Genomic DNA, 226,217 nt, shown 5'->3' on the forward strand with positions numbered 1-226,217 from the left:
CGTTCTCACGGTGGTGCTCACCGGTGCCGCGACCTCGCCGTCGGTGCTCACCGGCACCGCCCCCTCGGCCTCTGCGAGCGCGACGCCGGCCCCGCCGGTGCCCGAGGACCCCACCGACTCGGTTCGTGCGGCGGAGTACTGGCTCGACCAGTACGGCGTGCGCGAGGCGTGGAACACCACGCGCGGTGCCGGGCAGAGGATCGCCATCATCGACACCGGCATCGCTCGCGGGCCGGTCGAATTCAACGGTGCCGTCGTCGGCGGCACCGATGTCTCGGGCGTCGGGTCGTCTGACGGGCGCACTCCGGTCGGCGCGGTGGATGCCAATCACGGCAGCTGGGTCGCATCGCTCGCCGCATCACGGGGAACCGGAAACGGACGTGGCATGATCGGCGTCGCACCCGAGGCGGAGTTGCTGTCGATCTCGATCGGCTTCGGCAACTCGACCACCAAACCGTTCACGCAGCAGATCGCCGAGGCCATGCGTTGGGCGGTCGACAACGGTGCGACCATCATCAACCTGTCGCTCACGACGAACACTCTCGACTGGGACCGCAGTTGGGACGAGGCCTTCGAGTACGCCTTCGACCACGACGTCGTCGTCGTGGTCGCGGCCGGCAACAGGGGAAGTGGAACCGATCGTGTCGGCGCCCCCGCGACCATTCCCGGCGTGCTGGCGGTGGGTGGTGTCGACCCGAGCGGTGTCACCAGCAGCAACGCATCGACGCAGGGCATCACGATCGGTCTGTCGGCGCCGAGCGAGCGCTTGCGCGGTGTATCGGCCGACGGCACGCTGGTGCAGTGGAACGGCACGAGCGGCGCCGCACCGATCGTGGCCGGTATCGCCGCCCTCGTGCGTGCGGCGCATCCCGATCTGGATGCCGATAACGTGCTGAATCGTCTGATCCGCACCGCGACTCCCGCGGCCGGAGCCACCAGCGTGCCCGACAAGCTGTACGGCTACGGTCTCGTCAACGCGGCGGCGGCGGTCTCCGCCCGCGTCGACGCGGTCTCGGAGAACCCGCTCGGCAGCCTGTCGGAGTGGATCCGCCTGTACCGCCGGGCCGATGCCGAGCCCGCGCCCACGCCGACGGCCACCGCGGTGAGCATCCCCCCGCTTCCTCCCGCCGATTCGGCACCCGAGGCGAGTTCGCCTCTGCTGCCGTCGCGCGATAGCGTGCTCTACGGGTCGCTGCCGCTCGGCGCTGCCACGCTGGCCGCTATAATGATTGCGCTCGGCGTCAGTGCTGCTGCCCGGCGAATCCGACAGGCGCGCACCTCCCGCGAGCCGAGCCGCACCACAAACGAGGAGTCCCTCCCATCGTGACCACTACCGTGCCCAAAATCCTCATCGTCGGCGGGGGCTACGCGGGTTTCTACACCGCGTGGAAGCTCGAGAAGCTCCTCGGTCGTAACGAGGCCGAAGTCACGCTCGTCGACCCGCTGCCGTACATGACGTACCAGCCCTTCCTGCCCGAGGTCGCCGCCGGCGAGATCGAGCCCCGCCACGTCGTGGTCGGTCTTCGCCGTCACCTGAAGCGCACCACGGTCATCGCGGGCAAGGTGACCGGCATCTCGCACGCCACCAAGACCGCCACGATCACCCCGATCGCGGGTGACGAGACCTTCGAGCAGGCGTACGACCAGATCGTCGTGACCGCCGGCGCCGTCTCGCGTACGTTCCCGATTCCCGGTATCGCCGACAACGCGATCGGCCTGAAGACCATCGAAGAGGCCGTGGCCATCCGCGACCGGCTCACGTCGAACTTCGACAAGGCATCGGTCCTGCCCGCCGGCCCCGAGCGCGACCGTCTGCTGACCGTGGTCGTCGTCGGCGGCGGCTTCGCCGGCATCGAGGTCTTCGCCGAGCTGCGGGCGTACGCGTCGTCGCTGCTCAAGCAGTACCCCACGCTGACCTTCGACGACACGCACTTCCACCTCATCGAGGCCATGGGCCGCATCATGCCCGAGGTCTCGCAGAAGACGAGCGAGTGGGTTCTCGCCGACCTGGCGAAGAAGGGTGCTTTCGTGCACCTCGACACGCAGGTCAAGGGTGCCGTCGACGGTGTCGTCGAGCTCTCCACCGGTGAGCAGCTGCCCACCGACCTGATCATCTGGACCGCCGGCGTCATGGCCAACCCCACCGTCGTCCGCGGAAGCGACCTGCCCGTCGAGGAGCGCGGTCGCATCCGCACCCGCCCCGACCTGCGCGTCGGCACCGACGAGGAGATCGTCGAGGGTGCATGGGCCGCCGGTGACGTCTCCGCCGTTCCCGACCTGTCGGGCGGCGGCGTGGGCGGTTTCTGCGTCCCCAACGCCCAGCACGCGGTTCGCCAGGGCAAGCTCATGGCGAAGAACCTCGTGGCGGTGCTGCGCGGCGAGGAGCCGAAGCAGTACTTCCACAAGAACCTCGGTGCGGTCGCCGGTCTGGGCCTGTACAACGGTGCGTTCCAGTCGGGCAAGATCGCCCTGACCGGGTTCATCGCCTGGCTCGCCCACCGCGGCTACCACGGTCTGGCCATGCCGACGTTCGAGCGCAAGTTCCGCGTGATCGGCGACTGGATCCAGAACTTCGTCCACGGCCGCGAGGTCGTCTCGCTCGAGGCCGTGCAGAAGCCCCGTGCCGCGTTCGAGGAGTTCGCCGCGCGTCCGCGCCCGGCGGCGCCGGCGGCCGACGCTCCGGCTCCCGCCGAGAAGAAGGCCGAGCCCGTCGCCGCGAAGTAACGTTGCGCGTCGCGAGACCCCCACGCCCTCCCGGGTGTGGGGGTCTCGCCGTTTCCGGATGCCGTTCGGCCACCGTGGCGGGACCCTCGCGCTCGCGCCGTCGGGCGGAGTTCGCGGCCGAAACGCCGAGACACGGCGCCGCGAGGCGGCGTGTCGCCCCCGTTCTCCGCAGGACGGCGCGGGGATGGTCGGCGGCGGCCCGCAGCCGCCGGGCGGTACGGTGGATGACGGGCCCCCGTAGCCCAACGGCAGAGGCAGGCGACTTAAAATCGCTTCAGTGTGGGTTCGAGTCCCACCGGGGGTACGAACGCTGATCCGCATCCGCTGGGAGTCCCACCGCCCGCCCCGTCGCCACGACTGCCCGCCGTTACACTGAAGGGCAATCTCTCGAACGGAGCGTGGGGAACCTATGTGGGAGTGGCTCGTACCGGTCATCGTGATCGTCGGCATCCTGGCGATCGCCGGGATCTACCTCTGGGCGACCTACAACGCCCTCGTCGCTCTCAACGTGCGCGTCGACGAGGCCTGGAGCGACATCACGGTGCAGCTCAAGCGGCGCGCCGACCTCTTGCCCAACCTCATCGAGACGGTCAAGGGCTACGCGGCGCACGAGAAGGCCGTCTTCGAGAACGTGACCCGCGCGCGCGCCGAGACGCTGTCGGCCCAGAGTCCCGCGGAAGCGGGCGTCGCCGAGGGGCACATGCAGCAGGCACTGAAGTCCCTGTTCGCCGTCGCCGAGGCCTACCCGCAACTGCAGGCGAGTCAAAACTTCCTGCAGCTGCAGCACTCGATCGTCGACACCGAGGACAAGATCCAGGCCTCGCGCCGGTTCTACAACGGCGGCGTCCGCGAGCTGAACACCAAGATCAAGGTGTTCCCGAACAACGTCTTCGCGCGCCAGCTCGGTTTCAGCGAGCGGGAGTTCTTCGAGGTCGTCGACGGCGCGGCCATCTCGGAACCACCTCGCGTCCAGTTCTGACCACACGCGCCCCCTCCGCTGCGGAGGGGGCGCGTTTCAGTTCGTGCGGCCGTCGGGGTGGTCGTGCCTGTCCGCGATCAGCGCCCCGGCGAGGGCATCGGCCGCGTCGCCCCATCGCGCCACGGTGATGCGCTCCAGGCCCTGCCACCTCGCGGCCGTGCGGAGCTCCTCGGCGACGCGCTCGGCGGCATCCGGGGGTGCCCCGTGCTCCCACCACGCCGACTGCACCCGCAGGGCGCTCGCGGCGCGGTCGGCCTTCAGATCGATCCGTCCCACGACATCGTCGCCGACGACCACCGGCAGGGAGTAGTACCCGAACCTCCGCTGCGGCGCGGGCGTGTAGATCTCGATGCGGTAGTCGAAGTCGAAGAGCCGTTCCGCGCGGTCCCGGAACCACACCACGGGGTCGAAGGGCGACAGGATCGCCGTCGCATCCACGCGGCGGGGGCGGGCGGCATCCCGATGCAGCCACGCCTTCGCGGGACGACCGCCCACCTCCCAGCCCTCGACCCGCACGGGGATGAGCTCGCCCGCATCGACGAGGTCGTGCACCGCCGCCATCACCGCGGGCCGGTCGCGGATCCGCCAGTAGTCGGCCAGGTCGGCGGCCGTGGCCACGCCGTAGGCGATGGCGGCGCGTCGCACGAGCTCGGCGATCGCCTCCGCGCGCGGAACCGGCGTCTGCAGTGCCCTCGGCGGCAGGACATCGGATGCCAGGGCGTACCGCCGCTCGAAACCGCGACGCCCCGCGATGGCGACATCGCCGAAGAGCCAGAGGCGTTCGAGGCCGTTCTTGACGTCGTCCCAGCCCCACCACGATCCCCGTGATCCGCTGCGGGCGTCGTGATCGATCTCGGCGGGGCGCAGCGGCCCGCGGGCGGCGAGCTCGTCGCGCAACCACTGCAGCAGCGGCTGGTTGGCGCGCGCCCAGTCGTCGTCGCCGTACTTCTCGCGCAACGCGTCGCGACGGAACTGCAGCAGCGGCCAGTCATCGACCGAGACGAGGGATGCCACGTGCGCCCACGACTCCACCCACGTCGGACGGCGCGAGAACGCGAGCTTGTCGAGAAGGGCGGTGTCGTACGCGCCCAGGCGGGCGAACAACGGCATGTAATGCGAGCGCGAGAACACGTTGACCGAGTCGATCTGCAGGATGCGCATGCGCTGCAGGGCGCCCGTGATCTGGCGGGTGCCGACCGTCTCGGGGCGCGCACGGGCGAAGCCTTGAGCGGCCAGGGCGATGCGTCTGGCGTCGGCGCGGCGGAGCGACAGAGTCATCCCGTCACCGTATCCACAGCCTCCGACATCGCAACCGTCGCCCGGGGAAGGCGACGGTAGGCTGACAGGATGACCGGAATCGATCCCGAGCCCCGCGGATCGTTCCTGGACGCCCTCCGACGTCGGACCGTTTCGAGCGACCTGGAGCCTCCGGTACCACCCGCGCTGCGGCAGGCCACGGCATACGCCTGGCGCCTGCTCGTCATCGCCGCGGCGGCGGGCGTGGTCATCTGGGTCGTCATCCAGCTGAAGCTGCTGGTGATCCCGCTCCTCGTCGCGATCCTGGTGACGGCGTTGGTGTGGCCGGCCTTCTCTTTCCTCCTGCGACACCGGTGGCCGAAGTGGCTCGCCATCGTCGTCACGGTGCTGGGCACGCTCGCGATCATCTCCGGGCTCGTGTGGCTCGCTGTGTGGCAGATCTCGCGGGAGTCCGGCTCCGTGAGAGAGCGCACGGTCACCGCGATCGAAGAGTTCCGTCAGTACCTGATAGACGGTCCGCTGCACCTCAGCGCCCTGCAGATCAACGACGGACTCGATCAGGCGGCGAGCTTCCTGCGGCAGCAGTCCGAGGTGCTGTGGACCGGGGCACTCGCCATCGGCACGACCCTCGGGCACGTCGCCACCGGTGTGCTGCTGACTCTCTTCATCCTGCTGTGCCTGCTCGCCGACGGCGGCCGCATCTGGCGCTGGACCACGCGTCTCTTCCCGCGCGTCGCGCGACCCGCCGTCGACGGCGCCGGCCGCGCCGGGTGGCGCACGGTCAAGAGCTACGCACGCACCCAGCTCCTCGTGGCGACCATCGACGCGATCGGCATCGGCCTCGGCGCCTTCCTGCTCGGCGTGCCGCTGTCCATCCCGATCGGCGTGCTCGTCTTCCTCGGCGCGTTCATCCCCTTCGTGGGAGCCGTCGCGACCGGAGCCCTCGCCGTCTTCATCGCCCTCGTCTACAACGGTCCGCTCATCGCCCTGTTCATGCTCATCGTCGTCCTCGGCGTGCAGCAGATCGAGAGCCACATCCTGCAGCCGATCCTCATGGGCTCGGCGGTGAAGGTGCACCCGCTGGCCGTGGTGCTCGTCGTCGCCGGCGGCGCGATGATCGGCGGGATCGCCGGCGCGCTCTTCGCCGTCCCGCTCGCCGCCTTCGTCAACGTGGTGGCCGTCTCCCTCAGCTCGAAAGCCTGGGAGCACGAGGGGCAGCCGCTGGAACACCAAGATCTCATCTGGCAGACCGTCCCGCATGAGCGCGGAAGGAGATCATGAACGACACTCCCACCCTGGCCGAGTTCGAGGATGCCGCGCAGGCTCTGCGCGGCATCATCACGCGGACGCCGCTCGACGAGTCGCTGCACCTCAGCGACCTGCTCGGCGTGCCGGTCAACCTGAAACTCGAGAACCTTCAGCGCACGGGGTCATTCAAGATCCGCGGGGCGACCTACCGCCTCTCGCGACTGACCGCCGAGGAACGCGCGCGCGGCGTTGTAGCGGCCTCGGCCGGCAATCACGCGCAGGGTGTGGCCCTCGCCGCGCAGCAGCTCGGCATCGCGGCGACGATCTTCATGCCACTCGGCGTTCCGGTGCCGAAGCTCCTCGCCACGCGCGGCTACGGCGCCGAGGTCATCCTCGAGGGTGCCACGGTCGAGACGCCGCTGCGTCTGGCGGCTGAGTTCGCCGAGCGCACGGGGGCTGTGCTGATCCACCCCTTCGATCACCGCGACATCGTCGTGGGTCAGGGGACGCTGGGCCTCGAGCTCGTCGAGGACTTGCCCGACCTCGAGACGGTCATCGTCGGAATCGGCGGGGGAGGGCTCGCGGCGGGCGTCGCCGCCGCGGTGAAGGCCCGAGCCGCCGCTGAGGGGCGCGAGGTGCGCATCATCGGTGTGCAGGCGCACAACTCCGCCGCCTACCCGTCGTCGCTGGCCGCGGGCTATCCGATGCAGGTCGAGACGACGCCCACGATCGCCGATGGCATCGCGGTGGCGCGTCCGGGCGATCTGCCCTTCGAGCTCATCCGGCAGTACGTCGACGAGGTCGTCACCGTCACCGAGGACGACATCGCGCGCGCGTTGCTGGTCCTCCTCGAGCGGGCGAAGCAGGTCGTCGAACCCGCGGGTGCTGTCGGTGTGGCCGCGATCCTCGCCGGCAAGATCACGGCCACCGGTCCCACCGTCACGATCCTGTCCGGCGGCAACATCGACCCGTTGCTGCTGCAGCGTGTCGTGGCGCACGGGCTGTCGGCATCCGGTCGGTACATGTCTCTGCGCATCCCGCTGCCCGACCGTCCGGGCCAGCTCGCCCGGGTGTCGGAGCTGCTCGCCGGAGTGGGCGCCAACGTCATCGAGGTGCTGCACACCCGCCACGGCCAGGGTCTGCAGATCAGCGAGGTCATCCTGCAGCTCAGCGTGGAGACGCGCGGAGCCGAGCATCGGGCGCTGGTGATCCAGACGCTCGAAGACGCCGGGTTCATCGCCACCGTCGTCCCCGACTGACGCGCGGCGCCCGCCGGGGCCGCGTCGTTCGGGACGCGTCGTTTGGGGCGCGATCCTCCGTTTGGGGCGGGTATTTCGCGCCCCAAACGGGAGATCGCGCCCCAAACTGAGGGTGTGTACGGACCCCAGACGACGCTTGGCGCGGGGGCAACGGGAACGCCGCGCACTCCCGCCCGGAAACGCCGCGAGCCGCCCACCCCGAGACGGGGGAGCGGCTCGCGGACGAGGCGTCTTACTGGCCCGAGTAGGTCTCGACCTTGACGATCTCGACCGAGATCTCCTTGCCGTTCGGGGCGGTGTACGAGCTCTTCTCGCCCTCCTTGAGGCCGAGGATGGCGGCGCCGAGCGGTGAAGCCTCGCTGTACACGTCGAGCTCAGAGTCGACCGCGATCTCGCGGTTGCCGAGCAGGAAGACCTCTTCGCCGCCGGCGATGATCGCGGTCACGACGGTGCCCGACTCGACCACGCCGTGGCTCTCGGGGGCTTCGCCGACCTTCGCGTCCTTCAGCAGCTGCTTGAGCGTGCGGATACGCGCCTCCTGCTTGCCCTGCTCGTCTTTCGCGGCGTGGTAGCCGCCGTTCTCTTTGAGGTCGCCCTCTTCTCGCGCGACCTCGATACGCTTGGCGATCTCTTCGCGGCCCGTGGTCGAGAGGTACTCGAGCTCGTTCGCGAGGCGGTCGTAGGCGTCTTGCGTGAGGAATGTCACCTGTGCGTCGTTCGCCACGGTTTCTCCTTCGTCGAGGGGGCGTGCGGCATCCGTCGAGGAACCGCCGGGGATATGTCGAACGCCCCGGCATCGAGCCGGGGCGCGTCGTGACTGGCGAGTTTACGGCACCCAGCAGGCGTTGACAAAACCCGTGGTCGCCAGCGACAGCGTCGGGATCTTCTCGGTGAACGCGCGGGAATGCTGGTCGGATGCCGGGTACTCCACGACCCGCCAGCCCACCGTTCCGTGCTCCTCGTCGCGGGCTTCGAGGGCGCACGCGACCGGCTCGCCGACGGGCGCGGTGATCTGGAAGGTCGCGGACACCGAGCGGTCGTTCTCGACCGTGAAGCCGGTGTCGGTCGCGGTGACCGAGCCCAGGCTGTTCGCCACCGTCGTCCACCCCAAGAACCCGGTCGCGCCCAGTGCCAGCACGGCGACGATCGACCAGCCCACGATGCGGCGGCGCGGCGAACGGGTGCGTCCGTAGCGCTCGTCGAGCAGGTCCTGCGTCGTCATGGTCTCCCCGGGCTTTAGGCTGGACTTCCAGGCTACGCGCTTGCGCCCGGACCAAAGGACTCCATGCTTCCCGTGATGATCGCCCTCGCGACCACGCCCTCGCCGGCCGTCACTCCCAACGATGAGATCGTCACGCCCGGTCCGCTCGGCTTCGCCGCGGTCGCCTTCATCGGCATCGCGGTCTTCCTCCTGGTGTGGGACATGCTGCGCCGCATCCGCCGGGGACGATACCGCGAAGAGGTCAACGCGGAGTTGGATGCCGAAGAGGCGCGCGCCCGCGAGGCCCGCGGCGACGACGCCGACCCCACCGCGCCGCGCACCTGATCGCGGCTGGCCTCCGGCATCCTGGATCGCCGCGAGGTGCCGCGGGAGGGCGATCAGCCGCCGTGATACGCCGGCGCGAGGGCGATCAGCAGGCAAGCCGTCCAGTGACACAGGAACGCCAGGACCGTGCACACGTGGAAGATCTCGTGGAATCCGAAGTGCCCGGGCCAGGGGTTGGGCTTCTTGATCGCGTAGACCACCGCTCCCACCGTGTAGAGCAGTCCGCCCACGACGACGAGCACCATCATCGCCACGTTCGCGGCGAGCAGGTCGCCCAGGTACATCACCGCCGCCCAACCGAGTGCGAGGTACAGCGCGACGTAGAGCCAGCGCGGCGCGTTGAGCCAGAAGACGCGGAACAGGATCCCGAGGATCGCGCCGCCCCACACGATCGACAGCAGCAGCACGGTCTGCGGGGTGGGCAGCGCGAGCACCGCGAGCGGGGTGTAGGTGCCGGCGATCAGCAGCAGGATGTTCGCGTGGTCGATGCGCTTGAGCACCGCGAGGGTCTTCGGCTTCCAGTGGAAGCGGTGATACAGCGCGGAGTTGCCGAACAGGAGCATCGACGTCGCCGTGAAGACGGCCGACGCCCACTTCGCCGGCGCTCCGTGCGCGAGCGCGATGAGCACGATTCCGGCCGCGATCGCCACGGGGAACGTGCCGGCGTGGATCCAGCCGCGCCAGGTCGGCTTGACGTCGGCCTGCGCGCCGACGGCGGCGGCTTCCAGAAGCGGGAGCTGGGGCATGTCGGGGCCGTCCGGGGGTGGTGTGCGCGTCACGTCTTCGACACTACGGGCGTGGCCATGCCGGGGTTCGTACATGCGGGCGGGGTTCACCCTTTCCCCAGCTAGCGGCGCCCGGGGGCACCGGTGGATGCGTCCGGGACGCGGTAGCGTAGGACGGTGGCGCGTGTGCGGAAGAACGAGGGACGGGGTCCCCTCTACCGTCTCTACATCTCGCGGCTGCGCCGGCGCATGCCCACCACCGTGCCGCACCATGTCGCGATGATGATCGACGGCAACCGGCGCTGGGCCCGGCAGCTGGGGTACGACAGCGCCGCCCACGGGCACCGGGCCGGTGCGGCGAAGATGCACGAGTTCCTGCGCTGGTGCGACGACCTCGGCATCGAGGTGGTGTCGCTGTACCTGCTGTCCAACGACAACCTCGTCAAGCGCGACAGCAAAGAACTGCAGGATCTGCTCGAGATCATCGCCGAGCTCGCGGGGGAGCTCTCGCGCGAGCCCGACTGGCGCGTGAAGCACGTCGGTCGTGCCGATGCTCTGCCGGCGGAGCTCGCCGAGGTGCTGCACGAGGCCACAGAGCGCACGCGCGAACACGGGGGACTGCACGTCAACCTCGCGGTCGGGTACGGCGGTCGCAGCGAGATCGTGGATGCCGTGCGCTCCATCATCGCCCAGCACGATGCCTCGGGCGGGTCGCTGGAAGAGCTCGCGGCCAGCCTCACCCCCGAGCAGATCGGCGAGCATCTCTACACGGGTGGGCAGGCCGACCCCGACCTCGTCATCCGCACGTCGGGCGAGCAGCGTCTGAGCGACTTCCTGCTGTGGCAGTCGGCGCATTCGGAGTTCTACTTCGTCGAGGCGCTGGGGCCTGACCTGCGCGAAGTGGACTTCCTACGCGCGATCCGCGACTTCGCGGCGCGCGATCGTCGGTTCGGGCAGTAACGACCCGACGGACGACGTCGGAGGGATCGGCATCCCGCGGCGAACCATTTCGCGCGAAGGATGCGCGAAAACGTGCTGTTCACGAACTCGTCACATTCGGGGTGTGTTAACGACCCTCTGCGGTGTCGCGGCGTCGTACGGTGATCACATCGGACACGGAGTCCGATCGAGTCGGCCGTCGGATTGCGACTCGTGACCCACAGGTCGACTCGTGACAACCGGGTGATCCACCCGGGTCGGGAGTGGGTTGTGACTGCACGAGCACCGTACGACCAGCGTCACGTCGTCGAGAGCACCGAATCCGCATCAGGCGCCGATCAGGCCCTGCGCACGTACGTCCTGGACACCTCTGTCCTCCTCAGCGATCCGCGGGCCTTCTTCCGCTTCGCCGAGCATTCCGTCGTGATCCCCGTCGTGGTGATCACGGAGTTGGAAGGCAAACGTCACGATCCGGAGATCGGCTATTTCGCCCGACAGGCTCTGCGTCACCTCGACGAGCTGCGCGTCGAGCACGGCCGGCTCGACTTCCCCGTGCCGGTCGGCAACGACGGCACCCTGCGGGTCGAGCTCAACAACACCGATCAGCAGGTGCTGCCCTCGGGGATGCGCACCGGCGGCAACGACAGTCGCATCCTCGCGGTGGCGATGAACATCGCCCACGACGGCGCCGAGGTCACCGTCGTGTCGAAAGACCTCCCGATGCGCGTCAAGGCGGCATCCCTGGGTCTGAACACCGAGGAGTACCTCGCGGAGCAGGCCATGGACTCGGGGTGGACCGGGATCACCTCGCTCGACCTGTCGGGCGACGAGATGGCCGACCTGTACGAGAGCGAGGTCGCCGTGAGCGACGCGGTGGTGGGGCTCCCGGTCAACACCGGGCTCATCATCCACTCCGAGCGCGGCTCTGCGCTCGGGCGCGTGACCGGACAGGGGGAGTTCCGGCTCGTCCGCGGCGACCGCGACGCCTTCGGCCTGCACGGTCGCTCAGCCGAGCAGCGTATCGCGCTCGACCTGCTGCTCGACCCCGAGGTGGGCATCGTCTCGCTCGGCGGTCGTGCCGGCACCGGCAAGTCCGCCCTGGCGCTGTGCGCGGCGCTGGAGGCGGTGCTGGAGCGGCAGCAGCAGAAGAAGATCATCGTCTTCCGACCGTTGTTCGCCGTCGGCGGGCAGGAGCTCGGCTACCTGCCGGGCGACCAGGCCGAGAAGATGGGTCCGTGGGGGCAGGCGGTGTTCGACACGCTCGGATCGGTCGTCTCGAGCAACGTCCTCGAAGAGGTTCTGGCTCGGGGCATGCTCGAGGTGCTGCCGCTCACGCACATTCGCGGTCGCTCGCTGCACGACGCGTTCGTCATCGTCGACGAGGCGCAGTCGCTCGAACGCAATGTGCTGCTGACGGTGCTCAGCCGTATCGGCCAGAACTCGCGCGTCGTGCTCACCCACGACGTCGGTCAGCGCGACAACCTGCGGGTGGGCCGGCACGACGGCGTCGCCTCGGTGATCGAGACGCTCAAGGGCCACGGGCTGTTCGGTCATGTCACGCTCACGCGTTCGGAGCGTTCGGCCATCGCCGCGCTGGTCACCGAACTGCTGGAGGCCGGCGAGCTGTCGTGACCCTGAGACGAGAGGGCCGGGATGCCATGGGATCCCGGCCCTCTCGTCTGCCGCCCGGCGTGCGCAGGGCCTCGTCGAAGATGAGAGCTTCCTCATGTCCAGTTCCCCCCATTCTCACCTGGAGAGGTCAGGATGGACACATCGGCGAGGAAGATCTCGTCACCGCCCCCGGCGGCTCCCCCGAGGAAAACCCGAGGTCCGCACTCCTCGTGGCCCTGCTTTTCGGGTAAGCAGCGGACGCGCAGCGTGACCTCCCCGAAACCCCCGGTTCCCCACCGGGGGTTTCGGGTTTTCACTGCCAGCGGTACCCGGCGCCGCGCACGGTCACGATGTGCGTCGAACCGAGCTTCGCGCGAAGGTAACGCACGTACACGTCGACCACGTTCGAGGTGGGATCGAAGTCCATGTTCCACACTCGGCTCAGCAACTGCTCGCGGCTGAGCACCTGGCCGGCGTGACGGATGAACTCCTCGGCGAGAGCGAACTCACGGGCACTCAGATCGACGGCGCGGCTGCCCACCGTCGCTCGGCGCGCGAGCACGTCGAGCGTGACGTCGCCGTGGGCGATCGTGATCGTGCCGGTGCTCACCGGTTCGCGCAGGCGTGAACGCACGCGCGCGAGCAGCTCATCGAACTTGAAGGGCTTCGCGACGTAGTCGTTCGCTCCGGCGTCGAGGCCGTCGACGGTGTCACGGGTGCTCGTGCGAGCGGTGAGCATGATGACGGGGATCGTCGATCCTTGCCCGCGCAGACTCCGCAACACGTCGAAGCCGTCGAGCGTCGGCAGTCCGACGTCGAGGAGCAGGAGATCGGCCGAGCCCGACAGCGCCGCCTCGAGGGCGTCGGCGCCGTCGCCGACCACCGTCGTCTGATAGCCGGCCGATTCGAGTCCCTTGGCCACGAAAGCCGAGATCCGTTCTTCGTCCTCGGCGATGAGGATGCGCGTCACCCGGTTGCCTCTCTCTGTAGGACCACGTCACCGGCGCGTACCGGGGTGGGAAGCTCTGCGGCGGAACGCCCGCGCACGAGGGGGAGGTTCAGGGTGATCGTCGCTCCGCCACCCGGCGTGTCCGTCACCCCGCAGTGACCGTCGTGGGCACGCACGATGGCGTCGACGATGGAGAGCCCGAGTCCCGAACCCTCGATGCCGCGCCCGGTCGCCACGCGATCGAACCGTCGGAAGACGCGATGGCGCGCGGCCGGGGGGATGCCGGGACCGTGGTCGCGCACCCACAGCCGCGCCGTGGAACCGTCGGCGCTGCTGCCGATCTCGATCGGTGTTCCGGCGGGGGTGTACTTCGCGGCGTTGTCGGCCAGCTGCAGCCAGGCTTGGACGAGACGGTCGGCGTCGCCGTGGATCTTGCCCGAGGCACGCGCCTCGACCCTCCAGGTGTGGTCGGGGATCGCGCACACGAGCTCCGCGACCCGGTCGGTCAGGCCGCCCACGTCGATGAGAGCGGCCGAGAGCGTGGCCGTCTCGACGTCGGCGAGGGTGTCGATGTCGTCGACCAGGCGCGACAGGCGGTCGAGCTCGGCGATGCCGATGTCTCGAGTCTCGGCCGCGTCCTGCGCATCGGCGGGATTCATCATCTCGAGATGCCCGCGCACGATCGTGATGGGCGTCTTGAGTTCGTGTCTCACGTCGTCGAGCAGCTGGCGCTGCGCGTCGACCGACATGGCCAGGCGGTCGAGCATGCCGTTGACGGAGGTGGTGAGATCGGAGATCTCGTCGTAGCCGTGCGCGCGGAGGCGTTGGTCCATGTCGTCGATGGTGATCGCGTCGGTCGTATCTCGCAGCCGCTTCAACGGCGAGAGGAGCCGGCCGGTGATGAACCAGCCGACGACCCCCATGACCACGAGAACGATGATCCCCGTGAGGGCGTAGGCCGTGGTCGACAGGATCACGAGCTCCATGCGCTGGTCGACCGAGATGATCTGCACAACCGTGCCGTCGCGCGTCTCGACCGCGGCGTACACCACCGGACCGCGCGCACCGTCGACGCGTCCGGTGAGGTTCCCGGAGGCGAGGCGCGCCGTCAGAGCGGACAGGAGGGCCGCGTCGTCGGCGATCGCCAGACCCGGGGGAGAGGGGGTCGCGGACACCAGCCGAGAGTCGTCGACGGCGATCGTGGCGTCGGTGCGCCCCGGGATGGTGGACGAGACGATGTCGATCGCGTCGTCGTCGGTTCTCGTGACGGTCGACGTGAAGCCGTCGAGCTGGCGCTGGGCATTGGCCAGCACGCGTTCGCTCTGCACCACGTAGGCGACCCCGCCCGCGGCGGTCATACCGACGAGAACGACGCCGAGGATCGCGCCGAGGAGCCGCACGCGCGTCGAGACAGGTCTCGGCGTACGGATCATCCTTCGATTATTGCGCGCCCGGCGTCGTTCTCGTGCGGTGGTCGTGGTCCGGTTCAGCCGGGGTGGGTCATCGACAGCAGGTCGAGCTTGGCGTCGAGCACCTCTTCGGTGATCTCGCCGCGCTCGACGTAGCCGAGGTCGATGACGGCCTCGCGCACCGTGATGCCCTTGGCGACGGAGTGCTTGGCGATCTTGGCCGCCGCCTCGTAGCCGATGACCTTGTTCAACGGGGTCACGATCGAGGGCGACATGCCCGCGAACGCCTCGGCGCGGGCGACATTGGCCTCGAGCCCGTCGACGGTCTTGTCGGCGAGCACGCGCGTGGCGTTGGAGAGCAGGCGGATCGACTCCAGCAGCGCCGTTCCCATGACGGGGATCGCGACGTTCAGCTCGAACGAGCCCGACGCGCCGGCCCACGCGACGGTGGCGTCGTTGCCGATGACGCGGGCGCACACCATGAGGGTCGCCTCGGGGACGACCGGGTTGACCTTGCCGGGCATGATCGAGGATCCGGGCTGCAGGTCGGGGATGTGCAGTTCGCCGAGACCGGTGTTCGGCCCCGAGCCCATCCAGCGGATGTCGTTGTTGATCTTCGTCAGCGAGACGGCGATCGTGCGCAGTGCGCCGGATGCCTCGACGAGGCCGTCGCGGTTGGCCTGCGCCTCGAAGTGGTCCTTCGCCTCGGTGATCGGCAGCCCGGTCTCGGCCGCGAGCAGCTCGATGACCTTCTGCGGGAACCCGAGGGGGGTGTTGATGCCGGTGCCCACGGCGGTGCCGCCGAGGGGGACCTCGCCGACGCGGGGGAGCACGGCCTGCACGCGCTCGATGCCGAGACGCATCTGCCGGGCGTAGCCGCCGAACTCCTGCCCGAGGGTGACCGGGGTGGCATCCATCAGGTGCGTGCGACCCGACTTGACGATGCCCTTCCATGCCTCGGCCTTGGCCTCGAGGGCGAGGGAGAGGTGCTCGAGGGCCGGGATGAGGTCGGTGATGAGCGCCTGAGTCACGGCGATGTGCACCGAAGTGGGGAAGACGTCGTTCGACGACTGCGAGGCGTTGACGTGGTCGTTGGGGTGCACCGTCGAACCGAGGATGCCGGTCGCCAGCGTCGCGAGCACCTCGTTCATGTTCATGTTCGACGAGGTGCCGCTGCCGGTCTGGTAGGTGTCGACCGGGAAGTGCGCGTCGTGCGCTCCCGTGACGACTTCGTCGGCGGCCTGCGCGATGGCGTCGGCGATGCCGCCATCCAGTGTTCCGAGCTCTTTGTTGGCGAGGGCAGCCGCCTTCTTGATGCGCGCGAGCGCGGCGATCTGGGTCGACTCGAGACCGGATCCGGAGATGGGGAAGTTCTCGACCGCGCGCTGCGTCTGAGCGGCGTACAGGGCGTTCTTCGGCACCCGCACCTCGCCCATGGTGTCGTGTTCGATGCGGTACTCGGTGTCGGTCACGTCGTCGTTCCTCCAGGTCTTTCGTTCGGTTCTCAGGGACGTTCGGGCGGGTCAGGCGTGTGCGGGCACGCGTGCGTCGTCGACGTCGCCCACGATGACGACGGGGAAGGCTTCTCCCTCGTCGAGTCGGTAGTTCGCGCCGACCACGGCGGTGCGGCCCTCGGCGACGGCCTCGCTGATCAGTTCGGAGGCGCGCAGGAGCTCGCCGACGGTGTGCCGCAGGTGCTCGCGGCCCACGAGCTCAGGGTCGACGTGGTCGGGAAGGTGTCCGTCGACGGCGTTCTCGCGCTGGACGCGGCGCACCGCCGGCACGATCGGCGCGATCTGGCGCCAGATGTACGCGGGCAGGGTGGGGGCGTCCGGGCCCGTGCTGTCGATCGCCGCTCCCACGGCTCCGCACGCGTCGTGCGCGAGCACGACGATCAGGGGCACCTCGAGCACACCGACCGCGTACTCGAGACTGCCGATGACGGAGTCGGAGATGACCTGGCCGGCGTTTCGCACGACGAAGAGGTCGCCGAGGCCCTCGTCGAAGATGATCTCGGCCGCGAGACGCGAATCGGAGCACCCGAACAGGGCGGCGGTCGGGTGCTGCGAGGCCGCGAGCTCCGCGCGGCGCTCCACGTCTTGCCGGGGGTGGGCGGGCGCACCGGCGACGAACCGCTTGTTGCCTTCGACCATCTGCTGCCACACCTGACGGGGCGTCATGCGCTCGCTCACGGAACCTCTCTCAACTGCTCGATCTGCGACGTGACGGACGCGGCGGCCAGGGCCGCGGTCTCGGGGGCGGCGTCGCCGTAGACGAGCACGTAGTCGGGGCCGGCGGGAGTCGCCAGCGCGTAGGAGATGTTCCCGGTGCCGGAGGGGTTCGCGGGGCGATAGACGTCCCACGTGATGCCGTCGATGTCGGTGGTCTCGGTGGCGCGCGTGCCGTCGAGCACCTGGCCGACCCACGCTTCGTCGGTGTCGAATCCCTGCGCCACGCGCAGGAAGCCCGACTCGCCGGAGCGGACGTACACCATGGTCCACGCCTCGGTGCCGCCGGCTCCCTCGACCGTGGCCTGGTTGACGCGCCAGCCCTCGCCGAGCGAGGGCGAGAGCACCGGGCGACCGCGATCGCTCTGGAGCTCGGCGGCGAGGGCGGGGACGTCGGGTGCGGGGCGCGGCACGGGCTCGCCGCGCGGCACGGCGGCCACGACGACGAGCACGACGCCGACCGTCACGAGCAGTGCCGCGATGAGGTTGCGGAACGTCTTGCTCGAACGGTAGCGGCGTGACGACTCGGCCTTGCGATCGGCCGTCTCCTGCGGCGTCTCGGGGCGACCGAGGTGCGCGACGACGCGCGCCATCAGTCGCCGCTCTCTTCGCCGCGCGCGGCGTCGAGACGGCGCTTGGCGCCCAGCAGCCATTCTTCGCAGCGGGCGTACAGTTTCTCTCCGCGTTCCCAGAGCGCCAGTGACTCCTCGAGCGTGGGGGCGCCCTGCTCGAGCTCGGCGACCACGCGCACGAGTTCGTCGCGGGCCTGCTCGAACGACAGGGTGGCGACGTCGGCGGCGGGGCCGGGGGTCGTCGCGGTCATGGCATCCATCCTAGGCGCGACCGGCGGGTGCCTCGGCGTCCGTCGCCGGGGCCTTGCGTGAGATGGCCGACGTTCCGTGCGGCACCACGTCGGGGGTCGCGCCGTCGGATCGGGCCGCGAGCGTGCCCTCCTCGAGGGTGAGGCGCAGGGCGGTTCCGGCGGGGGCGTGCGCGGCGTCGCGAAGGACCGACCCGTCGGGGAGCTGGGCGATCGCGTACCCACGGGCGAGGGTGGCGAGGGGCGAGAGCGCGCGCAGGCCGGCACCGAGCTCGCGCGTGCGGCGGCTCTCGCTCTCGAGCCGGCGGTCGACGATGTCGCGGCCGCGATGAGACAGCATCCACAGCTCTTGTGCGCGCGAGGTGAGCATCGTGTGCGGCGTGCGCAGCGAGGGGCGGGAGCGGATCTGCTCGAGCTGGGCGATGTCGTGCAGCACGCGCTGGGTCAGGCGCCCGGTCAGACGCGCGCGCAATTGGGCGACCATCGCCCGCTGCTCGGCGACGTCGGGCACCACGCGCTTCGCGGCGTCGGTGGGCGTCGAGGCGCGCACGTCGGCGACCTCGTCGAGCAGGGGGCGGTCGTTCTCGTGTCCGATCGCGCTGACGATCGGGGTGGATGCCGCGGCCACGGCCCGCACGAGACGTTCGTCGCTGAAGCCGAGCAGCGTCTGCGGGTCGCCACCGCCGCGGGCGATGATGATGACGTCCACTTCGGGGTCGGCATCCAATACCCTCAGCGCCGCGAGGGTCTCGGGGACGCAGCGGTCGCCCTGAACGGCGGCGTAGGTCGTGCGGAAGTTCACCCGCGGCCACCGCAGCTCGGCGTTGCGGTGCACATCTTTCTCGGCATCCGAGTTCTCGCCCGTGATGAGACCGATGCAGTGCGGGAGGAACGGCAGCTTCTTCTTGCGGACCGGGTCGAACAGTCCCTCCGACCGCAGTTGCATGCGCAGGCGCTCGAGGCGTTCGAGCTGCTCGCCGAGGCCGACATGGCGCATCGCCGAGACGGCGAACGAGAAGTCGCCGGTGCGGGGGAAATAGTCGGCCTTGACGCACGCGACGACGTGGTCGCCGACCTTGAGGTCTCTCGGCAGCCGGTTGAGGGTGCTCGACCAGATGCGAAAGGCCACGGTCGATTCGGTGCCCAGATCTTTCAGGCGACCGAACACGTTCCCTCCGCGTCGGTTGAACGAGGTGATCTCGCCCTCGACCCACACCGAGCCCCACCGCTCGATGAAGCCGCGGATGGTGTCGTTCAGCCGTGACACCGACGTCGGAGCGTCGGTGCGCGAATCGCGGGGGTGTACGGAGTCGGCGGGGGGCGCCTCACCGGTCACCGTCTCGGGCTGGAACGAAGTCATGGGCTCCCTCGGGGCTGGGTTCGGCCGGTGTCCAGGGGCGCCCCGGTAGAATCGAGGGGTGAGCTCACCTGTCGTGCACCTGCCCGTTCCCCGTATCCCGGGTCGACGCGGGCGGCTCCAGGATATCCCCGTGCAGGGCAAGAAGAAGGTGCTGCTGGCGGCACCCCGCGGCTACTGCGCCGGCGTCGACCGTGCCGTCATCGCCGTCGAGAAGGCCCTCGAGCGCTACGGCGCGCCGGTCTACGTGCGCAAGCAGATCGTGCACAACATCCACGTGGTGACCGAGCTCGAGAAGAAGGGGGCGATCTTCGTCGACGAGGTCGACGAGGTCCCCACCGGGGCCCACGTCGTCTTCAGCGCGCACGGCGTGTCGCCGGCGGTCGTGTCCGCGGCATCCGACCGGGGCCTGCAGGCGATCGACGCGACCTGCCCCCTCGTCACGAAGGTGCACCGCGAAGCCGTGCGTTTCGCGCGCGACGACTTCGAGATCCTGCTGATCGGCCACGAGGGTCACGAAGAGGTCGAGGGCACCGCCGGCGAGGCGCCGGAGCACGTGACCGTCGTCAACTCACCCGATCACGCCGACACGATCGAGGTGCGCGACCCGTCGAAGGTCGTGTGGCTGTCGCAGACCACCCTCTCGGTCGACGAGACGATGGAGACGGTGCGGCGCCTGCGCGAACGCTTCCCCCAGTTGCAGGACCCGCCCTCCGACGACATCTGCTACGCCACCCAGAACCGCCAGGTCGCGATCAAGAAGGTCGCCGTCGGCGCCGATCTCGTGATCGTCGTGGGCTCTGCCAACTCCTCCAACAGCGTGCGCCTGGTCGAGGTGGCCCTCGAGCACGGCGCGAAGGCCGCGTACCGCGTCGACTACGTCGACGAGGTGCAGCAGGAGTGGCTCGAGGGCGTCGAGACGGTCGGCGTCACCAGTGGTGCCTCGGTGCCGGAGGTGCTCGTCAGCGAGGTGCTCGAAGAGCTGGCCGGTGCCGGCTACCGCGACGTCGAAGAGGTGCGCACCGCCGAGGAAGATCTGATCTTCTCGCTTCCGAAGGAGCTGCGTCAGGATGCCAGCGGCAAGCGCGACAGCCGCGCTCTCGGCGGGCGGGGCCGCGCATGAGCGACGCCGAGCAGCGTGCTGCGGCGCCGGCGAGCGACACGGGCGACGTCGATGAGCGTCCCCGTCCGCAGTTCGGTGAGTACGCCACGCCCGAGGAGCAGCGCGCCCGCATCCAGCGCCCCGCGGTGACCGAAGCGCTCGATGCCGGCGTCGCCCCGCAGCCCGAGCCTGTCGTTCCCGCCGCGGCACCGGTTTCGGCCCCGACTTCAGGGCCGGGCGGGCTCCGTGGGCCGCTGTGGGACCGAGTCCTCGCGGGCGGTCTACTGGCCTACGGGCTCGTGTCGACCGTGTCGACCATCGTGCAGTTGCTCGACTTCCCCGCCTATGCGGAGTCTGCGGCGAAGGTGCTCGGCGTCGACGCGAGCTTCACCAACCTGTCGGCCGGGTACCTCTGGGGAGCCGCGGCCGCGTTCGTGTACGGCATCGGGTGGCTGCTCACCGCGGTGCTCACGTGGCGGCGCCTGAAGCGCGGTCGTATCGCCTTCTGGATCCCTCTCGTCGGCTTCGTCGCCACGGTACTCGTGGCGGGCGCGTGCGTGACTGCCGCCCTGCTCGGCGATCAGCAGTTCATGAACGCGCTCGTCGGCAGCGTCCCGAACTGAACCGCGAGCCGCGGCATCCCGTGTTCCCCGCAGACGAGGAAGAAGGGATGCCGCGGTGAGAGACGATCACGCGCAGCTGACGGCGCTGTACGACGCGCACGCCGTCCCCGTCTGGCGGTACGTGGTCAGTCTCACGGGCGATCACGCCGGTGCTGACGACGTCGTGCAGGAGACCCTGCTGCGCGCGTGGCGGACACCGCGGGTGATGAGCGATGAGCCCGCATCGCTGCGGTCGTGGATGTACACCGTGGCCCGCAACATCGTCATCGACGAGGCGCGCAGCGCCCGCCGGCGGCACGAGCTCCCGGTCGACGAGCTGCCCGAACGGGTGCGCGACGACGACACGGATGCCAAGTTCGACGCGCTCCTCGTGGAAGAAGCGCTCGCGACCCTCACTCCCGACCATCGCGCCGTCATCGTCAGCGCCTACTACGGGGGGCGCAGCGTCGCGCAGGCCGCCGAAGAGCTCGGCATCCCGGCCGGCACGGTGAAGTCGCGTCTGCACTACGCGGTGCGAGCACTGCGGCTCGCGCTGCAGGAGAGAGGGGTGACCCGATGATCAGCGACCACGAACGGCTGTCGGTGTTGGACGGCGCCTACGTCCTCGGGGCGCTGGGCGCTGCCGACCGGGCAGAGTTCGAAGCCCATCTCGCCGTCTGCGCGCAGTGCCGTGCCGCCGTCGGCGAGCTCGCGCCGACCGCGGGGTTGTTGTCGCGCCTGTCGGCCGATCGGGCGCGGGCGGTGGGCACAGCGACCGGACCGGTGCCGCTCGCCGCGCCGGATGCCTCGTTGCGGGAACGCGTCGTCCGGGCGGCGCAGCGTCGCCGCGCGCGGCGGGCGACGATCTGGACGTTGGCGGCCTCGATCGCTCTCGTCGCGGTCGCCGTGCCCAGCGTGATCGTCGCCACGAACGCCACGTCGTCGTCGGGGTCCGTCTACGCGCTCGACGACGTCGCCGGAGCCCCGCTCGAGGCCTCGGTCAAGCTCACGTCGGTGCCGTGGGGGACACGCATCGACCTCGTGTGCGAGTACACCGGGCAGGTGCTCGATGCGCCCCCGGGGGGCTGGCCATACGCGCTGGCCATCACGGACGACTCCGGTTCGACGAGCGTGCTGTCGACCTGGCGCGCGGGCCCCGGCGCCACGACCGAACTCAGCGCGGGCACCGACCTCTCGGCATCCCGTATCGGCGCGGTCGAGATCCGCACGCTCGACGGTGATCGGGTCGTCATGCGGCGAGACTTCGCCGGGCCCTGATCGCGCGGTGCCGCGCGCATCGCCGATGACTGAACCCGCACGGCGAAGGGGTGAACGTCGGGCGGCGGGCACGCTCTAGCATCGTGTCATGCCTCGTCTCGTCGCCGTCTGCGCCGTCCATTCTCTGCACCCCGATGCCGGCAGCGTCGGCGTGACCGCGATCGACAAGCGCGCGATCGACGGGGCGGTGCGCGTCGCCACGCTCGGTGTCCGCTCCGATGTCCAGGCCAGCCGCAAGCACCATGGCGGTCCCGACAAGGCCGTCTATGCGTACGCGGCGGAGGACGCCGCGTTCTGGGAGGGCGAGCTCGGCCGCGAGCTGCATGCGGGATGGTTCGGTGAGAACCTGCGCGTGGAGGGTCTCGACGTCAACGGCGCCCGCATCGGCGAGGTGTGGCGCATCGGCGAGACCGTCGAGCTCGAGGTCACGATGCCCCGCACGCCCTGCGCGACCTTCGCCCGGTGGGTGGGCGGCTCGGCCGCACGTGGCTGGGTGAAGAGGTTCTCCGACGAGGGTCGGCTCGGCGCCTACCTGCGCGTGCGGCGGGCGGGTGATGTGCGTGCCGGGGATGCCATCGAGGTGGTGTCGTCGCCCGAGGGCGCGCCGACGGTGCTCGAGGTGTACCGCGGCTGAGACCGTGTCGTGTCCTGGAGCGCCGGGGCATGGCATCCGGAAACGACGAACGCCCCGGCCGTGACCGGGGCGTTCGTGCGTGCGGGCTCGATCAGCCCTTCGAGTGACCGAAGGAGCCGAGCTGCTTGGTGGCCTCGACCACGCGGACGGCCATGGCCGACTCGGCGACCTTGCCCCAGGCGCGGGGGTCGTACAGCTTCTTGTTGCCGACCTCGCCGTCGACCTTCAGGACGCCGTCGTAGTTCGAGAACATGTAGCCCGCGATCGAGCGCGTGAAGGCGTACTGGGTGTCGGTGTCGATGTTCATCTTCACGACGCCGTTCGCGACCGCGAGAGCGATCTCCTCGTCGGTCGAGCCGCTGCCGCCGTGGAAGACGAGGTCGAGGGGCTTCGGGCCCGTGCCGAACTTCGCGGCGATGCCCTCCTGGATCTCACCGAGCAGTTCGGGGCGGAGCTTGACGCCACCGGGCTTGTACACGCCGTGCACGTTGCCGAAGGTGAGGGCCGAGATGTAGCGGCCGTTCTCGCCGAGGCCGAGGCGCTCGACGGCCTTCGAGACGTCGGCGACGGTCGTGTAGAGGGCGTCGTTGGAGCCCTCGTGCTGCACGCCGTCTTCTTCGCCGCCGACGACGCCGACCTCGATCTCGAGGATGGCGTTGATGTTCTTCAGGCGGGGGAGGAGCTCGGCCGCGATGTCGATGTTCTCGTCGAGGGGAACGGCCGAACCGTCCCACATGTGCGACTGGAAGATGGGGTTGCGGCCGGCCTTGACCTCTTCTTCGGAGGCCTCGAGCAGCGGCAGGACGAAGCCGGGCAGAGCGTCCTTGGGGCAGTGGTCGGTGTGCAGTGCCACCGTGATGGGGTAGTTCTTGGCGACCTCGGTGGCGTACTTGGCGAAGGCGAGCGCCCCGGTGGCGCGGGCCTTGACCGTCTGACCGGCGAAGTAGTCGGCGCCACCGGTGGTGACCTGCAGGATGCCGTCGGACCCGGCCTCCGTGAGGCCCTGGAGCACCGAGTTGATGGTCTGCGAGCTCGAGACGTTGATCGCGGGGTACGCGAAGCCGCCGGCCTTGGCGCGGTCGAGCATGTCGGCGTACTGCTCAGGGGAAGCGACGGGCATGGAGGTGCTCCTTGGTGTTGTCGGGACACCGTCAGCCTAGCGAAGGCGCCGGATCGTGACGGTGCCCTCCGTGCAGGAACATGGCACTTCTGTCGATTCGTTAAGAATGCCGATTCCTTCACGCCGCGATCGGTGAAATCCGGCGGTTGTCACCGCGAGGCTGGATACAGTGGGCCTCATGGTGAGCCTGACTGCCGACATGAGCCCTTTGCACCCCGACCGCAACCTGGCTCTGGAGTTGGTGAGGGCGACAGAGGCGGCGGCCATCCGCGCCGTCCCCTTCATCGGACGCGGCGCGAAGGAGGCCGCCGACGGCGCCGCGGTCGACGCGATGCGGGCATTCTTCAGCACGGTCGCCTTCGACGGCACGATCGTGATCGGCGAGGGCGAGAAGGACAACGCCCCCATGCTTTACAACGGCGAGCGTGTGGGCAGCGGACGCGGCCCCCGCTGCGACGTGGCGGTCGATCCGATCGACGGCACCTCGCTGACCGCCGCCGGACGCCAGAACGCGCTGTCGGTGATCGCGGTCTCCGACCACGGATCGATGCTCGACGCGTCGAGCGTGTTCTACATGGACAAACTCGTCACCGGCCCCGCGGGTGTCGGTGTCGTCGACATCCGCCTGCCCATCGGCGAGAACATCCGTCTGTTGGCGAAGGCGCTCGGCAAGCCCGTCGACGAGATCGTCGTGTCGGTGCTGAACCGCCCCCGCCACGAGCAGCTCATCGCCGACATCCGCGAGGCGGGCGCCGGGACCCGCCTGATGAGCGACGGCGATGTCGCCGGCGGCATCAACGCCGCCCGCCACAACGCGCGTACCGACATGTGCGTCGGTATCGGCGGCAGCCCCGAGGGCATTGTCACCGCGTGCGCGATCAAGGCGCTCGGCGGCCACATCCAGGGCGTACTGGCGCCTCGCACCGACGACGAGAAGCAGAAGGGCCTGGATGCCGGGCTGAAAGTCGACGGCGAGGTGTACGAGGCCGATGACCTGGTGAAGGGCAAGAACACGATCTTCGTGGCCACGGGCGTGACCGACGGTCAGCTCGTGCAGGGCGTTCGCCGCGAGGGGGATTTCCTCTACACCGAGAGCGTCGTGCTGCGCGGTGCGTCGGGCACGCTCCGCCGCATCTCGTCGGAGCACCTGACCTCGAAGTGGCTCTGACGCGCTAGGCCTCGCCGGCGCCGCCCGTGCCGGCTTGTGTGGATGCACCCGGCGTTTCGGGCAACGGGTGCGGCGCGGCGCGGCCGCGTGGCCCCGGGGTCACGGTGCGCGCCCCAGGGGTCGCGGAACGCGCTCCGTGGCGCAGGAGCGCCGTGTCCGGCGAGACGCACACCTACAGCCGGGCGTGTCGTGACGCAAGCGTGACCGGTCGAAACGGGGCTGTCTGGCAAAATGATCAGCGGTGTCAACGGCGACCCTGTGTTCTTCCGAGACCCGAAGGGGATCGTAAATGGCAGCTACGACCAATCAGACCGCGCCCCAGACGGGAGCACATGCGGTGATTGCTGATGCCCTCGACCCGGCCCGACGCCCCGACGTCCTCCTGCGCGTGCGTCGCGCCGAGGGCCACGAGGTCAGCGCGTGGTGGATGGTCGGTGCCTTCGTCGGTGTCTCGGCGGCTGTGGTCAGCCTGCTCAGCTGGGTTCCCGGCGGCTCTTGAGCCGTCGCTCCCGCTTCACGGACTCCCTTCCTCGATCCCCGCGCGGACGCGTACCTCTCCCAGATCGGCGCTGACGGGGAGCTCTTCGATCCCTTCGACGGCGCTGTCGGGAGGTGTTGATCGTTCGAGGTCCGCGTCGAGGAACTCCGGCGCGGCCCACCGTCGGGGCGTCGCTTCCAATGCCGCCGGTGCGGACACGGCATCGAGCTTGGTCTCGTCGATCCCGGGGAACTTCCGCGCCGTGACGAGGACGCGCGATTCGAGCGAACCCGCGAACTTGTTGTAGCTGTCGACCGTGCGTTCGAGGGCGCGGCGCAGGTCACCAGCGTGGCCGGCCAGCACCCCAACGCGCTCGTAGAGCTCGGTGCCGAGGGCGAAAAGCGTCCGCGCTTCGTCGGAGACGTCTTGCTGGGTCCAGGTGAAGGCGACGGTCTTGAGCACCGCCCACAGGTTGACGGGCGAGGCGAGAGCGACACGACGGGTGAAGGCATGGTCGAGCAGCGTGGGGTCTTCGTCGAGCGCGGACGCCATCAACGACTCGCTGGGCAGGAAGCAGATGACGAACTCCGGGCTCGCGGACAGGCCGGCCCAGTACGTCTTCTTCGCCAGAGCGTCGACGTGCACCCTCACGGCCTTCGCGTGTCGTGCGAGCAGTGACGCGCGGCGGGCGCCCTCATCGCCGTGCGCCGTCACCGCGATCGCGCTGGCCTGCAGGTAGGCGTCGAGGGGCACCTTGGCATCCACCGCGAGCGCCTTGCCCCCGGGGAGGCGGACGACCATGTCGGGCCGACCCGCGCCGGCGTCGGTGGTGATGGCTGATTGCAGGTCGAAGTCGACGTACCGCGTGAGACCCGCCGCCTCGACCACGCGGCGCAGCTGCGTCTCGCCCCAGACCCCGCGGGTGCTGCCGGAGCGCATGGCCGACGCCAGCGACTCGGTGGTGGCGCGCAGCGCCTCGTCGGCCTCGCGCGAAAGGCGCAGCTGCTCGCCGAGCGCCGAGTACTGTTCGACGCGGTCGCGCTCGAGGCCGTCGACCTTGCGCTGCATGGCGTCGAGCGTCTCGCGCACCGGGTCGAGCGCGCGCAGCACCGTCTGCTCCCGGCGCTCCCGCTCTTCGCGCGCGGCTTGGTCGGCTCGCGACTGGCCGACGAGCTCGCGGTAGAGGGTGACCTGGTGGTCGAGCTGTGCGCGCAGGGCCGCGCTGGTCGTCTCGGCGGCCGCCACCCGGGCTCCGATGTCGTTGCGCTCGACGGCGGCGCGCGCCGCCGCGCGCGACGAGCCGACGAACCAGCCGCCGGCGACGCCCAGCGCGAGGGCGAGCATCACGAGTACAAGAGCGATGGCATCCATGGGGTCAGCATGCACCAGACCTCCGACATCGGCGGAACGCCGGGCCGCGCGGGGTCAGGCGACGGCGCGCGCGGCGGGCTCGACGGCGATCTGCGACACCCGCACGCCCAGGTGAGCGGCCAGTGCGTGGACGTCGTCGGCTCCGGCGCGGCGGGCGCAGTCGATCGTGATCTCCGCGCACGCGACCGCGTCGGCGAGGGCATCGTGGTGCGCGAACGGCGAACACCCCGCCTCGGCGGCGACGAGCGGCAGCCGGTACGAGTCGAGGGTGTACGTCTTGCGCGACATCTGCACGCTGCAGAGGTACCGGTAGGGCGGGCACTCGTCGCCCGTGGCGGCGCAGGCGCGGCGCAGCACCGACATATCGAAACCGGCGTTGTGGGCGACCAGGACGTCGGTGCCGGCGAACGCGGTGAGGCGGGAGAGTTGCGCGCTCCAGTCCGGCGCGTTCGCGACGTCGCCGGGCTGAATGCCGTGGATGCCGACGTTGATCGGCGCGAAGTGGTCGTGTCCGGTCGGCGGTTTGATGAGCCAGGCCGCCGTGGCGACGACCCGCCCGTCGCGGACTCGCGCGAGACCGACCGCACAGGCAGACGCGCCGCTGGAGTTCGCCGTCTCGAAGTCGATCGCGGTGAAGTCCAGGGCCACGTCTCCACCTTCAACGCGCGGGGTCACGGCGCAGGGGAGGCGCGCCGGGAACCGGCGGGGTCGGCGGTCGGGACCGAGAGGTGGGGCAGGGCCGTCGTGCGGAGTTCGCGCCCGACACGCGGGAGCGGTCGGACGACCAACGGCGTGTTGCGGGCGAAGTCCGCGGGACGGCGCAGCTCCGCCGGGACGGCGCAGCTCCGCCGGGCCGGCGAGCACCGGATGGCCCTCAGGCGGGCGGTGTCGGAGGGGCGGCGTAGGGTCGTGGTCATGACCGATCGCGACAAGTCGATGTCGTTCGGCCGGGCGGCCGCCGCGTACGAGTCCGGCCGACCGGGGTATCCCATCGACTCCGTGGCCTGGCTGCTCGAGCCGATACGCGAACCCGGCCGTGCACTGCGCGTCGCCGACGTGGGTGCCGGAACGGGCAAGCTCACACGCGCCGTCGTCGAACTCGGTGCCGACGTCGTCGCGGTCGACCCGGATGCCGACATGCTCGCGACTCTGCGCGAGAACGTTCGGGGCGTGCCGACCTTCGTCGGCACGGCCGAGGCGCTGCCGCTGCCGGATTCAGGCCTCGACGCCGTCGTGATGGGGCAGTCATGGCACTGGGTGGATCCCGAGGCCGGATCGCTCGAGATCGGCCGTGTCCTGCGCAGCGGAGGCACGCTGGGGCTCATCTGGAACATCCGCGACGACAGCGTGGGCTGGGTACGCCGGCTGACCGCGGCGATGGGCGGCTCCAACGCCGAGGTTCTGCTCGCCACAAGGGGGCCGCGCGTCTCGTCGCCGTTCGGTGACCTGGAGCACCGTGTCTGGCGGTGGGATCGTCTCCTCACCCTCTCGCAACTACGCGACCTCGTCTTCTCGCGCAGCGACGTCATCGTGGCGAGCCCCGAGAAACGCGCGCGCATCGATGCCGAGGTCGACGGGGTCGTGGCATCCGTTCCCGGTCTCGCCGAGGGCGGCACGGCCGCCTTGCCGTACGTCACGCACGCCTTCCGCGCGCGCCGGCCCTGATCCCGCCGGACCGCGCAGGGTCAGGGCAGCCCCGCGGCGGCTGATTCGCCGCGCCTCGTCGGGTGAGAACAGGGGATCGCTCGAGAACAGGCCGATACCCCGCGTGGGCGACCTGTTCCCACGCGATCCCCTGTTCCCGTGACGGCGACGCGCGCCGTCGCCGACGTGGAGGCCGTCGGGCGGCCGGCGGCCGGGTAACCTGGACTCCCGTGGCTCTTACCATCGGAATCGTCGGCCTTCCCAACGTCGGAAAGTCGACCCTCTTCAACGCCCTGACCAAGAACTCGGTGCTCGCCGCGAACTACCCGTTCGCCACCATCGAGCCCAACGTCGGGGTCGTGAACCTGCCCGATGTGCGCCTGCAGCAGCTCGCCGACGTGTTCGGCAGCGAGCGTCTCGTGCCCGCCGCGGTGTCGTTCGTCGACATCGCCGGCATCGTGCGCGGCGCCAGCGAGGGCGAGGGGCTCGGCAACCAGTTCCTCGCGAACATCCGTGAGGCGGATGCCATCGCCCAGGTCGTCCGCGGATTCGCCGACGTCGACGTGGTCCACGTCGACGGTCAGGTGAACCCCGCGAGCGACATGGAGACCATCAACGCCGAGCTGCAGCTTGCCGACCTTCAGACGCTGGAGAAGGCGATCACGCGTTACGAGAAAGAGGTCAAGGGCAAGAAGCTCGACCCCTCGGTGCTCGATGCCGCCAAGGCCGCGCAGGATGCCCTGCAGCGTGGCGTGCTGCTCTCGGCATCCGGTCTCGACCTCGCCCCCATTCGCGAGCTGGGTCTGCTGACCGCGAAGCCCTTCATCTTCGTCTTCAACGTCGACGAGGCCGTGCTCACGGATCAGGCGCGCAAAGACGAGCTGTCGGCGCTGGTCGCGCCCGCGAAGGCAGTGTTCCTGGATGCCAAGATCGAGTCCGAACTGATCGACCTCGACCCCGAGGATGCCGCCGAGCTGCTGGCCTCCACCGGTCAGGACGAGTCGGGCCTTGACCAGCTCGCCCGCATCGGCTTCGACACTCTGGGGCTGCAGACCTACCTCACGGCCGGTCCCAAGGAAGCGCGCGCCTGGACGATCCCGAAGGGCGCCAAGGCCCCGCAGGCGGCCGGCGTCATCCACACCGACTTCGAGAAGGGCTTCATCAAGGCCGAGGTCATCTCGTTCGCCGATCTTCTCGAGCTCGGCTCGGTCGCCGAGGCTCGCGCGAAGGGCAAGGCGCGCCTCGAGGGCAAGGACTACGTCATGCAGGACGGCGACGTGGTGGAGTTCCGCTTCAACAACTGACGCGTGACGGGGAGCCCACGCGCGTCAGCGCTGCGGTTTTACGCCGGACTAGTATCGCTGCATGATTCGCCGCAACCGCGCGTCGTTGAGCATCCGCTCCGACGCCTACTCGGTCGCGGAGATCACGGCGATGCTCGGAATCGAGCCCGATGAGTCGGGTGACATCGGGACTCTGACTCGCGCGGGGCGTGCGGGCCGCGACGTGGCGCCCGCGCGGCTGCGGCACCAGCGCACGTTCTGGTCGATCACCGAGAAGGACGACGGTGAATCGCGCGACGACGAAACCGGGTTCGCTGCGTTGCGCAGGCTGGTGAACCGGGTGGCCCCGAACGCGCAGGCACTCGCCGATATCAGGGAGAGCGGGGAGACGGTTCTGTGGTGGTCGGGTGACTCCGACAGCGTGCAGGGCGGCTTCGTGCTGGAGGCCGATCTCATCGTCGACGTGAGCAGGCTCGGGTGCCATGTGTATGGAACCGCGTACTTAGACGACGGCGAGGCGGATGGATCGCGAGCGGATCAATGAACCACAGACCCAGCGGTCCTCGACTCACCTGTTTCCCGCGGCGAGTCGACGACATCACCCGCAGGGCGCGGGCCAGCTAGGAGGAGTGGTACATCAGCGGGATGAGCAGCAGGAATCCCCCGGAGATCGCGGCCGAAGCCACCGCCGAGACCGTGCCGCACATGGTCATCGATGCGAAGAACCGCCAGCCGAACTTCGTTCCCTTGACGCCCATCGCGGCGTAGGAGAGAGAGACGAACACGGCAATGGCGATCACGGAGATCGGCAGTACCGGCGCCGCGCGGAACGCAGGGATCTCCGGGAACAGCAACACGAGCCAGATCATTGATGTGCCGGCCGTCGTCGCCGCATAAGCCGACATGGCGATCCAGAAGATATTGAAAGCGACGAGGTTCGTCAGCCACCGCCACCGTTCACGCACCACGATCAGCTCGTGCCCTCGCGTCGTAGCGGGCTCTCCTTCGCCGGCCATCGACGAGTTTCCGTCCTCATCGATGCCGGGCAGCGCCGCGGTCGACAAGGCGACAGCTCGAGCCACGGCCTCGCGGTGCTCAAGCTCGGCATCGTCGATACGCGTCACGCCACCCTCCCATACGAAGTCGCAGGTGGGCTCGGCGCATCTGGTGAGAAGCAGACTCATGACTCCTAGCGTGCACCGCATCGGGTGACGCACACTCCGACAGCTACGAGGATGAAGGATCAGGGTGAACCGGGTCAGCGCAGCGTAGACGCCGTCTGATGCTCCTTTTCACGTCTAGCTGCGATGCGCCGAGCGATGAACCACAGAGCCGCACCCCCTCCCGGGACGAAGACAATCAGGACAAACCAACCGAGGTTCGTCACGAAGTGAGACGTTCTGTACCGCGTCAGCGAAGTGAGCGCGACGAGCGTCAACGCCGCGACGGTGAGGCAAAGAACAGCCAGACCGAAGTCCATGGCGGACCGCAGCAGAGGATTGGTCACGTGCTCAGGGTAGGCGTGGCCTCAGCTCCTTCACGAGCCCCGCGGGGACCTCACATCAGGCACCCGCGCCCAGGTCACGCCTGGCCCTCGTCCGGCTCGCCCGCTGAAGTCGGGTCCTGGCGGAAGAAGACTCGAGCGAGCAGCGCGGCTCCGCCGAGTACGCAGAGCCAGGCAACTCCCCAGGCAGCAAAGCCGAGCAGCGGGTTCGGATCGATCCACGCTTGAACGGCGCTGGTCCCCTTCAGGAGCATCCAGGCGAGGAAGACCCCAACGAGAAGGATGCCGCTGACAGCGCCTCGGAGCTTCTTTGCCATGCCCTCGAGGCTACCGCTGCGCGCTCGTGTGCTCGACCTCCGTCAACCCGCTGCGCGGCGTCCACCGCCATCGCGTCCCCAGCCCGTCGTTGTACTCGAGCTGGACGATGGAGCGATCGCTCGCGACGGTGAATGGGTCGAGAACGTCGTCGGGGCGCACGGGAAGCGGAATGCGCTCCCACCGCGGCTGGCCCATCTTGAAGCCCTGCTCGACGAAGAACTTCCCCGGCGGGAGGATGTTCATGTGGACGACATGCGTCGTGCCCTTCCAACCGGCGACCGTCACGTCGACGTCGTGGAAGACCGCGGATGTCGGACTCTGGTTCGAGATGACGACGACGTAGCGGCGGTCCGCCTCTTCTCGATCCGCCGCCCACCACGCGGCCACGCTTCCCGCGAGGGCGCGTCGCTCCCTGTTGCGGTCGAGCTCGTCGCGCGCTCGCTCACGAGCCTCAGTGGCCGCCGAGGCGTCTTTCGCATCGAGCCGGGTCTGCTCCGCGGTCTTGTTCGCAGCGAGCGCATGACGAAGGGCGAAGATGCTGAGGCCTGCACCGAGCGCCGCCGCGATCGCAGCGACCCAGTCGGCCAGTGTTCCCCATTCGAGGTCGATGATGTTCACAGCTCGACGCTAAGCGTGCCGTCCGGCGGGTCAGAGGCACAGCTCGTGCATATCGCTCGTCCCGCGGCGGAAATCATCCGTCTGCGCGATCGTTCAGGCGAAGCGGTCGGCGCTCAACCCAACTCGCCCGGATGCGTCAGCCGCCACCACAGCGTCGGCTGCTCGATGGCACCCGAGATCTGGACGTCGGAGGCCACCGTGTTCGGGCCGGCGGTCCAGGTGACCGTGCCGACCCGCTCGCCGTCGGCGTAGCTTTTGGGTGTGATCGTGTCGAGCGAGACGGTCACCGGTGTGTCCGACCAGGTGCGCAGCGACGCGCCGCGCGCGAGCACGACCGTCGCCGTTGATCCCCACGCCGTGGTGATGGTGCCGATCTCATCTCCGAGATCTCCGACCCGGAGGTCGTGGAATCCGTCCTGAATGCTCTGCAGCAGTGCGATGACATCCTGATCGGTGCTGTCGTGGGTCGCGCCGCCCATCCGTACGCCGACGACCTGCAGCGGCGAGCCGATTCCGATGTCGAGTCTCGAGGTGAACAGCAGGTTGAACATGCCGTCGCCGAGGTTGCCGGTCTTGAGCCCCGTGACGCCGAGCGTGCCGAGCAGGTCGTTGGTGTTCGTGACGGTGCCGGGGCCTGCCGCGCTGAAGGACCGGGTGGCGGCGATCGCGGCGATCACGGGGTTGGCCGCGGCGATACGCCCCAGGGCGACGAGATCGCTGGGCGTGCTGGTGTTGCGCTCGTCGACGCCCGTGGCATCCACGACCCGGGTGTTCTGGAGCCCGTTCGCGCTCAGCCACGACCGTGCCGCCTGCACGTATGCGCTCTCGGAGCCGAAGCCCCACCGCGCGAGGGCCACGGCGTAGTTGCTCGCCGAGGGGAGGAGCATGGTCGCCATCGCGTCGTGCTGCGACATCGACGATCCGTCGGGCATGCGGGCGATCGTGACGCCGCGCACGTAGAACTGGTCGTACAGATCGGTATCGGCCTTGGTGAACGAGATCGTCGGGCCGGGGTCGTTCGGCCCGGTGAGGGGGTGAGCATCGAGCACGACGAGGGCCGTGATGAGCTTGGTCACGCTCGCGAGCGGGCGCGGCTCGTCGCCGCCCGACGACGCGAAGGTCCCCGCGGCGTCGGGGCCGAGGTACGCCTCGCCGCCCGCCACGCTCACGAGCATCGACCCCTCGGTCGGAAGGACGATATCGGCGGGTGCTCCTGCGGCGACGGCGGGGGGCTTCGACGTCACCGTCGGCGGGGCGAGCGTGGCCGAGGACGCCCACCAGACGTACCCGCCGCCCCCGGCGAGCACTACGAGGACGACGATGAGGAAGGCCAGCAGCGCGGCGCGGGCTCCGCGCCCGTCGCGGCGTTCCGGGCCCGGGGAGCCGTCGAGCAGGTCGGCGAAGTCCGCCAGCGCGTTCGGGGTCTGCGGCGCGTTCATACGATGAAGCGGATGGTCGATGTCGGGCGAGGCAGCACGGTTCGAACCTAACCAACGGCTGTTGCTCATGGGGGAGCGGATTTCAAGCCCCCTCGCGGTCACGGGCGTGCGACCTAGCGTGTTGAACGACGGGAATTCCCCGCATTTCTCACGGGAGGAGCCGACATGGGACTCGACGACAAGATCAAGAACGCCGCAGAAGACATCAGCGGCAAGGCCAAGGAAGCCTTCGGCAAGGCCACCGACAACGAGCGGCTCGAGGCCGAGGGCGACGCCGACCAGAGCAAGGCCAACATCAAGCAGGCCGGCGAGAACGTCAAAGACGCGTTCAAGTAAGCGGTCCTGCGCGAATGCCCCGGTTTCTCACGAACCGGGGCATTCGTCTTTTCGGACGACCTTGTCGCGAGGACCGTGGATGCCGGCACCTCCCCGCCGCACCGGGATAATGGCGGCATGACCGATGTCGTTCCCACCGAGACTCCCACCCTCGTCTCGGGCACCCCCGTCGTCCTGCGTGCCCACGGCTACGAGGCCGCGATCGCCAGCGTCGGGGCGTCACTGCGCTCCCTGACTTTCGAGGGTCGTGACCTCGTCGTCCCCTTCGCGGCCGACGAACTGCGCCCCGCCTACTGCGGTACGACGCTCGCGCCGTGGCCGAACCGCATCGTCGATGGCATCCACCGCTTCGACGGGGCGGAGCACCAGCTGCCCCTCACCGAGCCCGACCGTGGTCACGCGCTGCACGGTCTGCTCTCGTGGACGGACTGGAACGTGCTCGACGCCTCCGACGAGGCGGTCACGCTCACCGCGACCGTGCCCGCGCAGGCCGGGTACCCGTGGTGGCTCGTGGTCTCGACCACCTACCGTCTCGACGCCGCGGGCCTCACGCAGACCGTCCGGGCGACGAACCTGTCCGACACGCCGGCCCCGTGGGGCACAGGCCCCCACCCGTACCTCATCGCTGGTCCGGCGACGCTGGACGAGTGGAGCCTCGTGCTCCCGGCCGACACCGTGCTCGAAGTGACGCCGGATCGGCTGTCGCCGGTGGCACTGGCATCCGTCGCCGTCGACGCCGCGCGTTTCGACTTCCGCGACGAGCGCGTGCTGGGCGCCGTCGAGATCGACCACGCCTACACGGGACTGATTCGGGATGCCGACGGGCGGGCGACCGTCGTCGTCACCGATCCGTCGGGCACCGGAGTCGCCATGAGTTGGGCGGGGGAGTGCCCGTGGGTGCAGATCCACACCGCCGACCTGCCGAGCGGTCCGGGAACTCCCGGACACCGTGCGGGCCTCGCGGTGGAGCCGATGACCTGCGCGCCGGATGCGTTCAACGACGACGCCTACGACTTCGACACCGGCGTCGTCTCCCTCGATCCCGGCGCCTCGCACGAGGCCGGCTGGACCATCTCGGCGCGCTGAGCCGCAGACAGAACCGCCCCGGAGCGATCCGGGGCGGTTCTGTCGTTTCCTCCGTCAGACGACCTGCGCTCCGCACATGCCGCAGTCGCCGCCCGCCGAGACCTCGACGAAGCAGTCGGGGCACATGGTGCGCACGGGGCGGTCGGTGATCGGGGTGGGCTTCGGGCCGGTCGTGCGCCGCTCGGCGCGCGGCGCCGCGGCGCGGGCACGCTTCAGCTCGACCGGGGCAGGCGGCGGGGGAGCGGCGGCCGGCTTGTGGGCCTCGCAGTAGAAGCGCACGAACCCGCCGTGGTGCTTCGGGTGACGGTGCTTGACGGCCCAGAGCTCGGTGCGCTCGTACAGGGGGCCGTCGGTGCCGCAGGCGACGCAGCGGGTGGCTTCGCCGGGCACCACGTCGGCGACGAGGACGGGAACGTCGAAGCGGATGGCATCCCGCCAGTCCTGCGACGAAACGATCTTCATGGGGGACCCTTCTTCGGCGGTTCGGGCCGCCTCACCCTCAACGGTACGCTCCTCCTCACCCGTCGGGGAACGTCATCGGTACACAGAGGGGTGGACAGTGCCCGCGGGGCTCCGGATAGGTTGGAGAGGATTCCCCCGCGCCGGTCACCGGTGCCCGTCGAAGGAGAAGTATGGAACTCGCCGCATTGGGAGCCATCGGGGTGATCGCCGCGATCGTGGTGGTCGTCGCGATCGTCGTCATCCTCGTCATCGCCCTCGTGATCCGCGGGTGGTACCGCGTCGCCAAGGCCGACGAAGCCCTGGTCATCGTCGGTAAGCGCCAGAAGAGCGCCACCGGGGAGTCCTCGCGCATCACCGTCATCACCGGCGGGGGCGCCATCGTCAACCCGCTCACCCAGCGCGGTGAGATGATCTCGCTGCGCGCGCGGCAGATCAAGATGGAGCCGACCGCGCAGTCGTCGAACGGCGTCACCGTCAACGTCAGCGGCGTGGCCCTGGTGAAGATCGGCTCCGACCCCGAGTCGGTGCGCCGGGCGGCCGAGCGCTTCGCATCGCAGGACAAGGCGATCGAGCAGTTCACGACCGAGCAGCTCGAGGGCGCCCTGCGCGGTGTCGTCGCGACGCTCACGGTCGAGGAGCTCATGCGCGACCGGCAGCGCCTGTCGGACCAGATCGCCGAAGGCATCAAGGGCGATCTGTCGTCGCAGGGCCTGATCCTCGACTCGTTCCAGATCCAGGGGGTCACCGACGGCAACGGGTACATCGCGGCACTGGGGGCCACCGAGGTCGAGCGCGTCAAGCGTGAGGCCGAGGTCGCTCGCATCAACGCCGTGCGCGAGATCCGCGCGCGCCAGATCGCGACCGACGAGGCCAACCTCATCGAGCAGACCGCACTCGACAAGAACAGTGCTGCGGCCAAGGCCGAGGTCGGCCGCGCGAACGCCGAGGCCGAGCAGGCCGAGGCCCTGGCCCGGGCGGAGCGTCGCCAGGCGGTGCTCGAACAGGAGGCGCAGAACACGCAAGCGCGCCTGGAGTCCGAGGTCAATCGCGTCGCCGATGCCGACCTGTATCAGCGGCAGAAAGATGCCGACGCCGAGTCGTACGCGCAGATCAAGGCCGCGCAGGCCCGCGCCCAGATCGCCGAGCAAGAGGCAGCGGCGGTGCGCGTGCGCGCGGAGGCCGATGCGCAGGCCGTGCGCCTGGCCGGCCAGGCGCGCGCCGAGGCGATCCGTGCCGAGGCCGAGGCCCTGTCGCACAACCAGGAAGCCCTGCTGGCCCAGCGTGCTCTCGAGGCGCTCGTGCCGATGATGGCGGAGTTCGCCAAAGGGTACGACCGTGTCGGCAACGTCACGGTGCTGGGCGGCGAGGGGGCCAGCGGCCATCTCGCGGCGGAGTCGGCCACCGGCCTGCGCTCGTCGTTCGAGGCCGTGCGGGCGGCGACCGGCATCGACCTGGCGCAGATCATCCAGGGACGCGCCGTAGCCGATGCCTTCGCCGAGGCGTCGCGGCGCCCGGCCGAGGCGGCGCCGGCGCCCCAGCCGACGGGGCCCGGCACCGAGCCCGAGGTCTGATCGCCGAGATCGGTCATGCCCGAAGCCCCCGAGGTCGAGGCGCTCGCACATTTCCTGCGTGAACGCCTCACCGGTCACGCCGTCACCCGCGTCGAGCTGATCGAGGCGCGCGCGCTCAAGACGCGAGCGCGGCCGCTCGATGAGATCGTCGGTCGCGCGGTCACCGGGGTGACGCGCCACGGCAAGCACATCGACGTCGACCTCGCCGGCGTGCATCTCGGCATCGGCTTCGGCCGGGCGGGGTGGGCGACGTGGCAGGCCACCGGGGGTGGGAGCGAGGAGGGCGGGAGCGGTGAGATCGCCGCCGGTGCTGCCGTGATCGCGCGGATCGCGTTCGATATCGGCATCCTGGGCATCACTGACGCGGCGGACTGGCTGTCGGTCCAGCTCCACGTGGTCGACGCACCCGATGATGTTCCCGCTGTGGCCAAACTGGGTCCGGATGCCGCTGACCCCGCGTACTCGCGCGACATGTTGAGCGCTGCGCTGGGAAAACGGCGGAAGCAGCTGAAGGCGCTGCTGCAGGAGCAGGAGACCCTGGCCGGGATCGGCAACGCGTACTCGGACGAGATCCTGTATGCGGCCAGACTGTCGCCCGTCGCGCACGCCGCGGCGCTGAGCGAAGACGACATCACTCGGCTCTACCTCGCGCTGCACGACACTCTCGGTGCGGCCGTGATCGCGCGGCGCGGAGTGCCGATCGCCGACCAGAAGGCCGCGAAGGTCGCCTCGATGCGCGTGCACGGGCGCACAGGGGAGCCCTGCCCCGACGGCCAGGGTGTGATCGAGGACATCCCCGGCACGAAGGGCGGTGGGCAGTGGTGCCCGTCGTGCCAGACCCTTCCCGAGGGGGCGTGAGAGGCGGCGGCGAGCGGTGTCGGCCTCGCGTTGCGGGTGTGATGCGAGCCCACGTCTGCGGCGACGGGGATTCTGCGCGCAGGACATGCGCCCGAGACGCGAACGACCCCGGACCGTGGTCCGGGGTCGTTCGCGCAGAGGGCCGATCAGGCGGTCTGACCCGCGTGCGCGCCCTCGGCGACCTCTTCGATGAGCTTGGCGTTGAAGGCCGGCAGGTCGTCGGGGTTACGGCTCGAGACGAGGCCCTGGTCGACGTGCACCTCTTCGTCGACCCAGGTCGCGCCGGCATTGCGCAGGTCGGTCTGCAGGGTCGGATAGCTCGTGAGGGTGCGGCCCGCGAGAACGTCGGCCTCGGTGAGGATCCACCCGCCGTGGCAGATGACGGCGACGGGCTTGTGCTGTGCGAAGAAGTCGCGCGTGAACGACACGGCATCCGAGACGATGCGGATCTCGTCGGCGTTCTGCACGCCGCCGGGAAGCACGAGAGCATCGAAGTCACCGGCGGACGCCGACGAGACGGGCAGGTCGACCTTCTGCTCGTGGCCCTTCTCTCCGGTGATGCTGCCCTCGCTCGGCGAGACCAGCACGGCTTCGGCGCCGGCGGAGGTGACGGCATCCCACGGGCTGGTGAGCTCGCTGTCCTCGAAGCCGTCGGTGAGCAGGAAGGCGATGCGCTTGCCGCTGAGATCGGTCATGGGTCGACTCTCTCTTTCTCGATCGGGGGTCGCTTTCACGCTAAGAAGCGGTGCGGAGCCGGGCATGGGGGTTGCGGATGCCGGTCGGCGGCGTTAGAGCGGACGCGGCGATGAATGATCCCGGCCACCCCGCTTGCCGGATCTGCCCCTGCGGCGAGCCGGACGCGTGTCCGCTCGCGGCGCCGCGGCCCCCGCGCGATAGCGCGGGCGTACGATAGAGGGATGTCCGGTGACACCACGTCTATGACGACGACCGCATCGAAGCCGCTGATCGCGTTGCTGAACGCTCCCACCGACGAGGGCGACGACGTTCGTCGCGACGCGTCTCAGTGCTGCGGCGGCGGTTCCTGCTCGCTCTGAGCCTCGGTCGGGCGCAGACCTCACGGGCAGGATGCCGTCATCCTCGCGTCGCGGGTCCGTTTCGCGCCCGTTCTCGTCGCCGTTGACCGCGGTCCCGTGGCCGAGATCATCGGCGCGGAGCGCCGACGGTGGCGTCAGTGCGCAGCCGGCGCCGATCTGTGCGGCTGATCGGCCGGCTTGCGGATGAAGATCGCCCCCACGATCAGTGGCACCGAGATGATCGCGGCGATGAGGAACGCGGTACGCGTGCCCGCGGCATCCGCTTCGAGCCCCGCGCCCGCGGCGGCCGAGGTCGAGGACATGACCGTCACCAGCAGGGCGATGCCGGCCGCGCCCGCCACCTGCTGCACCGTGCCGACGACGGCCGACCCGTGGGAGTACAAGCGCGGTTCGAGTGAGCCGAGCGATGCCGTGAACAGGGGCGTGAACGACAGGGCGAGGCCGATCATCATCACCGTCTGAACGACGATCAGCACGACGAACGACGTGTCGGTGCCGACGGTGGTGTAGTACCACAGCGTCGCGCTCACGATGATCGCGCCGGGAATGAGCAGCACCTGCGTGCCGAAGCGATCGTAGATACGGCCGATCACGGGGCCGGCGAGTCCCATGGCCAGCGAGCCGGGCAGCACCGCGAGGCCGATCTCGACCGGCGTCTTCTCCAGCACCGACTGCAGGTACAGCGGCAGCAGCGTGATGGCGCCGAAGAAGGCCAGCGACATGACTCCGAGCTGCGCCACCGACAGGGTGAAGTTCCCCGAGCGGAAGACGCGCAGGTCGAGCAGCGCGCTGTCGGTGCGCTGCAGTCGCAGCTGGCGCCAGACGAACGCGCCGAGTCCGATCACCCCGATCGCCAGGGACGCGACCAGTGTCGCCGTCGAGGCCGACACGGCAGCCCCGTCGCCGCCGTGGCCGCCGCCGATCTGGCTGAGACCGAAGACGAGGCCGCCGAACCCGAGCGCCGACATCACCACGGACGCCACGTCGATCGGGGCATCGCGCGTCTCGCCGAGATTGTGGATCCGACGCGCGCCCATGAACAGCGCCACGAGGGCGATCGGCAGCACGATGCCGAAGATCCAGTGCCAGCCGAGCGACTGCAGCACCAGGCCCGACATCGTCGGGCCGATCGCGGGGGCCAGCGCCATGACGATGCTGACGCGGCCCATCATGCGGCCACGATGCTGCGGCGGGACGATGGTCATGATCGTGGTCATGAGCAGCGGCAACATGATCGCGGTGCCCGAAGCCTGGATGACGCGCGCCACAACGAGCAATTCGAAGCCCGGTGCGAGGAAAGCCACGAGCGTACCCGCCGAGAACAGCGACATCGCGGCGACGAATACCTGACGAGTGGTGAACCGCTGCAGGAGGAAGCCGGTGATCGGGATCACGACGGCCATCGTCAGCATGAACGCCGTCGTCAGCCACTGCGCGGCGACCGCGGTGATCCCGAGGTCGTGGATGAGGAACGGGATCGCGACGTTCATCGTCGTCTCGTTCAGGATCGCCACGAAAGCGGCCGTGAGCAGCAGCCAGATGACGCGGCTCTGCTCGGAGGTGACTCCCGATGCGGTGGACGGGGGAGCGACGGGGGTGCCGGTGGCGGCCATGACGAGGTCCTATTCGTGCGGGGGGCTTCGTGGCGCCGGAGAGGCGACGGGCGTCGAGGGCAACGGCGGGAGCCGTCGAGGTATTCCGACCTCGGGAGAATCCGGGGGGAGGATATCGCCCCGAGTCTAGCGGCGGGGAGGGGCGAGCCGTGGGTGCGATCCGATGTCGGTGGACGGACGTAGGCTGGCCCGCATGAACCCGGGTGGAGTGGGCGGAAGCATGTTCCGCGGCGTCGACGCCGCCGAACAGCGCCGCCGCAACGCTCAAGCGCCCCGTGTCGAGAACCTCGGGCGCCGCGTCGTCGAGCTGTTCCAGCCGTATCGCGGGCAGATCGCGGTGACGGTGCTGCTGGTCATCGTGGGATCGGCGGTCGCCGTCGTCCCGCCCCTGCTCGTGCAGCGCATCTTCGACGATGCGCTGTTCCCGGTCGACGGGTCGGCCCCCGACCTGGGGCTGCTCGCGACGCTCGTGAGCGTGATGATCGGGTTGTTCCTGCTGTCGGCGGCGCTGAACGTCGGCCAGACGTGGCTCACCGCCACGGTCGGTAACCGGGTGACGGGCGATCTGCGCACGCGCCTGTTCGATCACCTGCAGTCGATGGAGCTCGGTTTCTTCACCCGCACGAAGACGGGCGTCATCCAATCGCGCCTGCAGAACGACGTGGGCGGCGTCTCGGGCGTACTCACCAACACGGTCACGAGCATCCTCGGCAACGCGGTGACGGTGATCGCCTCGCTCGTGGCCATGGTGCTCATCGACTGGCGAATGACACTCATCGCCGTCGCGCTCATGCCGTTCCTCATCTTCGTGCAACGCCGGGTGGGCCAGGTGCGGGCACGCATCGCGGGCGAGACGCAGGAGTCGCTGTCGGAGCTTTCCGCGATCACGCAAGAGACGCTGAGCGTGTCGGGCATCCTTTTGTCGAAGTCGTTCAACCGCCAGCGCACCGAGTCGGAGCGGTTCGACGCCGAGAACGACAACCAGGTGCGCCTGCAGGTGCGCCGGGCCATGAGCGGCCAGGGCTTCTTCGCCGTCGTGCAGGTGATCATGTCGAGCGTGCCCGCGCTGATCTACCTGGTGGCGGGCTACCTCATCGCGGGCGGAGCGGGAGCGATCACGGCCGGAACCATCGTCGCTTTCACGACCGTCCAGGCGCGCCTGCTCATGCCCTTGATGGGACTCATGCGTGTAGCGCTCGACGTGCAGACCTCGTCGGCGCTGTTCGCGCGCATCTTCGAGTACCTCGACCTGCGGCCCGCGATCGTCGACGCCCCCGACGCGATCGTCGTCGCAGCGGCACCCGGGCCCGTCGGGCGCGTCCAATTCCGCGACGTCGAGTTCCGTTACCCCGACGCCCCCGCGAATGCCCGGCCGACCCTGGACGGCGTTTCGTTCACCGTCGACCCGGGCCAGCACGTGGCTTTCGTCGGTCCGTCGGGAGCGGGCAAGACCACGATCCTGTACCTGACGCCGCGCATGTATGAGGCGACGGGTGGCACCGTGCTGTTCTCGGGGGCCGATGTGCGCACGCTCGAGCGCGCCTCGATCATCGACGAGATCGGCATCGTCTCGCAAGAGACCTACCTGTTCCACGCCACCGTGCGCGAGAACCTCCGCTATGCCCGGCCAGATGCCACCGACGACGAGATCGAGGCCGCGTGCCGCGCCGCGAACATCCACCACGTCATCGCGGGGTTCGAGGCCGGCTACGACACCGTGGTCGGCGAGCGCGGCTACCGACTCTCGGGCGGCGAGAAGCAGCGCATCGCGATCGCCCGTGTGCTGCTGAAAGACCCGCCCGTGCTGCTGCTCGACGAGGCGACGAGCGCTCTCGACACGGTGTCGGAACGCATCGTGCAAGAGGCGCTCGAGACCGCATCGCGGGGGCGCACGACCCTGTCGATCGCCCACCGTCTGTCGACGGTGATCGGTGCCGACCGCATCCACGTCGTCGACGCCGGGCGCATCGTCGAATCGGGCACGCACGCCGAACTGCTCGCCGCGGGCGGGCTCTACGCGAGCCTCGCCGCCGAGCAGCTCGCCGCGTCTTTCGTGCTCGCCGACGAAGAGCACGACACGGCCGGTCTCGCCCGCGTCGCCCTGCCGTCGCGTCGCGCCGACGAGGCGCCGGCGTAATCATCGCCCGCGCCCCCTCGCGCCGCCCCGGCATCGCCCTCCCGCACCGCCCCCGGCTTGCCCGCTGACTTCGGGGACATGCACGCTCCGGGGCCGGCGGGGCGATCATTCGGCCGAAGTCAGCGGGTGGGTTCGTGGGTGACTTGGGGGAAATGATCGGCGGGGGAGCGGCGGCGCGAACATGTTCCGGCAGTCACGAAGGACGGCGGGGAGAGCTCAGGCGCGGAGCGCGTCGAGGAACGCCTCGAGGGCGATGCGGTACGCCGGGTCGGGGTGCGTCCGGGCGATCCGAAGCAGCGGCGGCAGGTCCAACGTGCGGATGAGTGCGACGCGCTCCTCGACCGCCGCCGGAGCCCCGGCCGCCCGCAGAACCGCGATGCCCTCGCCGAGCGCTTCGAGGTAGTCGCGCAGCACCTCGATCTCACCCAACCGTTGGGTGATCGAGCCGCCGTCGCGCCGTTCACGCCACTCGACCACCACGTCGGGAACGACATCGAACGCCGCGGCCAGCGTGTACATCCGCTGAGCGAGCACCTGGTCCTCGTAGTAGCGGCCCTCGGGGAAGCGCAGGTCGTGAGCGTGCCAGAAGGCCGTGCGGCTCAGTTTGGACCACGCCACGATGTTCCCGGATACCGCGGGGTGCGCGCCCAGCGACGTCCGCTCGCGCGCCGGGTCGGTGGCCGCCGTGACCCACGGCTGCACCGGACCGGGACTGTAGTCGAGGCCCTCGGCATCCGGGCGCAGCCGTACGTACGCGCCCACCACGAAGTCGCTGGTCGTGCGATCGAGCGTGTCGGCCAGGCGCGTGAACGCGTCGGGTCGCAGGCGGTCGTCGGCATCGAGGAACGCCGTGTACGGCGTGTCGACGAGTGCCAGCCCGGTGTTGCGTGCCGCGCCGAGGCCGCGCTGCTCGTCGTGGCGGGCGAGACGGAAGCGGGGGTCGGCGGCCGCCGCGTCGGCGAAGATCGCCCGTGTGTCATCGGTCGACGCGTCGTCGACGAGGATCGCCGTCCAGGCCGTGTGGGTCTGCGCCCGCAGGGAGTCGAGGGCCTCGGCGGCGAAGGCCGAGACGTCGAAGCCGGGGACGATGACGGTGATCGCGGTGGAGCTCACCCGCGCGATCCTACGGCCCGTACGGCCTCCGCGAGCGCGTCGGCGACGGGATCGAGGCTCTGCGACAACCCGTGCGGCAGGGTGAACCGCACGGCCGTGCGCGCGTCGTCGTGCGCGATGCCGACGGCCAGCAGCACGTGCGAGGCTTCGTCGCTGCCCGCGGCGCACGCCGACCCGCTCGACGACACGATCCCGCGCCGTTCGAGCTCGAGCAGCACGGTCTCGCCGTTGGTGCCCGGGAACACGAAGCTCGCCGTGCCGGGGAGACGCCGGTGGGGGTGACCGGTGACCCGGGCCTCGGGCAGGAGCGCGAGCACACGGGCGGTGAAGGCCTCACGGATCGCGGCGACCCGCGTGGCCTCGCCCGCGCGCTCGTGCTCGGCGAGTTCGAGCGCGCGGGCGATGGCCACCGCTCCCGCGACGTCGGGCGTGCCCGATCGGCGCCCGCGCTGCTGCCCGCCCCCGTGCAGCAGCGGTTCGAACGGCAGGCGCCCCCGCAGGGCGAGGATGCCGGTACCTTTCGGCGCGCCGATCTTGTGGCCGGCCACGGTCACGGCATCCGCCCCCAGCCCGGCGAGCGGCAGCCACCCGGCCGCCTGCACGGCATCGAGGTGCAGGGGTACGCCACGGGCGTGGGCGACGGCGGCGAGGGTCGCGGCATCTTGGACCGTGCCGATCTCGTTGTTGGCGTAGCCGACGCTGACCAGGGCGGTGTCGTCGCGCAGCGCATCGTCGAGGGCGGCGGCGCTGAGCGAGCCCGTGGCGTCGACGCGTGCGCGCGTCACCTCGACCCCGTGCAGACGCCGCAGGTAGTCGGCGGAGGCGAGCACGGATTCGTGTTCGATCGCCGTGGTGATCAGGTGCGTCTTGCCCGAGCCGAGCACGAGGCCTTTGATCGCGGCGTTGTTCGACTCGGTCCCGCCGGAGGTGAACATCACATCGCTCGCGCGCATGCCGAGAACGGCGGCCACGCGGGCGCGCGCGTCGTCGAGAGCGGATGCCGCGGCCTCGCCCACCTCGTGGTGGCTCGACGGGTTGCCGAAGAACCGGGTGAGATACGGCGCCATGGCCTCGAGCACCTCGGGGCGCACGGGGGTGGTGGCGGCGTTGTCGAGGTAGAGCGTCACGCCGTCTCGATGCTGATGTCCAGGCCCAGATCGAGCGCGGGAGCCGAGTGGGTGAGGGCGCCGACCGAGATGACGTCGACCCCGGTCTCGGCGATGGCGCGGACGGTGCCGAGGTTGACCCCGCCCGAGGCTTCGACCTGCGCTGCCCCGGCGATGCGCGCGACCCCCGTGCGCAGGTCGTCGAGCGAGAAGTTGTCGAGCATGATCGTGCCCACGCCCGCCGCCAGCACCGCGTCGATCTGGTCGAGTCGGTCGACCTCGACCTCGACGTGCGTCGTGTGCGGCAGTCGGGCGATGGCGCTCTCGAGCGCTTGCGTCACCGAGAGTCCGCTCGCGGTCAGCACCGCGAGGTGATTGTCTTTGGCCATCACGGCGTCCGAGAGCGAGAAGCGGTGGTTGTGCCCGCCGCCGTCGCGCACGGCCTGCCGCTCGATCGCTCGCAGGCCGGGAGTGGTCTTGCGCGTGTCGGCGATGCGGGCTCCGGTGTGCGCGACCTCGGCGACGTACCGGTGGGTGAGCGTCGCGATGCCCGACATGTGCTGCACGAAGTTGAGTCCGATCCGCTCGGCGGTCAGCACCGCTCGCGCGGGACCGGTGACCGTGGCGAGCACGTCACCGGGGGCGAAGGACTCGCCGTCGGCGACGAGGAGCTCGACGAGAGCGGACGGGTCGGTCAGCGTGAAGGCTGCCGTGAACACCGCGCCGCCGCTGAAGACGCCGGGCACCCGCGCGACGAGTTCGGCCGTGGCCGTGGCCTCCGCCGGGATGAGCGCCTCGCTCGTGAGGTCGCCCCACGGCGCGTCTTCTTCGAGGGCGGCGGAGACGACACGGTCGATGGCGGCACGGGTCAGCATGCGAGAACCTCTCGAGGAGCGGGGGTGGATGCCGGCACGGCGGGCGATCCATCGACGTCGGGGCGGGTGTCGGTCGAGGCCGCGTCGGCGCAAGCGCGGCCGGCGTGAGTCGGGCCCGCCATGTCGTCAGGAGCCGCAGCGTCGGCGGCGTCCGCGCGGAAGTGCGCGCCGACCGAACCGGTGCGGGTCTGTGCAGCCGCCACGACGTGGCTCGCGACGAGGAGCAGGTTGTCGTCTTCGACCGACATCGGGGTCGAGACGGTGGCCCATGCGGCGAGCACCCCGGCCGCGCGCGCGAGTCCGTCCGCGTCGCGAACGAGTCCCGCCGCGTTCCACATCAGCTGTTGCAGCGCCGCTCGCGAGAACGGCGGCGCATCGTCGGCCGCGGTCGCGGCCATCACGGCTGTCGCGAGGGGAACGACCGGCCACGAGGTATCGCGCGCGACCGCCGTGCCCGCGCGCGCCCCGAACACGGCGCCCTCCAGCAGGGAATTGGATGCCAGACGGTTGGCGCCGTGCACCCCGGTGCGCGCCGTCTCGCCCACGGCGTACAGCCCGGGCACGTTCGTACGCCCGTCGAGATCGGTGACGACCCCGCCCATCAGGTAGTGCGCCGCGGGGGTGACGGGAATGGGCTCGCGCGCCCAGTCGAGCCCGCGTTCACGCACGGCGGCGTCGATCGTGGGAAAGCGCTGAGCGAGTCGTTCGGCGCCCAGGGCCGTGGCATCCAGGCGCACGGGGCGCCCGCCCTGCGCGGCCATGGCGCGGGCGTTGGCGCGTGCGACGACATCGCGGGGAGCGAGCTCGCCGTCGGGGTGAGCGTCGAACGCGAACCGGCGGCCGGTGTCGTCGATGAGGGTCGCGCCTTCGCCGCGGACGGCTTCTGACACGAGGAACGGTGCGCCGACCGCGAGGGCCGTGGGGTGGAACTGCACGAACTCCAGGTCGGCGACCGCGGCTCCGGCTCTGATCGCCGCCGCGATGCCGTCGCCGGTCGCGCCGGCGGGGTTGGTGGCGTGGGCGTAGAGCTGGCCCGCGCCCCCGGTGGCGAGGATCACGGCGTCGGCCGCGAGGCGCTCGCCGTCGGCGAGCTCGACGCCCCCGGCGCGTCCGTCGGTCACGATGAGATAGCGAAGCAGCGCGTGCTCGCGCACCGTGATGCCGGCTGCCCGCACCGCATCGCCCAGCGCGGCCTGGATCACGGCTCCCGTCGCATCGCCGCCGGCGTGCAGAATGCGCGGCACCGCGTGCGCGGCCTCGAGTCCGCGAGAGAAGTCGCCGTCGGCTGCACGATCGAAGGCGACCCCGCGCTCGACGAGCTCACGGATGCGCGCCGGTCCCTCGGCGACGAGCACGTCGACCGCAGCGGGATCGTTCAGTCCGGCGCCGGCCGTGAGGGTATCGGCCGCGTGGGATGCGACGTGGTCGTCGGGTGCCGTGACCGCGGCGATGCCGCCCTGAGCCCACCGCGTGTTCGTGTCGGCCAGGGCGCCCTTGGTGACGACGGTGACAAGGCATCCGCTCTCGTGGGCGTGCAGCGCCGCCGTGAGACCGGCGATGCCGCTGCCCACCACGACGACGGTGGTCATTTCACGGCGCCGCTGGGCTTGGCCGCGAGCATGCGCTCGAGGGCGACACGGGCGGGGTCGGCGACATCGGCCGGGACCGTGATGCGGTTGACGACCTCGCCCGCGACGAGCGACTCGAGCACCCAGGCGAGGTAGCCGGGGTGGATGCGGTACATCGTGGAGCAGGGGCAGACGACCGGGTCGAGGCAGAAGATCTCGTGCTGCGGATATTGCGCGGCCAGGCGCTGCACGAGGTTGATCTCGGTGCCGATCGCGAAGGTCGTGGGCTCGGTCGCGGCGGCGATGGCCTTGCGGATGACATCCGTCGATCCCGCCTCGTCCGCGGCATCCACGACGTCCATCGGGCACTCGGGGTGCACGATCACGCGGACGCCGGGGTGCTCGGCGCGGGCCTTGTCGATCTGGTCGACGGTGAAGCGGCGGTGCACCGAGCAGAAGCCGTGCCACAGGATGACGCGGCTGTCTTGCAGCGTCTGCGCGTCGCTGCCGCCCAGCGGCTTGCGGGGGTTCCACATCGGCATCTGCTCGAGCGGCACGCCCATCGCCTTGGCGGTGTTGCGGCCGAGGTGCTGGTCGGGGAAGAACAGCACGCGGCGCCCGCGCGCGAACGCCCACTCCAGCACGGTGCGGGCGTTGGAAGAGGTGCAGACGATGCCGCCGTGACGGCCGACGAAGCCCTTGATGGCGGCGGACGAGTTCATGTACGTCACCGGGATCACGGGGACCAGGCCCTCGGCATCCGGGGTCTCCAGGTCTCCCAGCACGTCGGCGAGCTGCTCCCAGCACTCCTCGACCTGGTCGATGTCGGCCATGTCGGCCATCGAGCAGCCCGCGGCGAGGTTCGGCAGGATGACGGCCTGCTCGGGCTGCGACAGCAGGTCGGCGGTCTCGGCCATGAAGTGCACGCCGCAGAAGACGATGGCCTCGGCCTGCGGGTGCTCGAGTGCGGCGTTGGCGAGCTGGAACGAGTCGCCCACGTAGTCGGCGTGACGCACGACCTCTTCGCGCTGGTAGAAGTGCCCGAGCACGACCACGCGGTCGCCGAGCGTCTCTTTCGCGGCGCGGATGCGGGCGTCGAGCTCGTCGTCCGAGGCCTCGCGGTACGCCAGGGGCAGCTCGCCCTGGCGCGGGGCGCCGGTGGGGATCACGTCGCCCATCGACGAGCCCGGGCCGTATCCGGGACGGGTGTCGAAGTCCCACGGGCCGACGGCGAGGTCGGTCGTGCACGTCGCGTCGGTCGACGCGCCGGTGACGATCGCTTGGATCGCGTGGTCGACCGAGGGGTCGATCGCCGGTCGGGGCTGCAGGGTGATGAGGGTGGCGGACATGGGCGTTCCGATCAGTGACGGGAGCGGAGCGGGCCGCGGTCGGCGAGCTCCACATCGCGGTTGTAGCGGTACAGGCGAGCGGGGCGGTGGCTTCCCGTGCGGAAGCGCTCGGTCGGGATGAGGGTGTCGGAGGTGTCGACCTGGCGGCGGAAGTTCGCGGGGTCCAGGCGCTTGCCGAGGATCGACTCGGTCACTTCGCGCAGGTCGGCGAGCGTGAACTCGTCGGGCAGCAGGCCGTGCGCGATGCGGCTGTAGCCGACCTTGTTGCGCAGGCGCCACAGCGTGTACTCGACGATGTCGTTGTGGTCGAACGCGAGCGCGGGCAGATCGTTCGCGTCGAACCACTCGACGTTCTCGGGAGCGTCGCCCTGCCGTGCGTGGGCGGCGACCTGGGCGTCGACCTCGTCGGAGCGCAGCAGCGCCCAGTACACGATCGACACCACGCGCGTGGGGGAGCGGTCGACCGCCCCGAACGCGTACAGCTGCTCGAGGTAGCTCGGGGTGAGACCGGTTGTCTCGGCGAGGGTGCGGGATGCCGCGGCGTCGAGCTCTTCGGTCGCGTCGAGCCAGCCGCCGGGAAGCGCCCACCGTCCGTCGAAGGGGTCGCGCGTGCGGCGCACGAGGGGGAGCGACAGCACCGGTTCGTCATGGGCGTCCCGACGCACGCTGAAGATGACGGTCGACACCGCGACGCGCACGTCGGCGTCGCGGTTCTCGGCTCGAGGGGTTCGTGTCACAGTGACCATATCTCCGACATCTGATCTTAGTGTCACCCCGACCCAAAGTGCGAATCCGCGCTGATGATCGGGGGTTTGGGGCGGGTTTGACCGTTCGGGGCGCGGAATTCCCCGCCCCGAACGGAAAACCCCGCCCCAAACCGAGGGAGACCGGGGCGTCCGCGCGTCGAAAGGGTTCTCACAGGGGTGCGACCTAGCCTCGAGAGGGACTCAGGAGGTCGGATGCCGATCATCGACATCGTTCTGATCGCCCTTCTGGCGATCGCACTCATCGCGGGGCTCTCGCGCGGATTCCTCGCCACGATCGGCTTCTTCGCCGGTCTCGCCCTCGGCGCGGTCGCGGCGTACTGGGCGACGCCCTTCGTGGGGCAATGGGTCGCCGACCCGATGTGGCGCGGCCCCGCCATGATCGGCGCGGGTGTCTTCCTCCTGCTCGTCGGGTCGGGCCTCGGCAGTGCCGTCGGCCGGTTCTTCCGGCGAGGTGCCGACCGCATCAAGCTCCGGGTGCCGGAACGGCTGCTCGGCGGAGTCGTCAACGTCGCGGCGGCGGCCCTCGCGATCTCGTTCGTCGCCGGCTCGCTGATCCCCGCGGGGCTGCCGGCGGTCTCTGCCGCGCTCGGGTCTTCGGCCGTCGTCCGCACGATCGACGACATCACCCCCGCCCCGGTGCGCGGCGCGCTCGCCGACCTGCGGGGGACGGTCTTCGCCGGAGGCATCCCGCGCCTGGGCGAGCTGATCCAGATCGGCCCCGTGCCCAGCGCCCCCGCGGTCGCCCTCGACGACCCGGCGTTGACGCAGGCGGCCCAATCGGTGGCGCGCATCTCGGGGACCGCCTACGCGTGCGGCATCACGTCGAGCGGCTCCGGCTTCGTGGTGGCAGATGATCGCATCGTGACGAACGCTCACGTCGTCGCGGGCGTCGACACCCCTCTCGTCGAACTGCCCGGGCGCCCCGCCCGCGAGGGCCGCGTGGTCTACTTCGACCCCACCGACGACATCGCGGTGGTCTCGGTCGACGACCTGGATGCCGCGCCCCTGTCGATCTCGTCGACGCTCCCCGTGGGCTCGCCCGCCGTCGTGCAGGGATACCCCGGTGGCGGGCCGTTCACCTCGGGCAGTGCGCAGATCCTCTCCGAGGGCACGGTTCCCGTGCCCGACATCTACGACACCGCTTCGACCCCGCGCGACATCTACGCGCTCGCGGGCATCGTGCGACCGGGTAATTCCGGTGGGCCCCTGCTCACGACCGGCGGCGAGGTCGCGGGTATCGTCTTCGCCCGTTCCGACACCGACGACAACGTCGGTTACGCCATGACGCCCGCAGAACTGCTACCCGTGATGGCGCAGATGGATTCGCTGTCGACCCCCGTGGCATCCGGAAGCTGCACGCGCCGCTGACCGGCCGGCTCCCGCGCCCTGGCGTCGCATCGCGCGTCGCTATGCCGGTGCACGTTGAGCGTCCAGAACACGCCGTTGATGGGCTCACCCGCGCGGCGTTTCTTGGACACTCAACGGACAGGGGATGCCGCCACCCTCTCGGCCTGCGTGAAGGTCGTCTCGGCCGTTCAGACGCTGAAAAAGGCGCTCGACGACGGTAAGACGCCCAGAGAAACCTTGAGCAGAGCGGCAGAGATGTGGCGATCCCGGGAAAGCATCTCGGTCTTCTCTAGGTGCATGCAGGCGAAGAGCGCGAAGAGTCTGGACGCTCTCGACGCGGGAGCGAATGTGGTGGAAGTGACGTAGGAGTTCGCGGCCAGCAGGCGAAGTTCTCCACAGGAGGATCTCGCCCGATGCGCTACGTGTTTACACTGCTTCGCATGGGGGCCATTTCTGTATCCGTCGACGAGTTGCGGAGGGCGGCGGCGAAGATGGGCGACATGGCGCCCGACGCCGCCGAACTATCCGTTCTGACCCTGGCGGACCAGCCCGACCTCAGCCTCGCCCTGGCGGAGTTCATTGGCTGCATGAACGACTGCACAGCCGAGCGCCGTCGTGCCGTCGACGCGCTGGCTACGGGCCTACGCGAGGTGGCGGGCATGTTCGAGAACATGGATGCCGGCGCGCAAGCCGACGTCCGAGCGCTGGGGGCCGTCGAGGGCTGGACCGTCGAATGACAGCGGCGTTGGGTGACACCCGCGATCCGTCCGAGCTAATCCCCGGCGATGTCAGCGCATTGCACCAGGCAGCGGCCGTGTGGCGAGCCCGCGCGCAGCGCGCTGACGACGTCGCCGCGAAACTCCGTGCGATGCAGGCGCTTCCGGAATGGGCGGGCGACGCCGCTGACGCCTATGAGACCCGCGTCGTCGCGGTCGCGTCCGGTTGGGCCGCGATGGCGTTCGCCTTCCGGGCGGGCCAGGCGGCGATCGAGGAGTTCGCCACCGCCCTCGATGCTGCGCGGGGGAGGGCCGGAGACGCCATCGAGCTGTGGGACCGCGCCGACCAGCTGGATGCCTCAGCGTTCCAGGATGCGTCCCCAGAGACCTCCGGGTGGCTCGGCCCCGACCGGCGGTCCTTCATGGGATCCGGAGTCCGTGCGGAAGCGCGCTCGCTTTTGGAGGACGCGAGATCGGCGCTGGATGCCGCCGCGCGGGGAGCCGCCGCAGCGCTCCGGAGCGCGATAGCCGTGCCCGATCTCGGCGCGGACGAGTGGGCGGCCTTGCTCACCGGTTGCGCCACTCCCGCCCAGGTGCTCGATGCTCTCGCGGGCGCCGACGGATCGAGCCTCGCGGCTCTCCTTCAGGGGCGACCCGGGCTGGCCGCCATTCTCGCCCAGGCCGAGCCTGCCGCCGTCGGGCCCTGGTGGGCCGAACTCGACGAGGCGCAGAAAGACGCGCTCATTCACGCGGCCCCGGCCATCATCGGCAACCTCGGCGGAGTCTCATACGCGGCACGCGACGAAGCCAACCGCATCTGGCTCGACGCCCAACTCGATGAAGCACGTGCCGCGCTCGCCGAAGCGGAGAAGCCCCCGACGTTCCACGAGATGCTCGGTGGACGCGGTGCGGCTGTCGCGCACGCGGAGCAGCTCGAGCAGGCGCGCACTCGGGTGGCGGGGTTGGAGGCCGTTCAGGCGTCTCTCGTGACGCCGGACGGCGGGGCTCCCCGGAGCTTGATCACGCTGACCGCAGACTCGCCACCGTTGGCGGCGATTTCGATTGGAGACCTCGACGCCGCGGACAACGTCACATTCGCGGTGCCCGGGATGGGAACCACGACGGAGGGAATCGAGGATTGGACGCGTGCCTCTCAAAATCTCGCCGACCTGCAGAACCGGTTGGCTCCGGAGCAGGAGCACGCCGTCGTGGCCTGGGTTGGGTATGAGACGCCTCCCATTCCTGTCGCCGAAGGTGGTTTCGGCGTGATGGGCAACGCATTCGCCGAGAGGGGAGCAGCAAATCTCGGGCGCGATCTGGCGGTTGTGGATGCGATGCGCCCAGGGGCGCTGGTGAACGTCGTGGCTCACTCGTACGGGACGACGACTTCGTCGATTGCTCTTACACGTGACGATGTTCACGTTGATGCATATGTGACGTTGGGGTCAGCCGGTCTCCCCGCTGACATCGATTCTGCGAGTGACCTTCACGCCGACCACGTCTTCGCCGGGCAGGCCCAAGACGTATGGGCCATCGATCCCGCGGGAGGCGATCAGTGGGCCTGGACCGGACGTCTCTCTCCGGAGCATCCCGTGAATCCCATCAGCCCCGATTTCGGCGCCCATGGCTTCAGCGTGGTGGGAGGCGATGGGCCCGAACCCGTCACCGATCATGGCGTGCTCACCCCGAGCGGTACCGGATACCTTGATATCCGCACCGAGTCGTTGCGAAATGTAGCGCTCGCGACGAGCGGGTATTCAGACGCTGTCTCGCCGTACGCTGCACCCGGTCCCACTCCTCTCCAACAGGCTTTTATCGAAGGGCTTGCGCATGGCACTGGGTACTAGATTCTGCGTCGAGCGCGTCTTCGCCGGAGTCCTTCTATTGGGATCGCTGCTTGTCGTCTCGGCATGTGGCACGAGCAAAGAGGTGGAAATGAGCCCAGCCGAAGCGCGCGACGCCCTTGTGAGCACGATCGAGAAAAGCGCGGGGCAGCTTCAGGTCGATGGGTGGTCGCGAAGCCACGCCCCAGAGGTTGGCAACTGCGGGGCGCGTCGCGGTGAACGAGCGGATTACTCCTATTCATATGGCGCTCCTGCGCCGGACAGCGACCACGAGGCCGACGCCAGGAAGATCGCGGACTACTGGCGTTCGCTCGGCATGCAGGTTCGCCTGGTCGAAAGCCCCGACTATGTCGTCTACGCCTCGGGAGGCCCGGTTGCGGGCCTGACTTTCTCCACGGCCCCAGGCAACTATTTCATCGCCGGCGAATCCCTCTGCGTCCCCGGCGACGCCACCGAGCTCCGCAAGCAGGACAACAGCTGAACCTCTCACGGCGCTCGCCGAAGCTCCGCTAAGCTGAGCCCACAAGTCCACACCGGCCCCATGATCGATGCGGGAGAGCTCCGGCGCACGCTGCCGGGCACCGAAGGAGCAAGCCTCCCCGCCAATCTCTCAGGTACGCGTACCGCGTCGATCGGGCCACTCTGGAAAGTGATCCGGGTGCACCGCGCCGGATCCGCCGACGGTGAAAGCCCCGCGATCGCGGAGCGAAACTCTCAGGCCCATGACAGAGGGGGAGTTCTCAGGCGCCGCCCGGCGTCTGTCCGTCATCGCGAACGGCAGAACTCATGACCGAAGCCCCCGCTCCACCCCGCACGTCGCCGCTGAACGATCGGCACGAGGCCCTCGGCGCCTCGTTCACCGATTTCGGCGGCTGGAACATGCCGGTGCGCTACACCTCCGACCTCGCCGAGCACCACGCTGTTCGGCAGGCCGCCGGCCTGTTCGACATCTCGCACATGGCCGAGATCCTCGTCGAGGGTCCGGCCGCGGCCGCGTTCCTCGATTACGTGCTCGCCGGTCGTATCTCGACGATGAAGGTGGGCAAGGCGAAGTACTCGCTCGTGCTGGCCGAGAGCGGCGGCATCGTCGACGACGTCATCGTCTACCGCACCGGCGACCAGAACTTCCTCGTCATCGCGAATGCCGGGAATCGGGATGCCGTGAACGCGGCGTTCGAGGCCGCTCGCGCCGCGTGGGGCCCCGCGCCGGAGGCCGCGACAGGCGCAGCCGCCGAGGTCGGTGCCGAAGGTGAGGTCGCAGCCGAAGAGACCGGTACACGCTCCTTCGCCTTCGTTGCCGGATCGACCGGCTTGCGCGTCGAAGACGTCACCGACGACTACGCGCTCATCGCCCTCCAGGGGCCTCGAGCCCGCGGCATCCTGAGCTCCACCCCTGGCGTCGAGGTCTCGGGAACCCCGCTCGACGCGCTGGGCTACTACGCCTGGACCGACGGCACTTTCGACGGCGCGCCGCTCTTCGTCGCCCGCACCGGCTACACGGGCGAAGACGGGTACGAGCTGCTGATCCCGCTCGCACAGGCCGGGGCGCTGTGGGACGCCGTGCTTGCCGCGGGCGCGTCGGACGGCCTCGTGCCGTGCGGACTCGCCGCGCGCGACACCCTCCGCCTCGAGGCCGGCATGCCGCTGTACGGCCACGAGCTCTCGCGCGACATCGTTCCCGCCCAGGCCGGTCTCGGCCGCGCCGTCGCTGTCGACAAAGAAGAGTTCGTCGGAAAGAACGGCGTCTCCACGGCGCCGTCCGACGCCCCCGTGCTCGTCGGCCTCGTCTCGGAGGGACGCCGCGCCGGCCGCGCCGGATACGCCGTGCTGCACGGTGACGACGTCGTCGGCGAGATCACCAGCGGCGCCCTCAGCCCCACCCTCGGCCACCCCGTCGCGATGGCGTTCGTCGCCCCCGCGGCATCCGACCTCGGCACCGACCTGACCATCGACGTGCGCGGAACCCGTATCCCCGCGACCGTCACCGCCCTTCCCTTCTACCGGAGAAACGCATGACCGACCTCACCTCCCTCCGCTACACCTCCGAGCACGAGTGGATCGCCCTCGAGGGCGACATCGCGACGGTCGGTATCACCGACTTCGCCGCCGACAAGCTCGGCGACGTCGTCTTCGTCGAGCTGCCCGGCGCCGACTCCGCGGTCACCGCGGGCGACGTCTGCGGCGAGATCGAGTCGACCAAGTCGGTCGGCGAGCTCTACGCGCCGCTGAACGGCACCGTCGTCGAGGTGAACGACGCCGTCGTCGACGACCCCTCGCTCGTGAACGCCGAGCCGTTCGACGGCGGGTGGCTCATCAAGATCCGCATCGAGGGCGACCTTCCGGGCGACCTGCTCGACCGCGCCGCCTATGAGGAACTCACCGCATGAGCACCCTTCTTCCCCCGCGGACCGTCACCGGTACCCCGGCCGTCTTCGTCGATCGCCACATCGGCGTCGATGCCGCGGCGCAGGCCCGCATGCTCGAGATCGTGGGGTACGACAGCGTCGAGGCGCTCGTCGAGACCGCCGTCCCGGCATCCATCCACGTCCAGCCCCGCCCGACGAGCGACATCCCGCCCGCCGCGACCGAGGCCGAGGCGCTCGCCGAGCTGCGCGAGCTCGCCTCGGCCAACCGATCGGCACGCCCGCTGATCGGCCTGGGCTACTACGACACCTTCACGCCGTCGGTGATCGCGCGCAACGTCCTCGAGAACCCCTCCTGGTACACCGCCTACACGCCGTACCAGCCCGAGATCTCGCAGGGTCGCCTCGAGGCGCTCATCAACTTCCAGACGATGGTCACCGACCTGACGGGCCTCGCCACGGCAAACGCCTCGATGCTCGACGAGTCCACCGCGGTCGTCGAGGGCATGCTCGTCGCCCGCCGCGCGTCGAAGGCCAAGACCGACGTCTTCCTCGTCGACGTCGACGCCCTGCCGCAGACGAAGGCGCTGCTGCACCACCGCGCGACGGCCGTCGGCATCCGCATCGTCGAGACGGCCTACGACGGCGACCTGCCCGAGGCGTTCGGCGCCTTCGTGCAGTACCCCGGCGCGACCGGGCGCGTGTGGGACTTCTCGGCCGTCGCCGACGCGGTGCACAGCGCGGGCGGCCTCGTCGTCGCCGCGGCCGACCTGCTCGCCCTCACGCTGCTGCGCTCGCCGGGCGCGCTCGGCGCCGACGTCGCGGTGGGCACCACCCAGCGCTTCGGCGTGCCGCTCGGCTTCGGCGGTCCGCACGCGGGCTACATGGCCGTGCGCGCGGGTCTTGAGCGCCAGCTTCCGGGTCGCCTGGTCGGCGTGTCTCAGGATGCCGTCGGCCACCCCGCCTACCGCCTGTCGCTGCAGACGCGTGAGCAGCACATCCGCCGCGAGAAGGCGACCTCGAACATCTGCACCGCCCAGGTGCTGCTGGCCGTCATGGCGGCGATGTACGCGGTGTACCACGGCCCCCAGGGGCTCAAGGGCATCGCGACACGGGTCGCGCAGAAGGCCGACGCCCTGGCATCCGCTCTGCGTTCCTTCGACCTGCACCTCACCAGCGATGCCTTCTTCGACACCCTGCGCGTGCACGTGCCGGGCCGTGCGCAGGACGTCGTCGACCGCGCCCGCGAGCGCGGTTACCAGCTGTTGTGGGTGGATGACGCGACCGTCGGCGTCTCGGTCGATGAGACGACGACGGATGCCGACCTCGCCGTCGTCCTCGACGCGTTCGGGCTGACTACGGAAGAACTGCCCGAGGGCGTCGCCCTGCGTGGCGTCGACGAGGCGCTGCACCGCGACGACGAGTACCTCACGCACCCGGTCTTCCACGCGCACCGCAGCGAGACGGCGATGATGCGGTACCTCAAGTCGCTCGCCGACCGCGACTACGCGCTCGACCGCGGCATGATCCCGCTCGGCTCGTGCACGATGAAGCTGAACGCCGCGACCGAGATGGCCGCGGTGTCGTGGCCGGAGTTCTCGCGCGTGCACCCGTTCGCCCCCGAGGCCGACGTGCTCGGCTACCTGGCGATGATCGAGCAGCTCGAGCGCTGGCTCGCCGAGGTCACCGGGTACGACGCGGTATCGCTGCAGCCGAACGCCGGCTCGCAGGGCGAGCTCGCGGGGCTCCTCGCCATCCGCGGCTACCACCTCGCGAACGGCGACGCCGAGCGCACGGTGTGCCTCATCCCGTCGTCGGCGCACGGCACGAATGCCGCCTCCGCGGTGCTCGCGGGCATGAAAGTCGTCGTGATCGCGTGCGACGAGGCCGGCAACGTCGACCTGGGCGACCTGCGCGCCAAGATCGCGCAGCATGCCGAGGCGCTGTCGGCGCTGATGATCACGTACCCCTCGACCCACGGCGTCTACGAGCACGACGTGCTCGAGATCACGCAGGCCGTTCATGACGCCGGTGGCCAGGTGTACGTCGACGGTGCGAACCTCAACGCGCTGCTCGGCTTCGCCCGCTTCGGCGACCTCGGCGGCGACGTCTCGCACCTCAACCTGCACAAGACGTTCGCCATCCCGCACGGCGGAGGCGGCCCGGGCGTGGGCCCGGTGGCGGCGAAGGCCCACCTCGCGCCGTACCTGCCGTCGCACCCGTTCTCGCAGCGCGCGGATCACGCCGGCGGCACGTTCGACGGCGGTCCCGTGTCGGCGGCTCCGCACGGCTCGGCCGGCATCCTGCCCATCTCGTGGGCGTACGTGCGCATGATGGGCGCCGAGGGGCTTCGTCAGGCGACCGCCGCCGCGGTGCTCTCGGCCAACTACATCGCCACGCGCCTGCGGGAGCACTACCCGGTGCTGTACGCCGGTGAGGGCGGGCTCGTCGCGCATGAGTGCATCCTCGACCTGCGTCCGCTCAAGGAGCAGACCGGCGTCACCGTGGATGACGTGGCCAAGCGCCTCATCGACTACGGCTTCCACGCCCCGACGATGTCGTTCCCGGTCGCCGGCACCCTGATGGTGGAGCCGACCGAGAGCGAAGACCTCGCCGAGCTCGACCGCTTCGTGGATGCCATGATCGCGATCAAGCAGGAGGCCCTCGCGGTCGCCGCGGGGGAGTGGCCCGCCGACGACAACCCTCTCGTGAACGCCCCGCACACCGCCGAGACGGTCGTGGTGGGGGAGTGGGAGCACCCGTACTCGCGTGAGACCGCGGTGTACCCCGTGCGCTCGCTCATCCGCGGCAAGTACTGGCCCCCGGTGCGCCGCATCGACCAGGCCTACGGCGACCGCAACCTCGTGTGTTCGTGCCCGCCGCCGGAGGCGTTCGCCTGAGCGACCGCACCCGCGGCGGCGCGTCCCGGCATCCGGGATCGTTGTCGCGGGTGCCCGCGGGCGCGTCGCGGCATGTCTGCACGCCCCAGACGAGGACGGACGGCTCCGCAACGGGCGTCGGGGGATCGCACAGAGGCGTTTAGTACAGTGCGCTTGTGCACCACGGGCTGACTGATCATCCGCGACCCACTCGACGACGACGCCACCTGGGGAGGGCGATCGCCCTGCTCGCCGCCGCCGGCGTCATACTCACCGCATGCGCAGCGCCCGAGTCGGCACCGGCCCCAGAAAAGGAGGCCCGCACCAGCCTCACCGTGGGTGTCGTGGGCAGCGTCACCAGCTTCAACGCCGCCAGCCGCACCGGCGACACCCCGGCCAACCGAGCCGTGTCGGCACTTCTCGACGAGCGGCTCGGCTCGCTCGACGGGAACCTGCAGGTCGTCCCGAACGACGGGCTGGGGCGGATCACCCGCATCGAGGGCGACCCGCTCACGGTCAGCTACGAGCTCTTCCCCGACCGGGTGTGGTCGGACGGCACGCCCGTCACCCTCGATGACCTGCTGTTCGGCTGGGCCGTGTCGTCGCACTTCTTCGATGACGCGACCTACGACAGCTCGGGGCAGATCGTCTCGGGGACCCGATACTTCGACACCGCCGCGCCCGCCGATCCGAATGCGCGAACCGCGCGCCCCCGCCTCGACCGCGCTGCCGACACCCTCACCCTGACCTACGACCAGCCCTTCGCCGACTGGAACCGCCAGTGGCTCCTCGACCGCCCCGTTCACGTCGTCGCGCAGCGCGCCGGTGTCAGCGTCAAGGACCTGCTGACGGCCCTGCTGACCGTTCCCGAGGGCGACCCGACCGCTCCGGCGACCCCGAACCCCGTTCTCGCGGCAGCCGCGCAGGCGTGGAACACCGGTTTCGACGTGCCCGCGGGCAGTGTCGTCGACCCCGCCTCGATCGTGTCGTCGGGGCCCTGGACGATGTCGGCCGCCACCGCCGACACCCTCACTCTCGCGCGCCGAGACACCTACCAGGGCGCGCACTTCCCCGGGCTCGAGGGGCTGACGGTGAAGTTCTTCCCCGATCGCGCCGCACAGCTGTCGGCGATCGAGGCGGGTGTCGTCGACATCGCCAACATCGGTGATGTCGACGAGGACGAGCTCACCACCCTCCGAGACGCCGGCCTGCAGGTGACGACTGGACCGACCACGCAGACCCTGCAACTGCGCTTCGCCAATGGAACCGCGTCGGACCTCCGCCAGGCCGTCACCCTGTCTCTCGACCGCGCGGCACTGGTGAACGACGTCCTGGGCGCGGTGCGTCCCGACGCTCGTCCGCTGCAGTCGTTCCTGTCGTCCCCGGCGACGGGGCAGCTGTACAACGACCTCGTGTCCGGCAACGGATCGCCCGGCACCGGTAGCGACGTGAACGGTGCGCGGGAGGCGCTCGGTGACCGCGCATCGGTCCTGCGAGTCGCCTACGACACCACCGACGAGGTGTCCGCGCAAGTCTTCACACGGATGGTGTCGATGGGCGCCAGAGCGGGAATCGCGGTCCGCCTCGCGACCGCCGCCGAGACCCCGGAAGCCACCCTGGCGTGGGTCGGCGAAGACGAGAGCCTCTACCGTTCGGCGCGCGACCGCATCGCCGAGGGCGTCGACGGACCCGACACGGTACGCCTGTTCGCCGAGCTGACCAAGGACACCGACCCGGTCGACGTCCTCGCCGCCGCGAAGAAGATCGATCAGTCGCTGTTCACCGCATACGCCGGTGTGCCGCTGATGGAACGCACGGGGGCCGTTGTCACGGCTACCGGGGTCGGGGGAGTGACGTACACGTCCGAGCCCAACGGCATCCCACCCGCCTTCTGGACCTGGACGGCACCCCAGCCGTGACGCCTCCGCCGTGGCGGCCGATCACGGAGTGATGGTCGGCGACGGCGACGGCGACGGCGCGGGGGTGGACGTGGCGCTCGGCGGAGCGAAGATCGCGGGCCACCAGGCCGCCGCGAGCGGGTAGCCGACGAAGGCGATGATGTCGATGATCGTGTGCGCCACGACCAGCGGCATCACGCGTCCCCACCGCTTGTAGCACCATCCGAACACCAGACCCATGACCACGTTCCCCAGGGCGGAGGGCCAGCCCTGGTACAGGTGGTAGCTGCCCCTCAGCAGCGCCGTCGACACGATGGTCCCCGTCCACGACCATCCGAGCCGGCGCAGACGCTCGAACAGGTACCCGAGGAAGATGACCTCCTCGGTCAGTCCCGCTCGCAGCGCCGCGAGCACCAGCAGCGCGACCACCCACCACGACGAGTCCAGCGGAGCCGGGACGACCGTGATGCTCTGGCCGATCGATCGACCGATCGCATAGACGCCGATGCCCGGAGCACCGATGAGCACGACGAGAGCGAGCCCGCGCAGCACATCGGAGCCGAAGCGTCGGAAGTCGAGCCCGATGCGGCGCAGAGCATTGTTCGCCGGCTCCCAGAGAAGATACACGGCCAGAGCGACCAGAGCGAGCGAGAAGAAGATGTCGAGGAACTGGTAAACGACGTCCCACAGCGGTTCAGCGCTCCGGGACGGGTTGAGCTGCGTCTGCTGCTGCGAGATCGGCGCCCGCGTCGCCGCGCGCACGAACGACACGACCGAGTAGATCGCCGATTGCCCCACACTGATCAGCAGCACGAGTGCGATCTCCCAGACGAGACGGCGGCGACGGTAGACGGCGTCGCCGTCGAGGCGAGGTGCGAGTGAGGCGTCGTTCGGATGCGGAGAGGGATGCCGGGTCACACGAGGTATTCAACACCGCTCGGCCATGCGCGATCACGATGCCCCAGGACCGCGAGCGATGGAGGTCATCGACAGCCGTGGACAGGCGTTGCGAGCCGCGGTTGTCAAAATGCTCTACGCGGGCCACCCCAAGTTAAAGGTCTGTAACGAATTGCCCAGGAGTTTTGACCATCCGGTGGCGTGTATCTATCGTTTCGGTATCCACGGCTCCCCCCGGCCCTCCATGCCCGGGAGGTTGCCTGTCTACCTTGCACTGGAGGCAAAGTGTCTGAAAAGACCCGGCGCACGCGCGCCCTCACGGTGGGAGCAGGAGTCGCAGTCGCGGCTCTCGCACTCGCCGGCTGCACCACCACCGCCACGCCCGAGAGCGGTACGTCGACGGGTGGCACGATCACCATCGCGACGACGAACGCGTTCACCTCGTTCAACGGTGACACCCCGCAGGCGAACCTCGACACGAACGGCATGGTGGGATACCTCACCGGCACGCAGAACAACCTGGGTCTGGGCGGCTTCGAGCGCCTCGACAAGGACTTCAGCCTCATCAAGAACACCGACTTCGGCACCATCGAGACGGTCTCCGAGAACCCGCTGACGGTCAAGTACACGATCAACCCCGGCCTCACCTGGTCCGACGGCGAGCCCATCAACGCCGACGACATGCTCGCCTACTGGGCCATCAACTCGGGCTACTACAACGACGCGACTCTCGACCCGGAATCGGGCGAGCCGACCTCCGGCACGCAGTACTTCGCCCTCGCGGGCAGCACGGCGGGCCTCGACACCACCTCGTTCCCCGAGATCAGCGACGACAACCTGTCGATGACCCTCACGTACGGCACCCCCTACGTGGACTACGAACTGGTCAACCCGATCAGCAAGCCCGCGCATGTGCTCGCCGAGAAGGCGGGTGTCTCGGAGGCCGACTTCATCGAGCTGCTCAAGACGCTGCCCAAGGGCGACCCGGCCGCGCCCGCCGCCCCGAACGCGACGCTGAAGGCCGCCGGCGACTTCTGGAACACCGGATACGACGTCACCGCCATGCCGACCGACCCCAGCCTGCTGGTGGCGAGTGGTCCGTTCATCGTGACCGACTTCACCCCCGAGCAGAGCATCACGCTCGGCAAGAACCCGAACTACAAGGGCGAGCTGTCGCCCTCGTACGACCAGCTCATCATCCGCTTCATCGGTGACGCCAACGCGCAGGTGACCGCCCTCCAGAACGGCGAGGTGCAGGCCATTCAGCCGCAGGCCTCCGCCGACACGCTGACGGCCCTGCAGAACGCCAACGCGACCGTTCACTCGGGTGACCAGGTGGCTTACGATCACCTCGACCTGCGCTTCGCGGGCGTCTTCTCCGACCCGAAGGTGCGCGAGGCGTTCCTCAAGACCATCCCGCGCCAGCAGCTGGTCGACTCGATCATCAAGCCGGTGAACCCGCAGGGTGAGGTGCTCAACTCGCAGATCTTCCTGCCCACCGACGGTGACGAGTACACCACGGCCGTTGCGGCGAGCGGGTACGACGCATACGACGCCCCCGACATCGAAGGTGCCAAGGCGCTGCTGAATGGTGCTACCCCCACGGTGCGCATCCTCTACAACACCAACAACCCGAACCGCGTCGACAGCTTCCGCGCCATCCAGCAGTCGGCGCAGCAGGCCGGCTTCGTGATCGAGGACGCCGGTTCGCCCGACTGGAGCAAGCTGCTCTCCGCCGGCAACTATGACGCGTCGATCTTCGGCTGGGTCTCGCCGGGCGCCGGTAACGCCGCTCTGCCGCAGATCTTCAAGAGCAACGGTGGCGGAAACTACAACCTGTACTCGAACAGCACTGTCGACCAGCTCGTCGACGAGACGCAGGTCACGCTCGACAAGAGCAAGCTGAACGACCTGAAGGTGCAGATCGACGCCGCGACGGCCAAGGACTTCTACGGTCTGCCGCTGTTCCAGCTGCCCGGTCTGTTCGCAGACAACGGTTCCGTGAAGGGCGTCGACTACTTCGGCGGCCAGACCGGCATCGTGTGGAACGCGCAGGAGTGGACGCTGGCGGGCTGATGACCCGCTGATCCCCCGTGAGGCGCCGGAGTCGCTCGGCTCCGGCGCCTCACCTTGTCTGCGCGCGGCGCGCATTTCGCAGAGCGGCCGCCACTATCCTTTCCTGGACGCCGTCTCCGCGTCCGTCACCCGATCGAAAGAAGACCTCCCGCGATGGTCGGATTCATCCTCAGGCGTATCGCCGTCTCGATCCTGGTTCTGCTTGCCGCGTCGTTCATCATGTACGTGATGGCCGCGAACGCCGGCGACCCTCTCCAGGACCTCCGCGACAGCACCGCCGCCAACCGCGACCAGTTGATCGCCGCGCGCGTCGCCGCGCTCGATCTCGACGTTCCCCCGCCGTTGCGCTACTTCCTCTGGCTCGGCGGCGCGGCGGGTTGCCTCGTCCCGTTCGCCGGCACCTGCAACCTGGGCCTGACCATCAGCAACGCCCCGGTCCTCGACATCCTCCCCACCGCGGTCGGCTCCACCCTGCAACTCGTGACGGCGTCGTTCGTGCTCGCGATCGTGCTCGGCATCGTCGTGGGCGTCGTCTCGGCACTGCGTCAGTACAGCGGCTTCGACTTCGGTATCACGCTGCTGAGCTTCTTCCTCTTCTCGCTGCCGGCGTTCCTGGTCGCGGTGCTGCTGAAGGAGTTCGTGGCGATCGGCTTCAACAACTTCCTCGAATCGGCCACCGCCATCCCCATCTGGGTCATCCTGCTTCTCGCCGTCGTCTCGGCCGTGATCTGGCAGGCGATGATCGGAGGCGCGCGCCGCCGCCGCCTCATCGTCGCTGCGACGGCGGCGGCGGCCACCATCGCGTTGCTGGTGTACTTCAACGTCACCGACTGGTTCCGCAACCCCGGGTTCGGGCCGGTGGGACTGCTCCTGCTGATCGCCGGTGTCGTCGTGATCACGACCGCCCTGATCTCGGGCCTGGCCAACCGTCGCGCGCTGATCGTCGCCGCGATCAACGGGGCGATCGCCTACATCGCCTACTACGCGCTGCAGGGTCTGTTCGACATCTCCACGATCTACACGATCGTCATCCTCGGCGTCGTGGCCGTGGCGCTGGGCGTCATCACCGGGTTGGTGCTCGGCGCGCCCGACCGCGGCATGACCGCTCGCATCGGTGCGATCGTGGCGTTCCTCTCGTTCGCGCTCGTCGTCCTCGATCGCTACATGCAGTCGTGGCCTGCCTACGTGAACAACCCGCGCATCAACGGTCGCCCGATCGCGACCGTGGGTGCCGCCACACCCGGCTTCAACGGCGACATGTGGATCACCGGCATCGACACGTTCACCCACCTGATGCTTCCCACGATCTCGCTGCTTCTTATCTCGTTCGCCGGCTACACGCGCTACGCCCGTGCCGGCATGCTCGAGGTGATGAACCAGGACTACATCCGTACGGCACGCGCGAAGGGGCTCCCCGAGCGGACGGTGATCATGCGGCACGGTCTGCGGAACATGTTGATTCCCATCGTCACCCTGGTGGCGACCGACGTCGGAGCGCTGCTCGGTGGCGCCGTCATCACGGAGCAGGTCTTCGCCATTCCCGGCATGGGGCAGCTGTTCGTCTCCTCCATCCGTCGTGTCGACGTCAACCCGGTCATGGGCTACTTCATCGTGATCGCCATCACCGCCATCGTCTTCAACTTCCTGGCCGATCTCGCCTACGCCGCGCTCGACCCCCGCGTGCGAGTGGTCGCATGATCGCCGCCGACCGATCCCCGGAGGTCTCCCGATGACCCAGATGCTTCCCGAACCCGCGAACGTCGACGCCCCGGCTCCCGCCGACGAGCGCGACACGGTCGGAGTGAGCCAGGGCCGCCTGGTCCTCCGACGATTCCTGGCCAACAAGGTCGCCGTCGTCTCCGGCATCCTGTTCATCCTGCTGGCGATCTTCTCCGTCTCCGCGATCGGGGTCGGGCCGATCCCCGGATGGTGGAAGTACGACTACACGACGCTGAACCCGCAGAGCAACGGTGGCGCACCGAGCCTGTCGGTGGTCCCCTTCGTCATCGGCGACCACCCGTTCGGGCAGGACCGCATCGGCATCGACTACTTCGCGATGACGATGCGCGGCATCCAGAACTCGATCCTCGTCATGCTCATCATCAGCATCGTGGGCACGACCGTCGGCACCGTCATCGGCGCTCTGGCCGGGTACTACCGCGGCTGGGTCGACTCGGTGCTCATGCGCATCACCGATGTGTTCATCGTCATCCCGATCATCGTCATCGGTGCGGTCGTCGGACGCGCCACGGGCGGTCTCGGCGTGATCCCGCTGGCCTTCTTCCTCGCGATGGTGTCGTGGACGACCATCGCCCGCCTCGTGCGCGCCGAGTTCCTGTCGCTGCGCGAGCGCGAGTTCGTCGAGGCCGCGCGCGTAGCCGGTGCCAGTGACGCGCGCATCATCTTCAAGCACATCCTTCCCAACGCGGTCGGCGTGGTCATCGTCGCGGCGACCCTGCTCGCGGCGGCGGCGATCCTGCTCGAGACGGCGTTGAGCTACCTGCAGCTGGGTGTGCGCCCGCCGGACGTGTCCTTGGGCCTGATCATCTCCGACAACCAGTCGGCGTTCTCGACGCGCCCGTGGCTGTTCTGGTGGCCCGCCGGCTTCATCGTGCTGCTCGCCGTGCTCGTCAACTTCGTGGGCGACGGTCTTCGTGACGCATTCGACCCGCGCCAGAAGCGCTTCTCGCTGCGGCGCACCAAGGAGCAGGCCGCGTCGGCGACCTCTGCTCCCGCGAGCACCCAGGCGCGAGTGCACCCGGAGACCCCCTCGTCATGACGACCGTCTTCGGGCGCGGCTCACACGAGGGCGACCGCCGCGACGACACCGGCGGCGCCGGCGACCAGCAGCAGCAGGTTGCCGAGGCGCACCGTCGTGACGACGCGCGTGCTCTCGGCCACGCCCGCCTCGATGCGGCCGGCGTCGCGCAGGGCGTGCCAGCGGGCGCGCACCATCTCGGCTGCGCGTCCCGAGTCGGTGTTCGCCAGTTCGCCCGGCCGGGTCTGCGGCGCGGACGCGTCGTCGCTGCGGCGATGAGCGCGCGCGGCGCGAAGGGACCCGGTCGCACCCGGCGCCGGTGCGGCGGTCACCCCGATGCGACGGCCCGGGGTGTGCAGCTGGAGCGCGTAGCGGGTGTCGACGTGGATCAGCGCGGCCCACGGGACGCGGTAGCGCACCGCGATGTTGTCGACCTCGACGCCCTCGTCGTCCACCGACACCGAGGGCGACCACAGCACGGCGGTCACGAGCGCTGCGGCGCCGAGCGCGCCCACGATCACCGCGGCCGGAGCCTCGGTGGCCGCGGGCGTCACGAGCAGACCGATCGCCACGGCAGCGATGATCGCCCAGACGACGGCGCACAGGACACGGGTGAACGTCGATCGGAACGTCTGGCGTGGCATCCCCTGATTCTTTCATTCCCCGATCACTCACTCCCCGCACGCGGGGCCGAGAGGACAATCTGATGAGCACGACCGAGAAGGCCGCAATCCCGGCCCTGGAGATGACCGACCTCAGCGTCGACTTCGCGGTCGACGACGTCTGGGTTCCCGCCGCCAAGCACCTCACCTACTCCATCGCCCGCGGCCAGGTCGTCGCCGTCGTCGGGGAATCGGGTTCGGGTAAGAGCGTCAGCTCTATGGCGGTGCTCGATCTGTTGCCGCGCAACAGCCGCGTCCGCGGGAGCATCAAGGTCAACGGCCGTGAGGTGAACGGCTTGTCCGCCTCACAGATGCGACAGCTGCGGGGTCCGGAGGTGGCGGCGATCTTCCAGGAGCCGATGACGGCGCTGAACCCCGTGCTGACGGTCGGATCGCAGATCATCGAGGCACTGCGCGCGCACCGGCCGATCGCTCCCGCACAGGCCAAGGCACGCGCGCTCGAACTGCTCGAGATGGTCGGTCTGCCCGACCCGGCGAAGGCGTTCGCGTCGTACCCGCACCAGCTGTCGGGCGGTCAGCGCCAGCGCGCGATGATCGCGCAGTCGATCAGCCTCGAGCCCGCCCTGCTCATCGCCGACGAGCCGACCACGGCACTCGACGTGACGGTGCAGGCCGAGATCCTCGACCTCATCCGCGACCTGCGCGACCGTCTCGACTCGGCCGTGCTGCTCATCACGCACGACATGGGCGTGGTGGCCGACCTCGCCGACTGGATCGTCGTGATGAAGTCGGGCGATATCGTCGAGCAGGGTCCGGCCGTGCAGGTGCTCGGCGACCCGCAGGACTCGTACACGAAAGAACTGCTCGCATCGGTGCCGCGCCTGGGGGAGACGCTCGAGGGTGAACCGATCGTCGACGTGGTCGAGGCGCTGGCCGCCGCCGTCGCAGAGGGACCCGCGCGCACCGAGGCCATCGCCCTCGCCGCCGCCGCTCCCGAGATCGCCCACCCCGTGCTGCAGCTCGACAACGTCTCGATCGAGTACGGCAAGAAGGGTCGCGTCGCGGCCTTCCGCGCCGTCGACGATGTCACGCTCGGCATCGCCGAGGGCGAGATCGTGGGCCTGGTGGGGGAGTCCGGCTCGGGCAAGTCCACCATCGGGCGCGCGGCCATCGGCCTGCAGCCCATCGCCGACGGTCGTCTCGTGGTCGACGGCGTCGACATCTCCAGCGGTTCGCGCAAGCGCATCAAGTCACTGCGACGCCGCGTGGGCATCGTGTTCCAGGACCCGTCGTCGTCTCTGAACCCGCGTCTGCCGATCGGGGAGTCCATCGGTGAGCCGCTGTTCCTCGCCGGCGAGGCGAAGGGCGCCGAGCTCGACGCCCGTGTCGAGAAGCTCCTCGACGAGGTGCGCCTGCCCCGCAGCTACCGCAACCGCTACCCGCACGAGCTGTCGGGTGGTCAGAAGCAGCGCGTCGGCATCGCGCGCGCGCTGTCGCTGCAGCCGCGTCTGCTCGTCGCCGACGAGCCGACGAGCGCGCTCGACGTGTCGGTGCAGGCACGCGTGCTCGAACTGCTCAGCGAGTTGCAGAAGGAGCACCGCTTCGCCTGTCTGTTCATCAGTCACGACCTGGCCGTCGTGGATGCCATGGCCGACCGCATCGTCGTGCTCAACCGCGGCAAGATCGCCGAGCAGGGCACGCGCGACGAGATCCTGCGCGCGCCCAAGGAGCCGTACACCCAGCGCCTCATCGCCGCCATCCCGGTGCCCGACGTCGAGGTGCAGGCCGCGCGTCGTGAGCTTCGGCACGAGCTGTTGCGCGAGACTCCGGCATCCTGAGATCGCGCAGAAAGGGGTGGGATCCGCGCGATCCCGCCCCTTTCTGCTGCCTGCCAGGCAGTGTCGCGCCTGCCCGGTAGACTGGTCACGCTCGATTTCCGGGCGCACCCCGAATTTTCCTGGAGACCCTCCATGGCGCACGCCCTTCGTCCTGACCTCCGTAACGTCGCGATCGTCGCGCACGTCGACCACGGCAAGACGACCCTCGTCGACGCCATGCTCCGCCAGACCGGCTCGTTCGGCGACCACGCGCACGTCGAGGAGCGCGCGATGGACTCGAACGACCTGGAGCGCGAGAAGGGCATCACGATCCTCGCCAAGAACACGGCGATCGAGTACAACGGCATCCACACGGACGTGCCCGTCACGATCAACGTGATCGACACCCCCGGCCACGCCGACTTCGGTGGCGAGGTCGAGCGCGGTCTGTCGATGGTCGACGGCGTCGTGCTGCTGGTCGACGCGTCCGAGGGCCCGCTGCCCCAGACCCGCTTCGTGCTGCGCAAGGCGCTCGAGGCGAAGCTCCCCGTCATCCTGCTGGTCAACAAGACCGACCGCCCCGACGCCCGTATCGCCGAGGTGGAGGAAGAGGCGCACGACCTGCTGCTGGGCCTGGCGTCCGACCTCGTCGACGACGTGCCCGACCTCGACGTCGACGCGCTGCTCGACGTGCCGGTGGTCTACGCCTCCGGCCGTGCGGGCGCGGCATCCCTGAACCGCCCCGACAACGGCGCGCTGCCCGACAACGACGACCTCGAGCCGCTGTTCGCCGCGATCCTCGAGCACGTCCCGGCTCCGTCCTACGACGACGAGGCGCCGCTGCAGGCGTGGGTCACGAACCTCGACTCCTCGCCGTTCCTCGGTCGCCTCGCCCTGCTGCGCGTGTTCAACGGCACGCTGAAGAAGGGCCAGACGGTCGCGTGGGTGCGCTCCGACGGCACCACGAGCAACGCCCGCGTGACCGAGCTGCTGAAGACCCGCGCGCTCGAGCGTTTCCCCGCCGAAGACGCCGGCCCCGGCGACATCGTCGCCATCGCCGGTTTCCCCGACATCACGATCGGCGAGACCATCGCCGACCCCGAGGACGTGCGGCCCCTGCCGGCCATCACGGTCGACGACCCCGCCATCTCGATGACGATCGGCACCAACACCTCGCCGCTCATGGGCAAGGTCAAGGGCCACAAGCTCACCGCGCGCATGGTGAAGGACCGCCTCGACCGTGAGCTCATCGGTAACGTCTCGCTGAAGGTCGTCGACATCGGACGTCCGGATGCCTGGGAGGTCCAGGGCCGCGGCGAACTCGCGCTCGCGATCCTCGTCGAGAACATGCGTCGTGAGGGCTTCGAGCTCACCGTCGGCAAGCCCCAGGTGGTCACCAAGCGCGGCGACGACGGCAAGCTCAAGGAGCCCTACGAGCACCTGACGATCGACGCCCCCGAGGAGCACCTCGGTGCGATCACGCAGCTCATGGCCGCCCGCAAGGGTCGCATGGACAACATGACCAACCACGGCACCGGCTGGGTGCGCATGGAGTTCGTCGTGCCCTCGCGCGGCCTCATCGGCTTCCGCAGCGAGTTCCTGACAATCACGCGCGGCACCGGCATCGCCAACGCCATCTCGCACGGCTACGACGACTGGGCGGGCTCGATCACCACGCGCCAGAACGGCTCGATCGTCGCGGACCGCATGGGTGTCGTCACGCCGTTCGCCATGATCGCACTGCAGGAGCGCATGAGCTTCTTCGTCCAGCCCACCGAAGAGGTCTACGAGGGCATGGTCATCGGCGAGAACTCGCGCGCCGACGACATGGACGTCAACATCACCAAGGAGAAGAAGCTCACGAACATGCGTTCGTCGACCTCCGACTCCTTCGAGTCGATGACGCCCCCGCGCGTGCTCACGCTGGAGGAGTCGCTCGAGTTCGCCCGCGACGACGAATGCGTCGAGGTCACGCCCGAGAAGGTGCGCATCCGCAAGGTCGTGCTCGACGCGACCGAGCGCGGCCGCGCCGCCTCCCGCGCCAAGCGTCAGGATGCCAACGCGTAAGCGCCGCGTCCGCGAACGGCCCCGCCCAGCTCACGCTGCGCGGGGCCGTTCCGCACTCGGGCGTCGTCCGCGCCTCCCGCGCTTCCCGCGCTCGGCCGTTGCCTCGCGCGATGGCGTGGCCCTCGCGCGTGGTGCGCCGCGACCAGATCGTTGAGTGTCCGAGACACGCCGCGATGCCTGGCCCGGTTGCGGCGTGTTTCGGACACTCAACAGGTCGGTGATGCCGTGCGTGCCGGTGGCTGGTCGCGGTCGGAGGCGGCGGTGTACCCGGTCAGTGTCCAGGACACGCCGTGATGCTTTACCCGGTTGCGGCGTCTTCTGGACACTCAACGGGATGGCGACGGAGGTGGCGTGCGCCGGGTCAGTGCGACTCGACGACGCACACGGCGCTCATGCCGGGCGTCAGCGCCTCGAACACGTGCGGGGCGTCGCCGGAGTACGACAGGTAGTCGCCGGGGGAGAGGTCGTACGGGGCGTCGGCCGGGCCGATGCGTCCGCGCCCGGAGACCAGCACGATGTGCTCGACGGTGCCACGCGGATGCGGCTCCGACACGCGAGGGGCGCCGGGCTCGGCGCTGAGCAGATAGATGTCGCGGCGGGCGTGCGGTGGACTCGCCGAGAGCAGGACCGCCAGATACGCGGATGCCGATGACGGTACCGCCGCGGCCGCCTCTCCGGCGCGGATCAGGGTGGGCGAGCGAACGCCCTCGTCCACCAGGACGGCGAAGGGGATCTCCAGCGCCGACGCGAGGGCCCACAGCGTCTCGACGCTGGGATTGCCGCCGCCGTTCTCGAGCTGCGAGACCGTCGCCTTGGCTACGCCGGCGCGTCGCGCGAGTTCCGAAACGCTGAGGTCGCGTCTCTCGCGCTCGCGACGGAGGGTGGCCGCGATACGGTCGCCGAGATCGGTCATGTGTTCATTATGCTTGCCGATTGTTCGACTTGACGAACGACTCGGTCTCGTTCACCATGATGTCCATGCGTTCGCTATCCCGAACACCCGAGGGTGTCGCCGCTCGACAGGGGATGGCGGTGGCTCTCGCGACGAGCGCGTACGGCATCTCTTTCGGCGCCCTGTCTGTGGCATCCGGACTCGACGTCTGGCAGACGTGCGTGCTGAGCCTGCTGATGTTCACAGGTGGATCGCAGTTCGCCTTCGTCGGCGTCATCGCCGCCGGGGGCGTGGCTGCGGCACCGGCCGCGATCGCGTCGGCCGTGTTGCTCGGCGTTCGTAACGCCGCCTACGCGATGCGCATGTCGCCGGTTGTCGCGGGCGGGTTCTGGCGCAAGGCCGGAGCGGTGCAGTTCACGATCGACGAGTCGGTCGCCGTAGGACTCGCGCAGACCGAGTCTCGTGCGCGGCGGGTGGGCTTCTGGGTCACGGGTGTGGCCATCTGGGTCGGCTGGAATCTGTCGACCCTCCTCGGGGCGCTGCTCGGCGATGTGCTGGGCGACCCCCGCGCCTACGGTTTGGATGCCGCTGCCGCGGCCGCCTTCCTCGCTCTGCTCTGGCCGCGCCTGCGCGGACGACAGCCCTTCGCCGTCGCGGCGGGGGCCGCGGTCGTCGCGGCGCTGCTCACGCCCGCTCTCATGCCTGGCATTCCCGTCATCGCGGCCGCGGGCGTCGCTGTGGCGGTGGGCATGTTCGAGCCGCGTCGTCGTGCCCCCATGCCCGTAGGCATCGCCGAGGAGAAGGGGATGCCATGACCCTGTGGACCGCCGTGCTCCTGGCATCCGTTCTCTGCGCCGCGCTGAAGGGGATCGGGTATCTGCTGCCGGCGCGGTGGCTCGAGGCGCCGCGCCCCGCCCGCATCGCCGACCTGCTCACCGTGGCGCTGCTGTCGGCACTCGTGGTCGTGCAGACGGTGGCGGCGGGGTCGGAGATCGCGATCGATGCGCGGGTGCCGGCCGTGGCCGTGGCGGCGGTGCTGCTGTGGGCGCGGGCCCCGTTTCTCGTCGTGGTCGCTGTGGCAGCGGTCACGGCCGCGCTGCTGCGACTGTGGGGCTGGGCGGTGTGAGGGGCGCTTTCCGCACAGAAGAAAGCGTGAGACGAACTGATTGTCGCTGAAGGAGACGCCGTTGGGGTCGGTGAAGGACACGGTTTGGCCGGAGAGCGCGTTGCCGTAGGCGTCCGTGACGGTAACGGTGACCGAGACGATGACCGGGACGGCCCACGCGGCGCCGGCGACGAGAGCGCGGCGCGACAGCTCGGGGGTTTCGGTCGTGGGGGAGACGTTCCTTCTTCGGGATTCCTCGAGGGGAGCGAGGCGGGTGGCGTGCCTGTCAGAGGGGTGAAGGAATGCGCGCCATCGTGTGCACTCGGTCTGCGTCCGGGGCAAGAGAGGACGCGCTCGGTAGGTACGTGACATCAGGGTTCACCCACTGCGGTCCCTTCGTTCACTCGGATCCGGTGTCCTTCTCGTGCCAGCTCTCCGCTCGGTCATAGGACCGCCTTCTAGACTGGCGCGATGAGCTTTGGCATCCTGCGCATCGCCGGTTGGGTCGTCGCGCTGCTGGTCGGTGCGTTCTACGGCGCGGCCGGCACGATCGCGCAGGGCTTCCGGCTCGGTCCGGTGCCGGTGGGCCTGCTGCTGGCGACGATCGGCTGTGCCGCGCTCCTCATCGCCCTGCGCACGCTGACCGGGGATCTCGTCAACGCCTTCGCCGGGGGACTCGGCATCTCGGCGGCGACCTATGTGTTCTCGCAGCCTGGGCTCGGGGGATCGGCCATCGTCGCCGCGCCCACCCCCGGTACCGAGTGGATCCCTGTGGTGTGGACGGTCGTCGGGCCCGCCCTGATGGTGTTGGTGGCCTTCTGGCCCGACTTCTCGCACCTGCGGCACGAACCCGCGACTCCCACCGCCTGACACGTCGGCGTCGAGCGGGGTCGCGTCGGGCGAGGCCGGTCGAGTCATCGCGATTAGACTGAACGGGTGACTTACGTGATCGCCCTCCCGTGTGTCGATGTCAAGGATCGCGCCTGCATCGACGAATGCCCCGTCGACTGCATCTACGAGGGTGAACGATCGCTGTACATCCACCCCGACGAATGCGTCGACTGCGGTGCGTGCGAGCCGGTCTGCCCCGTCGAGGCGATCTACTACGAGGACGACCTGCCCGAGGAGTGGTCCGACTACTACAAGGCGAACGTCGAGTTCTTCGATGACATCGGCTCGCCCGGTGGTGCCGCGAAGGTCGGCGTGATCGCCAAGGATCACCCGGTCATCACCGCGCTTCCCCCGCAGAGTCACTGAGCCGTGGGCGTCGCCGACCTCGCCGACTACCCCTGGGATGCCGTCGCCCCCTATGCCGAGCGCGCGCGGCGTCACCCGGCCGGCATCGTCGACCTGTCGATCGGCTCGCCCGTCGATCCGACGCCCGCCGTCGTCGCCGCGGCCCTCGCCGACGCGACCGACGCGCACGCCTACCCGCAGACGGCCGGCACTCCCGCGCTGCGTGAGGCGATCGCCGAGTGGTACGCCCGCCGACGGGGTGTTCCGGGTCTGACGGCCGCGAACGTCCTGCCGACCGTCGGCTCGAAAGAGCTCGTCGCCCTCCTGCCGCTGCTGCTGGGGCTCGGTCCCGGTGACGCCGTCGTGCACCCGCGGGCGGCCTACCCGACCTACGAGGTCGGTGCCCGTCTCGTGGGCGCCGAGCCGGTGGCATCCGACGATACAGCCGACTGGCCCGCGAACACCAAGCTCGTGTGGGTCAACTCGCCCGGCAACCCCGACGGACGCGTGCTCTCGGTGGCGGAGCTGACGGATGCCGTGACCCGGGCACGCGAGCTCGGAGCCGTCCTGGCCTCCGACGAGTGCTACGCCGAGCTCGGCTGGGACGCGCCGTGGGATGCCGAGCGGGTGCCGAGCGTGCTCGACCCCGCCGTGGTCGGCGACGACCTCACGGGTGTTCTCTCGGTGTACTCGCTGAGCAAGCAGTCGAACCTCGCGGGATACCGCGCGGCGTTCCTCGCGGGCGACGCCGCTCTCGTCGCGCGCCTGCTGACGGGCCGCAAGCACCTCGGCCTCATGCCCCCCGCGCCCGTCCAGCGGGCCATGACGGTCGCCCTCGGCGACGACGCGCACGTCGCGGAGCAGCGTGAGCGCTACGCCCGTCGACGCGCGCTGCTCAAGCCCGCAATCGAGGCCGCGGGCTTCACGATCGACCGCAGCGAGGCGGGCCTGTACCTCTGGGCGACCGAGGGGCGCGACGCGTGGGAGAGCGTGGGACGTCTGGCTGATCTCGGCATCCTCGTCGGTCCGGGCCACTTCTACGGCGAGCACTTCCCGAACCACGTGCGGTTCTCGCTCACCGCGACCGACGAGCGCATCGCCGCGGCGGCGGAGCGGCTGACGTCGTAGGTCAGCTCGAGCGGCTCCACGCCTCCCACAGACGCGCGTAGGGTCCGCCCGCGGTGCGCAGCTCGTCGTGCGTGCCTTCTTCGCGGACGCGCCCCGCGTCCAGCAGCACGACGCGGTCGGCCGCGGCCGCCTGGCTCAGGCGATGCGCGACGACCAGGGCCGCGCGTCCGTCGACGACCGCGAGAGCGGCGTTCTCGAGGCGGCCGGCCTCGGTGGACCCGGCTTCGGCGGTCGCCTCGTCGAGGACGACGAACGCGGGGTCGGCGAGCAGGACCCGCGCGAGGGCGAGATGCTGTGCTTCGGCGGGGGACAACGGGGTTCCCGATGCGCCGACCGGTTCGTCGAGTCCGCGCGGGAGTCGCGCGACGAGACCGTCGGCTCCGACGCGGTGGAGCGCGGCGAGCAGATCGTCGTCACCGGCAGCGGGCGCGGCGAGTGTGAGGTTCCCCCGCAGGTCGGTGTCGAAGACGTGCACGTCCTGCGTCACGAGGGCGACCGCGGTGGGCCGATCCGCCGTGCCCGCATCGGGTTCCTGCACCCCGGCCGCGATCGCGGCGAGCGTCGACTTGCCGGCTCCCGAGGCGCCCACGACGGCGAGCGTCTCGCCCTCGGCGATGTCCATCGACACGGCGTGGAGAACCGGATGTCCCGCGGTGTACGCGTGGGTGATGTCGCGCAGGACGACGGCTGCGCGCGGCTCTGCGGGGGCATCGCCCGGCGCGGCGGTGTCGGCCACCGGGTCGGCCGACCGTCCCGCCCCGGTGGCGGCGGGTTCATCCGGGTCGGCGGCGCGGATGACGCCCACGATCCGCGCGAGCGACGCGAGTGCCGACTGCAGGTCGTCGACGACGAAGAGCAGCTGATTGATGGGGCCGAACAGACGCAGGAACAGCAGCATGGCAGCCGTCGTGCCCCCGACCGTCCCGTGCCCGCCCGAGACGAGGACGAAGCCGACGACGAGCAGACCCGCCATGCCGAGGAACTCCGCGGCGTTCAGCCGCGCGAAGAACAGATTCTGGATGCCGCGCGCCCGCATGCTCCACCGCACGACGCTCCACGACGCCGCCGAGATGCGGACGAGGTGGGGCGTCGAGGAGCCGTAGGCGCGCACGGTCTCGAGCCCGCGGAGCGTGTCGAGCAGGTGCTGCGCCCGCTCGGCCATCGCGGCCCGTTCGGCCGCGTACACCCCGGGTGCGGCGCGCAGGTACGCCCGCACGGCGAACACGTGCACGGGGGCGATGACGAGGAGGGCGAGGGCATACCAGGGGTCGATGACCGCCATGCCGGCGAGCGTGACGACGATGGTGAACGCCGCGCCGACGAGGGCGGGCACGACCCGAGGGATCGCCTCCGACACCTCGGCGACGTCGTCGCCCGCGCGCGCGATGAGATCACCCGTCCCCGCTCTCTCGACGCGGGAGGGCGGCAGGTGCAGAGCGGTGCTGACCATGCGTTCGCGCAGGTCTGCCAGAGCGGTCTCGAACAGCTGAGAGGCCGAGATCATGCCGATCGCGGTGAGGACAGCCCCCACCACGACGGCTCCGGCCATCACTGCCGCCAGCGTCACGGCGAGGTCGGCCGCGCCCCCGCCCGCGCCGATCGCGTCGACGACGGTTCCGAGCGCGAGGGGTCCCGCGATGCCCGCGACGGCGGCGGCGAGCACGACGGCGACCAGCGTCGGCAGCCGCCACCATCCGCCGGGAAGCGACCGCCAGAGCTCGCGGGCGACCGCGCGCGCGGGAGCGAGGGGGAGGGCGTCGTTCATGCGGGGTCTCCGTCCGTGATGCGCACCACGCGGTCGGCCACCGCCGCGAACGCGGGGGTGCGCGTGACGATGACCGTGCGGCGGCCGCGGCGAACCGTGCGGACCCGCTCGGCGATGCGCGCCTCGGTGACCGCGTCGACCGCGGTGGTCGGGTCGTGCAGCACCAGCAGCTCCGCGTCGCGCGCGATCGCCCGCGCCAGGGCGACGCGTTGGCGCTGGCCGCCCGAGAGCGCCGTGCCGTTCTCGCCGACGCGACTGTCGAGTCCCTCGGGCAGCAGCTCGGCGAGCTCGTCGCACGCGGCGGCGTGCAGGGCGGCGTCGCGGGCCGCGGCATCCGTTTCCGACCCGGCGACGTTCTCGGACACGCTCCCCGCGAAGAGGTGCGCCGCGTGGGGAGCGTGCAGGGCGTCCGGATGCCGCGCCCGCAGCGCCGCGACCACGTCGTCGGCGCGCGACCCGTCGCAGGCGATCACGACGAGCTCGCCGGCGTGCACGTCGGGCAGGTTCACGGGCCGTGGCGGCTGGTCGACGACGTCGGCGAGGGGTTCGCCGTCGCGCAGCACGTCGAGGACACGCGCCGCGGAAGCGGTCGCCGAGGCCCACCACGCACCCGTGTACAGCGCGAGCACCTGAAGTGGCTCCAGGAGGAACTGCGCGAGTCCCACCACCGCGATGAACTCCCCGAGCCCGAGCACCCCCGAGAGGGTGAGCACCGCCGCGACGACGGCGACCGCGGTCAAGAACAGGCCCGTCACGATGCTCATGGCACCGCCGAAGACCCCCTCGGTGCGTCGGGCTCGAACCGTGTCGGCGAGGGCCGCGCGGCTGGCGCGCCCGTAGCGTCGGGTGGCCTCGGCCTCGGCACCGATCCCGCGGACCACGCGGTACCCGCTCAGCAGGTCGGCGGCCCGGCCCGCGGCCACGGCAGCCGCTTCCTGCTCCTGTCCGCTGCGGTCGCGCAGGGGGCGCCCCGCGCGCTCGGTGAGCCAGAGCAGGACAGGCGCGCCGACGAGGACGGCGACGCCCAGGGGCCACGAGATGGTCACCAGGACCGCCCCGCCGAACAGCACCGCGGCCAGCTGACCCACGGGGTACACGCCGATCTCGACGGCTTCGGAGAGGCGATTGGCATCCGACGTCGCGATCGAGAGCGCGACCCCGGGCTGCTCGGACGGACGCCCCGGGCGGGGAGGACGCTGCAGCAGATGAGCGGCGACGGTGGTGCGCAACCGGTGCTGCACCGTGAGCATGCCGAGCTCCGCCAGGCGCGAACCGAAGCGCCACGAGAACGACAGCACGAGGAAGTCGGCGGCCAGCACGCCCAGCCAGAGCAGCAGCTGGACGGGGTCGCCCGTCGTCACGGCACGCTCGATCGCCAGCCCCATGACGATGGGGACGAGCGCCTCGCCGAGCTGGTGGGTGATCGACAGAGCCGCGGCCGGGATCGTGTAGCGGGGAGCGGCGCCCATGACCCGCAGCGTCCAGCGCCGCGGTGTCGTGGCGGCGGTGAAGGGCACCTCGCGCGTGGCGAGGGGCTCGGCGGGCGCCTGCAGCAGCATCCTCATCCGCGTGCCGCCCGGTCGCGACCGAGGGCGGAGACCGCGGGTGTGCCCGACACGGGGTCGGGCGTGACGACGCAGCGCAGCCCGAAGACCTCCTCCACCATCTCGGCGGTGACGATGTCGGCCGGGGAGCCCTCGGCGACGATGCGCCCGTCCTTCACCGCGATGAGGTGGGTGCCGTAGCGCGCCGCCTGATTCAGGTCGTGGAGCACCGCGACCAGCGTGCGACCCTGCGCGTTCAAGTCGGTCAGCAGCTCCATCAGCTCGATCTGGTGCGCGATGTCCAGGAACGTCGTGGGCTCGTCCAGCAGCAGGATCGGCGTCTGCTGCGCGAGCGCCATCGCGATCCACACGCGCTGGCGCTGACCGCCCGAGAGCTCGGAGACGAGGCGCCCGGACAGGTCGGCGATGCCGGTGGCATCCATCGCCTCGGTCACCGCCGTCTCGTCCTGCTCCGACCACTGGCGGAGGAACCCCTGGTGCGGGAAGCGCCCGCGTGCCACGAGGTCGATGACGGTGATCCCGTCGGGGGCGATCGAGGTCTGCGGCAGCAGTCCCACGGCGCGGGCGAGCTCCTTCGGCTGGTAGTCGGCGAGCGGGCGCTCATCGAGACGCACCGTTCCGGCGGAGGGCGTGAGCAGTCGGGCCAGCGCTCGCAGCAGTGTCGACTTGCCGCTCGCGTTGGCGCCGACGATGACGGTGAACGACCCGTCGGGGATGGCGACCGACAGACCCTGCGAGATGATGCGTCGGTCGTAGCCGATCGTCAGGTCGGTGGCGGTGAGGCGGGCGGGAGCGATCATGCACGTCTCCGGGTTTCGTGGACGAGGAGCCAGACGAGGTAGAGCCCGCCGACGACGACGGTCACCAGTCCGACGGGCAGAGGGGTGGGAAGCACGTGCTGGGCGACGACGTCCGAGGCGAGCAGCACGACCGCGCCGACGAGCGCGGACGGTACGAGCGCGATTCCCGCCGTGCGAGCCAGGCGGCGGGCGATCTGCGGGGCGGCGAGGGCGACGAACGCGATCGGGCCGGCGGCGGCCGTGACGGCGGCGGTGAGCGCGACGGCGCAGACGACCAGCCCGAGTCGGGACCTCTCGACACGGACGCCGAGAGCCCGGGCGGCGTCGTCGCCGAGTTCGAGACGCGACAGGGCACCCGAGAAACCGACCAGGGCGGCGCACGCGACGATCACGACGCCCACGGTGGGGAGGAACTGCGCCCAGCCGACCGGCGTGAGCGAGCCCGCTCCCCACACCGCCGCGACCATCGCGACCTCGATCTTCGCGCGCAGCAGCAGGTAGGTGCTGAGCGCCTGCAGCATGGCCGAGACCCCGATCCCGACGACGATGAGACGGAAGCCCTGGATGCCACGGCGGTACGCCAGCGCGTAGACGAGGGCCGCGGCGACGAGTCCGCCGACGATGGCGCCACCCGCGACGGCGATGCTGCCCGCGCTCGCACCGAGCAGGAGGATGACGCTGAGGCCCCCCGCGTAGGAGCCTGCCGACAGTCCGATGACGTCGGGGCTGGCCAGGGGATTGCGGGTGAGCGACTGGAAAACCGCCCCCGAGATCCCCAATGCCGCGCCGAACACGAGGGCGGCGAGCACGCGCGGCAGGCGCCATTCGCGCACGACCGTCGCGGTGAAGCCGCCGTCGACGCCGAGCAGGGCACCGGCCACCTGAGCGGGGGTGAGGGCGAAGTCGCCGAGGCAGAGGGCGAGGATCGCGAGGGCGAGGGCGACCGCGGCGACGACGACGGCGGTGACGAGGGTGCGGACGCGGAAGCGCAGCGACACGCCCGCGCGGCGGACGACGGCCGTGCGGGGACCGGGGGCGGGCGTCGCCTCCACGGTGCGGGAGAGGGGGGTGGTCACAGGCTGGTCGCTTTCGCGCGGCGGACGAGGGCGATGAGCACGGGCGCGCCCACGAAGGCCGTCACGATTCCCACCGGCACTTCGCTCGGCCACAGCACGACCCGTCCGATGACGTCGGAGAGCAGCAGCACCGTGGGGGCGATGACCATCGTGTAGGGCAGGATCCAGCGCTGGTCGGGGCCGACGACCCAGCGGGCGACGTGCGGCGCCATGAGCCCGATGAACGCGATGGGCCCCGCGATGGCGGTGGCGGAGCCGGCGAGCACCGTGATGGCCACGATCGACAGCACGCGCGTGCGCACCAGACGGGCGCCGAGAGAGGCGGCGAGGTCGTCGCCCAGTCCCAGGGCGTTCAGCGAGCGGGCGCAGGCGAGGGCGACGACGACGCCCGCCCCGACGAAGGGGAGTACCGGAACGATGACGTCCCATCCCCGCTCGACGAACGACCCGGCGTTCCATCCGCGCAGACGCGCGAAGGTGACGGGGTCGAGCAGCATCATGGCGCTGGTGATACCCAGGAGCACCGCGCCCACGGCGACACCCGCCAGGGTCAGGCGCACCGGGTCGGGGCCGCCGCGACCGGCGCCGCCGATCGCGTAGACGGTCACGGTGACCAGCAGCGCCCCGCCGAATGCCCACGGGAGGAACTGCACAGCGGTGACGGCGCCCAGCACGACGCCGATCGCCACGAAGAGGGCGGCTCCGGCATCCACTCCCAGGATGCCGGGATCTCCCAAGGGATTGCGGGTGAAGGCCTGGATGAGCGCGCCGGCCAGCCCCAGGCAGATGCCGGCGACGAGGGCGGCGGCCGTGCGCGGCAGACGCAGGTCGAGCACGATCTGGTCGCTGAGGGAACCGTCGGGATGCGCCATCGCGTGCCAGATGTCGGCCGGTCCGAGCGGGTTCGAGCCCACCGCGATGCTGAGGCCGGCAGCGATCACGAGCGCGAGTACGGCGGTGAGAAGCCCCGCGGCGCGTCGGCGCCGCGAGGAGGACGGGAGGCGGTCGCGCCGCGCGCCGGGGCGCGACGCGACCGCGGGTGCGGAGGTCACCGGGGGATCAGCCCTCGACGCTCTGGGGCGATGTCCCCGCCACGGCCTTCTCGAGCCGCGGCACGAGGTGCTCGATGACGTACTTCTGGCTGAGCGGCGTGAGGAAGTAGATCGCCCCGGCGAGCTCGGCGTCGGTGTAGACGGCGTGACCGCCGGTCACGGCATGCAGAGAACGGGTCGTGCCGAAGTCGAGCAGAGCCGGCAGCGACTCGGCGCTCTCGGTGGCGAAGACGATGACGTCGGCGTCGATGAGCGACATGTTCTCGCCCGAGATGAGCGCCTGCGCGCCCTCCTGCTGGACGTACTTCTCCAGTCCCGGGGTCATGACGAAGCCGAGGTCGGTGAGGAAGTCCGTGTTCAACCCGTCCGGGTAGACGTAGATGCTGCCCTCCCAGGGGCCGCCCTGCGAGAAGGATGCCGTCTTCCCGGCGAACTCCGGGTGCGCCGCCGCGGCGGCCGCGTACTGCTCCTCGATGCCGGTGACGAGCTTCTCTCCCTCGGCGCTGCGACCCATCGCCTGCGCGATCTGGCGGGTCTGTCCCTTCCAGTCGGAGAAGTACCGCTCCGTACCGGGGGCGCTCGCGATCGTCGGGGCGATCGCGCTGAGCTTCGTGTAATCGTCGGCGGTCATGTTGGCGTTGGTGCCGACGATGAGGTCCGGCTCCAGCGAGGCGATCTTCTCGAACTCGAAGCCGTCGGTCGAGGAGAGCACGGTGGGCTCGGCGCCGTTGAGCAGGTCGGTCGCCCACGGCCAGACGGCGTAGGGCTGTTCGCCGTACCACTCGGTCGTGGCGATCGGGGGCGTGCCGAGCTCCAGCAGGATGTCCTGCTCGGTGAGACCCACCACGACGACTCGCTGCGGTTCAGCCTCGACGGTGGTCTCGCCGAACTTGTGGGCGACGGTGACGGGGAACGTGTCGCTCGGCTCGGTCGAATAGGTCGCGTTCTCGGCGACGGCCGTGGCGGTGCCACCGCAACCGGTGAGGAGCGCTGCGGCGACGGCGAGGACGGTGCCGAGCGTGGCGAGGCGCGCGATGCGGGAGCGGAGTGGGAATGCGGACATGGGAGCTCTCGGGTAGGCGGGTGTGGGCGTCGCCAGGTTAGCCTTGCCTTACCTTGCCCGCCATCATCGTGAGGAGACACGAAGTGCTGATCGAGGACACGGTCATGTCCCGTGGCGAACACCCGAGCCTGGTGGATGCCTCTGGACTCGCGTCGTATGGTCGCGAACGGACATTCGCGGAGTTCGCGGTCACCTCGACATTCGTGGACGGTGGCAGGGGATTCGACCTCCACGGGCACGAGGAGGATCAGCTCGCGTGGATGGCATCCGGATCCGTGGAGGTGTCGGTCGGGACCGATCGCTGGCACCTGCGTCGAGATCACGCGGCGTGGATTCCCACCGGCGTGCTCCACGAGATGCGGTTCACCGAACCCGGAGAACTCGTCAGTGCCTACATCGACCAGCGGCACCGGCCGAGTCCGACGGGGTGGAGTCGTGCGCGCGTGCTCTCGCTCGATCCGCTCGGCGGAGCGCTCCTGCGCTACCTGGCCGCGGAGGGTCGATCCGAGGTGCGCCGGCAGGAGAGCTTCGCCCTGCTGAGCAAACTGGTCGCCGAGGCGCCCGTCTCGCGCGAGGTCGTCGCCCTGCCGCAGGATCCACGCGCTCGCGCGATCGCCGTCGCGCTCCTCGCCGCACCCGACGATGATCGCGACCTCGAGCAGTGGGCGGCCGAGGTGGGCGTCAGCGCCAAGACCATCGCCCGGGCATTCCTCTCCGACACGGGATGCACCTTCCGCGAGTGGCGGGTGCGCGCGCGCCTGCACGTCGCGGTCGGGCTGCTCGTCCAGGGGGAGCCCGTGCACGCCGTCGCCCTCGCCGTGGGCTACGACTCCGTCAGCAGCTTCATCTCGGCGTTCCGCCTCCGGCTCGGCATGACCCCGGCGGCGTACGCCGGGCATCACCGACGCGCATGAGGAGGATCCCTCCATTCGATGGGGGCATGCTTTGGCGGTGTCATCTGTACGTCGGCGCGACTACTAGGCTGTAAAAGCACTGTGTTCGGGTGACCCTCCGGGCGCATGCCGACCCGGATGACACACCCGTGGCATCCATCGGTCGAAGGCCGCGGAGCCCCGGGCGCCGCGATCGACCATACGGGCGACCAGAAATCGCAAGGAGGCGCGGTGAGCGACGCGGGAACGCAGCACGACAAGGCCACCCTCACGGTGGGGGGCACCACCGCCGAGTTCCCGGTGCTGCGCGGCACCGACGGCATCCCGAGCATCGACGTCGCGTCGCTGACGAGGCAGACCGGTCACACCACGCTCGACTACGGCTTCGTGAACACCGCGTCGACGAAGTCCGCCATCACCTACATCGACGGCGACCAGGGGATCCTCCGCTACCGCGGTTACCCGATCGAGCAGCTCGCGAAGAACAGCACCTACCTCGAGGTCGCGTGGCTGCTCATCTACGGCGAGCTGCCCTCGGCATCCGAGCTGGAATCGTTCGACGAGCGCATTCGCCGTCACACCCTGCTGCACGAAGACCTGAAGAGCCTGTTCTCGGCCCTTCCGCCCACCGCTCACCCGATGTCGGTGCTCTCGGCCGCGACGGCCGCGCTGTCGACCTACTACGAGTCCGAGTCCGACCCGCACAACCCCGAGCACGTCGAACTCAACACCGTGCGCATGCTCGCGAAGCTCCCCGTGATCGCGGCCTACGCGCACAAGAAGAGCATCGGGCAGGCCTTCCTGTACCCCGACAACAAGCTGAGCTTCGTCGACAACTTCCTCAAGTTGAACTTCGGCGTCATGAGCGAGACTTACGAGTCCAACCCCGTCATGACGAAGGCGCTCGATCTGCTGCTCATGCTGCACGCCGACCACGAGCAGAACGCCTCCACCTCGACGGTGCGCCTCGTGGGTTCGACCGGAGCGAACCAGTTCGCGTCGATCTCCGCCGGCATCCAGGCCCTCTCCGGCCCCCTGCACGGCGGTGCGAACGAGGCCGTGCTGCAGATGCTCGGCCGTATCCGCGACTCGGGCGAAAGCGTCGAGCGCTTCGTCGAGCGGGTGAAGAACAAGGAAGAGGGCGTCAAGCTCATGGGCTTCGGCCACCGGGTCTACAAGAACTACGACCCGCGCGCCAAGCTCGTCAAAGAGGCGGCCGACGAGGTGCTCGAGGCCCTCGGCGTCAGCGACCCGCTGCTCGACCTCGCCAAGGAGCTCGAGCAGATCGCCCTCGAAGACGACTACTTCAAGGCCCGCCGCCTGTACCCGAACGTCGACTTCTACACCGGCGTCATCTACAAGGCGATGGGCTTCCCCACGCGCATGTTCACGGTGCTGTTCGCGATCGGCCGCCTGCCCGGCTGGCTCGCACAGTGGCGCGAGGCGATCACCGATCCGCAGACGAAGATCGGCCGCCCGCAGCAGCTGTACACGGGTGCTGCCGTGCGCAACTACCCCGGCGTCTGACCGCCACGCGAAACGCCCCGTCCCTCTCGCGAGGGGCGGGGCGTTTCGCGTGGGAGTGCGAAGCCCGCGGGCGAGGCGCGCCTCAGTCCGCGCCGAGTGTGGTCACGATGCGGGCGATCCGCGAGCGTCGCTCCGCCCGGGCGGCGAGCGCCCCGCCCATGTCGACCGGCACGAACCGTGTGCGCGTCCCGGGGGCGGCGCGGGCGACGAGATCCATGTCGGCGCTGATGACCGTGGCCACCATCGCGTACCCGCCGCCCGATACCGCGTCGCGGTGCAGCACGATGGGCTGCGTCCCGCCGGGGATCTGGATCGAGCCGACCGCGTACCCGGCGTCGACGATGTTCGAGGGGTCCTGTCCGGCGCCGAAGGGCTGGTCTCGTTCGCGCCACTCGACTCCCGGCCCGGAGTATCGCAGCCCCATACGGTCTGCCGTCGGAGTGAGCGTCCAGTCCTCCTCGACGAGGCGGCGGCGGCCTTCGCCCGAGAGGAGATGGTCGTAGAGCCCGAACATGATGCGCACCTCCTGCTCGCGGGAGAAGACGGGGCGGTCGGCTTCGGCGATCGTGTCCGTCGCGGGGAGAGGCCGCGTGGGAGCGAGGGTGTCGAGCACGTCTCCCGCTCGCAGCGCTCGGCCGTCGACCCCGCCGATGCCGCCGATCGCGTAGGTGGATCGGCTGCCCAGCGCCAGCGGCACGTCGATCCCTCCGCGCAGGGCGATGAAGAACCGGGTGCCGCCCTGGATGACGCCGAACGACAGCTCGTCGCCGGCCTCGAGACGAATGCGTGTCCAGGCGGGCCGCGGCTCGCCGTTGACGCGGACCTCGATCGGAGCCCCGGTGACGGCGATGTCGATCGGCGCGGTCACCTCGATGACGGGCCCCATGTACGCGCACTCCAAGACGGCCGCCTCGGGACCGTTGCCGACCAGGGCGTTCGCGAGGCGAGCGGACTCCTGGTCCATCGCGCCGCCCTGCGGGAAGCCGAGGGCGTAGTGACCGATGCGACCGAGGTCCTGAACGGTGGTGGCCAGCCCGGGCTGGCGGATTTCACATGCCATCGAGAACCTCGATCATCGTGCGGTTGGCGGCGAGCGGGTCGGCGAGCGAGGCGCCGAGCGAGAAGGTGACCGGAGCCTGACGGTAACGGTAGGTGCCCGTGTCGACCTCGTCCTGGATGCGGTGGTACTCGGCTTCGTCGACGGGGCGGAACCGCACGATGTCGCCCGCGCGGAACAGCACCGACGAGTCCACGAAGTCGGGCAGGGTCTGTTCCGGCTGGTAGATGGGAGGGGCGACCACGCCGAACATCTGGTACCCGCCTGCTCCGCGCACCGAGTAGATCGCGCCGAAGCATCCGCCGTGGCCGAGGGTGAGCCGAGGCGTGTCGGTTCGGGGGCTGAGGTACTTGGGCACCTCCAACTGCTGGTCGCGATCGACCAGCTGGTAGAGGAAGGGCAGTCCCGCGACGAATCCCACCATCGAGACCAGCCAGGGCTGCGAGTGATGACGTCGGATGAACTCCGCCCTGTCGGTGAGGCCGTTCACTCGGGCTGCGTAATCGAGGTCGCCCGACGACGGATCCTGATGGTAGCCCTCGCGGAATCGCGCGGCGGTCTCGGCCGTGAAGGGATCGTCGTACCAGACAGGTACCTCGATGATGCGCGTCTGCAGCTCGTCAGCGGCGTCCGTCGCCCCCTCCTCGATCTCACGAACCGTGTTCTCCAGCACAGCGGCGTCCAGCTCGTCGGGGTCGAAGCGCACCAGAAGTGATGCGTTCGCGGGACAGATGTCGATCACGCCGCGCAATTCGCGTTGTGCGAGACCGCGGGCGATCGTCATCGCGCGGAAGTTGGCGGCAAGTCCCATCGCTTCGTCGATCTCGGCGAAGAGGAACTCATCCCCTCCCCAGGTCAGGCGGGCGGGGGCCATCGAGACAGAGGTCATGAGAGGTTCCACGCTTCCGGTTCGGCTTCGATGAACGTCGTGTAATGCGCCACCTCTCGGAACGCGGCCGCGTTCACGAGAGCACGGTGGAGGGGCAGGGTCGTCTGGATGCCGTCGATCGCGGTTGCGGCCAGCGCGTCGTCCATGGCCTCGATCGCCGCGTCCCGGTCGTCGGCCTGCACGATCAGCTTCGCCACGAGCGAGTCGTAGAACGGTGTCACCACCGAGCCCGTTCGGAAGCCGGTGTCCATCCGGACGCCCTCGGGCCACGAGAAGCGCTCGATGGTGCCGGGGCTCGGGAAGAACCCGCGCGACGGGTCTTCGGCGTTGATGCGGCATTCGATCGCATGGCCGTTCAGTCTGACCTCGGCCTGCGTCAGCGCGAGCGGCGCGCCATCGGCGATGCGCAGCTGTTCGGCCACCAGGTCGAGGCCGGTCAACGCCTCGGTGACGGGATGCTCGACCTGCAGGCGGGTGTTCATCTCGATGAAGAACGCCTCGCCCGACGCCGGTGTCGAAGAGGAACTCCACGGTGCCGGCCCCGGCGTATCCGCACGATCGGGCGAGGTCGACCGACGCCTGATGGATGCGTTCGCGCGTGGCATCGGGAAGCCCGGGCGCCGGCGCCTCCTCCAGCACCTTCTGCGATCGACGCTGCATCGAGCAATCGCGGTCGCCGAGGTGGATGGCATCCTTTCCGTCTCCGAGGACCTGCACCTCGACGTGCCGGGCATGTCGGACGAAACGCTCGAGGTACACCGCGTCGTCGCCGAAGGAGGCGCGCGCCTCGCTCCGGGCGATCGACAGTGCTTCGTCGAACTCCTCCGGTGAGCGCACGAGGCGGATGCCGCGGCCCCCGCCTCCGGCGCGCGCCTTGATCAGCAGGGGGAAGCCCACGGCGGTCGCCGCGGCCGGGGCGTCGTCGTCGTCGCCGAGGGCTCCGTCGCTCCCGGGGAGGGTGGGAACGCCGGCTTCGCGCGCCGCGACGATCGCTCGGGCTTTGTCGCCCATCAGCTCGATCGTGGCGGGGTCGGGTCCGACCCACACGAGCCCCGCGTCGATCACCTGACGGGCGAAGTCCGCGTTCTCGCTGAGGAAGCCGTATCCGGGGTGGATAGCGTCCGCGCCGTGCGCACGGGCGGCGTCGAGGATCGCGTCCTGCGAGAGGTAGGACTGCGCGGCGGGGGCCGGACCGATCACGGCGACCGCGTCGGCCACCTCGGTGATGAGGGCATCGCGATCCGCCTCCGACACGACGGCAACCGTCTCGATGCCCAAGGAGTGCGCCGTGTGGGCGATACGCACGGCGATCTCTCCCCGGTTGGCGATGAGAAGACGCTGCATCCTCACGCCTCGGTGATCGTGACGATCACGTCGCCCGGGTTCACCGCGCCGTTGTCGCCGACGAGGAACTCGCCCACGATCCCGGCGACCGGTGCGGGGATCTCGGAGAACTGCTTCATGATCTCGATCACACCGATCGTCTGACCGGCATCCACGGCGTCACCCGTCTCGATGTACGGGTCTTTGCCCGGGCCCGGTCGGCGGTAGAACACGCCGGGAAGCGGCGAGATGATGTCGGTCATGAGATGTCTCCTTCGGGGGACGTGGTCGATCGGTGGTGATGGTCGATGACCTCGCGCACGGCGCAGGCCACCGCCACGGCGGAGGGCGCGTCGGAGTGCACGCACACGGTGTGGAAGACGAGGTTCACGGCGGTGCCGTCGACCGCGGCGACGCTCTCGCCCCGGATCGCGCGCGTGACGCGGTCGGCGGCGGCCGCGGGGTCCGTCTCGTGGGCGGCGCGGGTGAGGATCAGGCGCGCACGGGCGTCGTAGTCCATGTCGACGTACATCTCCGGGATGAACTCGACGCCTTCCTCGCGGCAGACCCTTTCGTGCGCGGTGCCGGCCAGCCCCAGGAACGGGACCCCGAAGGCTTTGGTCGCTCGTGCGGCGGCGCGCATGAGGTCGGCGTCGTCCGCCAGCATCCCCCAGAGGGCTCCGTGCGGCTTGATGTGCGACAGCGGTTGCCCCGCCCGGTCGAGGAAGGCGGAGAGTGCTCCCACCTGGTAGGTGATGAGTTCGTCGACCTCGTCGGGGGTCAGCGTCATCCGTCGACGTCCGAAACCGACCAGGTCGGGAAGGCCCGGGTGTGCTCCGACGCGCACGCCGTGCTCCGCGGCGAGCGCGACGGTGGTGCGCATGACCCGGGGGTCGCCGGCGTGGAAGCCGCACGCGACGTTGATGAGATCGACCAGGGGCATGAGGTCGGCGTCGTACCCGAAACGGTGCAGTCCGATTCCCTCGCCCATATCGGCGTTGATCGTGAAGTGGTGGGACACCCCCACAGAGTACGTTTCGCGGATGCCGTGCCGTCTCGGCCGTATGCTCAACATCGATCCTCTGTTTGTTCAAGGTGCACAATGCGCGGTGAGGGGTGGAAGGACGACGCGATGCGACTGGCGGATCTGATCGGCGACGAGGTGCTCGGACTGCGCCTGGTGGGGGACCCGCCGGCCGACCGCCTCGAACGCAGTGTCACGGGGTGCTCGCAGTCCGAGTTGATGGATCCTTCGCCGTACATCGCGCGCGGTGAACTCGTTCTGACCCTGGGGATGGGCATGAACGTCCGCGACGTGCGCACGTGGGATGCCTACGTCGAGCGCATCGTCGGCGCGGGCGCCAGTGCGCTGGGTTTCGGTCTCGGCCCCGTTCACGCCGCGATCCCCGAGGGGTTGGCGCTCGCCTGCTCCCACTACGACCTCCCGCTCATCGAGCTGGCCCCGGACTTCCCGCTGATCAAGTTGTCGCGTCACATCTGGCAGGAGCTCGCGGCCGAGCGCTACGAGATCGCGCGTCGTGGGTGGGAACTCGCCGACGACTGCATCCATGAAGCGACCGAGGGCGCGCCGCTCACGCAGCTGCTTCGGCGCCTCAGCGAGACGGTGGGCGGACGCGTGCAGCTGCTCGATCCGGCCGGTTTCGAGATCGGCGCGGCGGGGGAGTCCCATCGCGAACCTGGTCGGACGACCCGGGCACGGCTGCGCCTGCCCGGCGGAGAGCACCAGCACTTCCAGCTCGCGGTCGAGGCTCGCGACGAGACGATGCTGCTGCAGCCCCTGCTCGGGCCCGCGTTGGCCGTGGTGGCGATGCAACTGTCGTACACCCTGACGGCCCGCTCGCCGATGCACTCACAGTCGGCGGGCATGTTCTTCCAGGCGCTGCTCGATCCCCGCTCCGACGCGGAGCACCAACGCACGGCGGCCGTTTCGACGGGTTTCGTCCCCGATGCGCCGTGGGATGCCGTGACGGTGCGGCGGCCCGAGACGGTCTCGTTGGCGACCCTGCGTCTTCTCACATGGCGTCTGCGCGTGCTCCTCGAGCGGGAGTACGCCCGCGTGCGCTTCTACGATGAAGCGGATCGAGCCACGCTGCTGATGCAGGGCCGGCGCACGGATCGTCACCTCGGGGACATCCTCGCCGAGGTGGCCGACGCCGAGGCCGGTCTCGACGTGCGCTACAACCGGTCGCTCTCGTTCGATGAGATCGCGGTCGCGCTGCAGGTGTGTCGACGTGCGCCGCTGCGGGCCGGGGTCGCCCCCGCCCCGGTCGCCGATCTGCTCTCGCTGGTCGAGGGCTTGCCGCGCTCGGGCGTATCGACGCTCGCCCGCCGCGCTCTCGGACCCCTCGCCGATGCGGAGCCGGTGCTCCTCGAGACCCTGGAGGTCTACCTCGAGACGAGTGGATCGACGAGAGCGGTCTGCGACCGTCTCTTCATCCATCGCAACACGTTGTCGTACCGGATGCGACGCATCGAGACGCTGCTCGGGGTCGACCTCGAGGACGGGCAGACGCGGGCTGTCCTGCTGTTGGCGTTCCGTCTGCGCAACGCGGGGTGACCCCGCTCTCGAGCGTCGGCGGTTGAGCGTTCTGCACAAGACGACACCGGAACTGTGGCGAACGGCACATGCGGGAGCCGTGTCCGGCATCCATAGACTCCTCGACAACTCGCCAGCTCACCCCGCTCGTCTGCCCGAGTACGACGGGTTTCGCTGACCGTCCGAGCGAGCTCACCCGACCCTCTCCCTTGGAGGTCCCTTTGTCGTACTCGTCCTACCTCGTCCGCGACTCCGATCGCGTTCCCCGCTGGTCACTCACCATGGCATGGTGGGCACTGTTCTCCGCCATGTTCTGGATCTACGTCGCCGTCGCCTCGGCCGGCGCCGTGGGATTGGTCAACACGCTCATCGGCATGGCGCTCACCGTGGCGACCTATGGGGTCGTCAATCTCGTCCTCTCGCGATACGCCGCCCGCACGGGCCTGACGGTCGAACTGTTCTCGCGGAGTCTGTTCGGCATCCTCGGTTCGGCGTTGGCGACACTGATCTTCGCGGCCACCGCCATCTACTACGCGGTGTTCGAGGGCTCGATCATCGCCGTCGCCCTGCAGAAGTTCTTCGGCGGCGAGATCAACCTCTGGTACCTCCTCGTCGTGGTCTACGCCATTCCCCTGGCCGTCGGCCCCGTTCAGCGGTGGCTGGATCGTCTGAACGGCATCCTGCTGCCCATCTACGTCGTCGGTCTCGTGGCCGTCGTCATCGCGGCGACCGTGCAGCACGGCGCGCCGACGGCGATCTTCGATGTCGCTGCGGCGGGCCCCCTGCCCGGCTGGCTCACGTCGTACCTCATCTACATGGGCGTGTGGATCATGATGATGTACACCTTCGACTACGCCCGCCTCGGTCGCCCGGCCGATCGCAAGTTCCACGGGACGATCACCTTCGGGTGGGTCTTCTACCTGTTCACGTTCGCCGTCAACGGGCTGATCGGCATCTACGTGATCGCGGCCACCGGGCACGAGGGGAGCGAGACCGGTGTCGTCGATGCGTTCCTCGGCACGCTCGGCTTCTTCGGCCTGCTCGTGATCTTCGTCTCCCAGACCCGCATCAACACCGCGAACTACTACCTCGCCTCGACCAACCTCGACGCCTTCGCCACGCGGGTGTTCCGCCTGGCGCTGCCGCGGTGGGTGTGGGTGATCGTCAGCGGGGCGATCGCGTACCTCCTCATGCTCACGAACGTCGTCACCTGGCTGTTGAAGGCCCTCGCGTGGCAGGGGGTGTTCGTCACCGCGTGGGTGGCGATCGCGCTCGTCGCGATCGCGCTGACGCGCGGCTCGACCTCCCTGCCCGAGGTGCGCCGCGAGCGCCTGTCGGCGATCACCCCGGGGGCGATCGTGTGGCTGGTCGCGGCCGCGGTGGGCATCGCGCTCACCGAGGTGAACGCCGGTGTGCTGACGTCCTTGGCTCCGTTGGTCACGGTCCTGATCGCGGGCGTCGGCGCGGCCGTCGTGTTCCGCACCTGGCCTCCCCGCACGATCGAGTCGACCGGGACGGATGCCGCGGAGTCGCTGGAGCTCGACGAGCAGCACCTGCGCTGATCGAGCTGCCCGCCGTCCCGTCTCCCTGGAGGAGGCGGGGCGGCGGTGTGTCGCGGGGCTGCGACGGCGTCGCCTCGACTCTCGATAGGGTCGGGACATGTCGCGCTTGTTCGTCCGCCGCCCCTCGCCGCTGCTCGCCGAAGGCGAGCTCACCCACCTCGACCGCGTGCCGGTCGACGCCTCCCTCGCCCTCGCCCAGTGGCGTGCCTACGTCGACGCGTTCCGCTCCCGCGGGTGGGACATCGTCGAGATCGCCCCCGCCGACGATCAGCCCGACGGCGTCTTCGTCGAGGACGCGGTCGTGATGTTCGGCGACGTCGCGGTGCTGTGCCGGGCCGGGGCCGACTCCCGTCGCGGCGAGGCGTCGAGCGTGCGCGCCGGGGTCGTGGCATCCGGGATCGAGCTGGTCGAGATCGTCGAACCCGGCACGCTCGACGGCGGCGACGTGCTGAAGGTCGGGCGCACCGTGTACGTCGGTGCATCATCGCGGACCAACGCCGCGGGCATCGCCCAGCTGCGCGCGCTGCTCGAGCCGCGCGGATGGGAGGTGCGCGAGATTCCGGTGACGAAGGTGCTGCACCTCAAGTCGGGGGTGACCGCACTACCCGACGGCACGGTGGTGGGATTCGAGCCGCTCGTCGACGACCCGGCGCTGTTCCCGGCGTTCGCGGGCGTTCCCGAGGAGCATGGCACGGCCGTCGTGGTGCTCGACGAAGGCACGGTGCTGATGTCGGCGGATGCCCCCGAGACGGCCGCGGCGCATCGTGCGCGAGGACTCGAGGTCGTCACGGTCGACGTGAGCGAGTTCGAGAAGCTCGAGGGCTGCGTCACGTGCCTGTCGGTGCGGGTGCGCGACTGAGCCGGGCGTCGGGTCCCTCGGCATCCTCACGCATAAACGCGATCCGCGCGCAGAAACGCGAGGAGAGCGCGTTTACACGCGCACAGAGCGTTTATGCGTGAGGGGCGCCTCAGGCGTGCAGCGCCTCGTTCAGCGTCACTCCGACGCCGGCGCGCGCAGACGCCTCGACGGCACCGGTGAGGGAGTTGCGACGGAACAGGATGCCGTTGCGACCCCGAGAGCTCGCCGGCCTTGACCGTCTCGTCGCCCACGCGCACCTTCGTGCCGGCCGTGACGTACAGGCCCGCCTCGACGACGCAGTCGTCACCGAGCGAGATGCCGATGCCGGCGTTCGCCCCCAGCAGCGTGCGCGCGCCGATCGAGACGCGGTGCGTGCCGCCGCCGGAGAGGGTTCCCATGATCGAGGCGCCACCGCCGATGTCGGTGCCGTCGCCGATCACCACGCCTTGCGACACGCGTCCCTCGATCATCGAGGCGCCGAGCGTGCCGGCGTTGAAGTTGACGAAGCCCTCGTGCATCACGGTCGTCCCGGGGGAGAGGTGGGCGCCGAGGCGCACGCGCGAGGCGTCGGCGATGCGCACGCCCGCGGGAAGCACGTAGTCGGTGAGGCGCGGGAATTTGTCGAGACCCTGGAGCTGGATGCCGTGGCGCTTCAGCTGCGGCAGGAGTCGGGCCGCGTCGTCGGGGTGCATCGGCCCGGCGTTGGTCCACGCCACGTTGGGGAGGTGCCCGAAGATGCCGTCGAGGTTGATCTCGTTGGGGCGCACGAGCAGGTGCGACAGCGCGTGGAGGCGCAGGTACGCGTCGGCGGTGGAGGTGGGCGCCGCGTCTGCGTCGATGGTCAATGCGATCGCCTCGACGACGACGCCGCGACGCTCATCGGCGCCGGCTGACGCCTGGAGCGTCGCCCTTTCGGCATCCAGGTCTTCTCCTGCGCCCAGGACCGGCGTCGGGAACCAGGCGTCGAGGACCGTCCCTCCCGTGGTGCGCGTGGAGAGGCCGGCAGCGCTGATGCGTCGTTCGTTGCTCACCGCTCCAGGGTAGCGGCGACCTCGCCTGTGGGAGGATCGGGGCATGCCCGGCCTCGACCTCACCTCCTCGTCCGCCGACCTCACGCGCGCGATCTGCGACATCGCCAGCGTCTCCGGCGATGAGACGACCCTCGCGGATGCCATCGAGGCCGCCGTCTCGTCCTACGACCACCTCGAGATCATCCGCGACGGAGACACGATCGTCGCCCGCACCGACCTCGGACGTGAGCGGCGCGTCGTGATCGCCGGGCACATCGACACCGTGCCCATCAACGGCAACCTGCCCGTCGAGAACCGCGAGGTCGACGGCGAGGCGTTCCTGTGGGGACGTGGCACCGTCGACATGAAGGCGGGCGTCGCCGTCCAGCTCAAGCTCGCCGCGGAGCTGGTCGCACCCCCCGTCGACATCACGTGGATGTGGTACGACCACGAAGAGGTCGACTCGTCGCTGAACGGCCTCGGCCGCCTCGCGCGCAATCGGCCCGACCTGTTCGCCGGCGACTTCGCGATCCTCGGCGAACCGAGCAACGGCGAAGTCGAGGGCGGCTGCAACGGCACACTCCGCGCCACCATCCGCACCGACGGCGTGCGCGCGCACAGCGCGCGGTCGTGGATCGGTGAGAACGCGATCCACAAGGCCGCTCCGATCCTCGCCCGCCTGGCCGAGTACCACGCGCGCACGATCTCGGTCGAAGGACTCGACTATCGCGAGGGGCTGAACGCCGTGCGCATCACCGGCGGTGTCGCTGGCAACGTCATCCCCGACGCGTGCGAGGTCGAGGTCAATTACCGCTTCGCACCGAGTCGCGATGCCGCCGCCGCCGAACGGGTCGTCCGCGACGTGTTCACCGGCTTCGACATCGAGATCGTCGATGTCGCCGAGGGGGCGCGTCCCGGGCTGGATGCGCCACTCGCGCAGGAGTTCGTCACGGCGGTCGGGGCGACTCCCCAGCCGAAGTACGGGTGGACCGACGTGGCGCGCTTCTCGGCCCTCGGAATCCCCGCCGTCAACTACGGCCCCGGCGACCCCCACCTCGCCCACCACGACGAGGAGCGCGTCCCGCTCGCGCAGATCGAGGCCGTGGAGCAGGGCTTGCGCGCGTGGTTGAGCGGGTCGTGACGACCGAGGCCACGGCATCCTCTCTGATCCGCCCGTGGGGGCGCCTGCCCGTCGCTGCGCGGATCGCGATCGTCTACGTCGCGGCCCGCGTGGTCACGACCGGCTTCTTCGTCCTCGCGTCATCGCTGTCGGGGCCGGGATCCCGCTACGGCGTGGCTCCCTCGCTCGGCCAGCTGGCCCTGGGGTGGGATGCACAGTGGTACTGGCTCGCGGCCGTCTCGGGGTACCCGGCGCAGCTGCCGCTCGCCGCCGGCGGGCATGTCGCCGAGAACGCCTGGGCCTTCATGCCCCTGTACGCCTACCTGTCGGCGGGGATCGGTGCGCTGCTCGGATCCTGGGGCGCCGGGGCGGTCGCGGTCTCGCTGGCGGCGGGGTACGGCGCCTGCGTGGCGTTGCACGCGCTGCTGCGTGAGCGCATCGGCGCGTCGGCGGCCCTGTGGGCGGTGGCGTTCTTCGCGTGCGGTCCGCTCGCGGCGCTCTTCCAAGTGGGATACGCCGAGTCGCTCTTCCTGTTCCTGCTCTTCCTCGCCCTGCGGTGCGTGCAGCGGCGCCGGTGGGGATGGCTGTATCTCCTGATTCCCGCGATGGGGTTCACGCGCCCCGGGATCCTGGCGTTCGCGCTGTTCCTCGGTCTCTATGGCATCCACCGGTTCCGACGTCGCAGCGTCGACGCCCTCCCCGTGCGAGACATCGCCCACGTCATCGCCCTGGGCGGCGTGGCCGTGATCGTGGGCTTCGCGTGGCAGGCGATCGCGGCGATCGTCACCGGTGACTCGGGCGCCTACCTCGCCACCGAGCTCGCGTGGCGGCGCAACTGGCTGGGCGACAGCGGAGCGCATTTCGTCCCCGTGGAGGGCTTCGTACAGGCGGCGGGCTTCTGGTTCACGCAGTGGGGCCTCGGTGCCGTCGCGGGATATGTCTTCCTCGCCGTGCTCGTCGGGGCCGTGGTCGCGGCGTTGCTGCTGCTTCCGCAGGTGAAGCGCCTCGGCATCGAGGTGCGACTGTGGTCGGCGAGCTATCTCGTCTACCTGCTGCTGGTCTTCTTCCCGCAGTCGAGCATCTTCCGGCTGCTCGTGCCGATCTCGCCGCTGTGGGGAGCTTTCGCCGTGCCGAGGTCGCGGGCATGGCGTCTCGGCGTGCTGGCCGTGTCCCTTCTCGGCCAGTGGTGGTGGATCTACAACATGTACGCGCTGGCGAACACGTATTGGCAGATTCCCTGAGCCCAGGTGACGCCGTGGGGCGCTCGATACGACGCCCGAGGCGCGTTGCCGGTAAACTCGTCGCGAGACCAACGAGGAAAAGGGGGCCGCGATGGCAGCCATGAAGCCGAGAACCGGAGACGGGCCGATGGAGGCCGTGAAGGAGGGCCGGTTGATCATCGTGCGCGTGCCGCTCGAGGGTGGCGGGCGTCTCGTCGTCTCGGTGAACGACGCCGAAGCGAAAGAGCTCTACGACGTGCTCGGCGGTGTCGTCACCGCGTGACGACCCTCGAGAACGAAGGCCGGTCCCTCGGGGGACCGGCCTTCGTCGTAAGGTCGCGTGCTCAGGCGTCGGCGGGGCGCGTCGTCAGTTGAAGCAGGCCCTCGCCGGTGGTCGACAGCGCACCGATGACCGCGGGGGAGGACTGCACCTCCTGGATGAGCGAGCGGTAGGCCGTGGTCACGGCGTCGCGCCGCACCGGGTCGGCCACCGCCCCGCCGGCCAGCACACGGGGAATGAGCACGGTTCCACCGGCGCGAACCAGGCGCAGACCGTGCTCGACGTATTCGATGACACCCTCGGGATCGGCGTCGATGAAGACGATGTCGTACGATGCCTCGTTCATGCGGGGCAGGACATCGGAGGCCCGCCCGGTGATGAAGCGGGCGCGGGCTGCCGGCACGCGGGCCTCGGCGAAGGCGGCGCGCGCGGCGCCCAAGTGCTCGGGCTCGCTGTCGATGGTCGTGATCGTGGCACGCGGCGAGCCATGCAGCAGCCACAGTCCCGACACACCGCCGCCGGTGCCCACTTCGACGATGTTCAGGGCGCGGGACGCGGCCGACAGCACGGCCGCCTGCGCACCGACCGCGGGGCTGACGGGGGCCGCCCCCAACTCGAGTGCGTGCGCCCGGGCGCGGGCGATGTGCTCCGGCTCGACCGTCGACTCCTGTACGAACCGCTCGTTCGCCTCATAACCGCTCACGTGGACCTCCTCGCCCAGGCTAGACGGCTCGAGCGCACTCGCCCCCCAGGCGCGGCCGGTAATCTGGACCCATGTTCTTCGGCCTCACGATCGAGAAGCTGATGCTGATCGGCGTGATCGCGGCCGTGATCGTCGGCCCCGAGCGGCTGCCGCGGTACGCCGAAGCCCTCGCGAGATTCACCAAGCGCGCGAAAGAGACCCTGCAGGGTGCCCGTACGCGCATGCGCGACGAGATGGGCCCCGAGTTCGACGACGTCGACTGGAAGAAGCTCGACCCGCGCCAATACGACCCGCGTCGCATCATCCGCGAGGCGCTTCTCGACGACACCCCCACCGCCACCATGCGGGCGGCAGGGGCCGCGGCGATGGTCGCGCGCGAGAAGACCACGGTTCCGCCGTTCGCCCCGGGAGAGCGGCCGCCGTTCGACGACGAAGCGACCTGACCGCGGTGCGGCCCGCGCGGTTGCATGCGGGGCGCTGAGCCTCGGTGGGGTCGTGGACGCGTGCCGTGGGGCGGAGTTCGGTGGCGACACGCCGGGTGCCGTGGGGTGGGCGCGGCGTGTCGGGGGTGGCATCCGCACGACGGCGCGGGTCGCGGCCTTTCGTATGACGATGACGGCGCCGACCGCGCCCGCGAAGCGCCCTCAGACGCCGAGGCGCAGGGGCTTGCCGGCCAGGCCGCGCGGACGCACGGCCAGGGCGGCGGCTGCGGCGTCGATCGCGCGCGCGGCCGGGTCGTCGGGGTGGGCGAGGACCACGGGTCGGCCGTCGTCGCCGCCCGTGCGCAGCGCGGGGCTGAGCGGCACGGATGCCAGCAGGGGCACGTCGGCGTCGTCGCCCGACAGGGCGCGGGCCACGGCCTCGCCGCCGCCGGCACCGAACAGGTCGAGCACGGTTCCGTCGGGGAGGGTCATCGGGGCCATGTTCTCGATCACACCGATGGGCCGCTGGCCCGTCTGGCGGGCCACGAGTCCCGAGCGCACCGCCACGTCGGCCGCGGCGGCCTGGGGGGTGGTCACCACGAGCACGTCGGCGTGCGGAAGCAGCTGCCCCACCGAGATCGCCACGTCGCCGGTTCCCGGCGGCATGTCGAGCAGAAGCACGTCGAGGTCGCCGAAGAAGACGTCGGTGAGGAACTGCTGCACCGTGCGGTGCAGCATCGGGCCGCGCCACGCGACCGCCCCCGCGGCATCTTCGCCCGGGCGGCGCAGGAACATCCCGATCGAGATGACCTTCACGTCGTAGGCCACGGGCGGCAGGATCAGGTCGTCGAGCCGGGTCGGGGCCGGGGGCAGCCCGTCGGCGTCGACCAGCCCGAGCAGACCCGGGATCGAGAAGCCGTGCACGTCGGCATCCACGAGCCCCACCCGCAGGCCACGCGCCGCCAGGGCGACCGCGAGGTTCGCGGTCACCGTCGACTTGCCGACCCCGCCCTTGCCGCTGGTCACAGCGATCACGCGGGTGAGCGAATCGGGGCCGAAGGGCATCTCGCGTGCGGCCCGCCCGCCGCGGAGCTTCTCTGTCAGCGCCCGGCGCTCGTCGGGCGACATGACGCCGACTCGCACCTCGACCGCGTCGATCCCGGCGACCGAGGCCGCGGCATCCCGCACGTCGCGCTCGATGCGCTCGGCAGCGGGACACCCGACGATCGTGAGGGCGATGCCCACATCGGCCCTCGCACCGTGCACGTCGATTTCGCGCACCATGTCGAGCTCGCCGAGGGGACGGCGCAACTCGGGATCGGTGACGGCGGCGACGGCCGCGCGGACCCGCTCGGCGAGCTCGAGCGTCACGGTGTCGCCCGGGAGGAGTCGTCGCGCGTCTCGGCTCGATGGGCGGAGGAACGAGAGTGCTCGTCGTGGTCGTCGAGCCGCTCGAGTGCGGCCTTGAGCTCGGCGCGCAGGGTGTCTTTCGTGATGACCTCGTCGGTGAGGTCGCGCACGGCCATGCGCAGCGCCACGATCTCGCGAGCCAGGTACTCGGTGTCGGCGAGGTTGCGCTCGGCGCGCTGACGATCCTGCTCGATCTGCACGCGGTCGCGGTCGTCCTGACGGTTCTGCGCGAGCAGGATGAGAGGCGCGGCGTACGACGCCTGCAGCGAGAGCACGAGGGTGAGTGCCGTGAAGCCGATCGCGGCGGAGTCGAAACGCCAATCGTCGGGGGCGATGGAGTTCCAGCCCATCCACACCACGCAGAACAGCGTCAGCATGAGGAGGAAGACGGGCGTGCCCATCGCGCGCGCCACCCACTCGGTGAAGCGCCCGAACCTGTCGCGCGAGGGCTGCGGCGCGCGAGGGGCGAGGACGCGAGCGCGACCGCGAGGCGCGTCGAGAGCGGGCTGGCGGTTGTTGCGAGCCATCAGCGCCTCCTCGTGGTCGGTGGGGTCTGGACGGGGATACTGCGGGTCGCGGTGGGTCTGAGCGTGGCCTTGGGCGCCGGATCGTCGCTGTCGTGCGTGCGCCAGTCGTCGGGCAGCAGGTAGTCGAGCACGTCGTCGACGCTGACGCAGCCGACAAGGCGGTGCGCCTGGTCGACCACGGGCAGCGAGACGAGGTTGTAGCTGGCGAGAAGGCGCGCGACCTCGGCCGCCGTCGCGTCGGCGGGGACCGGTTCGAGGGTGTCGTCGATGATCGCACCGAGACGCTCGTGCGGCGGGTAGCGAAGCATCCGCTGGAAGTGCACCGTGCCGAGCAGTCGCCCGGTGGGCGTCTCGTACGGGGGCAGGGTGATGAACACGGATGCCGCGAGCGCGGGGTGCAGCTCGTGGCGGCGGATGAGGGCCAGGGCCTCGGCCACCGTCGCGTCGGCCGAGAGCACGATGGGCTCGGGTGTCATGAGACCACCGGCGGTGTCGGGACCGTACTGCAGCAGCGCACGGACGTCGTCGGCCTCTTCGGGCTCCATGAGCTCGAGCAGCTGTTCGGAACGCGACTCGGGGAGCTGACCCAGGAGGTCGGCGGCGTCGTCGGGCTCCATGGCATCCAGGATGTCGGCGGCGCGCTCGTCGCCGAGCTGCTCGAGGATGTGCACCTGCTCGTCTTCGGGCATCTCTTCGAGGGCGTCGGCCAGGCGGTCGTCGCTGAGCTCTTCGGCGACCTCGATGAGGCGCTCCTCGGGCAGGTCGAGGAGGGTGTTGGCGAGGTCGGCGGGCTTGAGCTCGGAGTAGGTCGCCACCAGCTGCTCGGCGGACTGCGCCTCGCCGGGGGTCTGGTTCTCGCGCACCTCGCTCCACGCGGCGAAGGTGGTCGCGCCCTTGGCGAACGGGGAGGCGCTCGTGCGCGGTCGGCGCAGGAACAGCTGACCCACATCCCATTCGCCCAGTCGGTTCCGCTCGATCGCGACGTCTTCGATGACGGCGGTGCCCGAGCCATCGTTGAGACGGACGCGGCGGCCGAGCATCTCGGCCATGACGCGCACCTCGCCGCCGCGCTGCTGGAAGCGGCGCACGTTGATGAGACCGGTGGTGATGACCTGACCGGCCTGGATCGAGGTGACGCGTCCGATGGACACGAACACATGTCGGCGCCCGGGAATCTCGATGACGAGGCCCACGACGCGCGGCGCAGCCGACGCGCGGTAGATCACCACGACGTCACGCACCTTCCCCAGACGGTCTCCCGCCGGGTCGAACACCGTGCAGCCCGCCAAGCGGGCGACGAAAACCCTTTGCGTGCTCACCGGTCCAGCGTAGTCCGCAGGTCGTGTGCGCGACCTCGGGAATGCCCCAGCCGCACGTGACAGGATGGTGAAATGAGTATGTTCGCGCAGCGTCCCGGTGCCGGTCGCGACGAGGTCGGCGAGAAGATCGCCTCGTTCCCGACCTACGAGCAGGCGCAGGGGGCCGTGTCGTCGTTGATCGGTACCGAGGTGCCCGCGCGCGACATCGCGATCGTGGGCTCGGGGCTGCGCTCGATCGAACGGATCACCGGCAAGCTCGGCTACGCCACCGCGGCGCGGTCGGGGGCGCTGAACGGGCTCATGCTCGGCCTGCTGTTCGCCTTCATCTTCGTGCTCGGCACGCCCACCGTGCAGATCTCGGCCTTCGTCGGCGTGCTGCTGGTCGGCATGGCCATCGGGATGCTGCTGAGCCTCGGCACGTACTCGATCGTGCGCCGTCGCCGGGACTTCGCCTCGGTGATGCAGGTCACGGCCGATCACTACGACGTGTGCGTGGCCGCCGGCAGTGTGCAAAAGGCCCGCGGTGTGCTCGGTACCGCCGGCGCGCGCACGGTCGTCTCGCGACCGGCTGCGGAACCGACCTCGCCTCCGCGGTTCGGCGAACGCGTCGCTCCCGGCGCGAGCACCCCCACCGCGCCTCCGCGTCCGCCGGCCCCGCGGCCCGCGCCCACCGACGACGAGCCGCCGCGGTATGGCGAGCGCATCGCGCCGGTCCCACCGCGCGAAGACCCGGCACCGCCGCGCGACGACGCGTCCCGTGTCGACGGCGACGCCTCGGGCGAGACGCCCGCGGACGGCCCCTCGGCACCGACCGAGCGGTGAGCGCCGTACCCGTCCGCATCCCCGTCACGCTACCGACGGGCTCGGGCTCGGGCGGGGTTTCGGGCCTGTGGTCGCAGGCGTCTTCGTCGCGCGCGACCATCGCCCTCGCGCACGGCGCGGGTGCCGGCATGGAGCACCCGTTCCTCGCCGGCCTCGCCGACGCGCTGGTCGCCGAGGGCACGAGCGTGCTGCGTTTCATGTTCCCCTACGTCGAGGCCGGCCGACGGATGCCGGGACCCGCCGCCCACGCGGTCGCGACGTGGGCGGGGGTCGAGGCCTGGCTCGCCGCTGCGGTACCGGGCGCGTTCACGGCGGTGGGCAAGTCGTACGGCGGGCGGATGGCATCCGTGGCCACCGCTGCGGGGGCGCTGACGCCGGAGCGTCTGATCTACCTCGGGTATCCGTTGCACCCGCCGGGGCGCCCCGACAAGCCTCGCGTCGCCCACTTGCCCACGATCGCCGTGCCGCAGCTGTTCGTCGAGGGCGAGAACGACCCGTTCATCCAGCCGCGCGAGCAGCTCGACGAGGCCGTGGCATCGTGTCGCGACGCGCGGGTGCACTGGGTCGCGGGCGCGAATCACTCGTTCGAGGTGAAGGGCGCTCGGCGCCCGCCCGAGGAGATCGGCGCGGGACTGGCACCGGTGGTCGCGGCATTCGCGTCGGGCTCGTGAGGTCAGCGCCGGGCCGGCGAGGTCAGCGTCCGGGTCGTGAGTTCGGCGTCGGGGCGTGAGTCAGCGTCCGGCGGCGTACCCCTGGGCGCCGCGCGGGTTGGCCGCGGCCCAGAGCAGCCCGTCGGCATCGCGCCCGACCGCGCTGACCCGCCCGAGCGCCCAGTCGCCGGCGCGGCGCACGCGGTGACCGCGCCGCTCGAGCTTGGTGATCAAGTCGTCGCCGATACGGTCCTCGACGACGGCCCCGGCGGGTGTCCAGCCGCGCGGCCAGAACGAGTCCGCGAGCGCCGTCGTGTGCAGAGTGGGGGCGTCGATCGCCTGCTGCGGTGAGTACGAGCCGACCAGCATGCGCAGAAGCACCGGCAGTTGCCACTGATCCTGCTGGTCGCCACCGGGGGACCCCATCGCGATGACCTCGTCACCGCGGCTGAGCAGGGTGGGCGTCAAGGTGGTGCGCGGTCGTCGACCGGGAACCAGGGATGCCGGATGCCCGGGCTGCAACCACGTCATCTGCAACCGGGTGCCCAGGCAGAATCCCAGCGAGGGCACCGTGGGCGAGGACTGCAGCCACCCGCCCGAGGGGGTGGCCGACACCACGTTGCCCCAGCGGTCGATCACGTCGATGTGCACCGTGTCGCCGCGCGTCTGGCCGGAGCGGTCGACGGTCGGCTCGCCCGTGGAGCCGGCGCCCACCCGGGCATCGGCGTCGAGCGGCGGGATGACGGGGGTGAGGCCCTCGGGGGAGCCCGGCCGCAACTCGGCGGACGCGTGCGCGCCGATCAGGCTGCGTCGCGCGTGCACATAGTCGTCGGCGAGCAGCGCTTCGACCCGGGCAGCCTCGTCGGCGTCGCCGAACCACGCGTCACGATCGGCGTACGCGAGCTTCTGCGCCTCGAGCAGAAGATGAGCCCCCTCGGGCGTGCCGGGATCGAGCCGCGCGTCGTCGGCCGGCTCGAGCAGACGCAGCACCTGCAGCAGCGCCGGGCCCTGCGACCAGACACCCGCCTTGTACACGTCCCACCCGCGGAATCGCGCCGTGACCGCCGGCTCGTACGACGCGCGCCACGACGCCAGGTCGTCGGCATCCAGGATGCCCGGATGATCCGTGCCGTCGGAGTGCCGGTGCGGGCTACGCACGAACGCCGCCGCCTCGGGCAGCACCACGCCCCACCAGTACTCGCGCGCCGCATCGATGCGGGCCGCACGGTCCGCCGCGCCGCCTCCCGCCGACACCAGGGCATCGAGCACACGGGCGTACGCCGGATTCCGCACGAGCGCGTCGGGCGCGGGCGCCGCGCCCATCGGCATCCACTGCTGCGCCGATGACGGCCAGTGCTCGCGGAACAGATCGGCGACACGCGCGATGGTCGCTGCCGCTCCCGCGACCAGGGGATGCCCGTCGCGCGCGTAGCCGATCGCGAAAGCGAGCACGTCGGCCACCTCCCACGTGCCGTGCTCGCGCAGCAGCAGCAGCCACGCGTCGACGGCCCCCGGTACGGTCGCTGCCAGGGCGCCCGCCCCCGGCACGAGGTCGAGACCGCGATCGCGGAAGTGCTCGATGGTCGCGGCCGCGGGAGCCGGACCCTGACCCATCAGCACGACCGGCTCCCTCGCACCGGCCGGGCGCACGAGGCCGACGAGATCGCCCCCGGGACCGTTCAGGTGCGGCTCGACGACGTGCAGCACGAAGGCGGCCGCCGTGGCGGCATCGAACGCGTTGCCGCCGCGCTCGAGCACCGCCTGCGCGGTGGCCGTGGCCGTCCAGTGCGTGGAGGCCGCCATGCCGAACGTCCCCCGCAGGGTAGGACGGGTGAGGAAGGATGCCGGTGGGGTGAAGCTCATCGCGTCGACCGGGCGATCCACTCCTCGACCTCGTCAGCGGTGCGGGGGATGCCCGCGGAGAGGTTGACCGGTCCGTCGGAGGTCATGACGATGTCGTCCTCGATACGCGCACCGATACCGCGGTACTCCTCCGGGACGGTCAGATCGTCGATCTGGAAGTACAGTCCCGGCTCGATCGTGAAGACCATGCCGGGTTCGAGCAGACCGTCGTAGTACATGTCGCGGCGCGCCTGCGCGCAGTCGTGCACGTCGAGACCGAGATGATGGCTCGTCCCGTGCACCATGTACCGGCGGTGCTGGCCGCCCGTGTCGGCGTTCAGCGCCTCTTCGGCGGTCACGGGCAGCAGACCCCATTCGGCGACGCGGGCGGCGATGACCTCCATCGCGGCCTCGTGCAGGCGGCGGAACGGCACGCCCACCTCGGCGGCCGCGAACGCGGCATCGGCGGCCTCGCGCACCGTCTCGTAGATGCGGCGCTGCACGTCGGTGAAGCGACCCGATACGGGCAGGGTCCGGGTGATGTCGGCCGTGTAGAGGCTGTCGACCTCGGCACCGGCGTCGACGAGGATCAGGTCGCCCGGCTTCACCGCACCATCGTTGCGGGTCCAGTGCAGGTAGCACGCGTGCGGCCCGGATGCCGCGATCGTGTCGTAGCCGACCGCGTTGCCGTCGGAGCGGGCACGCTGGTGGAACACGCCCTCGACGATGCGCTCGCCGCGGGGGTGCGCGATGATGCGGGGGAGTTCGGCGACGATGTCGTCGAAGCCGCGGCCGGTCACCTCGACGGCGAGGGCCAGCTGGGCGAGCTCGTACTCGTCTTTGACCAGGCGCAGCTCCGACACGAATCGCGTGACCTCGTCGTCGTCGCCGAGGGTCAGGTCGCCGTCGCGGGGCGCGAAGTCGTCGAGGTGGGCGGTCTCGATCGCCAGGTCGGCGGCGACGCCGTCGAGCGCGGGGCGGGGACCGATCCAGAACTCGCCGATCGTGGCATCCGAGTAGAACTCCGCCGTGGTGCGGTCGGCGCGCTCGCGGAAGTACAGCACCGCTTCGTGACCCTCGTCGCGCGGCTCGAACACCAGCACCGAGTCGGGCTCGGCGTCGGCGCCCCACCCTGTCAAGTGCGCGAAGGCGGAGTGGGCGCGGAACGGGTAGTCGGTGTCGTTGCTGCGCTGCTTCAGCCCACCGGCGGGAACGACCACGCGCCGGCCGGGAAAAGCGCGCGAGACCTGCGCGCGACGACGCGCCGCCCACGGTGCCTGCTCGCGCGCGGGCGGAAGCACCTCGGGATGCTCGGCCCACCCGGTCGAGATCGTGTCGAGGAAGCCGCGGGGGAACGGCGCCTTGCGATTGCTGGGCGCATCGGCGGGCTTGTGCGCGGGAGGCTGCTCGGTGCTCGACTGCTCCGCGCTCGCCAGGGGTTCGGCGCTCTGCGGCTCGGCGGTCTGCGTGGACGTGTCGCGGGTGGTGGAGGCATCCATCGTTCCAGTCTCGCACCGGTTCGGGCGGGACGCATGGATCCCGGCCCGCCGGGGGTCGTGCGGGTGGTCGGGCGTGCCGGGCTCCGGATGCTCGCGGCGGTGAACGGATCGGGCGCGCCGGGGTACCGGCATCCATCGACCGTCTCCGGAGCGCGGGACACGCCCGCCGACTCAGCCGGCGGTGCGCTCGAGCTGCACGACGATCGGGCGGTGATCGCTGCCCGACCCGTCGAGAGTGCGCATGACCACCGAGCCTGACACCGTCCAGTCAGGGGTCGCCATCACGTGATCGATGGGAGCGCCCAGCAGAGCCGGAGCATCGGTCGGCCACGTGCCGACGCTGCCGTTGCCGCTCTCGGACGCCGCGTCGTGGCAACGGCCGAGCGTCCCCCCGTCGATGCCCATCCCGGTCATGTGGTCGAGGGTGGCGTTGAAGTCCCCGGCGAGGATGACGTTGTCGCTCGCACACTGATCGGCCAGCCACTGCAGGTCGCTGCGCCACGACGACATGTATTCCTCCCGCGGCGCGACGGCGTGGGCGGCGACGATGATCGGCCCGTCGCCGGAGGTGGGCATGGCCACGGCGCTCGGAACCGTCGAGGTGTTGCTCGACCCGTCGAGCGAGGACTGGATGACGGAGTAATCGCCCAGCTCGGGGCGGATCAGGACGGTCGTGGAGGTGGCATCCCATCCGGTGATGCCGTACTCGCCGTACTCGGCATGATGCGCCCACATGGGCTGGCCCATGTCGCGCATGAGCTCGGCCACCCGGGCCCCCGTGTCGATCGTCGTCTCAGGGAGCGTGACGACATCGGCCTGCATGCCGACGGCGAACTGCGCGATCGTCTCGGCCGAGGTCGCCGAGCCCGCAGTGTTCCACGTCATGACCGCGCAGGCTCGTGTCGGTCTTGGCCGGCAGCGCCTCGGTGCCCATCCCGCGCTGCGTCACCACGGCGACGTTGACCCCGCCCGCCACCCCGAGCACCAGGGCGAGCGCGAGGGCGAGCGCGCGGATCGGGCGGATCAACGCGAAAAGCAGCATGAGCATCGTGAGCGCGACGAACACGGCCGTCAGCGGGGCACGGAACGAGATGATCTGCGCCAGCGGCAGCGTGCGCTCGAGGCCGAACGCCGAAGGCCACGTCAGCACCGCGGCACCCGCCGCCACGACGAGCACGACGATGAGACCGAACAGCCGACGCACGCACCCGACCCTAGGCGAGCCGTCTGAGAGATCGGCGGATGCGGGCAGGGTGCGGGCTGTGTCGTGGTGGTCGGGCCGGGATCGGGCCGCCGCCCGGCTCGGGCAGCGACGCGCGCGCTACGCTCGTCGAGTGCACCGCGATCGTCTGTTCCAGGGACCGAGCGATCTGCACCTGCACTCCACGCACTCGGACGGCACGGAGCCCCCGGCCGAGGTGATGGCGGCCGCGCACCGGCACGGTCTGCGCACCGCCGCCCTCACCGATCACGACACGACATCGGGATGGGCCGAGGCCGCACAGGCGGCGACGTCGCTCGGGATGACGTTCGTGCCCGGCATGGAGCTGTCGGCCCGGCACCGCTGGCGCAGCGTGCACCTCCTCGCGTACCTCGTCGACCCCGACCACGCGGGCCTGCGCGCAATGACAGATCGCATCCGTTCCTCGCGCCTGGATCGCGCGCAGATCATGGCCGAACGCATCTCGCACGACTACGACATCGCGTGGGACGACATCCTCGCCCAGACCGGTGACGGCGCGACCGTCGGGCGCCCGCATATCGCCGACGCGCTCGTCGCGCGCGGGATCGTCGCCGATCGCACCGAGGCGTTCGCCGGCATCCTGCATCCCGCGGGCGACTACTACGTTGCGCTGTACGCACCCGACCCGGTGACGGCGGTGGAACTGGTCGTCGCGGCCGGCGGGGTGCCGATCGTCGCGCACCCGGCGGGACGCGCCCTGCTGCCCGAGGGCGTGACCGAGACCATGCTCGCCGCAGGCCTCGCCGGTTTCGAACTCGGCCACCGCGAGAACCTGGCCGAGCCGACGGCGCTGCTCGCCGCACTCGCGGCGGAGCGCGACCTCATCGTCACCGGCTCGAGCGACTACCACGGGCTGGGCAAGCCCAACGTGCCGGGCGAGAACACCACCGCCGACGAGATGGTCGAGCGCATCTTCGCCCGCGGCCGCGGTTCGGCGCCGGTGTTCGCGTAGGCGGCGGGGCCGCGGGCACGCATAAACGCGATCGGCGCGCATAAACGCGTGTAGCGCGCGTTTATGTGCGTGGATGCCGTTCATGCGTCGTCAGGAGGTGTGGCGGCGAACGCGCGACGGCGCCGGCCCCGCAGGGACCAGCGCCGTCGGGAGTGAACGCGTCAGGCCACGGGGGCCGTCGGGGCGCCCGAGCTGCCGCCGCTGCGACGGCGGCGACGCCGGCGCGGTGCCGCGTTGCCGTCGTGGTGCTCCTTGCCGCTGCCGTCGTGGGTGCCGGCGCCGCCCTCGCTGCGCGGCGTTCCCGACGCCTCTGTACCCGCGCCGTTCGACGATCCGCCGCGACGGCGGCGACGGCGCGGCGAGCCCTCGCCCGCGGCATCCGTGCCCTCCGGCTTGTTCTCCTGCTTCGGCGCGACGGCCTTGGGCGCGACGGCCTTGGGGGCGGTCACCAGCCGGCCCTTGGTGCCCTCGGGGATGTCGAGGTCGGTGTACAGGTGCGGGCTCGACGAGTAGGTCTCGGTGGGCTCGGGCTGGCCGAACTCGAGGGCGCGGTTGATGAGCGCCCACTTGTGTACGTCGTCCCAGTCGACGAAGGTCACCGCGATGCCGGTGCGGCCCGCGCGACCCGTGCGGCCCGCGCGGTGCAGGTAGGTCTTCTCGTCGTCGGGGATCGTGTGGTTGATCACGTGTGTGACGTCGTTGACGTCGATGCCGCGGGCGGCGACGTCGGTGGCGATCAGCACGTCTTTCTTGCCGGCCTTGAACGCGGCCATGGATCGCTCGCGCGCCTCCTGGCTCATGTCGCCGTGGACCGCTGCGGCGTTGAAGCCGCGGTCGCCGAGCTCGTCGACGAGCTTCTGCGCGGCGCGCTTGGTGCGGGTGAAGATGACGGCCTTCTCGCGTCCCTCGGCCTGCAGGATGCGGGCGATGACCTCGTCCTTGTCGAGCGAGTGTGCCCGGTAGACGAGGTGCTTGATGTTGGCCTGCGTGAGACCCTCGTCGGGGTCGTTCGCGCGCATGTGGATGGGGTTCGACATGAAGCGGCGGGCCAGCGCGACGATGGGGCCGGGCATGGTCGCCGAGAACAGCTGCGTGTGACGCACGGCCGGGACCTTCGAGAAGATCTTCTCGATGTCGGCGAGGAAGCCGAGATCGAGCATCTTGTCGGCCTCGTCGAGCACGACCTCGGTCGCGTGCGACAGATCGAGCAGGCGCTGGTTGGCGAGATCGATGAGACGACCGGGCGTGCCGACGACGATCTGCGCGCCGGCCTTGAGCTGGTCGATCTGACCCTCGTACGCCTTGCCGCCGTAGATCGCGACGACGCTGGTGGAGCGGTTGCTCGTGAGCAAGTCCATGTCTTCGTAGACCTGGACGGCCAGCTCGCGCGTGGGGACCACGATGAGCGCCTTGACACCCGGCTCGGGGTTCGGGCCCAGGCGCTGCACCACGGGGATGCCGAAGCCGAACGTCTTGCCGGTACCGGTCTTGGCCTGACCGATGATGTCCTGGCCGGGGAGGCCGAGGGGGATCGTCTGCTCCTGGATGGGAAAGGCATCGACGATGCCCTTGGATGCCAGGGCATCGACGATGTCCTGATCGATGCCGAGCTCGGCGAATGTCGTCATGTGCGTGCCTGTTCCGGCGGCGAGAGACCGCCTGGGGAGTCGGATCCACGCCCTGACTCATCCACAGGCGCGGGGCCCCGATCCATCGCCGGGGCGTGTCCACTCTACCCGGCGTGTCTCGCGAGCCCCCTCGACGCCTAGGTGTTCTGACCTGGGTGGTTAGGGACGTAGATGTAGGTGAGGACCTTCTGGTGGAGTGGAGTCACCACAACTAACCGCTCCGAAACCAGAAGGTCCTCGATGTCCCACGCTAATGCTGTTCTCGCGCCCGCTGGAAGGTTGCGCCTTGCTCGTCTGATCGTTGATGAAGGGTGGCCGTTGCGCCGCGCCGCCGAGCGTTTCGGCGTCGGGGTGACCACCGCCGCCCGGTGGGCGTGCCGTTACCGTGAGGCCGGCGCGGCGGGGATGGCCGATCGTTCCTCCCGCCCGCGCGTGAACCCGAACCGCACTCGGGCCCGGGTGGAGCGGCGGGTGGTGAGCCTGCGGGTGTCGAGACGGTGGGGGCCGGCGCGTATCGCCGCGCAGCTGCGGTTGAATCGCTCCACCGTGCAGGCCATCCTGCGTCGCTACGGGTGTCCGCCGTTACGGTGGACCGACCCTGGCACCGGGGTGCGGATCAAGACCAGCCGCGCCGCCACGAACCGTTACGAAGCCGCCACCCCGGGCGATCTGGTCCACATGGATGTGAAGAAGCTCGGTCGTATCCCCGACGGCGGCGGGCACCGCATCCACGGACCCGCCCAGGGCAAACGCAACCGGGCCGGCAAAGGCCACGGGTACGCGTTCATCCACTCCGTCGTGGACGACCACACCCGGATGGCGTACTCCGAGATCCTGAGCGACGAACGCAAAGACACCGTCACCGCGTTCTGGACCCGCGCCCACGCCTGGTTCCAGGGCGCCGGCATCGAGGTAAAAGCCGTGATGACCGACAACGGAAACGGCTACCGCTCCCACCTGTTCCGCGACGCCCTCGGCCCCATCCGCCACATCCGCACCCGCCCATACCGGCCCCAGACGAACGGGAAAGTCGAACGCCTCAACCGCACCCTCCTCCAAGAATGGGCCTACGCCCGCGCATACAGATCAGAAACCGAACGCACCGCCGCATTCGCCCCCTGGCTCCATCACTACAATCACCACCGAACCCACACCGCCATCAACGGCACCCCCGCCTCACGCGTCCCCAACCTCCCCAGCCACAACACCTAGGCTGGGGGCGTGTTCGAGTGGTTGCGTCGTCGCCAGCGCCCGGTGGGCCGTACCCTGCAGCTGCGTTCGCGCGGAGATCTCGGCGACGCGATGCGCGTCGACTTCGCCGAGCTCGCGCCCGAGGTCGAGACCTTCCTCGGTCAGGCTGCCTACCTGCAACTGGGGTTCTTCGAGACCCTCAGCGAGCTGATCGCGCTGACACCCGAGCTCGCCGAGAAGGAGTCGCTCTCGCGGGCGGCGGGCGCGGCGCTCATCAAGCACCAGGAGCTCGTCGCTCTCATCCGCGAGCGCGGCGCCGACCCCACGCAACTCATGCTGCCCTTTCGCGAGTCGCTCGACGCCTTCCGCCGCAACACCCACGGGGTGCGGCCGCAGGAGACGATGCTCACCGTGCACATCACGGCCGGGATGCTCGACGATTTCTACCTCGCCCTGTCATCGAGCTACGGCGAGACCGGTCGCCGCGTCGCCCGTATTCTGCAGGCCGACGACGACCGGCAGGCGATCGTCGAGATCCTCGGCGCCGCGATCGAGAGCGACGAGGAGTGGCGATGGCTGCTCGCGCTGTGGGGCCGTCGTCTCGTGGGCGACACGCTGCTGGTCGCGCGCGCGGCTCTTCGCCACGGTCAGCTCGACCGCGACGAAGAAGCCAAGGTCGAACCCGTCTTCAGCGGGCTGATGGGCGCTCACGCGCGCCGCATGGATGCCATGGGCCTGGCGGCGTGATCTCGTTCGAGGACCGAGCGTCGCTCGCGCTCTGACGCGGGTTCGAACTCCGCCTCGCGCGTATGTGCGGCGGCGGCGAGCCGACGCGTCCTCGAGCGGTGTCAGAGGCCGAGGCGCGCCCGGTCGGCGGCGTCGTGGGACTGCCGCGCGCGGCTGAGCAGGGGCACGAGCAGGAACGTGGTGAGAGCGGGCGCGGCGACGGCGACGATCCACAGCACGGGGGAGTCGAGGCCCAGGCCGGCCCACGTGAGGGCGGTCCAGACCACGGCCGTGGCGGCGGCGCCCGCGAAAGGCGCGAGCGCCGCGCCGCGCAGTGCGCGGTGCGGCAGTGACGCGTGTGCGGCGAGGCCGACGACGGCCCCCAGGATCAGACCGAGCAGAATCTGCACGGGTGCCCGCTCAGGCGACGAAACCGACGCGGCGGGCCTCTTCGGTGCCCAGCTCGACGAACGCGAGATTGGCGGTGGGCACGAGGTAGGAGTTGCCCTTCACATCGGTGAACGTGACGTGGCTGGCGGAGTTGTCGAGGGCGGCGGCGACGGCCGACTTCACGGCGTCCGAGCTTTCGTTCGTCTCGAAGTTCAGCTCGCGGCCGGTGTTGGTGATGCCGATGCGGATCTCCACGATGCGTCCTTTCCCCGCGGGCCGCGGTCGGCCCGGCGCGTTCTTCGACTCTAGGGCAGCCCTCCGACACCGCGTCCCGCTCGGGGCGTCGCTTCGCGGATGGCGAACGCGGGCGCCCGCCGGCGATGTCGGAGGTCGCCGTTAGCGTGGATGCCATGCAGTTCTCCGCCGACGTCACGCCCGACCGGGTGGCCTCTCCGCGCCCGTCCGCGGGCGGTGTGCCGGCGGAGTCCGTGCCGTCGGAGTCCGTGCCGGCGGGTGGTCCACCGGCGGGCGGTGCGCCGGCGTGGCTGTCGTCCGACCGGCTCGACGACGAACAGCGCGCGGTCGTGCAGTGGCCGGTCGACGCGAGCGGAGTGGTGGTCGGCGCCCCCGGCGCGGGCAAGACGTCGACGCTGCTCACGCGGGTGCGCGAGCTCGTGGCATCCGGGGTCGACCCCGACCATCTGCTCGTGCTCACCCCCACACGGCCCGCTGCGACGGCGCTGCGCGATCCGTTGGCCCTGGCGGTCGGTCGGGCCACGGCGGGAGCGCTCGCCCGTTCCCTCGCGTCGTTCGCCTTCCAACTGGTGCGCGGTGCGGAGGTGCGACGCGGTGCCGAGCCGCCCCAGCTGCTCACGGGCGGTGACGAAGACCAGATCATCCGCGACCTGCTCGATGGAGACGCGCTCGACGAGGCCGAGGGCGTGTCGCGGTGGCCCGACTGGCTCGGCCCCGCCATCCGGAGCACGCGGGGTTTCCGCGGCGACCTGCGCGCGTTCCTCGCCGAGTGCACCGATCTCGGCGTCGACTCCGCGGGGCTGCGGCACCTGGCCGAGCGGCACGGGCTCCCCGTGTGGGCGTCGCTCGCGTCGTTCGCCGACGAGTACCGCGCCGTGCGGGCGTCGATGCGCGGCGCGCACCGCGACGCGGCCGATCTCGCTCGCGAGGCCGTGGCCGTCACCGATGGGGCACGCGCGCAGCGTGAGCTGCTCGGGCGCTTCTCGACGTTGCGTTGCATCCTCGTCGACGACGCGCAGGAGCTCACCGCCGGGGGGATCGACCTGCTGTGCGCGTGGCGCGACCTCGGGGTCGGCGTCGTGGCCTTCGGCGACCCCGACGTCGGCTCCGGCGCCTTCCGCGGCGCCACGCCGGAGAATTTGGCGCGCTTGGCACGGGAGTTGGGCACCACGACCGCACTGGGGCACCCGCACCGCGGCACCGCCGAGCACGTCGACCTCGTGCGGCGGGTCGCTGCGCGCATCGGGGCCGCGGGGGTGGTGGCACACCGTCGCGCACCCGTCGGCGTACCGCCCCTCGGAGGAGTGCGCACCTACCTGCTGCGCTCGCCCGCCGAGGAGGCCGACGCGATCGCTCGCCTGCTGCGCGAACGCCATGTGCTCGATGGCGTCGCCTGGGGCGCGTGCGCCGTGATCGCGCACGACTCCCGTCAGGTGGCCACGCTCGAAGCCGAGCTCGCGGCGCGCGAGGTGCCCGCCCGGGCGAGCGGCCCCGGGCTCGCGCTCGGCGTGCAGCGGCCCGTCCGCGACCTCGTCGCGCTGGTGGAACTCGGCATGCGCGATCCCGACGGGTGGACACCGGATGCGGTGACCGACGCCCTGCTGGGCACCTATGGCGGCCTCGACCCCATCGAACTGCGGCGTCTGCGCACGGCCCTGCGCCATGAAGAGCTCGCCGCGGGGGGAACGCGCGCCGCGAGCGATCTGCTCGTGTCGGGGCTGCGCTTCCCCCTCGAGCTCGAGACCGTCGACACCCGCGAGGCTCGTCGCGCCGTGCGACTGGGCCAGACTCTCGCCGTCGTTCGCGGTCTCGCCGAAGCCAAGGCCACCGCGCACGAGCTGCTCTGGGCAGCGTGGGAGCGCAGCGGCCTGGCGCGAGTCTGGCGCGAGGCCGCGAAGGGGCACGGTCCCCTCGCTGAACAGGCCGAGCGCGATCTCGACGCGGTCGTCGCCCTCTTCCAGGCGGCCAAGCGCTTCACCGAACGCGAGCCCGACGGCGAGGCGGCGGTGTTCTTGCGGGCTGTCATCGACAGCGATGTCGCCGAAGACCGTATCGAGCAGCCTGCCGTGACCGATGCGGTGCGCGTACTGACACCCGCCGCCGCCGCGGGCACCGCGTTCGACACCGTCATCGTGGCCGGCGTGCAAGACGGCGTCTGGCCCAACACCCGGCTGCGCGGCGGCCTGCTCGAGACCTGGCGGCTGGCCGACGCCGTGCAACAGCCCGATCTGCCCGCCGCGGGCATGCTCGATCGTCGTCGCGCGGCCATGCACGACGAGCTCCGGCTGTTCGTGCGCGCCATCAGCCGTGCTCACGCTCGTCTGGTGGTCACCGCGGTCGACGACGACGACTCCGGTCCCAGCGTGCTGTTCGAGATGCTGCCGACGCCCGAGCCCGCGTCGGCGATCCCGGAACATCCGCTGTCGCTACGCGGCCTCGTCGCGCGGCACCGACGCACCCTCACCGCCGCCCGAGTCCCCGCGCGCGAGCGCGCGCACGCGGCGGGGCAGCTCGCCCTGCTCGCAGCGTCCGGCGTCGCGGGCGCCGCCGCCGAGCAGTGGTACGGCGTCGCGGCACCCAGTTCCACCGGACCCCTGCGCGACCTCTCCACAGAAGACGTGCGCGTCTCACCATCGCGTCTGCACGCGCTCGAACAGTGCGAGCTCGACTGGGTCATCGCCGACCTCGGCGGCGATCGCGGGGGCACGACGGCCGGCATCGGCACGATCATCCATGCCGCGCTCGAGACCGCGTCATCCATCTCAGAAGACGACCTGTGGGCCGTCGTCGACGAACGCTGGGGCGAACTGGTGTTCGACGCCGCGTGGCGCGAGCGCGCGGAGCGTGCCCGGGCCCGCGACCTCGTGCGTCGCCTCGCCACCTACCTGAGGCGTTTCGACGACGCGGGTGGGCGGCTGATCGGTGCGGAGAGACACTTCGAGGTGCCCATCCCGATCGACGATGCGGGCGAGCACCGCGCCGTTCTCAGCGGTGACATCGACCGCGTCGAGGTCACTCCCGCGGGAGAGGTCGTGATCGTCGACCTCAAGACCGGCAAGAACGAGCCGCAGACCGACGCGAAGGTCGCCGACAATCCGCAGCTGGCCGCCTACCAGTTGGCGTTCTCGTCGGGCGCGATCGAGCCGGTCGCCGGACTCGTCCCCGGGGGAGCGAAGCTGCTCGTGCTGCGCCCGACCGCCGCGACCAAGGAGTACGCCGAGCCGATGCAGAAGCCGTTCGACGACGAGCAGCGGGCGGCGTTCGTGGGCCGGGTGCAGCGCGCCGTCGCGGTCATGCGCGGCGCGAGCTTCGCGGCCCCGTACGAGGTGCACTGTCGCGACGAGTTCTCGCACGGCCTGTGCCGCATCCATACCGTGGCGGCGGTGAGCGCCTCATGAGCGCGCCGTTGCGTGCGGCGGTCATCGCCGCCGCCCTCGGGCAGTTTACCCCGACGCAGGAACAGACGGCCGTCATCGAGGCGCCGCTGGCTCCCGCGCTCGTCGTGGCGGGCGCGGGCAGCGGCAAGACCGAGACGATGGCCGGGCGCGTCGTGTGGCTCGTCGCGAACGGGCTCGTCCGGCGAGACGAGGTGCTCGGGCTGACCTTCACGCGCAAGGCCGCGGGCGAGCTGGCGGAGCGCATCCAGCGCCGTCTGCAACGGCTCGCCGAGTTCGAGGCGCGGGGGCTCCTGCCCTTCCTCCCCGCTCTGCACGCGGCGGGCCGGCTGACGGTCTTCGCCGAGCTCGCGCGCGTCGAGGGGGCGCAGGGAGACATCGCCCGTCGCGCAGCACTCGACGCGCTGGCGGCCGAGGTGGGCGCCGACGTCGCCGCCGCCGACGACGGCGACCAGCTGCTGCACCGGCCCACCGTCTCGACGTACAACAGCTTCGCCGATGCGATCGTGCGAGAGCACGGCGTGCGCATCGGCCGCGACGCCGAGGCGGCGGTGCTCTCGGAGTCGGCGGCGTGGTTGCTCATGCGCCGGGTGGTGTTCGCCTCCGACGATCCGCGACTCGAAGAGCGGCAGGAATCGCCGCGCACGCTCATCGACGCGGCGTTGCGGATCGCCCGCGACGGTGTCGACAATCTCGTCGACCTCGAGCGTCTCGCCGCCTTCCCCGACGAGTTCGCTCGCATCGTGGAACGCCCGTCGACCTCGGCACGCGTCAGCGTCTACAAAGAGGTGGGCGAGGCGGCCTCGAGAGTCTCGGCGTTGTCACTGCTCGCCGCCCTCGCGGCCGACTACGACCGCGAGAAGGCCCGCGTCGGCGTCATGGACTTCGCCGACCAGGTCGCGGGCGCCCTGCGCATCGTGCGCGAGCATCCCGCGGTGGTGGATGAGCTGCGCGCCCGGTTCCGGGTGGTGCTGCTCGACGAGTATCAGGACACCTCCGTGGTGCAGACCGACCTGCTCGCGACGCTCTTCGCCGGGACGGGGGTGATGGCCGTGGGCGACCCCCATCAGGCCATCTACGGCTGGCGCGGCGCCAGCGCCGGCAACCTGGGCGGTTTCCCCTCCGCCTTCGCGCCCGCGGGCGGATGCCGACGCTTCTCGTTGCTGACGAGTTGGCGTAACAGCGCCTCGGTGCTGCGTGCCGCCAACGCGGTGCTGGCGCCGCTCGCCGCGCGCGCAGCGGTCGAGGTCGGCGAACTCGGCCCGCGCCCCGGCGCACCCGTGGGCGTCGTCGAGGCGGTGTTCGAGAACGATCTCGACACCGAGGCCGACCGCGTGGCGTCGTGGTTCGTCGGGGTGCGCGCCGCTCGCGCCGCCGAGGGGAAAGCGACGACGGGTGCGGTGCTCTTCCGCAGCAAGAAGCACATGGTGCGCTTCGGCGATGCCCTCGGGCGGCGGGGGATCCCTCATCGCATCCTGGGGCTCGGGGGTCTGCTCACGACCCCCGAGGTGGTCGACGTGGTCTCGGCGCTGCGGGTCATCAGCGACCCCGAGGCCGGGTCCGCGCTCATCCGCCTGCTCTCCGGTCCGCGATGGGCCATCGGACTCTCCGACCTGCGTGCGCTCGCCCAGCTCGCCCGGCGTCTTGCCACCCATGACGTGGCGCTGCAGCCGCTCGCCCCCGACGTCGTGGACCGTCTGCGCTCCACCCCGGGTGCCGACCGGGCATCGCTCGTGGACGCGCTCGACTTCCTCACCCGTCAGACCGACGGCCACGGCTGGCTCGCCGACATCACACCGGAAGGACGCGCGCGGCTTCGCGACGCCGGTGCGGTGTTCGCGGGTCTGCGGCGCAGCGTCGGTGCCCCGATCCCCGAGCTGATCCGCCTCATCGAGACCGAGCTGCGTCTGGACATCGAACTGGCGGCGAACGAATCGCGGGGGCCTGCGCGTATCGCCTCGGCTCAGCTGCGCGCATTCGTGGACGAGATCCGCGGGTTCCTCGCCGCGGACGAGTCGGGCTCGGTCGCGAGCCTCTTGGCGTGGCTCGACCACGCCGAGCAGGCCGACGAGTTTGCACCGCGCACCGAGCCGCCCGAAGACGACGTCGTTCAGCTGCTGACCATCCACGGGTCGAAGGGACTCGAGTGGGATGCTGTCGCGGTCGTGCGTCTCGTCACCGACGAGCTCCCATCGCTGGCGCGCGACACCAAGGGGTGGCTGGGATTCGGCATCCTCCCCTCCGAGTTCCGCGGCGATTCCGCGTGGCTGCCGGTGTTCGGGTGGCGTGGCGCCGAGACCCAGCAAGACGTGAAAGCTGCGATCGACGCCTTCGTCGCCGACAACCGGGCCCGGCAGCTCGACGAGGACCGCCGTCTCGCCTACGTCGCTTTCACGCGCGCCCGTGACCACTTGCTGCTGTCGGGCTCGAGCTGGTCGGGAACGAAGAAGCCGCGGCGCCCCAGCGTCTTTCTCGACGAGGCGACCGAAGCGCTCGGGATCGACCTCGCGATCGACGAGCCCGGCGACGATCCGTACGACGGCGAACGTCGTGTGCTGCACTGGCCGTTGGATCCGCTGGGCTCGCGGCGCACGGCGGTCTCGGCGGCGGCATCGGCGGTGAATGCCGCTCGCGCCGCCGCGCCGGACGAGCCCGACCCCGATCTGGAGCTGCTGCTCGCCGAACGCGCGGCACGGCTGCGCCCCGCCCACACTCCGGCTCCCACACGCATCCCGGCGTCGCGTTTCAAAGACTTCGTCGCCGACTACGGCGATGCCGTCGAGCAGCTGCGTCGCCCGATGCCGGAGCGTCCCTACCGACAGACGCGACTGGGCACACTGTTTCACGCGTGGGTGGAGCAGCGCTCGGGGCTGGTCGGCGCGGGTAACGGCCTCGATGACGACGGCCTGTGGGACGACGACGACGCCGGGGCGTCGCTGGCCGACGCGGCCGAGCTGCGGCGGTTGCGGGAGTGCTTCGAGCGTTCGGAATGGGCACCGCTGCAACCGCTCGAGGTCGAGACCGAGATCGATTTCGTCACGACCAGGCTCGACGGTCGCGAACACGTGGTCATCTGCAAGCTCGACGCCGTCTACCGCCGCGGGGAACGCTACGAGATCGTCGACTGGAAGACCGGCCGCCCGCCCCAGACCGCGGCGGAGCGTCAGTCGCGTATGGTGCAGCTCGAGCTCTACCGCGAGGCCTATCACGCGAAGCACGGCATCGACCTCGATCTCATCGACGTCGCGCTGTTCTACGTGGGCGATGAGCTGGTGCTGCGCGGCTGACCATCCGGCGTCATTCGGACGCGCCCCGTGTGGCGGATGCCGGGACCCGATCGGGCGTCCGGACGCCGCGCCCTGCCGTGCGGCACGCCCCGGCAGAGTACCGTCGCGTCACGATCGAGGTGCGGAGCAGCCCCGGGTCGGCGCCGAGCGCGACCGAGGCTCGATCAGGCGTCGTATCGTGCCACGCCCCAGCGGCGCAGGGCAGCGCGACTCGCGCGCGCAGCCTCCTCTTCGTCGTCGGGGGCCTCCGCGTCGCGGAGTGCAGGGCCCTCGTCCCTGGTCCAGGTGGGAAGCGACCCGTCGCCGTGGGTGAGCGCGGGCTCGGGGGCCGGCTCGCTGGTGGTCCCGTCGGGTGACGATGCCGTCGGCTCGCCGTCCGCGACGCGGGGACGGGAGAGCGGGGAGTCCGTCCAGCCCTCGAGATCGATCGGCTCGGTCGCCCCGGGATCCGCGGTCTGCGCGTCGTCGATGATCGCGGGGCCGAACGCGAGCGCCCCCGTCTCGGCATCCTGATCCGAATCGGCCGCGAGGGCCTCGGCCAGTGCTTCGGCCGCGGCGGCGCGGTCGCGTTCGGCCGACAGGTACAGCGACAGGGCCTCGGGGTCATAGGCGTCGGTCTGCATGGACGTGTCCACGGCGGCCGCCGTCGCCACCGGGGGAACACTGTCGACGAGGGCGAGCGCGTCGTCGATGTCGCTCCGCGCGTCCGGCACGATGTGGTCTCCGCGCACACCCTCCGCGAGCGCGTCGAGCAGGGCCACCGCGTCGGCGACCACGTCGGGCTGGCCGGCGTCGGTCCCGTGCACGAGCCAGCGCGCGAACTCGAGCTCGGCGTACAGGCGCGCCCGCTCCCGCAGCAGCGGGTCGGGAGACCGCTCGGCACCGGCGGCGTAGCCGGCGTGCACGTCGTCGGCGGCCAGGGGTGCGGAGGCGATCCACCGCAGATCCAACGCCGGGTCTCCCACGCTCAGACCCGCCCAGTCGAGCAGGCCGACGACGTGGGGCACGTCGTCGTCATCGTCGGCGAGCAGGACCGACGAGCTCGTCGCACCGCCGAGGACGACAGCGGCCTCGAACCTCCAGAGTTCGTCGACCTCGACAGCCCGGCGCCAGCGGAGCATGAGCGCGTCGCTGACGCGGCCGGTGGCGTCGGCCCTGTCGAGCAGACGCCGCACGTCGTCGCGCACCTGCTCGGGCGAGCGTACGGGCAGTCCGTCGGTGCGCACGATCGACACCGGCAGTGCGTGCACGGCCGCGAGGGCGCCACCGATCGCGGGCGCGTACCCGGGGCCTTTCGGCAGGTGCGCCGGTTCGATGCGGTACCCCTCGATCCGCCCCACCACGAGCACCCGGTTCGCTCCCGACCCGGTCTCACCGACCACCTCGGGGACCGCGAAGGGCAGCAGCGCCCGCACACCCGGGGTGAGCGCGTGCAGGGCGCGCGACTCTGCTGCGAGGTCGGCGCCGGCGTCTTCGTCGGCGGGCATGCGCACCACGACCTCGCGCCCGTCGTCGGTGCGGGCGAGGGCGGTGTCGAACCTCCCGCCGGCGTTCTCGGTCAGCGCGCTGACACTCGTGATGGCGGTCCGCGGCAGGGCCGCGGTCGCCGACGCGGCTAAAATGAGGGGCGAGCGTGGCATGCCCCCCAGGGTAGGTCGGGCCCTCGCTCACCCGCCCGCGCCACGCCCTTGAGAGAGGTGTTCGATGCCGCTTCCCACGTCTTCCCCCGAGACTCGCCCGCTCGACGCCGCCCTCGACCGCTCCGCCGTCGAACGTGACGGCACCGACCTGCTCGACACCCTCCGCTCCGCCGCCGACACGCGCGTCCTGGCCGTTCGCCGTGATGCGGCGCCGGTCCTCGACGGGCGACTCCATCTGCTCGATGTGGCGGGCGTCGGGCAACCGCTCGCGTGGGCCTTCCTCGGGCGCACCTCCGACGGCGCCGCGCTCCTGCTGGCCGCGCTCGACGACGACGCCGACGTCGACGGCATGCCGGATGCCGTGTGGACGGCGCTGCGGACCGGGGGCGGCGACCTGCCCGTCGTCGAGGCCGAGGTCTTCACGACCGCGGTCGCGTTGGCCGGATGGCTGCGCGACGCGCCGTTCTGCCCCGCCTGCGGCACGCTCGCCGAGGTGCGGCACGCGGGATGGTCGCGGCATTGCCCGTCGTGTGGGCGCGAGCACTTCCCGCGGACGGACCCCGCGGTCATCGTGCTCGTCACCTCCGAAGACGACCGTGTGCTGCTGGGCGCGAACGCCGCGTGGGGCGGCAGCCGGTACTCGTGCTTCGCGGGGTTCGCCGAAGCGGGGGAGTCGCTCGAGGATGCCGTGGAACGCGAAGTGGGCGAAGAGGCCGGGGTGCGCCTGAGCGGTGTCGTGTACCGCGGCTCACAGGCGTGGCCGTACCCGCGCTCGCTCATGCTCGGATTCCGTGCGCGCGTCGTCGACGAGGCCGAGGCGCGCCCCGACGGCGAAGAGATCGTCGAGGTGCGCTGGTTCGACCGCGAAGAGATCGGCTCCGCGCTGCGCGGTGAGGGGCCCGTACAGCTTCCCGGCCCGGCATCCATCGCCCGCCGGCTCATCGACGACTGGGCCCGGGGCGTGGCATGACCGGTCCTCTCGAAGGCCTCGACGAGCATCAGCTCGAAGCCGCCCGGGCCCTGCGCGGCCCGGTGTGCGTGCTCGCGGGCGCGGGAACCGGCAAGACGCGCGTGATCACGCGGCGCATCGCCCACGGCGTCGACACGGGGGCATACTCCCCGCAGCGGGTCATGGCGGTGACCTTCACCGCGAAGGCCGCCGGCGAGATGCGCGGACGTCTGCGTGCCCTCGGGGTGACGGGGGTGTCGGCGCGCACCTTCCACGCCGCGGCACTCGCCCAGGTCAACTTCTTCTGGCCCACCCTGGCGGGGGACCAGGCGCCGTCGATCATCGACAACAAGGTGCGCATGCTCGCCCATGCCGCCGACGGGGTGGGACTCGCGCCCGACACCGCGACGCTGCGCGACGTCGCCGCGGCGATCGAATGGCGCAAGGTCACGCTGCGTTCGATCGAGCAGTACGCCCGGGACCGGCCGGAGGGTGTCGGTCGCCTCGGCGTCGACCAGGTCGTCGCCCTGCAGCACGCGTACGAGAAGCTCAAAGACGAGCGGCGACAGATGGACTTCGAAGACGTGCTCCTGACGTGCGCGGGGATGATCGAGGCGGAGCCGCGTGTGGCGGCTGCGGTGCGCGAGCAGTACCGTCACTTCACCGTCGACGAGTTCCAGGACGTCTCTCCGCTGCAGAACCGCCTGCTCGAACTGTGGCTGGGGGACCGCCGCGACCTGTGCGTGGTGGGGGATGCCAGTCAGACGGTGTACTCGTTCACGGGTGCCGACGCGCGCTTCCTGCTCGACTTCGCGCGCACGCACGACGATGCACGCGTCGTGCGACTCGAACGCAACTACCGCTCGAGCGCGCCGGTGCTCGCGGTGGCGAACGACCTCATGCGCGGCCGGGCCGGCGCTCTCGAACTGATCGCGGCTCGCGACGACGACGTGCCCGCCCCCACCGTGCGCGCATTCGACGACGACGAAGCGGAAGCGGCGGCGGTCGCCCGCTCGATCGCGGACTCGCTGGCGAGGGGCGTCGATCCGCACGACATCGCCGTGCTGTACCGCTCGCACGCGCAGTCGGCGGCTCTGCTGTCGGCCCTGTCGGCGGTGGGTGTGGCCGCGTCGGTGCTGGGCGGACGCAAGTTCTTCGACATCCCCGAGGTGCGCCAGGCCCTGATGGCGTTGCGCGCGGCGTCGGTGGCGCCGATGGAGACGGGGTTTCTCGCCACCGTGCGCGACGTGCTGCGCAGCGTCGGGCTCACCGACGATCCGCCCGAGGCGGGGGGAGCACTGCGCGAGGCCTGGGAGGCGCGCGCCGCTCTGCTGCGCCTGGCCGAGGACGCGCCGCCCGGTACCGACGTGCGCGGTTTCACCGACGATCTGCAGGCCCGCGCGCGCGATCAGCACGAGCCGACCACCCGCACGGTCACTCTCGCGACGCTCCACGCGGCGAAGGGCCTGGAGTGGGACCACGTCTACCTCGTCGGAGTGAGCGAGGGCCTGCTCCCCATCTCGTACGCGAAGACGTTCGAGGCCGTCGACGAGGAACGACGCCTCGCCTACGTCGGGGTCACGCGCGCCGCCCGCACGCTGTCGGTCAGCTGGGCACGTGGACACGGGCGGATGGAGCGCTCGCCGTCGCGCTTTCTTCGAGAGATCGGCAGTGGCAGTCTTCACTCGGTCGATGCAACGCCCAGACCCGCCGGAACGAATCGACGCGCAAACGCAGCGACCGCGTCGTCTCGGCGACCGGGCAGGTGAGCAGCGCGCTCGCCGCCCGCCCCGCTTCGGCGGCGAGGGCTGCGTCGACGACGGGCCGGGGCCGCGCCAGCAGCTGAGCGGCGAGCATCGGCCAGAGCGGTTCTTCCCGCAGGCGCGCCGCGTCGAGGCAGGCCAGGCATGCGGTGCGTCCGGGCACGACGACCGGACCCACGGTCGCGCTCGCCCCATCGAGCACGAGCGGGAGGTGCACGACGTCGTCGCGCACGTACAGTGCGGTGCGGCGAGGGTCGACCCGGTGGGCCGCCAGTACGACCACGCGCGTACCGGGGACGACGGGCTCGGTCGCCACGCCCGCCCACGGAATCGCCCGGGTGGGCCCGGGGAGCGCCGCGAGGACGGCACGCACCGCTTTCGCGGGCAGGTCGTCAGCCGTTTGGACGACGAGGGGAACGCGGCGTCTGACGCGGCGCAGGGCCGGTGACACTTGCGCGAGCAACGCATCGGCATCGCGGTCGGTCCCGCCGCGCACGCGGGTCAGCGCGCGCAACGCCGGCGCGGTCGTCCCCGCGTCGAGCGCGAGCACGAAGGCGTCGAGCCAGGGCGACGGGGCGGTGACGCGGGCGACGGCCGGCGCGCCGAATTGCACGCTGCCGTCGTCGAGCCAGAGCGGGGGAGCGGCGGGGTCGAGTCGGATCATGGCCCGATGATGGCCCAGCCGAACGCTTCGGATGCCGCTGTCCCCAGCCGTCGTTCCCGCGGCGAGGATGGGGAGGAGGGGCGTCTCCCGCCCACGCGAGCGTGACGCACCCGCCCGGCGCGGCGCACCCGCCCGGCGCGGCGCACCCGCCCGGCGCGGCGCACCCGCCCTGCGTGACGCACCCGCCCTGCGTGACGCACCCGCCCGGCGTGACGCACCCGCCCGGCGCGGCGCACCCGCCCGGCGCGAGGCACCCACGGGAGCGGCCCGCGCCGCGTGGTCGCGCCCCGGGTGGGGCACGACGCGACGGTTCACACCGGGCGCTGGTCCTCCGGAGCGGCGTCGCCGCCCTCGTCGTCGGGGCTCGCGTCGTCGTCGGTGGTCTGCTCGCCCGTCTCCTCGGCGATGAGCTGCGCGAGGGCGTCGTCCATGGCATCCGCCGGCACCGTCTCGCCCCGCGAGGTGGCGGTGAGACGGGCGACCAGCGCGGCGGGGTCGTCGATGTCGTCGGCCGAGGGCATGAGGTCGGGGTAGTCCCAGAGTGCGTCGCGCGCGGCCACGCCGACGGCGTCGGTGACCGATCGCCACATCGTCGCCGCCTCGCGCATGCGTCGCGGTCGCAGTTCGAGCCCGACCAGCGACCCCAGCGCCTGCTCGGCGGGCCCGCCGACGGCGCGGCGCCGACGCACGGCCTCGGCGATGCGCGCGGCCGCGGGCAGGCGCGACGTCGCGTCTTCGGTGACCACGTCGACCCACCCCTCGATGGTCGCCAGCAGGTTCTCGAGGCGGGTCAGCGCCGCCGTCTGCTCTTCGGAGCGCGCCGGCAGCAGCGCACCGCTCTCGAGGGCGCTGCGCAGCTCATCCGGCTGTGACGGGTCGAAGCGCGAGGCCAGCTCCTCGAGGGCATCGGTGTCGACGTGGATGCCGTGTGCGAAGTCGCGCACCTGCGAGATCACGTGCAGGCGGAGCCAACGTGCGTGGCGGAACAGACGCGCGTGCGCGAGCTCGCGGGTCGCGAGGTAGAGCGCGAGCTGGTCGTCGGGGATCTCGAGATCGCGGCCGAAGTCGGCGAAGTTCTGCGGCAGGATCGCTGCGTCGCCGTCGGGCATGACGGGGATGCCGACATCGCCGCCGCCGACGACCTCGGTCGACAGCCGCCCGACGACCTGGCCGAGCTGCGTGGCGAAGAGGGAGCCGCCGACGGTGCGCATGAGTCGTCCGGCCCCCGCGATCATCTCTTGCATGTCGTCGGGGGCCTGCTGGCCGAGAGCGTCGGTGAGCGCGTCGGCGATGCTGGTCGCCACGGGCTCGGCGAGCTCCTGCCAGACGGGCAGGGTCGCGCTGACCCAGGCACCGCGAGTCACGGCGCGGGCCGGCCGCGGCAGGTCGGAGATCGTGGTCGCCTCACTCAGCCAGAGCCCCGCCAGGGTGAACGCCTGGTCGAGGTCGGTGCGCTGACCGCTGGACACGCCGAGACCGTCTTGATTGGCGATGTGCAGGGCCTGACGTTCGGCCAGGCTCCAGTCGACGCCGTCCTGCGTGCCGGCGAACGCGCCCTGCAGCTGATTCATCACCTGCTGCAGCATGGCGGGGTCGATCTGCATGCCCGACAGGCGGGACAGCTGCTCCGGATCGATGCCGGTGGTGTCGCCCGACATGAGGCGACGCATGAGCTCTTGGAACTCGTCCTCGGGGCTCCGGTCCTCGTCTGCCACTTCAGCCGCCTTTCAGCCGGGTCATGGGGATCGCGATCTACGCTAGTCGCACGTTTCCCCGCTTCTCCCGGCACGGCCCCTCGCCGCTTACGCCGCGCGCGAACGACCCGGCAAAGGATTGAGACCGTGACCCTCTTCGACGAGAACGTCTCCGTCGTGCCCACGCCTCGACGACCGCTCCGGCGGCGCGCCCTCGTGGGCACGTGGTCGCTGGCGATCGCCGTGATCGTGCTGTTCGTGATGACCTTCCTGCCCACCGCGTACGTCATCCAGCAGCCCGGTCCGGTGTTCAACACCCTCGGCTCCTCGACCGGGGCCGACGGACAACAGGTGCCGCTCATCTCCGTCCCCGACGAGGACGATGACACCTCCTCGGGCCAGCTCGACCTGCTCACGGTGCAGGTGAGCGGCAACCGCGAGCGCACGCCGTCGTGGGTCGAACTGGTGTCGGCCTGGTTCGACCGCTCCCGCGCCGTCGTGCCGATCGACCGTATCTTCCCCGCGGGGCAGACGACCGAGCAGCGCAACACCGAGAATGCGGCTCTCATGACCGATTCGCAGGTGGAAGCCAGCGCGGCGGCACTGCGCGAGCTCGGGTACGACGTCCCGCAGCAGAGCACCGTCGTCACCGTGACCGACGACGGCGCCTCGGCGGGGCTCCTCCAGCCAGACGACGTGATCACCACCGTCGACGGTGCACAGGTACGCAATGTCGAGGCCGTGCGCGCCGAGGTACAGGCCCGGGCGGGTGCTCCCGTGACCATCGGGTACGAGCGTGGTGGCACGCCCGGAACGGTGCAGGTGACACCCCGTCAACGCGAGGTGGACGGTCAGCAGCAGTGGCTGCTCGGGATCGCCCTGATGCAGTCGTTCGACCTCCCGATCGACGTCAAGATCCAGCTCAACGACGTCGGGGGTCCGAGCGCCGGCATGATGTTCGCGCTCGGGATCATCGACAAGATGTCGCCCGGCGACCTCACCGGCGGTCAGCACATCGCCGGCACCGGCACGATCGACGCCGACGGAAACGTGGGGGCGATCGGCGGCATCCGCCAGAAGCTGTACGGCGCCCGCGACGCCGGAGCCACCGTCTTCCTGGCCCCGGAGTCGAACTGCAACGAGGTCGTGGGGCACGTGCCCGACGGCATCCGGGTCTTCTCGACGTCGACGCTGACGCAGTCGCTCACGGTGCTGCAGACCATCCGTGACGGGGGCGATCTCGACGCCCTGCCCACGTGTGGTTCGTGATCGTAGCATTCACGGCATTCCCCGAGAACGCCGCGCCTAGGATGGACGGGTGACCACGACCTCGGCGCCGAATCAGGCCACGCCCCCGAACCGCTCCCGACGGATCATCTCGATCACGCTGGCGGTGATCGCAGCCCTGGTCGTTGCGTTCTTCGTCTTCGCGAACCTCTACTCCGACTGGCTGTGGTTTGCGCAGCTCGGCTTCACCACCGTGCTGACCACCCAGTGGATCGCGCGCGCGGTGATGTTCGTCGTCGGGTTCCTCGCGATGGCGGTCCCGGTGTGGGGCGTCATCCAGCTCGCCTACCGCTTGCGCCCCGTCTACGCGCGGCTGAGCTCGCAGCTCGACCGGTACCAGGAGGTCGTCGAACCGCTGCGGCGTCTGGCGATGTGGGGCATCCCGATCTTCTTCGGATTCTTCGCCGGTTTCGCCGCCTCGGCGCAGTGGGAGACCACGTGGCTGTGGTTCAACGGCGTCGCCACCTCGGTCACCGACCCCCAGTTCGGACTCGACACCGGGTTCTACCTGTTCGGGATGCCGTTCTACGCGGCCGTCTTGGGCTTCGCGTCGGCCGTGGTGCTCGTGTGTCTGCTGCTTACCGGAGTCGTGTCGTACCTCTACGGCTCGGTCCGGGTGGGCCAGCGTGAGCTGCGCATCTCGAAGGCGGCGCGCATCCAGCTCGCGGTGCTGGCGGGCGTCTACCTGCTGCTGCAGGGCGCGAGCCTGTGGCTGGACCGCTTCCGCACCCTCGTGGAGCCCTCGGAGCGCATCACCGGACCCGGATACGTCGGTGCGAATGCCGTCATCCCCGGGCAGACGATCCTCGCGATCGCGGCCGTCATCGTGGCGCTCGCCTTCTTCGTCACGGCGTTCATCGGCCGCTGGCGCTACCCGCTGATCGGCACCGCGCTGCTGGTGGTCTCGGCCATCGTCGTCGGCGCCGCCATCCCGTGGGCGGTCAAGACGTTCCAGGTCACCCCGAACCAGCTGAACCTCGAGAGCCAGTACTACCAGCGCAACCTCGACGGCACGAAGGCCGCGTACGGCATCGACGACATCCAGAAAGAAGACTTCGAGGCGACGACGACGGCGCAGGCGGGTCAGCTGCGCAACGACGCCGAGTCCACCGCACAGCTGCGGATCATGGATCCCGCGATCATCGGCCCCACGGTTCGTCAGCTGGAGCAGTACCGCGCGTACTACCAGTTCAACACCCCGCTCGACGTCGACCGGTACACGATCAACGGTCAGACGCAGGACACGGTCGTGTCACTGCGGGAGCTCAACATCGGTCAGCTCGGCGACGCCGCCTCGTGGCAGAACACCGCCCTCGTGTACACGCACGGCTACGGCATGGTGGCGGCCGCGGGCAACGAGCGTACCGCCGACGGCGACCCGGTGTTCCTCGAGCAGGCGATCCCCGGCACCGGCTTCCTCACCGACCTGAACTACGAGCCGCGGGTGTACTTCGGCGAGCAGTCCCCGCCGTACTCGATCGTCGGCGGCCCCGAGGGCGCTGATCCCATCGAGCTCGACTACCCGATCGGTGCCGACGGCGGCTCCGAGACGCGCACGACGTTCCAGGGCGACGGCGGGCCGAGCGTCGGCAACGTCTTCAACCGCCTCATCTACGCGCTGAAGTTCCAGTCCGAGCAGATCCTGTTCTCCGACTACCTCAATGCGGACTCGCAGATCCTGTACGACCGCAACCCCAAGGAGCGCGTGCAGAAGCTCGCTCCTTACCTGACGCTCGACAGCGACCCGTACCCCACCGTGGTCGACGGGCGCATCAAGTGGGTCATCGACGGCTACACCACGAGCGCGAACTACCCGTACTCCACGAGCGTGTCGCTGTCGCGGGCCATCGCCGACTCGAACAACCCGCAGCCGACCTACGCGCTGGATGACATCAACTACATCCGCAACTCGGTCAAGGCCACGGTCGACGCGTACGACGGCTCCGTGAGTCTGTACGCGTGGGACGACCAGGATCCGCTGCTGAAGGCGTGGCAGAACATCTACCCCACCACCGTGAAGCCGTGGACCGACATGTCGGCCGACCTCATGAGTCACGTGCGGTATCCGACCGACCTGATGAAGGTGCAGCGCTCGATGCTCGGCGTCTACCACGTCGACGACGCCCGCTCGTTCTTCCAGCAGGACAACCGCTGGACCACCCCGAACGACCCGCAGGATCCGGCGGCCTTCCAGCCGCCGTATTACCTGACGATGAAGATGCCGAACCAGGACGATCCGTCGTACTCGATGTTCACGAGCTTCATCCCTGCATCCCAGGGCGGGCAGGCACGTAACGTGCTGACGGGCTATCTCGCCGTCGACTCCAACGCGGGAAGCCAACAGGGGACCAAGCGCGAGGATTACGGCAAGCTGCGCATGCTCGTGATCGACTCCTCGACCACGGTGCCCGGCCCCGGCCAGGTGCAGAACACCTTCGACTCCGACACGAGCGTGTCGTCGCAGATCAACATTCTGAAGCAGGGGCAGTCGCAGGTGCTCAACGGCAACCTGCTGACCCTCCCCGTGGGCGGCGGCCTGCTGTACGTGCAGCCGGTGTTCGTGCAGTCCTCGGGCGGCACGCAGCTGCCACAGCTGCGGCGCGTGCTCGTGGCCTTCGGCAACAAGATCGCGTTCGAGAACACCCTCAGCGAAGCGCTCGACAGCCTGTTCGGCGGAGACTCCGGCGCGAACACGGGTGACGAGACCGTCACCCCGAGCGATCAAGGCGACGGCAGCGGGGGCGGGGGCACCACGAGCCCGACCGTGCCCGCCGGTGACTACGCTGCGGCGCTGAACGAGGCGCGCGATGCCCTCCAAGCGCGCGCAGGCGGCCCTGACCAGCGGCGACCTCGCGGGGTTCGCCACGCAGGACGCCCGCCTCACGGCAGCCGTGCAGCGTCTGCTCGACCTCGAGACGCAGGGCCAGGGCGGAACCGCGACCACCAGCCCGACCCCGTCGCCCTCGGCCACGCCCGCGGGCTGACCGCCCTCACCGGCGCCGGCGCTCCGCTCTCGCGGGGTGCCGGCGCCGCTGTGTGTCCCGCAACCCCGTTGAGTGTCCAGGACACGCCGTTCGGCGCTGCCCGGTGACGGCGTGTCCTGGACACTCAACAAAGGGGGGGAGGGGAGGGGAGGGGGGGAGGGGAGAGGGAGGGTCAGGCGGTTAGGAACCACCACGAGATCAGCAGCATCGTCGTGCCGAAACCGGCGATCTGGTTGAGCCAGAGGAAGCGGTTCCACCCGGCCGTGGCGCGGTCGCTGTCGGCATCGGTCACGTTCCGGTATGGCCAGCACACGACGAGGTACGGCGCCACGAGCACCGCCGCCAGCGGGCCCGGCCAGGCCGTGAACAGCATGGCCACCCCCGCCAGGGCGTAGGCGACGAGGGCGAAGCGCACGGTCCAGCGCGCGCCGCGGGCGGTGGCGATCGACGAGATGTCGGCGGCGCGATCGGCCTCGACGTCTTGCACGGCGCCGAAGGCGTGCGAGGCGATGCCCCACAGCGCGAAGGCCACCAGGACGAACACCAGCTGCGGCGTCCACACGGCTCCTGCGAGCACGAGCCCGTACACGGCGGGGGAGAAGAAGTGGATGCTGCTGGTCATCGAGTCGGCGAAGGGCCGCTCCTTCAGCCGCAGGGGCGGCGCGGAATAGAACACGACGAAGAACAGGCTGAGGGCGAGCACGAGCCACGACAGCGGTGACCCGACCGCGACGAGGTAGACGACGAACGGCACGCACGACAGCGCCGACGCCCAGAGCGTGATGCGGTGCATGCGCTTGTCGAGCACCGCGCCGTGCGTGCCGCCCTTGCGGGGATTGCGCAGGTCGGATTCGTAGTCGAACACGTCGTTCACGCCGTACATCGCGAGGTTGTACGGCACGAGAAAGAACAGGATGCCGACGACGAGCGTCGCATCGATCTGCCGCGTGGTGAGCACGTAGGCCGCGGCGAACGGGAAGGCGGTGTTGATCCAGCTCACCGGTCGCGACGACACGAACAGTTCGCGGACGATGCGCCCGAAGGTCAGCGGGGGCGGAATCATGCGGCGTCCTTCGGGGAGGGGCGGGGAGACAGCAGCGTGAAGAGCGCGGGGACGAGGAACGCCGCGCACAGCGGGTAGGCGAAGTCTTCGATCGGTGCGAGCCCGAGTCGAAGGCCGCTCAAATGCTCGTCGGGGTACGAGAACAGGTCGACGGCGATCATGAGATTGTCGAAGACCAGGGTGAGCCCGACGAGCACCAGCGCGAGCAGGCCCGAGGATGCCATGCGCTCGCGGAAACGCGGGCGGCGCAGCGTCGCGAGAGTCACGGCGGCCGTGACGATGACGAACGGCACGACGATGAGAGGATACGTCACGCGCGCCGCCCCTGCCCGGCCACCCGGTCGCGCGCCCGCGCCCGCGCCCGCGCCCGCCGCTCGAACACCGCGAACATGACGATCGACAGGTAGCTGAGGAACAGCAGGAAGAACACTTCCTCCACGGGCAGATGCGGCGCGAGCTCGACGCCGACGAACAGGGGACTCTCACCCTTGACGAAGACGCCGGTGACGATGCCCACGGCATCCCATGCGAGGAAGAACAGCGTCGACACGAGCACGGCGAGCGCCGTGCGCACGGGGGCCACACGCAGCGCGAGCGAGAACTTTATGTCGATCGCGATCATGCCGGCCAACGAGAAGAGGATCGCGCCCAGATAGACCCCCGGCACCTCAGACCACCGCGCGCGCGGGTTCCGCCAGGGGACCGGCCGTGGTGTCGCCGGTCAGACGCTTGACCACGAGCTCGGCCGAGATGAGGCACATCGGCAGGCCGATGCCCGGCAGCACAGACGTACCCGCGTAGTAGAGGTTCTTCACCTTGCGCGACCGGTTCTTCGGCCGGAAGATCGCGCTCTGGTTCAGGGTGTGCGCGAGCCCCAGCGAGTTGCCGTGCCAGGCGTGCAGATCTTCCTTGAAGTCCTCCGGCGCGATCGTCTTGCGCACGACGATGCGGTCGGCCAGATCCGGGATGCCGGTCCATTCGGCGATCTGCGCGATCACCCGATCGGCCGCTTGCTCGATGCGCTGGTCGCCGGCGCCCGAGACGCCGCCGCGCCCGCTGTCGGGGTCGGCGGGCACGGGGACGAGCACGAAGAGGTTCTCGTGGCCCGCGGGGGCGACGGAGTCATCGGACGCGCTCGGGCGGCAGATGTAGAGGGATGCCGGATCGGGAATGTGCTTGTCCTCGCCGAAGATCGCATCGAAGTTCGTGTGCCAGTCGTCGGTGAACAGCAGCGTGTGGTGCGTCAGCTGGGGCAGCTCGCCCTTCACTCCGAGCAGCAGCAGCAGGGCACCGGGGCTGGGCACCTTGTCCTTCCACCACTTCTGCGGGTACTGGCGGTCCTTCTCCTCGAGCAGGTCGTTCTCGGTGTGGTGCAGGTCGGCGCCCGAGACCACGGCATCCGCGGCGATCACCCGTCCGTCGGCCAGACGCACACCGCGGGCGAGGCCCGACTCGGTGATGATGGCGTCCACCGGGGCCGAGGTCTCGATGCGCACGCCGCGCTCGCGCGCGAGCCTTTCGATGGCCGCGATGATCTCGGTCATGCCACCCTTCGGGTACAGCACGCCGTCACCCAGGTCGAGGTGGCTCATGAGGTGGTACAGGCTGGGCACTTCGAACGGCGATCCCCCGAGGAACACCGCAGGGTAGGCGAGGATCTGCTGCAGCCGCGTGTTCTGGAAGTCGGTGGTCACGCGCTTCCAGAGGGTCCGGGTCAGCAGCGGGATGAGCGTGGGCAGGCGCTTGACCAGCGCGGGGTCGCGCAGGCCCTTCGTCGACGAGTAGGGGTCGTAGAGGAACTTCGACGTCGACAGCTCGTAGGCGTCTCTGGCCGAGTCGAGGTAGGCGTCGATGTTGTCGCCCGAGCCGGGTTCGTGCTCCTCGAACAGGGCGCGCACGGCATCCCGACCCGAGACGATGTCGATGGGCTCGCCCTTTCCGGGAGGACCGTAGACGCGATAGGCGGGATCGAGGCGCACGAGGTCGAGTTGCTCGGCGGCGCTGGTGCCGAGCAGGCGGAAGAAGTGGTCGAACACCTCGGGCATGAGGTACCAGCTGGGGCCGGTGTCGAAGCGGAACCCGTCGGCCGCCCACGATCCAGCCCGGCCGCCCAGAGCGTCGCGGGCTTCGAACAGCTGGACATCGTGCCCGCGGTCGGCCAGGAGGGCGGCGGTGCCGAGGCCGGCGATGCCGCCGCCGACGACGACGATGCGCTGGGGGGTCATGAACGGGAACCTTTCGGGGAGCGGCCGATGAGGGCGCGGGCGGCGAGAGCGGCTTTGACGCCGTCGGGAACGCGGACGCGCGGGGCGTCGGCGGGGCTGGCACGCAGGCGCCGCGAGAGCTCGGCGAAGAGGTCGTGTGCGGCGGTCACCGCGGCGCGGCAGTCGGGCGGGAGGGTCGGGATCACGGCTGCCGCCGCCGCGAGATCGGCGTCGATGCGATCGAGGACCGCGGTGCGCCGCTCGTCGTCGGCCGCGCCGTCGAGGTAGTCGCGGCCGAGACGGTCGGCGTCGTCGGCGAGGTCGCGCAAGAAGTTGACGTCTTGGAACGCCGCTCCCAGCCGCCGGGCGCCGTCGATGAGGTCGGCTGCGGGGCGCGCGGGCGCCGACATCCCGGCGTTGAGGAACACCTGCAGACACATCAGCCCCACGACCTCGGCCGAGCCGTAGACGTAGGCGTCGTGCGAGATGTCGTCGTGGGCCGCGGTGTCGATGTCGGTACGCATCGACGAGAAGAACGGGGCGATGAGGTCGTCGCCGATGCCGCACTCGCGGGCCGTGCGCGCGAACGCGTGCACGACGAGGTTGGCACTGAAGCCCGTCTCGATGGCCTCCCGCACGTCGGCTTCGAGACCGTCGAGCACGGCACGCTCACGTTCGGGCGACAGCCCGGCGTCGTGTGCGGGTCCGTCGACGATCTCGTCGGCGACGCGCACGAGCGCGTAGACGTTGCGCACGTGCGGTCGCGGGCGGGGGCCGAGCAGGCGCGTGGCGATGCCGAACGAGGTGGAGTACCGGGCGATGACGGCTGCGGCGGCGTCGTCGGCGGTGCGGGAGTACAGGTCGAGTCCCGTGGGCACGGAGCTCACGGCATGCGTCCCTGTACGGCGTCGACGAGGTCGAGGAGCATGGCCTGGCACGCCGGGGGCAGGGTCGATGCGGCGGCGATCCCGCGCGCCTCGTCGAGGGTCTCGCGCACGAGCTCTTCGAGTCGTGCGCGCGCGCCGGATGCCGAGAGCGCGACCTGCGCGGCGCGCACCGCGACGGGGCCGGTGTGCGCCTGCGCGAGAGCCTGGCTGACTTCGGGCCAGCTGTCGCTCTCGCGCGCGAGCGAGATGAGGTGTGTCTGCTTGGCTTCGCGCAGGTCGCAGCCTTCGTCTTTACCGGCCGCCGCGGCCGTGCCGAAGGCGCCGATGAGGTCGTCGACGAGCTGGTATCCCAGGCCGAGGCGCTGGCCGAAGCGGTCGAGCGCGTGGCGCAGGGGCGCGTCGGCCCCCGCCATCACCGCACCGGCCTCGAGCGGGGCCGAGAAGGAGTACACGGCCGTTTTGTCGTGCGTCGTGCGGAGGATGGTCTCGGCGTCGACCGCATCGGCCGAGACCGCGTTCTCGACGTCCGAGAGCTCACCGGCCGCCGACACCAGCACCGCGTCGTCGACGAGGCCCAGCAGTTCTGCGCGGATCGGGGCGGGGATCTCGGCGAGGGCGACCAGGCGACCGGCCTCGTGCAGCAGCAGGTCGCCGGCGAGGATCGCGGCGGCGTCTCCGAGCAGGGCTGCGCCCGCGGCATCCGCGCCCTTGCTGACCCCGCGCTGGCGGAACTCTCCGGCGACGTTGGGCATCCCGCGGCGTTCGACGTCGTGGTCGATGACGTCGTCGTGCACGACGAAGGCCGTGTGCAGCAGTTCGAATGCCGCGGCCACCTCGAACAGCGCGGGGCGCGCGATGTCGGGACCGCCGAGCGTGTCGAAGGCGGCGACGACGAGCAGGGGGCGGAAGCGCTTGCCCCCCTCGGCGGCGTGGCGGATGGCGGATGCCAGGGCACGCGCGCCGTCGCCGCGTTCGGCGACGCGACGATCGAGGCGGGCGAGGGCGGCGTCGATCGCGGCGTCGATGCCCTGCCGGGCGACCGGGGAGGTGGACAGGGCGATCATGACGCCCGCCTCACCGAGGTCGACGAGCCGAACAGGTGAAGCTGTTGTGCCTGCAGCACGAGCCACGGGCTGAAGGCCCAGGGGGTGGTGTCGAGCGAGGCCGCGAGATCGCGGGGATCGACCCATCGGTACTCGGCGACTTCGTCGGGGTTGGGCTGCGGCTCGTCGTCGGTACGGGCGACGTAGACGGGGCAGATCTCGTGCTCGACGATTCCGCTCGCATCGACGGCCCGGTATCGAAAGAGCGGCAGGGCGAGCTCGAGATCGCGCACCCGAAGGCCGACCTCGAACTCGGCGCGACGGTGCACGGCCGACGACACCGGTTCGGCCGGTGCCGGGTGGCCGCAGAAGGAGTTGGTCCAGACTCCGGGCCAGGTCTTCTTGTGGAGCGCACGGCGGGTGACCAGCACGTCACCGGCAGCGTTGACGACGTGGCACGAGAAGGCCAGGTGCAGCGCCGTGTCGGTGCCGTGCACGCTGGCCTTGGGCGCTACGCCGGTCTCGTTTCCGAAATCGTCCAGGAGGACGACATATTCGGTCTCGCTCATCGTGCCTCCGATTTGCTAGTTTAGCTAGCGATGTGAGCCCGACTATACCCAGCCCGGAAGGGGGTGTCCACCGTGCCAGAAGCCGCATCCGCCTCTGCTACACGGCCGGCCGTGACCGACACTTTACGGGCAGTGCAGACCCTCAGCGACGCCCTCGACCGCATGCACAGCGGCATGAAGGGCGACATGGACATGAACGCCAGCGACCTCGCCACGTTGCGCATGCTGACCATCCGCGAGCATCGGGGGCAGATCGTCAGCCCCCACGATGTGGCCTCCCACCTGCGCATCTCGACGGCGTCGACCACCAAGCTCATCGACCGCCTCGTCGCGACCGGGCACCTGGAACGTCGTCCTCATCCCTCCGACGGTCGGGCGAGAGTGGTCGTGCTGACCGACAAGTCGCGTCGGGAGTTCTTCCGACACTTCGGCGTTCACCTGGCCGCGATGAGCGCCGTCGCCGCGACGTACGGCGACGCGGAGCTCGCGACGATCAACGGGTTCCTCGAGGCGCTCACCGAAGCGATCACGACGGCGCCGTGATCGTCTTCTCGCGCGTGACCCGCTGAATCTCGACAACGTCGAAGTCGGATCCCGCCCCATGGTGATCGCGAACGCGCCGCTGCGTGCACACCCGTGAGAAGCTCGTCATCAGCTCGAACCTGACGGTCGGCGGTCCTTTCGTGAAGGACGTGTTCGCTGCACTCGGGTTGACGAAGGGCGCGCGGTATCGCGTGACGGCGAGGCGCACGGCGACTTCGCCGGTCACGATCACCGTCTCCGCCGCGCGGGGCGACAGTACCGTCGTGCAATCGACGGCGTCGGAGCCGCGTCCATCCCGCCCGCTGGACGCGGTGCGGCGACTACGGGTCTTCTCCATCATCGACGGATCGGCCGGGGTGCGCGGCGGTGTCACCACTGCGAGCGCTTACCTCGTGGAGGCTTTCAACCAGACGGCGGAGCACGGCAGTGAAGGGGAGGAAAAGTTCGAGTGGTCGCATGACGTCGAGGCGTGGAACGTGCTGCTGAACAAGCAGTCTGGGCACACGCTCCGGGATCGGGAGTGCTACGCGTTCTCGGCGAAGTTCCGCGAGATCCTTGCCGACGCGCAGAGCCCTGACACGCTCGTGTGGGTCATCGGTCACACGCGCTTCTCCGGGGAGGAGGCCGAGTTCATCCAGGACGAGTTCAACGCGGTTTCCGCCGTCGAGGGGGCCGGTACGGAGCCCACAGTGATGCGCCGCATGCACATGGTGCACATGTCGCCCACGCAGACCGCTGCCGCGCGGGCTCGCGCCGGCGCAGCTTTCTCTTCCCCGTTCTCTCGAAGGGTGAGATCGAACGCGCCTCGGCGAACGAGCCTCTTCCGCTTCCCATCAACGACTCCGTCATCAAGATCCTCCTGAGCGGGCGAATGGACGACGGCGATGTGAAGGGCCTCGAGGTTTCCCGCAAGACCGTGCGACTCCTGGTGACCGAGCACGCGGCCGGACAACCGTTCCAGTTCGTCGTGCTGGGTGCCGACGCGCAGACCGAGGCGAGCCTGCTCGAAGACATGCGAGCTGACGAGCGCGCGATGCTGTCGATCTTCCCGAACGCGAACTCGGCATGGACAAGTGGGTTCTGCCCGCGAACCGTCCCGAGGTGTGGGCGGTGAGAATCGCAGAGATCACGGCGTCTGCGCAAACCTACGCCCGAGCCTGTCGTGAGGCTCAGACGCTTCTGATCGCGCTGAACAACATCGCACTCGATCGGGTTGCCGAGCTTCGCGACGCGATCTACTCCTGACCTCGGCGATCGACCGCTCCGCGCGCCACCCGCACCCCCACGTCGTCGTAGCCGGAGCGGGGGTGCCCCGCGCGGCGGGTCGCGGCGCGCACCTGGGCCGGGTTGTCGGCCCACCCGCCGCCGCGGAACGCGCGCGCGTCGCTTCCGCTGTCGGGGTCGAAGAAGTTCCACGACCACTCCGAGACGTTGCCGAGCATGTCGAACAGCCCGTGCAGGTTGGGCAGGCGTGCGCCCACGTCGGCGGGTCCGCGCAGGCCGTCGGCCGCGGTCCAGGCGATCTCGCGCACGTTGCCGTACGTCGATCCGGTCGCCCCGGCGCGGCAGGCGTACTCCCACTCGTCGTCGGTCGGCAGGCGGAAGCCGTCGCCGTCGGCATCCCAGTCGACGACCTCGCCGTCGAACGAATAGACCGGGTCGAGCCCCTCCCACTCGCTCAGCGCGTTGCACAGGCGCACGGCGCGCAGCCAGCTGATGTCGACGGCCGGTCGACGCGGATACCGCGCCGGGATGCCGAGGTGCTCGGCGAGCTGCTCCTCGGTGATCGGGTAGACGCCGATCTCGAACGCCTCGACCACCAGTTCGCGGCGTTCGGCTCCTCGCTGGTCTCCGCGCAGCACCCGTCCGGCCGGGATCCGCGTCATCTCCACATCGCTCACGCCAGTTCCACCAGCCACAGGTCGCTGTCGCCCGTGACGAACAGGCGCCGCTGCTCGGCGTCGAAGGTGCAGTTGCTCACCACGTGCGGGGTGGGAATCACGCCGAGTCGGCGCCCGGTGTCGTCGACGATCACGACTCCCGCCTCGCTCGAGATCCAGAGCCACCCGCGGCTGTCGACGACGAGGCCGTCGGGGATGCCGGCATCCACCGTGGCGAGAGTGCGCGGTGTCCCGAGCGACACGCCGTCCCATCCACACGCGACGACGCGGGGGAGTCCGTCGGCGCGCGACTCCGCGACGTAGAGCGTGCGCTCGTCGCGGCTGAACGCCAGACCGTTCGGCTGGTCGAGGTCGATCATGCGCGCGAGCGGCTCGCCCTCGCGCCAGCGGTAGACGCTCTGGTGCGTCAGGGCGGGCTCGGCGGGGTAGCCCTCGCGCGGGTCGGAGATGCCGTAGGTGGGGTCGGTGAACCAGATCGCGCCGTCGGAGGCGACGATCAGGTCGTTGGGGCTGTTCAGCGGCTGCCCCTCGAACGCGTCGACGAGCACGGTCGTGCCCGCGGCGTCGGTGCGGCTGATCGCGCGACGGCCATGCTCGGCTTGCACGAGTCGGCCCTCGGCATCCATCGCGTTGCCGTTGGCGAAGTCGGAGCGATCGCGCACCGTGGTGACGCTGCCGTCCTCGTTCCAGGCCAGTGTGCGGCGCCCGATCACGTCGCTGAAGATGAGGCAGTCACGCGCGGGCGACCAGACGGGTCCCTCGGCCCAGGTGGCATCGGCGTACAACGACAGCAGGCGCGCCTCGGCGGGCAGCACCGCCGCGAGTCGATCGTCGTAGACACGCGGCGGTGCGATGTCGACGGGCGCGGGCGGGCGGGGGCGCTGCAGGAACGGGCCGTCGATGCGGGGGTGCGCGTGGTGGTGGGGCATGGGTCCAGTCAAACGTGTCCGCGCGGGATCGGCTGACCGGGTTGACGCGCTCAGCCGAACGGCTGCGCTGTCGGGGCTGCGGGCGAGACCGCGAACTGGATCAGTACCTGCAGACACGGCTCGTCGCCGACGGTGCCCGAGAGATGACCGCTCTCGCCCTCGATCTCAGCGGAGTCGGTGTCCTGCCCGAAGTGGATGTCTCCGGGACCCATCTCCACGCGCGAGCCGTCCTGCGTCTCGAGGAACCAGCGACCGCGCAGCGGGATGACCCACTGCGGGTGCGGGGACGGATGCCACTGACCCACCCATCCGACCGGGAGCGCGGCGAACACGATCGCCGACACCTCTCCGGGGAACGGGCGCAGCCACTGCGGATCGGCGCCGCCGCCCACGCTCTGCAGGCCGAAGCCGCGCAGCGCCGACTCGTCGAGCCGTGTGCGGCCGTCCAGGCCCGTCCACATGTGCACGAAGGGCAGCACGGGAGGGTCGTCGTGGTCGCGGCCGTCGGTGTCGAGGGGAGCGCTCGTGGTGGTGTGCATGCGTGGAGTCAAGCCGCCCGGGTCGTTCGGGATGGCGGGCTTGACGTGCGGCGGATGCCCCGCGCGTCGGGCCCGGAGCGATCGAGGCGGGCGTCGCGGGAACACCGCCGCGAAAAGCGGAACGGCGCCGGATTTCTCCGACGCCGTTCCTCATCTGGTTGCGGGGGCAGGATTTGAACCTACGACCTCTGGGTTATGAGCCCAGCGAGCTACCGAGCTGCTCCACCCCGCGGCACAAGAGATAACACTAGTACGGGATGGGGGCGCGTGCAAATCCGTACGTGTAGTCCGGGCGTTTCGCGCCACGATGTGCGGGTGAGCGACACGTCCGACGATCTCGACGACGGCCGGCCCGAGAGCCCGGCTCAGCGCGCGGATCGCAACTGGAACGACATCCTCCAGGAGCTGCGCGTGCTGCAGACCGGCACGCAGATCCTCACGGGCTTCCTGTTGGCGCTCGCCTTCCAGTCGTCGTTCGCCGACCTCGACACCGGGCAACGCGTGCTCTACCTCGCGTTGGTCGCGCTGTCGGCGCTCAGTGCGGTGGTCGCGCTCGCGCCCGTGGCGCTGCACCGCGCGGTGTTCCGCCTGCGGGTGAAGCCGGCCCTGGTGCGGGTGGGGCACGCGTCGCTGCGCGGAGCGCTCGTGCTCGTCTGCCTCCTGCTGGTGGGCGTCGTGACCTTCGTGTTCGACGTGGTCGTCGGTCGGGGCGCCGCGGTGACGGCCGGTGTGGTGCTCGCGGCGATCATCCTCGTACTGTGGGTGGCGGTGCCCCTGACGATCCGGCACCGAGGAGGAGAGGCGGCGCCGTGATCCACGACACCCTGGGCATCGCCGTGTCGCAGTTCGCGCCCGCGGCCTCGCGCGCGGCGAACCTCACCGACATCGCTGCCGCGGCGCGCACCGCGGCGGCGCGGGGAGCGCGGGTGATCGTGTTCCCCGAGTACTCCAGTTACTTCGTCGACCCGTTCGACGCCTCGCTCGCCGACAACGCCGAAGATCTCGACGGCCCCTTCGTCTCGACCCTGGCGGCGCTGGCGGGGGAGCTCGACGCGATCATCGTCGCGGGTCTGCTCGAGAAGGCAGACGACGGTCGTCGTGTGCGCAACACCGTCGTGGCGGTCGGGGCCGACGGCATCCGTGCCGTGTACCGCAAGCTCCACCTCTACGACGCGTTCGGCCAGCGGGAGTCCGACTGGGTCGAGCCGGGTGAGATCGCTCCGGCCGAGACGTTCGAGGTCGACGGGCTGCGATTCGGCCTCATGACCTGTTACGACCTGCGCTTCCCCGAGGTCGCCCGCACCCTCGCGGACGCGGGCGTCGACGTCGCCCTCGTCCCCGCCGAGTGGGTGCGCGGGCCGCTCAAAGAGCACCACTGGGGGGTCCTGCTGCAGGCGCGGGCGATCGAGAACACCTTCTTCGTCGCCGCCGCCGACCACGCGCCGCCCCTGGGCGTCGGGCACTCGATGATCATCGACCCGCAGGGGGTTCCGATCGCGCAGATCGGAACCGCGAGCGATGTCGCGGTGGCGCACATCGATCCCGCGGCGATCGCGCGGGTGCGCCGCGTCAATCCGGCGCTCGCGCTGCGGCGTTTCCGGGTGACGCCCCGCTGAGCGCGACCTCTAACCCGTCGCGGCGGAGGATGCAATCGGGTGCATGCCGCTGCGGCATGGCGCATGCTGGGACGATGACCATCCTCGCGACCGATTTTCCCTGGATGCTTTACATGCGCGATCTCGGCGCGGCCCTGCGGCGCGCGCGCCTGGCCGCAGGCTTGACCCAGGAGGAGGTCGCTGTTCGTGCTCGGATCTCGCTCTTCACCTACCAGAAGCTCGAGAAGGGGGAGTCCAACCCGGGAACGCCGGCGAACCCTCGTCTGCAGACTCTCCTTGCCCTGTCCGCGGCGCTCGGGGTGAGCGTCGTCGACCTGGTGCCGGACCTCTCGCACTGGCAGGACGACAGGGGCTCCTCACCCGAATGACCCGGTCATGCGCGGTCGCGTATCAGTGCCTCGACCGCGCGGAGCAGCCGCCTCGTCGACTCGATGCTCAGAACCGTCGGTGGACGCGAGGGGTTGTCCGAGCCGAACCACACCCAGGTCTCATCGTCGATGTGTTCGAGGCCGATCGCGATCTCGATCACCGTCGAGAACAAGGAGTCGCCCTCGTGGTGCACCACGCGTTCGACGCCGGGCACGATGATGCCCTCGCTGCGGTGAGCGATCCGCCGGTCGCGCCGGGGTTCGTGTTCGCCGTTGCACCACGGTGGACACTCGGCGGTGCGGGCAGCGTCTGTCGTCGTCTCGGGAGCAACCATGGGCGCCTTTCTTCTTGTCGACACGCGCGTGGCTCGACGCGGTCGCATCGTCACGTGTCGAGAGCGCACCTGTCGGGCGGCCTCGCCGATCCTTCGAGCGTCGCAGGTCCCTTCGTGGCCGTCGGGGTGCTGCGTGACTCGACCGGGAGATCCTTGCGTTCCCGCCGGTGAGATTACGGCTCGCGCAGCGTCACTCCGGCGACCTCAGCCACCTGTTTCAGTGGTTCGGCTGCCCGCCGAATGTCGCCGCTGGCCCGCATGAGCACCGGTGCTCCCTCTGCGGGGCCGAGTGACTGCACGTAGCGGATCAACGAGATCCGGCGCGTGCCGCGCCACCCGGTGCGCACCAGCGCCATGGTGAATCCCTCGCTGCGCAGTTCCCTCGCCGTCTCGGGAGTGAGGCGGGCGCGGGATGTGACCTTCGTCCATTTCAGTGCGCGGCCGTAGAGATGCGTGATGCGCGGAGCGCGAGAACGGATGGAACGACGCTTCCGAGACATACGGTCCTCCAGGGTCGGCACGGGATCGCGATCACCATGGCTGTTATCCCCGAAGTGTACCATTCATACATGGTAAATATTGGAGGCATTCGCTCCTGAGGGACGACGAGCCTGTCGCGTCCCGACGCCGACCGCCCGAGACCGCTCAGTCCCGCGAGATCGCGGCCAGCCGCTCGGCCGCCTCGGCGAGCACTTCGACCCGTTTGCATGCGGCGAAGCGCACGAGCGTGGCGTACCGCTCCCGGTGGGCGGGCGAGACGAAGGCGGTGAGGGGGATGCCGACGACACCGGCGCGGGCGGGAAGCTCGCGGCAGAACGCATCGGCGTCGACAGCGCCCAGGGGGGACGCGTCCACGACGGTGAAATACGATCCGCCCGGGGTCGAGACGTCGAAGCCGGCGGCACGTAGACCGGTCCCCAGCAGTCGGGCCTTGGCCGCCATCTCCTCCGCCACCGAGGCGAAGAACGTGTCGGGCAGGCGCAGCCCCGCCGCGACGGCGGGCTGGAACGGCGAGCCGCCGACGTAGGTGAGGAACTGCTTGACGGCCAGAACGGCCGACACGAGCTCGGCGGGGCCTGTGACCCAGCCGGTCTTCCACCCGGTGAGCGAGAAGGTCTTGCCGGCCGACGAGATCGACACCGTCCGTTCTGCGGCACCGGGCACCGTCGCGATCGGCACGTGCGGGCCGTCGAAGACGAGATGCTCGTACACCTCGTCGGTGACGATGAGCGCGTCGTGACGATGTGCGAGGCGAACGATCTCGTCGAGAACCTCGCGCGAGAAGACGGTGCCGGTGGGGTTGTGGGGGTCGTTGACGAGGATCATCCGCGTGCGGTCGGTGACGGCCGCAGCCAGCTGGTCCAGGTCGGGTTGGAAGTCGGGCCAGCGCAGCGGCACGGGCACGAGTCTCGCTCCCGACAATGCCACGCACGCGGCGTAGGAGTCGTAGTACGGCTCGAACACGACGACTTCGTCGTCGGGTCCGTCGACGAACGCCAACAGCGTCGCCGCGAGCGCCTCGGTGGCGCCGACGGTCACCAGCGCCTCCCGGGCGGGATCGAGCTCGATGCCGTAGAAGCGCCGTTGATGCTCCGCGATCGCGGCGAGCAGGTCGGGGAAGCCCCGGCCGGGCGCGTACTGGTTCACCCCGTCGGCGATCGCGCGTCGAGCGGCCTCGAGGACCGCCTCCGGACCGTCTTCGTCGGGGAAACCCTGGCCGAGGTTGAGCGCACCGGTCGAGGCGGCGAGAGCGCTCATCTCGGCGAAGATCGTCGGCACGGCCGAGCCGTCGGGGGCGAGAAGGCCCGCGCCGCGGGCGGTGCGCTGCCAGGCGCCGGGAATCTGCTTCATCGTGCGTACTGCTCTCGGGGAGGGCTCGGGCGGATCGGTTCATACCGTAGCCGAGGCGCGGCCTCGCGGCGGCGTGCTGCGACGCCCATAGAGATGGCTCACGCGCGTCATAGGCGAAGCACAGGATGCGCGGTCATCGTAGAAGCGCCTGGAAGAAGGAGCATCCCATGAGCGAGAACACCAGCAGCCGCCCTGACGGCCACGAAGACCCCCACACCCCCGCCGGCGACGCCGCCGCGCAGCCCCCCGCCGCATCGACGCCCGCCGACGCCCCCCGCGCCGACGTGCCCGGCGTCCCGCCCGTGCCGACGCGCTCGCCCGCCGCAGCCGCCGCCGCGTGGCCCCCGCCCGCCGCGAACGGTGCAGCCTCGCAGCAGCCCTCTCACGGCTTCGCCGCGGCCCCGTCCGGCGCGACCTCGCCCACCGGTGAAGCTTTCGGCCCCGCCGCCACGAGCGTCCACCCGACTCTCACCCTCCCCGACACCGCCGCCCCCGGCCGCCCCTCGCAAGAAGAGCGGCGTGCCGCGCGTGGCCGCCCTCGTCGTCGCCGCAGCCCTCGTCGGCGGAGCCGCCGGGCTCGGCGGCACGTACGCGGGCCTGTCGCTGTGGGGTGGTTCCAACAGCTCCACCGTCGCCGGACCCACGGCGATCACCGTCAACGACACCGACGACGTCAACGACACCGCCGCGGTGGCATCCAAGGTGGTCCCGAGCGTCGTCACGATCAGTGCCACGGGCACCTCCTCCGGCGGTACGGGCTCGGGTGTCATCCTCAGCAAGGACGGATACGTCCTGACCAACACCCACGTCGTCACCCTCGACGGCGCGACCGGCGACGCGAAGATCTCGGTGACCACGTCCGACGGACACGTGTACGCGGCCACCGTCGTCGGCACCGACCCCACCTACGACCTGGCGGTCATCAAGCTCGAGAACGCCTCGAACCTCACGCCCATCGAATGGGCTGACTCCTCGAAACTCAACGTCGGCGACGCCACCACCGCCATCGGTGCGCCGCTCGGGCTGCCGAACACCGTGACCACCGGTATCGTCAGCGCACTGAACCGCTCGATCCAGGTCGCGTCGTCGGCCGCACCCAAGGACGGCTCCGAAGAGAACGATCAGGCCGAACCCGGTCAAGAAGGACCGTTCCGCTTCGACTTCGGCCAGGGGCAGCAGTCACAACAGACCAAGCAGACCATCAAGATCGCCGTCATCCAGACCGATGCCGCCATCAACCCCGGTAACTCCGGCGGTGCACTCGTCGACGACGAGGGCAAGCTGATCGGCATCAACGTCGCCATCGCCAGCGCCGGAGGCTCGTCGTCGGGCGCGCAGTCGGGCAACATCGGTGTCGGCTTCTCGATCCCCTCCGACATCGCCAAGCGCATTTCGCAGGAGATCATCGACAACGGCTCCGCCACGCACGGTCTGCTGGGCGCCGCGGTGCAGGATGCCGCATCGATCCAGGGTGCGACCACGACCGGCGCGTACATCGCCGAAGCCACCGCCGGCGGCGCGGCTCAGGTGGCCGGGCTGCAGAAGGGCGACGTGATCACCTCGTTCAACGGTGTACCGGTCACCAACTCCATCGACCTCACCGCCCAGGTGCGCGCGCTCGCCGCGGGAGCCCAGGCCAAGGTCACCTACATCCGCAACGGGCAGGAGAAGACCGTCGAGGTCACCCTCGGCACCATGCAGAGCTGACATCCGGATGGGCCTCGCGGCCCCGGAGAGTGCCCTTCCAGGAAGAAGACGCCACCTCGCGAACGTTCGCGGGGTGGCGTCTTCGTCGTTCCGTGGAGGAATGCTCGACGATCCGCCGCATCCCGCAGGCCCCGATCCCGCGCCGATTCAGCCGAGCGGTGCGAGCCGACCGATCGCGGCGAGAGGGATGCCCACCCAATCGGGGCGGTTGCGTGTCTCGTAGATGGCCTCGTACACGGCCTTGTCGAGCTCGAACGCGGCGAGCAGGGCGTCGTCGCCGCGGCGACCGGGACCCACGGTCTCGGCGTACCCCCGGAGGAAGGCCTGCTGCGCGGCGATCACCCACGTGCGCACCGCGGCGCCGTCGTCGTCGGCCACCGCACCCGAGACGTAGTCGAACGAGCGCAGCATGCCGGCGACGTCGCGCACGGCGACGTCGGGCTGCAGACGTTCGGCGATGGGACGCAGCGGCTCGCCCTCGAAATCCAGCAGCACCCAGCCGTTGCGGGGGGTGTCGAGCACCTGGCCCAGGTGCAGGTCGCCGTGCACGCGCTGCAGCGGCGGCCACTCGGCCGTGGCCGCGGAGGCGTACACGTCGCGGATGCGCTGCGCGTACGGCTGCAGCGCCGGAACCTCGGACAGTGCGATCGACAGTCGTCGCTCCCAGGCGCCGACGACGGCGTGGCGGTCAGCGGCGTCGGGGACCCGTGTCGGGAAGGCTTCGGCCAGGGCGACGTGCATGCCGGCGACGCTCGCGCCCAGGGCCTGCGCGCGGGCGGCGAAGTCGACTCCGGCGGCCGCGGCGTCGAGGGCGACGCGCCAGGCGTCTTCGACGCCCTCGAAGAACTCCTGCGCGAAGGCGAGCGATCCGCTCACGGGAACCCCCTCGGGGGTCACCCATGACCCGCGCACTTCGCCGATGGCCGCGGGGACGAACGCGGCACCGCGCGCAGCCAAGGCGGACTGCAGCTCGACATCGGGATTGATCCCCGGATTGACCTGACGGAACAGTTTGCAGATGACCGGCACGCCCGCACCGCCGTCCGGGCGGAAGATCAGCGAGGTGTTCGACTGCTCTCCGCTGAGCACCCGGGCGGTGGCCCGAGCAGCGGGGCGCCGGTCGGCGGCGGCGCTCAGGGCGAAGGCCGTGAGAGCGTCTTCCGGCGCCCCCACCGTTCCTCCCGCGCACACCCACGCGTAGAGGAGGTCGGTGAAGGCGGCGTCGGTCGTGGCATCCGCCCACACGCGGGCATCGCCCGCGGCGCCGATCAAGCTGCCCGGCGGAACCGAACCCTCGGCGCGCACCACCACCGGCACCTGGTACAGGATCGCGGGCGCGGCGGCGTCGTCGCGTACGAGCAGCAGTCGCGTGTCCGGCGCGTCGAGCGTCCAGTCGGCGACGACGGTGAGCTGTGGATCGCGCCCCTTCGTGCCATACCAGCGTTGACGCGGCATCCAGACCGCGAGGGAATCGAGGAGGTCGCCCATGCGGTGAGGCTACTGCGCCGTGGCCGACGACGTCCGGGTCTTGCGCGCGGGCCCGGGTCGATGAGAAGGGTCAGGATGCCGTGGCCTCGCCGTCGTCGCGCCGGTCGGGCGGCTGCTGGCCCTCGTCTCGCTGTCGTCGACGCCGGGGGAGGGCTCTGCGCGCCATCGATCCGGTGCGCCGACCCGCGTCGCCGACCGCTCCGGCGATCGCTCCGCCCACGCGCTGCACACCGCCGAGCGTCGCCCGCTCCAGCGTCTCGGCACCGGGGCGGGGCTCGAGCTCGGCGGGTAGGGTACGCGGGGGTGCGCCGAAGGCGCGGCGAGCGTTGACGAGCACGCGGCGTCCGAGGAGGTGGTTGCCCGCGCCGCCGACCACGGCGCCGACGCCGAACGGCAGCGCCTTGCCGATCCACGATGCGCCGCCGCGTGTGGCGAATTGGCGGACGAACGAGGTCTTGAGGCGGTCGACCAAGGGGCCGACGGCCGCGCGCGGGAGCGTCTTGGTGACCATCTCGCCCCAGAAGTCGGCCCGGGTGCCGCCGCGGCCGGTGGCCTGCGCGGCGAGCTGCGAGACGAGGTCGACGCCCTCTTTGCCCAGGAGCAGCGCCAGAACGAGGGCGCGCCCGCGGTCGGGATCTTGCACGACGAGTCCGTGCACCTCGGCGACCGACTGCGCGTACAGCGCGGTCGCCTCGAGAAACGCGAGCGTCTCGACGCCGCTGAGGGCCAGGGTGACGCTCGTGCCGATGGCGGGTACGACCGCCGTGGCGCCCACGGCGGCATCCCCGGTGGTGACGGCAGCGAGATAGCGTCGCTCGAGGATCCGCAGGATCTCATCGGGGGTGGCATCCGGATGCCGCAGGCGGATGCTCCGCAGGTGCGCCAGCACCGCGGGGCGCTGCACCCCGAGCGCGCGATCCAGCAGGCGGATCGTGCGGGGATGCTCCTCCGAGCCCACCGGGGGCAGACCCCCCTTCCACGGTGCGTCGTCGGGGAGGGAGTGGATGCGGTGCACCTTCTCTGCCATGCCCTCATCCTCTCTCGGGCGAACCACAGAGCTGGGTGACTTGACGGGAGCGATGGGGGTCGTGCCACGCTCGCGGCGAGGACCAGGCTGCGGATCGTCGGCGCGGGCTCTTGGAGGATCGCGATGCCGGGGGATCATCGACGCTGTGCGCAAGCGTCGGGTGGTGTCGGAGGGGCTTGGTAGTTTGGAGCGATGACAGCGTCGCTGCCGCAGCCCCCCGATTCGCCCTCGTCCGACACCGAGGCCGCCGCGGCGAGCGCCGAGTCCTCCTCTTCGCCCCGGCCGCCCGCGAAACCGCGCGCGCCGCGCGCTCCCCGTGCGACGACGCCCCGTGCGCCGCGCACGAACCCGGCCCGTCCGAAGGCCCCGGCAGCAGCCGACGCCGGGGCCGCTGATGGGGCGCCCGAGGCCGCCGACACGCCGAAGGCTCCCGCCACGCCGAGATCTCCGCGAACCACCGCGAGTCGTTCGACGACCGGGGCGGCGACCCCCCGCACGCCCGCGAAGAAGCCCGCGAACCCGCGCGCCACGGCGGCATCCTCCTCCACGGCGCGCACCCCCGCCGCGAAGAAGCCCGCGGCCAAACGCCCCGTCGCCAAGAAGCCCACGACGTCTCGCGCGTCCGCGACACCGAAGCCGGCCGTCGACGAGGCCCCGCCGACGACCCCGCCTCCTCCGGCGACGGCGCCGCCCGAGTTCGTCATCCCGCCGCGTCCGCCGCTGCCGGTTCCGTCGGCAGAGATCGCTGACGCGGCCGCGTCCGACCCGACTCCCGCCGACGTCGCCGTCGAGGAACCCGCGGTCGAGAAACTCGCCGTCGAGACCGGCGCCGAGAGCTCGCACGCCGACGCGTCGCAGACGAGCGACAGCGACGGCGAGCTGCCGGTCGACGACGTCGCCCCCACGGGGGGAACCGTCGAGGCGGCCGCGACCGCCGCCGACGGTGTGCCCGTGGTCGCCCCCGACCTCGTCACCGAGACGCCCCTCGAACCGCCGGCGAGCGGAGATGACCTCGCCGCGTCTTCGTCGTCGACGCCGGCTCCCGATGCTTCCGCGTCGGAACAGACCGACGAGTCGGTGTCGGAGCCGGAGCAGACCGACGCGTCGCCGTCGGCCGTTGCCGCTGCGGCGTTCGACGGCACGCCTGCAGACGTGCGCGTCGATGACGCGGAGCCCGTCGTCCTATCGGATGAGATCGAGTCGGAGTCGGAGCCTGAGCCGGATTCGGCATCCGCCGTCGAGTCGGAGGCCGAGGCTACGGCTACCGTCGAGTCGGAGCCGGAGGCGGGGTCCGCTGCGACGCCGGAGCCGGAGGCGGAGCCCGAGCCGGAGGCCGCGACCTCGTCGCTGGCGGCCGTCGACCCCGCCCCGTCGTCCGACGCCCTCGACGACACCGCCGTTGCGGTGCTCACCCTGCGAGGTGTCACGAAGACCTTCGGCGAGCTGCGCGCCGTCGACGCGATCGACCTCACCGTGCCGGCGGGATCGTTCTACGGTCTCGTCGGCCCCAACGGTGCGGGTAAGACGACCACGCTGTCGATCATCGCGGGCCTGCTGCGCGCCGACGGTGGTTCGGTCACCATCAACGGCATCGACGCGGCCAAGCGCTCGCGCGAGACCAAGAAGATGATCGGTGTGCTGCCCGACCGTCTGCGCACCTTCGATCGCCTCACCGGTCGCCAGCTGCTGTCGTACTACGGCGCGCTGCGTGGGCTCCCGGCGCCCCTGGTCGAGTCCCGCGTCGCCGATCTGGCGCGGGCGTTCGACCTGGTGGATGCCCTCGCGCGCCCCGTGTCCGACTACTCGGCCGGTATGACGAAGAAGGTCATGCTCGCCGGTGCGATGATCCATTCCCCGCGGGTGCTCGTGCTCGACGAGCCTTTCGAGGCGGTCGATCCCGTTTCGAGCGGCGTCATCCTCGACATCCTCGGCACGTATGTCGCCCACGGCGGCACGGTCATCCTCTCGAGCCACGGCATGGAGCTCGTCGAGCGCGTGTGCTCCCGGGTGGCCGTGATCGTCTCGGGCCAGGTCCTGGCCGAGGGAACGGTCGACGAGGTGCGCGGCGAGGCGACGCTGGAGCAGCGGTTCCTCGAGCTCGCGGGCGGTCTGGGCGATGTGGAGGGCCTGGAGTGGTTGCACACGTTCTCCGCCTGAGACTGGCCATGATGGGGGGCGCCCTGCGGGGCGACCCGCGCGACGTCGTCCGGCGGGGCATCGGTGTGGTTCTGCTGGTCGCGGCGACCGTCGTCGCCGCGGTGAGCGCGGCGGGTCTCGCGGATGCCGACCGCCTCACGACCGCTGTGGTCACTGTTCTCGCGGGGTCGGCGGTCACCCTCGGCTTCGCCGTGGGGCCGCCGGTCACCGCGTCGGTCGACCCGCTCGATCCCCGTCGATTCGCGGTGGTCGGCCCGGAGCCGAGACCGCTTGCCGCGGCCCTGGCTCTGGCGGGGTTCCTCAGCGTTCCGGTGCTCGTCGTGCTGGTGCTGGGCGCCAGCCTCGCGGTCGCGTGGGGCGCGCAGGGCGCATCCGCACTGGCGAGCATCGCCTCGGTCGTGCTCGGGCTGACGACGTGCGTGCTGTTCGCGCGCGTGAGCATGGCGCTGGGTGCTCTCGTGCAGCGCCCGCGGCAGTCGCGTGAGCTCATGGGTGTGTACCTCGTGGCCGTTCTGGTGATCGTCGTGCCGGTGGGGGTCTTCCTCGGCTCGCTGGAATGGCGCGGGGCCGTCCCGTCGCAGCTCGCCTCCGCCGCCGAGGTCCTCGCGTGGACGCCGGTGGGCGCGTCGTGGGGCATCGCCGTTGCGCCCTCGCCGGGGGCGGCGTTCGGCAGCCTGCTGGTGTCGCTCGTCACGGTCGTCGTGCTCGCGCTCGCCTGGTTCGCGCTGGTCGATCGACTGTTGACGACGACGCCCCGCCCGGTCGCCGCACGCGAGCGCGCAGGCCTGGGATGGTTCGCGATCCTCCCCGGCACGCCCGGGGGAGCGGTGGCCGCCCGCAGCCTGGCGTACTGGCTGCGCGACCGCCGCTACATCGTCAACGTGGTCATCGTCCCCGTCGCGGCCATCGTCTCGACGATTCCCCTGCTCGTGGCCGGCGTGCCCTTCGAGGTCGCGGTGCTGCTGCCAGTGCCGATCATGGCGCTGTTCTTCGGCTGGCTGCCGCACAACGACCTCGCCTACGACTCCACGGCCCTGTGGATGCACATCGCCTCCGGGGTGCGCGGCGCGTCGGATCGCATCGGACGACTCGTCCCCGTCATCCTCATCGGCGTACCCATCCTGGCGGTGACCCTGCCGTTGGCCGTGGTCGCGCACGGACGATGGGCCATCCTCCCGGCGATGATCGGGGTGTGCGCGGCGTTGTTCCTCGCCGGGCTCGGACTCTCGAGCATCTCGTCGGTGGTCGCCCCGTACGCGGTGTCTCGTCCGGGTGACAGCCCGTTCCAGCAGCCGCAGCGTTCGGGTTCGGGTGGGGTTGTCGCACAGGGGCTCGTGATGGTCGGGGCGCTGCTGGCAGCGCTCCCGTCGATCTGGCTCACCTGGCGAGCCGTGGGCGGCGAGGCCATCGACGCGATGCTCGCGCTCGGCGTGGGCATCGGAGCGGGCCTCGTGGTGCTCGTCGTGGGCGTGGCGCTGGGGGCGGCGTTGTTCGAACGCCGCGCGACGCGTCTCATGGAGTTCGCCGAAGCGACTTGACGACACGCTCGACCGACCCGGTGGCGCGCGGCGCGGCTACACTGGCACACCATGAGCACGCCTCTCGACAGTCCCGACAGCGGGGGTCTCGCGACCCTGGATCGCGAGCTCGAAGAGCTCATCCGCGAAGAGAACATCGAGCCCGGTGATCACGAGCGTTTCTCGCACTACGTCAAGAAAGACAAGATCCTCGAGTCGGCCATCACCGGAAAGCCGGTGCGGGCTCTCTGCGGAAAGAAGTGGACCCCCGGGCGCGATCCCGAGAAGTTCCCCGTGTGCCCGCAGTGCAAAGAGATCTACGAATCCCTCGTCAGCTGACCTCGAATCCGGGGCATCCCGCCCCGACCGCGCGGTGAGGCCTTTCCCGCGCTCGCGCGAGGCACACGCCAGGCCATGAGGTGTCAGTCGGCCTCGCGATACTCCGTCGAAAGAGCCGGGTCGGCCTTGCTCAGGGCCAGAGCCCGAACCGGAAGTTCTTCGCGTACACGGGCATGATGTGCCCGTGCGGCGGCGACCCCGCCGCTGCCGAGGGCCGTGGCATCCGCTTCTCCGCGCTCCATGAGCGGCACCTGCAGCGGCCGGGCGTCGGGGTGCTGTGACGCCGTCGACAGCTCCTCGAAGCCGTCGCTCACGACGATCAGCTCCGCGGTCGCGGTTCCGGCGTCGAGGGTGCGGAACGCCGCCTTGCGTCCGCCGTGCGATGCCTTCTGCGCCGAGGCCTTGGCCACGGCCACCCACGACCCGTCGGTCGCTTCGCGCGCCACGAGCTTGAACACGAGGCCGGCCGTGGGAACCCCGGATCCGGTCGCGACCGATGTTCCCACCCCGTACGCGTCGACGGGCGAGGCCGCCAGCGCGGCCAGTGCGTACTCGTCGAGATCGCTCGTGACGGTGATGCGCGTGTCGTGCGCGCCGAGTTCGTCGAGAAGGGCACGCACCTCGCCCGCCACGATCGGCAGGTCGCCCGAGTCGATGCGCACACCGCCCAGCCGGGTTCCGGCGACCCGGATCGCGGTGCGCACGCCCTCGGCGATGTCGTAGGTGTCGACGAGCAGCGTGGTCTCGGTGCCGAGCGCGTCGATCTGCGACCGGAAGGCTTCCTCCTCGCTGTCGTGTAGCAGCGTCCAGGCGTGCGCGGCCGTGCCCATCGTGGGCACGCCCCATCGGCGGCCGGCCTCGAGATTGCTCGTCGACGAGAACCCGGCAATGTAGGCGGCACGTGCGGCGGCGACGGCTGCCCCTTCGCTCGCCCGGCGCGAGCCCATCTCGGCCAGTGGTCGATCGCCGGCGGCGACGCTCATGCGTGCGGCGGCGGTGGCGACCGCGGAGTCGTAGTTCAAGATGCTGAGGGCCAAGGTCTCGAGCAGGACCGCTTCGGCGAAGGTCCCCTCGATGGTCAGCAAGGGCGAACCGGGGAAGTACACCTCACCCTCGCGATACCCGGTCACGGTGCCCGAGAAGCGGTACTCCGAGAGGAAGTCGAGGGTCGCGGCATCCACGACGCGGTTGTCGCGCAGGAACCGCAACTCGTCGTCGCCGAAACGGAAGTCGCGGATCGCCTCCAGCAGCCGTCCGGTGCCCGCGACGACCCCGAAGCGGCGCCCGCCCGACAGGCGCCGACCGAACACCTCGAACACGCAACGTCGCGAGGCGGTGCCGTCGCGCAGTGCGGCGTCGAGCATCGTCAGTTCGTAACGGTCGGTGTGCAGGGCCGTACTGCGCGTCATGGCGTCAGCCTATTGCGGGGGTCGGTGTATGCCGACCTCCGCTGCACCTGCTTGACACGGCGTCCGGTGGCGCGCTCCGGGGGATCGGCGATGAGCGCCCGCGGCGCGCGGTCGCTCGGCCGCCGACCGAAACTCCTGAGCTTTCCCGCGCGAGCGGCCGAGACTCGCAGAGGCTGAGGCGGGATCGACCGTTTCCGCCACGGCCGGAGCGCGCCGCCGCCGACGGCCCGTCCACCTCGGCGGGTAGGCTGAATCCCTATGGATGACGCGCCGATCGGGATCTTCGACTCGGGAGTCGGCGGCCTGACCGTCGCCCGGGCCGTGTCGGCACAGCTGCCGCGCGAGTCGATCCTCTACATCGGCGACACGGCCCGCTCGCCCTACGGCCCCAAGCCCATCGCCGACGTCCGCAAGTACGCCCTCGAGGTGCTCGACACCCTCGTCGAGCAGGGCGTGAAGATGCTCGTCATCGCCTGCAACACCGCTTCGGCGGCGATGCTGCGCGACGCCCGCGAACGCTACGACGTACCCGTCGTGGAGGTCATCGGCCCGGCCGTCCGCACCGCGATGTCGACCACCCGCAACGGCCGCATCGGCGTCATCGGCACGGCCGGCACCATCGGTTCGCGCGCTTATCAAGACATGCTCGAGGTCAACGAGCGTCTCACCGTGTTCGCCGAGGCGTGCCCGCGCTTCGTCGAGTTCGTCGAAGCCGGCGTCACCGACTCGCCCGAGGTGCTCGCCACCGCCGAGCAGTACCTCGCCCCGCTCCGGCACGCCGGTGTCGACACCCTCGTGCTCGGCTGCACGCACTACCCGTTCCTCGAGGGCGCGATCAGCTACGTCATGGGCCCCGACGTGAGCCTGGTCTCCAGTGACAGCGAGACCGCGAAAGACGTCTACCGGCAGCTCGTCTCGCGCGATCTGCTCGCGAGCCCGGATGCCGTGCCCACCCATCGCTACGAAGCCACCGGGTCGTCGGCCGACGATTTCCTGCGCCTGGCCCATCGCCTCATGGGGCGCGAGGTGCGCGAGGTGCAGCTCGTGCAGACCGGCGCCATCGACCTTCCGCGCTGAGGCGCGGCATCCATTCGTCCGAGGAGGACACATGACCCGTAAAGACGGCCGTACCAACGACCAGCTCCGCCCCGTGACCATCGAGCGGGGTTGGTCGGCGCACGCCGAGGGCTCTGCGCTCATCACCTTCGGCGGCACGAAGGTGCTGTGCACCGCGTCGTTCACCAACGGCGTGCCGCGTTGGCTGACCGGCAAGGGCAAGGGATGGGTCACCGCCGAGTACGCGATGCTCCCGCGCGCGACGAACAGCCGTAACGACCGCGAGAGCATCAAGGGCAAGGTCGGCGGCCGCACGCACGAGATCTCCCGCCTGATCGGCCGCGCCCTCCGCGCCGTCGTCGACACCAAGGCGCTGGGCGAGAACACCATCGTCATCGACTGCGACGTGCTGCAGGCCGACGGCGGCACGCGCACGGCGGCCATCACGGGTGCGTATGTGGCCTTGGCGGATGCCATCGCCTGGGGCCGCGAGAAGAAGTTCATCGGCCAGCGCGCCGAGGTGCTGCGCGACTCGGTCGCCGCGGTCTCGGTCGGGATCATCGACGGCGAGCCGATGCTCGACCTCGCATACGTCGAAGATGTTCGCGCCGAGACCGACATGAACGTCGTCGTCACCGGCCGGGGGCTCTTCGTCGAGGTGCAGGGCACCGCCGAGGGGGCGCCGTTCGACAAGGCCGAGCTCGACCGTCTGCTCGAGCTCGGCGTGAACGGGTGCGCCGAGCTGCGCGGCATCCAGACCGCCGCTCTCGAGGGCTGAGATGGCACGCGTCGTCCTGGCCACGCACAACGCGCACAAGGTCGAGGAGTTCCAGGCGATCGTCGCGGCCGTACGTCCCGACCTCGAGGTCGTCGGATACGACGGTCCGGAGCCGGTCGAAGACGGCGTGACGTTCGCCGCGAACGCCCTCATCAAGGCGCGCGCCGCCGCGGCGCACACGGGGCTTCCTGCCCTCGCGGACGACTCGGGGATCGCGGTCGACGTGCTGGGCGGGTCGCCCGGGGTGTTCTCGGCCTACTGGGCCGGGCACAAGAAGGACTCCGCGGCCAACCTCGAACTCCTGCTCGACCAACTGTCCGACGTGGCCGACCCGCACCGCACGGCGCAGTTCGTGTCGGTGATCGCGCTCGTGCGGCCCGACGGGCGGGAAGACACCGTGGAGGGGCGCTGGCCGGGTCGCCTCGCGACCGCACCCGCGGGTCCGGGCGGGTTCGGCTACGACCCGATCTTCATCCCGGACGGGCAGGCGCCGGGCGAGGAGCGCACGGTCGGGGAGTGGGCGGCCGAGGAGAAGAACGCGCAGTCGCACCGCGCGCGGGCGTTCACGCAGCTCGTTCCGCTGCTCGCGAGGCTCTGACACGGCGGCGGGTCTCCGCGCCGTACGCGGGGCGGAAATCGCCGGAGTTCGCCGGGTGAGGGCCCGGACACGAATGAAAACCGCTCTCATTCCCGACTACCGCGAATCCGCGCGTGCATGCCTGTGCGCCGCCTAGCCTGACCCTATGCACGATCACGCGCCCGCCGGCGGCATCCGGGATGCCAGCAACAGGCGCCTGCTCGCGACCGCGCTCGTGCTGACCGCCACCGTCATGCTCGTGCAGGTCGTGGGTGCGATCCTGTCGGGCTCGCTCGCGCTGCTGGCCGACGCGGCGCACATGTTCACCGACGCGGCGGCGCTCGTCGTGGCCCTCATCGCGACGGCCATCGCCTCGCGCCCGGCCGATGATCGCCGCACCTTCGGCTACCAGCGCGCCGAGGTGCTGGGGGCGCTGGCGAACGGCGTGATCCTCATCGCGCTGTGCGTGTGGGTCGGGATCGAGGCCGTACAGCGCCTGCTGGCACCCGCAGAAGCCGAGGTGCAGGGCGGGCTCATGCTCGTCGTCGCCACCGTCGGCATGATCGCCAACGCAGTCTCGATGTGGCTGCTCGGTCGCGCGCAGAAGCGCAGCCTCAACGTCCGCGGCGCGTATCTCGAGGTGCTCGGCGATCTCGTCGGCTCGATCGCCGTGATCGTCGCGGCGATCGTCATCCTCACGACCGGGTTCGCGCAGGCGGATGCCATCGCCTCGCTGCTCATCGCGGCACTCATCGTTCCGCGGGCGATCGGTCTGCTGCGCGAGGTCGTCGTCGTCCTGACCGAATCGGCGCCGGTCGACGTGCAGGTCGCCGAGATCCGCGAGCACCTTCGCGGGGCGGACGGGGTCGTCGACGTCCATGACGTGCACGTCTGGCAGCTCACGCGCGAAGCGCCGGTGTTCAGCGCGCACGTGATCGTCGACGACGGAGCGTTCGCGGATGGCCGGGCCGCCGGCATCCTGTCGTCACTGCAGGGGTGCCTGAGCGATCACTTCGACGTCGAGCACTCCACCTTCCAGCTCGAGCCCGCGGGGCACGTCGAGCACGACTCGCGGCACGCGTAGGCCTCGTCGGCACCGGCTGGCTTCGACGGGCTCAGCCACCTGCGCTGAGAGTGGTTGTTGAGCGTGTTGAAGGGTCCGGCCGGGTGCCGGTGGCTTTGACGGGCTCAGCCCCCTGTGCTGCGAGTGGTTCCTGAGCGCGTCGAGGGGTCCGGGCGGGTGCCGGTGGCTTTGACGGGCTCAGCCACCTGCGCTGAGGGTGGTTGCTGAGTGTGTCGAGGGGTCCGGGCGGGCGCTGGGGTCTTCGACCGGCTCAGCCACCTGTGCCGAGGGTGGTTCCTGAGCCTGTCGAGGGGTCCGGGCGAGTGCGGCCACCGCGACCGAGCGACGATGCATCCGGCCGTTGCGTCGGGGGAGAGCGAGAGGGAGGACGTGTCGGGGTAGCGGGAGCACGACGGGCACCGGGTGAGCATGTCGTGCGTGCAGTCCACGACGTGCTGGAGGAACGCCTCGGCCTGCGCGAGCAGATCGCGCTGAGCGCGGATCCAAGCGAGCCGTCGTTCGATGATCTCGGCGCGGCCCGCTTCGTCGCGGTGCAGCACGTGCCGGATCTCCTCCAGGCTCATGCCGACTTCCTGGCACGCCTGAACGACGCGGAATCGTCGCACGTGCTCGTCGGTGTACACCCGGTGCCCCGACGCGGTCCGGTTCGGAACGACGACACCACTGTCGTGCCAGTGCCGAAGGACATGCGCAGGAACGCCGACACGTCGGGAGGCCTCGCCGATCTTCACGATCGCCCCTTTCGTCTTGACCTCAGGTCGACCTGAAGTTTTACCGTCGAGCCATGGTGACATACGACCCGGCCCTGCCCGACCCGCGTTTCGTGATGATCGGTGAGACCTCGATCGCCACGTGGGTTCTCGAGCCCGTCGGGGCAGTGCGGGGCGAGGTCGTGTTCTGTCACGGCACGCCGTGGTCTCGTCGTGTCTGGGCGCACGTGGCGCGCGAGCTCGGGAGGGACTACCGCGTGTTCCTGTGGGACATGCCGGGATACGGAGAGTCCGACCGGGATGCCGTGGCGACCGATCTGCGTGCGCAGGCGGAGCGACTGGTCGCCCTGCTGAAGCTCTGGGGGCTGCGGCGTCCGCACGTGGTGGCGCACGACATCGGCGGCGCTGTGGCCCTCATGGCGCATCTCCTGCACGGCACCGATTTCACGGATCTGTTCCTGTGGGACATCGTGACCCTCGAACCGTGGGGCTCGCCCTTCTTCGCCCTCGTGGCCGAGCACGCGGAGGTCTTCGCCCGGCTGCCCGCGAATCTGCACGCCGCCCTGGTCAAGGAGTACATCTCCGGTGCTCTCCCGCCACGCGAGAGGGCGGGACTCGTCGACATGCTCGCGAGCCCCTGGCTGGATGCCCGCGGCCAGGCGTCGTTCTACCGGCAGATCGCCGGCGTCGCCTCATCGGACACCCGCGCGATCGCGGACGCGCTGCACGCGACCCGATGCGCCGTGCGCATCGGGTGGGGCCGCGACGACCCGTGGCTTCCGCTCGGGCAGGCCTATGAGCTGCAGGCGGCGTTCCCCGGCCACGCGGAGGTCATCGTCCTCGACGAGGTCGGCCACCTCGCACCCGTCGTCCGACCGGCGGCGGTCGTCACCGCCGTCCGCGACTGGCTGTGCCGCTGAGAGGCGCTCTCGCGACGGCGTCTCACCCTCGACCTGAGAGCGAGTCCTCCCGCACCACGTCGGTCGCGTTCTTGTCGGGTCGGAGACCTCGCCAGCGCGCCTGACGCAGGATGCCGCCGGGGGTGAACTCCGCGAACTCGACCTCGGCGACGAGTTCGGGCCGCACCCAGATGGCGTCGCGTGTATCGGCCGCAGGAACCCCCACGAACGGGTTCTCCGCGCTGCCGAGGGGGCCGAGCAGCTCGCTGAGCCGCGCCAGCATCTGCTCGCCGAAACCCGAACCGACGCGGCCGGCGTACTGCAACCCCTCGGGGCCGGGCACGCCGACCAGCAGTGATCCGATGGTGCCCGAACGGTTTCCCTTACCCGGGCGGATGCCGCCGATCACGACCTCTTGCGTGCGCGAGTGCTTCACCTTCAGCCACAGCTCCGACCGTTCGCCGCGGCGATAGCTCGACGACGGGTCTTTGACGACGACCCCCTCGAGCCCGAACCCCCCGCTCGTGGCGACGGCGGCATCCACGTCGTCGAAGACCGGCGGAACGACGACGGGCGCAGCGGCATCCCGCGCCAGAGATTCCAGGATGCCGCGCCGCTCGGCCAGCGGCAGCGCGGCCACGTCGCGATCGCCCACGGTCAGGACGTCGAACAGGTAGAGGTGGACGGGGGTGCGCCGGGCCTCGCGGTCGATCTCGCGCGGCTGGGCGAGGTTCATGCGCTTCTGCAGGAGCGGGAAGCTCGGCCGCCCCTGCGCATCGAGAGCGACGATCTCGCCGTCGACGACCGCGGGCTCCGGGCCGAGGCCCAGGTCGGCCGTCGTCAGTTCGGGGTAGGTCGCGGTGAGGTCGTTGCCGTTGCGTGAACGCAGCCGGAGCCGCTCGCCATCCCAGATGCCGAGACCCCGGATGCCGTCCCACTTCATCTCCACCCACGCCCGACCCCACCGCTCGGCGGCAGCACGGGCGAGGCCCGGGGTCGCGGAGGTCGCGAGCATCGGGCGGAGGTCGGCGGGGGAGCGGTGCGGAGGCTTGGGGGTCGCGAGTGATCCCGGTTCTTCTGCGGGCGCGGCGGTCTCCGGTGCGGATACCGCGGCGTGCCCGCCGTGGTCGAGCGGGACCACCGGCTGTCCCTCGCCCTGCGGGCGGCCCTCGGCATCCGTCTTCATCCGGTGCAGGAGCCACTGCGACTTCTCGCCGCGGCCCTCCGTGCGGATGAGAGCCAGCCGGACGCGCCCGAGCGGCCCGTCCGCGCGGCCCTCGAGGGTGGCGATCACCTCGTCGTCGCGCCACTTCTCCAGCTCGTACGTGCCGGTGTCCCAGACGGTCATGATGCCGGCGCCGTATTCGCCGCGGGGGATCTCGCCGGCGAAGTCGAGGTACTGCATCGGATGGTCCTCGGTCATCACGGCGAGGCTGTTCTTCGCGGTCGTCGGCGGCACGCCCTTCGGCACGGCCCAGCTGACCAGGACCCCGTCGTGCTCGAGCCGCAGGTCCCAGTGCAGGCGCGTCGCGTGGTGCTCCTGGATGACGAAGCGGGGCAGCCCCTCGGGCGCGGGCTCGCCGTGCGGGGCGTCGGGTACGGGCTCGGGCGTCCGGCCCGCGGTGCGCTTGGAGATGTAGGCACGGAGGGGGCCCGTGTCGCGCTCGACCGGCGCCAGGGGATCGCCCTCGCGTTCGAGCACCTCCGTGAACAGCAGGTGGCGCAGCCCGGGGTCGTCGAGCTCGTCCCACGTCCGGGGTGCGGCCACGGTCGGCTGCGCCCGGCCTCGCAGCGAATACGGGGCGATCGTCGTTTTGGAGCCGTTGTTCTGGCTCCAGTCGATGAACACCTTGCCGGGGCGTGCGGCTTTCGACATCTGGCTGACGACCAGGTCGGGGTGGTCGGCCTCGATCGCGCGGGCGAGTTCTTTCGCCACCGCGCTGGCGTCATCGCTGGACTGACGACCGTCGAGGTGGGCGTAGAGGTGGATGCCCTTGCTCCCGCTCGTGACGGGTAGCGGATCGAGGCCGATGTCTCGCAGGATGGCCCGGGCCCACCTCGCGACCTCGGCGCATTCGGCCAGACCGACGCCCGGGCCGGGGTCGAGGTCGAGCACGAGTCGGTCGGGGTTCTGCCGCTCACCCGTGGAGGAGAACCGCCACTGCGGCACGTGCAGCTCGAGGCTCGCGACCTGGGCCAGGTAGACGAGGGTGGGGAGGTCGTCGACGAGCGGGTAGTCCTTGGCGCCGGAGGAGTGGTCGATCGGGAACCGTCTCACCCACGCCGGGGCGCCCGGCTCGAGGGCTTTGGCGAAGAACGGTTCCGTGGCATCCTCCGCCGTCCCGACGCCGTCGGGCCACCTCTTGCGGGTGACGGGGCGGTCCCGCACGTGGGGCAGCAGACGCGGGGCGATGCGCGAGTAGTAGTCGATGACCTCGCCCTTGGTGGTGCCCGTCTCGGGGTACAGCATCTTGTCGAGGTTCGACAGTCGCAGACGGCGCCCGTCGATGCGCACCGTCTGCTCCGCCATCGCCCCAGCGTAGGGCGGGGACGGTCGGGGATGCCGAGGGGGTTGCGGGTGAGGTGTGCCGGGCTCCGGATCAGAGGGGCGCCTTCGCGGCCCGGCGGCGGCCGGAGTGCGGCGGCGGGGATCGTGTTCCGGAGCGCGGGACGCGCCGCCTGCCCCGGCGCAAGGGGCTCGGCATCCGCCCCGGCGACGGTGTTCACTGGGCTCATGCGATCGATCTGGAAGGGCGCCTTGACGTTCGGCCTCGTCAACGTGCCCGTCAAGGTGTACTCGGCGACCGAGGACCACGACGTGTCCCTGCATCAGGTGCACAACAAAGACGGCGGGCGCATCCGCTATCAGCGCATTTGCGAGATCGACGGCGAGGTCGTGCCCTACAGCGACATCGACCGCGCCTACGACGACGGCGAGCAGACGGTCGTGCTCACCAAAGACGACCTCGCCTCGCTGCCGAGCGAGCGCAGCCGAGAGATCGAGGTCGTCGAGTTCGTGCCGAGCGACCAGGTCGACCTGCTCACCCTCGACAAGGCGTACTACCTCGAGCCCGACTCGTCGTCACCCAAGGCTTACGTGCTGCTGCGCAAGACGCTCGAGCAGACCGACCGCACCGCGATCGTCCGCTTCTCGCTGCGGCAGAAGACACGGCTCGCCGCCCTGCGGGTGCGCGGCGACGTGCTCGTGCTGCAGACGCTGCTGTGGGCCGACGAGGTGCGCGAGGCGGCATTCCCGGCGCTCGATGAGAGCGTGCGGATCTCGGCGAAAGAACTGGAGATGTCGGCGTCGCTCGTCGACAGCTTCTCGAAGGACTTCGATCCCGGGGAGTTCACCGACGAGTACCAGGAAGAACTGCGCACCCTCATCGACGCCAAGCTCGAGCAGGGCGACGCGATCGACACCGAAGCCACGTTCGGCACACAGGAGGAGGACGACGGCGGCGAGGTCATCGACCTGATGGAGGCGTTGCGCGCGAGCGTCGAGCGCAGCCGCGCGGCGCGTCAGCAGAAGGACGAGCCGGCGAAGAAGGCACCCGCGAAGAAGAAGGCGTCGAAGGCGTCTTAGCGCGTCGGCTGATCGCCGTCTTCGAGCGTCTTCGAGTCGAGGGCGAGTGCCTCGGCCTCGGCGGGGGTCACGGCGCCCTCGCGCTTGGCGGCGGCGCGCTCTCGGAAGTAGTGCACAGCGATGAACAGCGCGGTGCCGGCGACGGCGGCCAGCAGGATCACGTCGATGTACTCGGTCACGATGTCGCGGATGAAGGGAATGTAGCCCACCGCGTACCCCAGCATCGTCAGACCGATGCCCCACACGATCGCGCCGATGAGGTTGTAGAGCGTGTACTTGCGCCACGGCATGTGACCCACACCCGCGGCGATGGGAGCGAAGGTGCGCACGACCGGGACGAAACGCGCGAGGATCACCGTCAGCCCGCCGAAGCGCTCGAAGAAGGCGTTGGTGCGCTCGACGTTCTTGCGGCTGAAGAGGCCGGAATCCTTGCGCTCGAAGATCGAGGGACCGGCCTTGTGGCCGATGAGGTAGCCCACCTCACCGCCGATGAACGCTGCCACGCCGATCGCGAGGGCCACCCACCACGCGTTGATGCCGAAGACGCCGTTCGGTGCGGCGGGCGTGGAGTGCGACAGCAGGCCCGCCATGATCAGCAGCGTGTCGCCCGGCAGCAGGAAGCCGATGAGCAGACCCGTCTCGGCGAAGATGATGAAGCACACCACGAGCAGCGCCCACGGCTGCGAGTTGGTGATGATCGTCGCGGGGTCGAGCCACGGGAGCAGCGCGCTGGTGGTGTGGATCACATCGGTCCCGTCGGGTCGGAGAGTCAGTGCTGGAGACAGCGGATGTCGTGCGGAAGGGGGGACTTGAACCCCCACGCCCGAAGGCACAGGAACCTAAATCCTGCGTGTCTGCCGATTTCACCACTCCCGCGAGTGCGTTCATTCTAAGCGGGCGCGAGCATCGCACCGTGTGAACCAGCCGTGCGGCGGAGGGCGCGTCACCCGTACACGATGTCGCCCGCGACGACGGTCGCCGCGTTGGTCGTCTCGTGGATGCCGTCAGTCGACGCGGTGAAGGGGTCGCGGTCGGCGATCGCGAGGTCGGCCGCCGCGCCGAGACGCAGCGCGCCGCTCGCGATGCCCAGCAGCTCGGCCGACCCGCGGGTGTACGCGTCGATCGCCGTCGCGAGGTCGAGGCTCTCGTGCGCCCCGAGCGGTTCGGCATCCGCTTCACCCGGCGGGCGACGAGTGACGGCGACATGGATGCCGTCCCACGGGTCGAACGTCGACACCGGCCAGTCGGAGCCCATCGCCATCGCCGCCCCCGCCCGGTGCAGCGAACCGAAGACGTAGAGTTCGTCGCGGCGCCCGTCGCCGATGGCGGGGAGGGTGCTCTGCCGAAAGAGCGCGGTGGGGCTCGCCCAGAACGGTTGGGCGTTCGCGGCGACGCCCAGCGCGGCGAAACGCGGAACGTCGTCGGGGTGGATGAGCTGGATGTGCGCGATGTGATTGCGCACGCGCTCACGCATCTCGTCGGGCACCGCCGCGAAGCCGTCGAGGGCGTCGCGCACGGCCGCATCGCCGATCGCGTGCACGTGCACCGCGAGACCGGCGGCGTTCAGGGCGGGCAGCAGGCGCTGCACGAGTGCGGGCGGGAAGTACGACAGCCCGCGGGAGTCTTCGCCGCCGTAGGGCTCGAGCAGGTGCGCGGTGCGGGTCTCGACGATGCCGTCGAGCAGCAGTTTCGCGGTCGCGCTGGGAAAGCCCGCGGTCGCGTTCGCCCGTGCGCGCTCCACGGCGTGAGCGACGAACGCGTCGACGCCCTCGACCGTCAGATCGCGGGGCACCCAGATCGCGCCCGTCGCCCGTCCGCGCAGCGATCCGTCGGCGAGCACGCGCAGGTAGGCGTCGGTGAAGTCGGGGAATCCGCCGTAGGCGCCGAGCGCCGCCTCTTGCCACCCGGTGATCCCCGCCGCCAGCAGTTCCCGAGACCGGCGCAGGATGCCGCGGGCGACATCATCGGTGGCGGGCGGCGGCAGCAGCCGGGCGACGAGCTGCATCGCCCCCTCGCGCAGCGCGCCGCTCGGCACACCGTCCGGGTCGCGTTCGATGCGTCCGTCCGCCGGGTCGGGGCTGTCGCGGTCGATCCCCGCGGCTCGTAGCGCGGCCGAGTTGGCCCAGGCGCCGTGGTGATCGGCATCCAGGAGCAGGGCCGGCCGGTCGGGCACGAGAGCGTCGAGGTGCACGGCCGACGGCCCGCTCGCGGGGAACAGCGTCGGATCCCACCCTCCGCCGACGATCCAGGGCGCTGCACTGGCGGCGGCGAAGGCTCGCACCCGCGCGTCGATCTCGGCGAGCGACACGGCCCCCGAGAGGTCGCACCGCAGCGCATCCATAGCGCCGACGCCCAGGTGCACGTGGGCGTCGACGAAGCCGGGCGTGACGAGGCCGCCGGCGGCGTCGAGCTCGTACGCACCGCTCCCCGCGGCTTCGCGGGCCTCGGCGAGGGTACCGACGCAGGCGATGCGCCCGTCACGGATGCCGACGGCCGCACCGGCCGTGCGCGATCCGCCGCGGAAGACGACGCCGTCGGCGATCACGAGAGCACTCACCGCACCAGTGTGGCGAACGCGCCCACGACACGCCGAGGGAATGCCCGCACGCCCGCGGCCCTTGTTCCTCCCATGCAGGCGATCACGTACTCCCGAACCGGCGATTCCTCCGTCCTCGCGCTCGTCGAGCGCCCCCGTCCCGAGCCGGGACCCGGCGAAGTGCGGGTGCGCATCGTCGTGTCGGGGGTCAACCCGACCGACTGGAAGGCCCGCCAGGGCGGCCGTCCGTTCGCGTTCGACGAGGTCACACCCAACCAGGACGGCGCGGGGATCGTGGATGCCGTCGGCCCGGGCGTCTCGTCGGTCTCACCCGGAGAGCGGGTCTGGGTCTACCTCGCGCAACACGAGCGTCCGACCGGGACGGCCGCCGAGTACGCCGTCGTCCCCGCCGAACGCGCGGTACCGCTCGCCGATGACGCGTCGTTCGCGCTCGGCGCGAGCCTGGGCGTTCCCGCCATGACGGCCCACCGCGCGCTCACCGTGCACGAAGACGGTCCGTCGCGCCTGGCACCCGGCGCGCTCGCCGGACGCACGGTGCTCGTGCAGGGCGGCGCCGGCGCCGTCGGCCACGCCGCCATCCAGCTCGCCACGTGGGCCGGTGCCCACCGTCATCGCCACCGTCAGCAGCGACGAGAAAGAAGCGCTCGCCCGCGCGGCCGGCGCCCACCACGTGCTGCAGTACCCGAGCGCCGCGCTCGCCGATGGCATCCGTGAGATCGCCCCTGACGGCATCGAACACATCGTCGAGGTCGCGATCGCCGACAACGCGGCCCTCGACGTCGAGGTGGTCGCCAATCACGGCAGCATCGCGTACTACGCCGACAACGGCGGCGATGCGTTCACGGCCGCGGTGCGGGCGAGCTTCGCCAAGAACGTGCGCTGGCAGGGTCTGCTGCTGTACACCGTGGGCGAGACTGCGCTGAGGGCCGCCGCCGAAGACGTGTCGGCCGCGGTCGCCGACGCAGCGCTGCCCGTCGGGGAGGCCGCGGGGCTTCCGCTGACGTGGTTCTCGCTCGCCGAGACGGCCGCGGCGCACGACGCGGTCGCCGAGGGCGCGACCGGCAAGGTGCTGATCCGGGTGGCCGACGAGGGCTGAGTCGGCGGCGAGTCGCGCGGGCATGAGCCGGGCGCGTCCCCGGGCCGTCGTCGCCGGTCAGCCGCCGAGCGCGCTATCGCGGGTGAGCGTCGCGATCGTGGCGCCCGCCAGCGCGAGCGCGGCGATGCCGAGCGCCGTCGGGCTGCCCAGACGGTGGGCGAAGCCACCGATCACGGCGCCGCCCACCAGCGACGACCACAGCAGCAGCGGACGCTGCCAGGCGGTTCGGGAACCGCCGGTGACCAGCGATGCGAGGGCGAGCCCGAGGCTCACGAGGGTGCCGGTCGAGTAGGTGATGGCGACGCGCGCGCGTCCGTCGGCGAGGAACAGCGTGTTCAGTGCGCCCATCGCGGCCGCGAGGATCCCCGCCCGCCACAGCGTGGCGGGGCCGGCCGTGGCGAGCACCGCGCTCACGGCGACCGCGGCGCCGGAGCCCGCGACGACCCAACCCCGGGGTCGCCGTGCCCGCACGCTGACGATCCCGCCGAGGGCGACGCCGACGACGAAGGCACTGATCAGACCGATGGAGACGGCGGCGATCGACGGGGTGCTGCTCAGCAGGTCGACCGCGCCCTGGGTGGAGTTGCCGCTCATGAACGACACGAAGAGTCCGCCGGTGTCGAGGAACCCGATCGCGTCGACGAACCCGGCGGTGGCGGCCAGCGCCGCCGACAGGGCGAGCGCACCGCGATCGACGTCTTTCATCGGGTCCTCCCGTTCGCTGCGTGCCGTGGGCATCATCGTGCGTCGCGAAGGAGGCGGTGGGCAAATCGCGCCCGATGTAGCGCCTCACGACGACGCCGGGGCCGCGCACGAAGGCGCGACCCCGGCGACGGTTCGCCGGTGGGGCGGGCTCACGCCGCCCCACCCCGAGTGCTCACTCCTGTGGGCGACGGCGAGCGAACGCCGTTGCGGCCGCCGCGATCACGCCGAGGGCCAGCATGCCCACGCCGATCGCGGGCAGCGGCGATCCCTCGACGTCGGAACCGGTGCGAGGCAGGGTGCCCGACGGCGCCTGCGCACCCGGACCGGTCGTCACGGTCGGGGCGGGTGTCGGTGCCGCCGTGGGCGATCCCGTCGGCTCGGCCGTGGGGGCGGGAGTCGGCTCCGTGGTGGGCTCGGGCGACGGCTCGCCGGGCGTGGGCTCGGGGGTGGGCTCCGGTGAGGGCTCGACGGCGGCCTCCCAGGCCAGCGCGAACGCGGCGTGGCCGATCGCGGGCGAGAAGATGTCGATCGAGTCGCGGTTCACGTTCGCGAGAGTGTCGTCGATCGTGTGGTAGTTGCGGTCCATGAAGACCCCGGCGGTGCCGCCGAACAGCGCGGCCTGCTCCTCGGTCTTGACGTCGTCGCCGCCCGAGAACAGTCCACCGGCGGGGATGCCGTTGTCGATGAACGCCTGGTAGTCGCTGCGTCCCGAGTACTCGGTGTCGATCCACGGCTGGTCGATCGCGTCGAAGTAGTCGGTGTAGATCTTCTCGATCTCGACCGAGCCCTCGGGGATCTCCACGCCCTCGGCCGGGAACGTCGACCGGTCGGCGTCGTAGACGCCGACGGTGAAGTTCTCGGAGCCGATCATGTCGTAGTTGAGGTACGACGAGATGCGGGCGAGTTCGTCGGGGTCGTTCTGCACGAGGTCGTCGACGTAGGCGGTCGAGCCGAGCAGACCGATCTCTTCGGCGCCCCACAGGGCGAGGCGGATGCGCTTGTCGTTGGGGTTCTCGGATGCCGCGATCTTCTCGGCCAGGGCCAGGACCGCCGCCGAGCCCGAGGCGTTGTCGTTCACGCCCGGTCCTTCGGCGACACCGTCGAGGTGCGCGCCGATGACGACGGTGTCGTCGGGGTCGCCCGCGATGCTGTCGGCGATGACATTGAAGGTCTGACCGACGAGGAACTGCTTCTCGATCACCGCGGTGCCCTCGACCGGCGCGTCCGCGGGGGCGGCGGCGACGAGGGCGGCCAGCGTGTCACCGCTGGACTGCGGCAGGGTCGCCGCGGGGGAGTCGTCTTCGTTGCGCGGACCGGAGGCGACGTTGGTGAGCTGGTCGTCGGGGCCGGTCCCTTCTTCCGCCGGGCGCTCGTTGTTGTACACGAACACCGCGCCCGCCCCGGCTGCCGAGGCGTTGTCGATCTTGGCCTCGAAGGTGCACACCCCGCGCTGTACGAGCACGATGGCGCCGGCCGGGACGGCCGCGAAGTCGGTCGGCTCGCAGCCGAGGTGGGCCCCATCGGCGTCGACGGGCACGGCGAGTGCCCCGGTGTAGGGGGCGTCGGTGCCCTCGCTGTTGTCGAAGTGCGAACCGGTGTAGATCGTGCCGTCGACGGTGAGCGATGCCTCACCGAACTCCGAGTACGGCACCTCGAACGTCTGCCGCGAGACGGTGAATGCGCCGGTGCCCTCCAGCACCTGCTCGGCGTACGAGGCCGCGGCTTCGTATCCGGGTCCGTTCCAGGTGCGGAAGCCTTCGTCGGCGTACGACTCGGTGATCGCCGCCAGTTCCGTCAGATGGGTCATGACATCGGCGCCCGTCAAGCCGAGGTCGTCGGGCGCGTCGCCGGGGATCGGCGCCGCGATGGCCGCCGGGGCGATCATCAAGGCGCCGCCGACGAGCGCGGTCGTCGCGACGACGGCCGACGCGCGTCGAGCGCGCGAGAAAGGGGAACGGGGGGTGTTTCGGGGCACGGTGAAGGCACCTCTCCGCGGGCGGCTGCGCCCGCATCATCCAGGGGGGAATGACGCGTCGTCGTGAGAAGACGATCGCGAGACCGATTCTCAGGGCAAACTCATCAAATGGCCAGAGGCAGCCGTAATTTTTACCGTCCAGAAACACGGAATGGTTCGGATTCCCGCATTCTCGCGAGACTCCTCCGGTTGAATTCCGCGCCCTATGCCGCTTTTCTCGGCACGTATCGCGGTACCCACCGGACGAATCCGACCGCCCCCACCACCGCGATGACCCCCATCGCGGCAACGCCCACCGACAGTGAGGACACCGCCGTGAGCGCCGACACGATCAGCGGGGCGACAGCGCCGCCGCCGTCGGTCAACGTGCGCCACGACCCGAGGAAGGCGGCCGGATCGGTCGGCGGAGCGACATCGGCGCCCAGGGTGAGCAGGATCCCGCTCGACAGACCGTTGCCGACGCCCAGAACGGCCGCGAACAGCGAGTACCACATGGGCGCCGAGACGAGATCGTGCGTGAGGGCGAGGGCGAAGAACCCCGAGCCCATGAGCACCATGGCGGGCAGCGCCGCCCACAGGCGCCCGAAGCGGTCCATCACCTGGCCGCTGGCGTAGAACAGCGCGAAGTCGATCGCGCCCGACACGCCGACGACGACGGCGATGGTGCCGGCATCCAGTCCGAGCGACACACCCCACAGCGGCAGCACCACCTGGCGGGCCGAGCGCACGGCCGACAGTGAGGCCGCGGCGAGGCCCAGCCGCGCGAGCACGCCACGAAAACGCCACATCGTCCGGAAGACCCCCGCGCGCTCCGCCGCGGGGATCGCGCCGGTGACGGCTTCGCCGGTGTCCTCGGCGTCGCGGGCGTCCGGCTCGCCCCGCGCGGGTGCGGAGCCCGTGCCCACGGGGACGGCCTTCTCGGGATCGGGCCCCAGGAACACCAGCAGGATCGTCGCCACCTGGCACACGGCGAAGAAGACGATGGATGCCGTCTCGTCGCCGAAGATCGTCAGCAGGGCGGCCGAGATGAACGGGCCGACGAACATCCCCAGTCGGAAGGTGCCGCCCAGCAACGAGAGCGAGCGGGCGCGGAAATGCAGGGGGACCCGCGTGGTCATGAAGGAATGCCGCGCGAGTGCGAACGACGCCGCACAGAATCCGATGAGGAACACCGCCGCGGTGAACAAGAGCAATGATCCCGCGAAGACGATCCCCGTGAGCCCCGCGAGCACGATGATTCCGGCGACCCCCATCGTGAGGCGTTCACCGAATCGGGCGACCGCCCACCCTGCGGGAATGTTGCCGCACAATTGGCCGACGACCAGCGCTGCGGCCACCAACGCGGCGAGGGCGACGTCGGCGCCGAGGCGGTTGGCGATGACGGGGATGAGGGGGATGACGGCACCCTCACCCAGCGAGAACAACAGCGTGGGGCCGTAGATCATCGGGGCGAAGCGCACCAGCACGTTCCGGGGAGAGTCGGCTGTCACCGTCTCCACGATAGGCTGATTCCAAATGCTCGAACTCGATTTGACCGCCGACATCCAGGCGCTGCGCTCGACCTTCGCCGATATCCAGGCCGTGGTCGACGTCGACGCACTCACCGCCGACATCGAACGCCTCAGCGAAGAGGCTGGGGCTCCCGACCTCTGGGACGACGTCGAGAACGCGCAGAAGGTGACCAGCCGGCTCAGTCACCGCCAGGCCGAGCTCAAGCGCATCACCGAGATCGAGCAGCGCCTCGACGATCTCGAGGTGCTCGTCGAGCTCGCCATCGAGATGGACGACGAAGACTCCGCCGACGAAGCCCGCCGCGAGCTCGCGGCCCTGAAAGACGTGATCGGTCAGCTCGAGGTGCAGACGCTCCTCGACGGCGAGTACGACGCCCGTTCGGCGGTCGTCACGATCCGCTCGGGCGCCGGCGGCGACGACGCCACCGACTTCGCCGAGATGCTGCTGCGCATGTACCTGCGCTGGGCCGAGCGGCACAAGTACCCCGTGAAGGTCATGGACACCTCCTACGCCGAGGGCGCCGGCATCAAGTCCGCCACCTTCGAGATCGACGTGCCCTATGCCTACGGCACGCTCTCGGTCGAGGCAGGGACCCACCGTCTCGCCCGCATCAGCCCGTTCGGCGGCGCCGACAAGCGCCAGACGAGCTTCGCCGCGGTCGAGGTCATCCCGGTCATGGAAGAAGCCGTCGAGGTCGAGGTCCCCGAGGGTGACATCCGCGTCGACGTCTTCCGGTCGTCGGGCCCCGGCGGTCAGTCGGTCAACACGACCGACTCGGCGGTGCGCATCACTCACCTTCCCACGGGCCTGGTCGTGTCGATGCAGAACGAGAAGTCGCAGATCCAGAACCGCGCCGCCGCCATGCGCGTGCTGCAGACCCGCCTGCTGCTGCTCAAGCGCGAAGAGGAAGCGGCCAAGAAGAAGGAGCTCGCCGGCACCATCACCGCGAGCTGGGGCGACCAGATGCGCTCCTACTTCCTCTACGGTCAGCAGCTCGTGAAAGACCTCCGCACCGGCTACGAGGTCGGAAACCCCGCCGTCGTCTTCGACGGCGACCTCGACGGCCTGATCGCCGCCGGTATCCGCTGGCGCAAGCGCAAAGACGACGACTGACCCGTCACCCGCGACGGCACGAAGCCCTATGGATGCCGAGAACCCCGGCATCCATAGGGTTTTCTCCGTTTCGCGACACGGCGCGTCCTGACGGCCTGCCCCGCGCCCACGCTTAGGCTCATCGAGCCATGATCCGGTTCGAGAATGTCACCAAGCGGTATCGCGGCACCCTGAAGCCCGCACTCAGTGGCGTCGACTTCGAGGTGCAGCGCGGGGAGTTCGTCTTCCTCGTCGGAGCCTCGGGCTCGGGCAAGTCGTCGTGCCTCCAGCTCATCCTGCGGGCCGAGACGCCCACCGAGGGGCGGGTCGTCGTGCTCGGTCGCGACCTGCGCACGCTGTCGAACCGCAAGGTTCCCTACTTCCGTCGGCACATCGGCTCGGTGTTCCAGGACTTCCGCCTGTTGCCGAACAAGACCGTCCACCAGAACGTCGCCTTCACGCTGCAGGTCACGGGCGCATCCCGCGGCTTCATCCAGCAGGCTGTTCCCGAAGTGCTGGCGCTGGTCGGCCTCGACGGCAAAGAGAAGCGTCTTCCGCACGAGCTCTCCGGTGGTGAGCAGCAGCGCGTCGCCATCGCCCGTGCGCTGGTCAACCGCCCGCAGGTTCTGCTCGCCGACGAGCCCACCGGAAACCTCGACCCGGGTACCTCGATCGACATCATGCGGCTGCTCGCGCGCATCAACGCCGGAGGAACCACGGTGGTCATGGCCACGCACGAGGCCGGCTTCGTCGACCAGATGCAGCGCCGCGTGATCGAACTGCGCGATGGCCAGATGGTGCGCGATGAGCGCCACGGCGGCTACGGCGACACCTCGAGCCTGCCGCGCCTGGCCCCCGAGGTCGAGAAGGGTGCGGCTGCGGTCGCCGCCCTCACCGCGGTGCTCGAAGTGCAGCGCGAAGTGACCAACATCACCGGCCCCGTCGAGCCGCTGCGCGGCCCCGAGGAGGCTCCTGCCTCGCCCGCTGCGGCACCCGGCGACGCCGCGACGCCGGCGATCACCACCCCGCCGGCGGATGCGCCGCGCGAGCCGGGAACGACCACGCGTTCGATCCCGGTGGGCACGCCCGACGTCGACGCCCTCGGCCTGGCCGACAAGCTCGGTCTGGGTGAGAAGAAACACCACGACGACGAAGTGGGACCCACGTCATGAGGTTCGGACTCATCCTGTCGGAGGCCTTCACGGGCCTGCGGCGTAACGCCTCGATGGTGATCTCGGTCATCCTCGTCACCTTCGTGTCGCTGACGTTCGTCGGCGCGGCGATGCTCATGCAGATGCAGATCGGCAAGATGCAGTCGTACTGGGCCGACCGTGCCCAGGTCGCGGTGTTCATGTGCGCCGCGGTCTCCGACGTCGACACGTGCACGCCCGGCCAGTCCGCCACGCAAGACCAGATCGACGCCGTGAAGGCGACCCTCGACGGTCCCGCGCTGGCACCGCTCATTCGCGACTACACGTTCCAGACGAACGAGGAGGTGTTCGAGAACGCCAAGGGGCTCCTCTCGGACGACCTCCTCGGCGTCGTCACCGCCGACCAGTTCAACGCGACCTTCAACATCAACCTCGTCGACCAGAGTCAATCCGACGTCATCTCCGAGGCGTTCAGCGGTCAGACCGGTGTCGAAGAGGTCAAAGACCAGATGCAGTATCTCGAGCCGCTGTTCCAGGCGCTCACGGTGGCGACCTACGTCGCTGTCGGCATCGCCGGTCTCATGCTGATCGCTGCCGTGCTGTTGATCGCGACGACCATTCGTCTCTCCGCTTTCGCGCGCCGGCGCGAGCTCGGCATCATGCGCCTCGTCGGCGCATCCAACCGCTTCATCCAGACACCGTTCATCGTCGAGGGTGTGCTCGCTGCGCTCATCGGGTCGGCATTGGCGAGCGTGGCGGTCTGGGCGATCGTCGCGGTCGGCGTCAATCGGTACCTGAAAGACCGTGTCTCCTTCATCACCTCCTGGGTCGGCGTGACCGACCTCGCTGCCGTCATCCCGTCGATCGTCGTGATCGGTGTCATCCTCGCCGCGCTGAGCGCCAGCTTTGCCATTCGCCGCTGGCTGCGCGCGTAGGACGGATGCCGGGGAGTCTCGGCATCCGGTAGGCTGAAGGGCTCTGTGTGCCCATGATCATGAGGAGGTGGCACCATGCCTCGTGAGCAGGGTGAGAAGCTCATCGCGTCGAACAAGAAGGCGCGTCACGACTACGCCATCGAGAAGACCTACGAGGCCGGTCTCGTGCTGACCGGCACCGAGGTCAAATCGCTGCGCCAGGGGCGTGCGAACCTCACCGACGGCTACGCGTACATCGACGGGGGACAGGCGTTCCTCGACGCGGTGCACATCCCCGAGTACTCGCAGGGGCACTGGACGAACCACTCGGCCAAGCGCACGCGCAAGCTCCTCCTGCACAAGGAAGAGATCGTCAAGCTCTCGCACGCGGTGGCCGCCGGCGGATACACGCTCGTCCCGCTTCGGCTGTACTTCCTCGACGGTCGAGCCAAGGTCGAGATCGCGGTCGCCAAGGGCAAGCGCGAGTTCGAGAAGCGCCAGACCATCCGCGAGCGCGAAGACAAGCGCGAGGCCGAGCGCGCGATGCGCACGAAGAACCGGCTGGGCGAGTAGCCCCGGGGTCACTCCGCGCGGAAGCGTCCCTCCACCACCGATGTCACGACGATCTCGGGCGGCTGCAGGCTGAACGTCGGTCCGCCGGCTCCCGCGGCGGCCATCGTGCGCGCCCCGAGCGGTACGGCGGGCTCCGGTCGAGCGCCGAGAAGTCCGGCATCCGCGACCTCGACGGGCACTACTGATGCCAAGCCCAGCGCGTCCGCGTAGGCGCTCGCCCGTTGGACGGCGACGTGCACGGCATCCGCGGCCACCTCGCGCTCGACACGGGTGCGAGTGGTGGGCGAGAGCCGCCACTCCACCGCGGTCACCTGCACGTCGTCTGATTCGGCGACGTCGCCGAGCCACCACGACAGCGCCCCGGCATCGGTGAAGGTCGCCGACACCTCGACGGCCGCGTGATGGACGAGGGGCAGTTGTGCGCCGTCGCTGGTCCACGGCCGGTCGGACCACACCGAGACCCGCGCGCTCGACCACTCCGACACCTCGCCCGAACGCAGGTGGGCGACCAGGCCGTCTTGCACGCTCGACGCGCGCTCCTGCGCTCGCTCGACCACGGGTCCGCGCGTCGGGCCGTCGGTCGACACGGTGACACGCACGGCTGCTTCTTCGGCGCGGACGCGGGCGTTGCTCTCGCCCCGGACGGTGATGACGACGTCGCTCATGCGGGGAGCCTATGTCAGACGGATGCCGTGCGGCGGCGGTTCGGCGGGTGTCCGGGGTGTGCCGTTGTGCGGAGTTCGGCGGCGACATGCCGTTGGGGTGGTGTGGTTGGCGGCGTGTCGTCCTCGACTTGCGCCCGACGGTACAGAGCCGGTCAGGGGTACTCACGGACAGGCTCGGCGGGCCTGCTGGCGTGGGGGTGCGAGGGCGGGCCGTTGTGCGGAGTTCGGCGGCGACACGCGCTGTGGGGTGTCGCCGCGGCGGCGTGTCGGCCCAAGCTCCGCGGGGCGGTACGCACGGAAAACGGACGACCTCACGGTCACGGTGACAGCCGCGGCCCGAAGTGCCAGACCGTGCCGGACCGCCCCCGACCGAGTGGGGCCGAGTGGGCGGAATGGCAGCGGTACGAAATCCGTTGTACCCTGAGAAGCTCGGGTGTTTCGGCATCCGGCTTTGGAAACTCAACAGTGTGACAGTGGCCGCTCCTGACGGAGTTCCCGGGGCTGATCGGTTTCGACAGCGCCTGCGAACCCGCGAGAAGCGGGCCGAGGATGTGGGGTTATCTCGTAAACGCTCCCTGCAAAACAATAAGTGCCGATGCTAAGCGCACTGACTTCGCCCTCGCTGCGTAAGCGAGCCCGATAGTCCGTCAGACCGTGTGTGACCCCGCCACGGATCCTGGCGTCATTTAGGGGTCTTGCTGCGTGACGGCGCCTGGACGTCACGCGGGACTTTTCCCAGGCTGGGCTCGTCGACTTAGGTGTCTGTGACAAAGGTCGGAGCCGAGCAGAACGTCTGCACAGACTGCGCCCGGAGAAAACGCGGAGACCCAGCGTTGGACGGGGGTTCGATTCCCCCCAGCTCCACCATGTGTGGCTTATGAGAAACACCGCCCGAAAGATGGTCGGTGACAGACATGAGCCCACGCCACTGTCGCACTGTGGGAAGACAGAAGACCGCCCTTCGGGGCGGTCTTCTGCTGTATACCCGTGTGACGTCTTCCTCTGGCAGGCGGGTGACTCGACCATCAGCACAAGTCGGTGAGGTCGACATCGGCGCCTCTTTCCCCGCGTCGCGCGTCTTGATGCTCGCTGCCTCACGTCAAACGGACTACGAGATCGCCTTCGGCATCTCGGGCGCGGGCGCCCCACCGTACGACGCGATCTTGTACTCCGTTGCGGCCAGCGCGAGGTGCAGTTCGCGCATGCGGGTGCGGATGCGGTCTCGCTGCTCGATCATGATCTGCCGGCGTTCGGCAACGGTGTGTTCGCCGTCGTCGACGAGACGGATGTAGCGCTTGAGCTCCCTCATCCCCATCCCGGACAGTCGCATGCGGGTGAGAAACACGAGACGTCGCAGGTCGGCCGGTCGGTAAGCGCGATATCCCGCGCCGGCTCGTGCGGGGCACACGAGCCTCTCGGCCTCGTAGTAGCGGAGCGTGGCGGCACTCAGCCCGGTCAGCGCCGAGGCTTCCGCGATGGGGACGGGATCGGCGTCCTCCGCCGTGGCGTCGTCGAGCAGCTCGTGCAGGGCGGTGATGACGCTCTCAGCCGGCTCTTCGCTGTCGAGGAGGCGGTCGATGAGGGCTTTGGTGGACATATCGAACCCATGCTCCTTTCGTTCTCACAGCACACGAGTGGGTGGCGTGGCATCCGGGAAGTCCGCCGACGTCGCCACCTCTGCCCAGCTTCGCACTTCGTCCCGCGCGTGCTCGTATGCGCGCGTGAGGTTGCGGACGGCTTCCGCACCGAGCGGCAGGCGCAGGGGTGCGTGCTGCGCCGCGAGGACCTCGCGAATGGCCGCGGCAGCACGTGCGGGGTCGCCTTCCTGCCGGCCGGCGGAGGTGGTCATGTCGTGCCGCACGCCGGAGAGCACCCGGTCGTAAGCGCTGTCCGGGCCGGCGGTGAGGAGCACGCCCGGGTCGTTGAACTCCGTGCGGAACCGGCTCGGCTCCACGATGAGAACACGGATGCCGAATGGTGCGACCTCCGCCGCGAGGGCTTCCGACCAGCCCTCCAGCGCGAACTTCCCGGCCGAGTAGCTCCCCACCCCGGGGAAGGTACGCCGCCCACCTTGACTGCTCATCTGCACGATGGCTCCCGTGCCGCGGGCGCGCATCCCCGGCAGCACGGCACGCACGAGAGCGGCCGGTCCGAAGAGATGTTGATCGAGCATGTCTCGCAGCTGGGCATCCGAGACCTCCTCGGCGGCACCCACCTGCCCGACGCCGGCGTTGTTGACGAGCACGTCCACCCGTCCGAAACGCTCGACGACCTGCTCCACGACCTCGCTCGCGCGGGTCACGTCGCGCACATCGTGCGCGATGGGCAAGAGGGCTGACCCGTAGTGCGACAGCAATGCGTCGAACCTCTCGAGCCGGCGCGCCGTGCCCGCCACTTTCTCGCCCGCCTCCAGTGCTGCGGCGGCCAACGCCAGCCCCAGGCCCGACGTGGCTCCGGTGATCATCCATACGCGTTCTTGTCCGACCATGGCGAGCACGTTAGACGTTCATGCGCACTCGAAGGCAAGCGGCCCCGACGAGATCCCCGCCGGAGATGGGCTGTCATCGCGCGATGTGTGGCAGGCATCGGCTGGCGGCGATCTCGTGCGGGCGCCTAGCGTCACCGTCATGATTGTTCGGGTATCTGAAGCGCACACGATCGCGGGCGTCGAAGACGAGTTCGTCACCCTCCTGCTCGCGCTCGTCGCGTCGTTCCCCACGCGCTACAGAGGTCTTCTCCACCACGCCGTCCTCGTCGACCAGACGAACCCGCGGCGCGTTCAGTACGTCAGCACGTGGGCGGATGAGCACGCTCTCTCCGAGTACGCCGGCCCCAACTGGCGATCGCAGCCCGTCACGTTCCCCGACGAAGAGAACTTCCTCGTCGCACCACTGGCGCTTCACCATTACTCGTCGGTCCCGATCGACACCGGTACGTGAAGGAGCGAGCTGGTGGGTGCCATGACGTTTCGACAGTGGCGGCGAGCCACCGTGCATGAGGTCCCCGAGGAAGACCTCGCGCGCACCCGAGGGGCGGACGCTGCACGTCGAACGATGACGCCACGGGATCAGCCCTCCTGGGCGCGGTTCCGCGGGTGTCCGGGCACACACCGTTCAACGCGTCAGACGGTCGCGGCAGCGGTCGGACGTCGTCGGATGTTCTTCGCGCGACGCGGCCGCTACAGGCGGGCGAGCCGCATGGTGGCCGTCGCGCTGTGGGCGGCCATGCCCTCGGAATCCGAGATCGTCTGAACGGCCGGGGCTAGGGCATCCGTCGCAGCACGAGAGACCGCCTGATACGTCAACGGCTTGAGGAAGCGCGCCACCGAGAGCCCCGCGCTGTGCTTGGCGCCGCCGGCCGTCGGCAGAACGTGGTTGGTTCCCGCCATGCCTTTGTCGGAGTACGCGACCGTGCTCCACGGGCCGAGGAACAGCGAGCCGTAGTTGCGGAGCGCGTCGTGGTACCACGCGTCGTCGCCGGTGATCACCTCGAGGTGTTCGGGGGCGAGGTCGTCCATGAGCTCGACCGCCGTCGCGCGGTCGGAGGCGACGAGCACCGTCCCGTAGTCGCGCCACGCGGCGCCCGCAATGTCGCGGGTCGCGAGGCTCGCGAGCTGCCGCTCGATCTCGACGATGACCGCGCGTCCCAGTTCTTCGGAGGTCGTGATGAGTGCGGCGGGCGAGTTCGGGCCGTGTTCCGCCTGCCCGAGCAGATCGGCGGCGACGAGTTCGGCATCCGCCGTGTCGTCGGCGACGACCGCGACCTCGGAGGGCCCGGCGAGCAGGTCGATCGCGACGGTGCCGAAGAGCTGCCGCTTGGCCTCTGCCACGTAGGCGTTGCCGGCGCCCACGATCATGTCGACCGGCAGATCGGCGACCAGGCCGTGGGCGAGTGCGGCGAGTGCCTGAACGCCACCCAGCACGAAGATCCGATCGACGCCCGAGACGTGGGCCGCGTACACGACGGCGTCGTTCGCGTCACCGTCGGGTTGCGGCGGGGTGCAGGCGACGGCCGTGGGCACGCCGGCGGCCTTGGCGACCCCGATCGTCATGAAGGCGCTCGCGGTGAGCGGGAAGCGGCCGGCCGGGAGGTAGGCGCCCACCCGCCCGACGGGGATGTACCGCACTCCTGTGCGCACCCCGTCGACGAGTTCGAGCTCGAAGTCGACGAGCCGCTCGCGCTGCGCGGCGGCGAACGCACGGGTGCGGGCACCGCCGAGCTCGATCGCCTCGCGCAGGGCCGGTGCGAGGCGATCTCCCGAGCGCGCGATCTGGGCCGGCGTGAGCTCGATGTCGCGCCCGTCGTATCGGTCGAGCCGTCGGGCGTAGTCGAGCACCGCGTCGATGCCGCGCGCTTCGATGTCGAGGAGCATTCTGCTGACGGTGTCGATGACGGCCGGGTTGCGCTGCGCGGCGGGTGCATCGACGGCGGGGGACTTCAGGAACTGGAATCTGCCCTCGTGGCGAGCGAGGACCGCGGGCGTGAATTTCATACGCTCACGCTAGGCCATACGTATGCACAGCACAACGGGATATTAACCAGGAGGAACCAACGGACATACCATTGGCTCATGTCGATCACCCTCGCGCAATTGCGTGCGTTCCTCGGGGCATTCGAACTCGGCTCGTTCACCGCGGCGGGCAACGAGTTGGGAATGGGGCAGGCCTCGGTCTCGGAACTGGTGGCGCGTCTCGAGGCAGAGATCGGCGCGCCGCTGTTTCACCGGCGACCACGCCGACTGGTGCCGACAGAGGCTGCGCGCACGCTGCGCGAACACGCGTGCCGCTCGGTAGACGCCGCCGATCAGGGGGTGGCGGCCGTGCAGGATCTCTCGCGACTCCAGAGCGGTACGTGCACGTTCGGTGTGCTGCGCAACGCCGCGTACTACCGGCTGTCGACGCTGCTGCACGATTTCCATCGCGCCCACCCCGGGGTGAGCGTGCGCATGGTCGGGCTGAACTCCGCGCTCGTTGCTCGATCCATCGCGAACGGTGAGCTCGAGGCGGGGCTCGTCGTGCTGCCCGTCGACGACGCCGGACTCACGGTGCGCCCGGTACTCCGCGACGAGGTGCTCTTCGCCTTCCCGACGGGGTCGCTGCGCGAGACCGCGGTCGGAATCGACGACGTCGCCGCACGCAAGCTCGCGCTGTACGACGCCTATGCGGGCTGGGATGACCCGACACGCCGACAGCTGCGGGAGCGGGCTCGTCTGGCAGGCCTGACGCTGCACGCCGCGATCGAGGTCGAGAGCGTCGAGACGGCCCTCGGTCTCGTCGCGCTCGGCGAGGCCACGACGATCGTCGCGTCGCGGATCGCAGAGGCTCCGGGTTTCCCCGCCGGCGTCTCGGTCGTTCCGTTCGCCGAGCCGCTCTACGACACCATCGCCCTCGTTCACCGGGAAGGCGCCGTCCTCTCGCCGGCGACGCGGCGCATGTCGGAGATGGCCATCGACCTGCTGCAGACCGCGCCGGCGTCGCCTGCTTCGGCTTCCCCGCGCACGCACGAGCCGTTGCTGGCCCACGAGGGTGTCGACACGAGCGGCGCCTCGGACTCGTCAGCGACTTGACTCTGTCGCAACGTCAACCGACAGGGTGATGTTCATGACCGCGAACGGGGGGCGATCGACCGGTCGATCTATGCGATGCCCATGTTCGTGAATATCGTCGTCAGCGACCTCGCGGCATCCGAAGCGCTCTATGCCGCAGCGGGGTTCGTGACTCTGGCGACCATCCCCGGGCCGGGCGGCGTGCCGGCGCTCATGCACCTCGGGCTCCTGGAAGAGCGCCGAGACAGAGCCGACGACGACCCGCGCCCGCACCACCTGCGCCGGAACCACCCGCCCCCGCAGCGCACCGGCATCACCCTCGACCGGCGCTCAATAGAGCGCGGGCCGGCGATCCGCGAACAGGTCGTTGTGGGGCGGCAGGGACTTGTCGGCGACGGAACCGAGCGGCAGGTCTCGCAGCACCTGCATACTGTCGCCCGACATCGTCGCCGGGGTGAACCATCCCTCGTGGTCGACGATGCCGCTGCCGCCGGTCCATTCGACTCCGCGCTCGGTTCCGTGCCGATCCGCGATCACGATCGGCAGGCGTGAGGAACGCGCCGCCGCCATCGCCTGGATCACCTCCGGGGGGTGCTCCCCGGGCGGACGATCCACCAGGGGCCAGTTGACGGGCAGTGCGAGCACGTGCGTACCGGCGAGTGCGAGGCGCCGCGGCACTTCGGGAAACTCGTTGTCGTAGCAGATCGCCACCGCGAGCCGTCCGATCACGGTGTCGAACAGCGCTCCCGCGGCGTTCCCGGCGCGAAAGACGAGCTTCTCTCGCCCCCAGAGGTGACTCTTGCGATAGGAGCCGACCACACGGTCACGCTCCAACACGAGCGCGGAGTTGAACACCTCGCCGCCGCCGGCGGCCTCGGCGTATCCGACGACCGCGACGGTGTCGTGGCGGAGCGCCGTACGCAGGTGCCCCCACCGCGGATCCGCGGGGTCCAGCGCTGCCCGCGCGGCCTCGGCCCGATCAGTGAAGACGTAGCCGCTCGTCGAGAGTTCGGGGGCGACGATCAGGCGTGCACCGGATGCCACGGCTTCGGCGATCGCCGCCCGAATCCGCTGCAGGTTGTGCTCGACGTCGCCCAGCACGACGGGCGGTGACACCGCTGCCGCACGAACCGTCCGGTTGTCCACGTCGTTCGCCGCCCCCGAGGACTCAGTAGATGTTCTCGAAGCCGACGGGCTCGTCGCCGCGTGCGCCGGCGATCTGCGCCCGCAGGGCGATGTCGTCCCACAGTCGTACCTCTTTCACCAGTCGCCCCTGATAGAGCGTGAACTGCGAGATGCCGAGCACATCGACGGGCGCGCCGGTGCGTGCGCCGTAGCGTTCTACGCCGGTGTAATCCCCGACGAACTTCCAGGTGATGGCGACGCGCAGGCCGGCGTAGCGCTCGTTGTCGTTGGTCTGGATGTCGCGCACCTCGAAGCGACCGCCGGGGAATGCCTCCAGCAGGCGGAGCAGCGACCGGCGGTAGCCCTCGGGGCGCACGATCACGGCATTGCCGACGGTCAGCAGAACCAGATCGCGGTCCCAGAAGCGTTCGACCTTGTCGAGTTCTCGCGCGTTCCACACCGTCTCGATCATCTCGAGTACGTGATTCACCGCGTCCGGGTGGTCGTCCGGGCGTTCGCCCGAGTCGCCCAGGAGGCGCGGGGCGGCCGGGGCCGGGCGCAGCCACGATCCGGAGTACCCGCGAAATGCCTGGCTGCGGGCGAGCTCGTCGAGGTCGGCGCCGTGCTGAAGCGCGCCGGCGAGACTGTCGCGGACGACCCACTCCTCGACCATCCGACCGCGGCGGTACAGGCAATTGGCGATCGTACGGCTGTGCTCGCCCGAGATGATGTCGGACGAGAGCAAGAGGTGCGAGCTGAGGAAAGCGTCGTCGCCGCGAGCCTCCCAGATGACGTCATCGGCCTGCCCCACCCGGTCGGGCGTGGCGGCGATACGCATGAGCGAGCCCTCGATCACCTCTTCGCGGGTCGTGGAGGTGCCGTACGAGCCGTGCACGATGGAGTCCGGCTCGTAGTTCTCCCGGATGAAACCGATCGATCGGTCGACCCAGATGAAGTCGGTGACCTCGCGGATGAAGTCGTCGGGGTCCGCGTAGGGGGCGTACGCGATGGGGTCCAGTGCCATGTTCTTCTCTTTCTGTCCGTCGGTGTGCTCCGGCTCGGGTGAGGCCGGGTGGGTGCGTATACGTATGTACTGCAGGATGTGTGTGCCCCAAGGGAGGGGCGCCGTTGGGGTCAGACGGCCGCGGGACCGAGGGTGCCGCGCTCGACGAACTGCGCCACGAACTCCCGCCGCTGCGGCGGAGGTGTGAAATCGTCGATGCGCTCGACGATCAGCTCTGCTGCGACACGCGCCATCTCTTCGTAGTCGCACGCGATCGTGGCGAGATCGATCACGGGCCAGCGAGCCGCCGGCAGATCGTCGAATCCGACCACCGAGACCCGGCCGGGCACAGCGACCCCGGCGCGGTGTGCGGTGTTGAGTGCGCCGAACGCGACGAGGTCGTTGGCGCAGAAGAGCAGCGACGGCATCTCCGCGTTCTCGGCCAGCAGGCTCTGCATCGCTTCTTCGCCCGCGTCGCTGTCGAAGGTCGCGCGCCGGACGAAGCGCTCGTCGACCGCGATGCCGTGAGAGGTCAGAGCATGTCGCAGCGAGGTCTCGCGCGCACGCGCCGTGCTCGTGGCGACTGGTCCCAGGATCGCGCCGGCTCGGCGGTGCCCCAGTGCGGCGGCGCGCTGCGCGGCGGTGTCGTACGCGGCATCCGGTGTGACGACCACGGCATCGGCCTCGACCGACGAGCTCGTCCGATTGAAGTACACGAAAGGGATGCCGCGATCGCGCAGCCGGATCGGGGTCACCGACTCGACGGGGGGAGTGGCGAGCACGACGCCGTCGACGCCTGCCGAGACGAGGCGTTCGACGATGCCCTCGTCGTCTGAGGACTCGGTCTGCAGCGTCAACTGGTAGCCGAGTGTGGCGAGGCGCCGATGCACGGGGGCGATGATGCGCACGTAGAACTGGTTCTCGAGGTCGGTCACGAGCAGGGCGATGCGTCGTGTGCGCCCCGACGACAGGGTCCGCCCCGCCTCGCTGCGCACGTAGCCCAGCTGGGCGGCCGCTTCGCGCACGACCTGCTTGGTGCGCTCGGAGACGCGCGGGTCATCGCGCAGGGCCCGTGAGACGGTCGGTTGCGAGACTCCCGCCAACCGTGCAACCTCGTGGCTGGTCACCGGCATCGCTCACGCCCTCCGTTTCGTTCTGTTCGCAACACTAGCCGCGGGCTGCCCGCGGACGCCGGAGGCGCTCATCCCTTCACCGCGCCGTCGCTCAGACCCGAGACCAGATACTTCTGCGCGACGAACGCGATCACCACGACGGGGATCGTCAGCAGGATGGATGCCGCTCCCGCCTGCTGCAACATCGGAAGGTTTTGGCCCAGTTGCGTGGCGATGAAGACCGGCACGGTCTTCGACGAGGTGTCGGTGAGCACCACGGCCGTCAGGTACTCCTGGAAGGCGAACAGGAAAACGAAGATCGCGGCGGTCAGGATGCCGGGGCCCATGAGGGGGATCATGATGCGCCGCAGCACGGCGAAGCGTCCGCAGCCGTCGAGCATGGCGGCCTCATCGAGCTCGCGCGGCACCTCGGCGAAGAAGTTGCGCAGCAACCAGATCGTGAAGGGCTGGTTGATCGCCACGAGCGCGATGGCGAGGGCGAACGTCGTGTCGTAGATGCCGAGCGCGCGACTGATGTCGTACATCGGCAGAACGACGGCGAAGCGGGGAAGTGCCCGGAATACCAGCGCCAGCACGAGCAACCACGCCGATATCCAGCTCGGGAACCGGGAGAGCGCGTATGCCGCCGGCAGACCGATCGCGAGGGCGACGATCGTCGCGATCGCCGCCACCGCGACGGTGTTGACCAGGTAGTCGGCGAAGTAGGTCGTCTCCCAGAGATTGACGAAGGCGTCGAACGTGGGCTGATACCCCCAGATGACGGGAGGGTTCAAGAAGGCGATGTTCGTCGGCTTCGTCACGGAAAGGGCCATCCAGATGAATGGCACGACCATGACGATGCACAGCACCGCGAGCAGGATGCCGCTCGTCAGCCGAGATCGTGCGGCCGGTCGACGCCGCGTCGCGCGCGCCGGTGCGCCGGCGGGCGCGATCGGGTCGGCGGTGTGCGTTCGAGTCGAACTCATGACAGGGCCTTCGCTTCCCGGAAGACGGTGCGGATGAAGGGGATCAGCATCACGAGGATGATGCCGATGGTGATGACGTTCACGGCGCTGCCGAGCCCGAGCTGCTGTGCACCGTTGGCGAAAGCGATCGAGTAGACGTACATCATGATCGACTCGTTGCCGATGGTGGCGGCCTGCGGCGACAGCGGGATGAGGCTGTCGAAGGTGCGCAGGACGTCCATGATCGTGATCAGCGCGACGAATCCCAGGGTGGAGCGGATGGTCGGGATGATCACGTGCAGGTGCATCTGCCACGCGTTGGCCCCGTCGATCGTGCCCGCCTCGATGATCTCGGCCGGCACGCCCTGCAGGCCCGCCATGATGACCAGCACGGCGAACGGGAGCAGGAACCAGACCGTGTTGGCGATGATGATGGCCGCGTTCGGCAGCTGGTCGGTGAACCAGAGCACCGGGGTGCCCCCGAGCATCTGGATGACCCGGTTGACCAGGCCGCCGAAGCTGTCGTCGAACAGCCACGAGAACGCGACGGCTCCGACGAGGTTCGGCAGCACGTAGGAGATCAGCAGGATGCCGAGCACGAGCGGACGCGACACGCCGAGGCGATCGGTCGCCGAGGCCACGGTGTAGCCCAGCGCGACGAGGATGACGGTGCTGATGACGGTGAGCGTGACGGTGAACATCACCGCTCGTCCGAACCGCTCGTCGGTGAGAGCGCGCACGAAGTTGTCGATCCCGACGAACGTCCCCGGATTTCCGTAGGACACGTTTTGCAGACTCCACTCGATGGTGCGGAGCAGCGGCAGGATGAGCAGCGCTCCCATGATGAGCACACTGGGGAGCACGAGAGCCCAGAATTCTCGTTTGCGCACAGTTCTCTTTCGTTCGAATGGCCGAGGTCGGGCCCGTGACGGCCGGTCTGCGCGAGGAGACCGACCGTCACGGGCGAGGCGGGATCAGCCGACGATCTGCTCTCCGAGGCTCTGCATCTGTGCGAGTCCGTCGCTGACCGACAGCTCGCCGTTGATCACCTTGGCGAGCACCGGGGTGATCGCGTTGCTGATGTCGGCGAGGTGCGGTGAGACGACGGTGGGCATCGCCGAGGCGATCGACTCGTTGGCGGCCTTGCCGTATGGGGTGTTGCTTTCGGTGACGAGTCCTTCTCGGGCCGGGTACGCCGCCGGGACCGACGCCTTGGACGCGTCCTCGCTGACCGATGCGGCCATGAGGGTGAACAGCAGATCGTGATCGATCGAGGTGTTGAACGGGATCGACCACCCGTCGATGCTCAGTCGGTCGTACGCGTACGGGGCGTCGGCCGAGACCTTCGGTGGGGCGGCGAAGGCGAAGGAATCCGACAGGGACGTGTTCTCGGGCTTGGTGAGGTCGGTCATGCGCCCCGAGAACATGATCGCCATTGCGGCGGTGCCGTTGTAGAGCTGCTGTTGAACTTTGGGCTGATCGAACGTGGTGACCTGCGGGTCCATGTACGGCTTGAGAGCGAGCATGGCATTGAGAGCCTTCTCGCCGGCGTCGGACTCGATCGTCACCGCGCCCGAGTCGTCGACGAAGTCTGCGTCGAGGGAGTTCATGGCCGCCTGGAAGCCGGTCGTGATGTCTGCTGTCGCCAGCCAGGGCAGTGCGATGGGGTACTGCATCAACCCGGCTGCCTTGATCTTCTCGGCCGCTGCGGCCATCTCGTCGAACGTGGTCGGCACGGCCAGGCCGAGCTCGCTGAAGACGTCGGAGCGGTAGGCCATGACGAACATCTGCGCCTGCATCGGGAGGGCGTAGAGCTTGCCGTCGTACGACATGCCCTGGAGCATCGACGGGCTGAGGTCGCCGAGCTTGTATTGGTCCTTGTACTTGGCGTACAGGTCGTCGAGCGGCTGGAGCTTCTCCGTCGAGGCGAGGGTCGGGATGACGTAGCTGTACGTCTCGACGATGTCGTACGTGCCGGTCGGCGCCGACAGCGTGGCCGTCGTCTTGGTGACCTGGCCGCCGAAATCGATCGGGTCGTGCTTGACGGTCACGCCGTCGTGCGAGCAGCTCGTGGCCATCGTGTCGGTGTAGGGGTCGATGGCGGAGGAGTTGTACGCAAGCACGTTCACGGTGAGCGGCTCGGAGGGCGCGGTCACGTCGCAGGCGACGGAGGTGGAGTTGGCGTTGCCGGTGCGACTTCCGGCACCGCAACCGGTGAGGGCGAGGGCGGTGACGCCTACGACCGCGACGAGGGCGGTAAGGCGGGTGCGAGTGTTGGGCATGCAGCGAGTATACGTATGCACGCTCGCCGCACAACGAGGAATACGCGTTCTGACGTGTAAAATCTACCGTCATTTGCGTTTACTCGCCAGTAACATGCATACGTATAGCATTTCGTGATCGTCTCCCGCCGGCACGTTCGGCACGTTCAAAGCAGCCCTCGTGAACTCTTCTCCTCGCCCGCGCACCTCTGTCCCTCGTGAGCTTCTCGTCTTCACCGGTGTCGCTGCGTTCTTCGCGGCGACCGTCTACTTCCCTCAGACCCTGGCGCCGGCGATGGCGGCGTCATTCGAAATCGACGCCGCCGGGCAGAGCGCCGTGACCGGCGCGGTGCAGTTGTCGTACGGGGCAGCGATGCTCGTGATCGTGCCGCGGGCCGATCGCGCGAACCCCCGAACCCTTCTCGCCCTGTTGCTCGCGGCGAGCGCCGTCGCGGCCCTCGCGTTCGCCGCTGCGCCGTCTGCCCCCTTCGCGGCGGGGATCGGCATCGTGCTCGGTCTCAGCGCGGGTGGCGCGCAGGTCTGCGTGGTCTACGCCTCGAGTGTGGCTCTCGCGCCCCGCGGCGTCGATCGCCGAGCGCGAGACGGGATGCCGTGGGCGATCAGCGGCATCCTGCTCGGTGTGATCGTGTCGCGTCCCGTGGCGACCACGTTGGCGGCGTGGGCGGATTGGCGCTCGGCCTTCGTGGTGCTGGGGCTCGTCAGCGCGGTGCTCGCGGTGTTCGTCGAGTGGGCCGTCCCCTCACGTGCCGTGTCTTCACCTGCCCCGCACCCTCGCCTCGAACCGGCGGCAGAGGGCGTGGTCAGAAGCGCGCTGCACGCGCTCGGCTCGCGGCACATCTGGGCGTGGGCGCTGCCGCAGTCTTCGCTCTTCGCGGTGCAGTGCGCCTTCTGGGCCATCGCCCCGTTCCTGCTCACCGCGCGGTTGGGAGAAGTGGATGCCGCGTTCTCCCTGTCCGTCATCAGCGTGGCCGCCGTGAGCGGCGTGGTCGTGAGCTTCTTGCTCGGCCGGGTCGGTCGGGTGCGCCACCCGCGCGGAACGCACGCTCTCGTGTTCGCGACAGGGGCGCTCGGAGCACTCGGTCTGGTTCCGGCGGATATGGCTGCCGGGGTCGTGGTGGTCGTGCTGCTGTTTCTCGCGGCGATCGTGCTGGACGGGTCGGTCGCAGCCGGGCAGACGGTCGCTCAGCGCGAGGCGATGCGTCTCGGCCCGACCGCGAGCGCCCGGGCGAACGGTGCGTACATGGCGATCGTGTACGCGGGGGGCGCGCTCGGAAGCGCGGTAGGAGGCCTGCTCTTCCAGTGGTTCATCTCGTGACCCCGCGCCGACGCGCCGGCTGACGGCGGTCGTCGGCCCGCGATCAGAGGGCCGAGCGGGTGTGGATGTCGCTCTCGCCCGAGACGCCGTTGAGCTCGAGGTACACGCGTCCCTCGGTGCGGGTGAGGGTCGCGGTGCTGCGCCGTTCGATCGCGCCGCTCATCCGCTCGACGAAGCCTGCATCGAAACTGTGCAGCAGCACCTCGTCGCCGCGGTGGATGCGCTTGCCCGCCCAGGCCGCGGCGACCTTGTCGGGATCGCGGTGGGTGTACACGACGGTCCGCGCAGCCTTCATGCTGCCGGTGTGCAGGCGCGCGGCATCCGGAGCGCCGACTTCGATCCACGCAACGATCGAACCGGTGAGATCGTGCACGAGCACGGCGGGCTCGTCGGTCGCGGCGACGCCCTCGCTGAAGGCGATGCCCTCCTCGTACTCGAGGCAGTAGGCGAGCACGCGCGTGAGCATGTATAGGGCCGTCTCGGAGGGATGCCGCGCCACACGGATCGACAGTTCGTCGTACACGCCGCGATCCACGTCGGAGAGCTGCACGGTGAACGTGTGAATGGTTGCGCCGATAGCCACGAGGGTCGAGCCTACGTGACCGTGTGGCCGCCGAGCGCCCGGGTATCTCGGCTAGCGTCGAGGGATGCCGGACCCCCGCGCCCTCCGTATCGATGTCGGTCCCTTCCACCTCGCGCCGACGCCCGACGCCGGCACCTGGACCGCCTCGGCGGGCGATGACGCCGAGGCGCTGGCATCCGGGGTCACCGCGGGATGGCCGGAATGGGTCGCGCTCGCGCAGCGCGTGCTGCAGGCCGACGCGTGGTGGCGCGAGAACGAGGCGCGCGGCGACGCGTGGGACGAGGGGTTCGCGTCGGCGCGGGATGCCACGGCGGTGAACCCGTACCGGTGAGGCTCGGGCGTCTTATCGGGGCGCGTCGACGAGCACGAGGCTCTGCCGGGTGTCTGCGAGCTTGACCCACCCGTCACCGAAGAGGTACGTGATGCCATAGCCGTCGGCATCCTTCCCGATCGCCCACTCCGGGTTCTCGGTGACGTACGTGCCGGCGGTGCCGCTCTCTCGACGCCAGCCGGCGGCGACGAGTTCCTTCTCGGCTTTCGCCGCGTCGGCGTCGTCGATCTCCGCCCAGCCGAACATCTGCACGCGGTCGGTGGTGATCTTCTGGTCGCCCCACTTGCATTGGATGCCATTCTCGAGCTGGATGGCGCCGATGCGGAACGGTTCGGACTGCGAACTCCACCCGAGACTCTTGAAGTCGTCGGCGGTGGTCTTCGGGATGATGTTCTCGCAGGTGGGCTCTTCGTCGTCGACGTCGGCAGAGGGCGAGACATCGGGTGTGGACGCCGCGGGGGCTTCGACGGCCGGTGCGCTGCTCTGAGCGATCGGGGGAGCGGCAGGAGACGAGCAGCCGGCCAGCGTCGCGAGGGCGATCGCCCCGAAGACGAGGGTGAGCGGCGCGCGCCTCACCGGGCATCCTCGTGCAGCAACGTCAGGAACGCCTCGTGCAGCACACCGTTCGTGGCGAGCGACGACTCCGCGTCGAGGCGATCGGAGCCGTCGAACGCGGTGAACCGTCCGCCGGCTTCGCGCACGATGGGGGCGATCGCGGCGATGTCGTACTCCTTCACGCCGAATTCGGCGACGAGTTCGAGGCGTCCCTCGGCGAGCCACATGTACGGCAGGGCGTCGCCGTATGCGCGGTCGCGCCAGACCGCGCGAGCGAGCTTCTCGAGCGTCGGCACGAGGTCGACGTCATCCCACTGCTCGATGCTCTGGAAACTGATACTGGATGCCGAGATCTCCTCGACCCCGGAAACGTGGATGCGTCGCGTGTCGCCGGTGGCGGTGGTGGTCCACGCGCCGTGGCCCGTTGCGGCCCACCAGCGGCGTCCGATCGCCGGCTGGCTGACGACACCGACCTCAGGCACCCCGTCGACGGTGAGCGCGATCAGCGTCGCCCAGACGGGGATGCCGCGCATGTAGTTGTGCGTGCCGTCGATGGGATCGATGACCCAGCGGCGCGCGGTGTCGCCCGAGGTGCCGTACTCCTCGCCCAGGATCGCGTCGTCGGGACGTTCGGCATCGAGGATGCCGCGGATCGCCCGCTCTGTGGCGAGGTCGGCCTCGGTGACATGCGTGCGATCGGGCTTCGTGTCGACGCGCAGGTTGGCGGCGTCGAAGCGCTGCATGGCCACGGCGTCGGCCGCGTCGGCCAGACGAAGGGCCAGGACGAGGTCGTCGGTGAGGGTCGCGGCGGTCGCGGCGGGCTCTTCTGTGCGGGACACGGGTACAGGATAACCGGCGACCCTGAGCCGATTTGGTGCGGCAGCGTCACCCCTGGTAACGTAATCCCTCGGTTCGGAACGCGAGTTTCGTTCCACGGAACGCACCTCTAGCTCAATCGGCAGAGCAACTGACTCTTAATCAGTGGGTTCTGGGTTCGAGTCCCAGGGGGTGCACCGACGCCACAGAGGCCCTGACGGAGATTTCCCTCCGCCAGGGCCTCTGTGTTTCGCACGTGTCCCGCCGAGACGCGGGCGAGGGCCTCACGGCACCTGTACCAGCGGCGGGTGGGGCGAACGCCGACGCGGCGAGGCCCCGGAGGGCCCCGCCGCGTTACGGCGTTGATCTCAGGTCGCGTCGCCCACCAGCACCGCGGCGCCCTCGTCCGCGGCATCCGGGTGCGCGCTGTCGACGTGCGCGAGGGTGCGACGCCCGAGCACGATGCAGGCGGCGGCGATGAGAACCGACACGCCGGCCACGACGTAGGGCACGCCCGCGCCGGCGGCATGCCAGAGGAACGCGGCGAGCGGCGGGGCCACCGCTCCGCCGAGGAAGCGCACCGCCGAGTAGGCCGACGAGGCGACCGAGCGAGGCAGGTCGGTGGCTTCCATGACGGCTTCGGTCAGGGCGGTGTTGACGACGCCGAGCACGAGTCCGCCGACGACGATGCACGCCACCAGCGCGGCGGGGGAGTTCACCGCGAGCGCCGCGACGAGCAGGTCGATCGCGAGTAGCGGCAGGGCGAGCAGCAGGACCGAGGTGAGCCGCATGCGGCGCAGAAGGATCGGAGCGACCCACACGCTGGTGATGGCCAGACCCACGCCCCAGCCGAAGAACGTCAGGCCGATGCCCATCGCGCCGAAGCCGAGCGGGAAGGGTGAGAAGGCCAGCAGGGTGAAGAAGCCGATGTTGTAGAACAGGGCGGTCGCGGCGAGGACCGCCAACGCGGGGTTCCCCAGAGCCCGGAAGGGGGCGCTGAACGGGATGGGGGTACGCGCCGGCGACGGTCCGCGTAGCAGCACGAGCACGGCCACGAATGCGATCGCCATGAGCACCACCACGCCGAAGAACGGTCCGCGCCAGCTGGCCTCGCCCAGGATGCCGCCGAGCAGCGGTCCCACGGCGATGCCGAGGCCCAGTGCGGCCTCGTACAGGATGATGGCGGCCGAGCTGCCCCCCGAGGCGGCCCCGACGATCGTGGCCAGCGCAGTGGAGATGAACAGCGCGTTGCCCAGGCCCCAGCCGGCGCGGAAGCCGATGACCGCGTCGACGCTGCCGCTGAGGGCGCACAGCAGCGAGAACACGACGATCAGGCCCAGCCCGACCAGGAGCGTCGCCTTGGCGCCGATGCGGCTGGAGATCCAGCTGGTGACGAGCATCGCGAGTCCGGTGACGACGAGGTAGCTGGTGAAGAGCAACTCGGTCTCGACCGGGGTGGCTTTCAGCGAGTTGGCGATCGCGGGGAGGATGGGGTCGACCAGGCCGATACCCATGAAGGCGACGACGCACGCGAACGCCACCGCCCACACCTGGGCGGGTTGTTTCCAGACGCTGGGGGTGGTGCTGCTCATCGGGAGGCTCCGATCTTCTCGGGGGCGGACGGGGAGTGCAGGCCGACCCGGGCCGACAGGGCGCCGGCGGCGATGCGCACGGCCTCCCACTCGGCATCCGACAGGTCGGCCACGTGCGGGGCGAGTGCGGCGCGCAGCGACTGGAACCAGTGATCGAGGGCGTGCAGTCCCGCGTCGGTGGCGACGATGACGCTCACGCGCGAGTCGTGGGGGTCACGGTGTCGCTCGACGAGTCCCGCGGCGTCCATTTGGTGCACCAGGCGCGTCATGCCCGGCTGCGTGACGCGGCTGAGCGTGGCGAGCTCGCCCAGGCGCTGGGGGCCGTGGTCGCGCAGCAGCGTCAGGGTGCGCCACTGCGCGGAGGGGGCGTCGTTCTGGGTGTCGATCGCCGCGATGCGGGTGAGCGCGTGCACCGCGAGGAGGAGTCTCTGCAGATCGTCGTCGCGGCTCATGCGGAAAGCATACCGTAGGTATATACCTACAGCATCAATGGGGATTCGCACAGACGGATGCCACGGCACCGAGGCCGTGGCATCCGGAAGCGGGGTTCAGCGCGCGAGGCGCTTCTTGAACAGTTTCTGCTGCTTCTTGGCGACGGGGGAGTCGCCGGCGATGACCTTGCCGCGCCGGGCGCGACGGGTGTCGACGACGGAGCCGATCGCGAGCGCCAGGGTGATGCCCCAGCTGAGCCACGCCAGCGCGGTGCGCCACGTGAAGGGCTCGTCGTTGCGCAGAGCCCGTAGGAGCGTGATGCCGCCGGTGATGGCGCTGAGAAGACCCGTTCCGAAGATGTACTGGCGCATGCGCCCAACCTACCGAGCCCCGCACCGCGCCGTCGCGCCTTGACAGCGGACGGCGTTTACCGCATCTCGTCCCTCCCCGTGCGCCGGTGCACGCCGCTGTTAGCCTGGGAGAGATCCCCGAGGAGGACCTGTGACCCAGGCCGATTTCGTCGTCGTCGCCAATCGTCTACCCGTCGACCGCACGCCCGATGGCGAGGGGTGGCGCCGCTCGCCCGGTGGTCTCGTCACCGCGCTGGAGCCCGTCATGCGCCGCGCCGAGGGTGCATGGGTCGGATGGGCGGGGCAAGCCGACGTGACTCTCGATCCGTTCGACTTCGAGGGCACGCACCTCGTTCCCGTGACGCTGTCGGTCGCCGATGTCGCCCACTACTACGAGGGCTTCTCGAACGACACCATCTGGCCCCTCTACCACGACGTCATCGCGGCGCCCACGTACAAGCGCGCGTGGTGGGACGCCTACGTGCGCGTCAACCAGCGCTTCGCCGAGGCCGCCGCCGCCGTCGCGGCCGACCGGGGCATCGTGTGGGTGCAGGACTACCAGCTGCAGCTGGTGCCGAGAATGCTGCGGGAGCTGCGTCCCGACCTCACGATCGGCTACTTCCACCACATCCCGTTCCCCGCCTACGGGCTCTACGCGCAGCTGCCCTGGCGCAAGCAGGTGCTCGAGGGACTGCTCGGCGCCGACGTGATCGGGTTCCAGCGCGTGGCCGATGCCGGCAACTTCGCCCGCGCCGTGCGGCGTCAGCTGCGTTACGAGACCAAGGCCAGCGGCATCCTCGTCCCCGAGGCCGGGGGTACGCGTATCGCCCTGGCCAAGGCCTTCCCGATCTCGATCGACGTCGACTCCTACATCGAGCTCGCCCAGAGGCCCGATATCCAGCAGCGTGCGAAAGAGATCCGCGAGGGTCTGGGCAATCCGCGCAAGATCCTGCTCGGCGTCGACCGCCTCGACTACACCAAGGGCATCCGCCATCGTCTCAAGGCATGGGGCGAGCTGCTCGAAGACGGCCGCGCCACGGTCGAAGACGCGACCCTCGTTCAGGTCGCGAGCCCGAGCCGCGAGCGGGTCGACGCGTACGTGCAGCTGCGCGACGAGATCGAGATGACGGTCGGGCGCATCAACGGCGACTACGACACGACCACCCACACGGCGATTCGCTACCTGCACCAGTCGTACCCGCGCGAAGAGATGGTGGCGCTGTTCCTGGCGGCCGACGTCATGCTCGTCACGGCGTTGCGCGACGGCATGAACCTCGTGGCCAAGGAATACGTCGCCAGCCGCACCGACAACCGCGGCGTGCTCCTGCTCAGTGAGTTCGCGGGCGCCGCCGACGAGATGGGCAGTGCGCTGCTGATCAATCCGCACGACATCGACGGGTTGAAGGATGCCATCGTGCGGGCGATCGATATGCCCGCCGCCGAGCAGGGCCGGCGCATGCGGACGCTGCGCAAGCGTGTGCGCGACCATGACGTCGAGGACTGGTCGCGGGAGTTCCTCGCCGCGCTCTCGACCTTCCACGAGCGGGCTTCGTCGGCCGCCGCCGCGGCCGAGGTCGTTTCACCGTCGACCGACGAGGCGGAGCAGGCGTGACCGCCGCCGACGCGACCGTCGAAGCCGTCGCCACCACCGACCTGCTGCTGGTCGCGCTCGATTTCGACGGGACGCTCGCACCGCTCGTCGACGAACCGATGACGGCGCGGATGACGCCCGACGCCCGTGCCGTGGTCGACGAACTCGTCGCGCTGCCCCGCACCGTCGTCGCCCTGGTCTCCGGGCGCTCGCTCGGTCACCTGCGCGAGATCGCGGAGCACCGCGACGACTCACCGATCTGGCTCGCGGGGTCCCACGGTGCGCAGTTCTGGGTCCCCGGCTCGGGGATCGAGGCGGCCAGCGACGACGCCGCCGATCTCGTGCTCCGCGACCGCCTGCACGGCGAAGTCGTGCGAGGGACGACGGGGATGGAGGGCGTCTGGATCGAGCCGAAGGAGTTCGGCCTGGGCGTGCACACACGCACCGCGGATGCCGAGACCACCCGCATCGCCCGCGCGCTCGCCGACGACCTCGTTGCCGCCGAAGCTCCCGCGTGGCGCCGGCGTACCGGACACGACATCCTCGAGTTCTCGTTCCGACACGAGGGCAAGGACTCGGCCGTCGCCCACCTTCGCGAGCGGGTCGGTGCGACGGGCGTGGTCTTCGCCGGCGACGACGTCACCGACGAAGACGCGCTGCGCGCGCTCGAGGCCCAGGATCTCGGCATCCACATCGGCGGGGGCGAGACCGCGGCGACGCTTCGCGTCGACGACATCGACGCGTTCGTCGCGGTGCTGAACGACGTGGTACGCCTGCGTCGAGCACATACCGATTAATCAGGCGTTCACCGCCCGTGGCGCATCGGCGGGTCCCGCACGAGGAATAGACTTCGAGGATGCCCGCACCGCAGAATCCGAACACCGGCGAGTTCGACATCAAGCCCCGCAGTCGCGTCGTCACCGACGGCATCGAAGCCACCACCTCGCGAGGCATGCTTCGTGCCGTCGGCATGGGTGACGAGGACTGGGACAAGCCCCAGATCGGCATCGCGTCGAGCTGGAACGAGATCACCCCCTGCAACCTCAGCCTCGACCGCCTCGCGCAGGGCGCCAAAGAGGGCGTCCACGCCGGCGGCGGCTACCCGCTGCAGTTCGGCACCATCTCCGTCTCCGACGGCATCTCGATGGGGCACGAGGGCATGCACTTCTCGCTCGTGTCGCGCGAGGTCATCGCCGACAGCGTCGAGACCGTCATGATGGCCGAGCGCCTCGACGGCTCCGTGCTGCTCGCGGGCTGCGACAAGTCCATCCCGGGCATGCTCATGGCATCCGCTCGTCTCGACCTCTCCAGCGTCTTCCTCTACGCCGGCTCGATCGCACCGGGCTGGGTCAAGCTCTCGGACGGCACCGAGAAGGACGTCACGATCATCGACTCGTTCGAGGCCGTGGGTGCGTGCCTCGCAGGCAAGATGAGCGAGGCCGACCTCAAGCGCATCGAGTGCGCGATCGCCCCGGGTGAGGGCGCGTGCGGTGGCATGTACACCGCGAACACGATGGCCTCCGTGGCCGAGGCTCTGGGTCTCAGCCTCCCCGGCTCCGCCGCTCCGCCGTCGGCCGACCGCCGCCGCGACTACTTCGCCCACCGCTCGGGCGAGGCCGTCGTCAATCTGCTGCGCCAGGGCATCACCACGCGCGACATCCTCACCAAAGAGGCGTTCGAGAACGCCATCGCCCTCGCCATGGCGCTGGGCGGCTCGACCAACGTCGTGCTGCACCTGCTCGCCATCGCCAACGAGGCCGAGGTCGAGCTGAACCTGCACGACTTCAACCGCATCGGCGACCGTACCCCGCACGTCGCCGACATGAAGCCCTTCGGTCAGTACGTCATGAACGACGTCGACCGCCACGGCGGCATCCCGGTCATCATGAAGGCGATGCTCGACGAGGGTCTGCTGCACGGCGACGCGCTCACCGTCACCGGCAAGACGCTCGCCGAGAACCTCGCCGACCTCGACCCCGACCCGGTCGACGGCAAGGTCATCCACTCGTTCGACGACCCGATCCACGCCACGGGCGGCATCACGATCCTGCACGGGTCGATGGCTCCCGAGGGTGCCGTGGTGAAGTCAGCCGGTTTCGACGGCAACGTCTTCGAGGGCCCCGCGCGGGTGTTCGAGCGCGAGCGCGCGGCCATGGACGCCCTCGAGGCGGGCGAGATCAACGCCGGCGACGTCGTCGTCATCCGCTACGAAGGCCCCAAGGGCGGTCCCGGTATGCGCGAGATGCTCGCGATCACCGCGGCCATCAAGGGCGCGGGTCTCGGAAAAGATGTACTACTCTTGACGGACGGTCGATTCTCAGGCGGCACAACCGGCCTCTGCATCGGCCACATAGCTCCCGAAGCGGTCGACGCAGGTCCGATTGCCTTCGTGCGCGATGGTGATCTGATACGGGTCGATATCGCCGCTCGCACTCTCGACTTGATCGTCGATGAGGCCGAGCTGAGTTCCCGCCGCGAAGGCTGGGAACCGCTTCCCCCGCGCTATACCCGTGGCGTTCTGGCCAAGTACTCCAAGCTCGTGCACTCCGCCGCGGAGGGCGCGGTCACGGGCTGACGGCCGTCCCCCTTTTTTTTCACCTTCTTCCGGTTCTCGAGGTACTCCCATGTCCATCGATTCCCCCGCCGCGGCCGTGCCCCGCCCGCCCGCCCGCACGACCCCCGCGCCCGTGCTGACGGGTGCCCAGGCGGTCGTGCGCTCGCTCGACCTGCTCGGCGTGACCGACGTGTTCGGTCTGCCGGGTGGCGCGATCATGCCCGTCTACGACCCGCTCATGGACGACGAGCACGTCCGCCACATCCTCGTGCGCCACGAGCAGGGTGCCGGCCACGCGGCCGAGGGCTACGCCGCGGCCTCCGGCAAGGTCGGCGTCGCCATCGCGACCTCCGGCCCCGGCGCGACCAACCTCGTCACCGCGATCGCCGACGCCTACATGGACTCGGTGCCGCTGGTGTGCATCACCGGGCAGGTGTTCTCGACCCTCATGGGAACGGACGCCTTCCAGGAGGCCGACATCGTCGGCATCACGATGCCGATCACGAAGCACTCGTTCCTGGTGAAGTCTGCCGAGGACATCCCCGGTGCGATCGCCGCGGCCTTCGAGATCGCCTCGACCGGTCGGCCCGGGCCCGTGCTCGTCGACATCACCAAGGACGCGCAGCAGGCCGAGGCGCCGTTCGTGTGGCCGCCGAAGATCGACCTGCCCGGCTACCGCCCGGTTACGAAGGCGCACGGCAAGCAGATTCAGGCCGCGGCCCAGCTGCTCGCGACCGCGAAGAAGCCCGTGCTGTACGTGGGCGGCGGCGCGATCCGGTCGAACGCGTCAGCCGAGCTGAAGGTGCTCGCCGAGGCCACCGGAGCCCCGGTCGTGACCACGCTCATGGCGCGGGGTGCGTTCCCCGACTCGCACGAGCAGCACCTGGGCATGCCCGGCATGCACGGCACCGTTCCCGCGGTGCTCGCGCTGCAGGAGAGCGACCTCATCGTCTCGCTGGGTGCGCGTTTCGACGACCGCGTGACCGGCAAGGCGGCGCTGTTCGCCCCGCACGCCCAGGTGGTGCACGTCGACATCGACCCCGCCGAGATCTCGAAGATCCGCACCGCCGACGTGCCGATCGTGGGAGACCTGCGCGAAGTGCTCGTCGACCTGGATGCCGCTTTCCGCGCCGCCGACGCCGAACACCCGCACGACTACACCGAGTGGTGGACGTACCTGAACGGTCTCCGCGAGGAGTTCCCGCTCGGCTACACGCCGACCACCGACGGCCTGCTCTCGCCGCAGCACGTGATCCAGCGCATCGGTGAGCTGACCGGCCCCGAGGGTGTCTACGCCTCCGGCGTCGGACAGCACCAGATGTGGGCCGCGCAGTTCATCAAGTACGAGCGTCCTAACGCGTGGCTGAACTCCGGCGGCGCCGGCACCATGGGCTACGCCGTTCCCGCGGCGATGGGTGCGAAGGTCGCCCAGCCCGATCGCGCCGTCTGGGCGATCGACGGCGACGGCTGCTTCCAGATGACCAACCAGGAGCTCGCGACCTGTGTCATCAACGACATCCCGATCAAGGTCGCGATCATCAACAACTCCTCGCTCGGCATGGTGCGCCAGTGGCAGACGCTGTTCTTCGACGGACGCCACTCCAACACCGACCTGAACACGGGTCACGGCACGCGTCGCATCCCCGACTTCGTCAAGCTCGCCGAGGCCTACGGATGCCTCGCGATCCGGGTCGAGAAGGAAGACGAGATCGATGCCGCCATCCAGCTCGCGCTCGACACGAACGACCGCCCCGTGGTGATCGACTTCGTCGTGAGCGCCGACGCGATGGTGTGGCCGATGGTGCCCCAGGGCGTCAGCAACAGCTACGTCCAGTACGCGCGCGATCACTCGCCCACCTTCAACGAGCAGGAGGACTGAGATGTCTCGTCATGTGCTGAGCCTCCTCGTCGAGGACAAGCCGGGCCTGCTGACGCGCGTCGCGGGGCTCTTCGCCCGTCGTGGCTTCAACATCGAGTCGCTCGCCGTGGGCGTCACCGAGGTGCCGGGTCTCTCGCGCATCACGGTGGTCGTCGACGTCGAGGGCCTTCCGCTGGAGCAGGTCACGAAGCAGCTCAACAAGCTCATCAACGTCATCAAGATCGTCGAGCTCGACCCCGCGGCGTCCGTGCAGCGCGAGCACGTCCTGGTCAAGGTGCGCGCCGACAACGCCACGCGCTCGAACGTGGTCGAGGTCGTGAACCTGTTCCGTGCCTCGGTGGTCGACTACGCCCCCGACGCCATGGTCATCGAGATCACCGGCGACTCCGGCAAGGTGGGCGCCTTCCTCAAGGCGATCGAGCCGTTCGGCGTGAAGGAGCTCGCGCAGTCGGGCCTGCTCGCCGTCGGCCGCGGCGGCAAGAGCATCACCGAGCGCGTCCTGCGCAACTGACCCTTCCCCGTCCCGTGCGGTCGAGTGTCCAAGACACGCCGCACGGCTCCCGCGCCGGACGGCGTGTCTTGGACACTCAACTTCATAACCGACCACTCACAAGGAGAAACATCCCCATGGCAGAGATCTTCTACGACGACGACGCCGACCTCTCGATCATCCAGGGCAAGAAGGTCGCGATCGTCGGCTACGGCTCGCAGGGTCACGCGCACGCGCAGAACCTCCGCGACTCGGGTGTCGAGGTCGTCATCGCGCTCAAGGACGGCTCGAAGTCCGCCGCCAAGGCGCAGGAAGACGGCTTCGAGGTCAAGAGCGTCGCCGACGCCGCCGAGTGGGCCGATCTCATCATGATCCTGGCGCCGGACCAGCACCAGCGCTCGATCTACGCCGACTCCATCAAAGACAAGCTGACCGAGGGCAAGACGCTCGCCTTCGCGCACGGCTTCAACATCCGCTTCGGCTACATCGACGCCCCCGAGGGTGTCGACGTCATCCTCGTCGCGCCGAAGGCCCCGGGTCACACCGTGCGTCGCGAGTACGTCGCCGGTCGCGGCATCCCCGACATCATCGCCGTCGAGCGCGACGCCTCGGGCTCGGCCTGGGACACCGCCCTGTCGTATGCGAAGGCCATCGGCGGCACCCGCGCCGGCGTCATCAAGACGACCTTCACCGAAGAGACCGAGACCGACCTGTTCGGCGAACAGGCCGTGCTCTGCGGTGGCATGAGCCACCTCGTGCAGTACGGCTTCGAGACCCTCGTAGAGGCCGGCTACCAGCCGCAGATCGCCTACTTCGAGGTGCTGCACGAGCTCAAGCTCATCGTCGACCTCATGTGGGAGGGCGGCATCGCCAAGCAGCGCTGGTCGATCTCGGACACCGCCGAGTACGGCGACTACGTCTCGGGCCCCCGCGTCATCTCGCCCGAGGTCAAGACGAGCATGCAGGCCGTCCTCGCCGACATCCAGTCGGGCGCGTTCGCGAAGCGCTTCATCGACGACCAGGACAACGGCGCCACCGAGTTCCTCGAGCTTCGCGAGAAGGAGCAGGGTCACCCCATCGAGGCCACCGGCAAGGAGCTGCGCGGCCTGTTCGCGTGGAAGCAGCAGGACAGCGACTACACGGAGGGCAGCGCTGCGCGCTGACCTCCGCCGGAGGCTACGTCGTCCATAGCGATCGCCCAGGCGATCGCGGTGGGCTCGGCCGCGCGCTGAGTTCTGCTCCGCGAACGCCCCGGGACCTCGCGGTTCCGGGGCGTTCGTCGTGTCGCGTCGTCGGTGGCGGGGATGCCGCGGACGAGCCGGATCGGCGGGGCACGCGGCGCCTGCGGTCGTGCCCCGCTACCGTGGAGCGCGTGAGCACACCGCGCGATGACGACGCCCTCTCGTGGGGCGGTGACGACGACCCTACGCTCGACGTGGGGGACAAGCGCAGCCCGGAGCATCCACGGGCCGAAGACCCCGAGCCGCTCGCCCCCGAGCGAACCGCGCGCCGATCCCCGAGCGCACCGACACCCGACGCCGGCACGGAAACGGTGGCCGAGTCACCGGCATCCGTGTCGTCGCCCGACGACGACGCCCCCGCCTCCAGACCCCTCGGCAACGCCGGTCTCATCGGCATCGGCATGGTCGCGGCGACCTTCCTGCTCTTCGCGCTGGGCTGGCTGCTGGCCGGACGCCAGCTGCAGAGCCTCGGCATTCCGATCCCCGATGTCACCGTCGTCGCGATGACGATCGGCGCCACGGCGGCTCCGCTCGTGTGGTTCGTGACCGTGCTCGTCTTCACCCGAGGATGGCGCGCCTGGCAGCGCTTCCTGCTGCTCATCCTCGGAATCGTGCTGCTCGTGCCCTGGCCACTGTTGTCGATGGGAGACCTCGCGTGAGCACCGCCACTCGTTCGCGTCACCTGCCCACCTGGCTCGTCGTCACCATCGCGGGCCTCTTCGGCCTGTTCTACGCCTACGTCGTGTGGAGCTCCGTCGCGCTGCTGATCCTTCAGGTCAACGGCCCGCTCGGGCTCAACGGACTGGGATGGTTCGTGTACATCCTGCCCATCGTGTTCCCGCTCGCCGCTTTCGGGGTGTCGTTCGCCATCGGTCAACGCCGGAAAGCGGGGGAGTTCGCCCTCGTGCTGCTGGCCGGACTGACACTGTCGGCTGCGTTCTGGCTCGCGATCGTCGGTTACGGCACGACGTCGTACGGTCTCTACGGGGGCTGACGCGGCCGCGTGGCGTCCGCCGGCCGGAGCGAGAGCGCCACACGGTCGGGTGTTCGCTCGCGTGAGCGCTAGGCTGGCAGACGGCCCGCACGGGTCGCGCGCCCGGTTCGCGCCGGCGGTGTGCGACGGTGCGCGCCGGTCCCCAGCACCGTTTCGAAGGACGCATCCGTGACGAAGCCCGTCGTGCTCATCGCCGAAGAACTCTCCCCCGCCACGATCGACGCGCTCGGCCCCGACTTCGACGTGCGAGGCGTCGACGGGACCGACCGCCCCGCACTGCTCTCGGCCCTGGCCGATGCGCATGCGGTGCTCGTGCGCTCGGCCACCCAGATCGACGCCGAGGCCCTGGCCGCGGCGCCGTCGCTGAAGGTCGTCGCCCGCGCCGGCGTCGGCCTCGACAACGTCGACATCAAGGCGGCGACCACCGCCGGCGTCATGGTCGTGAACGCGCCGACGTCGAACATCATCTCGGCAGCCGAACTGACCGTCGGTCACGTGCTGAGCCTCGCCCGCCACATCCCGGCCGCCCACGCGTCGCTGGCGCAGGGCCTGTGGAAGCGCAGCTCGTTCACCGGCACCGAGCTGTTCGAGAAGACCATCGGCATCATCGGCCTGGGCCGTATCGGTGCGCTGATCGCCGCGCGCCTGCAGGCCTTCGGCATGTCGGTCATCGCGTACGACCCCTACGTCACCGCCGCCCGCGCCCAGCAGCTCGGTGCCCAGCTCGTCTCCCTCGACGAGCTGCTCGAGCAGAGCGACTTCGTCACCATCCACATGCCGAAGACCCCCGAGACCACGGGCATGATCGGCGCCGAGCAGCTGCGCCGCATGAAGAAGACCGCCTACGTCATCAACGTCGCCCGCGGTGGCCTCATCGACGAAGAAGCGCTGTTCGATGCCCTCACCGCGGGCGAGATCGCCGGTGCGGGTCTCGACGTGTTCTCGAGCGAGCCCCCCGCCGAGGGCGGCCCCGCGCGCAAGCTGCTCGACCTGCCGAACGTCGTCGTCACCCCGCACCTGGGTGCCAGCACCGAAGAGGCGCAAGAGAAGGCGGGCGTCTCGGTCGCCCGCTCGGTCAAGCTGGCCCTCGAGGGCGACCTGGTCCCGGATGCCGTGAACGTGGCCGGCGGTGCGATCGACCCGTTCGTGCGCCCGGGCATCGCCCTCGTCGAGATGCTGGGTCAGTTCTTCAGCGGCCTGGCCGACTCGGCGCTCACCAGCCTCGACATCGAGGTGCGCGGTGAACTCGCCGCCTACGACGTCAGCGTCTACCGCCTCGCGGCGCTGAAGGGCTACTTCAGCCGCATCGTCAGCGAGAGCGTGTCCTACGTCAACGCGCCGCTGTTCGCGGAGCAGCGCGGCGTCGAGGCACGCCTGGTCGTCGAGGCCGAGAGCCCGCTGTATCGAAACATCACGATCCTGCGCGGCACCCTGGCCGATGGCTCCAGCCTCACGGTCGCGGGCACGCTCGCCGGCACGCGTATGGTGCCCAAGGTCGTCGCGATCAACGGCTACGACATCGAAGTGCCCATCGAGAAGCACCACCTCGTCATGCGCTACGCCGACCGCCCCGGCATCGTCGCCATCTACGGTCAGAAGCTGGGGGAGGCGGGCATCAACATCGCCGGTCTCCAGGTGGCGGCTCCGGATGCCACGGGCCGGGCGCTCTCGGTGCTCACCGTCGATTCGCCCGTGCCCGACGAGATCCTCGGCGCGATGCGCGAGGCCGTCGGTGCCGACCTGTTCCGGCAGATCGACATCGTCGAGGGCTGATCGGGGTCGTCCTGGGGGAGGGGGTCGCTGCGGCGGCCCCCTTCGTCGTTTGCAGGGTGGACGCGCGGTGGGCGTTGCGACGCCAAGCTCCGTGATCTGCACAGAGTCAGCGCGATGCGCAGCGATCTGGCTGAGGATGCGCGAATCGCTGAGCTTGCGTGGCGGCGAGGTCAGGTCGTCGCGGCGACGACGGCGGCGATGAGCCGGTCGAGGTCGGGGCCGTCGAGCTGGGGGCCGGCCACGGCGTTCAGATCGAGCACCGCGTTGAAGTAGAGGCCGTCGCTCACGAGCAGGACCATCTGCAGGGCCGTCTCGTCGCGAGTGTGCGCCCGCAGGCTGTCTTCCCACAGTTCTCGCACGCGACGCAGGGATGCCGAGGCGGCGTCGTTGCCGTTTTGTGCGAGACGCGAGACGGCGAGGATCGTCACGTCGAGCGGTGACCCGGTGTTCTGCGACGAACGCAGATGGGCGGCGACGACTCCCTCGTCGGACTTCTCGATCTCGTCGACGTCTTCTTGCGCGAGACGCTCCAGGCGTTCCACGAGGGCGGCTTCGAGGGCGCTCTTGGAGTTGAAGTGGTACAGCAGTCCACCCTTGGAGACCCCCGCGCTTCGTGCCGTCGCCTCCATGGTCGCTGCGCGCTCCCCGTCGTCGACGAGGATGCGGGTGAAGGCGTCGAGAACGGCGTCGCGGGCGAGGGGAGGGCGGCTCATGGCTCCTCGATCGTAATGGCGGACGCCTATCGCCGCGTGATACTATACCGGCTGGACGGTTTAGAAACGGAACGGAAGAATGCTCACCTCGTCGTTGCCCACGCAAGAGATCGATGCCCCCAAGGCGGGCTGGCGCGGATGGTTCGCGCTCGTCGTGCTGATGCTGCCGGTGTTGCTCGTCTCGGTCGACAACACGGTGCTGAGCTTCGCGCTGCCCGAGATCGCCCTATCGCTGCAGCCGTCGAGCATCGAGCAGTTGTGGATCATCGACGTCTACCCGCTCGTGCTCGCGGGGCTGCTCGTGACCATGGGCACGCTCGGAGACCGCTTCGGGCGTCGGCGCATGCTGCTGATCGGTGCGACGGGTTTCGCCGCCGTGTCGGCTCTCGCCGCCTTCGCGCCGACCGCGGCGCTGCTCATTGCGGGGCGCGCGCTCATGGGCGTCTTCGGGGCCATGCTCATGCCGTCGACGCTGTCTCTTCTGCGCAGCATCTTCCGCGAGCGTGACGAGCGGCGGTTCGCCATCGCCGTCTGGGCGGCGGGCTTCTCCGCCGGTGCTGCCCTGGGACCGATCGTCGGCGGGTTCCTGCTCGAGCACTTCTCGTGGGGGTCGGTGTTCCTCATGGCGGTTCCCGTGCTTGTGCCGCTGCTGATCCTCGCGCCGTTCTTCGTGCCCGAGAGTCGCGACCCCGCACCGGGCCGTTTCGACCCCGTCAGCGTGCTGCTCTCGCTGGCCACGATGGTGCCGATCGTGTACGGCATCAAGAAGCTCGCGGTCGAGGGTCCCGTGTCGCTGGCGCCCGCGCTGTTCGCGGTCGGTGTCGTCTTCGGCTGGCTCTTCGTCCGCCGCCAGCGGCGCCTCGCGGCGCCCATGCTCGATATGAGCCTGTTCCGTCGCGGCACGTTCTCGGGCGCCATCCTGGTGAACCTGCTGAGCATCGTCGGACTCGTCGGTTTCCTCTACTTCGTGGCGCAGCACCTTCAGCTCGTCGTGGGACTCACGCCGATGGTGGCGGGCTTCGCGCTGCTCCCCGGCCTCGCGCTCATGATCGTCGCGGGCCTGGCGATCGTGCCGGTCGCCAAGCGCTTCCCTCCGCGGATGGTGGTCCCGGCAGCGCTCGCGTTCTCCGTCGTCGCGTACGTGATGGTGGCGCTCTCCACGGCTGATCTCGCGCTGCTGATCGTGGCCTTCAGCCTGCTGGGCATCGGTATCGGCGCAGCCGAGACCATCTCGAACGAGCTCATCCTCTCCAGCGCCCCGCCCGCGAAGGCCGGAGCCGCGAGCGCGGTGTCCGAGACCGCGTACGAACTGGGTGCCGTTCTCGGCACCGCGGTTCTGGGCGGCATCCTGGCGGCCTTCTACCGGGCGCAGCTCGTCCTGCCCGCGGGCCTGCCCGACGCCGCTGCCGACGCGGCCCGAGAGACCCTCGCCGGAGCGGTTGCCGTGTCGCACACCCTCGACAACGAGCCGCTCGCGGAGGCCCTGCGCCTCGCCGCGGCGCACGCGTTCGACTCGGGAGTCGTGGTCACGGCGCTCATCGGCGCGGGTCTCATCGTCGTGGCCGGGGTCATCGCTGCCACTACCCTGGGAGGAACCCGCAGCACGTCGACGAAGTGACGTGCCCCGAGCTCTGAGGAGAGCGATGTCGCGTGTCGTGAAGCTGGCCGTCATCCCCGGTGATGGCATCGGTCCCGAGGTCGTCGCCGAGGCCGTCAAGGTCCTCGACGCGGTCACCGCCGATTCCGGGGTCACGTTCGAGAAGACGCCGTTCTCGCTCGGCGCCGGACGCTACCTCGAGACGGGCGACACGCTCACCGACGACGACCTCGCCGCGATCGCCGCGCACGACGCGATCCTGCTCGGCGCGGTCGGAGGCGTTCCCGGCGACCCGCGCCTGAAGGACGCGAACATCGAGCGCGGTCTGCTTCTCAAGCTCCGCTTCGAGCTCGACCACTACGTGAACCTCCGTCCCTCGAAGCTCTACCCGGGGGCGTCCGGCCCCCTCGCCGACCCGGGCGACATCGATTTCGTCGTGGTGCGCGAGGGCACCGAGGGCCCGTACGTCGGCAACGGCGGTGCGATCCGCCGCGGCACGCCGCACGAGGTGGCCAACGAGACGTCGGTGAACACCGCGTACGGCGTCGAGCGCGTCGTGCGCTACGCCTTCGCTCTCGCCGAGCGTCGCCGCCACAAGCTGACGCTGGTGCACAAGACGAATGTGCTCGTGCACGCGGGCGGCATGTGGAAGCGGATCGTGGATGCCGTGGCATCCGAGTTCCCGGGGGTCGACGTAGACTACCTGCACGTCGACGCGGCAACCATCTTCCTGGTCACGAACCCGGGCCGCTTCGACGTGATCGTCACCGACAACCTTTTCGGCGACATCCTGACCGACTTGGCCGGCGCCGTCACCGGAGGCATCGGCCTCGCCGCATCGGGCAACATCAACCCCGACGGCGCGTTCCCCTCGATGTTCGAGCCCGTCCACGGATCGGCGCCCGACATCGCGGGCACCCAGAAGGCCGACCCCACGGCCGCGATCCTCTCCGTCGCCCTCCTGCTCGATCACCTCGGGCTCGTCGACGAAGCCGCCCGCGTCACCCGCGCGGTCGAGGATGACATCGCGAGTCGCGAGGGCGCCCGTACCACCGCCCAGATCGGCGACGCCATCGCCGGGCGCGTCCAGGCGTAACCTGGAGCGACCGGCCCCGCTTCGCCCCCGCGCACGAAGAGTTTTGGATCCCACATGACCACCATCGACACCGATCCCGACACCGGACTCGAGCCCCTCGAGTTCGCCGTCACCCGCAACCTCGCGGCCAAGAGCGCCGCCGAGCGCGACGCGATCCTCGCGAACCCCGGCTTCGGGCAGAGCTTCACCGACCACATGGTCGACATCTGCTGGTCGGTCCGTGGCGGTTGGCACCGCCCGCGCGTCTCGCCCTACGGCCCGATCTCGCTCGACCCCGCCGCCGCCGTCCTGCACTACGGTCAGGAGATCTTCGAGGGCATCAAGGCCTACCGTCATGCTGACGGCTCGGTGCACACCTTCCGCCCCGACCAGAACGGTCGCCGCCTGCAGCGCTCGGCGCGTCGCCTGGCCCTGCCCGAGTTACCGGTGCCGTACTTCCTGCAATCGCTGCGCGAGCTGATCGCCGTCGACGGAGCGTGGGTGCCCTCGGGTGAAGACCAAAGTCTCTACCTGCGTCCGTTCATGTTCGCGAAGGAGGCGTTCCTCGGCGTTCGCCCGGCGCACAAGGTCGCTTATTACCTGATCGCGAGCCCCGCGGGCGCGTACTTCAAGGGCGGCGTGCAGCCGGTCTCGATCTGGCTCAGCGAGGACTACTCGCGCGCCGGCAAGGGCGGCACCGGTGCGGCCAAGACGGGTGGCAATTACGCCGCGAGCCTGTTGCCGCAGTCCGAGGCCTACGAGAACGAGTGCGACCAGGTCGTCTTCCTCGACCAGGACCGCAATGTCGAGGAGCTCGGCGGAATGAACGTCGTGTTCGTCTACAAAGACGGCACGATCGTCACCCCGCAGTCCGACTCGATCCTCGAGGGCATCACGCGCGACTCGCTCCTGCAGCTCGCTCGCGACCGCGGACACCACGTGGTGGGGCGCAACGTCTCGCTTGACGAATGGCGCCAGGGTGTGGCATCCGGAGACATCGTCGAGGTGTTCGCGTGCGGAACGGCTGCCATCGTCACGCCCATCGGCATCTTGAGGGGACGCGATTTCATCGACGAGCAGCCCTCGGGCACTCTCGCGCTGGAGCTTCGTCAGCACCTCACCGACATCCAGTACGGCCGTGCCGAAGACACGCACGGCTGGCTGTATCGCCTCGACGCGTAACGCGCGTCGCATGCGAGGGGCTCCCGGATTCCGGGGGCCCCTTCGCCGTTCGCGGCTCCGGAACGTGTCGCCCGACGGCGCCGGACGCGTCACCGCCGGTTGCGCCGCTGCCGGGTGCGCCGCCGCCGGGTGCGCCGGTGACGGGTGCGCCGGTGACGGGTGCGCCGCCGCCGGGTGCGCCGTCGCCGGACGCGCACGCGACCCGGCCGTCTCGCACATGCCGCCGAGTGACGCATAAACGCGATTCGCACTCATAAACGCGGGCAGCACGCGTTTATGAGCGCGAATCGCGTTTATGCGTGGGCCGAGCGCCGCAGCGCCGAGAGCGGGGGCGCGCGGAGAGCGGGGGCCGAGGGCCGCAGCGCGGAGAGCGTGGGCCGAGCGCCGCAGCGCGGGGCAGAGGGCGGGGCACGGCCGGGCGCTGGAGTAGCCGCCGATAGGCTGGTTCGGTGAAGATCGCTCGATTCAGCCATCAGGATGCCATCCGCTACGGAATCGTCGACGACGGCGAGCTCGTGGTCCTCGCCGCAGACCCGATGTTCGCGGGCTTCGACACGACGGGGGAGCGCGTGCCGCTCGGCGAGGTCACGCTCCTGGCCCCGGTCATCCCGCGGTCCAAGGTCGTGTGTATCGGCAAGAACTACCATGACCACGCCGCCGAGATGGGTGGCGAGGCACCGGCCGAGCCGCTGATGTTCCTCAAGCCCAACACGTCCGTCATCGGCCCCGGCGACGTCGTCGTGCGCCCGACGAGCTTGAGCTCGCACACCGACTACGAGGGGGAGCTCGCGGTCGTGATCGGTCGTGTCGCGAAGAACGTGCCCGCCGAGCGCGCGAGCGACTACATTTTCGGGTACACCGTCGCCAACGACGTCACCGCACGCGATCTGCAGCGCAGCGACGGACAGTGGGCGCGCGCCAAGGGCTTCGACACGTTCTGCCCCGTGGGTCCGGTGATCGAGACCGATCTCGACCTGGATGCGGCCGCCATCACGACGCGCGTCAACGGCGAGGTGCGCCAGCAGGGCCCGGTCTCCGACATGATCCACGGCATCGGTGCGCTCATCGCCTACGCGTCCGCCGTCTTCACGCTGCTGCCCGGCGACCTGCTGCTCACGGGTACGCCCGCGGGCGTCGGCCCGTTCGTGGGCGGCGATGTCGTCGAGGTCGAGATCAGCGGCCTCGGGGTGTTGCGCAACCCCGCGCGCGATGCCTGAGGCGACCGCGCCGCAAGGGGTCGACGTCGTCGACGTGCAGCGCCGCACGGTGCGGGTGCTGGCCGCAGGCCAGGTCCTCAGCGGGGTCGCGTTCGGCTCCACGCTGTCGCTCGGCGCGCTCCTGGCTGCCGATCTGTCGGGGCAGGAGGCCCTGTCGGGGTTCGCGACCGCGGCGGTCACGCTGGGCGCCGCACTGACGGCGATCCCACTGGCGCGGCTCGCTGCTCATCGAGGGCGTCGGCTCGCGCTGACAACGGGCAACGTCGCCGCTCTCACCGGGATCCTCGCAGTGATCACGGCGGCGGCGCTGCGCTCGTTCCCGTTGCTGCTCGCGGGCATCGCGTTGATCGGCGCGGGAAACGCCGCGACCCTGCAATCACGTTTCGCGGCGACCGACCTCGCCACGACCGCCCGTCGCGGGCGCGATCTCGCCACGGTCGTGTGGGCGACGACGGTCGGGGGCGTCGTCGGGCCTCTTCTGCTCGCGCCGGGCGAGCTCGTCGGTGCGAGCATCGGTCTACCTCGATTGACCGGCGCCTACCTGTTCTCGTTCGCCGCGCAGGCGTGCGCCTTCGCGCTGTACGTGCTCGTGCTGCGCCCCGACCCGCTCTTGCTCGCGCAGCGTCTCGATCGCGAGCGTGCACCCTCCGCGCCTGTGGCAGCGCACGTGGACCGACCGAAACTGGCCCGTTTCGCGATGCTCGCCGTCGCCGCGTCGCACGTCACCATGGCGGCGGTCATGGCGATGACCCCGGTTCATCTGTCGCATATCGTCGCACCGGATGCCGTGACGCTGGCGGTCGGAGTGACGATCGCGCTCCACGTGTTCGGCATGTACGGCCTGTCGCCCGTTTTCGGCGTGCTCGCCGACCGTCTCGGCCGCGTGGTCGTCATCGTGCTCGGTCAGGCGCTGCTCGCGGCGGCTCTGGCCGTGGCCGCGCTCCTGCCGGACTCGCAGGCGGGAGTGCTCGTCGCGCTCATCCTTTTGGGGCTGGGGTGGAGTGCGGCGACGGTGGCGGGCTCCGCGCTGCTCACCGAGGCGACGCCCCTCGCGCTGCGCCCGCGTCGACAGGGACGCAGCGACACCCTGATGACGGCGTGCGCCGCGGTCGGTTCCGTTCTGGCCGGTGTCATCCTCGGCGCGGTCGGCTACGGCGGTCTCGCGCTCTGGGCGTTCCTTCCTGTTGCGGCGGTGTGCGCGGGTGCGGTCGCGGTCGGGATGGCAGCGCGACGCGCGTCGTGAGGCGGTCATCGCCCGTGCGATGATGCGACGCCCGGGGCGCTTCGGTGCGCAGGGATGCCGCATGCACGATGCATCGCGGCCCGCGAGCGTCGGCGTCAGATCGCGTACACCAGCGCGTCGAACGGGGCGAGGTCAGCGTGCCCGCGCACGCCCAGGGCGTGGAGGGCCCGATCGACGTCGATCTCGTCGTTGAACACGTGGAACGCCACGCGCGCGCGACCCGCGCGCCCCGACGCCGTGATGCCGTGGGCGGTGAGTTGCGCGAGCGCTTCTCCGGTGGCATCCGGCCACGTGACGATCGCCGACGGTCGGTGGGGCTGGGCAAGACCGAGCCCGTCGCGAAAGCGCGCGGCCAGGCGGGTGACGTGCTCGTAGCTGGCGGTGATGTCGGCGTCGGCGAACAGTGCCAGGGCGGGTGCGGCGCCGACGAAGGCCTGCCACGCGGGCGACACGTCGAAGCGGCGTGCGTCGGACGCTAGCACGCCGCCCGTGCCGTAGCACGAGGCCCACGGGTCGTCGCCGGAGTACCACCCGGCCTGCACCGGGCGGATCTCTCGCGCGAACTCCGGCGAGACGGTGAGGAAGCCGACGCCACGGGGGCAGCACAGCCACTTGTACGCGTGGCAGACGGTGGCGTCGAACAGCGTGGCGTCCACGGGCAGCCATCCCGTGGCTTGGGTGAGGTCACACAGGGTGCGGGTGCCTGCGCGGGCGGCCGCGGCGGCGATGCCGGCGGCATCCGCCACCTCACCGGTCGCCGACTGCACGAGTGAGAACGCCACGAGCCAGGTGTCGGCCGAGATGGCGGCGGCGAGCTCCTGAAGCGGAGCGGTGCGCAGTCGTACACCGCGTCCGACTCGCGCGAACGGGGCGACCAGCGACGAGAAGTCGCCCTCGGCGCACAGCACCTCCGCGCCGTCGGGCGCCGAAGCGGCGATGAGCGAGACCATGACCGAGGTCTGCGAGCCGATCGCGACGTCGCTCAGGGGCACGTGAACGATGCGGGCGTACGAGGCGCGGGCCTCTTCGACGGCGCGCGTGGCCGCGGCGACATCGGGGTGACCGGATGCCGCGGCCGCGAGGTCGGCGCGGACGGCGGCGGCCGTGGTGCGCGAGGGAAGACCCAGGGTGCAGGCGGCGAGGTAATCGCGACCACCGGCGAAGTGCGAGGCGAGGCTGGTCATGAATCCAGGTTCGCCGCGGGCGGCCCATTGCACCAGGGCAGGTATTGCATGTAATCCATCACTAGTGCTTATGTGTACGCATGAACGACGTCGACGACGCTCTCGACGCGCACGCGTTGCGCGTGGTCAAGGCGATCGCCGATGCCGGATCGATCACTGGAGCCGCTCGCTCCCTCGGGTACAGCCAGCCCGCGGTCAGCCAGCAGGTGCGCCGTCTCGAGCGCCGGGCGGGAATGCCGATCGTCGAGCGCGTCGGTCGTGGCGTCCGGCTGACCGAGGCGGGTCGGGTGCTGGCTCGCCACGCCGCCACGGTGACCACCGCACTCGATGCGGCGGCGGGCGACCTCGCCGAGCTGCGCGGACTCCGTGCCGGTCGCGTGCGCATCGTCGCCTTCCCCTCGGCGTCGTCGACCGTCGTCCCCCGGGTGATCGCGGCGGTCACCGCGCGGCGCCCCGGCGTCTCGATCAGCTTCGTCGAGGCCGAGCCGCCCGAGGCGATCGCCGCGGTCCGCGAAGATCGGGCCGACATCGCCCTCACCTACAGCTACCCCGGCGATCGTCGCGAGCACCTCGAGTCCGCGGCATCCGGGCTCTCGGTGCACCCGATGGGCGCCGACGACACGGTGGTCGTGGTTCCCGCCGATCACCCGGCGGCATCCCACGACCCGATCGACCTGTCGCAGCTCGCGGGGGAGCGCTGGATCGCCGGCTGTCCGCAGTGCCGAGGGCACCTGCTCGAGGCGTGCGAACGCGCGGGGTTCACCCCCGACATCGCGTTCGAGACCGACAACTTCATCGCCGTCGAGAACCTCGTCGCGCAGGGGGTGGGCATGGCGATCCTGCCGCGCATGGCGGTGGCATCCCTTCCCATGCTGTCGGGCATCGCCGCACCCCGCCTGCCCGTGGCCGAGGCGAGGACGCTGCACCTGGTGACGGCGGGAGGTGCGGAGTTCGTCCCCGCGGTCGGGGCGAGCCTCGAGATCATGGCCGCCGAGCTCGCGGCGCATCGACGACTCTCGGGCGAGCGCACCGCCCCCCGGTAGGCTGGGGGAGATGTCTGCCACGCCCGATCCCCGCACCACGACCGCCTCCGGCGCCGACGTTCGCGTCCGCTTCTGCCCGTCTCCGACGGGACTGCCGCACGTGGGTCTCATCCGCACCGTCCTGTTCAACTGGGCCTACGCCCGGCACAACGGCGGCACGCTCGTCTTCCGTATCGAAGACACCGACGCCGCGCGCGACAGCGAAGAGAGCTACCAGCAGCTGCTCGAGGCGCTGCGGTGGATGAACATCGACTGGGACGAGGGCGTCGAAGTCGGTGGACCCCACGCGCCGTACCGCCAGTCGCAACGTCACGAGATCTACCGCGAGGTGCTCGACAAGCTGATCGCCGCCGGCGCGGTCTACGAGAGCTACTCGACCGCCGAAGAGATCGACGCGCGCAACGAAGCCAACGGCCGCGCCAAGCAGCTCGGCTACGACAACTACGACCGCGACCTCACCGAGGAGCAGAAGGCCGCCTTCCGCGCCGAGGGCCGTCAGCCCGCGTGGCGCCTGCGCGTGCCCGATCACGACCTCACGTACGTCGACCTCATCCGCGGCGAGGTGACGTTCCCCGCAGGTTCCTTCCCCGATTTCGTGCTCGTGCGCGCCGGCGGAGTACCCCTCTACCCCTTCGTGAACCCGGTCGACGACGCGCTCATGGGCATCACCCACGTCATCCGCGGCGAAGACCTCATGCCCTCTACGGCGCGTCAGCTCGCGCTGTACTCCGCGCTGGTGGATGCCGGGGTCACGACGTTCATCCCGCGCTTCGGTCACATGCCCCTCGTGCTGGGCGAGACCGGCAACAAGAAGCTCTCCAAGCGCGACCCGCAGGCCGACCTGTTCCTGCAGCGTGAGAAGGGCTTCATCCACGAGGGGCTGCTGAACTACCTCTCGCTCCTCGGTTGGTCGCTGTCGAGCGACCGCGACGTGTTCTCGCTCGACGAGATGATCGCCGCCTTCGACATCACCGACGTCAACCCCAACCCGGCCCGCTTCGATCAGAAGAAGGCGGAAGCCATCAACGGCGACCACATCCGCCTTCTGGATGCCGAGGACTTCGCGGCACGGATCGTCCCCTACCTCGCGGGTGCGGGGCTGATCGACGAGCACCCGAGCGAGGAGCACCGCGCGATCATCGCCGCCGCCGCTCCGCTCGTGCAGGAGCGCGTGCAGCTGCTCGGTGAGGTGCCCGGGATGCTCGGCTTCCTGTTCGTCTCCGACGTGCAGTATGCCGAAGATGCGTTGAAGGGACTCCCCGCGAACGCGGGCGAGGTGCTCGTGGCCTCCGTCGGCGCGCTCGAGCTCGTCCCCGAGGCCGAGTTCACCGCCGCGGCCGTGCAGCAGGCGCTGTCGACGGCCCTCGTCGACGAGCTGGGCCTGAAGCCCCGCGTCGCCTACGGCCCCCCGCGCGTCGCGCTCACCGGTCGTCGCGTCTCGCCGCCGCTGTTCGAGTCGATGGAGCTGCTGGGCAAGGCGGAGTCGATCCGTCGGCTCGACGCCCTCGTGCGGCACCTGGGCTGAGCGGGCGGCATCCGTTCGTCGAAAACCTGCCGATCCTCGGAGATTTCGCTCCCGCTCTCTACGAGGTTCGGGGGTTTGCGCCTTCTTCGGTATGGTCCTGCGCCGTTCGACGCGCGCGGGCGGGCGCCGGTTTGGCGCTCGGGCCCGCGTCGCGTAAGCTTGATCCTCGGCACGAGTTACGGCTCACAGCCTTGGGGTATGGTGTAATTGGCAACACGGCGGTTTCTGGTTCCGTTGTTCTTGGTTCGAGTCCAGGTACCCCAGCTTCATGAAGAGGTCGCAGATGCGACCTCTTCTTCTCTCTGAGCCGGGGATCAGCTTCCTCGCCTCGACGCGCGCGGCCCCGTCGCGCGCGGTGAACCCGGCGCTCCAGTACGACACCGCGAGCTGTTCGAGTCGTGAGTGATGTGCTTCCATGACCATCGTCGAGACGACGCAGCGCGGGATCTGTGAGCACGCCGCGTGACACCGCGACGGTGGCACCGTCGACGCCCCGCTCATCGGGTGGCCGGGAGGGTGGCGCTTGGCCCCGCGCTCTCGAGCTGAGCGAGGTCGTGACTGATGTCGGCGGCCGCTCGGACGACCATCGGAACGAGCTCGGTGAGTCGGCGATCATCGGCGCGCGATGCGAGGCAGGCGATCGAGACCGCGCCGACCACCTCGCCCAGGGCGTCGAACACCGGTGCCGCGATGCCGATGGCCTCCGGAACCCGCTCACCCTCGGTGATCGCGTACCCGTGAGCGCGCACGTCCGCGAGGCGGCGACGAATCAGGTCGGGGTCGAGCGCCGTGCGCTCCGTCGCGGCCGGCACCGGTCGTGAGAGCACGATGTCGATGTCGCGCTCGTCGAGGTGCGCGAGGATGCACATGCTGCTCGTGATCAACCTGGGACAGATCGCCGTCGGCCGCATCGTGGGGCGCGGCGCATGAGCCGTGTGTTCAGCCCGATGACCCTGCGCGATCTGCAGCTCCCGCACCGTGCATGGGTGTCGCCCATGTGCATGTACGCGTGCGAGGCCCGCGACGGGATGGTCGGCGACTTCCACGTCGCGCACTACGGTCAGTATGCGCTCGGCGGGGCGGCCCTCATTCTCACCGAAGCCACCGCCGTCGTGCCGGAGGGTCGGGTCACGGCACAGGATGCCGGGATCTGGAGCGACGCGCATATCGCGGCGTGGGAGCGGGTCACCGCGACGGTCCACCTGCTCGGGGGCCGGATCGCGGTCCAGCTCGGTCACGCCGGCCGCAAGGGCAGCAAGCGTCGGGGCCTTCCGGGCGACGCCGAACCGGCGGGCCCCCTGCGTCCGGCGGACGGTGGATGGCAGCTCCACGGCGCGACCGGGGAGCCGTTCGGGCGCTACGACCCACCGCTGCCGGCGGCGTCCGTCTATCTCGCGGCGCTGCCCGACGCCTTCGCGAGTGCGGCAGAGCGCGCCGTACGGGCGGGATTCGACGCCGTCGAACTGCACACCGCGCACGGATACCTCGTACACGAGATGCTCTCGCCCGCGACCAATCCGAGGTCCGACGCGTGGGGCGCAGACCCGGCGGGCAGGGAACGGCTGTTGTTCGAGACGGTCGCCGCGGTGCGGGCCACGATCCCGGACGGGGGGATGCCGCTCCTGGTCCGCATCTCCACCTCCGACGTGGTCGAGGGTGGTCGCACCCCGGCCGACAGCGCCGAGCTGGCCCCGCGGCTGTGGCGGCCGGGGTCGATCTGATCGACTGCTCCGCCGGCGGTCTCGTCGCCGGCGCGGAGTACGCTCCCGGCCCGGGGTATCAGGTGCCCGGGGCGGCCGAGGTGCGGGCCTCCGGGGTCGCGGTGGGCGCGGTCGGACAGATCACCGGCGCGGCGCAGGCGGAGGAGATCATCGCTTCTGGGTACGCCGACGCCGTCCTGATCGGTCGCGCGATGCTCCGTGACCCCTACTGGGCCCGCCACGCGGCGTACGAGCTCGGAGTGCCCCTGCCCTCCTATCCGCGCTACGACCGAGCGACCCGCGTCGACGGAGCGGTCCCGCGCTGAGGGGCCCGACCGAAGAGGTCCACCGAGGCGAGATTCCGGTGACCGCTGCCGCCGACGTCGACGCCGCCGAGCGCGACGGAGTGGACTCGATCCCCGCGGCACGTGCGGGTGAGCCCGCAGGTGAGCGGTCAGGCCGGGTCAAAGGGGTGAGCCGTACCATCTCGGCCGTGCCCCATCGCCACCTGCTCCCTGCCCTGCTCGCCGCCTGTCTCGCGCTCGCCGGCTGTGGCGCGGCCGCCGCGGGGGCCGCGGGGTCGTCGCCCTCCGCCGCGGGCACCCTCTCGGTGGCGGGCGCACCCGATTCGGCGTCGCCGGCTGCCTCGGCGCACGTCGACGCGGCAGCGGCGTCGGGCTGCGGCCGCGACACCTCGGCGGCCGGCTCGACCTCCACGCGCACCGTGACCGTCGGCGGCACGGCGCGAAGCGCGCGTCTGCACGTCCCCAGCGGCTACGACGGCACCACGCCGACGCCGGTCATCCTCGCCTTCGTCGGGCACGGCATGTCGATCGACAAGCTCGAACGCTTCAGCGACCTCGACGACAGCGGCGACCTCGTGCTGTATCCGCAGCCGGCCGGAACAGACCCGCAGAACGGATGGCAGAGCGCCCCCTACGCCTCGGGGCAGGACGACGTCGCGTTCGTCAGCGCCCTGATCGACGACATCGAGGCACACGCCTGCGTCGATGTGACGCGCGTGTTCGCCGCCGGTATTTCGAACGGCGGGGGCTTCACGGCGCTGCTGTCGTGCGCCCTGCCCGCGCGTATCGCGGCGTTCGCCGTGGTCTCCGGCGCGATCTACCCCGCGAACGATCCACCGTGCCCCACGACCGCGGCGGTCCCCGTCGTCGAGTTCCACGGGACGAACGACCCGGTCATCGCGTACGACGGCGGCACCAGCCACGGCAGTCAGCTCGAGCCCGTCACGCAGTGGACCACCGAGCAGGCGCAGCGCAGCGGCTGCTCCGCCTCGCCCACGATCACGCAGATCGGGTCCGACGTCGTCGAGCAGCAGTGGTGTGGATGCCAGGGCCGCGGCGCCATGACTCATTACCGCATCGAGGGCGGAGGCCACACCTGGCCCGGGGCGACCGCGACGAGCGGGCCGGGCGCCACGACCCAGACGATCTCGGCGACGCGGATCATCGAGGACTTCTTCACCGCGCACCCGTTGCCGTCGTGACGCCGACCGACCGCGCGGGCTGCGGCGTCTTCCGAGACGCCTTCGCTACGATCCCTCCAGGGCCCGTGTCGACGGGCCGGAGCCGGAAGAAGGTATCCGTGAAGCGCTCGCCGCTCGTCGCCCTGGCCCTCGTCCTGCCGTTGATGATGGCGGGGTGCACGCCGACGGCATCCCCGGATTCGTCCTCGCACGACATGACACCCGAGTCGGCCGCGTCGGCGGGGGCGCAGGCGCTCTCGCCGACCATCGTCTCGCCCGGTGAGCTCGCTACGCGCGAGGCGACCGTCGTCGTCGCCACCGAGCTCGTCATCGCCGCCCCCGACGGCACCGAGGCGGACTGGACGGGGACGACGGCCGACCCCACGATCGCGGAGTTCTCCGCCGGGGGAGCCTCGGAGGGCGCGGTGTTCCGCCCGGGGTTCGAGGCGCGGAAGGTCGGCAAGACCGCGGCGACCCTGACCGGGCCCGACGGTCAGACGATTTCTTTCACCATCTCGGTCGTCGCGCCCTGACCCGGTGCCCCCCCCGGGACGGGGCGCTGCAACGGGTGGTCGTACACCGCGACACGGTGGAGGGAGCAGTCAGGAGTCCCGCCCGAACTGTTCCCCCAGTCCTGCCCAGTCCGGGTATATCGTCTCGCGGGTGTAGCCGAAGTTCCGGCTGAGGAGGTCGCGCAGCATCGGCTTGATCTCGGCGGGGATGCGAATACCGATCAGCGTCGGGAAATGCTTCCGGGGCGCACCGCGGTCTTCGTTCGGTCTGTCCACCCCGAGCAGCTTGCGGAGGTCGGTGACGTTCCACCCGGGCGGGCGGCTGATCGGGAACAGCTCGCACTCAGGCGCGTCGGTCTCGCTCAGGGGAGCACTGTGGAACATGAACTCGCCTCGCTGCGCGGCGATACGCGGATCGATGGGCGGGGTCGTGTAGACGAGCGCGGCCGGTTTCTTCTTCGTCATCGCCGCATAGCCGTCGGGCTCCCACGGCCGGTCGATGATCTTCAGCTCCGAGCGGTTCACCGCCAAGAGCACGCCGTCGCACTCTTCTTGCTCGCTCTGGAGTGTGTCGTCGCACAGCATGAAGAGGGCGACGAAAGGGTCCGTCGTGATGTCGATCAACCGCGTGACGGCGCCGTTGTGCCGCAACCGGGCGAGAATCTCCCAGTCGGACATGTGCTGCGCGTTGTCGATGCCGATCGTGCGGGCCTGGTTGATCATCTTGCGTTCGTGATCTTGTAGGTCAGCTGCGGTGAGACCCTGGCGTGTCGCTCGGGAAGCCACGCGCCACGATGCGTCCGCTTGCCCCCGCCAGCGGACTCCGCTCTCGGGCCCGCCTACGGTGATGCCCCCGATCGCATTGATCACCGTGCTGCACACGACACGCCGAGCTTTCAGGCCTTGAAGCGATATGGGTTCGCCGTTCTCCTTCAGCCGCGGATCGAAGACGAGATCCGTATCCCAGACAACAGCCATGTATGCCCCCCCTTGAGTCGATGGGAGCCCCCGCTCCCATGTCGTGGCCCACCCTACTGAATCACCGTGTCGCTGAAACACCGCGCCGAGACGAGTGCCATCGCGTGGCGAGGAACCCGAGGTCTGTGAGTACCCCGGTGGTCGTGCGTAGCAGTTTGCCTCCGTTCAGGATGCCAGCGGCCCGTCGAACAGGATCGTGGTGCGCCCCGTCTCGGCATCCGGGATCACCCGAGCCCGCACGCCGTAGACATCGGCGATGAGCGAGGGCGTGAGGACGTCGGCGGGGGCTCCCGCCGCCACGACCGCGCCGGAGCGCAGCACGAGCACGCTGTCGCAGTAGGTCGCGGCCAGGTTGAGGTCGTGCAGCGCGACGATGCTCGTGACGGGGAGAGCAGCGACCAGGGCGAGCACGTCGAGCTGATGCCGGATGTCGAGGTGGTTGGTCGGCTCGTCGAGCAGCAGCTCGCGCGGCTCTTGGGCGAGGGCACGGGCGATCTGGGCGCGCTGACGCTCCCCGCCCGAGAGGGTGTGCCACAGCCGGTCCGCTTTGTCGCTGAGCCCCACGCGCTCGAGAGCCGCGTCGATCGCGGCGTCGTCACCGGCGCTCGAGCCGCCCCAGACCGGACGATGGGGCGTCCGACCCAGGCGCACGACATCGCGCACGACGATGTCGGCGTCGGTCTCGGCATGCTGTGTCACGACGGCCACCGTTCGGGCCACCTCGCGTCGGCGCCACGACGACAGGGGGCGCTCGTCGAGCAGCACCTCACCGGTGTCCGCTCGCGCGGCGCCCTGCAGCAGGCGCAGCAGCGAGGACTTGCCCGACCCGTTGGGGCCGAGCAGTCCCACGGTGGTGCCGGGCTCGGGACGCAGCGAGACGCCGTCGACGACGAGCGCACCGCCGCGTGTCCATCGCACTTCTCGGGTTTCCAGCGTCACGCGCGGCCCCTCCGTCGCAGCAGCAGGGCGACGAAGACGGGTACGCCCACGATCGCCGTTCCCACGCCGACCGGCAACGGCGTCGGCGCGAAGAGCGTGCGGGTGGCGGCATCCACCCACACCATGAACACCGCGCCGACGATCGCCGCGAGCGGCACGACGCGGGCGTGCCGCTGACCGACGAGCAGTCGCACCGCGTGCGGCACGACGAGTCCGACGAAGCCCACGGCGCCGACGACGCTGACCAGTGCCGCCGTGATCAAGGCGGTCACCACCAGCAGGCCGACGCGTGTCTGAGCGACCGGAATGCCGAGCGAGGCGGCGACGTCGTCGCCGAACGTGAAGGCGTCGAGCGCGCGAGCGGCGGCGATGCAGATCGCCCCGCCGACCACGACGACGCCCGCGCACAGCACGACGTCGTCCCACCGCATGCCCTCGAGTGAGCCGAGCAGCCAGAACATCACGCCACGGGTCTCATCGCTGTCGGCGACGGCGAACACGACGAGTGAGGTGAGCGCCGAGAAGAACTGCGTGCTGGCGACGCCGGCGAGGATGACCCCCGACGTGCCGCCGGAGGTGAAGCGGGCCAACACGAGCACGAGCCCGAACGCGACGAGGGCTCCGACGAACGCGCCGCCCGAGAGCCCCAGCGCCCCGCCGCCGACACCGAGCACGCCGATGACGACGGCGCCCGTCGACGCCCCCGACGACACACCGAGCACGAACGGCTCGGCCAGCGGGTTGCGCAGCAGCGACTGCATGACGACACCGCACAGCGCGAGACCCGCTCCCGCGCACGCGGCGACGAGGGCGCGGGGGAGGCGCTCTTCCCACACGATGGCGTTCTTCGCTGCCTTGACCGGGATGTCGGCGAGACCCAGATGGTTCAGCAGCACGTCGCGCACGTTGACCAGTGACACGTCGGCCGGGCCGAGGGTGATCGCCACGCCGACCGAGCCGATCAGTGCGGCCATCCCGACCAGGGCCAGCACGATGCCGAGACCGGTCGATCCGCGGCCGAGGCGGGCACGCGAGGCGACCGAGGGGGAGTTCAGAGCGCGCTCCCGTTCTCGTCCCACCACGCGCGGATCTTGTCGAGAGCGTCGACGAAGCGGATCGAGGGGTTGAGCTCGGCCCCGTGCAGGGCGATGTAACGCTTGTTCTTCACCGCGGTCATGGTGCTCGTCAGCGGATCGCTTTCGAGGAAGGCGATCTTGTCGTCGAGGCGGTCGCCGGGGAACCGGTCGCGCTGCAGGTCGCCGAGCACGAGCACGTCGGGATCGGCGGCGACCATGCTCTCCCACCCCACGGCGGGCCAGTCGTCTCTCTGACCGGCGAACACGTTCGTCATCTTCGTGATGGATGCCAGCAGTGCGGCGTTGGAGAACCCGCCGGCGACGTAGGGGGTCTTGGTGTCGGCGAACCAGAAGGCGACGCTGTGGCCGTCGAAGTCGACGGCGTCGGTGGCGGCGGCAGCGCGCTGCTGGAGCGACGACACGAGCGCGTCGCCACGGTCGGCGACGTCGAAGATGCGCGCGAGGTCGCGGATCTCGCCGTAGAGCACGTCGATGGTGAGGGGGTTGGTGCGGGTGCCACCGGCGTTGAAGCTCACGTCGCCGTCGCAGTCGGTGGGCGACAGGTACGATGCGATGCCCGTCTCCGCGAAGCGGTCGCGCGTGGCGACGCCGCCCTGGGCGAAGTGGCGTCCGAACGACGCGGTCACGAAGTCTGGGTCGGTGTCGAGCACGACCTCGTACGAGGGAGCGTTGTCGGAGAGGCGGGGGACCGCTGCGTTCGCGTCGGCGAGAGAGTCGAGCACGGGGTCGGTCCAGGATGCCGTGCCCACCATGCGGTCCTGCAGCCCCAGTGACAGCAGGATCTCGGTGGAGTCCTGATCGAGCGACACCACGCGGCTGGGCGGGGCGTCGACGGTGATCTCGCGGCCGCAGTTCTCCAGCGTCAGCGGGTAGGTCGTGGCCCCCTGTCCGGTCGGGGCGGCGGTGGTCTCGGGGACCTCTTCGGATGCGCCGCACCCGGCGAGGAGGGCGGCGGTCGTCAGGAGGACGAGGGGCAGGACGAGGGCGCGGGCGCGTGGCATCCGGGAACTCCGTAGGGATCGTGTGGCGTGGGCCCGACGGCGGACCGTGGGTAAGGATAGCCTCACTTGTTCGCTTTTCCTCTATCTGCCCGTCCCGTTCCAGGGAGCGTGTGCCGGAGGTGGGCACGCGTGCACGGAATGCGCGGACGGGGCGGTGCGTCGCACCTGTTGCTCTGTGTGGTTCTGTGTTGTACTGTGTGGGAATCTTCGAAGGGGATCCCGTGTACGCAATGGAGCGCCAGCAGCTCATCGAGCGCGAACTGCGCGAGGTCGGTCGCGTCAGCGTCATCGACTTGGCCCGTCGCTTCGAGGTCACCACGGAGACCGTCCGCCGCGATCTCGACCGCCTCGAAGGAAACGGTTCGCTTCGTCGTGTCCACGGCGGCGCCGTCGGCATCGACCGCGCCAGCACCGCGGAGACCACTCTCACCGAACGGCGGGAACGCCACGGCGACGCCAAGCGCGCGATCGGCGCGGAAGCCGTCGCGGTACTGGGGTCGGACTTCCGGGGATCGATCTTCCTCGACGGCGGTACCACGTCCGCCGCCGTGGCCGCGATGCTGCCCACCGTCCTCGGCGCGACCAGCGAGGTCGAGATCGTCACCCATTCCCTCGAGGCGGCACACCTCCTCGCTGGCGAGGAGCGGCTTTCGCTCACCACCATCGGCGGCCGCGTCCGCGGGGTCACGGCGGCGGCGGTCGGTGCGCACACGGTGCGCACAATCGGACAACTGCGCCCCGACATCGCCTTCGTGGGGACGAACGGGCTGAGCGCCGGTTTCGGTCTCAGCACCCCCGACCCAGACGAGGCCGCCGTCAAGACCGCCATCATCCAGTCGGCCCGTCGCGTCGTGCTCGTCGCCGACGCCGCCAAATTCGGAGAGGAACTGCTCGTGCGCTTCGCCCGACTCGACGAGATCGACGTGCTCGTCACCGATGCCGCCCCGCCCGCCCCGCTCGCGGAAGCTCTCGCCGACGCCGACGTCGAGGTGCGCGTCGCATGATCGTCACCCTGACCGCCAATCCCTCCGCCGACCGCGCCGTCGTGCTGTCGAGCGCCCTCGCGCCCGGAGAAGTCCAGCGCGCGCTCTCGTCGCGAGAAGACGCCGGCGGCAAGGGCGTCAACGTCGCCCGCGTCGTCACCGCCGCGGGAGTCCCCGCGCGGGCCGTCGTGCCGGTGAACGCCCACGACCCCTACCGCATGTTGCTCGAGGACACCGGTATCGCGCTCGACCTCGTCGATGTCGAGGGCCGCGCCCGGGCGAACCTCACGATCACCGACCCCGAGGGCGAGACCACGAAGCTCAACCTGCCGGGTGCGCATCTCTCCGCCGAGGAGGCGACCGCGCTCACGGAGGGTGTCGTCGCCGCCGCCGAGGGGGCCACGTGGCTCGTGCTCGCGGGTTCGCTGCCTCCGGGCGTGCCCGAGACGTTCTATGCCGATCTCATTCACGCCGTGCGGGCTCGCTGGGGCGCGGCAGCTCCCCTCGTGGCGGTCGATGCCTCCGGCCCGGCCCTCGACGCCGTCGTGGCATCCGCCCACCCCGACCTCATCAAGCCCAACCACGAGGAACTCGCCGAGCTGGTGGGTGAAGATGCCTCCGACGACACCGACGTGCTCGCCGAGGCGGCGCGACGCGCACAGGCTCTCGTGCCCGCGAGTGTGGCATCCGCCCTCGTCACCCTCGGTGCCGACGGTGCGCTGCTGTTCACCGCCGACGGTGCGTGGCGCGGGCGCGCCCCGAAGATCCAGGTCGCCAGCACGGTCGGCGCGGGCGACAGCTCGTTGGCCGGCTACCTGCTCGCCGACCTCGAGGGGGCCGCAGCCCCTGACCGACTCGCGCGGAGCATCTCCTACGGTGCCGCCGCCGCGACCCTGCCGGGGACGCAGGCCCCGACACCGACCGACCTTCCCCCCGGTCCCATCGTCGTCTCCGACTTCGCTACCCCCTTCGCAACATCCTGACCATGGAGGTCACCTGACAATGTCCGACATCATCACTCCGGAGCTCGTCACCCTCGACGCGCCCCTGGGCACCGACAAGCAGTCGGTGATCCGAGCACTCGCCGAGCGCGTCGTCGCGCAGGGCCGCGCCACGAGCGCGCAGGAACTCTTCGACGACGCCTGGGCCCGCGAGCAGAAGGACGAGACCGGCCTGCCCGGCGGTATCGGCATCCCGCACGCCCGCAGCGCCTCGGTCACCGAGCCGACCCTCGCCTTCGCGCGCCTGACGCCGGGCGTCGACTTCGGCGCCCCCGACGGCCCCGCCGACATCGTGTTCCTCATCGCCGCTCCCGCCGGTGCCGACGAGGCACACCTGTCGGTGCTGTCGCAGCTGGCCCGTAGCCTCATGCGTGACGACTTCATGTCGGGCCTGCGCGCCGCGACCACCCCCGCCGAGGCCGTGCGCATCATCACGGAAGCCGTGACCCCCGCTGAGGCCGCCGCGCCGGCCGCTGCCGCGCCGGTCGCTGCCGCTCCGGCCGCCACCCGCGCCGAGGCCCGCACGGCCGCCAAGACGAAGAAGATCGTCGCCGTCACCGCCTGCGCCACCGGCATCGCCCACACCTTCATGGCCGCCGACGCCCTCACCGCGGCGGGCGCGGAGACCGAGGGCGTCGAGCTCATCGTCGAGCCGCAGGGCTCGAGCGGCTACAAGGCCCTCCCCCAGAGCGTCATCGACGACGCCGACGCCGTGATCTTCGCGGTCGACGTCGACGTCCGAAACCCCCAGCGTTTCGCCGGCAAGCCCGTCGTGCGCGCCGGAGTCAAGCGCGGCATCGAGCAGCCGAAGCAGCTCATCGCCGAGGCCGTCGCCGCGAGCGAGAACCCCAACGCAGCGCGCGTGCAGGGTGGTGCCGCCGCGGCATCCGCCTCCGACGCGCCCGTCGCGCAGCAGTCGGTCGGCCGCCGCATCCAGCGGTGGTTGCTGACCGGTGTCAGCTACATGATCCCGTTCGTCGCCGGTGGCGGTCTGCTCATCGCGCTCGGCTTCCTGCTCGGTGGCTACGAGGTCACCAAGAACGCCGCGAACGTCATCATCCAGAACTCTCTCTGGGACCTCCCCACCGAGGGCATCACGTCGTCGTTCGGCCCGCTGGGTCAGTACCTCGGCTCGGTCGCCTTCATGATCGGTGCGACCTCGATGGGCTTCATCGTGGCCGTTCTCGCGGGTTTCATCGCCTACGCGATCGCCGACCGCCCGGGCATCGCCCCCGGTTTCGTCGCCGGTGCGGTGGCCGTGCTCATGAACGCCGGTTTCATCGGCGGCATCATCGGCGGTCTGCTCGCCGGTTTCATCGCCTGGTGGCTGGGCCGTTTCGATGCGCCGCGCTGGCTCCGCGGCCTCATGCCGGTCGTGATCGTTCCGTTCCTCGGCTCGATCTTCGCGTCGGGTCCTGATGATCCTCTTCCTCGGTCGCCCGATCGCCTCGCTGATGGCCGCGTTGACCGATGGCCTGAACTCGCTCGCCGCCAGCAGCGCCGGCGCGATCGTGCTCGGTGTGATCCTCGGCCTCATGATGTGCTTCGACCTCGGCGGCCCGGTCAACAAGGTCGCCTACGTCTTCGCGACGACCGGTCTTGCCGCGGCCTCTCAGACCAACACCGCGCCGTACATGATCATGGCGACCGTCATGGCCGCTGGCATGGTGCCCCCGCTCGCGATGGCTCTGGCCTCGACCCTCCTCGCCCGTCAGAAGTTCACCCCGGTCGAGCGTGAGAACGGCGCGGCCGCGTGGCTGCTCGGTGCCTCGTTCATCTCGGAGGGCGCGATCCCGTTCGCCGCGGCGGACCCGCTGCGTGTCATCCCCGCGTCGATGGTGGGCGGTGCGATCACCGGTGGTCTCAGCATGCTCCTGAGCGTGCAGTCCTTCGCCCCGCACGGCGGCATCTTCGTGTTCTTCGCGATCAACCCCTTCTGGGGTTTTGCCCTCGCGATCGTGGCGGGTACCGTCGTGACGGCGCTGATCGTCGTGGCCCTGAAGGGCATCGGCCGCAGCACCAAGGACGCCGCCGTCGCCGAGGATGCGCCCGCGGCGACCGTCGCGGCATAAGACCCACGTCGAATCGGAAGGATTCACCATGGCAGAACGTCAGGCCACCATCGCCAGCGCCTCCGGCCTCCACGCCCGTCCCGCGAAGCTCTTCGTGCAGGCCGTGCAGGAGAAGAAGATCCCCGTCACCATCGCCGCCAACGGCGGTGCCGACCTGAACGCCGGCAGCATCCTGTCGCTCATGGGCCTCGGCGCCGGTCACGGCACGGTCGTGACCCTCAAGGCCGAGGGTGAGGGTGCCGAACAGGCGCTCGACGAGCTCGTCGCTCTGCTCGAGACCGACCTCGACGCGCAGTAAGCGCTTCGCGCAATAGAAACACCGGATGCCACGAGCCCCACGGCTCGTGGCATCCGGTATTTCTGCGCGTGACGGCGTGGGTTGCCGCACGACTCCTGCATATCCGGCGCAGAGCGGGTCAGCGCGTGCACGTCGCCCCGCATCGCCGGAGCTGTGCGTGCCGGCGCGCGCGGCGAGCGGTCGCCCGTCGTAGGCATGTGGCGGCACAACTCCTGCGGGTGACGCCGGGGGAGGCCCGCGAAAGGCTGTTCGACGGCGATTCGCCGGCGTCGTGCGCCTCAGACCTCGACGGTGTCGCCGGGTTGCAGGTCGACGAACGATCCGCCGTTCTGCTCCACCGCCCAGGTCAAGCGCGCGTACCCCATCTGCTTTCCCGCGGTCGAGAGAGTCATGTCGTGCGTGGCGAACA

The 226,217-nt window shown here is 70.3% G+C and carries 209 protein-coding genes, 5 tRNA genes, 1 other RNA gene, 6 pseudogenes and 2 riboswitches (2 of these 223 cut by a window edge); of the genes and pseudogenes, 115 read left to right on the plus strand and 106 right to left on the minus strand.

All coding sequences use genetic code 11. From position 1 onward, the window contains the following. The 4 genes from QE412_RS01295 to QE412_RS01310 all read left to right on the plus strand — a co-directional run. On the plus strand, positions 1-1,327 hold the 3' portion of the coding sequence (locus QE412_RS01295; protein WP_307479188.1) for a S8 family peptidase. 32 nt of this gene lie to the left of the window's left edge; only the last 1,327 of its 1,359 coding nucleotides appear in the window; its start codon lies off the left edge, out of view; its stop codon occupies positions 1,325-1,327. Positions 1,328-1,335: 8 nt separating this feature from the next. Then, positions 1,336-2,724, plus strand: a complete 1,389-nt coding sequence (locus QE412_RS01300) for an NAD(P)/FAD-dependent oxidoreductase (protein WP_307486959.1) — start codon at positions 1,336-1,338, stop codon at positions 2,722-2,724. A 231-nt stretch (positions 2,725-2,955) separates the two neighbouring features. Further along, a tRNA-Leu gene (locus QE412_RS01305) sits at positions 2,956-3,028 on the plus strand. A 105-nt stretch (positions 3,029-3,133) separates the two neighbouring features. Continuing rightward, positions 3,134-3,703: a LemA family protein gene (locus QE412_RS01310; protein ID WP_307479191.1), complete on the plus strand. Its 570-nt coding sequence runs from the start codon at positions 3,134-3,136 to the stop codon at positions 3,701-3,703. A gap of 36 nt (positions 3,704-3,739) precedes the next feature. On the opposite strand, the gene QE412_RS01315 is transcribed toward QE412_RS01310, so the two are convergent. Then, complete coding sequence (locus tag QE412_RS01315; protein WP_307479194.1) at positions 3,740-4,981, minus strand: winged helix-turn-helix domain-containing protein; 1,242 nt, start codon at positions 4,979-4,981, stop codon at positions 3,740-3,742. 69 nt (positions 4,982-5,050) lie between these two features. Here QE412_RS01315 and QE412_RS01320 point away from each other — a divergent pair, with 69 nt between their 5' ends. Both QE412_RS01320 and ilvA read left to right on the plus strand, forming a co-directional pair. Continuing rightward, positions 5,051-6,241, plus strand: coding sequence for an AI-2E family transporter (locus tag QE412_RS01320; protein WP_307479196.1), 1,191 nt, complete (start codon positions 5,051-5,053; stop codon positions 6,239-6,241). Beyond that, positions 6,238-7,467, plus strand: coding sequence for a threonine ammonia-lyase (gene ilvA / locus QE412_RS01325; RefSeq protein WP_307479198.1), 1,230 nt, complete (start codon positions 6,238-6,240; stop codon positions 7,465-7,467). The genes QE412_RS01320 and ilvA overlap by 4 nt, the downstream gene beginning before the upstream one ends. 232 nt (positions 7,468-7,699) lie before the next feature. Here ilvA and greA read toward each other — a convergent pair whose 3' ends face one another. After that, positions 7,700-8,191: a transcription elongation factor GreA gene (greA, locus tag QE412_RS01330; RefSeq protein WP_307479200.1), complete on the minus strand. Its 492-nt coding sequence runs from the start codon at positions 8,189-8,191 to the stop codon at positions 7,700-7,702. 102 nt (positions 8,192-8,293) lie between these two features. Then, positions 8,294-8,689 (minus strand): DUF4307 domain-containing protein, encoded by a 396-nt coding sequence (locus QE412_RS01335; RefSeq protein ID WP_307479202.1) that lies wholly within the window; start codon positions 8,687-8,689, stop codon positions 8,294-8,296. Positions 8,690-8,752: 63 nt separating this feature from the next. Between QE412_RS01335 and QE412_RS01340 the strand changes: the two genes are divergently transcribed. Continuing rightward, positions 8,753-9,013, plus strand: a complete 261-nt coding sequence (locus tag QE412_RS01340) for a hypothetical protein (protein ID WP_307479205.1) — start codon at positions 8,753-8,755, stop codon at positions 9,011-9,013. Positions 9,014-9,066: 53 nt separating this feature from the next. On the opposite strand, the gene trhA is transcribed toward QE412_RS01340, so the two are convergent. Then, positions 9,067-9,759, minus strand: a complete 693-nt coding sequence (trhA, locus tag QE412_RS01345; protein ID WP_307486962.1) for a PAQR family membrane homeostasis protein TrhA — start codon at positions 9,757-9,759, stop codon at positions 9,067-9,069. A gap of 156 nt (positions 9,760-9,915) precedes the next feature. Here trhA and QE412_RS01350 point away from each other — a divergent pair, with 156 nt between their 5' ends. Together QE412_RS01350 and QE412_RS01355 are read left to right on the plus strand one after the other, a co-directional pair. Continuing rightward, the gene (locus QE412_RS01350; RefSeq protein WP_373426519.1) at positions 9,916-10,698 is read left to right on the plus strand and encodes an isoprenyl transferase; all 783 of its coding nucleotides are present in this window, start codon (positions 9,916-9,918) and stop codon (positions 10,696-10,698) included. A 249-nt stretch (positions 10,699-10,947) separates the two neighbouring features. Then, entirely contained in the window at positions 10,948-12,309 is a 1,362-nt protein-coding gene (locus tag QE412_RS01355) for a PhoH family protein (protein WP_307479208.1), read from the plus strand. A 292-nt stretch (positions 12,310-12,601) separates the two neighbouring features. On the opposite strand, the gene QE412_RS01360 is transcribed toward QE412_RS01355, so the two are convergent. Genes QE412_RS01360 through xseA form a run of 7 tightly spaced genes read right to left on the minus strand, consistent with a single transcriptional unit; the run spans position 12,602 to position 19,054 of the window. Further along, the gene (locus QE412_RS01360; RefSeq protein ID WP_307479211.1) at positions 12,602-13,258 is read right to left on the minus strand and encodes a response regulator transcription factor; all 657 of its coding nucleotides are present in this window, start codon (positions 13,256-13,258) and stop codon (positions 12,602-12,604) included. Then, a complete protein-coding gene (locus QE412_RS01365) occupies positions 13,255-14,670 on the minus strand; it encodes a sensor histidine kinase (RefSeq protein WP_307479213.1) in 1,416 nt (471 codons plus the stop codon). The genes QE412_RS01360 and QE412_RS01365 overlap by 4 nt, the downstream gene beginning before the upstream one ends. A gap of 53 nt (positions 14,671-14,723) precedes the next feature. Beyond that, positions 14,724-16,118, minus strand: coding sequence for a class II fumarate hydratase (locus QE412_RS01370; RefSeq protein ID WP_307479216.1), 1,395 nt, complete (start codon positions 16,116-16,118; stop codon positions 14,724-14,726). A 51-nt stretch (positions 16,119-16,169) separates the two neighbouring features. Then, positions 16,170-16,838, minus strand: a complete 669-nt coding sequence (locus QE412_RS01375) for a carbonic anhydrase (RefSeq protein WP_373426520.1) — start codon at positions 16,836-16,838, stop codon at positions 16,170-16,172. Next, positions 16,835-17,467: a DUF4245 family protein gene (locus tag QE412_RS01380; RefSeq protein WP_307479217.1), complete on the minus strand. Its 633-nt coding sequence runs from the start codon at positions 17,465-17,467 to the stop codon at positions 16,835-16,837. The genes QE412_RS01375 and QE412_RS01380 overlap by 4 nt, the downstream gene beginning before the upstream one ends. After that, positions 17,467-17,697: an exodeoxyribonuclease VII small subunit gene (locus QE412_RS01385; RefSeq protein WP_307479219.1), complete on the minus strand. Its 231-nt coding sequence runs from the start codon at positions 17,695-17,697 to the stop codon at positions 17,467-17,469. The genes QE412_RS01380 and QE412_RS01385 overlap by 1 nt, the downstream gene beginning before the upstream one ends. A gap of 10 nt (positions 17,698-17,707) precedes the next feature. Beyond that, positions 17,708-19,054, minus strand: a complete 1,347-nt coding sequence (gene xseA / locus QE412_RS01390) for an exodeoxyribonuclease VII large subunit (protein ID WP_307479221.1) — start codon at positions 19,052-19,054, stop codon at positions 17,708-17,710. Positions 19,055-19,112: 58 nt separating this feature from the next. On the opposite strand from xseA, the gene QE412_RS01395 reads away from it, so the two are divergent. The 5 genes from QE412_RS01395 to QE412_RS01415 all read left to right on the plus strand — a co-directional run bounded on the left by QE412_RS01395 (position 19,113) and on the right by QE412_RS01415 (position 22,667). Further along, positions 19,113-20,174 (plus strand): 4-hydroxy-3-methylbut-2-enyl diphosphate reductase, encoded by a 1,062-nt coding sequence (locus QE412_RS01395; protein WP_307479227.1) that lies wholly within the window; start codon positions 19,113-19,115, stop codon positions 20,172-20,174. Next, positions 20,171-20,776 (plus strand): DUF6264 family protein, encoded by a 606-nt coding sequence (locus QE412_RS01400; RefSeq protein WP_307479228.1) that lies wholly within the window; start codon positions 20,171-20,173, stop codon positions 20,774-20,776. The genes QE412_RS01395 and QE412_RS01400 overlap by 4 nt, the downstream gene beginning before the upstream one ends. A gap of 55 nt (positions 20,777-20,831) precedes the next feature. Beyond that, the gene (locus QE412_RS01405) at positions 20,832-21,335 is read left to right on the plus strand and encodes a sigma-70 family RNA polymerase sigma factor (protein ID WP_307479230.1); all 504 of its coding nucleotides are present in this window, start codon (positions 20,832-20,834) and stop codon (positions 21,333-21,335) included. Beyond that, positions 21,332-22,033: an anti-sigma factor gene (locus QE412_RS01410; protein WP_307479231.1), complete on the plus strand. Its 702-nt coding sequence runs from the start codon at positions 21,332-21,334 to the stop codon at positions 22,031-22,033. The genes QE412_RS01405 and QE412_RS01410 overlap by 4 nt, the downstream gene beginning before the upstream one ends. 88 nt (positions 22,034-22,121) lie before the next feature. Beyond that, the gene (locus QE412_RS01415) at positions 22,122-22,667 is read left to right on the plus strand and encodes an MOSC domain-containing protein (RefSeq protein ID WP_307479241.1); all 546 of its coding nucleotides are present in this window, start codon (positions 22,122-22,124) and stop codon (positions 22,665-22,667) included. A 91-nt stretch (positions 22,668-22,758) separates the two neighbouring features. Here the strand turns inward: QE412_RS01415 and fbaA are convergent, their stop codons facing one another. Further along, the gene (gene fbaA, locus QE412_RS01420) at positions 22,759-23,787 is read right to left on the minus strand and encodes a class II fructose-bisphosphate aldolase (protein WP_307479246.1); all 1,029 of its coding nucleotides are present in this window, start codon (positions 23,785-23,787) and stop codon (positions 22,759-22,761) included. 178 nt (positions 23,788-23,965) lie between these two features. On the opposite strand from fbaA, the gene glpX reads away from it, so the two are divergent. Further along, complete coding sequence (gene glpX, locus QE412_RS01425) at positions 23,966-24,955, plus strand: class II fructose-bisphosphatase (protein ID WP_307479248.1); 990 nt, start codon at positions 23,966-23,968, stop codon at positions 24,953-24,955. A 289-nt stretch (positions 24,956-25,244) separates the two neighbouring features. Next, positions 25,245-25,454, plus strand: a complete 210-nt coding sequence (locus tag QE412_RS01430) for a UDP-N-acetylmuramyl pentapeptide phosphotransferase (protein ID WP_307479252.1) — start codon at positions 25,245-25,247, stop codon at positions 25,452-25,454. A 15-nt stretch (positions 25,455-25,469) separates the two neighbouring features. On the opposite strand, the gene QE412_RS01435 is transcribed toward QE412_RS01430, so the two are convergent. Continuing rightward, complete coding sequence (locus tag QE412_RS01435) at positions 25,470-26,804, minus strand: DNA recombination protein RmuC (protein WP_307479253.1); 1,335 nt, start codon at positions 26,802-26,804, stop codon at positions 25,470-25,472. Between the two features lie 54 nt (positions 26,805-26,858). Next, on the minus strand, positions 26,859-27,452 hold the full coding sequence (locus QE412_RS01440) for a 3'-5' exonuclease (protein WP_307479254.1): 594 nt from the start codon (positions 27,450-27,452) through the stop codon (positions 26,859-26,861). A 267-nt stretch (positions 27,453-27,719) separates the two neighbouring features. On the opposite strand from QE412_RS01440, the gene QE412_RS01445 reads away from it, so the two are divergent. From QE412_RS01445 to QE412_RS01455, 3 genes are all read left to right on the plus strand, one after another. After that, complete coding sequence (locus tag QE412_RS01445) at positions 27,720-28,469, plus strand: class I SAM-dependent methyltransferase (RefSeq protein WP_307479255.1); 750 nt, start codon at positions 27,720-27,722, stop codon at positions 28,467-28,469. A 209-nt stretch (positions 28,470-28,678) separates the two neighbouring features. Next, positions 28,679-29,752: a redox-regulated ATPase YchF gene (gene ychF, locus QE412_RS01450; RefSeq protein ID WP_307479256.1), complete on the plus strand. Its 1,074-nt coding sequence runs from the start codon at positions 28,679-28,681 to the stop codon at positions 29,750-29,752. Positions 29,753-29,813: 61 nt separating this feature from the next. Beyond that, positions 29,814-30,275 (plus strand): DUF4279 domain-containing protein, encoded by a 462-nt coding sequence (locus QE412_RS01455; protein ID WP_307479257.1) that lies wholly within the window; start codon positions 29,814-29,816, stop codon positions 30,273-30,275. 76 nt (positions 30,276-30,351) lie between these two features. Here the strand turns inward: QE412_RS01455 and QE412_RS01460 are convergent, their stop codons facing one another. The 5 genes from QE412_RS01460 to QE412_RS01480 form a co-directional block, all read right to left on the minus strand. Beyond that, entirely contained in the window at positions 30,352-30,855 is a 504-nt protein-coding gene (locus QE412_RS01460) for a hypothetical protein (RefSeq protein ID WP_307479258.1), read from the minus strand. Positions 30,856-30,989: 134 nt separating this feature from the next. Next, entirely contained in the window at positions 30,990-31,238 is a 249-nt protein-coding gene (locus QE412_RS01465; RefSeq protein ID WP_307479260.1) for a PLDc N-terminal domain-containing protein, read from the minus strand. A 74-nt stretch (positions 31,239-31,312) separates the two neighbouring features. Then, on the minus strand, positions 31,313-31,552 hold the full coding sequence (locus tag QE412_RS01470; RefSeq protein WP_307479261.1) for a hypothetical protein: 240 nt from the start codon (positions 31,550-31,552) through the stop codon (positions 31,313-31,315). 10 nt (positions 31,553-31,562) lie between these two features. Further along, a complete protein-coding gene (locus QE412_RS01475; protein WP_307479263.1) occupies positions 31,563-32,171 on the minus strand; it encodes a hypothetical protein in 609 nt (202 codons plus the stop codon). 113 nt (positions 32,172-32,284) lie between these two features. Next, positions 32,285-33,610: a D-alanyl-D-alanine carboxypeptidase family protein gene (locus QE412_RS01480; RefSeq protein WP_307479274.1), complete on the minus strand. Its 1,326-nt coding sequence runs from the start codon at positions 33,608-33,610 to the stop codon at positions 32,285-32,287. A 165-nt stretch (positions 33,611-33,775) separates the two neighbouring features. Between QE412_RS01480 and QE412_RS01485 the strand changes: the two genes are divergently transcribed. Then, on the plus strand, positions 33,776-33,946 hold the full coding sequence (locus tag QE412_RS01485; protein WP_307479275.1) for a CsbD family protein: 171 nt from the start codon (positions 33,776-33,778) through the stop codon (positions 33,944-33,946). A 117-nt stretch (positions 33,947-34,063) separates the two neighbouring features. Beyond that, the gene (locus QE412_RS01490; protein ID WP_307479276.1) at positions 34,064-35,032 is read left to right on the plus strand and encodes an aldose 1-epimerase family protein; all 969 of its coding nucleotides are present in this window, start codon (positions 34,064-34,066) and stop codon (positions 35,030-35,032) included. Positions 35,033-35,086: 54 nt separating this feature from the next. Here the strand turns inward: QE412_RS01490 and QE412_RS01495 are convergent, their stop codons facing one another. After that, on the minus strand, positions 35,087-35,494 hold the full coding sequence (locus tag QE412_RS01495) for a glucose-6-phosphate dehydrogenase (RefSeq protein ID WP_307479278.1): 408 nt from the start codon (positions 35,492-35,494) through the stop codon (positions 35,087-35,089). Positions 35,495-35,664: 170 nt separating this feature from the next. Here QE412_RS01495 and QE412_RS01500 point away from each other — a divergent pair, with 170 nt between their 5' ends. Beyond that, entirely contained in the window at positions 35,665-37,065 is a 1,401-nt protein-coding gene (locus QE412_RS01500) for a flotillin family protein (RefSeq protein ID WP_307479279.1), read from the plus strand. A 15-nt stretch (positions 37,066-37,080) separates the two neighbouring features. Further along, complete coding sequence (locus tag QE412_RS01505; protein WP_307479280.1) at positions 37,081-37,923, plus strand: DNA-formamidopyrimidine glycosylase family protein; 843 nt, start codon at positions 37,081-37,083, stop codon at positions 37,921-37,923. Positions 37,924-38,069: 146 nt separating this feature from the next. Here the strand turns inward: QE412_RS01505 and QE412_RS01510 are convergent, their stop codons facing one another. After that, positions 38,070-38,618 carry a type 1 glutamine amidotransferase domain-containing protein gene (locus QE412_RS01510; RefSeq protein WP_307479281.1) on the minus strand — a complete coding sequence of 183 codons (549 nt, stop codon included), beginning with the start codon at positions 38,616-38,618 and terminating at the stop codon, positions 38,070-38,072. A 494-nt stretch (positions 38,619-39,112) separates the two neighbouring features. Further along, complete coding sequence (locus tag QE412_RS01515; RefSeq protein ID WP_307479286.1) at positions 39,113-40,591, minus strand: MDR family MFS transporter; 1,479 nt, start codon at positions 40,589-40,591, stop codon at positions 39,113-39,115. A gap of 193 nt (positions 40,592-40,784) precedes the next feature. Here QE412_RS01515 and QE412_RS01520 point away from each other — a divergent pair, with 193 nt between their 5' ends. Beyond that, positions 40,785-42,728, plus strand: coding sequence for an ABC transporter ATP-binding protein (locus tag QE412_RS01520; protein WP_307479287.1), 1,944 nt, complete (start codon positions 40,785-40,787; stop codon positions 42,726-42,728). Positions 42,729-42,944: 216 nt separating this feature from the next. Here the strand turns inward: QE412_RS01520 and QE412_RS01525 are convergent, their stop codons facing one another. Genes QE412_RS01525 through QE412_RS01550 form a run of 6 tightly spaced genes read right to left on the minus strand, consistent with a single transcriptional unit; the run spans position 42,945 to position 49,485 of the window. Continuing rightward, positions 42,945-43,841, minus strand: a complete 897-nt coding sequence (locus tag QE412_RS01525) for a glycosyltransferase family 2 protein (RefSeq protein WP_307479288.1) — start codon at positions 43,839-43,841, stop codon at positions 42,945-42,947. Next, entirely contained in the window at positions 43,838-44,968 is a 1,131-nt protein-coding gene (locus tag QE412_RS01530) for a cysteine desulfurase family protein (RefSeq protein WP_307479290.1), read from the minus strand. Before QE412_RS01530 ends, QE412_RS01525 begins: the two co-directional genes overlap by 4 nt. Beyond that, positions 44,965-45,822 carry a carboxylating nicotinate-nucleotide diphosphorylase gene (gene nadC, locus QE412_RS01535; RefSeq protein WP_307479291.1) on the minus strand — a complete coding sequence of 286 codons (858 nt, stop codon included), beginning with the start codon at positions 45,820-45,822 and terminating at the stop codon, positions 44,965-44,967. The genes QE412_RS01530 and nadC overlap by 4 nt, the downstream gene beginning before the upstream one ends. Beyond that, positions 45,816-47,411 carry an L-aspartate oxidase gene (gene nadB / locus QE412_RS01540; protein ID WP_307479292.1) on the minus strand — a complete coding sequence of 532 codons (1,596 nt, stop codon included), beginning with the start codon at positions 47,409-47,411 and terminating at the stop codon, positions 45,816-45,818. The genes nadC and nadB overlap by 7 nt, the downstream gene beginning before the upstream one ends. Then, a complete protein-coding gene (nadA, locus tag QE412_RS01545) occupies positions 47,408-48,739 on the minus strand; it encodes a quinolinate synthase NadA (protein ID WP_307479293.1) in 1,332 nt (443 codons plus the stop codon). The genes nadB and nadA overlap by 4 nt, the downstream gene beginning before the upstream one ends. An 11-nt stretch (positions 48,740-48,750) precedes the next feature. Beyond that, the gene (locus QE412_RS01550) at positions 48,751-49,485 is read right to left on the minus strand and encodes an NUDIX hydrolase (protein WP_307479294.1); all 735 of its coding nucleotides are present in this window, start codon (positions 49,483-49,485) and stop codon (positions 48,751-48,753) included. A gap of 213 nt (positions 49,486-49,698) precedes the next feature. Between QE412_RS01550 and QE412_RS01555 the strand changes: the two genes are divergently transcribed. The 9 genes and pseudogenes from QE412_RS01555 to QE412_RS01590 all read left to right on the plus strand — a co-directional run bounded on the left by QE412_RS01555 (position 49,699) and on the right by QE412_RS01590 (position 60,574). Continuing rightward, positions 49,699-50,874 carry a MarP family serine protease gene (locus tag QE412_RS01555; RefSeq protein WP_307479295.1) on the plus strand — a complete coding sequence of 392 codons (1,176 nt, stop codon included), beginning with the start codon at positions 49,699-49,701 and terminating at the stop codon, positions 50,872-50,874. A gap of 419 nt (positions 50,875-51,293) precedes the next feature. Then, positions 51,294-51,590 carry a hypothetical protein gene (locus QE412_RS01560; protein ID WP_307479296.1) on the plus strand — a complete coding sequence of 99 codons (297 nt, stop codon included), beginning with the start codon at positions 51,294-51,296 and terminating at the stop codon, positions 51,588-51,590. Next, positions 51,587-52,087 (plus strand): annotated as a pseudogene (locus tag QE412_RS17655) (putative T7SS-secreted protein); the annotation flags it as partial. The gene QE412_RS01560 and the pseudogene QE412_RS17655, both read left to right, overlap by 4 nt. Before the next feature lie 12 nt (positions 52,088-52,099). After that, positions 52,100-53,416 (plus strand): alpha/beta hydrolase, encoded by a 1,317-nt coding sequence (locus QE412_RS01565; protein WP_307479297.1) that lies wholly within the window; start codon positions 52,100-52,102, stop codon positions 53,414-53,416. Further along, positions 53,400-53,894 (plus strand): hypothetical protein, encoded by a 495-nt coding sequence (locus QE412_RS01570; RefSeq protein ID WP_307479298.1) that lies wholly within the window; start codon positions 53,400-53,402, stop codon positions 53,892-53,894. The genes QE412_RS01565 and QE412_RS01570 overlap by 17 nt, the downstream gene beginning before the upstream one ends. Before the next feature lie 60 nt (positions 53,895-53,954). After that, a riboswitch (glycine riboswitch) is annotated at positions 53,955-54,049 on the plus strand. Then, positions 54,050-54,152, plus strand: a riboswitch (glycine riboswitch). 47 nt (positions 54,153-54,199) lie between these two features. Then, positions 54,200-55,429: an aminomethyltransferase family protein gene (locus QE412_RS01575; RefSeq protein WP_307479299.1), complete on the plus strand. Its 1,230-nt coding sequence runs from the start codon at positions 54,200-54,202 to the stop codon at positions 55,427-55,429. Then, positions 55,426-55,800: a glycine cleavage system protein GcvH gene (gcvH, locus tag QE412_RS01580; RefSeq protein ID WP_307479300.1), complete on the plus strand. Its 375-nt coding sequence runs from the start codon at positions 55,426-55,428 to the stop codon at positions 55,798-55,800. The genes QE412_RS01575 and gcvH overlap by 4 nt, the downstream gene beginning before the upstream one ends. Next, positions 55,797-58,676 (plus strand): aminomethyl-transferring glycine dehydrogenase, encoded by a 2,880-nt coding sequence (gcvP, locus tag QE412_RS01585; protein ID WP_307479303.1) that lies wholly within the window; start codon positions 55,797-55,799, stop codon positions 58,674-58,676. Before gcvH ends, gcvP begins: the two co-directional genes overlap by 4 nt. Before the next feature lie 323 nt (positions 58,677-58,999). Then, on the plus strand, positions 59,000-60,574 hold the full coding sequence (locus QE412_RS01590) for an ABC transporter substrate-binding protein (protein WP_307479308.1): 1,575 nt from the start codon (positions 59,000-59,002) through the stop codon (positions 60,572-60,574). Positions 60,575-60,595: 21 nt separating this feature from the next. On the opposite strand, the gene QE412_RS01595 is transcribed toward QE412_RS01590, so the two are convergent. Continuing rightward, positions 60,596-61,375, minus strand: a complete 780-nt coding sequence (locus QE412_RS01595) for a CPBP family intramembrane glutamic endopeptidase (protein WP_373426561.1) — start codon at positions 61,373-61,375, stop codon at positions 60,596-60,598. Between the two features lie 360 nt (positions 61,376-61,735). Here QE412_RS01595 and QE412_RS01600 point away from each other — a divergent pair, with 360 nt between their 5' ends. From QE412_RS01600 to QE412_RS01610, 3 genes are all read left to right on the plus strand, one after another. Continuing rightward, on the plus strand, positions 61,736-63,526 hold the full coding sequence (locus QE412_RS01600) for an ABC transporter family substrate-binding protein (RefSeq protein ID WP_307479313.1): 1,791 nt from the start codon (positions 61,736-61,738) through the stop codon (positions 63,524-63,526). 153 nt (positions 63,527-63,679) lie between these two features. Further along, the gene (locus QE412_RS01605) at positions 63,680-65,224 is read left to right on the plus strand and encodes an ABC transporter permease (protein WP_307479317.1); all 1,545 of its coding nucleotides are present in this window, start codon (positions 63,680-63,682) and stop codon (positions 65,222-65,224) included. A gap of 31 nt (positions 65,225-65,255) precedes the next feature. After that, the gene (locus QE412_RS01610) at positions 65,256-66,305 is read left to right on the plus strand and encodes an ABC transporter permease (RefSeq protein ID WP_307479320.1); all 1,050 of its coding nucleotides are present in this window, start codon (positions 65,256-65,258) and stop codon (positions 66,303-66,305) included. 20 nt (positions 66,306-66,325) lie between these two features. Here QE412_RS01610 and QE412_RS01615 read toward each other — a convergent pair whose 3' ends face one another. Beyond that, on the minus strand, positions 66,326-66,928 hold the full coding sequence (locus QE412_RS01615; protein ID WP_307479323.1) for a PH domain-containing protein: 603 nt from the start codon (positions 66,926-66,928) through the stop codon (positions 66,326-66,328). Between the two features lie 62 nt (positions 66,929-66,990). Between QE412_RS01615 and QE412_RS01620 the strand changes: the two genes are divergently transcribed. Together QE412_RS01620 and typA are read left to right on the plus strand one after the other, a co-directional pair. Then, a complete protein-coding gene (locus QE412_RS01620; protein ID WP_307479325.1) occupies positions 66,991-68,745 on the plus strand; it encodes a dipeptide ABC transporter ATP-binding protein in 1,755 nt (584 codons plus the stop codon). Between the two features lie 132 nt (positions 68,746-68,877). Next, positions 68,878-70,791, plus strand: coding sequence for a translational GTPase TypA (gene typA / locus QE412_RS01625; RefSeq protein WP_307479327.1), 1,914 nt, complete (start codon positions 68,878-68,880; stop codon positions 70,789-70,791). 361 nt (positions 70,792-71,152) lie between these two features. Here typA and QE412_RS01630 read toward each other — a convergent pair whose 3' ends face one another. Further along, positions 71,153-71,704 carry a helix-turn-helix domain-containing protein gene (locus tag QE412_RS01630; protein ID WP_307479330.1) on the minus strand — a complete coding sequence of 184 codons (552 nt, stop codon included), beginning with the start codon at positions 71,702-71,704 and terminating at the stop codon, positions 71,153-71,155. 65 nt (positions 71,705-71,769) lie between these two features. Here QE412_RS01630 and QE412_RS01635 point away from each other — a divergent pair, with 65 nt between their 5' ends. From QE412_RS01635 to dapC, 5 genes are all read left to right on the plus strand, one after another. After that, complete coding sequence (locus tag QE412_RS01635) at positions 71,770-72,498, plus strand: AzlC family ABC transporter permease (RefSeq protein ID WP_307479332.1); 729 nt, start codon at positions 71,770-71,772, stop codon at positions 72,496-72,498. Next, positions 72,495-72,809: an AzlD domain-containing protein gene (locus QE412_RS01640; RefSeq protein WP_307479335.1), complete on the plus strand. Its 315-nt coding sequence runs from the start codon at positions 72,495-72,497 to the stop codon at positions 72,807-72,809. The genes QE412_RS01635 and QE412_RS01640 overlap by 4 nt, the downstream gene beginning before the upstream one ends. A gap of 450 nt (positions 72,810-73,259) precedes the next feature. Next, positions 73,260-73,658, plus strand: coding sequence for a histidinol dehydrogenase (locus QE412_RS01645; protein WP_307479338.1), 399 nt, complete (start codon positions 73,260-73,262; stop codon positions 73,656-73,658). 66 nt (positions 73,659-73,724) lie between these two features. Then, positions 73,725-74,045: a ferredoxin gene (fdxA, locus tag QE412_RS01650; protein ID WP_013586172.1), complete on the plus strand. Its 321-nt coding sequence runs from the start codon at positions 73,725-73,727 to the stop codon at positions 74,043-74,045. Positions 74,046-74,048: 3 nt separating this feature from the next. Next, complete coding sequence (gene dapC / locus QE412_RS01655) at positions 74,049-75,152, plus strand: succinyldiaminopimelate transaminase (protein ID WP_307479343.1); 1,104 nt, start codon at positions 74,049-74,051, stop codon at positions 75,150-75,152. A 1-nt stretch (position 75,153) separates the two neighbouring features. Here the strand turns inward: dapC and QE412_RS01660 are convergent, their stop codons facing one another. The 6 genes from QE412_RS01660 to QE412_RS01685 are packed head-to-tail and all read right to left on the minus strand — an operon-like array spanning position 75,154 to position 82,473. After that, positions 75,154-76,917, minus strand: coding sequence for an ABC transporter ATP-binding protein (locus QE412_RS01660; RefSeq protein WP_307479345.1), 1,764 nt, complete (start codon positions 76,915-76,917; stop codon positions 75,154-75,156). Then, positions 76,914-78,476: an ABC transporter transmembrane domain-containing protein gene (locus QE412_RS01665; RefSeq protein WP_307479349.1), complete on the minus strand. Its 1,563-nt coding sequence runs from the start codon at positions 78,474-78,476 to the stop codon at positions 76,914-76,916. Before QE412_RS01665 ends, QE412_RS01660 begins: the two co-directional genes overlap by 4 nt. Positions 78,477-78,478: 2 nt before the next feature. Next, the gene (locus tag QE412_RS01670; RefSeq protein ID WP_307479352.1) at positions 78,479-79,282 is read right to left on the minus strand and encodes an ABC transporter ATP-binding protein; all 804 of its coding nucleotides are present in this window, start codon (positions 79,280-79,282) and stop codon (positions 78,479-78,481) included. Beyond that, entirely contained in the window at positions 79,279-80,358 is a 1,080-nt protein-coding gene (locus QE412_RS01675) for a FecCD family ABC transporter permease (protein ID WP_307479355.1), read from the minus strand. The genes QE412_RS01670 and QE412_RS01675 overlap by 4 nt, the downstream gene beginning before the upstream one ends. Then, positions 80,355-81,410, minus strand: coding sequence for a FecCD family ABC transporter permease (locus QE412_RS01680; protein ID WP_307479358.1), 1,056 nt, complete (start codon positions 81,408-81,410; stop codon positions 80,355-80,357). The genes QE412_RS01675 and QE412_RS01680 overlap by 4 nt, the downstream gene beginning before the upstream one ends. Positions 81,411-81,417: 7 nt before the next feature. Then, the gene (locus tag QE412_RS01685) at positions 81,418-82,473 is read right to left on the minus strand and encodes an ABC transporter substrate-binding protein (protein ID WP_307479360.1); all 1,056 of its coding nucleotides are present in this window, start codon (positions 82,471-82,473) and stop codon (positions 81,418-81,420) included. Between the two features lie 104 nt (positions 82,474-82,577). Here QE412_RS01685 and QE412_RS01690 point away from each other — a divergent pair, with 104 nt between their 5' ends. Continuing rightward, the gene (locus tag QE412_RS01690) at positions 82,578-83,387 is read left to right on the plus strand and encodes a helix-turn-helix transcriptional regulator (RefSeq protein WP_307479365.1); all 810 of its coding nucleotides are present in this window, start codon (positions 82,578-82,580) and stop codon (positions 83,385-83,387) included. Between the two features lie 210 nt (positions 83,388-83,597). Further along, on the plus strand, positions 83,598-84,893 hold the full coding sequence (locus tag QE412_RS01695) for a citrate synthase (RefSeq protein ID WP_307479368.1): 1,296 nt from the start codon (positions 83,598-83,600) through the stop codon (positions 84,891-84,893). A gap of 82 nt (positions 84,894-84,975) precedes the next feature. Here the strand turns inward: QE412_RS01695 and QE412_RS01700 are convergent, their stop codons facing one another. From QE412_RS01700 to pxpA, 6 genes and pseudogenes are all read right to left on the minus strand, one after another. Beyond that, complete coding sequence (locus QE412_RS01700) at positions 84,976-85,953, minus strand: 5-oxoprolinase subunit C family protein (protein WP_307479371.1); 978 nt, start codon at positions 85,951-85,953, stop codon at positions 84,976-84,978. Then, the gene (locus QE412_RS01705; protein ID WP_307486969.1) at positions 85,943-86,839 is read right to left on the minus strand and encodes a 5-oxoprolinase subunit B family protein; all 897 of its coding nucleotides are present in this window, start codon (positions 86,837-86,839) and stop codon (positions 85,943-85,945) included. The genes QE412_RS01700 and QE412_RS01705 overlap by 11 nt, the downstream gene beginning before the upstream one ends. Then, complete coding sequence (locus QE412_RS01710) at positions 86,836-87,321, minus strand: ATP-binding protein (RefSeq protein WP_307486972.1); 486 nt, start codon at positions 87,319-87,321, stop codon at positions 86,836-86,838. The genes QE412_RS01705 and QE412_RS01710 overlap by 4 nt, the downstream gene beginning before the upstream one ends. 88 nt (positions 87,322-87,409) lie before the next feature. Beyond that, a pseudogene (locus QE412_RS01715) lies at positions 87,410-88,183 on the minus strand (ATP-binding protein); the annotation flags it as partial. A gap of 2 nt (positions 88,184-88,185) precedes the next feature. Beyond that, a complete protein-coding gene (locus QE412_RS01720) occupies positions 88,186-88,425 on the minus strand; it encodes an acetyl-CoA carboxylase (protein ID WP_307479374.1) in 240 nt (79 codons plus the stop codon). Then, positions 88,422-89,183 (minus strand): 5-oxoprolinase subunit PxpA, encoded by a 762-nt coding sequence (gene pxpA / locus QE412_RS01725; protein WP_307479377.1) that lies wholly within the window; start codon positions 89,181-89,183, stop codon positions 88,422-88,424. Before pxpA ends, QE412_RS01720 begins: the two co-directional genes overlap by 4 nt. 111 nt (positions 89,184-89,294) lie before the next feature. Between pxpA and QE412_RS01730 the strand changes: the two genes are divergently transcribed. From QE412_RS01730 to ddaH, 3 genes are all read left to right on the plus strand, one after another. Continuing rightward, positions 89,295-90,740: a PucR family transcriptional regulator gene (locus QE412_RS01730; protein ID WP_307479380.1), complete on the plus strand. Its 1,446-nt coding sequence runs from the start codon at positions 89,295-89,297 to the stop codon at positions 90,738-90,740. A 200-nt stretch (positions 90,741-90,940) separates the two neighbouring features. Beyond that, entirely contained in the window at positions 90,941-92,281 is a 1,341-nt protein-coding gene (locus QE412_RS01735; protein ID WP_307479382.1) for a purine-cytosine permease family protein, read from the plus strand. 97 nt (positions 92,282-92,378) lie between these two features. Continuing rightward, positions 92,379-93,140 (plus strand): dimethylargininase, encoded by a 762-nt coding sequence (gene ddaH / locus QE412_RS01740; RefSeq protein WP_307479384.1) that lies wholly within the window; start codon positions 92,379-92,381, stop codon positions 93,138-93,140. Positions 93,141-93,249: 109 nt separating this feature from the next. Here the strand turns inward: ddaH and dapD are convergent. Further along, positions 93,250-94,171: pseudogene (dapD, locus tag QE412_RS01745) on the minus strand (2,3,4,5-tetrahydropyridine-2,6-dicarboxylate N-succinyltransferase). A 43-nt stretch (positions 94,172-94,214) separates the two neighbouring features. On the opposite strand from dapD, the gene dapE reads away from it, so the two are divergent. The 3 genes from dapE to QE412_RS01760 all read left to right on the plus strand — a co-directional run bounded on the left by dapE (position 94,215) and on the right by QE412_RS01760 (position 96,773). Next, positions 94,215-95,291 carry a succinyl-diaminopimelate desuccinylase gene (dapE, locus tag QE412_RS01750; protein WP_307479386.1) on the plus strand — a complete coding sequence of 359 codons (1,077 nt, stop codon included), beginning with the start codon at positions 94,215-94,217 and terminating at the stop codon, positions 95,289-95,291. Next, the gene (locus QE412_RS01755; protein ID WP_307479389.1) at positions 95,273-96,511 is read left to right on the plus strand and encodes a hypothetical protein; all 1,239 of its coding nucleotides are present in this window, start codon (positions 95,273-95,275) and stop codon (positions 96,509-96,511) included. Before dapE ends, QE412_RS01755 begins: the two co-directional genes overlap by 19 nt. Positions 96,512-96,602: 91 nt before the next feature. Continuing rightward, on the plus strand, positions 96,603-96,773 hold the full coding sequence (locus tag QE412_RS01760) for a DUF3117 domain-containing protein (protein WP_074615842.1): 171 nt from the start codon (positions 96,603-96,605) through the stop codon (positions 96,771-96,773). A 61-nt stretch (positions 96,774-96,834) separates the two neighbouring features. Here the strand turns inward: QE412_RS01760 and QE412_RS01765 are convergent, their stop codons facing one another. Then, complete coding sequence (locus QE412_RS01765) at positions 96,835-97,473, minus strand: O-methyltransferase (RefSeq protein WP_307479392.1); 639 nt, start codon at positions 97,471-97,473, stop codon at positions 96,835-96,837. Between the two features lie 71 nt (positions 97,474-97,544). Between QE412_RS01765 and QE412_RS01770 the strand changes: the two genes are divergently transcribed. Then, entirely contained in the window at positions 97,545-97,916 is a 372-nt protein-coding gene (locus tag QE412_RS01770; RefSeq protein ID WP_307479395.1) for a Sec-independent protein translocase TatB, read from the plus strand. 201 nt (positions 97,917-98,117) lie between these two features. Here the strand turns inward: QE412_RS01770 and QE412_RS01775 are convergent, their stop codons facing one another. From QE412_RS01775 to QE412_RS01785, 3 genes are read right to left on the minus strand one after another with little or no spacing between them, the layout of a single operon-like run. Continuing rightward, a complete protein-coding gene (locus tag QE412_RS01775) occupies positions 98,118-99,266 on the minus strand; it encodes an Mrp/NBP35 family ATP-binding protein (protein WP_307479398.1) in 1,149 nt (382 codons plus the stop codon). Further along, complete coding sequence (locus QE412_RS01780) at positions 99,263-99,832, minus strand: DUF1003 domain-containing protein (RefSeq protein ID WP_307479401.1); 570 nt, start codon at positions 99,830-99,832, stop codon at positions 99,263-99,265. Before QE412_RS01780 ends, QE412_RS01775 begins: the two co-directional genes overlap by 4 nt. Beyond that, a complete protein-coding gene (locus tag QE412_RS01785) occupies positions 99,832-101,151 on the minus strand; it encodes a magnesium transporter (protein ID WP_307479404.1) in 1,320 nt (439 codons plus the stop codon). The genes QE412_RS01780 and QE412_RS01785 overlap by 1 nt, the downstream gene beginning before the upstream one ends. Before the next feature lie 72 nt (positions 101,152-101,223). On the opposite strand from QE412_RS01785, the gene QE412_RS01790 reads away from it, so the two are divergent. Continuing rightward, positions 101,224-101,973 (plus strand): general stress protein, encoded by a 750-nt coding sequence (locus QE412_RS01790; protein ID WP_307479407.1) that lies wholly within the window; start codon positions 101,224-101,226, stop codon positions 101,971-101,973. Continuing rightward, the gene (locus tag QE412_RS01795; RefSeq protein ID WP_307479410.1) at positions 101,970-102,644 is read left to right on the plus strand and encodes an alpha/beta hydrolase family protein; all 675 of its coding nucleotides are present in this window, start codon (positions 101,970-101,972) and stop codon (positions 102,642-102,644) included. The genes QE412_RS01790 and QE412_RS01795 overlap by 4 nt, the downstream gene beginning before the upstream one ends. Positions 102,645-102,704: 60 nt before the next feature. On the opposite strand, the gene QE412_RS01800 is transcribed toward QE412_RS01795, so the two are convergent. The 4 genes from QE412_RS01800 to QE412_RS01815 form a co-directional block, all read right to left on the minus strand. After that, positions 102,705-104,486 carry a gamma-glutamyltransferase family protein gene (locus tag QE412_RS01800; protein ID WP_307486974.1) on the minus strand — a complete coding sequence of 594 codons (1,782 nt, stop codon included), beginning with the start codon at positions 104,484-104,486 and terminating at the stop codon, positions 102,705-102,707. Next, positions 104,483-105,964, minus strand: coding sequence for an aminopeptidase P family protein (locus QE412_RS01805; RefSeq protein ID WP_307479413.1), 1,482 nt, complete (start codon positions 105,962-105,964; stop codon positions 104,483-104,485). Before QE412_RS01805 ends, QE412_RS01800 begins: the two co-directional genes overlap by 4 nt. Before the next feature lie 171 nt (positions 105,965-106,135). Continuing rightward, positions 106,136-106,849, minus strand: a complete 714-nt coding sequence (locus QE412_RS01810; protein WP_307479416.1) for an endonuclease/exonuclease/phosphatase family protein — start codon at positions 106,847-106,849, stop codon at positions 106,136-106,138. Next, entirely contained in the window at positions 106,758-107,168 is a 411-nt protein-coding gene (locus tag QE412_RS01815) for a hypothetical protein (protein WP_307479419.1), read from the minus strand. Before QE412_RS01815 ends, QE412_RS01810 begins: the two co-directional genes overlap by 92 nt. A gap of 130 nt (positions 107,169-107,298) precedes the next feature. Between QE412_RS01815 and QE412_RS01820 the strand changes: the two genes are divergently transcribed. After that, positions 107,299-108,159, plus strand: coding sequence for a PHP domain-containing protein (locus tag QE412_RS01820; protein WP_307479423.1), 861 nt, complete (start codon positions 107,299-107,301; stop codon positions 108,157-108,159). A 161-nt stretch (positions 108,160-108,320) separates the two neighbouring features. Here QE412_RS01820 and QE412_RS01825 read toward each other — a convergent pair whose 3' ends face one another. Continuing rightward, positions 108,321-109,787: a DEAD/DEAH box helicase gene (locus QE412_RS01825; RefSeq protein ID WP_307479426.1), complete on the minus strand. Its 1,467-nt coding sequence runs from the start codon at positions 109,785-109,787 to the stop codon at positions 108,321-108,323. A gap of 240 nt (positions 109,788-110,027) precedes the next feature. On the opposite strand from QE412_RS01825, the gene QE412_RS01830 reads away from it, so the two are divergent. Both QE412_RS01830 and QE412_RS01835 read left to right on the plus strand, forming a co-directional pair. Then, positions 110,028-110,999 (plus strand): IS481 family transposase, encoded by a 972-nt coding sequence (locus QE412_RS01830; RefSeq protein ID WP_307479428.1) that lies wholly within the window; start codon positions 110,028-110,030, stop codon positions 110,997-110,999. 9 nt (positions 111,000-111,008) lie between these two features. Further along, entirely contained in the window at positions 111,009-111,725 is a 717-nt protein-coding gene (locus tag QE412_RS01835) for a ferritin-like fold-containing protein (protein ID WP_307479430.1), read from the plus strand. Between the two features lie 101 nt (positions 111,726-111,826). Here the strand turns inward: QE412_RS01835 and QE412_RS01840 are convergent, their stop codons facing one another. Both QE412_RS01840 and QE412_RS01845 read right to left on the minus strand, forming a co-directional pair. After that, positions 111,827-112,114, minus strand: coding sequence for a hypothetical protein (locus QE412_RS01840; protein WP_307479432.1), 288 nt, complete (start codon positions 112,112-112,114; stop codon positions 111,827-111,829). Positions 112,115-112,124: 10 nt separating this feature from the next. Further along, positions 112,125-112,349 (minus strand): DUF3107 domain-containing protein, encoded by a 225-nt coding sequence (locus tag QE412_RS01845; RefSeq protein WP_307479436.1) that lies wholly within the window; start codon positions 112,347-112,349, stop codon positions 112,125-112,127. A 155-nt stretch (positions 112,350-112,504) separates the two neighbouring features. On the opposite strand from QE412_RS01845, the gene QE412_RS01850 reads away from it, so the two are divergent. Together QE412_RS01850 and QE412_RS01855 are read left to right on the plus strand one after the other, a co-directional pair. Then, positions 112,505-115,747: an ATP-dependent helicase gene (locus tag QE412_RS01850; RefSeq protein ID WP_307479438.1), complete on the plus strand. Its 3,243-nt coding sequence runs from the start codon at positions 112,505-112,507 to the stop codon at positions 115,745-115,747. Then, a complete protein-coding gene (locus QE412_RS01855) occupies positions 115,744-119,031 on the plus strand; it encodes an ATP-dependent DNA helicase (protein ID WP_307479440.1) in 3,288 nt (1,095 codons plus the stop codon). Before QE412_RS01850 ends, QE412_RS01855 begins: the two co-directional genes overlap by 4 nt. A 164-nt stretch (positions 119,032-119,195) precedes the next feature. Here QE412_RS01855 and QE412_RS01860 read toward each other — a convergent pair whose 3' ends face one another. Next, positions 119,196-120,671: a phosphotransferase gene (locus tag QE412_RS01860; RefSeq protein ID WP_307479443.1), complete on the minus strand. Its 1,476-nt coding sequence runs from the start codon at positions 120,669-120,671 to the stop codon at positions 119,196-119,198. A gap of 64 nt (positions 120,672-120,735) precedes the next feature. On the opposite strand from QE412_RS01860, the gene nudC reads away from it, so the two are divergent. Next, entirely contained in the window at positions 120,736-121,641 is a 906-nt protein-coding gene (nudC, locus tag QE412_RS01865) for an NAD(+) diphosphatase (protein ID WP_307479446.1), read from the plus strand. Next, positions 121,638-123,389, plus strand: a complete 1,752-nt coding sequence (locus tag QE412_RS01870; protein ID WP_307479450.1) for an ATP-dependent helicase — start codon at positions 121,638-121,640, stop codon at positions 123,387-123,389. The genes nudC and QE412_RS01870 overlap by 4 nt, the downstream gene beginning before the upstream one ends. 969 nt (positions 123,390-124,358) lie before the next feature. Here the strand turns inward: QE412_RS01870 and QE412_RS01875 are convergent. Then, positions 124,359-125,762: a zinc-dependent metalloprotease gene (locus QE412_RS01875; protein ID WP_307479452.1), complete on the minus strand. Its 1,404-nt coding sequence runs from the start codon at positions 125,760-125,762 to the stop codon at positions 124,359-124,361. Positions 125,763-125,888: 126 nt separating this feature from the next. Here QE412_RS01875 and QE412_RS01880 point away from each other — a divergent pair, with 126 nt between their 5' ends. Together QE412_RS01880 and QE412_RS01885 are read left to right on the plus strand one after the other, a co-directional pair. After that, positions 125,889-127,010 carry a YlbL family protein gene (locus QE412_RS01880; RefSeq protein WP_307479455.1) on the plus strand — a complete coding sequence of 374 codons (1,122 nt, stop codon included), beginning with the start codon at positions 125,889-125,891 and terminating at the stop codon, positions 127,008-127,010. A 49-nt stretch (positions 127,011-127,059) separates the two neighbouring features. Beyond that, a pseudogene (locus QE412_RS01885) lies at positions 127,060-130,012 on the plus strand (UPF0182 family membrane protein). A gap of 172 nt (positions 130,013-130,184) precedes the next feature. On the opposite strand, the gene QE412_RS01890 reads toward QE412_RS01885, so the two are convergent. From QE412_RS01890 to idi, 7 genes are read right to left on the minus strand one after another with little or no spacing between them, the layout of a single operon-like run. Beyond that, positions 130,185-131,075, minus strand: coding sequence for a prenyltransferase (locus tag QE412_RS01890; protein WP_307479458.1), 891 nt, complete (start codon positions 131,073-131,075; stop codon positions 130,185-130,187). Next, positions 131,072-131,389: a lycopene cyclase domain-containing protein gene (locus QE412_RS01895; protein ID WP_307479461.1), complete on the minus strand. Its 318-nt coding sequence runs from the start codon at positions 131,387-131,389 to the stop codon at positions 131,072-131,074. The genes QE412_RS01890 and QE412_RS01895 overlap by 4 nt, the downstream gene beginning before the upstream one ends. Next, positions 131,386-131,742 (minus strand): lycopene cyclase domain-containing protein, encoded by a 357-nt coding sequence (locus tag QE412_RS01900; protein ID WP_307479464.1) that lies wholly within the window; start codon positions 131,740-131,742, stop codon positions 131,386-131,388. Before QE412_RS01900 ends, QE412_RS01895 begins: the two co-directional genes overlap by 4 nt. Position 131,743: 1 nt before the next feature. Next, entirely contained in the window at positions 131,744-133,300 is a 1,557-nt protein-coding gene (gene crtI / locus QE412_RS01905; RefSeq protein WP_307479466.1) for a phytoene desaturase family protein, read from the minus strand. Then, positions 133,297-134,166, minus strand: coding sequence for a phytoene/squalene synthase family protein (locus tag QE412_RS01910; protein WP_307479468.1), 870 nt, complete (start codon positions 134,164-134,166; stop codon positions 133,297-133,299). The genes crtI and QE412_RS01910 overlap by 4 nt, the downstream gene beginning before the upstream one ends. Next, positions 134,163-135,230, minus strand: coding sequence for a polyprenyl synthetase family protein (locus QE412_RS01915; protein ID WP_307479471.1), 1,068 nt, complete (start codon positions 135,228-135,230; stop codon positions 134,163-134,165). Before QE412_RS01915 ends, QE412_RS01910 begins: the two co-directional genes overlap by 4 nt. After that, positions 135,227-135,778 carry an isopentenyl-diphosphate Delta-isomerase gene (idi, locus tag QE412_RS01920; protein WP_307479473.1) on the minus strand — a complete coding sequence of 184 codons (552 nt, stop codon included), beginning with the start codon at positions 135,776-135,778 and terminating at the stop codon, positions 135,227-135,229. The genes QE412_RS01915 and idi overlap by 4 nt, the downstream gene beginning before the upstream one ends. Positions 135,779-135,889: 111 nt before the next feature. Between idi and QE412_RS01925 the strand changes: the two genes are divergently transcribed. The 3 genes from QE412_RS01925 (at position 135,890) to QE412_RS01935 (ending at position 137,435) form a co-directional block, all read left to right on the plus strand. After that, entirely contained in the window at positions 135,890-136,321 is a 432-nt protein-coding gene (locus tag QE412_RS01925) for a MarR family winged helix-turn-helix transcriptional regulator (RefSeq protein ID WP_307479476.1), read from the plus strand. Positions 136,322-136,404: 83 nt separating this feature from the next. Further along, the gene (locus tag QE412_RS01930; RefSeq protein WP_307479477.1) at positions 136,405-137,184 is read left to right on the plus strand and encodes a hypothetical protein; all 780 of its coding nucleotides are present in this window, start codon (positions 136,405-136,407) and stop codon (positions 137,182-137,184) included. A gap of 8 nt (positions 137,185-137,192) precedes the next feature. Then, positions 137,193-137,435, plus strand: coding sequence for a hypothetical protein (locus tag QE412_RS01935; protein ID WP_307479480.1), 243 nt, complete (start codon positions 137,193-137,195; stop codon positions 137,433-137,435). 121 nt (positions 137,436-137,556) lie between these two features. Here QE412_RS01935 and QE412_RS01940 read toward each other — a convergent pair whose 3' ends face one another. From QE412_RS01940 to QE412_RS01955, 4 genes are all read right to left on the minus strand, one after another. Further along, entirely contained in the window at positions 137,557-138,222 is a 666-nt protein-coding gene (locus tag QE412_RS01940) for a formylglycine-generating enzyme family protein (protein ID WP_307479483.1), read from the minus strand. Then, positions 138,219-139,151 carry an SMP-30/gluconolactonase/LRE family protein gene (locus QE412_RS01945; RefSeq protein ID WP_307479486.1) on the minus strand — a complete coding sequence of 311 codons (933 nt, stop codon included), beginning with the start codon at positions 139,149-139,151 and terminating at the stop codon, positions 138,219-138,221. The genes QE412_RS01940 and QE412_RS01945 overlap by 4 nt, the downstream gene beginning before the upstream one ends. Positions 139,152-139,201: 50 nt before the next feature. Then, positions 139,202-139,690 carry a hypothetical protein gene (locus QE412_RS01950; protein ID WP_307479489.1) on the minus strand — a complete coding sequence of 163 codons (489 nt, stop codon included), beginning with the start codon at positions 139,688-139,690 and terminating at the stop codon, positions 139,202-139,204. A gap of 155 nt (positions 139,691-139,845) precedes the next feature. Continuing rightward, positions 139,846-139,922, minus strand: a tRNA-Met gene (locus tag QE412_RS01955). An 83-nt stretch (positions 139,923-140,005) separates the two neighbouring features. Here QE412_RS01955 and QE412_RS01960 point away from each other — a divergent pair. The 3 genes from QE412_RS01960 (at position 140,006) to QE412_RS01970 (ending at position 141,674) form a co-directional block, all read left to right on the plus strand. Beyond that, positions 140,006-140,503 carry a DUF6328 family protein gene (locus QE412_RS01960; protein WP_307479492.1) on the plus strand — a complete coding sequence of 166 codons (498 nt, stop codon included), beginning with the start codon at positions 140,006-140,008 and terminating at the stop codon, positions 140,501-140,503. Then, on the plus strand, positions 140,503-141,306 hold the full coding sequence (locus QE412_RS01965; RefSeq protein WP_307486976.1) for a carbon-nitrogen hydrolase family protein: 804 nt from the start codon (positions 140,503-140,505) through the stop codon (positions 141,304-141,306). The genes QE412_RS01960 and QE412_RS01965 overlap by 1 nt, the downstream gene beginning before the upstream one ends. A gap of 74 nt (positions 141,307-141,380) precedes the next feature. Next, on the plus strand, positions 141,381-141,674 hold the full coding sequence (locus QE412_RS01970) for a helix-turn-helix domain-containing protein (protein ID WP_307479495.1): 294 nt from the start codon (positions 141,381-141,383) through the stop codon (positions 141,672-141,674). A 5-nt stretch (positions 141,675-141,679) separates the two neighbouring features. Here the strand turns inward: QE412_RS01970 and QE412_RS01975 are convergent, their stop codons facing one another. From QE412_RS01975 to QE412_RS01985, 3 genes are all read right to left on the minus strand, one after another. Further along, positions 141,680-142,009: a DUF6907 domain-containing protein gene (locus tag QE412_RS01975; protein ID WP_307479497.1), complete on the minus strand. Its 330-nt coding sequence runs from the start codon at positions 142,007-142,009 to the stop codon at positions 141,680-141,682. Positions 142,010-142,182: 173 nt separating this feature from the next. Further along, complete coding sequence (locus QE412_RS01980) at positions 142,183-142,509, minus strand: hypothetical protein (RefSeq protein WP_307479501.1); 327 nt, start codon at positions 142,507-142,509, stop codon at positions 142,183-142,185. A 145-nt stretch (positions 142,510-142,654) separates the two neighbouring features. Further along, positions 142,655-143,860 carry an aminotransferase class I/II-fold pyridoxal phosphate-dependent enzyme gene (locus QE412_RS01985; RefSeq protein WP_307479504.1) on the minus strand — a complete coding sequence of 402 codons (1,206 nt, stop codon included), beginning with the start codon at positions 143,858-143,860 and terminating at the stop codon, positions 142,655-142,657. 519 nt (positions 143,861-144,379) lie between these two features. On the opposite strand from QE412_RS01985, the gene QE412_RS01990 reads away from it, so the two are divergent. Next, positions 144,380-145,567: a S1C family serine protease gene (locus QE412_RS01990; protein WP_307479506.1), complete on the plus strand. Its 1,188-nt coding sequence runs from the start codon at positions 144,380-144,382 to the stop codon at positions 145,565-145,567. A gap of 147 nt (positions 145,568-145,714) precedes the next feature. On the opposite strand, the gene QE412_RS01995 is transcribed toward QE412_RS01990, so the two are convergent. Together QE412_RS01995 and QE412_RS02000 are read right to left on the minus strand one after the other, a co-directional pair. After that, positions 145,715-147,055 carry a maltokinase N-terminal cap-like domain-containing protein gene (locus tag QE412_RS01995; RefSeq protein ID WP_307479509.1) on the minus strand — a complete coding sequence of 447 codons (1,341 nt, stop codon included), beginning with the start codon at positions 147,053-147,055 and terminating at the stop codon, positions 145,715-145,717. Between the two features lie 70 nt (positions 147,056-147,125). Beyond that, positions 147,126-148,082, minus strand: a complete 957-nt coding sequence (locus QE412_RS02000) for a hypothetical protein (protein ID WP_307479512.1) — start codon at positions 148,080-148,082, stop codon at positions 147,126-147,128. Positions 148,083-148,274: 192 nt separating this feature from the next. Here QE412_RS02000 and QE412_RS02005 point away from each other — a divergent pair, with 192 nt between their 5' ends. From QE412_RS02005 to QE412_RS02015, 3 genes are read left to right on the plus strand one after another with little or no spacing between them, the layout of a single operon-like run. Next, entirely contained in the window at positions 148,275-150,239 is a 1,965-nt protein-coding gene (locus QE412_RS02005) for an ABC transporter ATP-binding protein (protein WP_307479514.1), read from the plus strand. Between the two features lie 11 nt (positions 150,240-150,250). Further along, on the plus strand, positions 150,251-151,777 hold the full coding sequence (locus QE412_RS02010) for a hypothetical protein (RefSeq protein ID WP_307479517.1): 1,527 nt from the start codon (positions 150,251-150,253) through the stop codon (positions 151,775-151,777). Positions 151,778-151,828: 51 nt separating this feature from the next. Then, on the plus strand, positions 151,829-152,095 hold the full coding sequence (locus QE412_RS02015; protein WP_058231349.1) for a DUF3039 domain-containing protein: 267 nt from the start codon (positions 151,829-151,831) through the stop codon (positions 152,093-152,095). Positions 152,096-152,178: 83 nt separating this feature from the next. Here QE412_RS02015 and QE412_RS02020 read toward each other — a convergent pair whose 3' ends face one another. Further along, positions 152,179-153,504, minus strand: coding sequence for a nicotinate phosphoribosyltransferase (locus QE412_RS02020; RefSeq protein ID WP_307479520.1), 1,326 nt, complete (start codon positions 153,502-153,504; stop codon positions 152,179-152,181). Between the two features lie 258 nt (positions 153,505-153,762). On the opposite strand from QE412_RS02020, the gene murI reads away from it, so the two are divergent. From murI to QE412_RS02040, 4 genes are all read left to right on the plus strand, one after another. Then, positions 153,763-154,581, plus strand: coding sequence for a glutamate racemase (gene murI / locus QE412_RS02025; RefSeq protein ID WP_307479523.1), 819 nt, complete (start codon positions 153,763-153,765; stop codon positions 154,579-154,581). A 31-nt stretch (positions 154,582-154,612) separates the two neighbouring features. Continuing rightward, positions 154,613-155,338 (plus strand): ribonuclease PH, encoded by a 726-nt coding sequence (rph, locus tag QE412_RS02030; RefSeq protein ID WP_307479526.1) that lies wholly within the window; start codon positions 154,613-154,615, stop codon positions 155,336-155,338. Position 155,339: 1 nt separating this feature from the next. Beyond that, the gene (gene rdgB / locus QE412_RS02035) at positions 155,340-155,936 is read left to right on the plus strand and encodes an RdgB/HAM1 family non-canonical purine NTP pyrophosphatase (protein ID WP_307479529.1); all 597 of its coding nucleotides are present in this window, start codon (positions 155,340-155,342) and stop codon (positions 155,934-155,936) included. A 145-nt stretch (positions 155,937-156,081) separates the two neighbouring features. Beyond that, on the plus strand, positions 156,082-156,999 hold the full coding sequence (locus QE412_RS02040) for a cation diffusion facilitator family transporter (protein ID WP_307479532.1): 918 nt from the start codon (positions 156,082-156,084) through the stop codon (positions 156,997-156,999). Positions 157,000-157,103: 104 nt separating this feature from the next. On the opposite strand, the gene QE412_RS17660 is transcribed toward QE412_RS02040, so the two are convergent. Next, entirely contained in the window at positions 157,104-157,793 is a 690-nt protein-coding gene (locus QE412_RS17660) for a helix-turn-helix domain-containing protein (protein ID WP_373426521.1), read from the minus strand. Between QE412_RS17660 and QE412_RS02050 the strand changes: the two genes are divergently transcribed. Then, on the plus strand, positions 157,784-158,629 hold the full coding sequence (locus tag QE412_RS02050; protein WP_307479538.1) for an alpha/beta fold hydrolase: 846 nt from the start codon (positions 157,784-157,786) through the stop codon (positions 158,627-158,629). The two genes, QE412_RS17660 and QE412_RS02050, sit on opposite strands and share 10 nt — an antisense overlap. Before the next feature lie 22 nt (positions 158,630-158,651). Here the strand turns inward: QE412_RS02050 and QE412_RS02055 are convergent, their stop codons facing one another. After that, entirely contained in the window at positions 158,652-161,138 is a 2,487-nt protein-coding gene (locus QE412_RS02055) for an ATP-dependent DNA ligase (protein ID WP_307479541.1), read from the minus strand. A 204-nt stretch (positions 161,139-161,342) separates the two neighbouring features. Between QE412_RS02055 and ku the strand changes: the two genes are divergently transcribed. Continuing rightward, positions 161,343-162,194 (plus strand): non-homologous end joining protein Ku, encoded by an 852-nt coding sequence (gene ku, locus QE412_RS02060; protein WP_307479543.1) that lies wholly within the window; start codon positions 161,343-161,345, stop codon positions 162,192-162,194. Here the strand turns inward: ku and QE412_RS02065 are convergent. From QE412_RS02065 to QE412_RS02075, 3 genes are all read right to left on the minus strand, one after another. Further along, a complete protein-coding gene (locus QE412_RS02065; protein WP_307479546.1) occupies positions 162,191-162,940 on the minus strand; it encodes a DedA family protein in 750 nt (249 codons plus the stop codon). The two genes, ku and QE412_RS02065, sit on opposite strands and share 4 nt — an antisense overlap. 48 nt (positions 162,941-162,988) lie before the next feature. Beyond that, positions 162,989-163,070 (minus strand) — tRNA-Leu (locus QE412_RS02070). A 67-nt stretch (positions 163,071-163,137) separates the two neighbouring features. Then, complete coding sequence (locus QE412_RS02075) at positions 163,138-164,751, minus strand: amidohydrolase (RefSeq protein WP_307479549.1); 1,614 nt, start codon at positions 164,749-164,751, stop codon at positions 163,138-163,140. Between the two features lie 72 nt (positions 164,752-164,823). Here QE412_RS02075 and QE412_RS02080 point away from each other — a divergent pair. Next, positions 164,824-165,847, plus strand: a pseudogene (locus QE412_RS02080) (NADPH:quinone reductase). Between the two features lie 57 nt (positions 165,848-165,904). On the opposite strand, the gene QE412_RS02085 reads toward QE412_RS02080, so the two are convergent. The 3 genes from QE412_RS02085 to QE412_RS02095 form a co-directional block, all read right to left on the minus strand. Next, positions 165,905-166,552 carry a YoaK family protein gene (locus QE412_RS02085; RefSeq protein WP_307479552.1) on the minus strand — a complete coding sequence of 216 codons (648 nt, stop codon included), beginning with the start codon at positions 166,550-166,552 and terminating at the stop codon, positions 165,905-165,907. Positions 166,553-166,724: 172 nt separating this feature from the next. Then, positions 166,725-168,527, minus strand: a complete 1,803-nt coding sequence (locus QE412_RS02090; protein WP_307479554.1) for a M20/M25/M40 family metallo-hydrolase — start codon at positions 168,525-168,527, stop codon at positions 166,725-166,727. Positions 168,528-168,730: 203 nt separating this feature from the next. After that, on the minus strand, positions 168,731-169,972 hold the full coding sequence (locus QE412_RS02095; protein WP_307486978.1) for an MFS transporter: 1,242 nt from the start codon (positions 169,970-169,972) through the stop codon (positions 168,731-168,733). A 70-nt stretch (positions 169,973-170,042) separates the two neighbouring features. On the opposite strand from QE412_RS02095, the gene prfB reads away from it, so the two are divergent. The 4 genes from prfB to smpB all read left to right on the plus strand — a co-directional run bounded on the left by prfB (position 170,043) and on the right by smpB (position 173,769). Next, complete coding sequence (prfB, locus tag QE412_RS02100) at positions 170,043-171,152, plus strand: peptide chain release factor 2 (RefSeq protein ID WP_307479556.1); 1,110 nt, start codon at positions 170,043-170,045, stop codon at positions 171,150-171,152. A gap of 128 nt (positions 171,153-171,280) precedes the next feature. After that, entirely contained in the window at positions 171,281-172,303 is a 1,023-nt protein-coding gene (gene ftsE, locus QE412_RS02105; protein WP_307479558.1) for a cell division ATP-binding protein FtsE, read from the plus strand. After that, positions 172,300-173,217, plus strand: coding sequence for a permease-like cell division protein FtsX (gene ftsX / locus QE412_RS02110; RefSeq protein WP_307479561.1), 918 nt, complete (start codon positions 172,300-172,302; stop codon positions 173,215-173,217). Before ftsE ends, ftsX begins: the two co-directional genes overlap by 4 nt. Before the next feature lie 75 nt (positions 173,218-173,292). Next, entirely contained in the window at positions 173,293-173,769 is a 477-nt protein-coding gene (smpB, locus tag QE412_RS02115) for an SsrA-binding protein SmpB (RefSeq protein ID WP_076676126.1), read from the plus strand. An 8-nt stretch (positions 173,770-173,777) separates the two neighbouring features. Here the strand turns inward: smpB and QE412_RS02120 are convergent, their stop codons facing one another. Then, the gene (locus QE412_RS02120; RefSeq protein WP_307479567.1) at positions 173,778-174,434 is read right to left on the minus strand and encodes an SIMPL domain-containing protein; all 657 of its coding nucleotides are present in this window, start codon (positions 174,432-174,434) and stop codon (positions 173,778-173,780) included. Positions 174,435-174,931: 497 nt separating this feature from the next. Between QE412_RS02120 and ssrA the strand changes: the two genes are divergently transcribed. After that, positions 174,932-175,301, plus strand: a transfer-messenger RNA (tmRNA) gene (ssrA, locus tag QE412_RS02125). A gap of 241 nt (positions 175,302-175,542) precedes the next feature. On the opposite strand, the gene QE412_RS02130 is transcribed toward ssrA, so the two are convergent. After that, the gene (locus QE412_RS02130; protein ID WP_307479569.1) at positions 175,543-176,031 is read right to left on the minus strand and encodes a MerR family transcriptional regulator; all 489 of its coding nucleotides are present in this window, start codon (positions 176,029-176,031) and stop codon (positions 175,543-175,545) included. Between the two features lie 24 nt (positions 176,032-176,055). Beyond that, positions 176,056-176,922 (minus strand): SDR family NAD(P)-dependent oxidoreductase, encoded by an 867-nt coding sequence (locus QE412_RS02135; RefSeq protein WP_307479572.1) that lies wholly within the window; start codon positions 176,920-176,922, stop codon positions 176,056-176,058. A gap of 139 nt (positions 176,923-177,061) precedes the next feature. Between QE412_RS02135 and QE412_RS02140 the strand changes: the two genes are divergently transcribed. Further along, positions 177,062-177,373, plus strand: coding sequence for an antibiotic biosynthesis monooxygenase (locus QE412_RS02140; protein WP_307479574.1), 312 nt, complete (start codon positions 177,062-177,064; stop codon positions 177,371-177,373). 239 nt (positions 177,374-177,612) lie between these two features. Here the strand turns inward: QE412_RS02140 and hisD are convergent, their stop codons facing one another. Beyond that, entirely contained in the window at positions 177,613-178,926 is a 1,314-nt protein-coding gene (gene hisD / locus QE412_RS02145) for a histidinol dehydrogenase (RefSeq protein ID WP_307479576.1), read from the minus strand. 78 nt (positions 178,927-179,004) lie between these two features. Between hisD and QE412_RS02150 the strand changes: the two genes are divergently transcribed. Then, a complete protein-coding gene (locus tag QE412_RS02150) occupies positions 179,005-180,000 on the plus strand; it encodes a LysR family transcriptional regulator (RefSeq protein WP_307479579.1) in 996 nt (331 codons plus the stop codon). Between the two features lie 309 nt (positions 180,001-180,309). On the opposite strand, the gene QE412_RS02155 is transcribed toward QE412_RS02150, so the two are convergent. The 6 genes from QE412_RS02155 to QE412_RS02180 all read right to left on the minus strand — a co-directional run bounded on the left by QE412_RS02155 (position 180,310) and on the right by QE412_RS02180 (position 186,262). Next, a complete protein-coding gene (locus QE412_RS02155; RefSeq protein WP_307479582.1) occupies positions 180,310-181,125 on the minus strand; it encodes a nitrilase-related carbon-nitrogen hydrolase in 816 nt (271 codons plus the stop codon). 22 nt (positions 181,126-181,147) lie between these two features. Beyond that, on the minus strand, positions 181,148-182,128 hold the full coding sequence (locus QE412_RS02160) for an ester cyclase (RefSeq protein WP_307479584.1): 981 nt from the start codon (positions 182,126-182,128) through the stop codon (positions 181,148-181,150). A gap of 110 nt (positions 182,129-182,238) precedes the next feature. Continuing rightward, a complete protein-coding gene (locus QE412_RS02165; RefSeq protein WP_307479585.1) occupies positions 182,239-183,234 on the minus strand; it encodes a LacI family DNA-binding transcriptional regulator in 996 nt (331 codons plus the stop codon). Positions 183,235-183,308: 74 nt separating this feature from the next. After that, the gene (locus QE412_RS02170) at positions 183,309-184,205 is read right to left on the minus strand and encodes a carbohydrate ABC transporter permease (protein ID WP_307479588.1); all 897 of its coding nucleotides are present in this window, start codon (positions 184,203-184,205) and stop codon (positions 183,309-183,311) included. After that, complete coding sequence (locus QE412_RS02175) at positions 184,202-185,074, minus strand: carbohydrate ABC transporter permease (RefSeq protein ID WP_307479591.1); 873 nt, start codon at positions 185,072-185,074, stop codon at positions 184,202-184,204. The genes QE412_RS02170 and QE412_RS02175 overlap by 4 nt, the downstream gene beginning before the upstream one ends. Before the next feature lie 84 nt (positions 185,075-185,158). Next, positions 185,159-186,262: an ABC transporter substrate-binding protein gene (locus QE412_RS02180; RefSeq protein ID WP_373426562.1), complete on the minus strand. Its 1,104-nt coding sequence runs from the start codon at positions 186,260-186,262 to the stop codon at positions 185,159-185,161. Positions 186,263-186,626: 364 nt separating this feature from the next. Between QE412_RS02180 and QE412_RS02185 the strand changes: the two genes are divergently transcribed. Then, the gene (locus tag QE412_RS02185; protein ID WP_307479596.1) at positions 186,627-187,781 is read left to right on the plus strand and encodes an MFS transporter; all 1,155 of its coding nucleotides are present in this window, start codon (positions 186,627-186,629) and stop codon (positions 187,779-187,781) included. A gap of 43 nt (positions 187,782-187,824) precedes the next feature. Here QE412_RS02185 and QE412_RS02190 read toward each other — a convergent pair whose 3' ends face one another. Further along, positions 187,825-188,364, minus strand: coding sequence for a YaeQ family protein (locus QE412_RS02190; RefSeq protein WP_307479599.1), 540 nt, complete (start codon positions 188,362-188,364; stop codon positions 187,825-187,827). Between the two features lie 64 nt (positions 188,365-188,428). On the opposite strand from QE412_RS02190, the gene QE412_RS02195 reads away from it, so the two are divergent. Beyond that, positions 188,429-188,695 carry a hypothetical protein gene (locus QE412_RS02195; protein ID WP_307479602.1) on the plus strand — a complete coding sequence of 89 codons (267 nt, stop codon included), beginning with the start codon at positions 188,429-188,431 and terminating at the stop codon, positions 188,693-188,695. A 12-nt stretch (positions 188,696-188,707) separates the two neighbouring features. Here QE412_RS02195 and QE412_RS02200 read toward each other — a convergent pair whose 3' ends face one another. Beyond that, positions 188,708-189,271: a hypothetical protein gene (locus QE412_RS02200; RefSeq protein ID WP_307479604.1), complete on the minus strand. Its 564-nt coding sequence runs from the start codon at positions 189,269-189,271 to the stop codon at positions 188,708-188,710. After that, on the minus strand, positions 189,268-190,089 hold the full coding sequence (locus tag QE412_RS02205; RefSeq protein WP_307479607.1) for an inositol monophosphatase family protein: 822 nt from the start codon (positions 190,087-190,089) through the stop codon (positions 189,268-189,270). The genes QE412_RS02200 and QE412_RS02205 overlap by 4 nt, the downstream gene beginning before the upstream one ends. A 101-nt stretch (positions 190,090-190,190) precedes the next feature. Between QE412_RS02205 and QE412_RS02210 the strand changes: the two genes are divergently transcribed. Then, positions 190,191-190,263: transfer RNA gene (locus tag QE412_RS02210), tRNA-Lys, on the plus strand. Positions 190,264-190,434: 171 nt separating this feature from the next. On the opposite strand, the gene QE412_RS02215 is transcribed toward QE412_RS02210, so the two are convergent. The 3 genes from QE412_RS02215 to QE412_RS02225 form a co-directional block, all read right to left on the minus strand. Next, a complete protein-coding gene (locus tag QE412_RS02215; protein WP_307479609.1) occupies positions 190,435-191,658 on the minus strand; it encodes an MFS transporter in 1,224 nt (407 codons plus the stop codon). Beyond that, positions 191,655-192,110 carry a MarR family winged helix-turn-helix transcriptional regulator gene (locus tag QE412_RS02220; protein WP_307479612.1) on the minus strand — a complete coding sequence of 152 codons (456 nt, stop codon included), beginning with the start codon at positions 192,108-192,110 and terminating at the stop codon, positions 191,655-191,657. Before QE412_RS02220 ends, QE412_RS02215 begins: the two co-directional genes overlap by 4 nt. A 96-nt stretch (positions 192,111-192,206) precedes the next feature. Then, positions 192,207-192,461 carry a hypothetical protein gene (locus tag QE412_RS02225; RefSeq protein ID WP_307479614.1) on the minus strand — a complete coding sequence of 85 codons (255 nt, stop codon included), beginning with the start codon at positions 192,459-192,461 and terminating at the stop codon, positions 192,207-192,209. Positions 192,462-192,591: 130 nt separating this feature from the next. On the opposite strand from QE412_RS02225, the gene QE412_RS02230 reads away from it, so the two are divergent. From QE412_RS02230 to serA, 9 genes are all read left to right on the plus strand, one after another. Next, positions 192,592-194,052: an alpha,alpha-trehalose-phosphate synthase (UDP-forming) gene (locus QE412_RS02230; RefSeq protein WP_307479617.1), complete on the plus strand. Its 1,461-nt coding sequence runs from the start codon at positions 192,592-192,594 to the stop codon at positions 194,050-194,052. Next, positions 194,049-194,828 (plus strand): trehalose-phosphatase, encoded by a 780-nt coding sequence (gene otsB / locus QE412_RS02235; protein ID WP_307479619.1) that lies wholly within the window; start codon positions 194,049-194,051, stop codon positions 194,826-194,828. Before QE412_RS02230 ends, otsB begins: the two co-directional genes overlap by 4 nt. Positions 194,829-194,887: 59 nt before the next feature. Further along, a complete protein-coding gene (ilvD, locus tag QE412_RS02240; protein ID WP_307479622.1) occupies positions 194,888-196,606 on the plus strand; it encodes a dihydroxy-acid dehydratase in 1,719 nt (572 codons plus the stop codon). Positions 196,607-196,655: 49 nt separating this feature from the next. Beyond that, entirely contained in the window at positions 196,656-198,464 is a 1,809-nt protein-coding gene (locus QE412_RS02245) for an acetolactate synthase large subunit (protein WP_307479625.1), read from the plus strand. 1 nt (position 198,465) lies between these two features. Further along, entirely contained in the window at positions 198,466-198,975 is a 510-nt protein-coding gene (gene ilvN, locus QE412_RS02250; RefSeq protein ID WP_307479628.1) for an acetolactate synthase small subunit, read from the plus strand. A 116-nt stretch (positions 198,976-199,091) separates the two neighbouring features. Continuing rightward, positions 199,092-200,117: a ketol-acid reductoisomerase gene (gene ilvC / locus QE412_RS02255; RefSeq protein ID WP_307479631.1), complete on the plus strand. Its 1,026-nt coding sequence runs from the start codon at positions 199,092-199,094 to the stop codon at positions 200,115-200,117. A 209-nt stretch (positions 200,118-200,326) separates the two neighbouring features. Further along, complete coding sequence (locus QE412_RS02260; protein WP_307479633.1) at positions 200,327-200,854, plus strand: DNA polymerase III subunit gamma/tau; 528 nt, start codon at positions 200,327-200,329, stop codon at positions 200,852-200,854. Beyond that, entirely contained in the window at positions 200,851-201,189 is a 339-nt protein-coding gene (locus QE412_RS02265; RefSeq protein WP_307479635.1) for a bacitracin resistance protein, read from the plus strand. The genes QE412_RS02260 and QE412_RS02265 overlap by 4 nt, the downstream gene beginning before the upstream one ends. A gap of 168 nt (positions 201,190-201,357) precedes the next feature. Further along, positions 201,358-202,962, plus strand: a complete 1,605-nt coding sequence (gene serA / locus QE412_RS02270; RefSeq protein WP_307479636.1) for a phosphoglycerate dehydrogenase — start codon at positions 201,358-201,360, stop codon at positions 202,960-202,962. Positions 202,963-203,132: 170 nt separating this feature from the next. On the opposite strand, the gene QE412_RS02275 is transcribed toward serA, so the two are convergent. Next, on the minus strand, positions 203,133-203,675 hold the full coding sequence (locus QE412_RS02275; RefSeq protein WP_307479639.1) for a TetR/AcrR family transcriptional regulator: 543 nt from the start codon (positions 203,673-203,675) through the stop codon (positions 203,133-203,135). Between the two features lie 79 nt (positions 203,676-203,754). On the opposite strand from QE412_RS02275, the gene QE412_RS02280 reads away from it, so the two are divergent. The 5 genes from QE412_RS02280 to QE412_RS02300 all read left to right on the plus strand — a co-directional run bounded on the left by QE412_RS02280 (position 203,755) and on the right by QE412_RS02300 (position 209,989). Further along, positions 203,755-205,293 (plus strand): MFS transporter, encoded by a 1,539-nt coding sequence (locus tag QE412_RS02280; protein WP_307479642.1) that lies wholly within the window; start codon positions 203,755-203,757, stop codon positions 205,291-205,293. Between the two features lie 25 nt (positions 205,294-205,318). Continuing rightward, a complete protein-coding gene (locus tag QE412_RS02285; RefSeq protein WP_307479645.1) occupies positions 205,319-206,368 on the plus strand; it encodes a 3-isopropylmalate dehydrogenase in 1,050 nt (349 codons plus the stop codon). Between the two features lie 54 nt (positions 206,369-206,422). Then, positions 206,423-207,529, plus strand: coding sequence for a branched-chain amino acid aminotransferase (locus QE412_RS02290; RefSeq protein WP_307479647.1), 1,107 nt, complete (start codon positions 206,423-206,425; stop codon positions 207,527-207,529). Between the two features lie 449 nt (positions 207,530-207,978). After that, positions 207,979-208,746, plus strand: a complete 768-nt coding sequence (locus QE412_RS02295) for a fumarylacetoacetate hydrolase family protein (protein WP_307479649.1) — start codon at positions 207,979-207,981, stop codon at positions 208,744-208,746. Then, on the plus strand, positions 208,739-209,989 hold the full coding sequence (locus tag QE412_RS02300) for an MFS transporter (protein WP_307479651.1): 1,251 nt from the start codon (positions 208,739-208,741) through the stop codon (positions 209,987-209,989). Before QE412_RS02295 ends, QE412_RS02300 begins: the two co-directional genes overlap by 8 nt. A gap of 95 nt (positions 209,990-210,084) precedes the next feature. Here the strand turns inward: QE412_RS02300 and QE412_RS02305 are convergent, their stop codons facing one another. Beyond that, positions 210,085-211,173, minus strand: a complete 1,089-nt coding sequence (locus QE412_RS02305; RefSeq protein ID WP_307479654.1) for an aminotransferase class V-fold PLP-dependent enzyme — start codon at positions 211,171-211,173, stop codon at positions 210,085-210,087. Between the two features lie 80 nt (positions 211,174-211,253). Here QE412_RS02305 and QE412_RS02310 point away from each other — a divergent pair, with 80 nt between their 5' ends. The 3 genes from QE412_RS02310 (at position 211,254) to QE412_RS02320 (ending at position 214,005) form a co-directional block, all read left to right on the plus strand. Further along, positions 211,254-212,216 (plus strand): LysR family transcriptional regulator, encoded by a 963-nt coding sequence (locus QE412_RS02310; RefSeq protein WP_307479658.1) that lies wholly within the window; start codon positions 211,254-211,256, stop codon positions 212,214-212,216. Between the two features lie 10 nt (positions 212,217-212,226). Further along, complete coding sequence (gltX, locus tag QE412_RS02315) at positions 212,227-213,741, plus strand: glutamate--tRNA ligase (protein ID WP_307479660.1); 1,515 nt, start codon at positions 212,227-212,229, stop codon at positions 213,739-213,741. Positions 213,742-213,933: 192 nt separating this feature from the next. Further along, a tRNA-Gln gene (locus QE412_RS02320) sits at positions 213,934-214,005 on the plus strand. A 233-nt stretch (positions 214,006-214,238) separates the two neighbouring features. Here QE412_RS02320 and QE412_RS02325 read toward each other — a convergent pair. Next, positions 214,239-214,625 (minus strand): IclR family transcriptional regulator domain-containing protein, encoded by a 387-nt coding sequence (locus QE412_RS02325; RefSeq protein WP_307479662.1) that lies wholly within the window; start codon positions 214,623-214,625, stop codon positions 214,239-214,241. A gap of 42 nt (positions 214,626-214,667) precedes the next feature. Between QE412_RS02325 and QE412_RS02330 the strand changes: the two genes are divergently transcribed. The 4 genes from QE412_RS02330 (at position 214,668) to QE412_RS02345 (ending at position 217,460) form a co-directional block, all read left to right on the plus strand. Continuing rightward, entirely contained in the window at positions 214,668-215,462 is a 795-nt protein-coding gene (locus QE412_RS02330; protein WP_307479666.1) for an oxidoreductase, read from the plus strand. Then, positions 215,441-215,767, plus strand: coding sequence for an oxidoreductase (locus QE412_RS02335; protein WP_307479668.1), 327 nt, complete (start codon positions 215,441-215,443; stop codon positions 215,765-215,767). Before QE412_RS02330 ends, QE412_RS02335 begins: the two co-directional genes overlap by 22 nt. A 38-nt stretch (positions 215,768-215,805) precedes the next feature. Beyond that, positions 215,806-216,948: an alpha/beta hydrolase family esterase gene (locus QE412_RS02340; RefSeq protein ID WP_307479671.1), complete on the plus strand. Its 1,143-nt coding sequence runs from the start codon at positions 215,806-215,808 to the stop codon at positions 216,946-216,948. Between the two features lie 98 nt (positions 216,949-217,046). Then, positions 217,047-217,460 (plus strand): hypothetical protein, encoded by a 414-nt coding sequence (locus tag QE412_RS02345; RefSeq protein WP_307479673.1) that lies wholly within the window; start codon positions 217,047-217,049, stop codon positions 217,458-217,460. A gap of 69 nt (positions 217,461-217,529) precedes the next feature. Here QE412_RS02345 and QE412_RS02350 read toward each other — a convergent pair whose 3' ends face one another. The 4 genes from QE412_RS02350 to QE412_RS02365 all read right to left on the minus strand — a co-directional run bounded on the left by QE412_RS02350 (position 217,530) and on the right by QE412_RS02365 (position 221,454). Then, the gene (locus QE412_RS02350) at positions 217,530-218,417 is read right to left on the minus strand and encodes an FRG domain-containing protein (RefSeq protein WP_307479676.1); all 888 of its coding nucleotides are present in this window, start codon (positions 218,415-218,417) and stop codon (positions 217,530-217,532) included. Between the two features lie 165 nt (positions 218,418-218,582). After that, the gene (locus QE412_RS02355) at positions 218,583-219,356 is read right to left on the minus strand and encodes an ABC transporter ATP-binding protein (RefSeq protein WP_307479679.1); all 774 of its coding nucleotides are present in this window, start codon (positions 219,354-219,356) and stop codon (positions 218,583-218,585) included. Next, complete coding sequence (locus QE412_RS02360; RefSeq protein WP_373426563.1) at positions 219,353-220,330, minus strand: FecCD family ABC transporter permease; 978 nt, start codon at positions 220,328-220,330, stop codon at positions 219,353-219,355. Before QE412_RS02360 ends, QE412_RS02355 begins: the two co-directional genes overlap by 4 nt. A gap of 77 nt (positions 220,331-220,407) precedes the next feature. Next, on the minus strand, positions 220,408-221,454 hold the full coding sequence (locus tag QE412_RS02365; protein WP_307479682.1) for an ABC transporter substrate-binding protein: 1,047 nt from the start codon (positions 221,452-221,454) through the stop codon (positions 220,408-220,410). A gap of 221 nt (positions 221,455-221,675) precedes the next feature. Between QE412_RS02365 and QE412_RS02370 the strand changes: the two genes are divergently transcribed. The 4 genes and pseudogenes from QE412_RS02370 (at position 221,676) to QE412_RS02385 (ending at position 225,808) form a co-directional block, all read left to right on the plus strand. Continuing rightward, positions 221,676-222,458: a DeoR/GlpR family DNA-binding transcription regulator gene (locus QE412_RS02370; RefSeq protein ID WP_307479684.1), complete on the plus strand. Its 783-nt coding sequence runs from the start codon at positions 221,676-221,678 to the stop codon at positions 222,456-222,458. After that, positions 222,455-223,420, plus strand: coding sequence for a 1-phosphofructokinase family hexose kinase (locus tag QE412_RS02375; RefSeq protein WP_307479687.1), 966 nt, complete (start codon positions 222,455-222,457; stop codon positions 223,418-223,420). The genes QE412_RS02370 and QE412_RS02375 overlap by 4 nt, the downstream gene beginning before the upstream one ends. 19 nt (positions 223,421-223,439) lie before the next feature. Then, positions 223,440-225,510: pseudogene (locus QE412_RS02380) on the plus strand (PTS fructose transporter subunit IIABC). A gap of 28 nt (positions 225,511-225,538) precedes the next feature. Continuing rightward, positions 225,539-225,808 carry an HPr family phosphocarrier protein gene (locus QE412_RS02385; RefSeq protein ID WP_058595874.1) on the plus strand — a complete coding sequence of 90 codons (270 nt, stop codon included), beginning with the start codon at positions 225,539-225,541 and terminating at the stop codon, positions 225,806-225,808. Between the two features lie 278 nt (positions 225,809-226,086). Here QE412_RS02385 and QE412_RS02390 read toward each other — a convergent pair whose 3' ends face one another. Next, positions 226,087-226,217, minus strand: partial view of an MBL fold metallo-hydrolase gene (locus QE412_RS02390; RefSeq protein WP_307479689.1) — the final stretch only. Its footprint extends 508 nt past the window's final position; only the last 131 of its 639 coding nucleotides appear in the window; the start codon falls outside the window, past its right edge; its stop codon occupies positions 226,087-226,089.

The organism is Microbacterium trichothecenolyticum, from assembly GCF_030818955.1.
Classification (GTDB): Bacteria; Actinomycetota; Actinomycetes; order Actinomycetales; family Microbacteriaceae; genus Microbacterium; species Microbacterium trichothecenolyticum_B.

What these genes read in the sequence shown, in the direction of transcription:
- QE412_RS02005 (WP_307479514.1), top strand. Translation starts at nt 148,275, where the DNA reads ATGACAGCGTCGCTGCCGCAGCCCCCCGATTCGCCCTCGTCCGACACC.
- glpX (WP_307479248.1), top strand. Translation starts at nt 23,966, where the DNA reads ATGGTGAGCCTGACTGCCGACATGAGCCCTTTGCACCCCGACCGCAAC.
- QE412_RS01415 (WP_307479241.1), top strand. Translation starts at nt 22,122, where the DNA reads ATGCCTCGTCTCGTCGCCGTCTGCGCCGTCCATTCTCTGCACCCCGAT.
- QE412_RS01860 (WP_307479443.1), bottom strand. Translation starts at nt 120,671, where the DNA reads ATGCCACGCTCGCCCCTCATTTTAGCCGCGTCGGCGACCGCGGCCCTG.
- QE412_RS01365 (WP_307479213.1), bottom strand. Translation starts at nt 14,670, where the DNA reads ATGATCCGTACGCCGAGACCTGTCTCGACGCGCGTGCGGCTCCTCGGC.
- dapE (WP_307479386.1), top strand. Translation starts at nt 94,215, where the DNA reads ATGCCCGGCCTCGACCTCACCTCCTCGTCCGCCGACCTCACGCGCGCG.
- gltX (WP_307479660.1), top strand. Translation starts at nt 212,227, where the DNA reads ATGTCTGCCACGCCCGATCCCCGCACCACGACCGCCTCCGGCGCCGAC.
- QE412_RS02015 (WP_058231349.1), top strand. Translation starts at nt 151,829, where the DNA reads ATGAGCACGCCTCTCGACAGTCCCGACAGCGGGGGTCTCGCGACCCTG.
- QE412_RS02245 (WP_307479625.1), top strand. Translation starts at nt 196,656, where the DNA reads ATGTCCATCGATTCCCCCGCCGCGGCCGTGCCCCGCCCGCCCGCCCGC.
- QE412_RS01980 (WP_307479501.1), bottom strand. Translation starts at nt 142,509, where the DNA reads ATGTCTCGGAAGCGTCGTTCCATCCGTTCTCGCGCTCCGCGCATCACG.
- QE412_RS02020 (WP_307479520.1), bottom strand. Translation starts at nt 153,504, where the DNA reads ATGACGCGCAGTACGGCCCTGCACACCGACCGTTACGAACTGACGATG.
- QE412_RS02120 (WP_307479567.1), bottom strand. Translation starts at nt 174,434, where the DNA reads ATGAGCGACGTCGTCATCACCGTCCGGGGCGAGAGCAACGCCCGCGTC.
- murI (WP_307479523.1), top strand. Translation starts at nt 153,763, where the DNA reads ATGGATGACGCGCCGATCGGGATCTTCGACTCGGGAGTCGGCGGCCTG.
- QE412_RS02170 (WP_307479588.1), bottom strand. Translation starts at nt 184,205, where the DNA reads ATGAGTTCGACTCGAACGCACACCGCCGACCCGATCGCGCCCGCCGGC.
- QE412_RS01825 (WP_307479426.1), bottom strand. Translation starts at nt 109,787, where the DNA reads ATGACGACATTCGCCGAGCTCGGCATCGATCAGGACATCGTCGATGCC.
- ku (WP_307479543.1), top strand. Translation starts at nt 161,343, where the DNA reads ATGCGATCGATCTGGAAGGGCGCCTTGACGTTCGGCCTCGTCAACGTG.
- QE412_RS02300 (WP_307479651.1), top strand. Translation starts at nt 208,739, where the DNA reads ATGCCTGAGGCGACCGCGCCGCAAGGGGTCGACGTCGTCGACGTGCAG.
- nadB (WP_307479292.1), bottom strand. Translation starts at nt 47,411, where the DNA reads ATGACCACCGTCGTCGTGGTGGGCAGCGGCATCGCCGGTCTCACGGCG.
- ilvC (WP_307479631.1), top strand. Translation starts at nt 199,092, where the DNA reads ATGGCAGAGATCTTCTACGACGACGACGCCGACCTCTCGATCATCCAG.
- nadA (WP_307479293.1), bottom strand. Translation starts at nt 48,739, where the DNA reads ATGTCCGCCACCCTCATCACCCTGCAGCCCCGACCGGCGATCGACCCC.
- QE412_RS01645 (WP_307479338.1), top strand. Translation starts at nt 73,260, where the DNA reads ATGAGCTTTGGCATCCTGCGCATCGCCGGTTGGGTCGTCGCGCTGCTG.
- QE412_RS02095 (WP_307486978.1), bottom strand. Translation starts at nt 169,972, where the DNA reads ATGATCTACGGCCCCACGCTGTTGTTCTCGCTGGGTGAGGGTGCCGTC.
- QE412_RS01310 (WP_307479191.1), top strand. Translation starts at nt 3,134, where the DNA reads ATGTGGGAGTGGCTCGTACCGGTCATCGTGATCGTCGGCATCCTGGCG.
- QE412_RS02360 (WP_373426563.1), bottom strand. Translation starts at nt 220,330, where the DNA reads ATGGCCGCACTGATCGGCTCGGTCGGCGTGGCGATCACCCTCGGCCCG.
- QE412_RS02305 (WP_307479654.1), bottom strand. Translation starts at nt 211,173, where the DNA reads ATGACCAGCCTCGCCTCGCACTTCGCCGGTGGTCGCGATTACCTCGCC.
- QE412_RS01670 (WP_307479352.1), bottom strand. Translation starts at nt 79,282, where the DNA reads ATGATCGCTCCCGCCCGCCTCACCGCCACCGACCTGACGATCGGCTAC.
- trhA (WP_307486962.1), bottom strand. Translation starts at nt 9,759, where the DNA reads ATGCCCCAGCTCCCGCTTCTGGAAGCCGCCGCCGTCGGCGCGCAGGCC.
- QE412_RS02085 (WP_307479552.1), bottom strand. Translation starts at nt 166,552, where the DNA reads ATGAAAGACGTCGATCGCGGTGCGCTCGCCCTGTCGGCGGCGCTGGCC.
- QE412_RS01520 (WP_307479287.1), top strand. Translation starts at nt 40,785, where the DNA reads ATGAACCCGGGTGGAGTGGGCGGAAGCATGTTCCGCGGCGTCGACGCC.
- QE412_RS01575 (WP_307479299.1), top strand. Translation starts at nt 54,200, where the DNA reads ATGACCGAAGCCCCCGCTCCACCCCGCACGTCGCCGCTGAACGATCGG.
- QE412_RS01700 (WP_307479371.1), bottom strand. Translation starts at nt 85,953, where the DNA reads ATGGCATGTGAAATCCGCCAGCCCGGGCTGGCCACCACCGTTCAGGAC.
- QE412_RS02055 (WP_307479541.1), bottom strand. Translation starts at nt 161,138, where the DNA reads ATGGCGGAGCAGACGGTGCGCATCGACGGGCGCCGTCTGCGACTGTCG.
- QE412_RS01335 (WP_307479202.1), bottom strand. Translation starts at nt 8,689, where the DNA reads ATGACGACGCAGGACCTGCTCGACGAGCGCTACGGACGCACCCGTTCG.
- QE412_RS01495 (WP_307479278.1), bottom strand. Translation starts at nt 35,494, where the DNA reads ATGAAGATCGTTTCGTCGCAGGACTGGCGGGATGCCATCCGCTTCGAC.
- QE412_RS02215 (WP_307479609.1), bottom strand. Translation starts at nt 191,658, where the DNA reads ATGAGCAGCACCACCCCCAGCGTCTGGAAACAACCCGCCCAGGTGTGG.
- QE412_RS01490 (WP_307479276.1), top strand. Translation starts at nt 34,064, where the DNA reads ATGACCGATGTCGTTCCCACCGAGACTCCCACCCTCGTCTCGGGCACC.
- QE412_RS02330 (WP_307479666.1), top strand. Translation starts at nt 214,668, where the DNA reads ATGAGCCGTGTGTTCAGCCCGATGACCCTGCGCGATCTGCAGCTCCCG.
- QE412_RS01560 (WP_307479296.1), top strand. Translation starts at nt 51,294, where the DNA reads ATGGGGGCCATTTCTGTATCCGTCGACGAGTTGCGGAGGGCGGCGGCG.
- QE412_RS01455 (WP_307479257.1), top strand. Translation starts at nt 29,814, where the DNA reads ATGATTCGCCGCAACCGCGCGTCGTTGAGCATCCGCTCCGACGCCTAC.
- QE412_RS01870 (WP_307479450.1), top strand. Translation starts at nt 121,638, where the DNA reads ATGACCGGTCCTCTCGAAGGCCTCGACGAGCATCAGCTCGAAGCCGCC.
- QE412_RS01780 (WP_307479401.1), bottom strand. Translation starts at nt 99,832, where the DNA reads ATGGCTCGCAACAACCGCCAGCCCGCTCTCGACGCGCCTCGCGGTCGC.
- QE412_RS02290 (WP_307479647.1), top strand. Translation starts at nt 206,423, where the DNA reads ATGACCACCATCGACACCGATCCCGACACCGGACTCGAGCCCCTCGAG.
- QE412_RS01510 (WP_307479281.1), bottom strand. Translation starts at nt 38,618, where the DNA reads ATGACCGATCTCAGCGGCAAGCGCATCGCCTTCCTGCTCACCGACGGC.
- QE412_RS01945 (WP_307479486.1), bottom strand. Translation starts at nt 139,151, where the DNA reads ATGCCCCACCACCACGCGCACCCCCGCATCGACGGCCCGTTCCTGCAG.
- QE412_RS01705 (WP_307486969.1), bottom strand. Translation starts at nt 86,839, where the DNA reads ATGACCTCTGTCTCGATGGCCCCCGCCCGCCTGACCTGGGGAGGGGAT.
- QE412_RS02135 (WP_307479572.1), bottom strand. Translation starts at nt 176,922, where the DNA reads ATGGTCGGACAAGAACGCGTATGGATGATCACCGGAGCCACGTCGGGC.
- QE412_RS01810 (WP_307479416.1), bottom strand. Translation starts at nt 106,849, where the DNA reads ATGACGTGGAACACTGCGGGCTCGGCGACCTCGGCCGAGACGATCGCG.
- rdgB (WP_307479529.1), top strand. Translation starts at nt 155,340, where the DNA reads ATGGCACGCGTCGTCCTGGCCACGCACAACGCGCACAAGGTCGAGGAG.
- QE412_RS02195 (WP_307479602.1), top strand. Translation starts at nt 188,429, where the DNA reads ATGCCGGACCCCCGCGCCCTCCGTATCGATGTCGGTCCCTTCCACCTC.
- QE412_RS01890 (WP_307479458.1), bottom strand. Translation starts at nt 131,075, where the DNA reads ATGATTCCGCCCCCGCTGACCTTCGGGCGCATCGTCCGCGAACTGTTC.
- QE412_RS01830 (WP_307479428.1), top strand. Translation starts at nt 110,028, where the DNA reads ATGTCCCACGCTAATGCTGTTCTCGCGCCCGCTGGAAGGTTGCGCCTT.
- QE412_RS01315 (WP_307479194.1), bottom strand. Translation starts at nt 4,981, where the DNA reads ATGACTCTGTCGCTCCGCCGCGCCGACGCCAGACGCATCGCCCTGGCC.
- QE412_RS01720 (WP_307479374.1), bottom strand. Translation starts at nt 88,425, where the DNA reads ATGACCGACATCATCTCGCCGCTTCCCGGCGTGTTCTACCGCCGACCG.
- QE412_RS02280 (WP_307479642.1), top strand. Translation starts at nt 203,755, where the DNA reads ATGCTCACCTCGTCGTTGCCCACGCAAGAGATCGATGCCCCCAAGGCG.
- QE412_RS01380 (WP_307479217.1), bottom strand. Translation starts at nt 17,467, where the DNA reads ATGGCGCGCGTCGTCGCGCACCTCGGTCGCCCCGAGACGCCGCAGGAG.
- QE412_RS01500 (WP_307479279.1), top strand. Translation starts at nt 35,665, where the DNA reads ATGGAACTCGCCGCATTGGGAGCCATCGGGGTGATCGCCGCGATCGTG.
- QE412_RS02350 (WP_307479676.1), bottom strand. Translation starts at nt 218,417, where the DNA reads ATGGCTGTTGTCTGGGATACGGATCTCGTCTTCGATCCGCGGCTGAAG.
- crtI (WP_307479466.1), bottom strand. Translation starts at nt 133,300, where the DNA reads ATGACCCCCCAGCGCATCGTCGTCGTCGGCGGCGGCATCGCCGGCCTC.
- QE412_RS02275 (WP_307479639.1), bottom strand. Translation starts at nt 203,675, where the DNA reads ATGAGCCGCCCTCCCCTCGCCCGCGACGCCGTTCTCGACGCCTTCACC.
- hisD (WP_307479576.1), bottom strand. Translation starts at nt 178,926, where the DNA reads ATGAAATTCACGCCCGCGGTCCTCGCTCGCCACGAGGGCAGATTCCAG.
- QE412_RS01690 (WP_307479365.1), top strand. Translation starts at nt 82,578, where the DNA reads ATGTCCCGTGGCGAACACCCGAGCCTGGTGGATGCCTCTGGACTCGCG.
- QE412_RS01770 (WP_307479395.1), top strand. Translation starts at nt 97,545, where the DNA reads ATGTTCTTCGGCCTCACGATCGAGAAGCTGATGCTGATCGGCGTGATC.
- fbaA (WP_307479246.1), bottom strand. Translation starts at nt 23,787, where the DNA reads ATGCCCGTCGCTTCCCCTGAGCAGTACGCCGACATGCTCGACCGCGCC.
- QE412_RS02285 (WP_307479645.1), top strand. Translation starts at nt 205,319, where the DNA reads ATGTCGCGTGTCGTGAAGCTGGCCGTCATCCCCGGTGATGGCATCGGT.
- QE412_RS01710 (WP_307486972.1), bottom strand. Translation starts at nt 87,321, where the DNA reads ATGAACACCCGCCTGCAGGTCGAGCATCCCGTCACCGAGGCGTTGACC.
- QE412_RS02150 (WP_307479579.1), top strand. Translation starts at nt 179,005, where the DNA reads ATGTCGATCACCCTCGCGCAATTGCGTGCGTTCCTCGGGGCATTCGAA.
- QE412_RS01430 (WP_307479252.1), top strand. Translation starts at nt 25,245, where the DNA reads ATGGCAGCTACGACCAATCAGACCGCGCCCCAGACGGGAGCACATGCG.
- QE412_RS02180 (WP_373426562.1), bottom strand. Translation starts at nt 186,262, where the DNA reads ATGGCCACGAGCTGCTCGCACGACGGCGTGACCGTCAAGCACGACCCG.
- QE412_RS01385 (WP_307479219.1), bottom strand. Translation starts at nt 17,697, where the DNA reads ATGACCGCGACGACCCCCGGCCCCGCCGCCGACGTCGCCACCCTGTCG.
- QE412_RS02225 (WP_307479614.1), bottom strand. Translation starts at nt 192,461, where the DNA reads ATGCGCCAGTACATCTTCGGAACGGGTCTTCTCAGCGCCATCACCGGC.
- QE412_RS02130 (WP_307479569.1), bottom strand. Translation starts at nt 176,031, where the DNA reads ATGTCCACCAAAGCCCTCATCGACCGCCTCCTCGACAGCGAAGAGCCG.
- typA (WP_307479327.1), top strand. Translation starts at nt 68,878, where the DNA reads ATGGCGCACGCCCTTCGTCCTGACCTCCGTAACGTCGCGATCGTCGCG.
- QE412_RS01610 (WP_307479320.1), top strand. Translation starts at nt 65,256, where the DNA reads ATGACCCAGATGCTTCCCGAACCCGCGAACGTCGACGCCCCGGCTCCC.
- QE412_RS01915 (WP_307479471.1), bottom strand. Translation starts at nt 135,230, where the DNA reads ATGATCGCCCTGTCCACCTCCCCGGTCGCCCGGCAGGGCATCGACGCC.
- QE412_RS01995 (WP_307479509.1), bottom strand. Translation starts at nt 147,055, where the DNA reads ATGGGCGACCTCCTCGATTCCCTCGCGGTCTGGATGCCGCGTCAACGC.
- QE412_RS01805 (WP_307479413.1), bottom strand. Translation starts at nt 105,964, where the DNA reads ATGGATGCCTCCACCACCCGCGACACGTCCACGCAGACCGCCGAGCCG.
- QE412_RS01340 (WP_307479205.1), top strand. Translation starts at nt 8,753, where the DNA reads ATGCTTCCCGTGATGATCGCCCTCGCGACCACGCCCTCGCCGGCCGTC.
- QE412_RS02140 (WP_307479574.1), top strand. Translation starts at nt 177,062, where the DNA reads ATGATTGTTCGGGTATCTGAAGCGCACACGATCGCGGGCGTCGAAGAC.
- ilvN (WP_307479628.1), top strand. Translation starts at nt 198,466, where the DNA reads ATGTCTCGTCATGTGCTGAGCCTCCTCGTCGAGGACAAGCCGGGCCTG.
- QE412_RS01570 (WP_307479298.1), top strand. Translation starts at nt 53,400, where the DNA reads ATGGCACTGGGTACTAGATTCTGCGTCGAGCGCGTCTTCGCCGGAGTC.
- gcvH (WP_307479300.1), top strand. Translation starts at nt 55,426, where the DNA reads ATGACCGACCTCACCTCCCTCCGCTACACCTCCGAGCACGAGTGGATC.
- smpB (WP_076676126.1), top strand. Translation starts at nt 173,293, where the DNA reads ATGCCTCGTGAGCAGGGTGAGAAGCTCATCGCGTCGAACAAGAAGGCG.
- QE412_RS01555 (WP_307479295.1), top strand. Translation starts at nt 49,699, where the DNA reads ATGCCGATCATCGACATCGTTCTGATCGCCCTTCTGGCGATCGCACTC.
- QE412_RS01985 (WP_307479504.1), bottom strand. Translation starts at nt 143,860, where the DNA reads ATGAAGCAGATTCCCGGCGCCTGGCAGCGCACCGCCCGCGGCGCGGGC.
- QE412_RS01685 (WP_307479360.1), bottom strand. Translation starts at nt 82,473, where the DNA reads ATGTCCGCATTCCCACTCCGCTCCCGCATCGCGCGCCTCGCCACGCTC.
- QE412_RS02000 (WP_307479512.1), bottom strand. Translation starts at nt 148,082, where the DNA reads ATGGCAGAGAAGGTGCACCGCATCCACTCCCTCCCCGACGACGCACCG.
- QE412_RS01410 (WP_307479231.1), top strand. Translation starts at nt 21,332, where the DNA reads ATGATCAGCGACCACGAACGGCTGTCGGTGTTGGACGGCGCCTACGTC.
- QE412_RS01615 (WP_307479323.1), bottom strand. Translation starts at nt 66,928, where the DNA reads ATGCCACGCCAGACGTTCCGATCGACGTTCACCCGTGTCCTGTGCGCC.
- QE412_RS02310 (WP_307479658.1), top strand. Translation starts at nt 211,254, where the DNA reads ATGAACGACGTCGACGACGCTCTCGACGCGCACGCGTTGCGCGTGGTC.
- ddaH (WP_307479384.1), top strand. Translation starts at nt 92,379, where the DNA reads ATGTCGCGCTTGTTCGTCCGCCGCCCCTCGCCGCTGCTCGCCGAAGGC.
- QE412_RS01635 (WP_307479332.1), top strand. Translation starts at nt 71,770, where the DNA reads ATGCGTTCGCTATCCCGAACACCCGAGGGTGTCGCCGCTCGACAGGGG.
- QE412_RS01975 (WP_307479497.1), bottom strand. Translation starts at nt 142,009, where the DNA reads ATGGTTGCTCCCGAGACGACGACAGACGCTGCCCGCACCGCCGAGTGT.
- QE412_RS02010 (WP_307479517.1), top strand. Translation starts at nt 150,251, where the DNA reads ATGGGGGGCGCCCTGCGGGGCGACCCGCGCGACGTCGTCCGGCGGGGC.
- rph (WP_307479526.1), top strand. Translation starts at nt 154,613, where the DNA reads ATGACCCGTAAAGACGGCCGTACCAACGACCAGCTCCGCCCCGTGACC.
- QE412_RS01515 (WP_307479286.1), bottom strand. Translation starts at nt 40,591, where the DNA reads ATGGCCGCCACCGGCACCCCCGTCGCTCCCCCGTCCACCGCATCGGGA.
- xseA (WP_307479221.1), bottom strand. Translation starts at nt 19,054, where the DNA reads ATGACTTCGTTCCAGCCCGAGACGGTGACCGGTGAGGCGCCCCCCGCC.
- QE412_RS01505 (WP_307479280.1), top strand. Translation starts at nt 37,081, where the DNA reads ATGCCCGAAGCCCCCGAGGTCGAGGCGCTCGCACATTTCCTGCGTGAA.
- nudC (WP_307479446.1), top strand. Translation starts at nt 120,736, where the DNA reads ATGCCGCTTCCCACGTCTTCCCCCGAGACTCGCCCGCTCGACGCCGCC.
- ilvA (WP_307479198.1), top strand. Translation starts at nt 6,238, where the DNA reads ATGAACGACACTCCCACCCTGGCCGAGTTCGAGGATGCCGCGCAGGCT.
- ilvD (WP_307479622.1), top strand. Translation starts at nt 194,888, where the DNA reads ATGCCCGCACCGCAGAATCCGAACACCGGCGAGTTCGACATCAAGCCC.
- QE412_RS01935 (WP_307479480.1), top strand. Translation starts at nt 137,193, where the DNA reads ATGGACGACGGCGATGTGAAGGGCCTCGAGGTTTCCCGCAAGACCGTG.
- ftsX (WP_307479561.1), top strand. Translation starts at nt 172,300, where the DNA reads ATGAGGTTCGGACTCATCCTGTCGGAGGCCTTCACGGGCCTGCGGCGT.
- QE412_RS02385 (WP_058595874.1), top strand. Translation starts at nt 225,539, where the DNA reads ATGGCAGAACGTCAGGCCACCATCGCCAGCGCCTCCGGCCTCCACGCC.
- QE412_RS17660 (WP_373426521.1), bottom strand. Translation starts at nt 157,793, where the DNA reads ATGTCACCATGGCTCGACGGTAAAACTTCAGGTCGACCTGAGGTCAAG.
- QE412_RS01850 (WP_307479438.1), top strand. Translation starts at nt 112,505, where the DNA reads ATGCAGTTCTCCGCCGACGTCACGCCCGACCGGGTGGCCTCTCCGCGC.
- QE412_RS01630 (WP_307479330.1), bottom strand. Translation starts at nt 71,704, where the DNA reads ATGACCGATCTCGGCGACCGTATCGCGGCCACCCTCCGTCGCGAGCGC.
- QE412_RS02050 (WP_307479538.1), top strand. Translation starts at nt 157,784, where the DNA reads ATGGTGACATACGACCCGGCCCTGCCCGACCCGCGTTTCGTGATGATC.
- QE412_RS01660 (WP_307479345.1), bottom strand. Translation starts at nt 76,917, where the DNA reads ATGAACGACGCCCTCCCCCTCGCTCCCGCGCGCGCGGTCGCCCGCGAG.
- idi (WP_307479473.1), bottom strand. Translation starts at nt 135,778, where the DNA reads ATGAGCGAGACCGAATATGTCGTCCTCCTGGACGATTTCGGAAACGAG.
- QE412_RS01480 (WP_307479274.1), bottom strand. Translation starts at nt 33,610, where the DNA reads ATGAACGCGCCGCAGACCCCGAACGCGCTGGCGGACTTCGCCGACCTG.
- QE412_RS01950 (WP_307479489.1), bottom strand. Translation starts at nt 139,690, where the DNA reads ATGCACACCACCACGAGCGCTCCCCTCGACACCGACGGCCGCGACCAC.
- QE412_RS02375 (WP_307479687.1), top strand. Translation starts at nt 222,455, where the DNA reads ATGATCGTCACCCTGACCGCCAATCCCTCCGCCGACCGCGCCGTCGTG.
- QE412_RS01400 (WP_307479228.1), top strand. Translation starts at nt 20,171, where the DNA reads ATGAGCGACGCCGAGCAGCGTGCTGCGGCGCCGGCGAGCGACACGGGC.
- QE412_RS01445 (WP_307479255.1), top strand. Translation starts at nt 27,720, where the DNA reads ATGACCGATCGCGACAAGTCGATGTCGTTCGGCCGGGCGGCCGCCGCG.
- QE412_RS01485 (WP_307479275.1), top strand. Translation starts at nt 33,776, where the DNA reads ATGGGACTCGACGACAAGATCAAGAACGCCGCAGAAGACATCAGCGGC.
- QE412_RS01605 (WP_307479317.1), top strand. Translation starts at nt 63,680, where the DNA reads ATGGTCGGATTCATCCTCAGGCGTATCGCCGTCTCGATCCTGGTTCTG.
- QE412_RS01320 (WP_307479196.1), top strand. Translation starts at nt 5,051, where the DNA reads ATGACCGGAATCGATCCCGAGCCCCGCGGATCGTTCCTGGACGCCCTC.
- QE412_RS01470 (WP_307479261.1), bottom strand. Translation starts at nt 31,552, where the DNA reads ATGGCAAAGAAGCTCCGAGGCGCTGTCAGCGGCATCCTTCTCGTTGGG.
- gcvP (WP_307479303.1), top strand. Translation starts at nt 55,797, where the DNA reads ATGAGCACCCTTCTTCCCCCGCGGACCGTCACCGGTACCCCGGCCGTC.
- QE412_RS01665 (WP_307479349.1), bottom strand. Translation starts at nt 78,476, where the DNA reads ATGCTGCTGCAGGCGCCCGCCGAGCCCCTCGCCACGCGCGAGGTGCCC.
- QE412_RS01435 (WP_307479253.1), bottom strand. Translation starts at nt 26,804, where the DNA reads ATGGATGCCATCGCTCTTGTACTCGTGATGCTCGCCCTCGCGCTGGGC.
- nadC (WP_307479291.1), bottom strand. Translation starts at nt 45,822, where the DNA reads ATGCTGACCCGTGCCGCCATCGACCGTGTCGTCTCCGCCGCCCTCGAA.
- QE412_RS02040 (WP_307479532.1), top strand. Translation starts at nt 156,082, where the DNA reads ATGCACGATCACGCGCCCGCCGGCGGCATCCGGGATGCCAGCAACAGG.
- QE412_RS02220 (WP_307479612.1), bottom strand. Translation starts at nt 192,110, where the DNA reads ATGAGCCGCGACGACGATCTGCAGAGACTCCTCCTCGCGGTGCACGCG.
- QE412_RS01790 (WP_307479407.1), top strand. Translation starts at nt 101,224, where the DNA reads ATGAGTATGTTCGCGCAGCGTCCCGGTGCCGGTCGCGACGAGGTCGGC.
- QE412_RS01760 (WP_074615842.1), top strand. Translation starts at nt 96,603, where the DNA reads ATGGCAGCCATGAAGCCGAGAACCGGAGACGGGCCGATGGAGGCCGTG.
- QE412_RS01855 (WP_307479440.1), top strand. Translation starts at nt 115,744, where the DNA reads ATGAGCGCGCCGTTGCGTGCGGCGGTCATCGCCGCCGCCCTCGGGCAG.
- QE412_RS01730 (WP_307479380.1), top strand. Translation starts at nt 89,295, where the DNA reads ATGCGACTGGCGGATCTGATCGGCGACGAGGTGCTCGGACTGCGCCTG.
- QE412_RS01550 (WP_307479294.1), bottom strand. Translation starts at nt 49,485, where the DNA reads ATGGTCACTGTGACACGAACCCCTCGAGCCGAGAACCGCGACGCCGAC.
- ftsE (WP_307479558.1), top strand. Translation starts at nt 171,281, where the DNA reads ATGATCCGGTTCGAGAATGTCACCAAGCGGTATCGCGGCACCCTGAAG.
- QE412_RS01970 (WP_307479495.1), top strand. Translation starts at nt 141,381, where the DNA reads ATGACCATCCTCGCGACCGATTTTCCCTGGATGCTTTACATGCGCGAT.
- QE412_RS01620 (WP_307479325.1), top strand. Translation starts at nt 66,991, where the DNA reads ATGAGCACGACCGAGAAGGCCGCAATCCCGGCCCTGGAGATGACCGAC.
- QE412_RS01640 (WP_307479335.1), top strand. Translation starts at nt 72,495, where the DNA reads ATGACCCTGTGGACCGCCGTGCTCCTGGCATCCGTTCTCTGCGCCGCG.
- QE412_RS02365 (WP_307479682.1), bottom strand. Translation starts at nt 221,454, where the DNA reads ATGCCACGCGCCCGCGCCCTCGTCCTGCCCCTCGTCCTCCTGACGACC.
- prfB (WP_307479556.1), top strand. Translation starts at nt 170,043, where the DNA reads ATGCTCGAACTCGATTTGACCGCCGACATCCAGGCGCTGCGCTCGACC.
- QE412_RS01800 (WP_307486974.1), bottom strand. Translation starts at nt 104,486, where the DNA reads ATGAGCTTCACCCCACCGGCATCCTTCCTCACCCGTCCTACCCTGCGG.
- QE412_RS02160 (WP_307479584.1), bottom strand. Translation starts at nt 182,128, where the DNA reads ATGGCACTGGACCCCATCGCGTACGCCCCCTACGCGGACCCCGACGAC.